We start from the raw sequence: 230,686 nt of genomic DNA, 5'->3' as shown, positions 1-230,686 counted from the left end.
GAATAACATGGGTTACCTGCAATCCCCAAACAACAACAAGAAACCCTGTGCCTGTCCGCTTCGCCCCCGCATTGCGTCGAATGCAGTCCGAGAAATAGAACAGTAGGCTCAGGGCATACATATAAATTAAAGCCTCATAGACTTGTTCAGCAAAGGTCATGCTGCTCACCTGCCTTATACACCTGCCGGAATATAAGCCGGCACGGGTTCTTGCCGGTTTTCGTTAAGATGAACCGCTGGTTTGCCCAGAGCCGTTGCATCACTCTGATTCACTTTTTCTGCAGCCATATCAACTGCATCCTCCAGCGCGAAAATCTGCGTAAACATGCGCAGTGCTTCATCACCTTGCTTCGTACCTGCCATTTCCTTGATCCGGTTGATCGGATCGGTCGTCATTTGATTCACAATACTCTTGGTCAATCGACGAATGACTTTACGCTGATGCTCATCGAGCTCTGGCAACTTGTTAAACAGACTATCCATCGTTTCTTCATGAATAGACACGCCCTTCTCTTGCAATGCCCGAATGACTGGACGAACACCAAGTGTTCTGAGCCATTGGTAATAATCTTCCATCTCCAGCTCAATCATTCTCTCAATCTTCGCCGCTTCCACCTTACGCATCTCCAGATTACTCTCCACAATGCCTTCCAGATCATCGATATCGTAGAGGAATACGTTAGAGATTTCGCCAATAGCCGGATCAATATCGCGTGGTACTGCAATATCAATCAGGAACAGCGGACGTGCTTGCCGGCGCTTCATACCTTCCCGAACAATACCTGCATCAAGAATATAACGTTCAGCTCCAGTGGAACTAATGACGATATCAACCTCACCCAGTCTGGTCAGAGCCTGCTCCATCGTACATGGCGTTCCCCGAAATTTGCTGGCAAGCTCCTCCGCTCTGGCAAGCGTACGATTGGCTACGATAACTTCAGATGCCCCGTTGGCATACAGATGTTTAACCGTAAGTTCACTCATTTTGCCGGCACCCAAAATAAGTACCTTCTTGTCTGTGAACATACCAAAAATCCGCTTGCCGAGTTCAACCGCAGCATAGCTGACAGAAACGGCACTCTCCCCGATGGAAGTCTCCGAATGCGCTCGTTTGCCCAAGGTAACTGCCTGTTTGAACAGTTTGTTAAACCAAGTGCCGGTTGCTTTCTCTTCCTGCGCTTTGAAAAAAGCCTGTTTCACTTGGCCTAGAATCTGAGTCTCTCCAATGACCATTGAATCCAGTCCGCAAATGACCCGGAACAGATGGCGCATAGCTTGATCATCCTCATATATATATAAGTGTTGCGTAAATTCTTCCCGTGGAACGTTAAACCATTGCTCCATAAATGTTCGTATAAAATAACCGCACATGTGAAGACGGTCGACCACAACGTACAATTCAGTACGATTACAAGTGGCTACGATTACACCTTCCAATACACTCTTGGTCAGCTTGAGCTGCTGCAGCGCTTCAGACAAGTCCTTTTCTGCAAATGTGAATCGTTCTCTGACCTCTACAGGCGCCGTGCGATAATTCAAACCAACAACAACGATGTGCATTGCAAGTTCACCTGCCTAATAAATTTCCAATCAAAGTGCTTACTGTATATCTCTATCCAATTATGATTGACATAGTTAATTATATCACACATCACGTCCACCACTCGCCCGTTTTTATGAAATGTTTATGAAATCCACATGATGATTATCATATGCATTGTCATTTATTGTAGTGTCTCACCAATGTTCACCGTTATGCGTTATATGAAACGAATGATGAATATTGAAGGAATTCAGGAAATTCGAAGGCGAATTCAAGACTGCTTACAACAAATAGTCATGGAATCATTCCATGACTATCTAGATGCGGGAAACATGATGTGTTTTCAAATGTTAATGTTAGAGTTTGTTGTCTTCAGCTGCATCTACAGCCTCGTTGTCGGCATCCTCTTCAACGGGTGCATACTTGTCTATGCGGGCGTGGCGGGTAATAATATCCCAAAGTTCTTCCTTGCCCAAACCTTCCTCGGATGAAAAAGGCACAAACAAGTCGCCTGAACGAAGACCCAGTCCTTCTTTGATCACTTTAATGTGTTTGGCTCTGCGTGTCTTAGGGATCTTATCCATCTTCGTAGCCACAACGACTAGTGGCAGACCATGATGGCGTAGCCATTCATTCATCATTTTGTCATCCTTGGATGGTTCATGTCTCATGTCTACCATCTGCATAACCAGCTTCAGTTCATCGCGTTGCAACAAGTACTTCTCCATCATTTTACCCCAGGCAAAACGTTGCTCTTTGGAAACCTTGGCGTAACCATAGCCCGGAAAATCGACGAAATACAGATCCTGATTGATCTTATAATAGTTCAGTTGCTGGGTTTTACCCGGAGTAGAACTTGTACGCGCCAGATTTTTGCGGCTGATCAAACGGTTGATCAACGATGACTTGCCCACGTTGGAGCGCCCCGCCAGAGCAATCTCCGGCAGACCGTCATCTGGATATTGTTCAGGCCGAACGGCACTAATAATAAACTCAGATTGATTGACTTTCAAATTGCATCTTTCCTCTCTTAAACACCTGGAGCACAACCATTACTACATTTCTGCTCGTATTATGCCATCATTCTTTCTATCATACCAAAAAAACGATCATTATACTCAAAAAAAACAACTATTATGCCCAAAAAACATCTAATCATAACAAAAGAACCGTTCCAGCGGACACCGAAGCCTCCGCAGAACGGTCTACTTTTAATACGATGCTTCAGATAAGTGGATTACTGCTGAATGCCTGTCTGTTCAACAAGAGCATGCTGCAACACCTGATCCATATGGGCTACCGGCACAAATTCCACATCTTCCTTGATGCTGTCCGGAATGTCACGCAGGTCCCGTTCGTTATCCTTGGGCAACAATATTTTTTTGTAACCCGCACGGTGGGCTGCCAGTGACTTTTCTTTCAAACCGCCAATCGGCAGCACCCGTCCGCGCAGTGTAATTTCGCCTGTCATGGCAATGTCCTTGGATACATGTTTGTTCGTCAGAGCCGAGATTAAGGCTGTCGCCATCGTAATACCGGCAGATGGGCCATCTTTGGGAATGGCACCTTCCGGTACGTGGATGTGAATGTCATTTTTCTCATGAAAATCCGAAGCGATGCCAAGCTGTGCAGCTTTCGAACGTGTATAACTGAAAGCCGCCTGAGCAGATTCTTTCATCACGTCTCCCAGCTTACCTGTAAGAGTCAGCTTGCCTGTTCCCGGCACCACGGTTACTTCGATCACAAGTGTGTCTCCGCCCACCTCAGTCCATGCAAGCCCTGTTACCGTACCAATCTGATCCTCCAGCTCAGCCATGCCATAACGGAATTTGCCCGGACCGAGATAGTCCTTAACATCATCCGGCAAGATCACAATCTGGCCCTCTGCACCGGATACGATATTTTTAGCCGCTTTCCGACAGAGTGATGCCATTTGCTGTTCCAAATTCCGCACTCCCGATTCACGCGTATACTCGCGAATGACTTTGAGCAGGCTATCCTGCGGAACTTCCAGTTGATCCTCTTCCAGACCGTGATCCTTCTTCTGTTTGGGCAGCAAATAGTTTTTGGATATTTGCAATTTCTCCAGTTCGGTGTAACCCGGAATATTCAGCATCTCCATCCGATCCAGGAGCGGACGCGGAATGTTGTGCACCGTGTTCGCTGTGGTTATAAACATAACATTGGATAAGTCAAAGGGCAGCTCCACAAAGTGATCACTGAACGTATTGTTCTGCTCTGGATCAAGTACCTCCAGCAATGCAGACGATGGATCTCCGCGGAAGTCGGAAGCCATCTTGTCGATCTCATCCAACAAAAATACAGGATTGAGTGATCCTGCTGTTTTCATCCCCTGGATAATGCGACCAGGCATCGCTCCTACATAGGTACGGCGGTGTCCACGAATCTCGGCTTCATCCCGTACGCCGCCGAGCGAGATACGCACAAACTCACGCCCCAGCGATCTTGCGATGGAACGGGCAAGAGAGGTTTTACCCACCCCTGGCGGACCAACCAGACAAAGAATCGGACCTTTAAGCTTTTTGACAAGCTTCTGTACGGCCAGATACTCCAGTACACGCTCTTTAGGTTTCTCCAGACCGTAATGATCTGCATTAAGCACATCTTCTGCCTTTTGAATATCCAGATCATCATCTGTCATTTGACTCCAAGGTAAAGCAAGCAGCCAATCCACATAGTTACGGATGACGCCGCCCTCCGCAGAGCTTGCCGGCATTTTCTCCAGTCGATCAATTTCCTTCTCGACCTTTTCTTTTACCTTGTCCGGCAGGCCAAGACTTTCCATCTGATCGCGAAGCTCTTCCACTTCGCCTGCACGGCCCTCTTTTTCACCGAGTTCCTTCTGGATCGCTTTCATCTGCTCACGCAAGTAGTATTCCTTCTGAGTCTTCTCCATCTGTTTTTTCACACGCTGGCTGATCTTGCGTTCAAGCTCCAGCACTTCACGCTCATTGTTCAGGATGTCCAGCAGTTTCTCCAGCCGTTCCCGCACGTCGATGGTCTCCAGAATTTCTTGTTTGTCCTTGATCTTCAAGGACAGATGGCTTGTAATCACATCCGCGAGACGCCCCGGTTCTTCAATGTCGGACACGGCCGCCAGTGTCTCGGGGGTTACTTTTTTGGACAGATTGATATAATTTTCGAATTGGTTCAGAACCGTGCGCATGAGGGCATCCGTCTCGGGATGGGTGTTATCTTCCTCAGGCAGCTCTTGTGCCAATACTTCATAATATTCCTCGTTGTCCGTATATTCAATAATTTCAGCCCGTTCCAAGCCTTCCACAAGTACTCGAATCGTTCCATTGGGTAGCTTCAACATCTGTCTCACCTTGGCTACGGTTCCAATTCGGAAAATATCCTCTCGTGTGGGTTCCTCAATATTTACCTCGGCTTGGGAACATAGGAGAATCAAATGTTCTTCTACCATCGCTTTTTCTAAAGCCTTGACCGATTTCTCCCGGCCCACATCGAGATGCAGCACCATACTCGGGTAGACGAGAAGTCCTCTTAAAGGCAGTAAAGGAAAACGACGACCTTTCGTTTTGCTCGGTCCCATCGCTTTCGCACCTCCAATGGCTCTCAGGTTGTAGTCATTCATTATTCTATCAAATGTTCACATAAAAAACCAATGAAGGGAAGCGCTTAGCAGCTTCCCGAATCTGTAACCCGTCCCGGACGAGGTGGCTCTGCCTGTAAATAGGATGCGGATGCCGGAGGGAAAATCTCCGGTTTCGGTGCTGCAGTCTCTTCTGCCGCCACCTCCTGTTCCACTTGCTGTGCTCCCGACTCCCAGCCAAATGCCTCGCGGAATACCTCCTGAACCGTATCTACAGGGATTACCCGTAAACCATCCAGATTGTCAAAGATAGACTGCCAGTTCTCCGCGGGAATAATAACCGTCTTCGCCCCAGCCTGGAAAGCCGCCTCCACCTTCGCCAGCACCCCACCAATCGGCTTCACGCGGCCATGGATACTAACCTCACCCGTCATCGCCAACTCATGGTCTACAGGGCGTCCTTGAATGGCTGAAGTGATCGCTGTCGCCATGGCAATCCCGGCTGATGGACCATCAATCGGCGTACCTCCCGGAAAATTCACATGTAAATCGTAATCACTCGTGCGGATGCCCATCGCTTTTAATACGGTTAACACATTTTCAACCGAGCCTTTAGCCATACTTTTCCGCCGGAGTGTTCGAGAACCGCCTCCAATCTCCTCCTCATCCACAACACCTGTGATGTTGATGCGACCTTGCTCTTTCGGAGCAGGAACGGCTGACACCTCAATCTCCAGAATCGTGCCCATGTTCGGTCCGTAGACAGCGAGCCCATTGACAAAACCGACCTGCGGCTTGGAAGGAACCTTACGATCCGGCCTTGGCTGAATCTGACTACTCCCCGCTACCCACTCGACATCGGAAGCCTGGAGTGTCTCTCGCTTTTCGGTGAGTGCAAGTCCAGCAGCAAGCTGAATAATGTTGACCGCTTCGCGTCCATTGGTCGCATATCGCTTGACTACCTCTACAGCATCCGGACAAGGACTGAACCCGATTTTCTGCACCGCATCTTCCGCAATTCTCCCAATCTCCTCAGGTAACAATGGACGGAAATAGACCTCCATACAACGGGAACGCAAGGCGGGTGGAAGTTCATGCGGAGAACGTGTCGTCGCTCCAACAAGGCGAAAATCCGCTGGCAGGCCATTCTGAAAAATATCATGGATATAAGCAGGAGTATGCGTGTCTTCCGAGTTATAGTACGCACTTTCCAAAAAGACCTTGCGATCCTCCAGCACTTTCAACAGCTTATTCATCTGTATCGAATGTAATTCTCCAATCTCATCAATAAAAAGCATACCGCCATGTGCTTTGGTCACCGCACCTGGCTTCGGTTGAGGGATGCCAGCTACGCCCATGGCTCCGGCCCCCTGATAGATGGGATCATGAACAGAACCAATCAGTGGATCGGCAATACCTCTCTCGTCAAAACGAGCAGTTGTCGCATCCAGCTCTGTAAATTTGGCATCGGGTTTGAACGGAGAGGTTGGGTTTTTCTTGGCCTCTTCCATCACTACCCTTGCAGCAGCTGTTTTCCCAACTCCCGGTGGGCCATATATAATGACATGTTGTGGGTTGGCACTACATAAAGCGGCCTTGAGCGCACGCAGTCCATCCTTTTGCCCGACAATATCGTTTATGGTGGCTGGGCGTGTCTTCTCCGCCAGCGGTTTGGTCAGCGAGATAGAACGCAGCTTGCGAAGCTTCTCCAATTCTTTCTTTGATTCACGCTCAACGGCAGTCCGGTTTGTTTTCTGGCCCCGAAGCAAATTCCAGAAGTATAACCCAATCACCACTCCAAAAAATAACTGTATCAACATGAATACCATGCCCAAGTCACCCATATTTCAACATCCTCCTGTTCTGTGCTTCATCTCATCTGTGATCATTCTAATACTTGGTAGTATAGCCTTTTCAACGAGACGTAAACGGAAGAAAGGGAATTTGTGCCGGAGAATTTGTTTGTGGGCATGCAAAAAGCCCGCCAAGTATGGCGGGCCCTCACATTTCAACTATTTAAAAGCATCACTATCGTCAGGATACGATCAGAACATTTTTTGGGGAACACTTGTACATAAAAAAATTAGTGCGAACGGCCAGGGATGACACCTGTTTCTTCATAGGCTTCGACTATTTTGTCGATTTCTTTTTTCAGTTCCTCTACCATGATCTCTTCCGGCACTTTACGGATCATTTTACCATGTCGGAATAGAAGGCCTTCTCCACGAGCACCAGCAATGCCAATATCCGCTTCTTTGGCTTCACCTGGACCATTCACCGCACAACCGAGTACTGATACTTTGATCGGCACCTTAAGTTTGGAGATATACTCTTCAACCTCGTTAGCGATGGAGAAGAGATCAATATCAAGACGTCCACATGTTGGACACGAGATCAGTGTAGCTGCATTGGAAATCAATCCAAAAGTTTTGAGCAAGTCACGCGCCACTTTAATCTCTTCTACCGGATCGGCACTAAGCGAGATACGCATCGTTGAACCAATGCCCATGGAGAGCAACGCTCCCATGCCCGCTGAACTTTTGATCGTTCCCGAGAATAGTGTTCCTGCCTCGGTAATTCCAAGGTGCAACGGATAAGGAATGATCTGCGCCGCCTTGGTATAAGCTTCAATGGCCATCGGCACATCTGATGCCTTCAGGGACACGATGATATCATGAAAATCAAGTTCTTCCAAAATACCAATGTGGAACAAAGCACTTTCGACCATAGCATCCGCAGTAGGATAGCCATACTTTTCAAGCAGATGGTTCTCAAGTGAACCCGCGTTTACCCCGATTCGAATCGGAATACCTTTATCTTTGCACGCTTTAACAACTTCTTCTACTTTGGCACGTTTACCGATGTTCCCCGGGTTAATCCGAACCTTATCAATGCCATTCTCAATGGCAAGCAAAGCCAGCTTGTAGTTGAAATGAATATCAGCCACCAGCGGGATGTGAATCTGCTTCTTGATTTCCTTAATCGCTGCCGCAGCTTCCTCATTATTCACCGTCACACGCACCACTTGGCATCCGGCTTCTTCCAGTCGCAAAATCTCGGCAACTGTCGCCTCCACGTCTGCCGTTTTAGTCGTACACATACTTTGAATAATGACCTCGTTACTGCCACCAATTGTCAAGTTCCCTACTTTTACGGGACGGGTGTCCTGTCTTAAATACATGAGTGATTTCTCTCCCCACAACGTCAAAGCTCCACTCTGACAAAAGACCATATATAAGCCTTCTGCCCAAGTGGAGAACTGACAAGTCTATATTTCAAAGCTCAGCTGAAGATGTGCTGATTAAGCACTCTCTTCCTGCTTATCATCCTTTGATTGGCCAAGTTCAGGCACAACTTTTTTCTCTACAACTTCTTCGGTAATGACACAGCTGGTTACGTCTTCACGTGAAGGCACTTCATACATGATTTCCAGCATGATTCCTTCAATGATTGCGCGCAAACCACGTGCACCTGTGTTTCGCTTGATCGCTTCTTTCGCAATCGCTAGCAATGCGCCCGGTTCGAACACCAGATTCACATTGTCCAGCTCAAGCAGTTTTTGATACTGCTTCGTCAGCGCGTTTTTCGGTTCGGACAGAATCCGTACCAACGTATCTTCATCCAGCGGCTCCAAAGTAGAGATAACTGGCAGACGTCCTACAAATTCTGGAATCAAACCGAATTTCAGTAAATCCTCTGGCAATACCATACCCAGATATTCACCTGGTTTCAGATCTTTTTGCTCCGTAGCGGCGTTAAAACCAATGACCTTTTTACCGATCCGGCGTTTGATCATCTGCTCGAGACCATCAAAGGCACCACCACAAATGAACAAAATGTTTGTTGTATCAATCTGAATGAACTCTTGATGTGGATGCTTGCGGCCACCTTGCGGTGGTACAGAAGCAACTGTACCTTCAAGGATCTTCAGCAAAGCTTGCTGAACCCCTTCACCAGATACATCACGAGTAATGGACGGGTTCTCCGATTTACGTGCCACTTTATCAATTTCATCAATATAGATAATGCCGCGTTCTGCTTTTTCTACATCATAGTCAGCTGCCTGGATCAGCTTGAGCAGAATGTTCTCTACATCCTCACCCACGTATCCTGCTTCTGTCAATGAAGTTGCATCCGCAATAGCAAAAGGAACGTTCAGGATTTTCGCCATCGTTTGTGCAAGCAACGTTTTACCCGAACCCGTAGGTCCTAACAGCAAAATGTTACTTTTGGACAGCTCAACATCCTCAATCTTGCTTTGTGTATTGATCCGTTTGTAGTGGTTGTACACTGCAACGGACAACGATTTTTTCGCTTGGTCCTGACCAATAACATATTGATCGAGGATATCACGGATTTCTTTTGGCTTTGGAATATCTTTCAGGTCCAACTCTTCATCATGACCGAGTTCTTCCTCTACGATTTCGGTGCAAAGTTCGATACATTCATCACAGATGTATACCCCTGGTCCAGCGACCAGCTTGCGAACCTGCTCCTGAGATTTACCGCAAAAAGAGCATTTCAGTTGCCCTTTCTCATCGTTAAATTTAAACATGAAACCACCCCTTTAGGAATTGATCGGTCTGCTGAGCACCTGGTCAATAATGCCGTACGTTTTCGCTTCTTCAGCACTCATGAAAAAGTCACGGTCTGTATCCCGCTCAATTTTATCAAGGGGCTGACCTGTACGATCAACATATATTTGATTTAGTTTTTGACGAGTTTTAATGATCCATTCTGCATGGATTTTGATATCCGCAGCCTGTCCTTGAACGCCGCCAAGCGGCTGGTGAATCATCACTTCACTGTTCGTAAGCGCATATCTTTTACCAGGAGCGCCTGCAGTCAGCAAAAGAGAGCCCATGCTCGCTGCCATTCCTACGCAAATGGTCGATACATCCGGCTTAATAAATTGCATCGTATCGTATATACCCATCCCTGCAGTAACAGAACCACCAGGTGAATTAATATACAAGCTGATATCCTTCTCAGGATCATCGGCTGCCAAAAACAAAAGCTGAGCTATGACAAGATTGGCTACATCGTCATCAATCGCACTGGTAAGAAAAATAATGCGATCCTTCAGCAAACGTGAATATATATCATAAGAACGCTCGCCTCGATTGGTTTGTTCTACAACCATTGGCACCAGACTCATGAGACCAACCTCTTTTCTACATGTAATTAGACATTGCTAATTGTAAAGCAAACCCAAAATCATTTTAACATGTTCCTGTGACATTGTCATTTTTCAAGAATCACGTCATCCTAGGGATGTTTACGATTTAGCCTGATCATATTTAACCATGTTTTCTATGTATGTGCAAATTACATCCATCCTATGCCGCCTTGACTTTTTTTATTTCCAACCAAGAACAAAGGTATGAAATTAACGAAAAACGGGCACCTTGCATTAAAATGATCCAACATCCATAATACCACTCATTTTTCTATAAAATGGATGTCATAATTTAAAAATAAGGCACGCAATAACTCACGTGCCTTATCGTTTATACAACTGTCGGAATCACACAGCTTGTCTTATTTTTCGTCAGCTTCTGCAGCAGCTTCTTCGGCTGGAGCTTCAACTGGCTCAACTACTTTGCTGTTCTCAATAAGAACATCGATAGTTTTGCGCAATTTCACTTCATCACGAAGGCTTTCCAGGGAGCCATTGCCTTCAAGAATGCCACGAATCTCTTCAGCAGGACGCTTGTAAGATTCAGCCATTTTCTCAAGCTCTTGGTTTACTTCTTCATCGGATACTTCGATGTTTTCCGCTTTGCCTACTGCTTCAAGCACCAGGTTGTTGCGTACACGTTTCGAAGCATCGTCTTGCATTTGTGATCTCAAATCAGCTTGAGTCTGGCCGGAGAAGCTCAGGAACATTTCAAGGTTCATACCTTGGTTGCGAAGACGGTTGTCGAAATCGCGCATCATGTTCTGTACTTCACTTTCAACCATTGCAGAAGGGATATCCACTTCAGCGTTCTCAGCTACTTTTTCTACAACTGCATTTTCCTGAGCAGCTTTGAACTCATCTGCTTTACGGGAATCCAGTTGTGTTTTGAGGTCAGCTTTGTACTCTTCCAGAGTATCAAATTCGCTAACATCTTTAGCAAACTCATCATCCAGTTCTGGAAGCTGTTTGCGTTTGATTTCATGAACTTTCACTTTGAATACCGCTTGTTTACCAGCAAGCTCAGTTGCATGGTAGCTCTCTGGGAAAGTTACTTCAACGTCTTTGAAGTCGCCAGTGGACATACCCAAAACTTGCTCTTCAAAGCCAGGAATGAACGTGTTGGAACCCAGTTCCAAAGAGTAACGTTCTGCTTGTCCACCTTCAAAAGGTACACCATCAACAGAACCATCGAAGTCAATTACAGCTACATCGCCGTTCGCTGCAGAACCTTCGTCAAGAACAACCAGTTCAGCATGACGCTGTTGCAGACGCTCCAGCTCTTCTGCCACTTCTGCATCAGTAACTTCAGTTTTAGCTACAGCAACTTCGATTCCTTTGTAGTCACCCAGGGTAACTTCCGGTTTCACTGTTACTTTCGCTTTAAATTTGAAGGATTGACCTTTGCCAAATTGCTCAATGTCCACATCAGGACGATCCACCGGGAAGATATCCGTTTGATCGATCGCTTCTGTGTAAGCTTCAGGAAGCAAAATGTCGATTGCTTCTTGATACAGGCTCTCTACTCCGAAACGAGCTTCGAAGATTGGACGTGGCACTTTACCTTTACGGAATCCAGGTACGTTTGCTTGTTTTACAACTTTATTAAAAGCTTTGTCCAGTGCTTCAGTTACACGCTCTGCACCGACTTCAACCTCAAGAACCCCAAGGTTCTTCTCTATCTTTTCCCAAGTTGCTTTCATTGTATACTTTCCCCTCCAAAATTCACATGTTCACGTAGGCAATCACGTACAAAATAACCATCTTAGTATAAACAAATTTACATTCTTTTTCAAGTAGATTCCCTTGATACGGTTTAAGGTAAACGTTTCCGCTCCCTTATTGGCCGTCCAAACCGGCCGAAACAAACTGTTTCATAGAGCGGTAAGCCTGCTCCAGTCGAAACCTCATCGCACCTGTCACAGCATACATTGAGCGTGTATTTTCTTCATCATGTGAGCCGCCCAGACTGTCAGCAACCGTCATATGCAGCGCAGCAGCCCAAATGTCTGTCATAGCATCATTTGGCTCCAGCATGGACTGATAATCCCGTGTTCCATAAACCGCCATGACATATTGTATCCACAGTTCCTGGGCAAAATAAAAGAGCGTAGGTTCATGAACCTCCGTCTGGTCTGCTACCCGTTCCAAAATTTGCACAATTTGAAGTGGAAATTCTTCCGGCTTAAGTGGAACGTCAGCGATCTCAATCTCCACATCTTCCTCACCTCTGGTGAATCGGACGATATCTTGCCCCCCTCGACGGCGCAGGGTTTGCAGTACTCTAAACTGCAGTAGCGGATGAAGTGTCTTCGTTTGCAACCACTGGATCAGTTCCTCATCTACTTTCGGAACGTCCAGAAATGCCAGTTGTTCCAGTGCCAGTGTCGTCTGTTCGGTTAGCGGCCCTTCCATAACGGTACGGAGCAGTTTGTCGGCATAACCATCGTCCTGTGCAAGCTTTAATTTGGCGTGTTGCCTTGCCATCATTTCCTCGCTGACGTCTTCTTCCTCTTCTTCACGGATGACCGGCATTTCCATTTCTTCATATTGAGGAAATGCTGCTTGCAGCCATTCAAGCAATGCCCTCCACTCATCGTAGTGACGTTCATCCTGTCCCTGGCATTGCATCAAAAAGCGAAGCAAGTCCATTGCTTCACCGTAACGTTCATTTTCAAGCATAACCGTCAGCTGTATTTGGTAGTAGTCCAGCGTTTTTGGAAACAGCACAACGTTGTTGTTTTGCGCGGCTTCCGGGGTCGTGGATTCCTTGATAGGAGCACCTCCTCTGTTCCTGAATCTCCAGCCGGAATCGACTATGAATAGATATATATCAACGAAATATGGATCTATTTTCTGAGTTCTTCTGATATTCTAACATAACCTTAATTAGAAAGAAAAAAACGTCGCAGCCGCCAAATATCATATACGAAAATGAGCATGAAATAAAACATTTGATATTATTTTTTATATATGATAAAATCATTTTTGCTTGAAAAATTTCATGTCTCAGTAGCTCAGCAGGATAGAGCAACGGCCTTCTAAGCCGTCGGTCGGGGGTTCGAATCCCTCCTGGGACGTCATTAAAGAAGCTTCCTTCGGGAAGCTTTTTTTACGTTCCGGGGATGAGAAGCCCAATGGTTCGCGGAGCATCCGCTTCGAGAGCATAAGCATCGCAGTCTCGACTGTAAGGAGAGTATCCCTCCTGGGACGTCATTTAAAGAAGCTTCCTTCGGGAAGCTTTTTTTGCGTTCTGGGGATGAGAAGCCCAGAGGTTCGTCGGAGCTTAGAATTCGATCGTGCTTTTTTTCGTCAGTAATGACCTCGTGCGCTTTCGCCTACAAGGAGAAAGCCGTTTCTGAGAGCTGGCAAGCCATTTCACAGTGGAATTGGCACCTCACCATTGCGCAAAAAAAATCTAACGATCACCAGAGACGCTATTTGCCCCATTTTCGCTGATTTAATTTTCTAACGATCACCAGCGATCTTATTGCCTCAATTTCGTGCTTATTTTGTGCTTTTTCGAGCTTCATTGGCTAAATAGCGTTCCTGAGGATCGTTAGAATTGGTAAAGACTCTTTTTCCCCCATATAGGGTTTCTCGTGATCGTTAGAATTAAGCACATCGATTGAACCATCGGAACCTTCCGGTGATGCATCGACCGATAGACTGATAGACCGTTATCCCCTTGTAATACCTTTCCTTAATATATCACCATCCGAAAGTTATACTATCCTGTAATTCTCCATTCTCCATTCTCGTAATCCTACATTCTTGCAATCCTACAATGATACATCTCGCATTTCTACATTCACGAATCTCTATATAGTATTCCTCTAATTCTGCTCTATACATAAAAACTCGGTAAGTGAGAAGGTAACCTCAGCCAAATAATAAAATCTAACCAACAGCCATGTAAAAAATGGGGATCATTCGAACTTGACGCGGAGCAATAAGTCATGTGTCACCGGTTTAACCTTACACAATGACATTAATATAGCTTGCTCGAAGACGGTGGCGGGCTTCTGTTATGTTTTGCATTTCATTGCTCCATATTGACACACAATGTTATGCTTGCTTAATGGATATTGTACCAATTCATACATATCCGCTTTTTCTTGAGGTTATACTTAGTGACTGCTAATGACTTCGTCATCACTTCTTGGTAACTTGTTTTTCACTCGTCATTTACTCGCTATGCGACCTAGCTTCATTCCAACCTACCAGAAACAGGAGACTAATCATGTCATCACCTACACAACAACCGCATTCCATCCATTCTGAGGGAGAACAATCGTCACAACACACTTCTCAAAAATTCGGGATGTTACTCGCTGGAATCATCGTTATTGCCGCTACTATGCGATCACCTATCACAGCTACCGGCCCTGTCATTGAGTTAATTCGATCTGACACCGGCATTGGTCATACGATGGCAGGGCTTCTGACCTCTCTGCCTTTGATTGCTTTTGCAGCCGTTTCACCTTTTGCTCCGCGTCTTGCCAAACGTTTTGGATTGGAGACCGCCCTTCTGCTTGCTGTAATCATTGTTACTGGCGGAATCACCTTGCGCCTCCTCCCCTCCGTTCTGACTTTATATGCAGGAACGGCGATTTTGGGATGTGGCATCGCGCTCAGCAATGTACTACTCCCAAGTTTGATCAAACGCGATTTCCCGTTACGTGTTGGTATCGTCACCGGACTCTACTCGGTATCAATGAACTTGTTCGCTTCGATCTCTTCAGGTATTAGTGTGCCTGTGGCAGCAGCCTCCTCGCTTGGCTGGCGGGCTTCTTTAGGTATGTGGGTTATTCTGTCTGTACTGGCTGTCCTTTTGTGGCTGCCACGAGCCAGGAATGGGCGCAAACAGATGTTATATGTAACCTCACAAAACGAAAATGCACCTACACGTTTACGAACGTCTTCCCTGGCTTGGTTCGTGACATTGTTTATGGGTATACAATCGTTAATTTTTTATACAACGATAACTTGGCTTCCCGAAATTCTCGCGGACCAGGGATTCAGCGCGGCCTCGGCTGGCTGGATGTTGTCTCTGATGCAAATGGTTAGTGTACCCGCCACCTTTATCGTTCCGATTCTGGCTGGAAAAACGCGTGACCAACGGCTGCTGACCACCATAACTTGTCTGTGTCTCATTATCGGATATGCGTTGTTATTCAATCATGCGGTTGTGCTCGTCACACTCGGGGTTGCTTTGGCCGGGATTGGCGCCGGGGCCTCATTTGGTTTGGTCACAATGTTTTTTGTTCTTCGCACGACTCATGCGCGAGAGGCTGCAAGCCTCTCCGGAATGGCTCAATCATTTGGTTATATGCTTGCGGCAGGAGGCCCTTTGCTGTTTGGTTTACTGCACGACTGGACAAGTGGCTGGACACTCCCGCTGCTCATCCAGGTTCTTTTAGCGGTAGGGCTACTCATGACAGGTATTCAGGCAAGTAAAAACCGAACGGTCTCTTAATTTTCAAAAAAAACACCCAGGGGCGGACATTTCTCCTTTCTGTAAGTACAACAAGAAACGGCCCCCTCCTGTACATATAACAGGAAGGGGCCGTTTCTCATATCCACCTTACGTCCCTCACCGACTTCACGTCGGATAGGGGACGAAGCACTACTTTTCCCAAACAATTTTAGTTTAGATGAGTACTGCTCTTACTTCACCTTCACCGTGATGGTATTGCTGTTTGTCACTCCCGCAGCGTTAACCAACTCGGCTCGGTACGTATACGTACCAGAGGATTTACCTTTTACTGCTGTCACAGCAAATTGCGGTAGTGGTGTTGTCGCTTTGAGTGACTGCGTATCAATCAATTCATCATTTTCATAAAGACGATACTCGGTTGCATTCGTTCCCCACCACAAGTTCATCATCACCTTGTAGTTGCCGTCCACATCCCAATTATCATGGGAGAGCACTGCTTTGCCAGGCAAGGCATCGGTTACCCGTACAGTCAATGTCTGACTGCGCGTTACACCCTTATCATTGGCAAGTTCAGCAACATAAGTATAGGTGCCATTGGTTTTGCCTGTAATTTTCGTTTGAGCGAACTGGGCCCATGGCGCGTTATACGTCAATTTTTGTGAATCAACCAACACACCATCCTCATACAACTTGTAGCTCGTCGCATTTTCGCCCCACCACATGCTCATGGACACGGTATAATCGCCCCCTAACAGACCGTTAACAAAGCCATTATTATGGGACAACGCAGGTGTTCCAGGTGCTTTGGTTGCCGGTGATTCAGGTTCAGCAGCCTCTACCGTAATCGCTGTGCTGGTCGTACCTGCAAGACCTTGCTCGTCTTTTACCGTCGTTTCTACAGTATACGTACCACCTTCGACACCCTCCAATGCATATTGGAAGCTGCCATCTGCCTGAACATTAAACGTGCCTTCTTTCAACGTGGAGCCATTATCCTTTTTCACGACGTAGGATGCTTTCAACACTGTCGTCGGGTCAAGCTGGATACTCCAGCCTTTCGCCAGTGCAGGAGCAGCACGGAAATACAGATCATCCACCTTACCGTTAATTACAACCGCATCCTCCGCTTTGAACTCCAGTGTTTGTGGAGCAGTCACCGCAGGAGCTGTCTTTTTAACCAAAAATGGAGACGTATCTTCTTTGTAAGTCTTGCCATCTGCACCGATGGTTGTAATATCTACGGTATACAAGCCATCCGCAAGTTCAGTGACTTCTTCCGTAGTGTAATCCGAATACTGACCATCCCAAGCCAGCGTATATCTTGCATTTGCATTAAAATTATAATAATTGCCAAAAATTGAGCCAATGTAGCCATCTTGATAATGACCACCTTCAGGATCAAGGCCGTTATAGATTTCGATCAGTGCAAACGTCATCGGATTATGAAACTCCATCGCAACGTTCAACGTGTCCAGTGACCCATCCGCCTTCAATGGATAGTAGAACGGGTTCTTCGTAGTTCCTTTTACCGTTTCAATGTATTTCACACCGCTTGAAGTCACATTAAAGTGAGCTACATATGGTACTGTAAACGTGTTGGTTCCATTTGTAATTTCAATGTAGCCTTGCGCCTCAGTTAGTGTAGTGACCCCACGAGGAACCGTAACCGTTACAGCGAGCTCTTCTTCTCCATTCAAAGTGAATGAAGTTTTATCAACGGCAACAGATACCCCAGGCACAGTACGAGTCGGATTCACATTTACCGTGTACTCGCCGCCGCTTCCGTTCAAGGCCTGAACCTTGATCGTTTTGGTTACGGTTTTCTCATCGGTACTCATGAAATTGCCGTAGTTAATGCTTCCTGTAATGTTTTCTTTCTCCACAACCGAGCCACTCTCGGTATACTGGGTCACATCCATGACTTTGACAAAAGCGGCTGGATCAATGGATTTCACCGCTTGAATACGACCTGCACCTTGATCAAACACGTCGTATTTGGCTGTGTCCATGATTTTGGCATTATTCATCAAAGCAACTTTGACATCAAAAGGTGTCCAATCCGGGTGCTTTTCAAGCAACAATGCAGTGAGACCCGCTACATGCGGTGCAGCCATACTTGTTCCACTTTTGCGATCATACGCTTGCGCATAATCTGCCCCTGGCTCATCTTTACCATAAGCAGGAATGGTAGACAAAATGTTGGAACCCGGTGCAACGACATCCGGTTTAATATCCAACGTTACCTTGGCAGGCCCTCGGGAACTGGAAGAACTCATCTCATCCCCAGGTGTCTGACTGCGCTCAAAATCACTGAAACTTACCTTAACTGGCTGGCTCGCATCCAGTACAGCCTTAATGACTTCGCCATCCTCCTTCGACATGCTGAGTGTCGGAATCAGATCAAAGTTATCTCCAAGGCTTACCCCGATCGGACCCGGGATATTGTTATACACAATTACTGCCACAGCTCCAGCTGCTTTGGCATTGGCAACTTTCTCAACAAATGCAAGTTCACCGCGCTGGATCAAAGCGATTTTACCCGTTAAATCCTTACCCTCGAAGTCAGCAGGTTTACCCAAAGCTGCAAATTCTACATTATATCGATCTGTCAAAACCGCTTCAGGATCAGCCGCAAGACTCCAACCCATCACATCCAAACGGTACACAGATTCAGCCACAGACAGAGGTTTTTGTTCTACATTCGCTGCTGGTGCAGTTGCCTCTGTTGTTTCTGACGTTGGGGCAGTAACTTCATCGACTGTCTCTTTGCCAGCATTTACTTCTGGGGCTACAGCCTGACCAGATTCAGTTTGTACAGGTGCAGCCTCTCCTGTTTCGCCTTCTGGTGTAGTCGCTTCAGCCCCAGCTTCAGGTGCAGTAACCGGTGTAACGGCAGGTTCCTGCGTTTCAGGGGCATTCCCCAATTCAGGGGTTTGCTCATTTTCTGGAGCTGGCTGTTGCTCAGGCGCTGTTTCCTCTCCTTCTTCACCAATCCAGAAATGGGTGTTCGCCGTAATCACCTGGCTAGGGCCTGTAGAGTTACCTACAGTAATCGCCATAGCAGATGCACCCGGCGAACCAAGAGTATAACGGTTAGGCCCACTGTTACCACTGGATACGACCGCAGTTACTCCAGACAGCATTGCATTATTCAACGCAACCGAAGTGACATAGCTTGGATCATTATTTTCGGCACCAAGTGACAGGTTGATGACATCCATTCCGTCCGCTACTGAGCGGTCAATTCCGCCGAGTACCCAAGACGTCTGTCCACTGCCATAAGGCCCTAAAACACGGTAAGCATAAATATCCGCTTCAGGAGCAATCCCGACAACCCCATAGTCTCCCGCTTCACGAGCAGCGACCGTACCTGAAACGTGTGTGCCATGAGAAGTATAATAAGAGCTTCCTCTTTCATTAAGCTCAGGCTGACCTGATGCTTTCCATTCCTGGTAGGTCGCTTCATATGGATCATCATCGTTATCTACAAAATCCCATCCGCCTTTATAAGCATCGCGCAGATTCGGGTGATTGTAGTCAATACCGGTATCAATAACGCCAACTTTCACACCTTTTCCTTTATATCCTAAATCCCATACTTCAGGAGCTCCAATAAAGGGGGCTGTATCTTTCATGTGCGGATTAACTTCGCCTTTATCTGGCGCCAGCTTCACTTCATAGTCAGGATATACACTGACTACACCTGGTATTTGAAGCAATTGTCCCAATTGATTGCCCTTTACTTCAAGGGATACACCATTAAGGGCGTATGCATATTTGTCCAGCACTTCGTGTTTGATTTTTTTCTGAGTGAGGCTATGTACAAATGACTGTTGTTGGTCTTCAACTTGAGTCACAGCCTTTGTTTCCATAGAGGAGGTGAATGATCTTCCAGAGAGGGTTGATTCGCCTTGAGCTACAGCAACAGGTTTGTTAGAAAGCTCAACAATGACTCGTGTGTTCTCTCCGCCAAGACCATTCAGGCTTTTATCCAAAACTGGATCGGCAGCAATTCGAGCTTCCCTATTGGCAAGCACTTCTCTCATTTGTTTTGCTTGGGTGCTGTTTAATGTGTTATCCAGTTGAATTGCGGAATCCGCAGAAGCGGCTCCAGCTGCAGGCAGGATAAGGGAAAAAACCATAAGGACACTCATTAACATAGATATCAATCGTTTATTCAAGGCTATGCCCTCCTTCTTCGTGTAGTTGCCTCACCAATGGGATCTTGCTGCCAGAAGCACTGCAATACTTTCGACTCAAGTTCACCGCCAATCTGCAAGATGTTTGACCCCTGGTAAATTATTCTACCAAAATATCGCAAATTCCTTCTAAATACTTACATTTTGATATAGAAATTACTTATATGGGTCTTAAGAACGATAAACATTCGCATTTGTATATTTTTGTCGTTTGAATATTTAAATTCAAAATATTCCAAGTTAAAACAAGGAAAAAACCATGCTTCTCTGAACTGAAGAAAGGCATGGTTTCAATGATTTTATCGGAAGTTTTCAGTATTCATCGGGTTCAAATGATTCTTACAGATATGGAAACAGCCTAGAAATCTTACCTTTTAAGATGATAAAATTCGCGTAACAATAATTTTGGTTATATCTAATTACATTTCGGGTTTGAACGCTTCAATACGCAAACGCTTGTAATCCGCATAGATCGCGTCATTTCTCCACAATTTTGGAATCACGATCTGGCTGATCTCCTGACACCATTCCTTTACCTGCTCAGAACTGAATCCCTCGAAATAGTCATCACCAAAATGAGCCAACCAGCCTATGATTCCATCTTCCCCATCTGCCAGTTTGGTAGGGCGGTCATAGTGATAGGCCTGTCGAACCACAAAGCCTCTGTCTTCCAAAAGAGTACTGTATTGTGCAATCGTCGGAAAATACCATGGATTACGTTCCGAAGCCTTGATCCCTGTATGCCGTTCCATCACTTCTTCCACCGCATTGACAATGATCTGCACATTCCCTTTACCACCAAATTCGGCCACAAATCGCCCTCCAGGCTTCAGGGCACGCCACACACAGTCTACAACATTTTGTGGATTGCGCATCCAGTGCAACGCCGCGTTGGAAAAAACAGCATCAAACTGGCGCTCAGTATTAAATTGCTGGCCATCCGCCTCCCAAAACTCCAATTCAGGAAACTTCTTCTTTGCTTGATTGATCATATCCGGGGAGGCATCTATGCCTGATACTTCTGTCCCATATAGGGAAATTTCATGTGTTAAATCGCCGGTTCCACACCCAAGGTCAAGGATGGACTCTCCTTCTATCGGATGAAGCCAGGAGATGAGATTTTTGCCATACTCTGATACAAAAGCTAGTTGATTGTCGTACTCTTCGGCCTGCCACTGATTAATCGATTTCATCTGTTCCACCGTCACTTCCACTGTTGATGTATTCATTGTGACACAATTTTTCTTATCGATAAAATATATATAATCTATTTGACTTATAGGAAAAACCAATTAGATGGTACTGCTGTCAACAGACCCGGAAGTCCGCTTGATGAAGGAGCACCTTTATCACCTCATGATTCGTACCGGTCAGGCGGCTAACACAGAGATGATCTGTAAAGCAAGTATTTAGGCCGAGAGTATAAAAGGAAGAAGGAGACTGTAATGTATAGTGAACGTAGCATTAGAAGCAAGTGTAACAAGACATGCTGCATGATGGCGGTCAACGCTCAAATACCAGCTATCCCCCCTGTATGTTCTCTGTGCCTTCCTCCTTTTGTTGAGCTAAATTTCTAACGATCATCAGAAGCCTTATTCGGAGGAGAAAGCTTCATTCTCAATTCTAACGATCCTCAGAAACGCTATTTAGTTAACTCAGCACGAAGAAGTACAAAAGAAGCCTGAAATTAAAATAATAAGCTCGCTGGTGATCGTTAAAATTCTAAAACGCCGAAAATGGGGCAAATAGCGTCTCTGGTGATCGTTAGAGTTTTATGGCACGATGGAGAGGAGCTATTACAGGGTTGAGAGGGGCCATTTCATTGTGAAATGCCTTATTAACTCTCAGGTACGGCATTCTGCCTGTAGTCGAAAACGCGAAGTCAGTGTTGAGAATAAAGCAAGTAGGATCGAAGCTGATGCTCCGACGAACCTCTGGACTTCTCATCCCCAGAACGTAAAAAAAAGCTTCCCGAAGGAAGCTTTTTTAATGACGTCCCAGGAGGGATTCGAACCCCCGACCGACGGCTTAGAAGGCCGTTGCTCTATCCTGCTGAGCTACTGAGACAAATATGTATAATAAAATTCGGCACGATCTCTATTATACTCTGATTTCTATTTTTAGCAATACTTTTATTATAAATTAATAATGTATCCAGTAATCCACCACCCTTGTAGGATATGTATACTGAAACAAATAACCGAATAGGGTATGTGTATTAAGGTAATATTGAGCAATATAGATAGTACATGCAGTATTCTGATGGAGTAGAAAAAACACAACAAGCAACAACACCTTGTTAACGCCGTGCCTGTATGTATTTATAACGAAGTGTCTGTAATGTGTCTCTGTAACGAAGTTTATGTATTTCCCTACTCCCGCCACCTGCCCTGTACCTAAACCTGTAACCAAGTGTATACTTATTCAGCAACCTTCCATTCGGGTAAATGGTTTGCACACATACCTTAAGAAATACTATTGAAGGAGACCATGCTTATGAGACAACTTTTATCATCCCTATCCTATTTCAGCATTTTCTTTGCCCCGTTTCTGTTCCCCATTATTGTATGGATTGTGGCGAGGGATGAATACATCGCCGGGCACGCGAAGCGCGCTCTTTTCTCCCATGTGTTCCCGTTTCTTGCAGCCATTCCACTGCTGTATTTCTTTGTGACAGCTCACAGTTTGGGATCAGCGATCGGGTTTGTGATTCTGTTCTTTATTATTTACGGCTTAAGCTTTGTATACAATGTGGTAAAAGGAATTCAGGTCTTGCGTGAATATTACTGAATAACTGAATAATTCCAATCCACAGCAAACAAAAAAATGTTCCAAATCACCAAAAAAAACACCGTGATGTGAACTGCACCCCAATTGTTAGACACAACTACCAATTGGAGGTACAGTTTTTTTATGACTAAATTCAGTTCGGATGAAAAGGTACAAGCCGTTATGCGTTATGAAAAGGGATCAGAAAGCTTGAAAAGCATTGCAAAATCGATCGGGATTTCACCACTCTGTCTTTTCAAACTGGATTAAACAATATGAGCATCATGGTGAAAAAGCTTTTATAAAGGGCTATACATCATATCCTACTCAGATTAAACTAGACGTACTTCATTATATGAACGAATTTGGGACGTCTGTTAGAGAAACGGCTGCTATATTTAATATTCCTAGCCATAGTACCCTTTTAAGTTGGCAAAAAAGCCTGGCATTACAAGGGATAGACGCCCTTCAACCAAAGAAAAAGGGGCGCTCATCCATGAAAAAAGGATCTAAAGCACAGAAGGATCAAACGCTAGTAGAAGGATCTGTAGAGGCTTCACAAGCAGAGGTAGAGCGTTTGAAAATGGAGAATGCTTATTTAAAAAAGTTGAATGCCTTAGTTCGAAACAAGGAAAAATCACCAAGCAAGACAAAGCTCAAGTAGTCTATGAACTAAGGAACGAATTTTCGGTGAAAGCACTTCTACAGCTAGCAGATATCCCTCGTAGCACGTATTATTACGTCGTAAAAGCGTTTGGTACGGTAGACAAGGATTTAGAGCTAAAAGACATGATACAAGCGATTTATAAGGAGCATGAGGGGCGCTATGGTTATCGTCGTATTCGCGATGAGTTAACCAATCGTGGACACCGTGTGAATCATAAAAAGGTACAGCGTTTGATGAAAGTATTGGGATTAAAATGTTTGGTACGTGTGAAGAGATACCGTTCGTATAAAGGGACAATTGGCAAGATTGCACCGAACCTATTAGAACGCAATTTCCACGCTGAAAGGCCAAACGAGAAGTGGGTTACGGACATTACAGAGTTTAAATTGTTCGGAGAAAAACTATATTTATCTCCCATACTTGATCTGTATAACGGAGAAATTATTACATATACGATGGGTTCAAGACCGGTCTACTCGCTTGTTTCCACGATGTTAGATCAAGCATTTTGTAGTTTAACAAAAGAAGATAAACTCCTTATCCATTCGGATCAAGGCTGACACTACCAGATGAGACCATATCGTCATGCCCTTGAAAAACGTGGCATTACGCAAAGTATGTCCCGTAAAGGGAACTGCTACGATAACGCCGTCATGGAGAACTTCTTTGGCATCATGAAATCCGAGTTTTTGTATTTAAAGCAATTTGAAAACATCTCACATTTTAAACAAGAACCATCCAAATACATCGATTATTACAATAACAAACGCATTAAGGCAAAACTAAAAGGCATGAGTCCGGTACGGTACCGGATTCATGCCCAACAAGTTGCTTAAAGATGTAATCTGTCTAACTTTACGGGGTCACTTCAATGCTACGGCGGTTTTTTTCCATCTCTATTCTTTAATCCTCTAATGTCCGTTACTTTCTGTTACTTGTTCTTCCTCTGCTTACCCCTGACCAACCAAATACCGTTGAAGTGTAGGTTTAAGCAAACCAAAGGCCAACAGGTTACTTTGAAACTGTGCCTTGTCTTCCTCCGCCGTGATCCCTTCACTATTTTCAAATGCCGTTTCTGTCGCATCTTCAAAAGCGGTATGCATATTGTTGTTATACCAGTCGATGGCTCCATCCGAGTGATTGCGCACAATGCGCACTACCTGCAGTTCATTCCCCGGCTGAGTTGAGGCAACATATACAAGCAAAGACGGATCACCTGCATTCCCCGGTTGTACTTCCACTTCGGCACAAGACAATCCGTCCACTTCCGTTAATCTGCGTATTTTAGCATCCTGAATGGCATACATCGTCATCTTCTCCTTTTGTTCTAATCACTTGCACTTGCTTCGTTCCAATCATGTTGCTTGCCTGTTCAAGTACTTTGTTCGATCTGGTGCCTGGTCTCTGGCGTCCCGAGCCGGTAAATTTCCCGATACACCTGCTGCAAAACGGCTTCATAAGCACGGTTCACATCATGTTCTGGCGTGTCCGGCCAAGGAAATACCATTCCCGGAAAGGCTTCTTCTTCCTTTTCCTGCATAAGATAAAGCAATCCCAGTAAATGTTCGGCTTCCTGAGGTGTCGCCTGAATCACCCATTCATACGACGTTGCAGATGAATCTGGTATGACGGAGCGGCCCATGACAGACACATAATAATTGATCCTGTCCATTGCATGTTCTCCCCTTCACAGGCAGCTTAAGGCTGTTATCCCTAGATGTAGTTTCCGAAGAGGACAGACATTTTATGCCTGCATTCGGCATATATTTGTTACGACCTCTGACGAAAAAGACAACATTTGCTAAGTGCTTTTGATTTTTAGCAGCATACAGATGAACGACTCGACCAAGAAAGGATGAACAAACCATGTGCGGTATAACCGGCTTCGTACAGTGGAATCGGGATTTGACACAGGAATCGGAGTTGCTCGTTCGGATGACGGATAGCTTATCGAACCGTGGCCCCGACGCTTCAGGTACATGGATCTCCAACCCCTGTGCTTTTGGACATCGCCGCCTCAGCGTAATGGATCCGGAGAATGGGGCACAGCCCATGCATGCGTTACAAGGAGACACCTCCTATACTGTTGTGTATAACGGAGAACTATACAATGCACCCGAATTAAAAAAAGAGTTACTTCAGCGTGGGCACCATTTCCGTACCCAATGTGACACAGAAGTTCTGCTTGGCTCATATATCGAATGGGGCCCGGCATGTGTTGAGAAGTTTAACGGAATTTTTGCTTTTGCCATATGGGACGGCGGAAGAGAACAGGTTTTCATGGCACGTGACCGTTTAGGAGTAAAACCTCTCTTTTATAGCAACACAAAGGATGCACTTGTTTTCGGTTCTGAACCCAAAGCCTTGCTCCTTCATCCAGATGTCGAAGCCACGGTAGGGCCAGAGGGACTAGCAGAAGTATTTATTATCGGGCCCGCACGAACACCTGGACATGGCGTGTACTCTTCACTCCATGAACTAAAGCCTGCTCACGCTATGATTTACAGCCGTAGTGGCATAAAAACATATGCCTATTGGAAGCTGGAATCCGTCAAACACGAACATAATCTGGACGAAACAGCAGCTGAAGTGCGGCGTCTGTTACAGGATACGCTGGAACGCCAGTTAGCTTCTGATGTTCCCGTGTGTTCCCTGTTATCCGGCGGCCTTGACTCCAGTGCCTTGTCCGCTTTGGCGGTCGATTATTACAAGCGTACAGGGCAAGGTCAAGTCAGCACGTATTCGGTTGATTACGTCGATAACGCTAAACACTTTCAGGCACACTCCTTTCAGCCCGGAGCTGACGGCCCTTGGATCCAACGGATGGTTGATGAGCTCCAAACTGATCACCACTGGATTGAGATTGAAAATGGAGAACTTGTGCACGCACTCACTCAAGCTATGCTGGTAAGAGATCTGCCCGGTATGGCAGACGTTGATTCTTCCCTGTATTTGTTCTGTAAAGAGATCAAAAAAGGAGCCACCGTCGCCATCTCTGGTGAAGCTGCTGATGAAGTATTTGGCGGTTATCCTTGGTTTCACCGGGATGAAATGTTGAACTCAGGCACATTCCCTTGGTCTGTAGCACCTGACATGCGGGCAGGACTGTTATCCCCGGACATTCGGGAATGGATTAGACCGCTCGACTATCTTGCAGACCGATATTCGGATGCCGTTGCCGAAGTTCCGCTACTGGATGGTGAGGCAGGAAAGGCAGCTCAGATGCGTGTAATGTCTTATTTGAATATTACTCGTTTCATGCCTACACTTCTGGATCGCAAAGATCGGATGAGTATGGGTGCCGGTCTCGAAGTACGCGTTCCTTACTGTGATCACCGACTAATTCAATATGTATTTAACATTCCTTGGGAAATGAAAATTACCGGTGGCCGGGAGAAAGGTATTTTGCGAAAAGCGCTTGAAGGTGTCCTTCCTGACGATGTGTTATACCGTAAGAAGAGTCCATATCCCAAAACACATGACCCTCAATACCTTGCGGCCGTTAAGCAGCAGGTGCTTGAAATACTGGATAATCCAACGTCGCCAATTCTTCCATTAATCGATAAAGTGCAGATTCGGAATCTCGCCTCCTCGCCGGATGCCTCCTCGAATCTGCCGTGGTTTGGACAATTAATGTCAGGGCCACAGTTGTTTGCTTATTTAACACAGATTAATAGCTGGCTGAAAACATACAACGTCGCTATCCGTTAAATAACGCAACCTAAGCTCACGTGCAGCTCCAAGCAAACGTTATCCCATCTCCTGAACAATGTAGTCTTCCACTAGCTTTAGCAACCAAAAAATGCCCCTATACCATTACCATGGTGCAGGGGCATTTCAGTATATTCAATTCGTTTCTTAATTAAGTTAAGAAACTTTGAAACGAGCAACCGACTGCTGTAACATTTCAGCCATAGATGAAAGATCATTCGCAGCCGATGCAATCTCCTGCATTGCAGATAACTGCTCTTCGGTTGTTGCACTCACTTCCTCTGTTCCCGCAGCCGCGTTTTCTGTTACCTCCATGATGGATTTCATCGATGCATTAATCTGCTCTACGCCCGCATTCATCTGTTCAATCGAAGCAGACACCTCCTGAGCTTGACCCGCGACACCACTCACTGAAGTTCGAATATCGTCAAACGTAGATCCGGCTTGATTCACTAATTGAATGCCTTCTTGTACCTCAGATGACACCATACTCATCGAGTGTGCAGCATTTTTCATCCCCGTTTCCATGGAGGAAACCAATGTCACAATTTCTCCTGCAGACTGTGCAGACTGCTCGGACAATTTCCGAACCTCGGTAGCCACAACCTGAAATCCTCTTCCGTGTTCTCCCGCTCTCGCTGCCTCAATGGCCGCATTAAGAGATAACAGATTCGTCTGTGCAGATATTTCAGAGATCGCATCTACCATTTTTACAATATTGGTGGAGTGTTTGCTCAGTTCTTCAATGACGCCAGCAAGGTTTGAAACGGTATTTTTAATCGAGTTCATCTGTCCGACCGCTGAGCGGATGGATTCACTGCCGGATATGGTCTGGGCAGAAGCTTCTGCCGCCTGCTCGGAAACAACAGTTGTATTTTCAGCCACTTGCCGGAAACCCGTTGCCAGTTCGTTCATCGTCTGGAATCCTTCACTGACCATACGAACTTGTCCATCCATTCCCTCTGCGATCTCCCCCATCGTAGTGGCTACTTGTTCATTGGCGGTAGCAGTCTGTTCTGTACTTGCTGTCAACTCTTCCGAAGAAGCCGCTACACGTTCCGCACCATCGTTCACCTGATGTATCAGCGTACGTAAATTGACGGACATCAAGTTAAATGCCTCAGCCATCTCCCCAATCTCGTCTTTGTTACGAACCTTGATCGGCTCGCCTGTCAGATCACCCCCGGCAATTCGGCCAGCAGCGTGTGCAACAGCCTGAACGGGTTTGGAGATCACTCGGCCAATAATGATTGCGATTGCTAAGCCAATAAGGATAGAAACGATACCTAGGATACTGATCAAGCGAAGAACCGTAGCTGTCTGAACATTGGCGGCAGCGGCTCCTTCATCCATTGCTTTTTGCTGATGGTTTTCCATAGACTCAACAATTTTTTCGAATTCACTAATAATTTGAGGAGCAGTGCCTTCCATTAACCGAGATATTTCATCCACATTTCCTTGCTTTGTCAGAGACATTACATTTTTTGAAAAATCATAATATTTGCTCATCATCTCATCGGAGTTCGCAAGATATTGTTTCATATTCGGGCTCGATACTGTCGCCTTTAAATCTTCGCTCAATTTTATGTAATCTTCATATGCCTTCTGAAATGCATCTTCATTCTCCTGACTAGGCTGCATAATGTAGTTCCTCAAAGCCACTTGTTGTGATTTAAGATCAATCGTCATGTTTTTAATTTTAAGTAATTTGCTGGTTCTATCATTTATTAAATCGGTAAACGTTTTCTCCAGACTTACAAATTGAAAGTATGAAATAGCTGTACCCGCTATCAACAACAATAGAACGGATGAAAAACCGATAAGCAATTTTTGACTGATGGATACTCTTTTCACTTTGAATTCCTCCTGAGGTTCAATGAAATTATGTGAAACCAAATATACTTTTACGTATTTACCCCCTCCTATTTTCAAGACTAAAGACCTACATTGTGATATATACTGATAATATAAACACTGATATTATCTATCAAACGGGTCTTTGTTCCTAATTCATACTAACCCAAATTGAACCAAACTTGAATCAAAAAATATTTTAAATTTGTAAACAAAAAAGTCAAGACCTATTTGAAAATAAAAACCACTTTTCTTACATTCGTCACATAACAAAAAAAACACCTTCCAGTACACTTGCAGACAAACCTTTCGGTTTGAAGCAAGCATTTCCTGAAAGATGAATTTATTGATGTATGAAGGCTGGGTTCCGTTCCAACAGCCCTGTGCCAAACATTTCTCTGAACGGTGAATCCTGCATATGGATATAACCAATGTAACAGCCGCATTTTTTCATACCACAAGGTCGATCTGCCGCCAAAGCTTGCAAGCCGTCACGATAGAGATGACCAATGATGCGGCGATCTTTGTAACACCTTTTCACATGTCCCGAGCCCTGCACGTAAAATACATCCGCGCCTGCGGCACAGCTTTTGCCCAAGCTATCATAGTCCTGCAAATTCCCCTCAAACAGCGGATCGATTCCCTTGAGAAACTTTATCTCATCCGGGGTGTAGTACTTGGGCCGGTCTTTGAACGCGTTAACCCACATATATACATCATCCGGCAGAGCTTTTCTCATGGATTCTATTGCCGGAAATGCACTACGCAATCCTACCGTACCTACGCTGAAAGACAACCCCATCTCACGCAAAGCCATACACTGATTAACAAAAGAGGTTTCTTTGGTCTCCCGAGGATGATATGTTGCCCAGAAGGCAGCTTTATCCACATGCAGCTCACGCGCCCAATCCAGCTTAACGGATAGGTTAGTCTGGACTGCTACTTTCTCCACATGGGCCATATGTGACAATTCAACCATCGCTTCCCGATACCAGCGCCGCACCAAGGCTTCTCCATAGGGGTTGAAGAAAATAGAAAAACGATGCCCATGACTCTCCTGTTCCCTCACCCAGTTAACAAATTGCCGCAACTGTTGTTCATCCACACTCAATGTTTCTTTGGAATCAACTGTTTTACTAAAGGGGCAGTAAGGACAGTCATAGTTACAGGAGGACAACTTCCCCCGATAATATAAGGTTGCTTTCATGAGAAAACAAACCCTTCCATCTGCTCACGGATTTCAGCAGAAATCAGCCAGTCCCCAATGGCATCAGAGTATCCGAGCCCGTCCTCTGTCAAACGCAGCACTCGCTCATCTCCAGCGATATCAAAACATGCCATCTCTTCTGCTAGTAATTCATTCAGCCACGGATAGTCGGACATCACATCTGTTCCAAATCTCTCCTCGTAGGTGGACAACAGGAGACCCTCCCGATGCAGTAACGCTTTTAATATGAATCGGCGTCTCTGTTCTTCACGGCTTAATACAATGCCATAATCCGCTGTGTCATAACGTTCAGCGTTTACGTAATCGGCGATAATGCTCTGTGTTGCTTTATAGGTCACACCATACTTGGACGCATAGTGCACCTCGCTCGTATAGGAGCGAGCACCACATCCGAGACCAACCATGCCCTCTTCCTGGCAGCTGTAGGGTAACAGCACTTTGGCAGAAGACTGCTCCTTCGCAAATCTACGCATGGAATACTGCGTGTATCCTTTGCTTTTTAACAGTTCGCGCGCAGCTTTGTACAGTTCCATCCGAATATCGGGTCCTTGACGCTTAATATCTTCGGGCTTCACAATTGTATTCTCCCGTGTATACAAAGGATAAATAAACACTTCACCTGGATCATAGGCCAGCACACGTTCAAGGGAATAGATCCACGTATCCACCGTTTGCCCTGGCAGACCATAGATCAGATCCAGATTCAACAGCGGAAAATCATGACGAAGCAGCTTCACCAAAGCCCGTTCTACCTCCTGCGGTTTTTGCGGCCGATAGATGGCAGATGCCTCTGCTTCAATTAAACTCTGAATCCCCATACTTACTCGGTCCACTCGTCGTTCTTTCAAAATGCTCAATTTTCCATCCGTTACTGTATCAGGGGAAGTCTCAACCGAAATAGAAGCTTGTGATGGATCTAGTCCCATCGTATGTTCAGCAATGTCGAACAGCCGGCTCAGCTGGTTCTCATTCAACAACGTAGGTGTTCCGCCCCCAATGGCAAACCTCGAATAGGGTCTACGTGATGTAATCGGCGCCCACTGCTTCGCTTGACGTTCAAGTGCATCCACGTACTGTTCATGGCTATCCTGCCTTTTGTCCGGCAGTGTGAACAGATTACAAAACCCGCAACGAGCGGCACAAAAAGGGATGTGCATATATAAAAAATAGGTATCTGTATCTTCCTTTTCCCACAGTGACTGCAGCGGAACCGGCGGATTCAGCTCACGATATGCCGTCTTATGCGGATAGGAGTAGAGATAAGAACGATAAGGGAATTTCAGCACTTCACGAAGACTTGCTGTTGGATCGGAGCCAGACTGTGCGGAACCTGTTGGCATTTGCTCTGTATACTCACTCATCGGCATCCTCCTTATAAAATAAATTCACGGTACGGCACAGTCCAAACGACATCGTGTGCCAGACGGTGACCGTGATACCCGTCCTCACCGTAGGCGGTACCATGGTCAGAGAAAGCAAGACAAAACGTTGGACGCTTGCGTTCTCTCATCGCTTCAAACAACGGCCCTAATGCCTTATCCACATATCGCAGCGCAGCTCGCTGGGTCTCCACCGAGTCTTCCCGGGCGCCTTCCACAAAATATCGATTGGGTCCATGAATGGCAGACACATTCATAAACAGGAACAACTTTTCATCAGGCGCAGTCTGATGAAGTAGCTTTAACGCATGGTTGACCTGATTCTCTGTGGACCTGGGGTTGGTGACCCCAAAATTCATTCGCCAATAACTTTGCTGAAAATAACCAGGCAGCACTTTCGCGAGGGGGTTCTTTTTCGTAAAAAAAATGACCCCGCCGATGCAGATCGTACGATACCCCTCAGCGGCAAATCCGGAAACGATATCTGGTGTATCAAATAACCAGGTGTGAGGATGAGTTTTAAGTCCGGTATTCCGAGAATGGAACAACCGGATATGAGATGCTTTATCTGTATTCGCCGGTGTAGGCATAAAACCGCCAAAAAAAGCATGATGTGCAGCATATGTAAAACTGCCGGGGGTGTGCCGTTTTTCCCACGGACCTGAGCCGCACAGATTAGGGCAATGCTGCTCCTCCAGCTTGGCAACGTCATATCGCAGTGTATCCAGTGTAATCATTAAGATATCATAGGAGCCTACAATGGTGTTCATATCAGGCATGTCTAACAGGCTCCTTTCGCAAAAGCTTCATTTCCCATTCATAAGGGCTCATCCCTTCATATTCGACCCGATATAACAGGTCTCCAAACGGATTCACATCAAGCACGTACGCACGAGGATTCATGCCGCTAGTCAGCATCACATCAATACCTGCCGACCATGATTTAGGGAACACTCTCATCGTATGTTGAGCCGCCTTCTGAATCATGGACAGATGTAATTCGTTCAGACCAGCTTCTGCTGGCAGCATCCGCTCATTCCGTAGATGAAGATTCGTGATCGGTGTATGGCTAAGACGCATGACCGCATGACCAACCTGTCCTCCCATCACGAGTTGACGAATGTCATAAGCACGTTGATCCAGCGTTGCTTTGGGCATCCATCGCTCCACCTGTGCACCTTCAGCACAGAGCCAGTCCAACAGCGTACGAATTTCATCCGGACTGGTATACTTCTGGAGTTTACCCTGGTTATAAAAAACAGTTTGACCTTGCACGGACTCCATACCTACCGTTGTTATCGCCATCTCCGCACCCGTCCGTGGATTCACCTGATAAGCGACAACACCAGAGGCGCCCGAGCCATAGGCAAGCTTGACAAAGACGCGGTGCATCCGTGATGCATCCAGGGCCGCACGCAACATTTCCCAGCTCTTAATCGGCTCGGAAGAAGGTACTATCGGTGGTACTGAAATCCCATGACACGTGAGATAAAGCTGACATTCTCTTTTATCAAACATCATGCCAATCTCGCCAGGATCATTCCAGAATTGCACATCAGGCCATACTTCACGCGCTTCTCGGGCAATTCGGTCAAGACAAGTCTTCCAGCCCCTGAACCATTGGGCAGGTGCGTAAATCCTGCCCCATTGTTGCTCTAATGTGAGTGCTGCTTCGGCGGAGAAATATTCCCGTTTCACCTTTGGTAAGGAGGATGGCAGATCAGTTTTAACGCAGGTTTTCGATCCCTCAAAGCTCGGCACTTGATCGTTCAGCACTTTACTGTCCGATACTTCGTAGTCGGTTGCTCCGAGATGTAACAACCCGCGCTCTACCTCCCAATCCTCCCCGGGAGCATCCAGTCGAATGAGCGGGCTAGGTGAGATGGATTGCACAAGTTCGGCAAGACTGCCTCCCCGTCTCCAGGTTCGGAGCAGGTCCTCATAAGGCAACACCATCGCAGGTTTCATGTCCATTCGTCTTCTGGCTTCTTGTAGCCCTGCCGTTCGTCGGTTATCTGGATTGCTGATTAATAATAGATCCTTTTCATGCAACATCATTTATTCTGTCAGCATCGGGAAACGCCAGTCATCCTCATCACTTTCCTGCTGGTCACTGACATCCACCGACATGCCTGATTGGTTAAAGCGCTCCATCATTTCGTCCGTCATAAAGTGATAGCTTAGGTTTAAATGTTTTAATTGTTTGACTTTTTCGCTGGCAAGCAGTGCTTCTGCACCTTCATCGCTCAATGTTCCCTCGGAAAGATCAAGTACCTGAATCTGATCCAGAATCGGTGCATCTACAACAGCCTTTGCGATCTCATCCTGTATTTCGCTGTTTTTCAAACCAAGGTACTCCAGTTTAGGAAAACGTCCTTTTTCAATCAAAGGCAGTACGTCCTCTAATGAACCGTCGAACCCGTAGTCTTCTACACCCAGGTACAGTTCGAGCTTGCGCAATTCAGGCAATTCAGCGGCCGCAATGGAATGTAATACTTTCTTTGGCAGACCGCCACAGATAATCATTAATTCCTCCAGCTTGCTGTGCTGAAGAGGTTCAAGTTCCAGTCCGCTACTCCCTTGGATTACAAAGGAAGTCAAATTAGGAAAGGCTTGCAGAATCGGCGCAAGATTCGTCTGAACAATCCACGAAACTTCGCATTCTTCGGACTCCATATCTCCGATAAATAATTGTTTCAAAGCAGGGAAACTTGGTGCAAGCTCAATCAACGTATCCTTGAATTCCTGCGGAGAATTTTCATAAGCTTGTCCCCAATCTCCAATGATCAGACTCTCCAGCGTAGCCGCTTCAGGATTCGCTGCCAAATCTTGAAGAAGTGTCTCCATTCGAATACCTTCTTCATAGTCATCGTAATTTACAACCAGCTTCACTTCTTGCATGCCAAATCCCTCCCGTGTAAGGTGTATCATCGTTCACTAATCTGAATGTTAACCCATACCCGGTCTGACTTGCAACTTCTTCCAACCCCAGTCCCAATGCCCTTCCCAATCGTGCAAATCACCTCTTGTTCGGCATAGGAAAAAGAACACATGTTCTTATTCATAATATCCTTAATCAGTCATAATATCTAGGTATTTGGAAGGACCACGCGTGAGTAGCTTAACAACGCACCAAAAAAGACGCTAACAGAGTGACAACCTTATCCCATAGGAATGAAAGTTGTTTCCATTAACGCCTTTACAAATTAGAAACTCATCTTGCTTGGACGTGATAAAGTCAATCGATTCGTCACGTTATGGAAGCTTGTAGCTCACCTTGTCTTTTATGCTTTCAGGCGGGAAACGAGTGCTCTCAGCGCATGACCACGATGACTAATGGCTTGTTTTTGTTCCAGCGTAAGTTCAGCCATTGTTTTCTCGTACTCCGGCACATAGAAGAGTGGATCATATCCGAAGCCGCCTTCTCCTGCCGCGTCAGCCGTAATCCAGCCTTCCGCCGTACCTTCTGCTTCATACTTGTCCCCGCTTGCCGGATCATACAGCACCAGTGCACAGACAAATTGTGCCGGGCTCAGGAGGGGTTGCTGGGAATCTTCCCCGGACTTCAGTGCAGCGAGCGCATCCAGCAGCTTCGCATTGTTCTGTTCATCCGTTGCACCTTCACCTGCGTATCTTGCCGAGTAGACACCCGGCTCTCCGTTCAGCAGTTCCACACAAAGTCCTGAATCATCTGCCAGAACGGGTAGCCCCAGCGCATCCCCGACCGCCTTCGCTTTTTTCCACGCATTCTCGGCAAAGGTAACGCCGTCTTCTACGACATCCGGCAGCTCCGGATAGTCAAACATGCTTTTGACCTCTTTACCCAGCGGAGCAAAGGCATGTGCGAATTCACGCACTTTCCCTGCATTGCGGGTGGCAACAATGATAACCGGGCTGTCCAGACTCATTTTACGCCTCACCCAGTCCGCGTGCGCCAATCTTAAGCGCGATCGGCCCGAGCACTTCTTTTTGACGCTCGATCATTTCCAAAATCCCCTGTTCACCAAGTTCCAACATCGCGTTCAATTCACGGCGATCAAATGGCGCTTCCTCCCCTGTTCCCTGAAGCTCCACATATTTACCACTGCCCGTCATCACCAGGTTCATGTCCACCTTGGCTTTGGAGTCTTCTTCATAGTTCAGATCCAGTACTGGTTGTTCTCCCACAACGCCTACGCTCACGGAAGCGAGGAAGTCTGTAATCGGGAACACTTGCAATTTGTGTTGCTGGGCAATTTTGTTCACTGCGAGCGCGAGCGCAACAAATGAACCGGTAATCGATGTTGTACGTGTGCCTCCATCCGCTTGAATAACATCACAGTCTAGCGTAATGGTACGTTCCCCGAGCGCCTGCAAGTTCACAACCGAACGAAGAGCACGGCCGATCAGACGTTGGATTTCCATCGTACGCCCCGTCAGTTTACCCCGATTCGCTTCACGCTGGTTCCGGGTATGCGTGGCACGCGGAAGCATGGAGTATTCCGCTGTAACCCAGCCTTTGCCTTGTCCTTTCATAAAGGGCGGTACACGTTCCTCTACCGTTGCCGTACAGATTACCTTTGTATCCCCAACTTCAATCAATACAGAGCCCTCGGCGTATTTATTCGTGTTAATTGTTAAATTCATCGGGCGCAGCTGTTCGCTAGTTCGTCCGTTAGATCTCATATTTTCTGCCTCCTACGACTTAAGCATCCTGTAATGTTGAAACTTATTCTCTGTTGCAGCCATCCTTTATATTTTACCAAAGAGTTCAGTTAAAAGCACCCTTAGGCATCTCCTATCCTTTAAATCGGGATTTCGTTGATATACTCCGGCTTCGAAACAGGTGCGCTGTAATCCCGGTTATCGTCGCCTTTGACCGTTTTCTGCCCGTTCCATTCAATCTGCACTTTGGTATCTTTGCTGCCTGTATTCTCGGCGGTTGTCAGGACAACCGACTGCAGCAACTCACTTGGTACAACATCCCCCTCTCTAAACATGTCATCTTTCAGTGCAACCGTCACCGTGCCATCCTCAGACGTCTTAACGGACTGGAGTTCTGTTCCACCTGTCATGACTTCTTCAAGTTCTCCGCTCTTGGCCGGCCCTTTGATTAACTCATTTAATGCCGCCTTTACCCGGTCTCCACCCGGAGTTACGAGACGTGTAACAGGAACATAGTACTGCACACCAGCAGGGGAAGCGGCTGAAAAATAAACCGTAACCGGACTGCTGTTCGTAGTAAAGGACTCCCCCAGATCCAGATTAATGCCTACTGCACGATTCAATGGCTCCGGCAGCGGCGTACTGTTCACAGGCATCTGGCTTAACTTTTTGCCATCCACCCAGATCTGTACATTATTTACGTCTGGCGTACCCGTCAGCGTCCACGTCACCGCTTCCAGCATTTTACGCTCATCTTTGGCATCATATTTGGCAAAGTTACCCGAGAACTCGACAACAGCCAGTTTGTCGTCCGCATGGATCGTTACATTTTGCACAACCGTACCCTGCGGTAGTACACCTTTGAAACCTTCAGGTAACATGCCCGCGTATACTCCGCCCGTAACTAATGTATCTAAAGCGGTCTTCGGGCTGCTCACATCGGTTCCAGAAGGAAGTGTTAAAGAGACTGGAGCGAGCAGCCCCTGCTGGTCTTGCAAATATACGGTCGTCAGCGGGAGGGTTGCGAGCGTTCCATTACCTTCAGCAGCCTGAATCATGGCGGCTTCCTGAATACGTGGCGGCGGATCAATCGCTTCTGAAGATTGGGCACCAAACATACCACAGCCAGTCAAAACTACAGGAATACTTAATAAAGCCGCTGCTGATGCCTTGCGTAAAGATGGGATTTTTCTCATGATCACGTTCCCCCTCATCATTTTTACAGTTTGTACTACCATGTATACGAGCCTTTGATCAAAAAATAACTACTTTTTGCACAAGCCCTCGTTGAATCTGGCGATCTTCATATGTAACAAACATAAAAGCAACGCAATACGGTTAATAACGTATGTAGGTAAGAAGTACACAATCATCGATATATAATCGATATATAAGTTGAATGATTTTTTACACGTTAACGGAGAGGACAGAAAAAACCTGGAAAAGCGGAGCGATCGCCTAAAAGCTTTCTGCAAGAAAGCTACTTCGAAAGTATACGCTTATCATCGGATTTCCCCTTTGAAAATGGGGATCGAAAAAATCTGGGGATAACCGCTACCCTCAAGGTTCTTCTGTCATCGAAGTGTTCCCGTGTAAACCTCTTCGTTCAATTTATATTTACACCAGAGGAGGACTCGCCCATGGAACATCCGGAGCAGGAAAAAATCCCTTACAGTCTGAATAGCCGTAAAGTTGCCGAAGCAACAAGGGAATGGTTGCACAAACGGGGCGTCACGATCCCTGAGATCGCAGAACTGGTTATGCTGCTTCAGAAAAAGTATTATCCTGGACTGACGATGGAAGAATGCATTGAGAATGTAGAGATGGTTCTGAAAAAACGCGAGGTACAAAATGCGGTGTTAACCGGCATCCAGCTTGATCTGCTGGCAGAACAAGGACAACTGATCTCTCCTCTGCAAGAGATGATTGAGAACGATGAAGGGCTGTATGGCGTAGATGAGATTCTTGCCTTCTCGATTGTGAATGTATATGGCAGTATTGGATTCACCAATTACGGTTACGTGGACAAGCTCAAACCCGGCGTGTTAGAACGCCTCAACGATAAAAGCCTTGGGCCTGTGCATACGTTCTTCGACGATATTGTCGGAGCCATCGCTTCTGCTGCCAGTAGTCGTATTGCTCACCGCAAACAATCCGAGCTTGAAGAAGCATTAGGAGAAAACCCCGTCAGTGACGACAAGGTTTAATTCTATTTCGCTTGCCAGTAACGATAAGTTTGCATAAAATGGATTCGTTTTCGCGTGAATACATATCAGCCTGATATACGTTCATATGAAACGCCTCAGCAAAAAAAGCGGCCTGCTTTGGCCGCTTTTCTATTCATAAATGAGGTTGGAGTTCACACCAAAGCAAGAGAGATAGAGACACTATTCCCTGTAGCCATGCCTACTTGAGCTGCTCTTGTCCCAGAGGTACAGCTAATCCATAGGTTTCCGCCCACTTTCGATCCCTGATCGGTTCTGATTCGGTTCGTTTGGGTCCAATCGTGATCTCCGGTCCTTTACGCTCCAGTAACAGGCCGCGCAATACAGTGATACCAAGAATACTTACACCTGTAAATACATACATCAAGCGCATCAGGACATGAGCCGAATCACTTCCTGTGACCATGCCATGAACAAGTAAACCGGCAAACACCGGATAAGATAACAGGTTGAACATAAACCAGCATTGGTGACCTAACTTCCGGCGCAGATCACCAGACAATAATACAATCAGCAGACCGTAGACGGCTAACGTCCCCAGCCCACTGCCAATCGGATGTACCGATGCAGTAAATGGAATCAACAGTTCACTCCAAGTAAACGGACTGTACTGATCAATGATTAGTGTGAGTGCATGAAAGGTACCAAGTCCAAAGGCAAGCCAGATTGTCCGTGTGTGCCACTCAGACATAACAGATCTCGGTTCCCCCTTTGCCATTGGCATGCCTTGAGCAATACCAAGAAACACACCTGTAAAAAGCAGCAAGTATGCGGCGATTCCACTAAATCGAATCATATCCCACGTTGGCAGGTAATCTACAATCCACTGTGCCATAACCGGCTCCTCCACATCTGCTAGAATTGTCCCGTTCCTATTCGATCAAGCTGAACCGATGATCCGGGTCAAATCCAGGCCAGCGCTCAGCGAGTATTGACGTATTACCTCTAAAATAAACGTTCCCATCCCGAGTCATCCAAAGAACATCGTGCCGGTCATAATGACGATTAAGCCAGTTCACTGCCTCCTCACTTCCCAAAATACAAACGGTCTTGGCTATAATTTCGCATTGCGAAGCATGCTGACCAACCACTGTACATTGCAAAATATCAGTATCCGCCGGTTCCATCGTCCGGGGATCAATAAGATCATGTGCTGTATGACCATGCTCATCTTGCCACTGTCTACCCGTAATGCCTGATGTAGAGACAGCCCCTCGCTGTAGTCTAACAGCCCCATTCATACCTTGCTCCTGTGAGAACGGACTGTTCACCTCAAGTGTCCAATACTGATGATCTGTCATTCCCCATGCCTGAACTTCACCACCTGTATTAATCATGCCCGCAGTAATCTTCAACGTCCTCTGCAACCAGTCTGCAATGCGTTCTACAGCCCAACCTTTCACGATTCCACTGAGATCAAGTTTGGCTCCCGGATCTAAGTGAACCATCCGGCTGCCTTCCCGTTGTATCCACTTCGGACGGCTGTAGTCATACCCATGTTCGCTCCTACTGACGTGTTTCGTTTCTCCTGTACGAAACAGACGCGCCAGCAGAGGCTGCTGGGATGCTCGCTGCTGTACCTTCTCAAAGCTCATATCATATCCTGCTGAACGCAGAGCGTGTGAAATACCTGGCTGGAAAATGCCCTCTGTCTGCCCGATATATCCATAAGCCAGACTGAGTACCTCATCCATCGCAGCCGACACAGGTATCCATCCTTCACTCTGATTCAGACGATTCAATTCACTATCAGCCACAAAACGGCTGAAACGCTGCTCCTGTGTTTCAAACCAGTTTTTGACGAGGGAGGCCGCATGTTCCGCTTGCTCTCTACCTGCCGAAAGCTGTACTTCCACCTTGGTGTTCATCGCATAAAAACAAAATTGCAGGGGACGCAAAGCCTGCTCTGTGCTGTTCATGACGCACCTGTGCGTGACCGATAATTGCCACTACTGATTCCGGAATCTGCGTTCCAGTCATGTTGCCCGAATTGCTGACTGCGTGAATTGGCATCCTCACTGTGCTGATCTGCCCCTTCTGGAGACCACTCATCCATCACATCGTCGCGTGATCCAACCGAAGTTGAAGCCGTCACTCCTGTATCTGCACCTTTTGCTGCGGCATAAGCCGTATCAAAAGCATCCGAAGTTCTTACATATTGAAAGAGTGCAGCAACAGTTAACGTTGCTGCAGCCGAAGCTTGCCATTTTCTCCATTGGTTTCGTGTACGTCTTGTCATCGCTTATCCCTTCTTTCTATAGCGAAGTTCATAATTGTATAATAGGCAAGCAGGCTTAAAAGAAGCTGAATAAACCGTTAAGAGTGGCTAAAGCTTTTAAATGTGATCTCACAAAAAAAGCCCCAAACAGGTAGATCCTGCTTAGGACAACGACAAGATTGATATTCAATAGTATGACTTCTGACACCTTATTATAATGTTGAAAAATAAATGATGCCGTTCGGTTGCTGTTCCTGGCTCACTAAGCCACGCCGGATTAATTCCTGCAAGTGAGCCAGCGTTTCGCTCATGGCAAAGCGCAGCTGATGTGTGCCAAGCCGATCACCAAACAGATGCAGGCAGATCTCATACGCGTGAGCCGAGCTTTCCTGCAAACGTTCTGTAAGTTTTGCCAGACGTTCTTCATGATGAGCAAGTAATTCGGTAGTGCGTTCCGTAAAACGGGGGAACGGATTTCGATGTCCCGGATATGCACACTCTACCGTAAGAGAGCTCAGGTGCCGCAAGCCGTCCATGTACGATTGTAACGGTTCCGGGTCACTGCCCGGCTGCAAACTGATATTGGGCGAAATCTGGGGTAATACCGCATCTCCGCACAAAATCTCCTTGGATTCGAAAGCATAGAATGACAGATGACCTGGAGCATGTCCACCCGTTTCCACAGCGATCCATGCTTTTCCCCCCATACGGAGCGTATCCCCATCTGCAATGATCGTTACCTTCGGGAGCGGTGTAATCTGTGAAATGAATGTTTTCATATGTTCCTTGATTTCAACCGTCTTATGCTGCGGCATACCATGAAGAAGGTAATATTCCGGCAGTCTCTCTTCGATACTTGCTCCGTCTCCCCACATATAATCCGTTTCCTGGCGGGATCGGGCTGACATCAACACCGGTGCACCCGACATCTGCTGCATCCATCCGGACAATCCCAGATGATCAGGATGATGGTGAGTTAATACAATTTGGTGAATATCCTCAAAGGTCAGGCCGAGATTCGCCAATGCTTCTCGCCACTCCTGCTCCGTCTCAGCTGTCCGCGGTCCCGGATCAACAATGCTCGCTTGTCCATCCGGTTCAATCAAAATGTAGCTGTTCACCCAGCGTAGCGGAAAAGACATGGTGATTTGAATACGGTGCATGCCCTCCGGCATGGATAACGCTTCGGTTCTTGTACGTCTCATCGGCTTCCCCTCCATTTTTAATCCGCAGGACGATGTCCCACAAAAATCATGCGCGGCGATGTCTGCTCATCATATATCTCTTCATCGTAGCTGCCGTGAACCTGATCTACCTGGAGTTCCGCCTCCTGCAACATTCCGCTGAGCTCCTCACGCGCATAGAGCTTGACACTTTCCTTATAAATTCGCGGCTCCGTTCCGGCTGTGAGGTCCGTAATTCGAATCTCCTTTTGCACAAAACCATCTTGTATCCTGCGCAATTCCTCAATCCGCTGTCCTTCATCTTCGCGAACAGAGTGTGGCACCAGATGTTTCTTCACATGAGCCGTGTTGATAAAATCTATAATGAAGCTGCCTCCCGGCCTCAATACATCATGCATTGCACGCAGCACCTTCAATTGCTCAACATCCTCGGGAAAGTATCCAAACGAAGTGAACAGGTTAACTACGGCGTCAAAACGAGCTTTTAGCGGTAGCCTGCGCATATCGGCATGATACCACCTGACCCGATGATCGGTATCCAGTTCCCTGGCTTCGTTCAGAAGCACATCCGACAAGTCTACTCCCGTCACCTGAAAGCCAGCATCTGCAAGCGCCAAAGAGTGCCTGCCCATGCCACAGCAGAGGTCGAGCACATCTGCATGAGGATGAAGCTTTAGCCAATGAATCATTTTATGTACTTCTTCATAGGCACCGTGTACATCCCGATGTTTGTATACGAGCAGATAATCTTCGCCAAAACTCTTTTCGTACCATGCCGTCATGTAAATTCTCGCCCTCCGTATTGTCAGTGGTACCCTTAAGCCATTTCAATTGAACCAGACTGGTTCTGCTCTACTGCTCTATGTATCATTCCAAATTATTGTAACGCTTTATGCCTCAAACTCAAAATAACCCTCTAACCCCCTCATTGAACGCTCCCATAACGCACGATATAATGTTAGACATGTCACACTCCTGCGAATCGGTTAAATACATACAACAGGAGGTGTTCCTATGATTCGTATCGGACTTACCGGATGGGGCGATCAAGATGACCTCTATCCGAACCGTACCCAAGCGAAGGACAAGCTTCGTCTGTACGGACAATATTTCTCTACAGTAGAAGTGGATAGCTCCTTTTACGCTGTGCAACCTCGGGATCGGATGGCTCGCTGGGCGGCGGAGACACCTGAGTCATTTTCGTTTATCGTGAAAGCCTATCAGGGAATGACGGGACATCTACGCGGCAAGCCGTACTTTACCAGCACGTCCGAGATGTACAAAGCCTTTCGGGAATCGCTTGAACCTGTTATTGAAGTTGGAAAAATGCAGGCAGCCCTGTTTCAATTTCCACCATGGTTTGAATGCAACCGGGACAACGTGAACGAACTACGGGAAGTGAAGCTTCGCATGGAGGGCATTCCGTGTGCGATTGAATTTCGTCACCAAAGCTGGTATGCAGACGCCCTGCGTGAGCGCACGCTCCATTTTCTGAAAGAGCAGGGATGGATTCACAGTGTCTGTGATGAACCCCAGGCAGGGACGGGTTCTATCCCGATCGTTCCTATCGCAACCGATCCCCGGATGACACTTGTTCGTATGCATGGACGCAATGTATCGGGCTGGCAGCAAAACGGCGCACCAAACTGGCGTGAGACACGTTATCTATATCGGTACAATGAGCAGGAGCTGCTGGAGTGGAAAGGTTATCTGGAACAGCTGCAGGAGCAGAGTGAAGATGTGTTTGTTATTTTCAACAACAACTCCGCCGGAGATGCCGCTACCAATGCACAGATGATGATGGAATTGTTGAACCAGCCCGTTAAGGCATTTCCTGACCGCACCGAGCCGGAGAAAGAAGAAGGGCCCGAGCAGCTGGAGTTGTTTTAGTACTACACATGATTCACTTTATAATGAAACCAAGTGTCTGGACATTTTTTCGACCAATGTTTTATTAACCTGACAAAATGGATTACAATAGATTGAAAGCAGATTAGAAGGAGGCCTTTTTTAATGAAAGAACAAGCATATTTGGAGCAAAACCGGGACAAACATCTGGCAGAACTGAACGAATGGTTATCCATTCCAAGTATCTCCGCCATTTCTGAGCATAAAGAAGATATTCAACGTGCGGCACAATGGGCAGCAGATGCACTTACACGCGCAGGTATGGAGAATGTCGAGATTATTCAAACAGCGGGTCATCCCATTGTTTATGCAGACCATCTACATGCTCCGGGTAAACCAACAGCTCTGATCTATGGACACTACGATGTGCAACCTGTTGATCCGCTTCACCTGTGGGAGACCCCTCCTTTTGAACCAACCATTCGTGACGGCAAGTTGTATGCCCGCGGTGCAACGGATGATAAAGGACAAATTTTCATACATATCAAAGCCGTTGAAGCGCTGCTTGCGGAAAATAAAGAACTGCCAATCAACGTAAAATTCTGCATCGAAGGCGAAGAAGAAATCTCCAGCCCGAACCTGCCGATTTATTTGAATGACAACACCGACAAATTGCGTGCAGACATGGTGCTGATCTCGGATACGTCCCTTTTGGAAAAAGGAAAACCTGCCATCTCCACGGGCCTGCGCGGCCTGTGCTCGATGCATGTGGATCTGTTCACCGCCAACACCGACTTGCACTCCGGTTCCTTCGGCGGCGGTGTACCAAATGCGCTTCACGCCCTCGTCTCTCTGCTGGCATCTTTGCATGATGAGCAAGGCCGCGTGAGCGTGGATGGATTCTATGATGGTGTTCTCCCGTTGTCCCCCGAGATGAGAGAAGAATTCGTGAAGCAAGGCTTCAACGAAGAACAGCTTCGTAAAGATCTAGGACTGGAGCAACTCTATGGCGAGGAAGGTTACTCCTTTGTGGAACGTGTCGGCGCACGCCCAACACTTGAACTGAACGGCGTATGGGGCGGTTTCCAGGGCGAAGGCAGCAAAACGGTCATTCCAAAGGAAGCCCATGCCAAAATTACTTGCCGTCTTGTCGCTGATCAAGATCCGCAGCATGTACTGGATCGCATTGAAGCTCACCTGCGTGCACATGTGCAACCAGGAGCGAGATTGCAGATCAAACAAATTGAGAAGGCTTTTGCGTTCAATACCGATCCGACTGATCCTATCTTGCAAAAAGCTGCAGATGCTTATGCAAAAGTATATGGCGTGCGCGCCCTCTTCACGAAGGATGGCGGTTCCATTCCAATCGTTGAGAAACTTTCACGCGTGCTTGGCGTGCCTGCCGTGATGATGGGCTTTGGGCTGCCAGACGAGAATCTGCATGCACCAAACGAACACTTTAACCTAGAGAATTTCGATAAAGGGTTGCTGACCGTAGTGGAGTTTATGAAAAGCTTATAATCGTTAAAAGACACGCTTACACGGAGATCACTACGCAGGGAGAACAAGCTTCTGATCGCTGTTATTCCCGGATTTCTTTGATCCTTTTTCTAAAGGGAGAAATCCGGTAATAAAGGCGAGCGCTTCGCTTCTACAGCTTTCTTCTCCCCACTCCGTTTAACGTGTAAATTTTATTTAACGCTTATAGAGGATAAAGTATAAGAGAGCATGCTTCGCTTCTTCAGAATCGATTTCGCCCCCTCCACTACGTTATGCGCGCTACCATAAGTCGTTTTAAAAGCAAAACCTAGCTTTTATAGGGATGTGTAAGATAAAAGGAGGGCGCTCGGGTGGGCGTTCTGGTGGCGAATCGTTCTGGGCAGATGTCTTGATAACTTCATGTTGTAATAGCGTTAAAACGGTGACCTGAATGGTCATCGTTTTTTTATATCGTTAGATTTCGTTGTGCAGTGATCAATTTAATCTTATACACAGGATAAATATGGTAATATTTATTGGAGAGTTTGCGTAGGAAGCTCATAGAGAATTACTTTTTACGGGACAGCAACATCAATCTTGAGTGTAGATTACTTTTTCCAACCGGATAAGTTCCTATTGCAACTAGTCTTACAACCCGAATCTGAATGATGAGGTGAACGGTAATGTCTGCTTCTCATTTGACCAAAAACGCGCTGGCTCATTCGCTAAAATGCCTGATGGAACACACGCCGTTAAATAAAATTACGGTAAAACATCTCGTGCATGACTGCGGTGTGAACCGACAAACCTTTTATTATCATTTTCAGGATATTTACGCCCTGCTTGGGTGGATTTACGAAACGGAAGCGGTGGAAAGTATCAATGCATACCGCAGTTATGATACGTGGACCGAAGGATTCTACAAAATCTTTTGTTATATCGAAAATAATAAAGCTTTTTGCTGTAATACACTTGAATCACTTGGGCGCTCTCACCTGGATGGATACCTCTATCAAGTTACACATGATTTGATTATGGGTGTGATCGATGAACTGGCATGCGGAATCAAGGTTCGTGATGAGGATAAAGAGTTTGTTGTTAATTTTTATACACTGGCTTTCACAGGCATGATTATTCAGTGGATGATAAATGACATGAAAGAACCGCCAAAACAGATTATCGATCGTTTAAGTGAGCTGATTGAGGGCAATGTGCTCAGGGCGCTGCATAAGTATGAGCATAAATATGTGTACGAGTAAGTGCATCTACAAGGGAAACAGTAATAGTAACAAAGAATAACCGAACATGCAGTACACTAACAAAAACGCAAACAACAATAGGCTTAGAAGAAAAATAACAAGCTGCCATCCTGTTAGGATGAGCGGCTATTTTGCCGTTATCGGTTTTGTATTGACGAGTTTAGCCATTAATTAGGATGGCTTACCTATTTGTGCGAATAACTATAGCTGCGTCGCATGCCATTTGCTTGATCCACTGACCTAAAACTAGACATTTTTCCAAAAGTGACTAAAAATCATACAGCTGTCTTCTTTTGATCATACCTTCTTTTTCGGTGCAGGTTTACATTGGAAATGTGAAGAATATACCATCTTTTGGAGGCGATTGATCGTGAAAAAAGAACATGGCTCTAAACAGGTTTATTTTGTAGGCGGCGGTATTGCATCCCTCGCGGGAGCGGCTTATTTGGTCAGAGACTGTGACTTCCCTGGGGAAAATATTCACATCATTGAGGAAATGCCCATTCTTGGGGGGAGCAATGACGGTACAGGCAATCCAGAGCAAGGTTATGTCATTCGAGGTGGACGGATGCTTAATGATGAAGCGTATGAAAATCTGTGGGAACTGCTAGAGACCATCCCTTCCATCGAACATCCGGGTATATCGGTCAGAGAAGAGATTACGGCTTTTGATAATGCCAACCCTACTCATTCCAATGCACGGTTAATTAACCGCGATGGTCAGGTGGAAGACGTATTGTCCATGGGTTTTGATATGGCTGATCGACTGGCGATGGGCAAACTCATCATTACGCCTGAAGACACGCTGGGCAAATTGCGAATCAATGACTGGTTTGCACCCCACTTTTTCCAAACAAACTTCTGGTATATGTGGGCAACTACGTTTGCTTTTCAGCCTTGGCACAGTGCGGTAGAGTTCAAACGATATATGCTTCGCTTTTTTCACGAGTTTCCAAGAATTCAAACGCTCGAAGGGGTTACACGTACACCCTACAACCAATATGACTCCATCATTCTGCCGCTGCACCGATACTTGGAGCCGTACGGCGTAGATTTTACGCTGAAATGCACGGTCACAGATCTGGATTTCAAAGAAGGCGACGGAATCACGGTCACACGTATGCACGTTCGGCGAAATGGCGCCGAGGAAGTGATCAACATTGATGAAGGCGATTTAGTCATTGTTACGAACGGCTCCATGACAGAAGGTGCTGATCTGGGCTCCATGACTTCGGCTTCAAAACTGAATGGCAAGGGTAGCTCTTGGAAGCTGTGGGAGAACATCGCGGCGAAAAAACCGATGCTGGGCAATCCGTCTTCGTTTAACGACCATGTCGATGAGTCCAAATGGGAATCGTTTACGGTTACCTTCCAGGATTCGATCTTCTTTGATCTGATGGAAAAATTCACACGCAACCGTGCAGGCACAGGAGCACTGGTTACATTCAAAGATTCGAGCTGGTTTATGTCCGTTGTTCTGGCTTTTCAGCCGCATTTCCGGAATCAGCCAGAGCACGTCAAAGTCTTCTGGGGTTATGGATTGTATCCTGATAACGTAGGCGACTATGTGAAAAAAAGAATGTGTGATTGTACCGGGGAAGAGATTATGCAAGAGTTGATCGGCCATCTTCATTTTCAGGAGCATCAAGAGGCGATCATGGCAACAGCCAATTGTATCCCTTGTATGATGCCGTATATCACCGCGCAATTCATGCCACGGCTGAACAGTGACCGGCCTCAAGTTGTGCCGGAAGGTTCAACGAATCTGGCATTTATCAGTCAATTCTGCGAAATTCCAGACGACGTGGTGTTCACGGAAGAGTATTCGGTGCGCGCTGCACGGATTGCCATATATACGTTGCTTGGCATCAATCGTCCAATTGAGCCGATCCATCAATATCAATACGATGTGCGGACGCTGTTCAGCAGTTTTGTGACTTCGTTCAGATAAGAAATGAGTTCGTAGGTTGACTCTTATTTTGCTATTGGCTTAGCTGCAAAGTTCAGATCCAATTACGTTCTTTCATGTGAACCTAAATGCGGTATATTAAAAGAGCCCTGTCAGATCTAAAATGTACCCTTGGTAAAGGACATTTTAATTCTTTGACAGGACTCTTTTTTGAAATGTATCTTTTGTAAAGCTGTAAAATATGTAAGAACAACCCCCCTAAATAGAAGTGCCAATGCTAGGCACAACCCCTTCACGAGAGCACCAAACAAAAAAATAAGGAGCACACCAAAAAACATAGACAAAAACTAGCTACTTGATGCTCTAACGATCACCACAAACCTTATTTCACACTTTTAGAGCCTTTTAAAAATCTAACGATCACCAGAGGCCTTATTTGGGATGGAACGTCTCTTTTACACCCTAAAACTGCTCATTTACATGAAATAGCGTGTCTGGTGATCGTTAGAATTGAGAGCACTGAGAAATAGGTCAAATAAGCTTCCTCAGGATCGTTAGAGCTTCAAGCATAATTGTCACAGTCTAGCTCGCTACTCGCCACTTGCCGCAACGGTTTAAAGTGTGAACTATTCGCACTGCGTGCAGCTCCCAGCACGCAGTGCCCTGCTTCATGACGAAGGTGTTCAGCCACAACTAAGCATGGTACGATACTTCATCGACATATGTGGGTTATTACTTGGTTACCCACTCTACTGTGCGTTAGGGTAAAGTTACAGGCATGCATCCACCCTTGACCAACTCCGTCTTTATTCCAACTTTACGGACGGAATGTCGTGAATTTCAGCATGTGCACCAGTTTGGAGAAATGGGTTATCTCCTGATCTACATCTTTGGTGTCAGAGCCGGCCATGGCCTGATTAGCTCGCAGCGTTCTGCGCGTATTCAGCATACCTTCGATCAGTTTCATGACCGTGTTGCGGCCACGATGATCCACAATCATGTATTTTTTGCGTGCATCCAGCTCAATCCAGACGATGTTATTAAAGGTTGTGAACAGATGTTTGCGATACTGCTCCATATCCGTCTCATTATAATGCTCCCCATAAAAAGCATAATATCCGTGAATGTGCAGCTTCTCCGCCAACACGGGGATGAACGGATTATGTTCCAACATGGCGTTACGTTCCATGGTCATGCCTCCGTGGATGATCCGCAGATCTCATTTTTTGAGATCTATTTTAACATATTGTTCAATGTATTTCCTCTCCACTGCCGATCCTTCTGCCCTTCACCCACACCGTATCAATCTCCAAGTCTTCATTCAGCAAAACGATATCTGCCTGTTTCCCCTTCGTCAGGGAACCCGTTCGGTAATCGATACCGAGCAAACGCGCTGGCGTCAAGCTTGCTGCTCTAGAAACAGCTCCCAGACTCATCCCTACCTCCTGCACAAGATATCGGAAACCACGAACCATAGTCAGGGTGCTTCCTGCCAAAGCGCCGCCTTCCTTCAAACGCGCCTCACCGTTCTTCACAATAACCGGCAGATCACCAATCTTATATTCTCCATCATCCAGTCCGGCTGCCGACATCGCATCGGTAATTAGCACAAGCTGATCATTCGCCTGCTTCAATTGAGCAAGGATTGATATGGCCGCAGGATGCACATGAATACCATCGGCAATCACTTCGGCACTGATACGTGGATCACTCAACACAGCTCCTGCCGTTCCCGGCTCCCGGTGGTGCAGCGGTGTCATGGCATTAAACGTATGCACGGCATGATGCAATCCGGCCTCCACCGCGTGCTGTACATCATCGTAAGTTGCATCCGTGTGACCCAGCGCTGCCGTTATCCGCTGTTCCCGGAGCCAGGAGATGACCCCAAGTGCACCTTCACGTTCCGGGGCAAGCGTCACCTGGCGAATGAGGCCGGGGTATTGCTTTTCCCATCCTTGCAGCCAGCTGACGTCAGGAAGCACGATATGATCGGGATTTTGCGCGCCAGGCCACTTCGGACTGAAAAATGGCCCCTCCAAATGCACGCCCTCCAGCTGAGCATATGGCATTTCCTCCGAACGGTAGCGGTCTACTTCAGCCAAAACATGATCCAGACGTTCCTTCGGAGCTGTCATGGATGTCGCCAGCATTGCTGTTGTTCCCTGCGAACTATGAAATGAAGTGATCTTATCCAGCACGTCAGGACTGGCATCCATGAAATCTTCTCCGTTGCCGCCGTGCACGTGGATATCGATAAATCCAGGTACAATAAGCCCTGCCCCTTTTACAGGAAGTGATCCAGCTTCCCGACGAATCTGTTCAGGCAGACCTTCCGGTATGCCAGCATACACGATTTTTCCAGCACGCCAGGCGATCAGGCCGTCTTCCAACAGTTCATCGGCAAGCAACAGTCTGCCGCGGAGCAACGTTATCTTTTTCTCACCTTCACCGCCACTGACTTTAGGATTGGTTTCGGTCATCTAACCAACCTCCCTGCCGCTCGATCCAGCAATACAACTACGTTTGGATGACATTGCAGCAAAGATGCAGGACAGGAAGTTGTGATCGGACCCATGAACGCTTCGCGGATAATCTCCGCTTTTTCCTCTCCACGGGCAATGAGCAGGATCTGTTTCGCTTTTAAAATGGAACCGACTCCCATCGTAATCGCTTGCGCTGGTACTTCGTCGATGCTATCAAAAAAGCGGGCGTTCGCTTTTCTCGTCTCTTCCTTCAATTCCACCACATGGGTGCGACCCGTCAATTCCGTTCCAGGTTCATTAAAACCGATGTGACCATTATGTCCGATCCCCAGCAATTGCAGATCCACTGGCCCCCGCTCCTCCAGACGTTGCTCGTAACCATCACATTCGGCTACTAAATCTGCAGCCTCGCTATTCGGCACATTTGTACGGGATAGATCGATGTCAATATGATGGAACAACTGTTCATTCATGAAACTGCGGTAACTTTCACGATGCTCTGTAGGCAAGCCTACATATTCATCCAGATTAAAGGAAGAGGCCTGTGCAAAGCTCACCAAACCCTTTTGATACATCGTAATTAACTGCTTGTAAATGCCCACAGGTGAACTTCCCGTTGCAAGTCCAAGTACAGCACGAGGTTTCGTTTGCAGCAAGCTGGCGATCAAACCTGCACCTGTTGCGTTTAAATCTTCTTCATTTTCAAAAATACGAATATTCATCTGTCAAGCACCTCCGGTGTGATGGAAACGATAGGACTGCACATTGTGATAGGACTGCTCAAGTTTAGGTATAAATTGATCAAAATCTGCACTGACCATGCCTGTAAACAAAATATCAATCACATGAAGCAGCGCAATGCGTGAAGCCATATCTCCGCGCCGCATCCCCTCTTCGAGAGAAGATGTAAAAAGCGGGATATCCGATACTGTAGCGAGTGAGTTACTTCCATATGACGTCAGCGAGATAGTTGAGGCTCCAGCTTGTTTGGCACAAGTCAACGCATCGATGGTCTCCGGTGTTTCACCTGAGTAAGACACAGCCATCGCCACATCTCCTTGCCCCAGCGAGGAAGCGGATGTAATCTGCATATGGGAATCGGAAAAGGCAGTACAGCTTTTGCCGATTCGCACCAGTTTCTGATAAAAATCCTGTGTAACAATAGATGAGGTAGCAACACCATACAGGTCAATGCGCCGGGCCTGACATAATAGCTGAACCACCTGTTCCAACCTACCCAGATCCAATAATCGTGTCGTATCCGCAATTGATGCCAGATGATTCGCTTCAATAGCCTCGACGATTTTGGATAACGGGTTACCTGCAACAATATCCTGATAGGCCGTTTCACCCGGTGAGTGCGACAGCTCGGCGGCAAGTTTCATCTTGAGATCGGGAAAACCTTTGAAGTGGAATGATTTGCAAAAACGAGTCACCGTCGCCGCGCTTGTCCCACTCTGCTCTGCCAATTTGTTAATCGTCATGCCAGGCACATCCGACGGCGATTGTAGTATCACCTCGGCGATCCGTCTTTCTTGAGACGGCAGATGGTTTAATTCTTGCTGCAACGCATGTAAGATGGCTGCCATAAGCACCTCTTTGATATTTGATATGAAAATTATTTTTATTAATTTTGCAATTATAAAGAAAATAGTTTTTACACCTTTATTTTAATCAAGGGGCATTGGCAAAGCAAGAGGATTTTTCGTTTGAATGGATGTGCTGTATTACGTGAATCAGGTAGGCTATAACCAGATACGCTTCATTTGAAGTTTTCTCACAGTCTGCTAAAGTTAATCGTATGTAATTGTGCATATAGAAACAGGAATAACACCACACATCGAATATCTATTTATCATGGTGCCTTCATTAATAAAGGGGAAATCTTTATGAATCGTAGACAATGCAATAAAATTGTACCAAACATCTGGATCATTGCCGCCAAGCGTAGTGACACATCCGACAATTATTTTGCCCTCTATGCCATCGACTGGAACCGCGGAGCCAGGTTAAGCTGGGAGGGTTGGAAACGTTACGAAGACTTGTTACAATTTCACGTGCCGATCAAACAAAAAGTGGAAGGACGCGCCAACTCATTACAACCTGTTGCTAAAATTGCCAAAAAGGCATTGTACTTACAGTTAAATGAGGCACAGTATGAGGAATTAGAGCAGTTATTTTATCAGCCTTTTTCGAGAAAAAGATGGAGAGAGTTTATGAAGGAACATAAGTGTTAAGAGGAGGTCCAGTTAAAGTGACCAAGAGGTGGATTTGGATTGTGGCTTCCATTGTAGTCGCTGTTGTGGTGATGCTACCCGCTTATATGGATTATAATGATAGGCAGAATGAGTACTATGTTTTTATGGAGAACAGTTCTGAACATATGACGCAAACGTTAGAGAAAAATGACATTCCGTATCTGATTGATGAACACGGACGATTACTGATTAAAAGGAAATACGATGAAAAGGTTGTTGTCTGCTGTACATAATAAAGTGTTTATAGACATAAAAGCCTTTCCCCATACTTCATACTGAAGGATAGAGAAAGGCTTTTGTGTTGCCTCATTTTTAACTGTAATTCACAGGCTAAATCTTCAGTTCTCCGAGCTTGATTAGCTCTACAACTGCCTGCGAACGACCCTTAACATTGAGTTTCTGCATCACATTGGAGATGTGGTTTGAAGTACGTCGGTATTATACTTATTGTACTTCAGTGTTCATCATATCAATCAGTCTTTAGCTTCCTAAACGTACTTTATTTGTTTCAATTTCAGTGATTACATTGTTCATGTTTAGTTTGTCTTTAATTAAATCCTTTACAGATTCAATGATACAGTTTAATAAGGCTGATGCGTGTTCTAGATCAAACTGTTTATTTTTAAAATACGTATAATATATTGTACCTTGTTCAGAAAACTTAATCGTTTCTTTACAAGCATTTTCATAATAGATTCTAGGTATTCGTTTTTTTGTAACCCCACCGCTCCAAAAATTATAAGCATCCCACTTAGACAATAACCCCAAAGTATCATAAAACACATTCTTTAGTATAAACAAATATTCAGATAGATTAATATCTGATAAATTATTTCTATTCTCCCGAACCTCTGTGATTGCATCTTCAATCAAGTTAGCAGCTTCGTAAGTCACAATATTACAAATGTATTCGTTCTCTATCCAATCCGAGGAATTCGAGTAAAAAAACAAATTCTCAATATGACTAGTTATTTTACCGCTTTGAGGTTTTGGTGTTAAGTGGTCCCCTGCTCCTAACACAGCGTTATAACATCTTTCACCATATTTTTTGAAGAGATTTAAATCTCTACCTAAAACAACTGAATCAATTAATGTTTTCTTATAATCAGGGTTTTTACTTTGTTCAATAATATATTTAATTGATTCTTCCTCTTTACTTTTCAAGTCAAGCACTTTGTTAAAAAGCATACAAATAATATCATCGTATTTATCATTATTATTTTTATCTTCCTCAACTGTAAGCTCATTATCTTCTCTAATAGGTATTTCAGGCAAAATTGTACCTATGTTTTCACGTAATCTTATATTAAACGGAGTTTCACCTTCAAGAACATTCTTAGAATTTAACTGTTCCAAAATTGTTTGAAATTTACTTGAGAATGATTTATGTTGACTCGGGTTAATACAATTTTCAACTGTCGCACTTTTTGCATCTACATGTGTTGCGGTCCGGATACAAATTTCAAATGATTTACCAAACATAGGTCCTATTTCTTTAAAAACTTGCTCAAATAAGTGATCTGTCATACCCTTTTCATTGAACATCAAAATATTAATATCAGGTATGTAATCTTCTGTAAATGTTCGTTTTAGCTTATCGGTATTATCAAATACCCCTCTTGTATCTATTAAAATCAAATAATCCAAATTATATTTAGCTAGGACCTCCTTAATTTTATCAGAACCATCTAGTTCAATATACAAATCAAATAGATCATTATAACTTAGATCACTCTCAAATTTATTACAAATATCTATGAGTATATCTGTATTTGTTTTCCCAACTGATTCTTCTATATTAGAAATTATATCTTTCTTAACTTCTGTTTGAAATCTACTTACCCACTCTTTTAAATCACTAATTTTATCCATTTCCTCATTAAAAGAGTCAATACCATCAAAACCAATTGTTACAGCAATCGATTTAAAATGGTTTTGAAACTCAATAAAATTGAAAATATATTTTATTTCTCCATCAATTTCTCTCTTTTTCAAAAAAGTAGATAAACAGTCTTTTTCTTTCAATGAATAACTGTTTCCTTTATGTGCGTTTATTCGATATATAATATTTGTTTTTGTTTTCCCAATTTTGTTACCATGATGGATGTAATTTGCAAGTTCTTCACTAGCAATACATGCACTTATTAATCGCGATTTCCCAATTGTCGATGGTCCCATAAATCCAATGATATAATGATTTTTCTCCACACTCAATTTCTCCTCTATCCATATATTTTCAATATAAACCACCTGAATAGAATAAGAATAATTCTATGAAGTAAGGTCTATTCTTTTTCTAAGCAGATTCTCTAGAAAATAGTTTGTCAATATTTTTAACCCTAACCTTAAAGGAAGTATCTTGTCCATTTGATTTATCATCCCTTGCAGTGCCATAAACACTAAAATCCCATTCACCCTTTACATACTTAATTTTTATGCTTTGCGTTTTATACTTGCGTTCTCTATGAATATCTATACACCGTAATGCAATATCTGCGGGAATAACTGCTATTTTACTGTTCTTTAACTCAGATTGCCCACATACAAAAGCAAAATATAGCTGTTTATTTGTAACATGAAGTGTTCTCAGTTCATCTATTTGAGCATCTGTGAATGGAAAATTCCATATGGAACTGTTTTTCATATCACTTTTACTTGCTGGATTTTCACTACTTTTAACATACACACGAAAGTCACCCTTATCAGTAGTAAAATCATATACTTTTCTGTTTAATGCTGCTCGGTCTTCAAATAATGCTGGTACGATACCATTGTTAAGAAGATACGAGAGAAAAGCACCACAATAAAAATCTTCTTGAGTCAGTTTCATTTTTATTTTACCTCCTGTAGAAATTTATGTATAAATAGTACTTTCGACATTTTCTCTTAATTTTCCTCCATCTTCATTCTCAAGTTTGTACTTACACATGTCCAAAAGCCAAGATTAAGTAGAGGAGGTTCTCATTTTCAGACATCCATAAGAAAATAACTTATTGGCTCGGTTCATTTGGTCAACTGTTATTTTTATTTATTGTTTTTAGACAAGCAAAAAGCTTGACCATTGCTAATGGAATAGAAGCTAACTCGCATCTAAACATCAAAGCAATAAACCAAGCTTTCTGTATCGTACTATAAGTTATTCATCATGCTCTTTACTTGTTGTTGCCAACTCCTGCAACGACAACCCAAACGTCGTCACGACCTGAACCTCACCATCTCGGCTCACTGTAATTTCAGACAACAGCTTTTTCAAGATAAGCTGCATTTCGTCAAATGAATCAAAATCCAGATCTAGCAACTCATCCAGCATATCCATCACCTGTTCATACAGCTCCGTTAAATCTGTTTGTTTGCGTTTCTCCTCATTAGCCTCTGTCAGTCTTTTCTCCAATTGAACGATTTCCTGCTCATAAATTGCCTTCTCCATGTTGTACTGCTGTTCATCGTGGAACTCTCCTGATAATTTCTCACGGCGTAATTCGAACAGGCATTTGCGGTTATCTGCAATTCGTTTGTGAAGCTTTTTTAATTCGTTTTCAAGGTCAGTATGATTAATTTGAATGAGTCCTTTGTGCTTCTCCAATAATTCCTCAGCTGAGGTGATGTTTCTAAGTGTGTGAGACAATGAATGAATTAGATCGTCTCGAAAAGGATAGTAGGGGAGCCAAAAATCATTATTACAACCGACATCACCTTGTCGTCGTCGTCTGGAGCAGATTAGATAACGGTATTCTCTGCCTTCACGGTCTGTCTTCTTACTTTTGGATTTCATGCTGACGATGGAGGAACCGCAGTGCGCACACTTGATAATACCAGCAAAAATGTTTATTTTTTGCCTAATGCCACCGCGTTCACCGCCGCCACGCTCCAATCTCAAAGCTTGTGCTAACTGAAAAGTATCCTCGTCAATTATACCTTGATGGGTTTGCTCATCGTTGGCATAGCACCAATCACTTTTTGGACGTTGCACCTGTACCTTTTTTCTTTCTGACATATCATTCACATTCGTATACACCGTTTTGGTTTCATATTTGGAAAAACGGTTTTTACCAATGTAGGCTTCATTCTGCAGGATTCGCTGAATTGTTGTGATGCCCCATACGCCATTTTTGGGGGAGGGGATACCTTTATCATTTAAATAAGCTACAATTGCTTTTTCGCCCATTTTATTTGCAGTATACAGTTGGAATATGGTGCGAACGGTATTCAGTTTTTCTTCATCAGGGACTAATACTTTCATGCCATTTTGAACTACTCGGTTGTAACCAAAGGGAGCGCGGCTACCGACAAAATTTCCTTTACGAGCGGATTCTCGTTTACCACGACGAGAGCTTCGACTAATTTGCTCGCTAACGGATTGGTTGATACTCGAAATAATGGAAAAAAGCATTTCACCATCCGAATTGGAATCATAGTGATCGTCGATGGATATTAAACGGATGTGTAAAGCATCTACCAGTTTTCGTTTCAGGTTGATAGAATCACCAATGTCACGGGCAAAACGTGATAAAGCGGCAAAGATGATGACTTGAAAGGTGCCGCGCTGAGCATCTCTCACGACTCGTTGAATTGCTTGTCTGTCAATGATATTGGTGCCTGATTCGCGGTCTTCATAAATAATATCTTCACTGGTTTCCCAGCCCATATCCTCTGCATAATACTTACAAGCCGCAAGCTGATGCTCGGGGCTATCCTTCTGACTGTCCTTCGTTGTACTGACACGAACGTAAATGGCTGCTTTTAGCATGAACAATCATTCTCCTTGTGTATTAAAAAAGCAAATCCCTCTGGCGAAGCAAGCTCAAGCCAAAGGGATTGCTGTATGTTCGTATTTATAAATAGCTACTGACTATATGGCACGTCCCAAAGCCGAGATTTTTTTTACACGGTAATTGTTGGCTTGAAATTCATCTATGTTTTTATGAACAACCTGTCTGGCGAGTTCATCAATCATTTCATTGAGATTACCCTGTCCAGCCTGAATATGAATACGGTATGCTTTATTTAAATCCCTTGACATCGGGCATTCTCCTTTCAAAAAAATCCTCTTGTTTAGTTTATGTGACGGTGGTCTTGTACAATAACCCGCATCAACGAATGTTTGCTCTGTTTTCATGTAATATTGAAGTATAATCGGTTTTTAATTTATATCTAAATGTGCAGCATCTATATAAACTGTGTCGCCACAGGCTGTATTCAACTTCTGAACGTGTAAACTATATCAAGTGAAGCAATTTGTCTTTCAATTCATCCGTGTTATCTAAACGCATATTGGCAAGCTCTATGTACTGCGATTCCCTTTCAAAGGTAATGAAATTTCTTCCAGTCATTTGAGCAGCAACGGCTTCGCTTCCGCTACCACAAAATGGTATAAGCACAATTTGATCTGGGCGAGAGTGGAGGTTAATCAGTTGAATGGATACCTCTAATGGCTTTTGACAAGGAAATTTGCCATATTTCTTCTCTCTTGGAGGTGTAGCTGATGTTTCAAAAACATTAGTAATGTTCTTGTTGTTGTTAATCCTTTTTGCATAATCCAGATTATATATTTTGTTATCGCCCTTGCTTGCCCAAATAATAGATTCGGTTGCAAAGTGTGGTGCTGTGCCTGTTCGATTAGGGGATGGATTTTTCTTTTTCCATTCATATTTTGTTCGAATGGTAAAGCTTGATTCCCCCATGAGATACCCAACAAGAAATAGATTATGATGGGTTCCATATGCCATTATTGAACCACCAGGTTTTAACACTCTATAGCATTCATTTATCCATGCCTGATTAAATGTGGGAAAGTCATCTATCTTATCCCAGTCTTCTTTAAATTGATTAAAGCCGTACATTTCTTTTAAATCAAGCTTAGTACCGCTGTTCCCCAGATTATAAGGTGGGTCAGCAATCACGAGATCAATACTGTTATCAGGCAGCATTTTCATGCCTTCTACACAGTCACGTTGGTAGATTCGATTAAGTTGAAGTCCGTTAAGTTGTTTTTTCATGGTTTATTTTCCTCTCTCTTTTAAATTATATTTGTGTTTGATAGATTTATTTTTGTACCTTTAGTAAGTAGTTTGTCGAATAGTCCTAACCCGACACCCCCACATAGCCCCTTTGATAGAGCCACTGGGTACCTACTTTGATAAAGGCGAGTAGATATCACCTCCCTCGTTGAGGGTTTTATATGAAGTTGTGGTTGGCATCACCTCCTTTCGGGCAATAAAAAACACCCATCGTATTCCGTTTGTAGAGCTGGTATATCGTTTTTCTTGTATTCTATTGTTTGTATTAGAGGGCAGACTTCTCCCGTCTAATAGATAACAATAGATACACAAGTAAATCAAAAACGATAAGTCACCATGTAAATAAATAACATGGGTGACACCAGCTCCGCGTGTCTTTCGACACCGGAAACTATGGGTGTATCATTATAAACATTAAGTTGTGGTAGTCACTCAAAAGAGCTTATTACGAATAATATCAGGGGCGATATGGTTTGTCAATCATTATTAATGATTTGCAAATTGCAAATTTCATAATCGGTCAAAACCAAATAGGGTTTGTTACGACCAGTATTTCCGCTAATTTTCCTTGGTTCACTTACAATAAAACATAAGTATATCAGAGGGAGAGTTATCATAATGAACAAGCGATTTATTTTTATCTTTACGTTACTTACTGGTCTTTTTACTTATTGTCTTCCTGCGTTTGCTAGCGATGCGCTGTGGCAACAATTTCATGAAGGGAAACAAGAACGAGCATCTACTTTTCAGACTCTTTTTATTTCAATGCTCGTTCTTGTCATATTAATTGTGGTTGGCAAATTTCTTTTCCTGTTTTTCATGTACAAGCATATTTATGGAGCAAAAGATGCTTTGCTCCGTATCATGTTCCAACCTCGCTCGTTAATGTCTGTAGGTATGCGCGGATTACAAGTTAGTCGATTTCTTGCACAGTACAAAAAGGCGCTTGCTTTAAAAAAGGGGCAAGGATTAGCTTTTGGCTTTGACACCAATATGTTAATGAATTTTCCGAGCGAGACTTTCGAACTGTTAAAAACAGAGACGGTTATCATCAGTCGTGAAGTTCAAAAAGAACTGGATGGATTAAAAAATAGCCCCGATAAAGAAACCTCTGCCAAAGCTCGTCGTGCTTTTAAAGCCCTTGAAGAGGCTCAAATTCGAGGGCAACAAATTACTATTTTACCGTCCCTTGATTTTAATACGATTAAAAGTTTAGGTCTCAGCGATTCAAAGGATGATAAAATTCTGGCAGCATATTTAAAATATAGTATGGAGAAGGGCAAGGTATGCGTTGCTTCAAATGACCGAGGAGTAAAAATCACTGCCAGGAATGCAGGTCTTGCCGTATTGGAAATGGAAGAGTCTACACCTGCAAAGAAAAGCTCTTCTGGAAAGCCACTTGGAATTATTGCTATTCTCATCGTAGTGGCTATCGGCTTTGTGGGCTACAATGTTTATTCCTATTTTCAAAAAAATTGGAACTACTCTATATTTGATACAATATCTAACAATGAAACCTCTAAACAGTCTCAGAGCGCTGCGACTGCTGATAAAATAACAATTGACTCATCACATATTTATCATTCAACTCATCAATCTTTATTTATTGTGTCAACAAAACAAGTAAAACAATTAATAGATTCTCTTGAAAAGATACCTTCGCGAAAGGAAAGAGAACCATTAACCTTACAGCTTCGAAACGTAATTCAACCACTTTCCGAACAGTTTTATCCCAATATCAATGTAGACAAGCTAACAGAAGAAGAAATACAAGGTATTGGCTACTACGGACAATCTGATATACGCTTTGGTTTACTTATTATGGACTGGAGCGCAAACAAAGATGATGAAAAATTAAAAGAGCTTTTGGCGATTGATTCATCTGATGTTGGTTTAAAATTATTAGAGTCCTACGATAATTTAGATCAAGTTAAATTTCGTCTTATTGAGGTTTTAACGATGGGTCCATTTGAGAGTTAATCGTAAAAAAGCATGTCGGCATCTAATCAGCCAACATGCTTTTCTCTTTTTAAAAACCATTATTACCTGAGCCATTATTGTTATGATCATTGTTGAAATGATGCTGTTGGTCTAAACCATTATCTACTCCGTGATAGTGCCTATCAACCACCATGTCCAATCCTTGATTTAAATAGGGGTCATACATGATTCGCTGCATCTCTTGTTCATTTAATAAGTTTTGCTGCATAATAACCATCTGTAAATGCTGCAATTTCATTATTTGCATGCGTTGCAGCGTTTCAGGTGAGAACCCTTTCTCATGTTCCAGCCAACGAAGTATCCTCTTCTTTTGCACCTCGTCTTGGCTATGTTTTTTGTATTTCAGCTTAATCCCGATAAAAACCGCCAAAATAATAATTACACTAATAACAAGTCCCACTTGTTAACACCACACCTTTCTATTCCAAGTGTAAGCTCTTGCTTCCCCTGCAATCCATTATCTTCGGTGCTGACCAAATGTATTTTGTTTATACCAGTATATCTCCAGTATTTAAGCCCTTCTCGTTATAGTAGTAATAGTGCTTCAGGCATAAATTAGCTAAAAAGGGAGAGAAACTTGTCGATGCTACGAATTAAACAAATCGGTGTAAGCTCACTGCTTGTCATGGCATTATTCATTTCATTGATTGGCACAACATGGGCGGCAGAGCCTTCATCCCATGATATTACGAGTCACTGGGCAGAAAAGGAACTGAATGAATGGATTAATTCTGGTTATTTATCTGGATATCAGGATGGAACCTATCGACCCAACGATACCATCTCTCGTGGGGAATTGATGGCACTTATTAACCGTGCATTTACGTTAAAAGAAACAGCTGACATCACTTTTACAGACTTAAAGGAGTCAAACTGGGCTTATGAGCAAGCAGCCATTGCAGTGCAAGCAGGGTACGTAACGGGCTATGAGGATGGTACAATACGTGCTGGAAATAAGATTAGCCGTGAAGAAGCAGCCAGCATGATTGCAAAACTGCTGTCACTCAAGCTAGATGCAGTAAATAGTCTTGAGCAATTTAGCGATACAACAGACATTGCAGAATGGAGTAAACCTGCTGTATCTGCCCTGTTGTCACAAGGTATCATTACAGGCTATCCAGACGGAAGTTACCGTCCAAAGGGAAGCATTACACGAGCTGAGAGCGTCATCGCTCTAGCACGAGCGCTTCAAGCAAATCTAGCTAACAAGACTTTTAACAACGCAGGAACGTATGGTCCTGCAACTGGAACCGAAACTATTAAGGGCAATGTCGTTATTAATACTTCAGGTGTCATCTTACAAAACTTGATAATTGAAGGCAACTTGACACTTGCAGCTGGCATTGGTGAAGGCGATGTATTCCTCAATAATATTAAAGTGACAGGCACTACGACCGTAGCAGGTGGTGGTGAAAATTCGATTCATGTCAAAGACTCTGTTCTGGTTCACATTATCGTAAACAAAAGGGACGGAAGCGTTCGGATTGTTGCCGAGGGTGCAACGTCTGTTCAGTCAGTAACTGTACAATCATCTGTCAAGATTGAAGAAGATCATGCGACAGGTACTGGATTTACAAATATAAAACTGGCTCAGGAGCTGCCACAAGGTTCCAGAGTACAATTGCTTGGGCAATTTGAATCGGTAGATATTGATGCCAAATCGATTCGACTTGAAATCCCTACTGGCTCCATCAACCAATTAAATGTAAATGAACAGGCTGGGCAAATTGATATGAATCTGAGCCAGCAAGCAAAAATTATAAAGCTTGTATTGGACGCAGCAATTAAACTAACAGGACAAGGCACAATCGAAAACGCCATTATTAATGAAAATGCTAAAAGTTCATCATTTGAAACACCGCCTGTGAAATCAGAAGGAACAGGGGCACCTACGCCTACACCCCCTAACAATAGTAGCGGAACCACAGTTGGCGGTGGCGGTTCTACAGGCGGTGGTACAATAACCCCTCAACCAACAGTCAATCAATATGGATTAACAGTTCCTTCCCAAGTGCATGTAACAGGAACTGCAACGATGCTAAACGTAACTGCTAATAATCAGCTGATTGATAATAATGGTGTTACCATCTCCGATATTTATTATTTTCAGGACAAGCCTTATTTTGTACCCACGTTTTCTGTAACTCAAAATAATGGTCAGCATTATTCGGGTAATGTTCGGATTACAGCATCTACACTTACAGCTTCACAAGGCGCTTCCGCTGATGATATCCAGCTGTTTGCCTACCATGATGGCAGCTCAGCACATTGGGCTGATATTTTGAAGACAGGATTTGGTTCGGCTCAAGGAAGTACAATTGATACCTTAATGCAACAATTAAACACTGCAAACAAGTGGTATGTTGTAGCTAAATCAGGTGTTTATACGTTCCGGATTCAAGTAGAGGATGTGGCAACTGGCTCAATTATTGCCCAAAGCTCAACTATTACGGTAACCTCTGAGAACTTGAATCTTAGCCAATTAAACATTGGTAACTATGAGCTAACTCAACTGGATACACATGGGATTGGTGTAATTGGAACTGGATTCGACCCTAATATTTATCATTACCAGACGCACATCGCTAATAACGTAAACCAAGTGGCACTCAATTTGACAAGCGCTGCTGGGACAACGATTGAAGTAAGGCAAATCAATCCGTCTATTCCTGGAGAAACAAATTCAACACTCATTACTCAAGTGGATGGTACGTATAACATATCGATTCCTGCTGGGGTTATACCATCTGTAAAAATTACCGTTAAAACCGAGCAGTCTGCTAAAGAATATAACTTGGTCATTTTCCGTTTCAAAGACCTTGTAGGAGACCCTTCACAGTTTGACTCAACAGATATTCAAATGGTTGACTCTAACTCCTTTATGCTATCGGGTATTGAGCCTAGCGTCACTGTTAGTGTCTATGATGCTGAAGTCGGAGGTAATCTATTAGAGAGCAAGCAGATGCCAATATCTTCATCACCAAATGTGTCCATCTTAGTATCTATTTCCAACTTAGGCGCTCAAGCACAAAATGGAACATTGTGGTTCTCTATTGATGAATCCTCGCCGCGGGTAGCCAAGGCTTATAACGCAACACCTGTAACTGTAATTGCGAATCCAACAGGATTGACCGTCTCAGCCCTTACGTCTGATGAAATTGCTGAGGCTCAAAAATATGGCTACAGTTATGCAACCACAGGCTTTAAACTGTTGTTGAATCATTCGTCTTTACCAACCGAAATTCAAAATTTCGCCTATTACACGTACAGTTGGTCGAATCAATCCAGTACGAGTAATCGCAGCTACGATGAAGTAAAACCTACGGAACGTGGAAGCATGGTTGCCAAAGGTTCCATTGGAGAAACGATTCATCATTTTTATGCATCTGAAAGTGGGAACTACTATCGTATCGTATTTTTTGACCAAAATGACCTAGCTGTAGGTTTCGTTGAGGTATTAGATACACCAACTCCATAAAACACAAGAAGAGCTGGGAGTTTGTCTCTCAGCTCTTCTTGTGCTTTACATTAGGGTTGCCTGCCATGTAGCACGACTTGCGTTCCATAATCGAATAATGTCTCCTGCTTTTTCCTCTAAAACAATAGCTTTACGCTCGAAGTCATGAAACTGTATGGTATCACCACCGATTTGCTCTATTTTCTTCAAATTTACCAAGCAAGAGCGGTGCGTTAATACAAATTCACATTCACTCAAGTATTCTTCATACAACTTTAGCGGAACCTTCGTCTCATAAATATTCGTATGGGTATGTACATAAATGGTGCGGTTAATCGACTCAATGAAATAAATATCATCCGGCATTAACTGAATAATTTGGTCCGATATGACGGGTACAAAAACGCCGCCACTAGCCAAGAAACGTTGATGATGGATATGGTGACTCAATTTTTTCAATGCCGCATTCAGTCTAATTTGCGTAAATGGCTTTTCCAACGTATCTATTATGCCTAAATCAGCTGCGTGACTGGCTGACGGGACGTGACCTGTCATTAATATCGTAGGAACCTTTTTACCCCGAATTTGCAGCAATCCATATGCCTCTAACCCATTCATACTTCCCTCTAACTCTTCGTCAAGTAAAACAGCATTAATAGCATTGTTAACGGTTAGAACGTTGATATACTCCTTCGCTGTTGTTACACAGTCTATAATCTTAACATGCGGCATTGAAGCCAACTGAGCCATGAGAAGGTTCAATTGCCCTGGGTTGTCTTCTACGATAAGAATATTTAACGGAAGCAAAGTCATAATATCCCCTCTTACTTATTAATCGTTAGTTGGTATTGTAATCTGTATTAATAGCCTACTCTTTTCATATTGGTAATAAAGCTCGCCTTTATATTTCTCCACAACCATCTGTACAATAGACAGCCCATTGCCCCTTGATGGCTTGCCTGATTCGATTTGTATTTGTTTTGTTGTAAAGCCCTTCTTAAATAGAGATGTTTTTTCAGTTAATGTAAGACTAGTAGGATTTTCAACAAGAAAAACATAGGTGCTTCCCAGCTTTTTGCATACAATACGAATAACTCTCATATCCAGCGGGAGTTCCTGTGTAGCTTCAATCGCATTGTCAATTAAATTGGAAAAGACCTTTACCAGATCAGCCGTCTCCATACTTGAATAATTACTTTGATCTACTTCAAACTTTATATTTATGTTTTTGGATTGTGCCAGTTCCCATTTACTATGAAACAGCACTAAAAGAGCAGGGTGCTTTACTCTTATCGACAAATCTACGATCTTCGTTTCTTTATGTAGTGAGTTCAAGTATTGAATTGCTTCGTCCATGCGGTTCATGCTTAATAACCCATTGACAACATGAAAATGATTGTTAAAATCATGACGTGTTGTTTTCAGCGAATGAATTACGTTTCCAAGTTCGGCAATATACATTAGTTCTGTTTCTTTTAATTCTTCCTTATAACGCTTCTTATACCACAACCTAAATAGAAAAAGAAGTAACATCAAAAGCACTGCAAAAAAAACATCTATCGCCAGAATAGTCATATTGTTATTAATAATATTGCTACCAATTTGCTCTAATGAATCGGCACTAATATCTACCCCTACTGCCCCCGTTACCTTACCCTCCTCATCAAATAATGGCGCAAACACAGATAAGTACGTTCCATATTCTTTATCGACAATGACATTTGTATAAGTTGGCTTACCTTCTTTAAGCTGCCTGATCTGTTTAGGAGGTATTGTTGCTTCTACCGTTCCCAAAGGAACTTCCGGTGGAGTCGCTGTTACCATTACTTTTGAGCGGTCACGATCTGCTTCAAACTGCAATGTATAAATATATAAGGCTTGAATCTTTTGGTGATAGTCATACAAGTAGCTTCTCACTTTACTATAGTACTCATTATCCTTCGTTCCAGCATCAAGTAGCTTTCTGTAGACATCCTTATTCAAACCGGAGGATATATCCATCATAATTCGCTGATACTGCTCAGCTAACGAGGTCTGTGCCGTTCTATAGGTAGAAAAATAAGTACTCGTTACCTTCAACGCAATTAGACCAACAATAAGAATGAAAGCCATAATAAATAAAAACGCTATCTTAGGTTTCTTTAGTGCCATGTTTGTCTTAGACTCCAATATGATTAGAATGGGCAGAGTAACGATGCTTGAATCGAGCTTTATATTCTCTCTATCAAGCAGTTTAGCATATCACCGCTACACTTCCGTTACACTTTCCGACATATTTCGAGACAATTCGCCATAGTACCATCTATACTAAAGTAACGTAGTTACTAAGAAATTCATTTGGAGGACAGCTATGCCTTATTTCACAAAAGATGACGTGGATTTATATTATGAATATCATCCTGCAACCAACGCTTCTGATAAAACAGAAACGATTATTCTTATACATGGATTAGCCTTTGATTTAAGAACCTGGGACCGTATGATTCCTTTCATGGGGAATTATCATATTTTGAGATATGACTTTAGAGGACATGGGCTGTCGAGTACGGGGAACGAGCCTTTTAACGATGTTAATTTTGTAGATGACTTATTTTCAATCATAACTCTCTTATGCATCAAAAAAGCACATGTTATCGCTCATGGAGCTGGTGCGCTTATTGCTCTATATTTTACAAAATGCTACCCTAACATGGTTCAATCATCCGTTTTGCTGTCAATTCCCCTTTTCTTGAATGAGGACAGTGTGAATAAGTACACCAGCTATCGTAAATCATTCAGCTCTATACAAGCTCTTGCAGACCACGTTCTTTCATACGCCACTTTGTTTCAAAAAGGGACACCTGAATTAAACAAGCTGTATGAGTCCTATTTTCGTACCACAGTGGATGTTTATTACGAGCTGATTGATTACTTTTTGCATCATCACCTTCAAATCAAAGCGATGTTTAAAGAACAGCGAATACCGCTACTGTTTTTGACGGGGGAAAAGGATGTGATGTATCCAACTTACCTATCAAGTCTCATTGCTTCTGCTAATCCTGTTTGTCGGTATATGACCATTTACGATGCGTCCAATATGGTTTTCTATGACCAACCCGAAGAAACCTTTAGACAGATTCAGAAATTCTTGAACAGCTATTCACAGCATTCAGAAGAAATTCAAGCAGATCCTTTACTTCAACATTTACATGCAGATTTTTTTCAATTAAGAGAATCACAGGAACTGAAGGCAGATGCCACACTTACCGTTAATCTCATTGGAAGATTTGATGTCCTGATTGATGATGTTCATGTTTCATATGGGTGGGGAAGAAGATATGCTAAAGATTTACTCATCTATTTGCTGTTTAACCCATCTGTTTCAAGGGAGCAACTTTGCGCTGATATTTTTGGGGAAATGGATGCAACGAAAGCCAAAGGTCAATTAAGGGTTTGTTTGGTTCACTTAAAGAAGCTGTTAAATAACGATGAAAACCAGTTTTTGTTTATTGATAAAAAACAAGTCGCTCTACGAGGAAATGTGCAGTCAGATTTGCAAATCATGTTAAATAGATTGGTTCAAGCTACAAATGAGAAGGAGCAGCCTATCAAATTCGATGCTGTACAAAAGATTTTTCAAAATGCTACGCCAGCGATGTTTATTTACCTCAATCATGACTGGAGTTTACATATTAGAACCAAAGCAGAAATACAGCTATTGTATTTAGCCAAAGAACAAGCCGCTTACCTTTTGAGCAGAGGCGAATTAACGGAAGCTGTCACTTATTTCAAGTACGCCCTTATGTTCAATGAGGATGATGCCGCTATCTTACATGAAATTGCGAACCTGTACGAGCAAGCTAATCATCGAGCAGAAGCTATCAAATGGAGAGAACGAGCCAGTGAGTCATAATTAAATTTAATCATCTATTTCCAACCAGTCCTCAATCGAGGGCTTTTTTATGTTCCATAGGCATCGGATTTTTATAATTATTTTGTTTGTACCAACCAGTTTTGGTTAAAACGCTATAGCCCTTGTGTGAACAAGTTATCCCTTATCCCTCCCAATTCAACATCAGTTTCAGGCTTTAACAGGTTAAAATAAATATAGCGATATAATCCATTTTGATTTTCTCTTTATTCATGCTAAAACTAATCAGTTTTAGTATAAGGAGAGGATGCAGAATGATTTGTTCCAGCTGCAATACAGTGGTTATTCATGCAAATAAGAGATGTATATGCGGAAGCATACCTGCCAAGCGAGCAGATGTATTTCTAGCTACGCTAAATCAATTAATACATGACGAGGAATGGACTGCACCAGTAGTTATTATTCAAAACAATGTGGGCAATTTGCATTCGCCTACGCTTCAGGTCATAGCTGCCAGTGGCGCAGACAGTCATCCGCTATTTGTTCAACAGTTAACAGGATATTCAGCCAAAGGCTCTTTTAAGTTATCTATGGACGTAAGTAAAATTATGACCATTGATAAGCAAGCACGGCTTGTAAAACCGCTTGGAAGGCTATCCAAGTATATGATGAATCAGTTGGAACACAAAATGAGAGAACTAATATGCTAAGGCATTTATACAAGATTAGGTGACTTATATGTATGAAATCAAATTACGACTCCTTATCGTTGGAGACATTAAGCGTTATGAAATTCTCTATGCATTACTAACAAGCATACCGAATGTAGAAATTTTTGGTGTTGTTGCGACCTCCAAAGAATATATGGAGAACATCATCCATCAGCCCAGTATTAATGCTGTACTTCTGTGTCACAGTGCAGATGAAGCGATAAACCTCATTGAATCCTATCAGTTGCTTCGTTTGCGTGGCAACCAAGTTCCGACCATTCTTATCACGAATCAGACTCTTTCAGCAACCTATATTGCCGATTTAGGCATTGTTGATACTTTAGAAGCTCCTTTCACACTCGAACGAGTAAAACAAGGGCTTGATAAGCAACGTTGGAGCATTAAGCAAGCACAGTTTACATCTAGCGGCGGTTTGTTTGTCCCTGTTGTTTCAAATGAAATTCAACTTTACACCCCACATGATATTTTACTGATTGAATCGGTCAACCGAATTGTATATGTGCATACTACTCAGGGGCAGTTGGAGTCCAGGATTTCAATAAAATTATATGAGAAGTACTTATTGTTTCATGATTTTGTTCTGACACATCGTTCTTGCCTCATAAACCTGCATCAGGTTGAAAGTATTCAAGAAAACATTATTCGTTTCAAAAATACTAGCCAGACTGCTGTTATTACCGATGATAAAAAAGCTGCAGTTACCAAACAGTTTCAGATTTTCATGAATAAAAGGGCTTAGGAATTAACATATTCCTTCGCCCTTTATTTGTAGCTGAATTGCATTCTTCATTCCCAATGGTAAGTTTTCATCATGCTTGTTGCACCAATATATCGCCATGCCAAGTGCATCTGCCTGGTTGGTATCGAAGTAGGGTGGGGAGCCAAGATAGCTGTTTAAAAACTGAAACAATGTCTGCTTATTACCGTTTGTTAATCTCAAAATCTGCCTTACTCCTTTCGTTCGCCAGACATGCACCTGTAATGGCTTAGGGAAACGAATGGAGTGTTGATAGCATATCATCTCAATGACATATTGCAATATAGCCAGCTTGCGAAACGTCTGCACGTTGTGCTGAAATTGAATCTCCTCGCAGACCACTTCATCAATACTGTAATCTTCTATTAGGCATTTTAACCATCTTTCAATTTGTTGAAGACGCTCTATGTAGTGTAGCTTTCCATTCAGTTTCAATAAGCCATAAACAATAACTTCACAATAGTTACAACGCATCTCTACTATGCAAAAACCAAAACGTAGCATGGACTGGTCACAAAACAATATCCTCATTGCGCTTTTTCCTGCTTCATATTAAGCATCATATAATACTTATAAAGCTGAACAAGCACTTCCTGATAGATTTCGTTCCATGTTGAAGATTGAACAAATACGGTAAACGACTCCTCCATATTTTGATTCAACAGGGCAGGAATCTTGTACAGACTTGCCAATGACTTCTCCTTCTTATAACTTCCTTTTTCTATTAGCTCCAACATACCCGACTTTATCAAAGCTTTTACTCTTCGATGAACAGTATTACGGCTAATGCCTGTCATTTTCTCCAGTTGCCTGATGGAAAAATGGATTTGACCATCTTCATGATACATGCGTCCCAGAATAAGAATAGCCCATGCTGTTTGCTGTAAAACGGGGTCAAGAATTTCTTCCATTGCTTGAATATCTTCCTCATAAAAGACAACCTCTTTAGCTCTTGTAGCAAAAAACTTTTTATCTTTCACATAAATATGATGAACATCTGTTTTCACATCTTGTTTAATTTCTTGCTGGCTGCTTTGCGAGCGATTCATTTTCTTTTCATTGAGCGCCCATGCGGTTACTTTCTGAATGGTTTCCGACTCTGAGAAACCTTGCTCCTTATAGTATAACGCGATTAGAAACTGATAATGATGCCTTCCCTTTGTATCGGCAGCATCTCGCACAGGAATACCATTATGGAGCAAATTTTGGGCTACCACAGACAATGTAGTACTTTTTAACTCATCTGCCTCAGCTACAGGAGATGAAATTGGTTTACTTGCTTTGCTGGTTTGCTTGGTAGAACGTCCTAAGGTCACTGTATCTTCAGGAACAGGAGCGTTCTCTACTATTTGATTGAGAATAGAAAAATGTTCCTTATGTATCGGCTGGATATTTAAAAAATATTGTACGGTATCCTCCATTGGTTGCAAATCATGCTGTATAAAGGTTGTACGAATCATTGTTTTTCTGTGTATCGCAAATGGTAGTTTGATGGCACGACTTTTCTCTTTTTGTTCTGGTCTTAGTTCAATCTTTTTCCCCTTAGTTCCAAGCTGCCCGATAATATATTTACCAAAAGACACTAATTTAGATATGGGAACCGGCTCCTCAAAGAACAACCAGATGTGCCATCCTTTTAAACCGCTAAACTCCACGTGTAGATCTTGTGGCATGAAACCCGTCTCTTTTAATAATTGAAGCATTTGTTTCGGGATAGCAGGGTCATTTTCATCAATATCAAAGCATAGGAATTTACTTGAATTCCCGATGTAGAAACAACCCACGGTTTTCTTTCCAGCTAGATGCGACTTTACAGTACTATCTACAAGCTTTTTTGTAGAGGTACGATATCTTGTTTGTTCCCCTTCTCCATATTGCTCAATATAACCGGTACGTTCACCAATAATTAGTCTATTGACTTGGTTTAGTAATGCATCGTTATGTTGTTGTATTTGTTCTTCTATGTAATATGACATATATCTAATCTCCTTCAATTTATGGGTTATCTGTAAGGTGCATTATGTTGAACAAAACCTGACAGATGAAATTTGTAGAGTTATTATATATGTGCAAAAAGTAAAGTCAAATTCCAGATTTATTCCTTGATTGGGACACAAGCATCTGGGACATAACCACCTGAGACACAAAACTATATTTCTTTCTTTTAAGAACCAGACCATCATTAAAACAAGAAGGTTAAGAAGAGTGTGAGTAATAGAGATATCTAGCCTTGGCAAGAGAGGAAGAAGCAGCTATACTGGTCCCTATAGATAAACTGGATAAAACTGGATTGTGAAAAGAGGAGGAAAAACAATGGAGTTTATAACACCACATAACACAATGATTTTCGCAATATTTCTAATTGGTCTGTCCGTGCTATACAAACATATAGAACATAAATTGCTACAACACATGCATAAAACACCCGAACTATTCCCTAACGTTGGAAAAGGATACCGATACCGTTATCAGCAGCTCTATCGTGAACAATCAGATGTAAGACATATTCATTTTTTTGATGATGAGACAGTCATTGCAGAGCTTGAAAAGATCAAGCCATATCAATCAACAAGTAAGAAGGAGGGGCGCACTCCAAATGAATTTAACTAACTTAAAAGTTGCCTTTTACATGCGAGGAGAAACCCCACGAACCATTAACAAACAGTACCTTACGTTACAGCAGTTTTGTTTTCATTATCAGGTTCCTTATGGAGATGTCATTGTCTTAAAAGATATTGCAAAATCAGATGCTCCACGACCCAAGCTTGAACCTATCTTGAATGGCTCTATGAAAATTGATGTTTTGGTTGTACAGTCATATCATATTTTGCATCTTTATCACGACAGGTTTCTTCAAATTTCGGAACAATTGTCGAAACATGATGTTGCACTGCTAATATTAAATGAGCAAGCTGAAATGGATTTTCTATGAAGTATTACGGAAGGTTACATTTAACCAACCAGAAATTATCTCTGTTGCTGGCAATAGCAGTCCTGTTCGTTATTTTCAACTTAATGGTCTGGATAGATTTCAGCTTGGTTTATTGGCTTACACCCGTCATTATTATTATTGTGCTGAGTTATGTAGATTTATTTTTTGCTGAAAAGAAATCGAGTGCTTTCATCTTGGAAAGCGAAATTGTTATTCATCGTGTTTATGCATTCGGCTTGTTTATTTATGTTTACCATAAGCGATTAACCAATAACGAAGCTGAAGCTATCGTATATTATTTAGATAAGCTGGAATCACAAGGTAATCAACCACTAAGTATTGAAACTATTAATAAGCTTGTTCATGCAGATATTATTTTTTATCGAAATCTACCTGTTTTTTCTTGAAACAAAGCAACTTTTATATGGTAATTTGATGTTATTAAGGCAATTAAGATGTGGTTGCCTATATTCATTTCATGAATGTAGTGATTAGCATTGACGGTGTATATTAAGTATAGTGACAGCAATCCAAGTGTTTGAAATACCGAATCATATCATATCTATCAGATACAATAGATACAATGCAAGTATTATATACAGTGCATATAGCGAATACATGAAATAAAACAAACAGATTGCATACAAACTATTTAACTGCTATATCTTATACCGCCATTCTGTATAAACGACTCATTGCATTCAATGTACCTGACAAATGTAATCTATTCGATATGTTTATCTGTTGACATTCCATAAAAAAACCAAGCAATTGCACTGATTTTTATCAGCTTGCAATTAGCTTGGCTTGTTGTGCTTTGTTTTTACATTACATCATCAAGTTTTCGTAACACATCATTCAATTCTTCTTTACGGTGCATCGTATAAATTTCTGTCGAAGAGGTATGTTTATGACGTAGAAGCTCCTGCGCTTTTTTGATATTTCCTGTTTCGTCTATAATGCGTTTTCCAAAGGTATGGCGCAACTGATGACAGGTGAATTCAACTCCTGATGTCTTACTGACCCGTTCAATCATTTTAACAGCTGTACGTTTACCAGCATGGGCTGATTTTTGACTGACAAAGAGGTATGAGCTAGCTGCAAATCTGCTTTTGGCTCGTGCAGCAATCCATTGGTCTATGGCTCCGCGTAGTTCAGCACTTTCTAACGCTAACTCTCCGTAAAAACCGCCCTTACCTTCTCGGACGATAACCTTTTGCTTGCCTGGTGTACGAATTATATCCGTAAGCTCCAGATTCAGCATTTCTTCCTGTCGTAAGCCAAGATATAGCATAAGGTAAATCATGCATCTATCTCGGTTCCGCAAAAAAACGCTAGGTTCCTTTTCAATACCCTTCCGAATATCTCGAATTTGATTTTTGCCGAGATATTTAGGTTCCTGCCACCGCTCCATATCTGCTAATGCTTCATCTTTAACTGTAATGACTTCTTTTAGCTGCCCTGTTGTTTGTAAAAACTGAATCCATTTACGTAGGGCAGCAAGTTTGCGATTGATTGTTTTAGGATGGTTTTTTTTCATCGTCCTCAAATAAGATTTATATTCCACTACAAGTAACTGAGTAACAACTTCGGATGAATCAGGAAGGGCATCTCGCCATTTTTCATATTCAGCAATTACAGCAGTGTAACCAACAATTGTTTTCTGCCGCATCTCCTGTTGTTTGAGGTATAGGGTAAAGTCCAATCGGCTCATCTCCTTTTACATTCTGTAACCTATTTTTTCTTTGTAGATGGCTCTCTAGTTGAACATTCTGTATCTATTTATACATGAAAAGGACACACAATCAAAATTGTGTGTCCTCATGGTTACTTCTATTATTTGCAAATGTATTGCAGAGCCTCTTGACCTGATTTGATAGTTGCTAAGCTTTCTAAATCTGTTCTATTAAGCTCCACCAGAAGTGAAACATAATCACAATTAATATCAAATATAGACTCAATGTCTCTTGCATGAACGTCCTGTTCAGCCCAAAAGTCTATTGCCAGATGCTCATGTGAATCCTTCTGTACTGTACAAACGGTTTCGTTCAGTTGTGCGTCAATATAATAAATCCCTACCACTTTTCCAGCTTGGCTTTCATTTACTTTATGTACTAAATCAGCAATGCCTTTTTCTCCTAGCATCATGTCAAGATTAAAATACTTGCTCTCCATGTCATGTACAATTAGTTGCTTTACACGATACTCAACTTGGTCACAATTAATGAGCTGCTGTTGAAAGTCAGTAATGGTTGCTGGGTTAGGAGTATATTCAGGATATGTCTGCGTCAACGGTAAAATATAATTAGAGCAGAAATAGTCCGTTACATCCTTGAAACTATTTAAATGACCAGACATTTTTCTCAAATGCTTAGAAGGAATATCAAATGTTGTTAATTTGATTATTGCTTCGTTAATTTGTTTACCTTGTGTTGAATCATGATTTCTAAAAAAATATGCCTGCTCTTCGTTAACAATTTCAAAGTTATTTGGTTCATTAATCGTTTTTATTAAAGCAAAGGAAACGGTTTGATCTGGAGTATGTACCTCGACGGTTTGTACAATTGGTTGTTGAATTAATTGCATAGCAATGGACAGTATTTCAAGAGATGCAACTTCAATTTCATTTGATGTAAATATGTAGCCTTCACTTGCACAGCCATTTATTTCTTTTCTACTGACTGAATAATTTGTTGTTTCTTTACTGAGTTTGTTTAAAAATAAACTTGACATAAATAAATTCCTCCAATGGTTTTTTGTATGTTACTTACTTGATATATGTACTTTTCAATATATTTCAACGCTTCGAGGTAGCTGCTTTTTCACTTCTTTCCTCGATTTGTTGATCAGCATCATATATGGAGAACCTATTGGATGTCAAGTGTTATTTTTAAATCTTAGTTATCAGATCAGCACCTCCAGATATTTTTGCAAAACAGTTCGAATTCTTAGCTTGTCTGCATAAGAAACAAGCCTAGTAATATTTTTAGAGGGAGATTGAAGGTAATTCCTCAGCCCTTCCTTCATCAAATCAATTCCAATCTTCTCACGGTACCGCACCATGTCACAAATTGTCTTTTCACGGTCATAAATTTTAACAATACAGCCATCAACATTAACTTCAGCAATTCCAATACTGTACTGAGCATCTGCCAAATAAATAACTTTGATAGGAGGATAATCAGGAAGCTTTGGCTTTTTACTGCCACGATGAATAGCAATTTGGTATTCCCAAGGGTTATAGGTTGTCAGTTCATAGTAGGAAAGAGCAGAGAGGAGACAAATAACCCCTTTGGGAACCAGCTTCGATACTTCAACGATTTCATTAGGCGGTTCATTCACTTCACCAGCCTGACGGTAACCCCCTTGCTTCACCCGTTCAATTTCACCAATGGACTCCAGCTTTTTTATGTAATAAGGCGATATACCAGCCGTAATAAAATCTTTTGTGCGTGCGAAGCCATGATATTCTTCTAGTACTTTTATTGCCGCAGTAATAATCTGTTCGTTCATGCGCTCACCACCTTTCACCAATAGATAAAGAACTATCTCATCATAAAAAGTATTCAAGATTGCTTTATAATTTCCTTTTATTATTCACAAAATATTCTGCACTTAGACGTAAGAGCAGAAAAATACCCTATAACATTTCGCTCAATGTTATAGGGTAAAGTACATTAATTATTCAAAAAATGTTTACTTGAACAAGTACCGCGACTTAAGACCTTCAAGAGTCATATTCTCTTGAACATCAGAGTGGGGAATAAGGAGATAGCTCCATTTCTTACCACCATGCTCCAACTCATGTTTCGAAGCGTGCGTACACCATTCCAAAACTGCGCGCGCTTTGGCTTGCACAGTGGAATCTTCCATTTCTTTTTCTTTCTTGATTTCACAGATGTACTTTCCTGTTTTAGTTTCAACAACAAAGTCAGGCTCATAGATACTGTTATGGTTATAATAAATCTTGAAATGCTCAGCAGATGGTTTCAACCATTTTTCGACGTTAGGGTCATTCTCGCATATGACTGCAAACTTGCGTTCACTATCCGAATCGAATTTCTGTTCAGGGTAGAGACACTTAATAAACCCGCCAAAAACCATGCTGCGAATACGAGATTTATCTTCAACTGGCTGACGGAAGGGCTTCACGCCTTCTGCTAACAAAGTTGTATAGCTTACTGGCTTAAAAGTTGTAAAACCTCTGCTTACTTGTACCTCATAAGCAGTTGCGGTTTCATAGTAATTATTCTTCATTTGCGAATGAATAAGTTCAGCCAATCGCCCTCGATTATACTGTAAAACATTCCGAACTGCATGCTCGTCAGTCAAGTAACTTTGTAAATGTTGAACCATTTGGTTGCTTAAGCTATAGAGTAACGCAGAATGATCATCATAAGAAATATCTGAATAATCGATAAGTGCAGCAACAAGATAATCTTCCAATCTTTCCTCGACAGCTAAATTGTTATTGCGTTGTAGAACTTCACGCTCATGAGTTCTTAGATGCTGAATTAATATGTGTTCATCTACTGGCTGTAAACTTACATTTGAAACCTCTACATTGAAATTATGATATCCCCAAGTCAAATCACCAACAGGTTGAACCACAATTCTTGGGATATCAATGCTATGCTGTATCGTTTGTTCAACTAACGCTTCTACAACTTGCTCAATCAAAGCAGTTGTCTGTTCTGGGAACAAGTCCAATTGATTGACGAGATATTCCGACCGTACTTCTTCAATCAATTGTTGCTTAATTTCTCCTGTTGCCAAATGTTTTGAGCTTGGTAGATGCTCATAATTTTTCATCTTTCTTTGAGCAAGTTCGAATACATTCATTACATCATTTGTTTGTACAGGATTGAAATCATTGTTAGTTGCTTGTACAGCGCTGACTTTTGCTTGGACTTGTTCAACAACAGCTTGCCCGAGCTTTGGATTTGAAGTTATCGTTTTTTTCTGTTCTCGTGCTATATCTTTACCAATATAGACACCGTTACGAATGATGGAATTAGGATTATTCGCTTCATCAATAATGTCTTGAAACTTATCATGCGCAATAATCGTTAGTCTATCTACAGCTTTAACGCCAGTTCTCTTTCCATAAGGAAGTCTCAGTCCTCTACCAATTGATTGTTCGACCAGGGTTTTAGAATTGGCAGCACGTAGAGGAATGATCGTATAAAGATTGGTAACATCCCAACCTTCTTTAAGCATGTTGACGTGAATAACGATTTCTGTTTCCGAAACCGGATTTTCCAGCCTCATCAATTCTTGAATTGTCTCGTCCTTCTCCTGACCGCTTTGATTGGAATGTACCGTTATAACCTTATTTTTATAACGTCCTTCGAAGAATTCATCTGATTGAATGATATCCATCAGTTTGCTCGCATGAGTAGTATCCTGCGCAACAATTAGAATAAATGGTTTTACAATCGGCTTGTGATTCTGCCGTGCATATACTTCCAATTCAACTTTAGTTTCCTCGTGTACCAGAATACCATCATCTAGCTTTAATCGCTCCAACTGATCTTCTGAATATTGTGATGCATTAAAATTCTCACGAGTAGCAACGGCTGGCTCCTTAACAAATCCATCTTCCATTGCTTTATGTAACGGATAACTGTATATCACATTTTTAAAAGGAATAGCTCGATTGCCTGACTCCACTTGCGGGGTTGCCGTTAATTCTAATCCAAGAATTGGCTTTAATTCGTTCAATACTTTGATTCCAGCAGAAGCCCGATAACGATGAGATTCATCCATCAATAGCACCAAATCAGGTAAGGAAGCAAGATAGTTAAAATAACTGTCACCAATATATTCTTTGAGTCTCTTTATACGCGGTGCCTTACCACCGCGTACTTCTGAATTAATTTTTGAGATGTTGAAAATATTAATGTGAACTTCATCATTGAACATACTGTATTGATTGCGGTTACCCAGTCCATCTTCGTAATTGTCACCTGTGATAATAACAGGAAGCACAGTAATAAATTCAGCTATTCCTTTAAACACATACTTTGGTGTATTGGGAGTAAAGTCTTGTATCAGCTTGTTATAAATCGTGAGATTCGGCGCAAGGACAAAGAAATTTTTAATTCCTTTGCTTAGATATAAATAAGAGATGAACGCTCCCATTAATCGCGTTTTTCCGACACCAGTCGCTAAGGCAAAACATAATGATGGAAACTCACGCTCAAAATCAGATACAGATGGATACAAAGATTTCACCTTATCCAATTCCATTAGTAAGCTTTGACTGTCGTAATTACCAAGCTCAGTAGTATCAACAATATCTGAAAGTATTTCTAATGATTCTTTCTGTGGATTTCGCAAGCTAAGTCTAGCGGATATAGCGTTTATAAGTTTGCTCATAATCCTTCCCCTTCACTGAACAGCTCCAGTTGTTCCAACTTTTCTGGTTGAGGAAGCTGTGCAACATTCAAGCTGTAGTCATCTCTACCGAATTCACATCTATTGAGAATAGAAGCAGGAATTTTTTGGAATGTTATATTTGGAAAATCTACTTCATTCAAATTAAATGCTTTACAACAAATTAATAACGTCTCACCTTCACCTAATGAATCGTGAATTTGTGTAGCAAGTTCTCTTGTCATTAACTGAGTTGTTGTATAGATATAATCTGTTTCAGTCGACCATCCTTGTTTCCAATAAACTGCTTCGTCTGGTTCATAAGTAAATCCATGATGCTTACACATCGCTTCAGCCAACATAGGAGCATTATATTCTTTGTTAATGATCCAATTTCCAAACTTATCCTTTTCCAATAAACTCGGCGCAAGACGATAATACCTAAAACCACCACCGCCTTGCCAATTCACTTCTTTGGTTATGCCACCTTGATCTGTACCGTCAATTACTCGCTTCATTCGGGGAATGATATGAGTATGACAATGTTCACCAAGCTCGATCATTATCCATCTTCGTCCCATTTTGTGGGCTACAGCTCCCGTAGTTCCTGAACCGGCAAAAGAATCAAGGACAATATCTCCTGGATCTGTTGATAAATGAACTATTCTCTGTATTAATCTTTCAGGTTTAGGAGTATCAAATGCATTTTCCGCACCGAAAAGTTCATTAATTTCTTTCTTAGCCTCTTGATTATGTCCAACTTCTGCATTTGTCCACCATGTCCAAGCTGCCTGTCCTTGCGATTCGGACAAATAAGTCTTTTGTCGAGGAACAGAGACTCCATTTTTACCAAACCATAATCTACCTTCGTTGAGGTAATGTAAATAAACAGATTCAACATTTTTCCAACAACGACCTGCAGGCGGAGTGTACTCAGCTCCCCCTGGTGTAACAATCGTATACATTTGATTAGGTCTGTACCCCTGAGCTGTAAAGTCCGTAGACATCCAAGGACCACGAGAATCATTATCAGGGTTCTTATAAGCGTCCTTTTGCTTTCCTGTTTTAGGTAGTAATTTCAATATCTTTTTAAACTCGGATAAATTTCGAGCATATACTAGTATATGATCATGTCCTGCACCCAATGTCGCTCTCATATCTGGGGAAGTTCTCTTTTGCCATACAATGTTTGCAACAAAGTTACTTCTTCCAAATATTTCATCACATAATACTTTTAAATAATGACTTTCATTGTCATCAATTGTTATCCAAAGAGATCCATCTGTCCGCAATAATGACTTAATTATCTGCAGCCTGTCACGCAACATAGTCAACCATAATGAATGTTCAATTCCATCATCATAGTGTTCAAAAGCACTACCTGTGTTGTAGGGAGGATCGATAAATATACATTTTACTTTTCCTGCAAACTCTTGTTGTAAAGACTTCAATGCTAATAAGTTATCACCGAAAATAAGCCGGTTATCAAATAAGTCATTCTCACTGTTTCTTACATCAGCATGATGTGACTTCTCTGTATATTCAAGCAGTATCCTTGGCTCTAATCGCGGCTCTTCATCCTTACCAATCCAAGTCAATTCCAACTTTGTCTTCTTACTCATCTCCACACCCCAATTGTTAAACTAACTGCCATTTAATCATGAATATTTGCTTCTTACTAATCTTTTGCTCAAGCTTCTTCTCAACATCTTGAAACAGTAGTTCCTTTTGACGGTCAATCTCGTCCTGTGTATCAAATAAATTGCGGCGTAACTCACTTCGATGTTTTTCACGTTCTCGAATAGTTTTGTTAATCTCAAGCTTCACAGTAATTTGTCGTACCAACCTTGCCTCTTTTTGAAGCTGTGCAATTTCTGCATCAAGCTCTTTTAATTCAAATTCAAGCTTGTTCTTTAAATCTTGTGACCATTTATCTAATCTTTCCAGTTCACGATCAAGAAATTCATTTGTTCTTTCTTGTATACCCCAAAGAACTGCTGATTGCTGTTGATTATTAATGATGCTGAGTTGCTCTGCGACATGTGTGTTCACATTTTGCTCTTGCTCATTCAGATTAACCTCATCTGCTGGAAGATCAAATAACTTTTCGCATAGCTCTTGGTCGAGCTGAATCCCATTAGAATCTATTGCTGAGAAAATAATATGTTCTTCATCCTCAGCGGTACTTACATGTAGAAAACTAAGGGATAAGTATCCGCTGCTTCCAATTCTGGTTTGAAGTAAACTCACTTTCCCCGCATAATCAGAGTATCGAAAAACAAGCTTCTTCATTGGCAACTGGCGGCTCTTGGCTTGTTCAATCCAGGTTTCAGCCAACGGATGACCTAATCGATAATGATGCACATGTTCACTTGATGCATTTTTCTTCACTTGTGATATCAGCTGATATTTGTCCTTGTTGTTGATGAGTTGGAAGCTTAAATGATCCTCATTAAAATGTGCTTGCGAACTTCCTTCAAATACCGATAACTCCCATAAATAGCGTTCCATCTTGTTAAGTTGAAGAGTTGTCTGCTCATAGTGATTCCTGAGCTTCTCACGGACTTCATCATCGAAATTTTCGAGCAGACTCTTTCTTGTTTCTTTCATTTTGCACTGAATCTCTTCGTCAAGTTCGAGTTGTAGTAGATTAAACGCTTCTTGAATTTCTTCGGAAGAACGACAAGTTTGGTATATCTGCTGAATTCTTTTTTCGAAATCAACACCTGACTCCAAGGACCCCAAGACTTCATCAGAGGATCCAAATACACCGTCAAACAAGCTAAATTTTTGTGATAGCAGTTCAAATACTCTTTTATCAGCCGCATTTTTACGGTTTAAAAAGTTGATTACCACTACATCATACTTTTGACCATAGCGATGGCATCTACCTATTCGCTGCTCAATTCGCTGTGGATTCCACGGCAAATCATAATTGACCACTAGACTACAAAATTGAAGATTGATGCCTTCGGCAGCTGATTCTGTAGCAATCATGATGGACGCTTCGTTTCGAAAGTATTCAACTAATGCAGCTCTTGTGTCCGATGTTTTGGAGCCAGTAATCTGGTCATCATCTTGATGTCGAATAAGCCAGTCATTATATATCTCTTTAATCTCAGGAGAATTATTTGTACCATTGAACATCACTATCTTACCATCATAACCGTTCTCTTCTAGCATTTCTTTCAAAAAGGCTTGGGTTCTTCTGGATTCAGTGAATATAACCGCTTTATCATTGGCACCAAGTTCACGAAGTTTCTCAAATCCATTTGATAGAGCGACAAGCAAAGCTTTACCTTTCTCATTTTCTGTGATGGAGTTCGCTAACTCATAATAGGAAAGCAGTTCTTCACGCTCACGTAATAGTAAAGCTCTTTCCATTTTATGATTCTCGATAGCATCAGACTGCTCATCTTCTTCAGTCCATTCTTCCAAGGTTGAATCCATTTCATCAATATCATTATAAATACATTCTAGCTCTTGTTCGCTGCTATTCTCCTCTAATGAGGTTTCAAGCCTTCTAATCAACGAAAGCAACGTATCTGAAATCGCAAACGATGAGGATGCAAGAATTTTGCGAACCACCAATGTCATTAGATTACGTTGGCTTCTAGGCAAAGCAAGTATATCCTCACGTTGAAGATAAGCAGATACCTTTTCATACAATTCCCACTCCAATGTACTAGAAGTGAACTCCTGAACAAGAGGAATTCTCTTCGTATAAGGCACATATTCCGTCACTTGTCTCCGTAAGGTTCTATGACAGACGGGTTTTAACCTATCCTTTAAGTCGAGAAAATCAAGTTTTGTCATTTCTTTGGTGCCATGCCCGAATTGTTTACGAAAAGTTGATTCATCACCAAAGAGGCGAGGATCAATGAAACTCACCAATCCGTAAAGCTCCATAAGCGAGTTTTGCAACGGCGTAGCCGTCAAAAGCACTTTCGGAGAACCATCCGTTGCCTCCCTTAATATCCTTGAAATCTTGTTTGACTTTTTATAGACATTACGAAGACGATGAGCCTCATCTAAGATGATCAAATCCCACTGTGTTCGTTTAAGGTCTGCCGCCTTATTGCGAGCAAACTGATAGGAAGTAATGACAATGTTATCTTTTTGCTCGAACGGAAAGGCAATTCCCTTACGAACATAATCATTGTAGTTTTTACTTTCCATAATTTCAGAAGGAATGTAGAACTTCTCGATGAGTTCACGGTTCCACTGTTTTCGTAGTGGAGGAGGAACTATGATCAGAATCTTGCGCTTACGTTCTGCCCATAACTGGCTAATTATCAATCCCGCTTCGATTGTTTTACCTAGTCCAACCTCATCCGCAAGAATTGCCCCACGTTCAAGCGGAGCGCGAAAAGCAAATAACGCCGCTTCTACCTGATGAGGGTTAAGATCCACTGTCGCATTTATTAAAGACTGACTCAACCGACCGACCGTATTGGAGGCATTCTGCTTAGTCAGTTCATATGCGAAATATTGACTATGATACGCTGTACTCATTAAAACGCCACCCCGTAAGTTACTATTCTGTAATTATACAAGAACAGTAATGGTTTCGACAGAGTTGGTCTTAATTTCTTGTTTCCAACCGAAACAATTGGTGAAGTTGAAGGTTTTTCCATGTCTAGTGTCGAATCTAACATCATCAAAAAGTGCATGGAGGGGGGAGTTTGTCATGTCTTACAAAGGAATGCGATGGTATAAGTGTGATTTTCAAATGCAAACACCTGGTGACCCTAATAATTGGCTGCAAAATGATCCTGCCTATTTAAGAAAGGAGTATACGCAAGAAGAACTAATTACATCAGTCGATTTATATCTAACTAAATGCCACGAAGTTGGATTGGAATTGGTATGTATTACGGATCACAATTTTATTGGACTAGAGTATCTTCGTGTATTGAAGGGTCGAAACGAATACATAGCAAATCAATTGCATAAGGAGCCTTTAATTATATTCCCCGGATTTGAAGTGGAGATTTCTCAAGGGTTAGGTATTCATTTACTTTGTGTTTTTGAAGAAAACAAGTCACTTAATGATATAGATGATATTGTTACACAATTAGGTCTTCCACGCTCTGAACGCGTAATAAATGGGAATATTACTCCATTACCACAGGCTACTTTTGACAGTATTCAGAAAATCGTTCAGGAGGACCATAACGGTGTTATCATTGCTGCACATCCTCTATCAGAAAGCGGACTCTTAAATGATAAATTCCTTACTGATTATTTTCAAAGGGATATGTTCCTAAACCCGAAACTGTTAGCTATTGAAGTCCCAAAGCCACTTGCTGAGTTTTCTGCCAATATGCAAATGCTGATTACAGCAGATGTGGCTTGTCACGCCGAGTGGAGAAGAGAACGTAGAGTAGCTGCAGTCATGTCCTCTGATGCGTACAGCTTGCATGAAGGTTCTAAAGGCTACATAGGAAAAAGACATACTTGGGTTAAGATGTCTAACCCATCTTTAGAATCTGTCATTCAAGCTTTTTTAGATTGTGAACGAATTGAATTGAGTCTTAATAGTCCTGACGAAGATGTCAGACACGATAAAATTGTTTCTCTTTCCATTGAAAATGTTGCCTTTCTTGATAATCAAACAATTCATTTATCTCCTAATTTAAATTGTATTATTGGAGGTAGAGGTTCAGGAAAATCATCAATTCTTGAATACATCAGGCTCGCAGCATCTCATAAGCAAGATTTAAAAGAAACAGAACAAATTCAAAGAGTACGGAGAACATTACCTCCATCCTCTTTAGTGAGGCTCACTTGGGAAGGCTCAAATGGACTGATGGACACCTTTGAATATGATACTGCCTCTCAAACTACAAGAGTAACTAGCAGAGAAGTGCAAGACCCTGCTACTATCTTGAGAAATTTGAAAGTTCAAGTATTTAGTCAGCGGGAAATATCTGAAATTGCCCAAAAACAGGAAAGTTTATCGTCACTGATTGATACTATTTCTGGTGCTGAGCTTGATAGGTTGAAAGCATCAGAAATTGAGTTGAAATCAACTATTCAAAGTTTATTCCAAACAAGAAAGACAATTGAGCGTCTCAAGAATGAGCGAAACACTCTTCTTCAAGAAATTAAGGAGATTAAAAGGCAGTGGGATGCATTCGTATCTGTACAAGCAGAAAATGAACGTAGGAATAAGGCAATCGTGGCAGAAAACTACATCCTTGAAGTCGTAGATGAAACTAATACACTTGTTACATCATGGAAGGAACTGATTAAATCATCAACAAGAGAACACGCTGATCTTGTTAAACAAGACTGGTTAGAGGATTCTTATTTTGATGATTTAAATGTAGGTTTAAGAGCCGCAAAACAAGAATTAGAAAAGAACATTGAAGCGGCTTTAATAAAATTCTCAGAAGAGATTGGTAGCCTCACGGATAAAAACGAAAAATGGGGGACAATAGCAACCGCTATCCAGCAAACAAAAACAGATTTTATTTCAGCCTGCCATGAAAAAGGTGTTCAACCCGATCAACTTGAAGTTTTGAAAGGTCTAGAGCAAAGCATTCGATTAAAAGAGCAAGATTTAGATGACAGAGAAAAGAAATTAACTAATTCTTCGCAGGAAATCGAAAAATTATTTGCAAGCATTGGAACTCTTTATGACACTTGGCTCGCTCAAACAAATTTAAAGATTGAGAAAATTAATTCAATTTTGGCTTCGGGGTCTATTCCTTACACAAGGCAAGGTTCTCCGTTCATATCTGTCGAAATTTATAAATGTAGAGACCAGGAACATTTTAAGCAGATTTGGAGTGCAAATCATAATATTCGCGGAAATACTCGTTTGGGAAGAAATTGGGAAGCAATCGGTGAACGGCTGTTCCAAACATTTGAAGCAAGCGAGGAATTGACGCCGTGGGCTATACTTGCACAGTGGCTTGAGAATGAAGAGCTAATGCCCACTGAGTTAAGAGGACATCATGAAGACTTTAATGCATATCTCACGGGGGATGGTATTGGATTTTGGGAGACAATGCAAATTACCCGTATTAATGACAGAATAAATATCACATTATATCGGGATGACGGAACTCGCGCTGGATCTCTAGATGATGGTGGGCTGTCTGATGGACAAAAGAACACTGCGATTTTAGCCTTGCTGTTTGCTCATGGCACAAATCCTATCCTCATTGACCAGCCAGAGGATGAGCTGGACTCAGATTTCATATACAATCAACTGGTTCCACTACTGAGGAGAGTCAAATATAAGCGACAAATTATCCTTGCTACACACAATGCTAATATTCCAGTCAACGGTGATTGCGAATTGCTTTATGCATTAAATACCGAAATGGGCAAAGGTATTTTAAAGGCTGAAGGTGGACTAGAAAAACCGAACGTCAAAGAAGCAGTATTGAACATAATGGAAGGCTCCAGGGAAGCTTTTAGGCGAAGACAAGAGAAGTATAACTTCTAACCAATCTACGGCAAACAACCTCCGAATATCACACACTTCGGAGGTTGCTCTGTATCAATTTGATACTTTACAAAAATGATTTTTACAGAAAAGGAATACTGGATTGAAAAGGAGCGCATCCACTTTATGAGTAACACCAAAAAAGTTTTTGAAGATCTGTTGAAAACGGTATTACAATCTGAAATTGCTGAAATGATTGGATCAGTGTCTGTTTCTCAAACTGCAGTAAATAAGAAATATCTGACTATGGATGAAGTTTCTAAACTATCTGGAATTGGAACATATACTTTAAGACAACTTACTTTTTCCAGAGCAATGCCGCATCGAAAAGTAAGGTCACGAATCATTTTTGAACAGTCCGAAATAACTGACTCGATAACTAATTACAAAAAAATAGGATGGGATGATCCTGAAAATAAGTGGAATGTAAACGCAGTCCAATCTCAAATTACAAATTTTTATCAAGATAAGGAGAAATCACCTATGATTGAGGATATATTTCGACAATTGATCAAAGAAGAGCTTGAAAGTTTTTCGAAAGAAATTTTGAGTATTACAAAAAAAGAAAAACAAAGCTACTATGGCAGAACTGTTTTAACCATAAAAGAAGCAGCTGAACACTTTAGAACCAGTCCTGCAACAATTTATGGTCTAATAAAGGAAGACGGTATGCCGCACTTGAAAATACAAAGTAGATTCTACATTGTACTCGAAGAAGCAGAAGCTTATTTATGGAGAGAAACAGCAAAATCCTATGCAGATAGTGGAAATATTTATTGGACACAAATTTTACAAAGACTGGACTGGGAAGAAACAGAAAGAGAGTTAGCTTATAAAAAGGCACTAAAAAGGCTGGAGGAAAGGGATTTTTGATGTCCTTTCCTTGTTTTAAATCCTCCCAAATGACTATTTTTTATGCAATCGATTCTGTTTCACAAAGTCATCAAAATCATCGTTCACTTCAATACTCCGTCTCTGCTGATTGAACTTTTCATACTCAGCCGCAGCCAGTTTCTCTGCAACCTCTTGCGAAATTTTTCCTGCATTAGTCAAAATCTCACGCTCATTAAACTTTAAGAATGAATTCAGCTTTTCTCTCCAATCCTTCATGAACATTGGAGATTGACGCTCCGCTTGGTCTTCCGCATAGTCCAAGTACATGGTTACAATACGGTTTAACGACTGTATCTCTTTATCGGTTAAATAATTTTTTGCGACTGTAACATCAGCTTTCCTTACCTTATTGCCTTTCCAACTTGTTAAACCCATATTGTCCTTTTCTGCGTTTACACGCTCGGCAATCAATTCAGCAGCGGTGTGACCATGAATAGCAAAGTGCAGCTTATTCTGCACCGTGGCAAAGAACTCCTTGGACATTCCTGCGTTAGGATCATAGTCAACAGAGGTAGCATATATATCCGTTATTTTGCGATAAAATCTTTTCTCCGATGCACGAATGTCACGAATGCGACCAAGTAATTCATCAAAATAATCTTGTCCGAAATTACGCATATCCTTCAAACGCTCATCGTCCATTGTAAATCCTTTGACAAGGTATTCGTTTAGCCGCTCCGTTGCCCAACGTCTAAACTGCGTACCCCTATGAGATCGAACACGATAGCCAATGGCGATTATCATTTCAAGATTATAATGTTTTGCACGGCGTTCAACTTTTCTTGATCCTTCAATTTGAACTTGTAAGTATTCCTTACAAGTTGACTCAAAATACAATTCTTCTTCTTCATATATATTCTTGATATGAAGAGTGATGTTTTGCGAGCTTGTCTGGTACAACTCAGCAATTGCCTTCTGAGTCATCCAGACTGTTCCATTCTCCAGCTTTACGTCAATCTTGGTATTCCCGTCCTCAGTCTGATAAATTAAAATATCTGTAGCGTTATCCATTATGCATTCACCTCTCTAATGCTTGTACCTATTATACAATCATATGTTCCCATCTTATCACATTTGTATAGTACACGGTGAAAAAGCACCTCGCAAGGTCTGATTCTCCTCCTTACTAAGTGCCTAACTCTTTCTTCAATCAATTGAATTTACCGAAAAACCGAATGAAATCAAGGGTTTTAGTCCTTTGAGAATGGGTGTGTTTCAAACCACATCTCCTTGGAGATATGGTTACGCACCGTTTTCTCGCTGATGAATAACTGCCCTGCGATGTCACGCGTTGTTTTGTCCTGAACCAATAATTCGAATACTTCGCGTTCACGGTGGGTTAACAAAAATTTGCTTTTATGATGATCGATACCCTTCAATGTTCACCCCTCCTTGCTCGGGTTGTGTTGGTGTAACAAGGTTAAGGGGATACAGTCAACTCATCTTATGTAAGGTCAAGGGCGTTGGTTCAGTTTTAGAAGAAAAATGGGCTGCATTTCGATGATGGTTTGTCTATATTGGTCTGCATTCATCTGCCTATAACAAAAATGCCCTTGCAATGGATAGACACCCACCTGCAAAGGCACAATTGTTCATTTCACCGTCCTACCGATTCATTCGGTTCATCATGCCGCCATCATTGTGGTTACGATTCATTAAACCATCATGATTACGATTCATCACGCCATCACCCAAGATACCGTCCCGGTGATGGGTATCGCTCGCGTTCGTTGGGAAAATGCGCTCCACCATCGACTGGAACGTGTCAATCATACCGCTCACCGGTTTACCGTTACGCAGATCGGCTGCATAGTTCTCAACTTGACCTACGAAATCTGGGTTAGCTGACACATATACGTTCTCCACGTTTGGCGCAAACTGCTTGATTTTCGCTGAAATTTTGCCTTTAATCTCTTCGGGCGTGTTGTCATCCGAACTGTCCATCATACCTGGACGCTCACTTCTTGTGCCATACTGGCTTTCGTTCATTGGACGCGCCTTGCCACGATCCGTCAGGCCACGCATCATCCCGATTGTACCTGTACCCATCGTGCCATAGATGCCACGATCATTACCCATATGACTACGGTCTGTTGCCGTACCTGTGTTCAATCCTGGGGCAATTCCGCTTGTGCTGTACGGAGACATCGTGCCTGATCCGCCATGAACACGCATACCACCCATATCCTCATTCATCACGCCACCACGCATCGTATCGCTGGCATGATTACGCATAGTGCCATTCAGACGGCTGTTTGGTTGACCTGTTGATTTGCTACCAAGCTTACCCGCATGCCCATTCGCCAAACGAACAGCAACATAAGCATTACGATCCGTCAACATGACGTGAGCGGACTCGACCTCCTTCATCTCGGTAATACGCTTGGCCAGTTCGTCACTGGATCTCAGGTCCGTGACATTGTGCATTCGGTAACTTTTCGCACGAATCCCATCCATCCCGTTGGTTTCGACGCCATAACGGTTGATGCCATGTGCTTGCTCACGCACACTTTGTGTATGCATGTTATTATCGCGATTCCCACAACCCGTCAAGCCGGCCATTACAAAAATTGCAGTAGACAATGATAACGTAATCGCTGTTGCCTTTTTGACTGTTGGCATGTAATGTTCATCCTCCAATGTGGTTGGTTTGGTTCACATAGTTAGGATGCACGTCTGCTGTGATCGATATGCTGAAAGGTTATGGCACTTTGACTGACCAAGCTGGCTCATTTTGTATGGTTTATGGAAGTTCACCTTGGAAAAGTTATACTAATTTAAATAAACAAACAAAAAACAGTACTGCATTACAACAGTACTGTTCTTTTCCCCGACTTACTTCCTGGAAGAAGCCGTGGATGAGGTTGAAGTTTTTTCTGATGCAGCTGAATTTTCAGGAGCTGCAGATTTCCCGGATTCTGTAGATATCTCCCCAGTCTTCGAAGTGGCACCGGATGTTTTGAGCTTTTCCGCAAACTTCTCCGTTTCTTTCAGACCGGCTGCATCCATCGCATAAGCCCACTGACCGTCCGGGGTGATTACCCAGATTGTATTCGGCTCGGAAGAGCTGGTCAGTAACCGATACACCGTAGTAACCTCCTGCCCGTTCACCTTCTGCTGGGCAGACAGGGTGGATCGGGGAAGGGTTTCTTTTAAATCGGACGCTTTACGAACGTCTTCGGCTGTGGTGAGATTTTTGATTTGGCTGATCAGAGATATCGCATCTTCTGCCTTAATGGATTTCCCATTTAACGTCCAGGTGTGCTCAGATGCCGTATTTCCTTCGGCCGATGTCTTTAGCATCCAGCTCGCTGCTTCGCCTTCCCATTCCAGGGCGCCTACATTGGATTCATCCATAGTAAACGGGGTCGTATCCAGCAAACTGCGTCTTGTGAGAGCGATATTGGTCACCGCTTCATTTTTCACAGCTACCACCGCTCCTGAGTTCAATCGTACATAATGCGCATCGCCCGCAGGCAACTGGCTACCAATTGCAAGCTTGAATTCTCGCCCATCCTTTGTTTTGATATCCAGACGTATAGCCTTGTTACCCAAGCCGTACTTCTCCACATCCTTTGGCGACTCTTCGACAACCATCTCCTGGTCAGCGCTACTCAGTGCATCAAGCCAGCTTCCAACACTGTATTCATTCAGCGGGTAGCCTTTCGGCTCAGCCATACGCCAGACACCATCTTGTAGTTCTAAAGTCGACACAGCATTTGCACCTGTACTTGCCGTTTTATCTGTACCTGATTGTTCTCCAGTCCCCTCATGCAGCGTAATGGCCTGAATATCTGATGATGATATCCCAAGAAGCTTGGTTGGCATTGTCTCTTCTTCTCGAAAATAATTCTGGTTCGCTGCATACAGCCAGCCTGCAATCAATATAACAACGACCACTATCGTTGGTATTAACTTTTTCATACCCGTCTGCGCCTCCACCATAAGAGTACACCGATGATCACAAATACAAGTGGGAATGCCACAATAGCTGCAAAAAATATCGTTCTGGCCTGCTGACCATTCAGATACGCAATCTCATAACCAGCCTGTACGCGTGGACGTATCGTTAGCCCGTCTTGCTTTTCACTCAAATAATTCACGGTATTCAAAATAAAATCCCGATTGCCGCCACTCGCAATTTCCGAATCCTGCATGAAAATAGACGATCCCAAAATGACCGCTTTGGGCTTGCCATCCTTCGTATCTGCGGCATAGCCGAGATCAACAGGTCCTTGAATGTCCACGTCTTTGTCATTGTTCGTTTCACTTTTCAGTAAACCGCTTAGATTTGTTTCCCCGTAACTGTCATTCGAGGAATGCATCAGCGGAGATAACTTGTATTTGTCCTGCTCCTTGCTTGTTAAAGCAATCGACAGGGACAACATAGGATACAATTTATTCTGAGCAAGCTTGTCTGTGATGGCATGACTTCCGTACTCCGGAGCAACCCACAGTGGCCCCATCGTACTGGCCTGATTGTTATTCACCATAACCGCATGCTCATCAACCACGCCATAATCTGCGATCAGCGCATCGATATTTTTCCAGCTGGTTTTCATATCCTCTGCAAAACCGAGGGATAATAACAGCTTACCCCCATTGCTCATATAAGTACGAATAGCTTTCAGCTCTGCGTCACTGAGATCTCGCTGTGGCCCGATTATAGCGAGTACATTGGCATCATCAGGTACTTTACCAGCCTGGTTAAGCTGTAACTCCTCTGTTGTGACATTATTCTGTTCCAGTGAAGATCGCAGAGTTCCCATCTGATCCAGACTTAGTTCTTCATGTCCGGTCAGGAACACCACTTTTTTCGTTTCCGTAGAGGATAGGTTCATCAGTGCCTGTGTCAATTTCTCTTCACCTGTGAACTGATAAGACCCATCACTTCCATCCCCGTTTGCGGTGAACAAGCTGGCAATATCGATGACCTTATGCCGGTCTCCCTGCTCCAGCACAATCGAGCTGCCTGTAATCCCGTACTTGGAGGCAAGCGCTGGTTCCTGCGTCAAGTTATACTGTTTCATTTTCAGCTTGCTGCTGCGTTTCATGTACTCCTCTACCATATCCGCCACTTCGCGGTTAAAAACAGTATTGTTTGCATTTTCAACTGTTAACACGAGAATATTGACGTCATCTTTCACATTTTTGATCGCCGTAAGTGACTGGTCGGATAACGTATACTGTTTATTTGAAGTCAGGTCGAGCTGGAAACCGCCAAGCGAATTCAGGAACAGGGTTAGCAAAATAAAGATGCCAATCACCGCGACAGATAAGACGGTACTGTTGGTATGACTTAACCATTTTTTCATGTTCTCACCTCCACCGCTTCCGTTCCACAATTTGAATGCTTAACAGTAAAAACATACCTGTAAGTGTGACATAGTACAGAACATCCGGTCCGCTGAGCACACCCTTGGTAAAGCTGTCGAAGTGCTTTGTCAGCGCAAACGGATCGAGCCACTTCTGCAATGCAGACCCTGTGTTGCCTGCAAATGAATCAAGCATCCACAAAACGAGCAATATAATAAAACCCACCACCGCAGACACCATCTGATGCTGGGACAACGTGGATGCAAACAGACCCATTGCCATCATGCTAGCGCCCAGGAAGAATAAACCGAGTGCAGACAACCAGACGGATGTCAGATCCAGCTTTCCATAGAACGACATAATGAATGGATACACCAGGCTGCATAAAATTAGCACAATCAGTATCGCGAGTGAAGCCAAATATTTCCCGAAAATAATTTCGGCCACTCGTGTCGGCGAAGTCAGCAACAGTTCGTCCGTTCCCTGCCTGAACTCCTCTGCGACGAGACGCATCGTTAATAACGGCACCACAAAAAGCAGCATGGACAGCGTATTACCTAGTACAAGGCGGTAATCCACAATGCTCGGTTGGTAGTATACAAAGCTTGAATAGAATAGCAAACTGGTCATCAGCACATATATAGCAAAAGCAAAATAAGAGGTGGGTGACAGGAAATACGCCTGCAGCTCCTTGTTACAGATCGCCATCATTCGTCTCATTTGCTTGCCTCCCCTGAATCGGAAACCGAATCCACAGAAGCTTTCGACTCCATATCATTTGTATCTTGAATCTGCTCCGCAGGGATAGAAGTTTCCTCCGTTTCAGTCAATTCCGATGTCGTTAACTTCAGGAAGATTTGCTCCAGACTGAGATTCTCTTGTTTCATCTCCAGAATAGGCAAGCCTGCACCGGACAACAAATAGAATAGTTCCTCCCGGAAATCCTCCGATGTTTCCCCGGTAAGTCTTACTCGAACAGTCGAAGTTCCATTGGACGATGAAGATGCATTAGCAATAACTTCACTTTGTGCCTTCTCCCACGGAGCTAACACATGAAGCAACTGTTGCTCCGTAGCTTTGACTTCAAGCGACACTTTGAAACGATCTCCCATCGCAGAGCCAAGATCCTGCGGGGAACCATCTAATACCAATCTTCCCTGATTAATAATCAGCATGCGATTACAAAGCGTACTTACCTCAGGCAAAATATGCGTACTTAACAGCACCGTATGATTTTCACCCAGCTCCCGGATCAGATCCCGGATTTCGATAATCTGGTTCGGATCAAGTCCAGAGGTCGGTTCATCCAGCACCAGCAGATCGGGCTTATGTATAATCGCTCCAGCTAGTCCCAACCGCTGCTTGTATCCTTTGGACAATCCACGCACCAATTGTTTTTCCCTGCCTTGCAACCCCAGCCTGCTGACCATCTCACTAATCCGAAGTTTCACCTCACGCGCAGGAACATCCCGTAGATTAGCGACAAATTTAAGATATGACTGCACCGTCATGTCCGGGTAAAGCGGCGGCGTCTCGGGCAGATATCCTATTTTGGATCGGACACTCCGTCCCTGATCATGAACCGATAAGCCATCGACCAGGACTGAACCTTCCGTTGGATGAAGATACCCTGTAATCATACGCATCGTTGTTGTTTTGCCAGCACCGTTAGGACCCAAAAAACCAACAATCTCGCCTCGCTCCATGGTGAAGTCCAATTGGTGCACACCGCGCTGACCTTCATACACTTTGCTCACCTGTCTCACTTCGAGCACGTCCTTCATCCTCTCGCATTAAAAATACCCGTGCAGCATTATGGAAGCACAACACGGGAAGTTCCTTGTATGATATGGGATGTACGCTAACCTCAGCTTAAGATCACTTAAAATAAAGCTTAATTTTTTTTGTCTAAATTGTGAACTTTTAATATCCTACCCACACCACGCCCTTGGGTCATACGTAACATACAGTACAGGAGAATGAGCTCCTGACCATAAGTCAGAGGGTGAATCACGTGAGAGTATTGTTTACGTTTTATGTTCCCAGCGGCGGCGTGGATACGCTTAACCGACTGCGGACCGCTGTATTGAAACGCCATGGCATAGAGGCACATTTATTGTATTTAAATACAGGCTCAGGTTTGCAGAACAACAGCGACACACGCATTTTCACTGCCTCCAGCGACCAGGATATTCATCATCTGATCCACAGTCAGCACTATGATGCCATTATTACCACTTCCGATATTGCCATGCCTGGCCGTTTGAGAGGTCTCGGTTATAAAGGCCGAATTATTTTTGAAGCCCAAGGTCTCGGCACACGGGAACAAGCACTGGAAACGATTGAAATGGCTGTCCCCTACCTTCAAGCTCACTGTGACGCAGCCGTACTGCCGCCAACGGACCATTTGCTGGATATGTTCATTCATATTTGTCCATGGCTTCATCGCTTTGTCATTCCCAACATGCTGGATACGGATACCTTTGCCCCACTTTCCGTAGATACCCCACCTTACCCCGTTCTTGCGTGGGTCGGACGCCTGGAGCATAACAAAAACTGGCGTGAATACCTTGAGATTTCCCATGCGATTATCAAAAAGAAACCAAAAGCCAGATTGTGGCTCTTCCACGATCCCACCTTGGCTAATCCGGAAGATGAGGTCATGTTCCGGCATATGCTCGCCGAGTCTGGATTACAAGACCGCATCGGCATCTTTGTGAATGTTCCCCACTCACAAATGCCTGCCTTCTACTCCATGGTCGCAGCTTCAGGGGGCATTATGCTGTCCACTTCATTACTGGAAGGCTTCGGTTATGCCGTAGCCGAGGCCATAAGCTGCGGTTGCCCCGTACTAAGTACAGATTCAGATGGCGTTCGTTCATTCATTACCCACAACAAAACCGGAAAATTCTATCCGATTGGCAATGTGCGAACTGCAGTGAACGAAGCAATGGATCTAATGAACAACGAGAAGCTACGAAAATATATTCGTATTCAAGGAAGACAGCATCTGAGTTTATCCTTTTCACCCGATCGATATGCAGCCTCTTTCCGCGAGATGATGACAGCTTTGAGGGTTTTTCATTAGTCAAAAAGGCAGTCCAGAGAGCAAACGCTTCTGAACTGCCTTCAATTTGTTGCATATTGGCGAGCTATTAATGTCCCATCATCATCGCCGGGTCGGGACTATCTCCCGTCGGAAATTCCGGTTCAACTACACGCTTCGGTTTACGCAGAATTAGACTGAGCAGACAGCCGAACAGGGCAATACATGCCGCAAGGAAAAACGTATCATTGAAACCACTCACCAGTCCGTGCACAATATCCGCTTTTTCCGTACCTGTTGTGTTACTTGTCACACGAGAGGTCAGGAAACCGGTAAGACCAGCTACCGCAAAAGAAACGACAACCTGCTGTGCTGCAGCAGTCAGTGGTGTCACACGTGCAACCAGTTTACGCGGTGCGGCATTCAGTACATGTGTGTTCAGTGGCATCATGGACAAACCCATACCAAATCCCATCATAAGCAAGGCAGTAATAATAAGGCCAAGTCCCGTCGTTGCCGTAATCGAAGACAGAATAAACAAAGCGCCTGAAATGATACCCAGACCTACAAAGGCCAGCGGTCTTGCTCCAATTTTGTCAAACAATCGACCACCCAGTGGCATCGAAATCCCGGAAGCAAGAGCTTGAGGTAACAGGATAAGTCCTGTCTCCAATGGCGTGTATCCTTTGATCTGTTGCAAGTAGAGCGGAATCAGAATCATGGAGCCGAACAAAGCCACTTGGGCCACCCAGGCGAGTACAATACCTCTTGAGAAATCAGATGAGGTAAACACCCGAAGTTCGAGCAACGGATTTTTCTGCCGAAGCTCTACGATAATAAACAGGATGAGTGCCACTCCGCCGACAATGACACCCGTAAGTGTTGTCGCAGACGTCCAGCTTGTTCCGCCTTCACTTACACCGTAGGCCAACATGGAAAATGCAATAGGTGCAAGAATCATGCCTAGCAGATCCAGAGCCGGTGTACGTCCACGGTCGGTATCTGGCAAGAAACGAACACACAGAATGAAAGCTGCGATACCGATCGGCAGATTAATCAGGAAAATCCAATGCCAGCTGACAGATTCGATAAACCAGCCAGACAATACCGGCCCCAGCGCTGGAGCAAGAAGCATCGGAATACCGAGCATTCCCATGATAGAACCTCTGCGTTCCGGCGGAGCCAGACGAAACACCATCGCCATCCCGATTGGAGCAACCATGCCGCCTCCAAGTCCTTGAATGACACGAAATAGAATTAATTGCTCAGGTGATTGGGCAATGGAGCACAATACAGAGCCAAGTGTAAACATGGCAATCGTGAATAGAAATACTCTTTTGGCCCCGAAACGGTCGGTCAGCCAACCTGCTAGTGGAATTACAGCGGACAAGGCCAGTGTATATCCCGTTACTGTCCATTGGATAGTTTTCAGATCTGTCTCGAAGTACTGGACAAGATTAGGAATAGCTACGTTAACTACTGTGCTGTCCAGGATAACCATGATCATTCCGACGATAATGGATAGAAGGGGCAAGATGATCGTCTTGAGTGAAAATGCCTCGGTCTCCTGCGCTACTGATGTTTGTTGTTTCACGAACTCACTCTCTTTTCCGGCGTCACGACGGCATCGGGACTAACCGACCTGTGGACTGCCTATAAATACGATTTTTCAAACCATCGTTTTAAATCATTGTTTTAAACTTTCGTTTTATACTGGTTTAATTTTAATGAAAATACCTTTGCTGTCAAGCTATTTTTCAAAGGATATCTTTGTAAGAAAGCAAATACTAAAAAGGAACAGGCCTCTCGCCTGCTCCTTACGTTGATATGCTGTACTATATTCAACTTATTCCATACCATGGCTTACACAACACACTGCTTCCCCATCACACATTAATCTGCAAGTTTCATCATTTGTTGCTCTGACAATACGCCGATAAGCTGTCCCTGCCCGCTGCGACAATAGATTCGGATCACCAGATGATTCGGAACAGAACAATTACTAATGATTCTCAGCTCACAAATTTCACACGACACATTCAGATTACGAATGACATGACTATTTCCTGCTGCCTCCGAGCCTGAACTCACATAAAAAAGATACCGGTACACTTCCCCGTGAGTACCCGCTACACCCAAGTATACATCTGTTCCTTCCTCGTCACCGACATAAGCAACCTCCACATCCATGGATTTCACAGGAATATAGGTCTGAAGCAAATTTTCATGCATCTGGATGATATAAGCTGCCATCTTGCATCCCTCCTGCGGAGCTTGAGTTGTTCCGATTCTCCCTGTAGACAGGATATGCTTCATCTCGTCCATTGGCCTTTACAATGACCCATTTTTACGGATTTGCGACCAATGCCCGGCCTTACTCCCCACTTATTTCATAGAATAACAGGATAGGAGTTCGGCCGGTGCAGGCCGTGACAAGGAGGTCGTTATGAGAGTTCTGCTCGTTACGTATTGGGAACTTACACATATGGGGGGCATCTGGACATATATCAAACAGCTCGCCGACCGACTCGCTGCCCTTGGTGTCGAAGTAGATATCATGGGCACAAACAGCGCAAATAATGAAGTGTATATCCGTAATCTGAACCGTTCCTTCTCGAAAAGCCTGGTGTGGCCCATGTTACAAGCCAAGCTGAATCCCACCGATCTGCCGCAATTCACAGCTGACTCCCTGCTGGCCTATTACGAGCTGAACAGATATGCCTTTGAGATGGCTGCTGCCCATCTGGGGGTAGAGCATTATGATGTTATCCATGCACAAGATCCTGTTGCAGCTGTAGCGATCAAACGCATCTTGAAGCGAAACATTCCTCTCGTCACAAGTTACCATGGAGCACTCGCCCGCGAAGCGTTCTATGATGCACAGAACTCCAACCCGCAACTGACACTGCCAGACTATCTTCAATCCAAAAGAGGACGTTATTTCCTCTCGCTGGAGCAGCGAAGCGCGGCGCAGTCTGAATTGATTCTCGTGTCGAGTCATTGGATTAAAAGCACACTGACCGAGCTCTCGGTGCCCGAGTCCAAATTCAGACAGATTCCGTATGCCGTCGATCTGCCGACTTATCGCAAAGCTGCAGCTGCCAAGTTCCCCCATCGTGCACCTGCGGGCAAGAAGGTTATTGCTTTTACCGGAAGACTTGAATATATCAAGGGAGTGCATGTGCTGATCAAAGCGCTCACCAGCCTGAAGACCAAACGTTCAGACTGGGTGTGCTGGATAGCTGGAGAAGGCAATCTGCTGGATGAGTTGCGTGGTCAGGCTTCTAACGCTGGCATTGCCGCAGATATCGTATTCTGGGGGAAGCTGAGCAACATTCCGTCCTTCCTCAAACATGCTGATATTTATGTACAGCCAAGCCTTCAGGACACACAGCCATTTTCTGTTACCGAGGCACAACTTGCAGGTGTTCCCGTCATCGTCAGCGGCACAGCAGGTATGCCCGAAATGGTTGAACCTGGCATCACCGGCTGGGTTGTTCCTACACAGGATGTGGATTCTCTCAGTGAGCTGCTGAATGCATTGCTTGAAGACGATGTAACCCGTAAAAAGGTAGGAGCAGCCGCCAAATCCTGGGCTGAACGGCATCGTTCTCTGGAAGAAATGGGATTACGTACACTGGATGTATATCAAGAAGCGATCTATAGAGGAGGACTCCGGGCATGACCTTGCTTGTTCCAAGTGATCTGTATAATCGCTGGTTTTCCGTTCCCGTCTCCACGCCCCACATTGAAGTGGACTATGAGACGATGAACGCACTCATGCAAAAGCTTCCGAAAGGATATGTGTTTCCCGATCCGGTATCGATGGTTATTTTGAATGAGGAAGACTAAGAGATTAAGGAATGGGAAAGCATTTACGGCTATCGTGCAGACATGAACAAAAAGAAGCCACAGATTATAATCTGCAGCTTCTTTTTACATATTCAATTCAATACTTGAATTCGATTCATACCTAAACTTTATTTAACCATCAGGCGCCCTCAATCCGACGCCAGCTTCGAATACATATACAGATCATTGAACGTGTCTCCTGAAACTGACCCTGCTCCAATTCCTGCTCTCTCTGCACCTCTCATCGTGCCTTCCCGCGTAAAACCTAGCTTCTCCAGCAGTTTGATCGAACTCACGTTGCGAGGATCAACCTTCGCTTCAACCCGGTGTAGTCCCAGCGATGTGTAACCATGATCTAACAGAGCAGTAACGGCTTCCACGGCATATCCTTTACCCCAGTAGGCTTTAGCAAGGTCGTACCCGATCTCTGCTCTGGCCTGTTCAAAATGAAGGGAATTGTAACCACAGGAACCCATGATTGCACCAGATTGCTTCTCAACGATTGAGAATCGGATTGCCTGCTTATCCTCCGTAAGATTAGCCAGCAGCTGAATCATCTCTAACGCTTGTTGTTCATCCGAGAAAGGAGATATATTCATAAATCGAGCTACCTCTGGATCGGACCATACCTGAAACAGTTCAGCCGAGTCAGATTCCTTCATTTGACGCAAATGTAGTCTTGTCGTGTGTAATTCGGTAATCAATACGCTAACCTCCATTAATCATAGTTTAATAGTCTGGTTATCCAATATTGATATCTGCGCATCGTTCAGTCCCTTCTATGTATACGTCACCGTCTATTATACTTGAAAAAGAAGAGCGCTTGCCTTACAGCATCTAAACAACGCTGCTTGGTACTCGCTCCTGCTGCTTGTCTTTTCTCACAATTCTTCGAAACGAATTACCCTTGTAAAGTAAGGTAATATACTTTTGTTATGAGTGACAACAATAATTGTTTTTCCTCTTCTATTTAACTCCCTAAGATCCTCTAAAATATACTTTTCATTTTCTTCATCCAAGCTGGCAGTCGGCTCATCAGCAAGAATTAAATCACTGTCCTGTAACATGAGCCTTATAATAGCAACCCTTTGCTGTTCACCCCCGCTTAATTGATAAACACGTTTATTTTTTAGTGGAGACAGAGAGAATTTATCCAAGTACTGCTCAATCAATTCATTTTTTTCTTTCTTTTTCATCTTTTTATATTCCAGAGCTAATGAGAGATTCCAATACACGGTTTCTTCATCGACTAAACCATAATTTTGAAACAGGTATCCGATCGCCTTTCTTCTAAGGAGCATCGCCTCTTTTGAGTGACCCTTAGGATTTTTATGCCCTAAGATTTGAATATCTCCTTCGTCTTTACTGGTAATTAGACCAATTAAATTTAATAACGTTGTTTTCCCTTTTCCACTTTCTCCTGTGATCGCAACCATTTCACCTGCGTCTATTGATAAATTAATATTCTCAAGGACGGAAATTCCTTCGTAGCTCTTACTTATATTAACAAGTTCAATTGCTTGCATTATGAACCTCCTCGTGTTACATCTTGAATCTTTCTTACAATAACAAATTTATACAAGATAAATAAAACAGCAGCATCAATGGATAGGATTATAATGTAGATCAAAATGTCAAAAGGAATGAACCAATGTAGCAGTACAGCCAACAACAAAACAAACGTAATCAGTAAACGAGTTCTCATAATTCGGAGATCACTGAATCCCAGAACATGTTTGATAGCTAAATTTTTTCTATTGGACATAATATCAATATAATTAGATATATATATTACAAAGACCAGTGTAATTATAAATAAAACAACAAAGATTAAAGATTGCTGCATCAGAAATTCAGTTGAACGTATTTGGGTTTGAAATGGTGTTACAAGAGAACCTTCGATAATCAACTTAGATAAGTCATTACGGTGTATTTGAGCAGAAAAATCTTTTCGGTTATCCGCTTTTATGATTATATTCCCTTGATTCAATTGATCAAAATAATAGAGATTATCAAACTCTCCTTGATCCAACAATATTATTGGATCCATGATTTCTTCTCCCGAAAGCTCCCCCTTATAACTTTTGCCTAGCAGATCAGGTTTGAATCCATCATTGATATAGATTACATTTATTGACTTTATGGATTCATCCTTGTCGGTTTCTATCCCATAGTTTTCATCATAATTATATAAAGAATTATATCTTTGGATATAAAAATCAATCATTTGTTTTTCGTGTTTTTTTTGTTTTTCAGGTACCAAAATTGTAGGTTGATTAATACGATCAAAATTTATGTTTCTTCCATCTAAGTCTTTAATTGCAGCAAAGTCTTTCAAATATTGTTTGTTTAATATCAAATAATTCTTTTTAAAATCTGAAAGGACATCCTTGATAGTAATACCTTGCCGCTCTAATAAACTAGGAGAAAGTCGTGGTAATACGCTGGACACATCATGAACATATAATTGCGTCGAATTTGTATAGTGCTGATAAATTGCTTTCACAGAATTACCATATTCCATAAGCAAGTCCTTATCATGTATTGCTTTTTCATATTCGTCTGAATTATATCCAATGGACGTATAATAATCCCCTAATTTAGTGAATTGATCATAAGTATTCAAAGCTTCTTTATATCTGACTAAATTTTGAGAAAAAATAGAGGCTGCTACAGTTATTGATAAAATCAATAATATTTTAACTGCATATAAACTCATATTTAATCTATTCGAATAGATTTTATTTTTGATCATTAAATTGATATCAATGTACTTGAGACTGAATTGAGTAATTAGAAGCATAATCAAATTCAGTATTCCAACACCAATTAGAAAAATCAACAATACATAAAAGTACCTAAAAATAATATTACCAAAATTCAGGAAAAATATGGAATGTATGAACAGAATTATAGGAATTATAATGATCTGCATGAGCATAAGCTGCTTCATTGCAGAGATAATCATTCGAAAAGCAGAGAAACCCAGAACCTTTTTCACTGCATTAATCTTTATTCTTGTAAAGGTGTAAATGAACAAAATAAGTTGAGATAGTATCAATAAAATAACAAGATTTATAGAGTTAACTTGAAATATTTGTTTGTAATCAATCATAGCATCGTTCGTTTTTAAAGAGATACCGATATCTTTTGCAATCTTGCGTAATAATTCCTCATTTAAATTGGTGAAAAATGTCCCATCATGGTCAATGAATTCTTCCTCGGTTAATTCATAGTAATTAAATACGTTATTAGCCGATGTGGATTCTACCTTTTTTAAACTTGAAACGTCGCTGTGATAAATCTCATATATCATTTTATTATCTTTGGAAACTGGTGTTTTAATCACTTGTACATTACATTGTTTATCACCCAAGCATGATTTATCCAACGAAACATATAGTTTTCTGAGAATATCGCCACTGTAATTCTCAACACTGTAAGAACGCAAAGACGAATCACCAAGACGGTTTAGTTCCAAAATAGGATATATTGTCTGATTAAATATCGTGGATAACAAAAATATTTGTCCTAGTAGAAACACAAACAGCACCCTAACCATATTCTACCACCTTTAAGCAATCAATTCTGAAAGTAAGAAGAATGACATCCTTAATTTTTAAGTATGATTCAGAAAATTAATTTCCTTATTTCCCACCATTAGAGAGTAATCTGTAATCGTAATACGATGATTCATTGCACCAGAAACTACGATCGGCACTGATATAGGCACTATCAGGGAGCCAGCCTGAAGTCGTTACACTTGAACATACTTTAACGCTGGCTTTAACTTCGTAATTTCTACCATCATCCGGCTTATTATCATATATACTAGAATATACATAAGTGCCTGTTTGTCCCCCATCGTACCACAAGTCTCCTCCAGCCACAGGACCAGCAAAGACCGTTATAGAAGTTAAAGCAAAGAATGCTACCGCAAAAAAAGCAGTTAAGCTATGTTTAATTTGCCCCAAAAAAACTAACATCCCATAAATGGATGTCATTCTTATATAAGTAAAATTTTAGAATATGATAACCCTTCAGTCAATACAATTATGTAAAATAATACTATTTTCACCCCAAAAAATATCATACTACTTTGTCACATATTGTAACTAATTAGTATACAATATGTACTCTCAGCTCCTTATGATATAAAAAGCAATCAAAAGCAAGTTAAATCCAACAAATAAAAACACCTCCCTTGTTAGTATCATGGATGTACTGATTAACCATGAACAAGATTGGTGTCAGTCAATAAAAATCATTTTTCTTCTATTACTGCACTACTGAGGTTAAGTTTCAACATTACCTTAGTTACCAACAAAGACTCTATTTCCAATACCCGCCAACGTGCAGCAAATTGAGCAAGATCGGACGATGTTTCTCCTGAACACGCTCCATCTCCGCGACCAGTTCCTTGAAGTGTCGTTTCGTTCCCATCGACTCATGCAGCCGATAACACATGAGAGGCTCATTGAAATAAAACAGCTCATACAGCGGGAACAGCCTCAGCCACATCTCATAATCATGCGTATACCGAAAATCGGTGTCAAACACTCCAAAACGCTCAAACGCCTCCATCTCCACCATCACGGTACAGCCATTGATCGGGCAGCCTTCCATCAGTACCTGCAGCATCTCCAGACGACTTCCCACCTCGGGCTGCACCGTATCCAGCCATTCTCCATGTTCGTTGACGTAATGATATGCTCCATGACAGAACGAAGCGCTGACATCAAGCATGAACTTTAACTGCTTTTCGACCCGATTCAGCAGCATCACGTCATCCGAGCTGAGCCACACAAAATAGTCACCTGTCGCATGTTTGATGCCCTCGTTAAGTGCGGTCGCTGTACCACCGTTCTCTTTGCGAACGTACTGAATCTGATCCATCAACGGCTCCAGTCGCTCCACATGTTGGGTTGAACCATCATCCACCACAATCACCTCAATATGGGGATACGTCTGGTGAAGGGCACTGTGAACGGCCTGCTCGATATACGGACAATTATAAAAAGGAATCACGATCGATACCTTCGGCTCCATCCGGGTACCCCCTTCCTCCACAAATCTCTACTGCAAACTATTGCATCTCCTCCAGTATATGAGGCTTCCAAGCAGCGGTATCGGGCATTTGCGGTATGATGAACGTACATTTTGTACTAGATTACAGAGCAGCGGCACCCTCTGACATTAAAACTTATTGATTACATACATCTGGTTACTTATCCCTTTATCCCCCTTGTAAAAGGCTACGCCAAACAGGCCGCTATTCAGCACGCAGCGCGGCTTAATAACGGCCCCATTCGCTACCCGCCAAGCGCAGCAATACGTTGCAGCAACGGTTCGCGGTACCTGGACCAGACCATGGCTGCTTCTCTGCCGATCACGTCCGCATGACGTACCGAGCCCATCCCCCCATGCCAGCGATACGCCGTAAGCGGCTCATTCAGGTACGGGAAGCGATGACCATTAAGCAGTATTCGCAGCCAGAGATCCAGATCATGTGTATAAGGCAATAGCTCATCAAACAACCCCACGCCGCTAAACAGATCCTTACGAATCATGACCGTGCATCCATTGACCGGATTACCACCATTAAACCGGCGCAGACAATCCAGTTCGGACATCGGCTCTGGCCCGCCATGCATTTTGGTAACCGCCGAATGTTCATTGATATAATGAAAATTCGTATGGGACACCAGCACATTTTCACGTTGCATGAATTCAAGCTGGTACCGAATTTTGTCAGGGTAAAAGAAATCATCTGAACTCAGCCAGGCCACATAATCACCCGAGGCATGCCGAATACCATGATTCAGTGCGGAAGCAGTTCCCCCGTTGCTTTTGCCAAGTACGTTAATATGCGGCAGATAAGGCTGGAGCAGCTCCGCATGCCTTGTGGAGCCGTCGTTGACGACAATGATCTCCACCTCAGGATAGGTTTGATCCAGCGCACTCTGGATCGCCATCGGCACGTATGGGCAATTGTAGAACGGAATCACAATGGATACTCGCGGAATCATCCTGTCGTCCTCCCTTGCTGGGCACGAACATCACTCAAAATATCCCGGAGTGAAGCCTCAAACGGGATCTGCGGCTGCCAGCCCAGCTTGCGCAGTTCCGACACTTCCTCCTGCTCCCCTGCTCCATCCGGCCCGGATGAAGCGCCATCCCAGCGGATCGGTACGTCTGCTTCTGTCATGGACAATAGCAGATCGGCGATCTCACCCAAGCTACGCTCCACCCCGGACACCACCGGATACACTGTACCGCTTGTGCCATGCAGTAGTAAGGCCGCATACGCCCGGACCGCATCCCGTACATCCAGAAAATCACGTGTGTTATCCCGCCCGGACAGGCGGAACGCTTCCGTTTTACCCGCCTGCTCACAGGTAGCTACATGACGGGCGAGTAGAGAGCAGATGCCTGTGGATGGCCCGGCTCCGATCAGATTCCCCGGTTCGGCCAGCATAATCTGCTGACCGAATAGAGACATCCACGACAGGGACACCATCTCTTCCAGCGCTTTACTCAAGCTGTAAGGATGAGGCGGCTGAGGGATACGTCCAGGCTCCGGGGTATATTTTAGCCTTGATCCCACAATTACGGTGCGAGCCTCTGGACAACTACGTAATGCGTCCAGCAGATATAACACTGCCATGACGTTGGTTTCAAGCACGAGCAGCGGATCGGCCCATGAATCTGGCACCGAGTTTTTGCCAGCAAGATGTAATACGTAGTCTGGCTGAATCTGCTTAATCATGTCGCGGACTTGATGTTTATTATTCAGATCACAGACATATACACCTACGTTTTCACCAAAGGAATATGCATCCGGTCTCCGGACGACCGCTGCAACCTTCGCTCCGATGCTTTGAAAATAAGTTACAGCATGTCGCCCGGTAAAACCGGAGGCGCCTGTAATCAGTACTTTTTTACCCGTCAGCTCTGCTCCATCCATAATGCCAGCTCCTTCAGCATAGTTGAATAGTCCGGCAGGTCTGTCTTCACATCCTCACGGGTGGATACCAGCGTGCGATCCTGCACCATGCTATCATCCGGTACAATCTTCACATCCTGCTTGTTCCAGACCTGCTGGAATAGCACAAGCAGATCATGTTTGCTGACCGGCGCGGGATGAGCAAGATGGATCAGGCCACTGACTGGAGAATCCAGATAGTGGTCTACCCATTTGGCAAGCTCTAGTGTGGTTACGCCATTCCAGAAGACACGCGTGTACCCGCCGACCTCACCTGTGCTGGACATAAACCACTGCATTAGACCAATACCACCCTGCCGGATTTCAGGCCCAATAATGGACGTCCGAATGGTCAGATGTCCTTCATCCTGTACTTCACCCAGTGCCTTTGTAATCGCATAGGAGGATGTACCGTCTGTCACATCATCCTCCCGGTATGCCCCACGATCCCCGCTGAACACACAATCTGTGCTGATGTGGATCAGACGTGCACCGATGGAATCGGCCATCCGCCGCAGACGATGCGGCAGAAAACCGTTGATATGGTAAGCGCCAATTTTATCCTCATCTGCCAAGCTGTTCAGCACACCAACTGCATTAATGATGACGTCCGGGTGCACCGCTTCTACAAGCCTGTCGACCATGAAACTGTCATTCACATCCAGGATCAAACCATTCGGGTCAGTCACGTCCCGGGTGGTATAGAAGACGCTGTGCACACCTTGACGGCGGAAATAGTTGACCAGAATATGGCCGGCCATTCCGTTCCCCCCAAGAATCAGCAGCTTCATGACAGAAACCCTCCGCGCTTCAGAATCTCACGAATTTCCTCTTTCGTCATCAGCTGATGTTCGGAACTAAAGCTGCTATAAGGCACAGGTGGGCAGTTAGTATAATGCTCCCGCAACCCTGGAATGCCGAGAGTAGGCAAAATCACCAGATACTGTTCGTCGTAGACAACGGTAGTCATGCTCTCGAATTCACTCATCAGTATTTCATGGATTTTCTCGCCCGGACGAACACCACGTTCCACAATCGCTACGTTTTCCACACCGGAATCCTCAATCAGCACTTCGGCAAGATCAACAATCTTGCACGTTGGCATCGTCATGACAAAGATCTCTCCGCCAACACTTTCCACCGAAGCTTTGAACAACAATGTAATTGCATCCTTCAGCGTAAGGAAAAACCGGGTCATGCCCATATCCGTAATGGATACCTGACCTTTTTGGCGAATCTGGTTTTTGAACAGATGCACAACACTGCCGTTGGTGCCGAGCACATTGCCGCCCCGTACCGTGACAAACTTGGTATCACTGTGCAGCAGGTTCGCATAAACAATCAATTTTTCGCCGATTGCCTTGGTCATTCCGTAAAAGTTTGACGGATTGGCCGCTTTGTCGGTCGAAATATAAATGACTTTCTTCACTTTATTTTCAATCGCCGCTTCAATAACATTCTGTGTGCCGATCACGTTTGTTTTGAGTGCTTCATATGGCTGGTCTTCACATACCGGTACATGCTTGAGTGCAGCCAGATGGAAAACATAGTCCACATGCTGGCAAGCTGTCGTCAAGGCGTCCTTGTCACGAATATCGCCAATGCGGAAATGAAGGCGCGAGTCTTCGAAATCACGGCTCATAGCTACCTGGCTGGACTCGTTGCGGGAGTACACAATAATTTCTTTTGGCTGCCGGGGCAACAGTTGAGCGACAAGCTCATACCCCCATGATCCCGTACCGCCAGTCACGAGTATACGCTTATTTTCAAACATGGATTTTCCCTCCAAGCAGAAATTTGACCACTTTACTGGATACATCTGTTGCCTTGTAACCTTGCGGACAATCCCAATCATTCGGCAGCTTTGTCATCACGCTCACACAATCCGCAATTCGAGCCGCATCCAGGCCGGAGACCACATTACTGCCGCAGTCCACCGTTTCCGGACGTTCTGTCGTACGGCGCATCGTTACGGTGGGCACCCCCATGATGCAACACTCTTCTTGAACCGTTCCGCTGTCTGTGAGTGCACAGTGTGCATGCCGTTCCAGCATGACAAAGTCGAAAAATCCAAACGGCTCATGGAATTCCACCAGCGGATGCATCTCCAATTGAAGATGCTCAGCAATCCGAATCGCCGTCCGCGGATGAATGCTACAGATCACACGTTGCCCATGCTCCTCTGCAACCTGATTCAGCCCTTTCATGATCTCCAGCAGATGAGGGGGATGATCCACGTTTTCAGCCCGATGAGCGGTGACGAGAAAATAGTGTCCGGGCTTCAGTTTGAGCTTTTTCAAAATTTTGCTGGCATTGACCTGTGCGCTGTAATGTTCCATCACCTCGTAGATCGGGTTGCCCGTAAGCACAATACGGCGGCTGGGCACACCTTCACTGACGAGATGTTTCTTGCTCTGTTCGGTGTACGGCATATTAATGGTGGAGATCGCATCAATAACGCGGCGGTTTTTTTCCTCCGGCACATCCAGATCGAAGCAGCGATTCCCCGCCTCCATATGAATAACAGGAATGCCCATACGTTCAGCAAGAACGGCACACAAAGCACTGTTCGTGTCTCCGAGCAAGAGCACCTTGTCAGGCTTCTCCTGCAGGATCAAGTATTCCATCTGTGTAAACATGGAGGACAGTTGTCGCCCCAATGAGGCGGCTTCATCCTGAAGAACGTAATCCGGGGCACGCAGACCCATTTCCTTGAAAAAAAGACCGCTGAGACTCTCTGTGAAGTTCTGTCCCGTGTGTACCAGAATATGTTTGGACGCGTACTGGTCCAGCTTGGAAATGATCAGGCTGAGCCGAATAATCTCAGGTCTCGTGCCCAGCACCGTCATGATCTTCATCGTCATCCCTGCCTCCTAACTTATATTAAAAACCGTCTCTCTTATCGTGTATTGGAACCTTTGCGTACCGTCCGGCTGCGTCTCTTGCTCCTGGAGGAGCGCCTGCGGGTAGACAATTTGGACAACTTCGTGGCAGATGCATGCCGGCTTTTCACTTTACGAGCCGTACGGCTCTTCTTCCCGGTTCGGAGCGTCCGTTTCAGCTCTTTGAGCTTGCGGCGAGAAGTAGGAGCTCCTCTCTTGCGGCGACGTTTTCTCCCACGGATTTTCGGTTCATTCCGTTGATGTTCCTCGCGGGGTTTCCCGGCTCCCTCACCCTGCTGTGTCACGGTTACTGGCGGCAACGAAGAGCGGGGAAGGAGCTGTATAACGCTCTCTGGAAATAACAATGTCCGTATAAGAGCTGGATCAGGAACCAGTACTGTACGCAGCCCGCCTTCTCCCCATGTCATGACGGGACCGCTCGGTGGCTGGATATAGGTGAACCATCCGGGAAAACGCAATAACCACTGTGTGACCATCGTATGCAACTTCACTCGGTAGGTTTCGATTCCGTACAGCTTTTCCGCTTCTGTCCGGTTACGCCATCCGGTATCGGAAGCAAGCTCCGAATCATTCAGCAGCGTCATCGCCAGTGTAACGAGTCCCTCACTATCCCCTGGTGGAGCCAGAAATGCACCGCTGCCTACCGATTCCATCAATTCACTGAGACCGCCTTGGTCAAAAGCGATGACTGGTTTGGCAAAGTACAGCCCCTCCAGCGCAGTCATGCCAAATCCCTCTTTTACCATGCTGGGGATGACCACGATATCCATCGCGGAGTAGGCCAGAGATATATTTTCCTCAAACGGGGTAAAAATGAAGCGCCTTGCATACCCGGATCGTTTCACTCGGTACACACATTCGTCGTAATACTTTTTGTCCGACGGTGTGCCAATGATCCAGAAGCGGCAGCGCGGATGGGTCTCACACAGTTTTAGTGCCATATCTACAAAGGGTTTCAAACCTTTAGCATCATATATGAAGGAAGAAATATAACCGATACAGGTATGCGAAGATTTGAATCCAAGCTCCGTGCGTTTGCGTTCACGCAGATGAAGCCAGCGATCCGGTGCAGGCAGGGAAGGCTCCCATGTCGGGGGAATAATGGTCACCCTGTCACTCATGCCTGCCTCTTTGAACGGTAACGCTGCCGTCTCGGAAATCCCGATAATCCAGTCCGCATACCGGCCAATCATCTGGATCGCTTCGGCTGTGTGTTCATTCGTCTGAATAATCTCGGTAATTTTCCAGATGACCGGAATTCCCAGTGATTTTGCTGCCACAGCAGGCATCACATTCACGCAAGTATTCGTTAGAATCATATCGGGCTCGTGACTTCGAATCAGCCAAAGCGCATCCTGAAATGCCGGGGTATGCCGCAGATGTTCTGCATCTTGCGCAATTCCCTGATAAGGGGTATACACACCGTGAAGCATCGGCAAATTACAGATGTGAACCTGGATGCCAAATCTTCGTGCAAGTCCGGTGAGTTTCCCTTCCTGCGGCGCTACAAGCACACATTCAAAGATCGTACCAATCTCTCTCATGAAATGAAGCAGAAGTTTCTCCGCCCCTGTAATACTCCGGGTATTGCACACATGGGAAAACAGCATCAGTTTTGGTTTCATTGCCATGGCCGCACACGGACCCCGTATACAACAGACATGCTGATACAGGGTACTGTGCACACCTCCTCCTGGCCGAGATTAAGGGAATATAATGCTTAACAATGCATTGATTCTTCTGCCATACGTGTGATCTTTCAACGTCCGTTCAAGTCCTCGCAGGGCAATCTCGCGCCGTTCCTTCTCATGTGCGAGGTAATATTCTACCTTCTCAAGCATCTCCTGCGGTGAAGAATAGGTTTCGATCTCTACCCCTGGTTTATAGAAACGGGCCAGGTCGTCGCGTGCATCGGTCAGCTGCAGTGTTGTGCTCGCTGCAATTTCAAATGTTCTCGGATTCGGTGAGGCTGGCGAAATTTTGATCTGGTTATTGTTGACTGAATCGTCCTCATGGGAGCGATGCAGATTGATCACGATTTTGGTGCCGTTGTACACGTCATTCGTTTCTTGAGGACTCATCCAGCGGCCAAGCTCGATTTTCTCACCATAGGCTGTATAGTCAGGCAGACGATCCCACCAGATGCCGTTAAAAACGGTATTGTGCGACATAAGCTGCGGCATGATTGGATTAAAGAAGTACACGCGGTTCCAGTATGCCGAGCCGATAAAGCTGACATCCCGTTTAAGCGGGGAAGGGGTTGTGATTGGGAAGTAGTGATTGGTGAAGGCGGCAAAAGGCATATAATGCACGGACGCACAGCCATGCTGGCGATAGAGTTCTACACAATTCAGTTCCAATGTGAATACATGGTCATAATGCTTCACAATTTCCAGAGTCATGTCGGTATAATACGGATCATCTGTAAGCCAGATTGCCGTCTGAATTCCCACTTGACGGATGGCATCGATGTGTTCAACGGGGATATCCATGCCGTCTAGCACAAGCACCAGATCAGGACGTGTTTCCAGCGCAACCTGCGATACTGGCTGGCGCGGATCGGACAGAGTCACCTGAGCAACCATGCCCTGTAGCGTGGCCATAATCGCTTCATCCAGCGGAGAGTATGGGAATCCCTTACCCGAAGAAACATATAGCACGTGAAGTTGCCGGAAAGGCAGCGGCTCTTGGGCGCAATTCACAATATAGTTGGCGCGACCACGCAGATACCCTTCTTCTTTACCTGCATCAAATCCGGCCTGCTGCCCGTTTTTACGAGCCTGATCTGCCAGGTTGACTACAGGTGGTTGATGAACCTTTCTGGTTTTACGGTGTTTGAAAGACATACCGCCACTCCTTTATATTTGGGATAACGTGCTTACTGAAGCTGCCCTTCCACATAAGGGAAACTACAGATGTCCTAACAACTCGGTAATGCGGCGGTTAAACGTATGACGATTCATGGTAGTGAGCAGACCTCGCCAAGCGATTGCACGACGTTCATCTTCATGATGCAGATAATATTGGATCTTGCGCTGCAACTCTGCCGCTGTGCTAAATGTCTCGATGTCATACCCTGGCTGATAATAACGGGGCAGATCTCCGCGAGTATCGGTAATCTGCATCGTGCCGCACGCACCGATCTCATATGTGCGCGGATTGATCGAATTTCCCAACAGTTGATGGGTGTTGCGATTATCCTCACCGTTCTCACAGGTTCGGTGTACATTAATGACGATTTTGGCGCCATTGTAATAATCGACCGTTGCACCCGGGTCGATCCACCCTTCGTGAATGAACTGTCCCAGTACATCGAGCCGTGCCAGACGATTCCACTGGCTTCCGGCAATGAATACCTTTTTGTCTGCAAGGTACGGAGCGAGCTGATTGAACAGATCAATCCGGTTCCAGAACCCTGTACCAATAAAGCAGATATCGTACTGATACTGAGGCTCTGTGCGGCGTGGATGAAACATGCCGGGATTTACAGCAAGCGGCATGTAGATTACACACTGCGCTCCTTTTTCTTTGTAGAAGGGCACGGCTGCCTCTTCATGGGTAAACACGATGTCGTAATGCTGACAGATGATCGCAGTATCCTCTGTGAAATAGGGATCATCAACAAACCATACCGCCGTCCGAATCGCCAGTTCACGTATTCCCCTCACCTGCTCCAGATGATTCTCGGGAAACACATGCAGACCGTTCATGACCAAAACAACATCAGGCCGGTGCTGACCGGCTTCCTGCAACATCGCTGCTGGCGATCCAACAACGCATTCTCGAACCGACTGCTGCAGTGCCAGAATGACACCTTGATCAATGGCATCGAATCCTTGCGGGATATACAGCACCTTCATATCCCGCAGTGTCGGTTCAAACTTCTGTACCCGCTCCATGATGGCTTGACAGCCGCCAAACCTGCGGCCTTCTGCATATCCGCCGCGGTAGGCCGCCTCCGCTTCAGTCAGCGGGCGGTGTCTTCGTTTTGCCACATTTCTTCACCCTGTCTTCCTTCAAGGAGATCTTAATCCTGACTCTCCACGAGATTGGTCTTCCCTCTAAAGGATATGCCTCGGGGTCAGATGCATCATGGACGGGTGTCCTGCCGGGCTCAAAATTGGCGTCTGCCCTCCATATTCGCCTGCACGGGCATGTCCGCTCCTGTGGTCAATGCAAATAGCCCGGAGGGAACTGTCCCTCCGGGCTATAACTTCTATCTGTATGTTAGTCCTTTACGGCTGTGTCTTGAACGGCTGTATCTACTACTGCGCTTTGTACGCCAGTTGGTGTCCGTCCTCGAATCCCTTGGCGAAACCTGTGTTGAATCCCTCGTTGTACGCCTCGTTGTACCCCTGGCTGTACGCGCTGTCCGGGTTTGGATCGGTAGGGGTAACCGGGACGACAGGTCGCACGAGTTTCTTGTTCCGGTGCCTCTGCACCGTACGTTTCTTTTTTTTCAGCCACGCACTACGTCCTTTGCCTGTGCGTTTGTGAACAACACGCTTGGACTTCAGCGCACGCAGCTTGCGGATTTTACGCAAGCGGGCACCCCGAGCTAATAATGCACGTTTGGATTTCAGCCTGGTCTTCTTTTTTAACATATCAGCATTCCTCCTGTAAATTCCCGGCAGTATGAATGATACATCCGGGGTCTTTGATCCAAGGCAGACCTGGCTCCCCATGACGAATTCGGGTCAGCCTGATCCCCGTGACCATACGAGACATTTCTTCCTGATATCGACTAAGCAGACGTATGTTCTCCGCGAGACTGCGGGCGGATACTTCCGAATGAGAAGATACACTGGCTACACTGTCCAGAATGCGGGCGAGCGCCTGCTGGCTATGGGCAATGGATTCGATGAGCGCCAGTTTGACCTCCTGCTCACGCTGCAACAGACTCATTTTCCCATATCCCCGAGATCCATTCCGCCAAACATGCCCCCATCCATTCCGCCGCTATCTTCGCTGTCACTCTGAACCATCACGGCTTTAAGGTTGTTACATAGTCCCGTCTCCATACGAGTTAGCCCTTCCAGCAGCTCCACCAGTTGCTCATGCATTTTTAGGGGCTCCCCTACCTGGTCACCATGGGTCAAAAAGCTGTCCCCATTCAGATGATTCAGCGTCCAGTTCCGTACCTTTTCCGCCTCAATGGCTTTGGCCTCTAAAATTAACGCAATATTCCACTGCATCTTGGCTGCAGCATCCAGCATCAGAATGAGGCTTTGTTCTCTACTCATGTTTCATCACCCGCCTTCCGGGCTTATTCTTCCTCTTGTATCGCGATCTCCCGCATAACCTGGGTCAGCGTCTCGGCCACAGCTTCTTCCAGGTCAGCAAGCCCGCCCAGGTAGGAGATGATGCTTTTGTTAATCTGTCCCGAGCTGTCCAGTAAACCTTCTATCCCATCCAGTTCCGGCTCGTTATCCGGCAAATGGTGGATGATCTCCGACATACGTACAGCAACCTGACGTTTGGCATCCAATACCCGTGCAATCTGCTGGTGGGAATGTGCGATATGGGTAATGATCTCATCGATTTTGCTCTGCATGGTGCTCCTCCTTTCGGTTAAAGGCCTGCTTCACCCATAGAAAAACCCGGCCTATCAGCACTTGCCTGCTACAGCATATGCCGGGCCGGGAGCGTCAGTTACTCCAGCTTGCGCCTATATCGTTAAATTATATCGTTCCTGTGTATCATTCAATTGCATAGCTCCAATCCAAAGAGCAACGGCTGAGGAATTGCCAGGGGTGAATGTCTATTCATAAGCAAAAAAGCCACTCTCCTGTGTTGCACTGGAGAGTGGCCTTGTTCTTGGATGTGTTCCTAGTTGGATGTGGCATTAGAATGTTGAGTTTGATGATCTATCCTGAAGTCTGTTAAAGCAGAATGTTGGATGTTGTATCCGTGTTGTTTCAACAATTCTTCTACCTGCGACTCGCCCACTTGATTTTCCGAGCTACTTCGACCCGCTGTAATTGCAAAACGCCAACACGTTCTTCAAACTTCTTGCGTTCATCCAGAGAGTGAGCGGCATGGATTTGATGACACAGACCTGTCAATTTGCTATTGATATAATCAAATCTCATCCATAATTCTTCTTCAGGAGTATGTTGCTGCTCCGTTGCCGTTTGAAATATTTTGAGTTGCTGGATAAGGGACTGGCGCCATTCCTGATCTTGAATTTGGATAGCAAAATGCAAAAGATCCAGATAATCGTCGATTTGCAACGTTATGTCGCAATCAAGTTTAGTCTTCATCGTCGTCTCTCCTTATTTCAATGCTTGGCTGGAATCAGTTACCTCCTATTTTACAGGAACAAGCCCCCGGAAAGCGAGTACTGAACGACATAATTTTGGAAAAAAATTTGTTTTTTTTCGCCGAAAAGGGCTTTACTTTTCCGTTATGATCATTTTCAATCCTCCTCAGGACATATGTCATCCGATTCATAATAAAAACCCGCTATCCGAGAATAAATTCTCCAAGCGGGTTTCACATGCTTTTGCCGATTATTGCAAGATATTGCAGATTATTTGCAAGTTATTCGATTCTGTTACGACCGTTACGTCGCTCCACTATATTAGATTAGATTTGAACTAAAAGGATGCTTTGCTGTCGCGCTGCTGCCTCGTCATCAGTAACATAAGGAAAGAGATGATGATGATCGATATCGTCCAGGCCCAGGCCATCGTCTGATTTCCTGAATCCACAGCGACATAAATGGCCGTTGGCACCGTCTGAGTTTTGCCAGGAATGTTGCCTGCAATCATCAGTGTTGCACCAAATTCCCCTAGCGCGCGGGCAAATCCCAGAATAAATGCTGTCATCAACGCTCTGCCTGCAAGTGGTAACGTAATGTAGCGGAACACCTGCCATTCACCTGCTCCGATTGACCGGCCCGCATCCTCCAGATCTCGATCCACCCCGTTAAAACCGGATTTCATCGTTTGATACACGAGTGGAAAGGCTACCACAACAGAAGCAATGACCGCTGCCCACCACGAAAAAATGACAGGAGCCGAAAAGATCGCCTCAATCCAGCGTCCGAGCAGGCTCCTGCGTCCCAAAATAACCAGAAGCAGAAATCCGACCACCGTTGGAGGCAGCACAAGTGGAAGCATGAGGATCGTCTCCAGAAAAACTTTACCGCGAAATGAAGTACGCGACATTTTCCAGGCAACCGCCACACCCACTACAACCGCTACAATACTGGATAACAGTGCCACCTGAAGGGACAATCGTACCGGGGGCCAGAATAGAGACCAATCTATCGCGTTAACATTCATTTCGGTATGGAGAAGCCGTATTTCGCAAAAATTTCTAATACTTCAGGTGTTTGCAGATAAGTATAAAATTGTTCAGCTTCAGTGCGATGTTTCGTGCCTTCAATGATGCCTAGCGGATAATTGGCAGGTGTGTAGCTGGTTTTGTCTACTTCAAATGCAATTTTCACCTGTTTGGAAGTAAGTGCATCTGTTTTGTACACGAATCCGGCATCTGCATTGCCTGTTTCTACATATTGAAGCACTTGTCTGACGTCTTTGCCTTGAACAAACTTGTTCTCAAGCTGATCCCACAGCTTCGCATTGGTCAAAGCCTCCTTCGCATAAGTACCTGCAGGTACGCTTTCGGGAATACCAATCGCTACCGTTTTGATGGCGTCGCTTGTCAGATCCTTCTCACTGGTCACTGTACTTGTCCCATCTGCAGGTACAATAGCTACCAGTGAATTTTGCAGCAGGTTCTTCTGGTCGTTTGATGCAATCAGATTCTCATCAACTAATGCCTTCATATTTTTCGCAGACGCAGATACAAAAAGATCAGCCGGTGCCCCCTGCTCGATCTGTTGCTGCAATGCTCCCGAGGCCCCGAAGTTAAAGCTCAGGGTGATATTGGGATTGGCTTGTTCAAAGTTCGTCTGGATCTCCTTCATTGCATCGGTCAGACTTGCTGCAGCGGATATCGTCAGCTCAACTAGTTCCTGTGGCTCTGTCGTTGCTGGCGTTGTATTCTCACCGGATGCCGCTGGTGCAGAGGCTGCTGGCTGATTTGCAGAAGATGCCGCATCTTGCTTATTCGCTTCTGTGTTTCCACCACAACCAGCCAGCACAAGCGCCAGCCCCAGTGACATGCTTCCAAGTACATATCCGATTCTTTTATTCATTGGTTCTCCCCCAAATTTCATGTTTATCATTATGTTTAGTTATAAATAGATATAATTGATTATAACTAATTATACACAGAACAAATAAAATAGAAAGGTGATATTAATCACAATTCAGGTTCAACACATCATGACAGCTTTTTCACTGTGCGTTCTCAGGTTTATGCGTGTCTTCATATAATGGTATAGTACAAGAAACGACTTTTTATTTGGGATTACATATTTAGGGTTTTACGGCCTTTATATTATAGAGGGAGGTTCTTCATCAATGACGGAGGAGCAATCCTACACTACCGAAGAAATAGCCAAGTTGCTTAAAATATCAAAACTGACGGTCTATGACCTGATCAAAAAGGGAGATCTGGTCGCCTACCGTGTAGGCAAACAGATGCGCATAGATGCTACCGATCTGGAAGCATACAAACGTCGCTCGAAGCAGCTCCAGTCGCCAGCACAGGCGCAGCCAAATCCATTGCCGGGAATGACAACCGAGCAACTTTCGACTTTATCTGGTCCGAAACCTGGCCAAACTTCTGGTTCACCCCTAGTCTCCGGACAAGGCGAATCTCCGCATGGAACAGCATCTAAGAACATGGGAGTATCGCCCTCTCAAGCGGGTTCACCTTTGTTCAATAGTGCTACCGCTAGCTCCGCTCAGAACAGTACAGGTACGTCACGTCATCTGGTTATTACGGGGCAGGATGTCAGTCTGGATATTCTGATGCGTCATATCGAGAAGCAGTCTCGGGACATCCGTCCGCTTCGCTCTTTTATGGGCAGTCTGGATGGGCTGATCTCGATGTATCGGGGGGAGTCCGATCTGGTTAGCACCCACCTGCTGGACGGAGACACCGGAGAGTATAATCTGCCTTATATTCGCAAGATTTTAACAGGCTGGTCTTACGTTGTAGTCAATCTATTGTCCCGCCCTGCCGGTCTGTATGTTCCACGCGGTAATCCTCGTCAGTTGAACAGCTGGACAGATCTAAATCAATCAGGCCTGCGCCTTGCGAATCGAGAAAAGGGTTCTGGTGCCCGAGTGCTGCTGGACGAGCAGTTGCGGCTACACGGGATATCTGCTGCTGGACTACTCGGATATGATGTGGAAGAAACAAGTCATATGGGCGTGGCAGCCAAAGTCAGTTCCGGCGAAGCGGATGTAGGTGTAGGCATTGAGAAGGCAGCTCGCCTTGTCGGTCAAGTTGATTTCATTCCGCTCGTTCAGGAGCGCTATGACTTGGTGATGGTAAGAAAACAGGGAAACGAGGCCTGGATTGAATCCGTTTTATACATCCTCCAGTCTCACGAGTTCAGACAGGAGTTGCGAGCGTTCGAGGGATATGATGTATCACGCACAGGTGAGGTTTTATACGAGACTTAGCTGTGGGAGAGTTGAGTAGCTTGGAGTGTGTGCGAGATGTACTCCACTCCACCCAAAGTTTGTTCTTCAACAAATGACTGCTTCTCCACCTGCACTCCTCACGCTAACGATCATCAGAGAGCTTATTTAGCCACATATCGCAGTTTGAAAAATCTAACGATCACCAGAGAGCTTATTTGGTGGAAAATCACCGATTAACCCACCAAAATCGCTATTTTTAGCAAAATAACGCTTCTACGGATCGTTAGAATTTCAAACCCGCTTTTTTGAGGTGAATAGCATTCCTGGAGATCGTTAGATCCTCATATAGCCAATGCACGCTTCTCCAGTTATTTTAGTTATTTCAGTTCTATCACAAGACGCACCACAATAATGTTTTCAATCACGTTCACGCCAAAACACCCCGGAGTCATCTCGCTCCACTTGCTCCAATACATCCTCAAAGTCGGAACATGGCACAACCATATCCGCTGGACTCCAGCTGTGCTGATCATCGCTAGCAAATACCTTCCACTGGTCTCCCTCCCAATAAAAGCGAGCAATCGGCATTCGCTCCCACTGATATCGTTGTCCAGCAGGGCGCTCTTCGGTGAGAATCAACTCATTTTCCTGCATCTCGTAGGTTAACTTCACCATCGTCCGTAACTCTGCTGGTACTTTCTCATGAACATAACCGTTCATCAAGGCTACAATTCGCCGCTGCGTAAACATATCCAACATGGAAGAGACCTCCTTATCAAGAACTCCGCTGATAATGCTTACCAGCTGGATTTGGTAACTCCCGGGATTTGACCTTGATGAGCCAGTTCACGGAATTTGATCCGGGATACTTTGAATTTGCGCAGATATCCACGCGGACGGCCAGTGATCTCGCAACGACTTTTCAATCGTGTTGGTGAAGCGTTCCGGGGCAACTTTTGCAGCGCCTCATAGTCTCCTTTTTTCTTCAGTGCCCGGCGTAAATCCGCATACTTCGCTACGACCGCCTGACGTTGTTTCTCACGCACAACCTTTGATTTTTTAGCCATCTTCCACAGCTCCTTTGTTAGATTAAATTTTTTTTGATGATTCATGAAAAATATATATCCGCCCACTAACTCCATAAGGTTGTCCTACTGTAACGCCCAGATCACTTATAGCTCCTATAGCCTTGCTTCCCTTACACCTTCAAGCCTCTCTTACACAGCTTCAATAGGCCACGGCAACGGGTTGTCAAAATGCCCCCAATCCGCCAGCATCTCTTCATCGCTGAGCAGACATTGATCCAGTTCATCCTCAATGATGGAACGCTCCATATCTATGCCGATCATAACCAATTCCGTTTGGCGATCACCCCACTCGGCATCCCATTTTGCAAGCACTTCAGGCTCTGTCCTCAAAATCTCTTCCTTGTCCACTTCCGGCAGCGCGGCAACCCAATGCCCGGCAGGCCCGAACTGGATGGATGGCCCAGCCTGACTCAGACTGGCAGCCACATCTCCTTCAGCGGCAAGCCATACCAGCCCTTTGGCACGCACAACCTCCTCCGGCCAGTAGCTCATAAATTCAGCCAGTCGGGAAGGATGAAACGGCTTCCTGCGGCGGTACACAAATGATCCGATACCGTATTCTTCAGTCTCTGGTGTGTGGGACTCTTTTTCCAACTCCTGAATCCAGCCAGCCGACATACTCACTTTCTCAAAATCAAACCGTCCCGTATTCAGAATCTCTACCGGATTCACCTGTCCGTTCACCGTACGAATGATTTTTGCATTCGGCTGCAACTTGCGGATAATGCCCTCCAGTTTGTAAAGTTCCGCTTCTTCCACGAGATCACATTTGTTCAGCAGCAACACATCACAGGTCTCAATCTGATCAATGAGCAAATCCACCACATCACGAGTATCCTCATCTCCAGTCGCTTGGTTTCGATCCAGCAAGCTTTGTCCCGAGGCATAATCATGCCAGAAACGGTTAGCGTCAACAACGGTTACTAGACAATCCAGCTTCGCCAGTCGTGTCAGATCAATACCTGTCTCTTCATCGGCATACGTAAATGTCTGTGCCACCGGAACAGGTTCGCTAATGCCTGTCGACTCGATCAGGATGTAGTCATACTTGCCTTCGTTTACCAGCTTTTCGATCTCCTGCATCAGATCATCACGAAGGGTGCAGCAGATGCATCCGTTAGACATTTCCACTAGTTTCTCTTCGGTACGAGAGAGCGTTGCCTCTCCTTTTACCATCGCCGCATCCATGTTGACCTCACTCATGTCGTTCACGATCACAGCGACTTTCAGCCCTTGGCGATTGTGCAGCACATGATTCAGAACCGTTGTTTTGCCTGACCCAAGGTAACCGCTAAGAACGGTCACCGGTATTTGCTTTTGTGTCATACAGATCTTCTCCTTATAGGTAAAGTCCATCTTGATGAGTGAACTTTTCATTTAATAGTAATTATTACGATTAACAACAATGAATATAATCCTGCTTGGCGCCGTTGTCAAATCTTTTTTCGTGTCTCATGCAAAAAATAATAAAAAAAAGCTTATGAATCCCCTGCACATTCGCATTCGTGATGCGCTTCGCAGAAGAACCCATAAGCTTTACCTGTAACTCTTTATTTGTAACTATTCATCTGTAACTCTTTACCAGTATTTCTTCATCTCAAGCTCTTTTTGTATAACCCTATTGCTTGCGACCTGTACTGCTTCCTTTACCTTCTACCGTACCTTTATCTAAATCCATACCTTACCCTTGTCTTTCCTTCTGTCTTCCAACTCAACTCACTGACTCACTGACGCAGTAATAGACTTATTCCCGGCTTCCATCCGTTGTCTGAAAAGCACCACCACAATGAATGCTGCAACAGAGAGCATCGTACAAACCGTAAACATGGCTGAATAAGAGCTCATCTGCACCACAATGCCCATCGCCAGCCCGCCCAGCGAAAAACCGAGGTCATACGAGGACATAAATATGCCCATAAGCACGTATCTCGAATCCGCCGGCAGCACAAAAGACAAATACGTGGTCAGGGTCGGATACAGCAACGCCAGCGCGAATCCGCTAAACACTGCTGAAATATACACAAATGGCCCTAGCATATCCATCAGGCTGAGCAGTTGTGTCCCAAGCGCCGCAGATAACATCAGACCTGCCATAAGCCACGTATTCCAGCTGCCATCTGACGGTATTTTTTTGCGCAAAATAAATCGGCACAGGATCACGACAAGGCCCTGAATCGTTAAAAAAACACCCGCACTCGCCTTACCTGTCGATACCATATAGAGCGGAAGAAACGTCGCTGTCGCACCAAAAACACAAGATGCAAACAGCATCACCACACTGCTAACGAGCAGTGGTGTACTGCGCCAGATGCCGCTGAACGAGCGCAGCATATCCCCCAGCGTATACGTTTTGTTCTGCACCGTGCTCTGTGGCAAATCTACTTTGTACCCAAGCAACAGGGGCAGTGCCGCCAATCCAATCATTAACAGCGTAAAAGCCAACTCGCTGGCATTTTGCCAGATTTGCACGGCCAGAATCGGAATGACCAGCGAAGGCACCATCGTAAACAGAGTGTACATCGCCAGCCCTTGCGCACGATCCTTATCTTCCAACCTTTCCACAATACCCGCCTGCATCGTCATCGAGAAAAATGCTGTCGCCACACCCTGCAGTGCCCGCAGCCACAGGTACGTTTCCACCCCGGACACGATAAACAGTAGCAACGTTCCGGCATGTAACATCAGTAGCCATCGCATGACCCGAAGCGGCCCATGCTTGCCCAGCATCTGTGCCGCAAAGGGCCGCAGCAGCATACAGGTAAACATGTAACTGCCCATCATCAGACCAATTTCAGCCTGGTTTAACCCGGCAGCTTCACTTCGCAAAGGCAAAATAATAGTCAACGCCGCATTCGCCGCAAAAAATAAAAAAGCCAGTATGTAAAACCCGATAAAGGAAAACGATACCGGGTTTAATTTTCCACTGGATGTTGTCGTTATAGAAGATTTCAATCGTTCATACCTGCTTTCTCTAACACGTACCCACGTTCCCTGGCCGTCAGCTCATGAGGTTCCGGTAGCCGCTTTACGCCGTTCATAGGCAAAAACGATCATCACCGCTCCTAGAATAGCACAGATCATGTACATAAATGAATAGGAAGAGATGTCAGCGATCGGCCCCATGACCACACCGCCCAGCGAAATGCCCAAATCGGCTGTCGCAATAAACAAACCCATGAGTATATTACGGTTCATCTGAGGCAAAACAAAGGACAGATAAGTTGTAAGTGTCGGATACAAAATCGCTTGAGCAATCCCCATCAGAACAGCACCCAAATAAAAGAAGATCATGCCGCCCGTAACGGAAAAGCTCACACACTGTGCCGAAACAGCCAGCAACAACATCGTGGTCATGATAAATGGTGAATGCCACTTTCCGTCCGAAGGAATCCGTTTGCGGAGTGCAATCCTAGCGAGCACCACTGTACCCGCCTGCAACATCAAATAGACGCCAGCATTGCCACTTGGAATCTGACTCGCATACAGCGGAATAAAGGTAGTGACCGCGCCAAATACAACCGATGCACTCAGCATCAGCACACTGCAACGGAACAATAATGGATTTTTCACCAGCTGTCCGAAGGATTCCCACATACTCACGTTCTGCCAGAATACATCTGCAGCAGACTTCGGCTCTTCCTTATTTTGTTCCATCCTGGCGGTATATCCGAATACCCCCGTACAGACCGCGATCCCGATCAGCACCACTGTAAAATAATCCATGCCTCCGGCCTGCCAAATAGCCAAAGCAAGCACCGGGCCAACAATGCCCGGAATATAACTGAACAGCGAATAATAGGAGATGCCCTGAGAGCGATCTTTCTCCGGTAGCGCATCAATGATGCCAATCTGTAGCGCCATGGAAAAAAAGGCCGTCGATACGCCTTGCAAAATACGTGCAATCAGATAACCGCCAAGTCCTGTAAACGTGTAGAGAATCAGCGCAAATCCATTGATGATCAGAATAATCCGCAGAATTTTGATCGGCCCGTGCTTTTGAATAATTTTACCTGCCCACGGTCTGAAAAACATCGTTGTAAACATATACGCACCCATAATCAGCCCGATGGTCGTACTACTCGCACCAAGGAATGCTCCCTGCAACGGAATAATCACATTGAGAATGGCATTGGCACTGAAGTAGAGAAGCACCAAAATATACAAACGCAAAAAAGGCCAAGACATTGCCCCACTCACAACAAATGTTCCCCCTTACTTATAATGCTCTCCCAAATTACACACATAGGCGGCTCCTCCCGCTTCCACACGAAACGCTTCTTTCCCCCTTCAATCATAACCGTCTCTCCACTTCTCCACGCTACAATGAAATGAGATGGCTCAACAATTGTTGAGCATAGTCGGACTGCACATGCCTTAACTGTTCAACCGAAACGGTTTCTTCAACCTGACCCTCTCTGAAAAAAATAAGCCTGTCACAAATATAGGCAGCCGCCTGAATATCATGCGTAATGAAGACATAACTCATCTTGTACAGGCTTTTCAACGATTTCAGCAACTGCAAAACCTGAATCTGGACCGACACATCCAGCGAGCTGACGGCTTCGTCCAGCACAAGGTACTGAGGCTCTGTTGAGACCGCTCTTGCGATGCAAACTCGCTGTGCTTCCCCGCCGGACAGCTCATGCGTATACTTGAGCCGGTACGACGAGTCTAATCCAACTTGGGCAAGCAGCGGTTCTACTTTTGCGTTAATTCGCTGTCTCTGTCCCTGCTTTTCCAGTGCCTTCATCGGCTCCATAATCGCATCCTGCACCGTAAGAAACGGATTGATCGATGAGGTATAGTTTTGAAAAACAGCGCTGATCCGGCCCATTCGCACGCGCCGGTTCTTCACATCTTTTCCCTCCAGCCGGATGGTACCGCGATCCGGGCTTTCCAGCCCCAGCATCAACCGACCCAGTGTGGATTTGCCGCTGCCACTCTCCCCGATAATGCCGAGGCATTCACCCTGCCGGCATTCCAAGGTCACCTTTTTCAACACCTGCTGCCGACGCTTCGAGAACAGTCCGCCTTGTACATATGATTTCTCAACCTGATCTACCGTTAGCATCTATGATCCCTCCTGCATCAATGCTTTGAAATGATTGCTCAGTTCCAGCCGGGTAGATACGAGATAACGGGTATACACATGGGTAGGCTCTTGCAAAACAGACTGCATGGTTCCCTGCTCGACAATTTTCCCGTCTTTCATAACCATCACATCATCCGCAATTTTCTGTACAACGCCGAGATCATGGGAGATAAAGATCATAGAGCAGCCCATACGTTCACGCAGCTGGATCAGTTGCTCCAACACTTCATATTGGGAGATCGTGTCCAGCGCTGTGGTTGGCTCATCTGCAATAATCAAATCCGGTTCCAGCACAAGAGCGAGCGCAATCATGATTCGTTGCAACATGCCGCCCGACAGTTGATGTGGATATTTGTTTAGAATATCAACGGGATTTCGAAGCATAACACTCTCCATCGCCTGCTGCATTCTCCGCTCCAGCTCACGGGTGTTCCAGCGATAATGTGTTTGCAATGTCTCCCGGATATGCACACCGATCACACAGGAAGGATCAAATGCACTCATGCCATGCTGCAAAATCACACACAGCTGCTTGCCTCTTCGACGCCGCATCTCCTTTTCGGAGAGCTGATTCAAATCTATGCCCCGAAACAGCATCTTTCCCGATTGGCGCATATTAAGCTTATTCAGCCGCATCAGAGCTCTGCATGTGACTGATTTACCGCTACCGCTCTCCCCAACAATCGCCATGCAGCTCCCCTGCCGCAAAGTAAATGAACTGTCATGAATGATGACCTGATCTGTACGTGTATCCCAAACCTTCAGGTGTTCAACCTCGACTATATTCATAGGCTGTCTTTCTCACCTCTCTTTCACGAGATTTATCCGGCTTGCCTGAAGAGGTCATTAATTTCGGGTCCAACGCTACCTGAAGTGCATCTGATAAAAAGTTGAAAGCCGATACCACAACAATGATCGCAAGCCCCGGTGCAAGCATCAGTTCCGGTCTGGAGAACATGACTTCTCTCGCCTCATTTAGCATCATGCCCCACTCTGAGTGGGGAGCCTGGATGCCAAGTCCCAGAAAGGATAGCCCCGACACCTGCAACATCATGGAACACATTGCACCACTGGAGATTACGGCGATATCGGCAAAGGTTACCGGAAGGATGTGACGTGTAATAATGGTTAGATTCGGTATGCCCGAAGCTTTGGCGAATTTCACATAATCCATGTCCGCAAATTGCATCACGGATGTACGAATGACACGAGCAAACCAGGCCCATTTCATGCAAACAAATGCGATCAGAATATTTTCCAGCCCCGCCCCCAAAATACCAACCACCGCCAGGGTCATCACATATCCGGGAAAAGACAGCATAATATCACAGGTTCGCATCAACCACGCATCCACTTTACCTTTGAAATACCCTGCGACAAACCCCACCGCCGCACCAATCAGCACCGAGAAGCCGAGTGCCGCAAGCACCCACAACACACTCGGGCGGATACCGTAGAACATTCTGGACAGCACACATCGACCAAGGTGATCATTGCCTAGCAAGTAAGGCCAGGAGGGTGAGGCGTAGCGCAGTTTCATATTGATGGCTCCGGGGTCATGAGGTGCCACGAGAGGTGCACAGATTCCCAGAACAATGGTCATGACAATAATGGCAAGAGAGGTCAACGCCAGCTTGTCACGGCTCAGATTTTTGTATAGTCGCATCAGATTTCCTTTCTTAAACGAGGATTCAGCGCAGCATTGATCATGTCCGAAAGCATGTTAAACAACACAAACGTTACCGCCAAAATGAGCACATACGCCTGAATGATCGGAAAATCCCGGCTCAGAATCGACTTTACACTCAGCCGGCCAAGCCCGGGCCACGCAAATACATTTTCAATAACAACCGTGCTGCCCAGTACAATCGGAATGGCCATGCAGAAGATGGACACCGCGACTTGCAAGGAGTTACGCAAGATGTGCAGCATGACCTTCCGCTCGCTAAGCCCACTTGCTCGGGCATATAACACATAATCCTCATTCATGTTGCTCAGCATCGCACTGCGTACCGTCCGGAAATAAATGCCCGTATAACTGACCGTGATCACCAGCACAGGCAGAATGTAGCTGCGATAAGAGTCCATGCCACTGGTCGGCAGCAGGTCTATTTTCACCGAAAAATACCAGATCAGAATGGCCGCAAGCCAATAAGACGGCATCGCTGTCAGGAAAAAGGAAACGCCTCTGACTGATTGATCCAGCAGCTTCCCTTCTTTCAAAGCACAGAGTACGCCAAGTAATATGGATAACACGATGATGAAGACGGATGATACCAGCGTAAGTTTTAATGTATTCAGTAACGCTGGCCCGATCAAAGACCACACCGACTCACCAGACACATAAGAATATCCAAAGTCAAACTGCACAACGGCCACCATCCAGTCCATATAACGAACGAGGAAAGGCTGGTTAAAACCCAGCGCTTCATTCGTTTGATCGATCAGTTCAGCGGTGATCTGTGGTACATCCTGAGCCTGCAGGACAACTACGGCCGGATCGAGTGGGGAAAGATTGATTAGTAGAAAAGTAATCAACGAAATAATGACCAGTAAAGGGATGGTCAGCAGCAGTCGTTTGGCAATATAACTTCCCATGGCCCTCTCCCCCTACTCGAATTTCATCTCCTCAAACGGCAATTCATACTGAGTCTGTTTGAAGGTAATGCCTTGTAGACGTTTCGGAGCAACAATGGTGACACGCCCGTTCGTAAGCGGGATGAACACCGCTTCATCATGTACTATTTTTAAAATATCCGCATAAAGTGCTTTTCTCGATTCTTCATCTGTTGAACTCATCACCTGATCGATTCTCCGATACAATTCATCCGCTTCGGCAATGCCACTTGTCGTATGTTTGTACGCTGAATCCGACGTAAACGCGGCGATGGTACTCTGCGGGTCATACGCTAGTCCCCAGGTCTGATTGAACAACAGGTCATATTCCCCGGTCGCTCTTCGGTTCGCAATGGAAGAGGACTCTTCGCCCGCCAGATCAAGTTCCATACCGATCTCTTTCATCGCATATTGGATGAACTCCGCCTGCATTTTCTGAGAGGACGAGTTGCTGTCATAATACAGTTTCATCGCTAAGGGTTGGCCGTTCTTCGCACGTACGCTCTTGCCCTCTGCCAAAGTCCAGCCTGCCTGATCCAGCAGTCGTTTGGCTGCTTCCGGATCATACGTTCGAACCTTTAGATCGACATTGGCATAGTTCACATTGGATGAAAATAAGGTGTTGGCTACCGTCTGCATGCCATTAAAAATATCCTTGCTAATCGTCTCCCGATCGATACCGATCCATAATGCTTCCCGCACAGCCTTTTCATGAACCGGGCTGTTCTGCTTGCTGCTATTCACCACAATCATCGCTGTGTTCATCGCATCACTTCGCACCACCTGATACTCGCCGGATGTAGCGAGTTGGTCCATCGCTTCTACGTCAATGCTGTCTGCCCCGCGATCATCCGTGAAGACGAAGTTGATTTCGCCTTTTTGCAGTGCGAGATATGTCGTTTCTCCAGCGGGAAGCACTTTGGCCGTGATTTTATGAATCGCAGGTACACCGCCCCAGTATTCCGTATTGGCTTCAAAGGTGGCATTCTCTTCGACCTTATGCCCGGTCAGCTTGTACGGCCCAGTCCCATGGAAACCGTTCACCCCGTCCTTGGTTCCACCATTTTTGAAATCCTTTGGTGAGATGAAGACATAAGGCCTGGTCATGGACAACTCCACCAGTGTCGGATAATAGGCATCTGACAGAACCAATTCCACGGTGTACTCATCCACCACTTTGACCTCTTTAATTTTGGTGGAAAGTTTGATCCAGGCATGTTTCCCCGCATTGGCCTGAACCGCTTCGATATTCTGTTTGACCGCCTCGGCATTAAAGGGCTCGCCGTCATGGAACTTCACCCCTTTGCGCAGATGAAAGGTATACGTTTTGCCGTCCTTCGAGATGTCCCATGATTCTGCCAGCAATGGTTTGATTCCCTCTGCTGTGTTCTCGACCAGAGATTCATACACCATGCCTTGCGCAGGCATCGAACCTGTGTACAGATGTGGATTCATATCATTGATATCTTTCGCAGAAGCGTAGATAATTTCATTGTTGATCTCACTAACCGATGATGCCGCTTGGCTGTTCTCCTTTGTGGCATTTTGAGCACAGCCCGAGATCATCGCAATGACCGCGACCATTGTTACAATCCGTGTAAAAGCACGTCTTTTTCTCACCATAGTTCCCCCTTGATAAGCATATAAAATTTAAATTAACCCTTTACACAAGACCACTCCGCGGTCAGAACAACCTCCGATCCCTGTTATCCCTCAAACCTGTTGCAGATCATACGAATATCCTGCTGAAACGACTGGATCACAAACGCGGTGGACAGGCGCTGATCTGGATATGTGCGCGTCACTTCCTGAAGCTTTGCTTCATATGTGGCAATGAAATGATCTATTGTTGGACAGTCAACACTCACATGTCTGGCGATGCCCTGAATGATTTTGATGCGGTAATAATCTTCCTTTGGCATTCTCGGAACGTCGAACTCTCCCTCGCGGTTTATAAATATTCGGCGGAACGGAACAGCGGAGAAGTCAAAATATGTGCCGGCAGCATCCGGCTCCGAGAACGGATCAATTAATAACGAGGCGTATCGTATGTATAATAAAAACTCCTGATGGATGGCCTGTAATTGATCAAATTGTTCGATATCCTCACGTGATAAACTCTCTAATCGAACCGGATAATTGTCATCGGTCATGAACTTCAGCAGGTTTACTCCCTGAATATGAAGTCTGTCTGTAATCTGCTGAATCTCCTCCCACTGTGTCCTCATACTACGAATCAGCGCAGGTGTAATCGGCCCTTCGGGATACAGCTTATAAACATATTTTTGTACACCTTGTTCGCCAAAAATGGCTCCTAACGAAAAGTCATTCATAAACAATGGTGGATGAACGTACAACGAAATATTTCTCGTTTCGGCTTCCAGTGGGGAAGACATGACGGCGAGTAAAATATGCAACCGCTCGAACAGCTCGCTTAATTGCTGCACATAGGCTGAAGATGGAGCGGTGGAACCAATGTAAACCCTTCTTTTGACCCCTGTTGTGATGACCACATTTGACGGTTGTTCGTGCATCCAGCGGGTATCCCCCAGATAGGTGGAGAAACTGATGATTTCCGGGGTTGCATTCCGTTCAAGCATATACTCGCTCACCAGGAGGCTGGAACCAACAGTTGGGGAAACTAAAATGATGCATTTCAGTTGTTTCATGAATTGGTCATCAATTTGCTGTAATACATCGATATAGGCATCGGTGGTGACAGCCAAAATCAGCGTATCCCACTCCCCTTCAAGGGTGTTATACCCTCTATACACCTGATCCACCGTACAGTCCCCTGCCAAGGGTCGATGCTTCTCATTTTGAATCGCCACCTGAACTTGTTGCTGGCTCTGTTCAAATGATGCAAAGAACGATGCTGACCGCACGGATACCCTGCCCGCTATACCGACGTGACAGCCCAGATGTATTTTCAAGGTTACCGCAAGCTGAACAGATGCCGGGCCAGTGCCGCATAACAGGACTCTTTCAACGCCGCTCATATATACCTCCCTGTAAACAAATACAAACTTACGTACATACACATGTAAAAATTTATGCGAAATCGAACTAAAGGCTATCTTATTTACACGAATGGAAACTAAAATCAATCTATTAATAAAAAAGTTAAAGATCAGCTTTTACTTGAATGCCTTCTGATACAATGCGATATCAAACACATCATGTGGGCGCAAAATGTTGTCTGCCAACCTCCATTTGCTGCTGTCCATCTCTCTCATGGGATAGTTAAACAGTGATTTCAACTGATTACCATACCGCATAGCTACAACCACTTGTTCATTGGTCAGCGCATGTAATTGATCGAGCAGGTCATACTTGTTACCCACGGTTGAGCTGAAAATAATATGTGTCGCCTGTCTGGTATACGCCAGATCCTCCAGCAGTTGCTGCTCCAAACGAATGTTCAAGCCTGCGCCAAGCGTCTCTACAACCTTACGCCCCAGCATGATTGCCTCTGCGTCGATATCTATGCCGACCACCTCGGCTCCGGTACGTTTAGCGATCAGTAAAGGCGTCATCGGAAATGAACCGGAACCCACCAGCAGCACTTTGGATTGAGGTGTCACCTGAAAGCTGCCAAACTCTTTGTCGATGCACTCTTCGATATTTTTAAAATAATCCGCAATCTGCACTTCTCCATCCTGCAGCTTCAATGCCCTGTATTTCTCCATAATTGCGACGCACTGAGCGGACTTTTGTCTTAGCGCTTGAACGAGCGAATCAAGCTGCTCCAGTTCTGCTTGCCTCAACATGTCCCAGGCAATCTTGTGATCAGGGTCGGTCACAAACCGTGAATACTCGTTAATCACCGCTTCCAGTTCCGCGCTGTGCTCAAGCGTCTGATCATATCCGGCCGCCAGCTTGGCAAATTGTTCGGCAAATGCACGAAGTCTGGTCTCCAAGTGGATCAACGTGATCATTACCTCTCCTCCTGCACTTTGTAATGGTGAAACCATCTTACATCTCAGTCTCAGGCATCCTTTCAGACATTTACGATGCTCCTGCTCTCCTCCAGCGAGGCATCAATAAAAGCTGTGCCATAGGCAACAATGCCGACAGTTCCCTCAATCGTAATGACCTTCACCCCTTGGGCGCCCCACTGAGCGGTCACCTTAATCGTACCTCCAGGCTGCTTGACCAACTGGATGACTTCGCTCTGTCTAAGCCAGGCCTGATAAGCGCCTACAGAGGCCGTGCCTGATCCGCATCCTCTTTCCCAGATCAGACTGTCCAGCTGCGGCACATAAATGAGAGGGGCCATTTCTTGCGTAGGGGGGTGATATAACAAAACACCGATCATTTTGTCTCCCATCGTGAGTCCCAGTAACCGTGCGAGATGCTGTGCCCTTCGTTTCATCAGGTCATCAAAATCCTGCACTTCAATCACGATGTGAATAAATTCGGTATACCGGACAATGACGATCTCCAGCTCCATACCTTCAAACGTAATCTTCCGCCGCTCGACCTTCTCGGGAACAGGCATCGTAACCCGGCAATCATACCGATGCTCTCGCCGCTTCACCTGACAGCTGATCAAGTCCTCTGTGCCTGAAACATCCAGCTTGATATTCATGGACGCTTGCTTCTCCAGCCCTGCTTCTGATGCAATATGGGCTGCCAGTGCCATACAAGCATTGCCACAAAACTCTCCTCCTGCCATCTCCAGACGGGCAACGGCTTCTGGCCTTCGTGACTGCTTGATGAACCCGACTTGTTCAGCGTGGACATGATCATAGGACATCAGGCTGGAAGCGATGTCACTGTAATGTTCGGCTGCATGATCCGTTCTCACCAGAAGGGTCATGTTCTGCGTCGGATTACATTTGATAAAATCAATCTCTTGTTTCATTGCGGCGGCGGCTCCTGTTCTATAGATTCGAATTGAAGTTCTCCGTTTCACATTTCGAAATTAATAGTAATAATTACGATTAAAGGACGAGAAAAATATAGCACACTCATTGGGTTGCGTCAACAAATATTTCCAAATTCAAAACCGTTCTCTAAAATGTTTTGATGTTCTGATGATTAACGAAAACAGAGGAAAGGCTGACGCTTCGGCGCCAGCCCTGAACAATATTGCGGGGAATTACAATTGAATGAGGTTTATACCCAGCTTACGCTTCACAGTCCACAAGAGATATCTTTTGGCCTGAGTTACGTATCTGAACAGCCACTTCAAGCTTGCAGACGTTTCAATGCTTGTTCAGCCAACCCTGCCAGCAGATGTGCACCAATCGGCAGCGCCCGTTCATCTACATCAAAGGCCGGATGGTGCCACTCGTGTGGCCCCGATGTCCCGAGAAATAGGAACAGGCCGGGTACTTCTTTTTGGTAAAAGGAAAAATCCTCTCCTGCCGGCGAAGGCAGCGGTCTGACATGGTTCAACCCCAGCTCACGCACGACTTGTTCTGCATCAAGTACCAGCGATTCATCATTGACCACCGCGGGCGGCCCTTGAATCCAGCGCACTGCCGCCGTTGTGCCATAGGCCTCAGCCACACCAGCTACGACCTGGTTGAAACGTTCACGGATACGGGCGCGTACTTTCTCGTCAAACGTGCGTACTGTGCCGTCAAGTATCGCTTCCTCCGGAATAACGTTCCAGGCTGTACCGCTGTTTATTTTCGTAACGCTGAGTACAGCACTCTCCTGAGCACCTACATTCCGGCTGACAATGGACTGCAGTGCGGTGACGATATGTGCAGCAACCACAATCGGATCAATACCTGCCTCAGGCACAGCCGCATGGGTACCCACCCCCTGCACGTTAACGACAAAACCATCCGCTGCTGCCATCAATGCACCTTCGCGGATACCCACTGTGCCTACTCGCAGATCCGGTTTATTGTGTAAACCAAATATAGCCTGAACATCAGTGAGTGCTCCGCTCTGGATGACTTGGCGTGCACCTGTTGCCTTTTCCTCTGAAGGTTGAAAAATAAATCGCACCTTCCCGGGCAAACTGGATTCACGCTGTTTCAGCAACCGTGCAGCTCCAATCAAAATAGCGGTGTGCGCATCGTGCCCGCATGCATGCATATGGCCCGTAATCTTCGAAGCAAACTCCAGCTTGGTTTCCTCCTGAATTGGCAAGGCATCAATGTCCGCTCGCAGCGCAATGACAGGACCGTTTCCACGCCCAACCTCAGCTACAAGTCCTGTCCGCAGTTTATACTCATCGGCAAGGTGAACACCCTCCTCTTCCAGCCAGTTGCGAATGGCTGCTGTCGTTTCCTTTTCCTCACCAGAAAGCTCCGGATTGCAATGTAAATGCCGCCGAATTGCCGTTAGATGTGCCACGAACGCTTCCTCTTGTTCCGTATTCCGCACCCATGGCAGCACATGTTGTTCATCCAAAGTTTGCACGGATTCCTGCTGTTGCTCTCTCTGCTCAACTTGCTGTTGCTCTTCCTCCTGCTGCACAAACTGTCCTCTCGTCTGCTCCAGATCACTTTTCATCCTGGGCCCTCCTTTCAGCTTAATTTAGGCGATTTATAACGTTGAAATCTGATTCGCCTTGTCATTCCATCTATAATTGCCGCAGCAGTTCCCCAAAAGGCTCTGCAAATGGCGAATATTCTTCTTTTAAGGTCACCACACTGATCTGTAGCGATACACCTGCCACCTCATGGACTTGAATCGGGAACAGCTCCTGACGCTGTACCTCCTTCTTTACCGTTAACCCTGGGAGAAAAGCAATGCCCGCACCTTGCATGACCAGTTTTTTCGCTGTTTCCGAATTATCCACATGATATGTAATATCCGGCGGATGCTCCAGGGAGTCGAAGGCCCGGTGAATCCGAAGCCAATCCAGTGAGCCACATTCAAAAAAGACCAGCTGTTCATTCCGGATCGCCTCCATGCTGACATGTCCGCTTTTAATAAAAGGATGTCCTCTATATACGTACAGCTGGATCGGATCTTCATAAAAAGCAACGGTACGGATCGCAGGGTGCATGACCTTGCGTACAAAAGCCAGATCGATCTCCTGACCGAGCAGTTTGGCAATCAGTTGATCCGTTGTTGCTGTTGTCAGTTTAATGTTAACTTCGGGGTACGACTCCTTGATTCGGGGCAGAAAATCGGGGATAACATAATTGGACACCGACACTGTACTTCCGAGGCGCAGTGCCTCAGGGGTTGTTCTTCGCTGCTGAATTTTCTGTCTCCCCTTCTGGATCACTTGAAGCACCTGCTGTGCATACGGCAAAAATTTGCGGCCTTCATCCGTCAGCACGATCTGCTTGCCTAGTCGGTCAAACAGTTTGCATCCCAGTTCCCTTTCGAGTGACTGAATACGTGCTGTAACCGAAGGCTGGGACAAGAAGAGTACTTCAGCTGCCTTATTGAAGCTTCCGTAATGATTGATATATACAAACGCTTCAATATTCTCTATATTCATGGGCGCCTCCGTATCCACTTATTTTCCTATAAAATTACTTGGTTTTAGGATATCGTAATACCATCCTTTTCCAGTGTCAATCTTAATTCTTCCAGAGACCGATCCAAACGGGCGGTAATGTCTTCCGCAAGTGTAAATGTTCCGTCTTCATTGCGTTCAATCGTCTGATCAACGGCGTATACGCCGCCAAAAATATGGCGTCCGCCGAGTGCGGTGAGTACTGGCTTCAATGCATAATCAATGGCAAGCAAATGTGCAATCGAACCGCCAATAACAAGAGGGAGGGTTACCTTATCCCGAAGTCCTTCTTGTGGAATCAGGTCAAGAAACAGCTTGAGTACACCCGAATAAGCTGCCTTATATACAGGAGTAGCGACAATAACGGCATCCGCTGCGTCAACAATGGCAAGTGCATCCTGAATGGCCGGACTGTCGAACTTTGCCTGCACCAGATCTTCAGCCGGCAAATCGGCCACCTGAATCACTTCCACGGAAATACCTGCCTTGCTTAACGTATGGCTGCTATAATCTGTGAGTCCCGTCAACCGTGAACGCTTGGACGGGGTTCCAGCAATAATGACAACATGTGACATGTTATTTTCCTCCTTGGAGTAACGGTCAAGCCGCTCCTTTAACTTTTGGATCGAGTCGATCACGAATATCGTCTCCGATCAGATTTACAGCAAGAACAAACAGCGTAATGGCCAGACCCGGGAATGTGCAAATCCACCAAGCTACCGTCAAATAACCTCTCCCTTGGGACAGCAATGCCCCCCAATCCGGAATTTCTTTCAGTACCCCGAGGCCAAGGAAACTAAGTCCAGACCCGGTCAGGATGGATGTACCTACACCCAACGTTGCCATCACGAGTAGCGGAGACAAGGAGTGTGGCAGGACATGTTTCCAGAAAATGCGGGCATTGGAACCACCTAGTGAACGTGTTGCTGTAATGAAAGGCAGATTTTTGACAGACATCACCTGACCGCGCATCACCCTTGCATAGCCTGGTATCGACGCTACTGCAACAGCCAGTGCAATATTTAGCAGTCCTGGCCCAAGTGCTGCTGCAACCGATAAAGCCAGCAATACGCCCGGTACGGCCATGAGGATATCCACCGCACGCATCGTTACGGTATCGATGATTCCTCCTATGTATCCCGCAATGATGCCAAGGGCGCTGCCGACGAGACCGCCAACAAGCACGGAAGCAAAACCAATCAGCAAGGAATCCCTGCTGCCATGCACAACCACACTGAATATGTCCCGGCCAAAGTAGTCTGTACCGAACAGGTGCGCAGCAGAAGGAGCCTGCAATATGGCATCCGTCATCATCAGTGTTGGATCATAAGGAGCGATCCAGCCAGGCACGATGGCACAGGCCACAGTAAAAATGACGACGAGCAGCGCTGTATACAAAAACAACCGTGATACTGCGGACGAAACACGGTGTCGCCAAGGCAGGCGATTCCATCTCCACAGGCGAGTTTTCCCCGTGCTTCCTGCCCATGCCTTTTTGTAACCTGTCAAAGGTTTCATGCTCATAAAATTAATGCCTCCTTCTCCTGCCGTTTCAGCTTTTGCATACTCCTGATGGGATGTTCCTGATCTCTATCATGTACGGACAGCTCGCCGAACCCGAGGATCAATATACGAATACGAGAGGTCTACCAGCAAATTCAACACGACATAGATGATGGATGTAAAAAACACAACGCCTTGCACCACCGGCAGATCCTTCGCCATCAGCGCATCGGCAATAATACGACCAATCCCCTGTCTGGAGAATACCGTCTCTACCACCACGGTTCCTGCCAGCAAATCCCCAATTAGCATACCGATGACCGTTACGGCGGGGATCAGTGCATTACGGAGCGCATGGCCATACATGATGGCCCGTTCAGATAATCCTTTGGCTCGTAAAGCAATAATAAATGGTTCGTTGATCACTTCAAGCATACTGTTACGCACCATCCGTACAATAAATCCTGCACCGACAAGTCCAAGTGTGGCTGCCGGAAGAACCAAGGAACTGAATCCGTCCGACCCCATCGCCGGGAACCAGCCGAGCTGCACGGAAAACAATAGAATCAGTAAAATGCCGGTCCAGAAGGTGGGCATCGATATGCCGAACAGACCCACGAGCCGAGCCACAACATCAATCACACCATTTCGGTGAATGGCCGACAGAACGCCAAGTGTAATTCCGATGGTGATTGCGATCAGTGAGCTGAGTGCCGTTAAGGCCAGTGTTGCCGGGAAGTGCTCTACAATTTTGGGCAATACCGGATCGGAGTTGACCATGGATTGACCAAAATCCCCGCGTAACATATCGCCAAAGTAGTTCGCAAACTGGATATAAAATGGTTGATCCAGTCCAAGCTGTGCCCGGAGATTGGCAATCATCTCCGGAGTAGCTGAGGAAGGGTCCAGCATAAGCAGTACCGGATCACCCGGCAGAAGATACATGATGCAGTACACCAGCACCGAAGCTCCGAATATAACGAGAAGTGATGTGGCTATTCGTGACAAGATCAGTTGAATCATACCGGGATGGCTCCTTTCTGAAACCGGAACAGGCTGTATGCCGTGTTGGCATTATGACTGGATAACGTGCTTGAATTATGGCTGAATGCGTACATCATTAAAAAGTGGATAACCGAGTGCATCGAACTTGATGCCTTCAACGTTTTTGGAAGCAGCCACAGTATACGGAAATACGTATATTGGCAAAATAACTGCCTGTTCAATGAGGTATTTCTGAATCTGACTGTAAATTTCTACCCTTTTCACCGAATCCGTCTCTACCGCTCCCTGCTCCAGCAATTTATCAATCTTGGGATCAGACAAACCGGATAATGTCGGGCGTTCCCCTTCCGCACTGGTATGATAGAAGGCATATAAGGCATTCGGATCGGAATTGACCTGGCTGTTGCCATATAGATCATAGTCCCAGTTCTGATAGATCACGGTAGCAATGTCTTTGGTAAGCACCACTTCTACCGCTATACCCAGCGGTTTCAACTGTTGCTGGATGATTGCAGCGATGTCATTGCGTTTCTCCCGGTTAGGGGAACCATCTACATAACGCAGGACCAGTTTCTTCCCGTCTTTGACACGAATTCCGTCAGCCCCCTTGACCCATCCCTGCTCATCCAATAGCTGGTTTGCGTGGTTGATATCTGGGGTGATGCTTCCTTCAAGCGCTTTGTCATAGCCGAGAATGCCTGGAGACAATGCAGACCATGCGCGCTCGTAGTTACCCAGATACAAGGTTTTCACAATGGACTCCACGTCTACAGTGGATTGTACCGCTTGCCTTACTTTTACATCATCCCAAGGTGCCTTTCGCAGATTGAAAAAGAGGGTATACGGCAGTCCAACGGTGTTGGCTTGCAACAATTGCTGGTTCGGATCACTTTTCAGCGCAGCGATATTTTGCGGCGGTACGGTCTCTGCGGCAAGCACCTGCTTGCTTTGTACACTTCCGATCCGTGTTGCTTCTTCCGGTACAATCTTAAACGTAATCGTATCGATATGAGGAACGCCTTTGTTTTCGACCGTATCCGGGCCCCAGTTATAATCCTTGTTTTTGGCTACAACAATATCCGCGTTTTCATCCCATTTCACAAAGGTATACGGACCTGTGCCTACCGGATTTTTGCCCAGTTGATCCCCATATTTCTTCGCAGCGGTTGGAGACACGATCCCCAGTAATGCCTGACTCAGGTTACCGAGAAACGCCTGCGAAGGTGCTTTCAGATTGACTTTGATCGTATATTCATCAATAACCTCAGAGGAGCTATAAGGTCTAATCAGGGCAAGGGAGTTGGCAGCTTTGGTGGCCGGATCAACCACCCGATCCAGATTGTACTTCACCGCTTCGGCGTTAAACGGGGTTCCATCATGGAACTTCACGTCTTCACGCAGCTTGAAGGTATAACTTTTGCCGTCCTTCGATACACTCCATTCCTTGGCAAGCCAAGGTTTGATGGAACCATCGGGCAACTGAACCACCAGATTGTCGTAGATCGTGCGAATCGCTCGTACGGCTACAGCAAGCCCGCTGCGATGCGGGTCAAGCGAATCCGGTGAAGTGGCTAGTGCAAACGTGAGGTTACCACCTTTTGCTTTACCAGCCTGCCCCCCACCGGCGGAAGCCTGTGCCGCACTGCTCGTTTTGCCTCCTGATGCTGCTCCGCATCCGGACAAAACCATCACCAATGCTACTGCCAAAGCCACCACTTTTGTCCATGAGATAGACCTGTTCATATCGCTTCCCCCTCTGTGTATACAGGTGTCATTAATGTTCTACGCCAAGCAAACTTATATATAATTTATATTTCCTATGAGAAAAGTAGGTTTTAAGGCAAAAAGGAATCATTAACTTTATCAACTTTATTAGCCCTGTGATCCAGATGTATTTGTATTTCATTTTACGCAGGTTAGATTTATCGCATCTTTAATAGCATTAATGAAGTCGATTGAATAATGTTCGATTTAGAGGACATTCGGCATTCGATTAGATAACGTTCGGCTGTTCCTGTGTTCTGGCTGCTGTATAACGGTTTACAGGCACCTGAACACCCAGATTGCCACGCAGTGTATCATGCTCATATTCCGTACGATAGATGCCGCGTTCCTGTAGAATAGGCACCACTAACTCGACAAAGTCGGACAATCCGCTAGGCAACTCCGAGGCAATGATGAATCCGTCTGCTGCTTCCGCCTCGAACCATTCCTGAACTTTGTCTGCAACCTGCTCCGGTGTGCCCAGGAATTGACTCCGTGGTGTTGCAGCCCGCAAAGCGACTTCGCGCAGCGTTAACCCCTGTTCTTTGGCGTCTTTTTTAATCTTGTCTGTTCCACTGCGGAAGCTGTTGCTGCCTATCCCATCCAGTTCAGGGAACGGTTCATCCAGCGGATATTGGGAGAAATCATGATGCTCGAAGAAACGCCCCAAGTAATCCAATGCTTTATCAATGGTTACCAGGCTTGCGATCTCCTGATATTTCTGTTCCGCTTCCTCTGCCATGCGTCCCACAATCGGGTTAATGCCTGGCAAAATAACAATATCTTGCGCTGAACGCCCGTAAGAGGCTGCACGTGTTTTTACGTCCTTATAAAATGCCTTTGCATCTTCTATGTTATCGTGTCCAGTGAATACGGCATCGGCTTCCTGTGCTGCCAGCGTTTTGCCATCGTCTGAAGAACCTGCTTGGAAAATAACCGGCTGTCCCTGCCGTGAACGAGCAATGTTCAATGGCCCCTGTACAGAGAAGAACTCCCCTTCATGGTTCAGGGTGTGTAGTTTGGAAGGATCAAAGAACACACCGCTTTCCTTGTCTCTTACAAATGCATCGTCTTCCCACGAATCCCACAAGCCTTTGGTCACTTGTAAATATTCCTTTGCAATACGGTAACGCTCCGGATGGGTTGGATGATGACTTTTGCTGTAATTTTTCGCGGTACCTTCCAAGGGGGATGTGACCACGTTCCAGCCTGCACGGCCGTCACTGATCAGATCAAGAGAACCAAACTGTCTGGCGACTGTAAATGGATCACTGTAGGATGTGGATAGTGTACCCACAAGTCCAATGTGTGAGGTTACTGCGGCAAGGGCGGAAAGAATGCTGATCGGCTCAAAGCGATTCAAAAAGTGAGGAATGGATTTTTCCGTAATATAGAGGCCGTCTGCAATGAATACGAGATCAAACTTGCCCTCTTCTGCCTTCAATGCCTGACGTTTGTAAAATCCAAAGTTTACGCTCGCATCGGACAAAACCTCCGGGTGTCTCCAGGTCGTGTTGCTTCCTCCAACGCCATGAATGATGGCTCCAAACTTCAAACTCCGTTTTGCTGTCATGTACACTCCGCCTTCCCTGAAATAAGGTGATTTTGTGGTGCCAAAATGTAGTGTATTTAAATCAATGAGCAAACATCATAAAACTTTAAAATTTATTATTCCTATGAGTTTAGTTTGTTTTAATTTTACACAGCTTATCACTGCCCCGCGAACCGGTCAACCGTGTTGCTAATAGATTTTTTCTATAACGTTATCAGAGAAGCAAATAACGGTAATAGGAGCATTTTTCAAAAGAGGAGGGCATGTTTATTCGAAGACTGGATACTAAAATTCTCTAACAGACAGACCTATCAGATCTGATCTAGCTGTTGTGGTCAGGACTTACATCATGCCGCCCATACCACCGATACTACCTATACTACCTATACTGTCCATGTAAAATAACGCTTATGACTCCTGCTAGTTTAGCATTGCCAGAGTTAAAAATTATTCCGTTCAGACAGTAGCAGTCTCATCCTGCTGTACCCGAAGTTTGGCCAACTTTTCTAGATCAGGCACCAGTAAAGCTTCACATTTGCTGTCCCGCCTACACCACCTTTTGGATGATGACATCGACATCCCTCCTGAAATTCATGATTGTGATCCAGAAGATTAGAAAAGCTAGACATAACAGATTGGTATACACCCTAAATTCCAATCTGTTAAATGAGGATTATGGCTATAAATGTACTCCTGGGCACTCGCAACGTCAATGCAACTGCTAATAGAACAATCCTATAACAGAATAGAAAAAATAAATTTAAATTTTGAAATTAGGTGCTGTGTTGAATGAGGGGCTTTATTATTTTTTATCTAATAATTTTTCATTATGTAATATAAATTCAGTATAATTTTTTGATTAGAAAAAAAGGAGTGAGTTTAGACTCACTCCAATGCTTTTAACTTCTCCTCAATCATCTTTGCTTCTTCTAAATTTGATGCAGGAGAACTTATAACTAACCCTTCATTCTGATATTTTCCATTCGTTAATTTCATGTATAGTTCAGGTTCTGTAATAATAATTGCAAATTGATTAGCCTGTTTATCTAAATAAATATCTCCTAACACGGTTCTCTTTGCGCCTTCATAAGATATTAGTAAAGATTTATGCATGAAGATTACCTTTTTGAAAACAATATCATTGATCGTTAAAGAACCCTCAAAACTGTTCTCATTATTGTTACATTCCCCCATTAAACTTACTTTTAATTCTCCATTTATCTCGGAGTTTTCGCTAAACATATAAGATGGTGATTTAATGTCTATTTTTTCATGATTATTACACCCTAATAGAATTAATAAGATTAAGAAAGTAATAAAAAATGCTCTTTTCATTTTCAACCTCCCAACTTATTAACATGGGGTAAACACAGCACCCTATAAGTATGTTAGTATTTAAACTTCCAAATATATATTTAAAGGTATAACAGCCCCACTCTGGTAAACATATTACAAGGGTGACAATGTATTTTTTGCAAGTGAAGATAATCTCGCTTCGTCAACATTGATTTGCGAGAAGTATTTTCCTTAGTCGATATGTATTTATAATCTGGTTTCAAATCATTCAACGTTGCCATGCTTCTGTAACATCCACCACTTCATTTCTCCTGCATATCATCACTTAATTATATAGCCCTTGTTGAAAAATTTGTTAAAAAAACCCGTGCGGAATAAACAGATCCGTGAGTACATTCAGCCTAAAAGCTGCGTAGCGTGCTGTGTTGTTCATTCCGCATGTTTACGTGTTGCTTTCAACCCCCAAGCGGTGGTCATCACAAATCCTGGTTCAGCAGCTGGGGCGGAGCAATAATGGGCCATGCTTCCGGGATCGAATGGAGTTGTTCGGTCGATATTTGTTGCACATGTCTGGGACGTATCCCCCAACGTTCCGCTACATAGGCGGACACAAACTTTCTGCGTTTACCTTCGGTGACCAGATACCAGTCTTCTGAAGCGTCAACAGCAGCAACAATACTCCCGTCCATAGCTACAATGCCGGAATTAGAATTGATTACAGCTAGAGGACGATCAGGTTCAAGCGATCCATTCCAGATATCTCCGGCGGATACCAGTGGCTCACCCACAGGTATGCCCAGCAGATCAGGTTTGGCTACCAGCACTGGCGAGATGCCGCGTGGAACCGGAATGTTCAGCTTTCGACGCTGACCGCTTCTTAGTACATAAACATCCCCCTTAAGATCAACAAGGAATGCCCCTTCGGGATAGAAATCACTGCTTCGTTTGAACGGTGAGGTTGCAAGACTATTTTCAGAAGAGGAAACCGCTGCCCGCTGGCCTAGATCCCCCTTTGCTGCTGAAGAAGATACCTTCGCCCGAGATCGCGCTTGAGGGTGTGAGTGCTGAGTCTGTGCCAATCTGGAGGTTTCCGCGATGAGCGCGTGTGGATCTCCCCATTTTTGACTGTAAAATTGTTCATTGCCCTTGTTTACCGTGTGAAAGCCCTTCTCTCCCAGGGCTTTCATGCTGACACTTCCAAAATGATGGATAAAGGCGTCACCAGCTACAGCAAGCCGGTATCCCAGCATTCGCACCCGTACAATCCAGTCGTCATCCTCAAAGTTGCCTACGTCATACCCCTCATCCAGATAACCTGTGCGTTCAAATACGTCTCGTGAAAACAGCCAGCAGAATCCAACGAGCCGATCCGTCAACCGATGTTTCTCGGGGTCAGGACGATTCTGGCTGGCGGCAAAAGACCACATCTCCTGCATATCATGATATGGCACTTCAATCTGCTGATCTCCGCCAATATAGTTTGTCACAGGGCCCACTACACCGATCTGTGGATCACTATTCAGACAAGCCATCATATTCTCAAGCCACCCTGGTGTAACAAGCGTATCGTTATTCAGCACGACAATATGCCGTCCCTTTGCCATCATCAATCCGTGATTGACTCCTCCGGCAAATCCCCGATTCTTCTCCAGTGCAGCAACCCTCACCATACCGCCTTGTCGAAGCAATGCCTCTGCCGTACCATCCTGAGAAGCATTGTCTACAACGATGATTTCATAAGGAGCCGGGGTATGTTTCTCAATGCTTGACACACATTGCAGCACATAATCACGCTGATTATAAGTAGGAATGATGATGCTGACCCCTTCAAAAACAATCCCGAATGAATTCTGTCCCTGACGCACACCATCTTCGTAACCTCGGTCGTATCCCTGCCTGTATAACTTGGTGCTTCGAAGGACACGTTTTCTTTTTTTGCCTGTTCGTGAGGCATTACGCCTATTACGGCTACCGGCTGCGTGTAGAAGAACCTCAGCAGAGGAACCCATGCGATGAGGATGGCTGCCCGATGATCGCGAACCCTCTCGAAGCTGGTTGCTCTGCTGTGAGCTGCTCTGATTATTTTTCCGTGCATGATGAGGCTGTATTTCCGATTTCTTCATGTTGCTTCCTCCATTCCAATCCTGCTGAGGCAAGTTCACGTTGTTCTCCTGCCCAAGACGACCCACTAGAGTTGAAGCTCCCCTGTCACCAATTTGTCAGCCAAATGCCCGAAATCGAAGGCAACTCTGCCGAGTTCTCCCGCAATACGTCTGCATAGTACCACCGCTGGAATGCCCGCTGCGACCAGTGCGATGTCAAAGGCATGCTCCGCTGTCAGTCGCATCACTCTCGGAATATCTGCCATCCCTGCTACATCCGGGATGATACCAACGACCTGTACCCCGTGCGGATGAAGCAAGGCTCCCAGCTCTGCCGCCTGACTGCCGATGAGCAGCACTCGCCGTCCTTGCAGGATTGGAAGCAGCAAATGAGACTGATGCAGACTGTAATTGATCGTGGAACTGGTCAATTTCAGGCTGGACCAATCGATCCCGAAATGGCGCAGCACCGGGAATAACAGTCCCTGAAATGTAGGTGCACGCGAGATGGGTACGCCCACCCAGTCTGCTGCCTTAACGGCTTCCGCAAGCGTCGCGCGGATGTCCGGTGTGGAGCACGGCACCCCTGCATACGGCAGAAACGGTGCCAGCCCCTGCACTTCGGCAGCTGGCAGCACGGTATCTGCTGCCAGTGTAAGCAGTTCGCCATCCCCGAGGCGAACAACAGACAGGGGGCGCTGCGCATCCAGCGCCGCTATGATGTGACCAGCCATCTCATGAGGGCTGGTCAGCCGCGTCAGGCTGGGCGCATACTGGCGGAAGCCCGCCGCGATCAAATCTGCCGCTGCGACAGCAGGCAGAATGTGATCCGGCGGGATGTGCTGCGCCACCAGCGCCTCGCCCCCGGCGAATACGCCGTCGCGGTAGCCCGCGGCGTAACCGCCGGGCCCTGCCGCCTGCACGGCATGCTCCGCAGCCGGCAGCGGCACGCCGTTTACGCTGCCCGCACTCGCGGCAGCGCCTTCCCGCCCCGCAGGCAGGACGACACCCTGCGGGTGTGTCGTCTGGCGCGGGGCGGGGCCAGCACCGCTGGCAGGCATCGCCTGTGGCGAGCTTGCATGCGGTGCTGGCTTGGGCGCACGGCGCATCGCCGTGCGCTGCTTGGCGCGGGCCGCGGCGCGCCGGCCCTGCGCGGAGGCGTGCCTGCGCCGGGCTGAGCCAGCCCTGCCCGCTTTTATCTCACCTCTGACCCTACCCGCCTTTGCCATCTTCATCTCGCCTCTGACCCTGCCCGCCTTTCCCGTCTTCATCTCGCCTCTGACCCTGCCCGCCTTTCCCGTCTTGATTTCGCCTCTGACCCTGCCAGCTTTCCCCGTCTTGATCTCGCCTCTAGCTCTGCCCGCTCTGATCGCGTGGATCATACCCACAGCCCTACCTGCCTTCTCCGCTCTTATCCCGCTTTCCGCCCTGCCTACTCTACCCACATTTATCACGCTTCCAGCTCTACCTGTCTCACTCACACCCGACACCACTCCAGTCTGACCTGCCTTGCCTCCACCCTTCCTGCTCTCTGCTCTTGCTGTACCTTTCACATGCCTCACTTCCCTGCACTTTTCACTCGCACCGCTCTGTCTCCACTCTTCACGCCACTCGCTTTACCTGGAGCACGTCTACTCTCTGTTCTCACCGTACTTTCACATCCCACACTCTCCTGTACTCTTCCCGTTTGCAGCCTTGCCCGTACGCCCCACAACACTTCACGCTTCCTCTCCTGCCTGCGCAAAACGCCGGAGCCTTAAAAAAAGCTCCGGCGCAAGTTGTACTTCATTCATCGTTATGACCCATTCACTCCGTCATCTAATTCAATCATTTGCTTTGCTCATCTGTTTCGATCGCGCACCGCACCGCAGCTGTATCACGTTATTTCCGATTAAGGCAGCTGCCCTTTCATGCGCACAGCTGCCTCTTGGAGCGATTCAAATGTTCCTGCATCGCTCCAATATTTTTGTAAAACATCGTACTCCAGTCCACCGCTGGCAGCATAATGGTTGTTTACATCGGTGATCTCCAGTTCCCCACGTGCAGACGGTACAATGTTATGAATCAGATGAAAAACATGATCATCATACATGTATATGCCTGTTACGCAGTAAGAGGTCTTCGGCTGGCTCGGCTTTTCTTCAATGTACGCAATACGTTCCGGATGATGTTCATCAAAGACCGGCACTCCGTAGCGACGTGCATCATCCACCCCTTTAAGCAACACACGCGCTGTACCTGCAGGCTGCTGCATATATCGATCTACGTACGGTTTCAGGTCATCACTGAACAGGTTATCCCCCAGCAGCACCACAAATTTTTCGCCCGGAAGAATAAAAGATGACGCCAGATCAAGCGCTTCGGCAATGCCGCCCGCCTTTTCCTGAATACGATACGTCAGTCTGACCCCATGATCTGCTCCGCCCCCGAGATACTCCGTATACAAACCTGCGGAATGTTTGTTAATAACAATCAGGATATCCTCAATTCCAGCCTGACGGAGCCTGTCGATGCCATACATAATCATCGGATGTTTACCCACGGGAAGCAGATGTTTGTTAATAAGCCGGGTCAGAGGGTACAGCCTGGTTCCTGTGCCACCAGCAAGAATTACACCTTTCATTCCTTGTTCCCTCCTTCATCGGATATGTCCATAAATTCACGCGGATCGACATGCCATTTATTCATAAAAATCGAACGGTTACGCTCCAGCAATTGTTTCCATTCGGTTTGATCTGTCTTTTGAAAACTCGCACTGCCCTGATGATGTATAAGGACATCACCGCATATCAGCAAACGAAAACCCAGCAGCCTTGCCCGATAACAGTAGTCGTCATCTTCATAGTGTCCCGGTGAATACGCTTCGTCAAGCCATCCTGCCGCATCCAGTACACTTCGTTTCATCAGCATACACAACCCGACAATTCGGCGTACTTCCCTCCACCTTGTCATATCCGAAACATTATTGGCAGCTGCCAGCTCTTGAAAATGTTGCATATCCCGAAAGGCTACATCCACCTGTTGAATGCCGCTGGCATAGTTCGTGACCGGGCCGATGATGCCAATGTGCTCCTCACTGTACAGTGCCGTACGCATATTTTCCAGCCAATGTAGTGTAACAGTAACATCATTGTTCAGCAGCAACAGCTCATCTCCGCAGGCAACCCGAAGTCCAGCATTACAAGCGGCAGGGAATCCCCGATTTTCGGGTAAACGCACAAACCTGATACATTCCTTGGCGCAATATCCGGCAGTACCATCCGTCGAACCATTATCTACAACGATGATCTCGTACGGTGTAGATGCTCCTGTATATCTTCGGATAGCCTCTACACAAGGCTTTAACAATGAGATTCCGTTATACGTGGGTATAATTATGCTTGTCAGCGTCATCTCGCGTTCCTCCTGTACGCTACCTCGGCGCGGGAAGGAAAATTGGCCTGAGCCGTATGTTCACTCATTTCCATCCACGCCGCCAGTGCTTCCAGATGGTCACCCAAAATCAGTCTGGCAACATCATTACCACTCCCCGTGTTGCCGGGACGCAGTCGGTTAGAGCGAATGACATCCACTTGGCATGGTGCCGATACACGCAATCCCTTTTGAATCGCAATCATCTGTGCCTTGGGAGGAACCGCCAGGGATGATGGCTTCACGGCCTCAATCATACGTCTGGACAGGGCATGGGGCACCGCAGTCATCGAATTGGAACCAAGATCGCGCCGGCCTAGCGTATGATTCAGATAGGCTTTGATACGGCTGACCGCATCTTGCTTGGCAAACGGCGGAAGCAAAGACGTCAAATCGTTTAACGCGACATCCTCCCCCCGATCAATGGCGAACAAGAATGGCGCCAGTTGTTCCGCGGGCACAACCATGTCTCCATCCACAAACAAAACGGTCTCCGCATCAGTCATTTTCGCTCCAAGCGCCCGCCCTACATCATGACCAGCACGCTCCGGTTCATACACAAGTGTAATATCGGGATGCTGCAGCACCCGCTCCAGACTGTTATCCGTCGTACCGTTTAATACCACCACAATATCACGGAGGGGCAGACGCTCCAGTTGTACCAGCACTTGCCCTAGAGTACGTTCTTCATTGCAGGCACAGACTACGGCAGCAGCAACATGACGGAGGGGCAGCGGTATAATCTCCGGCGAACGACCAGAGGATTCGGCATAACCTTGAATAAATGCCCTGCCTACCTGTATTGCAGCTTCGAAGCTGATCTGCTCGGGCAGGTTCTGCGCATAGACATGCCAGGCATCAGAAGCATGTTTATTCAGGTTGTCGGCATCTGCCTTAAATTGCCTGCCTGCAAGCTGGCCTGCTCGCCAAAACGGACGCAGATCCGGTATCACCTGCCGGAGATTCCGGCGGTTCCGTCGCTGACGTTTCTGGCTCTTTCTGCTTTTGCCTCCAGTGTGCAGCCTGCTCCGGAATCTGCCCGCTGTCATTCGCTTTGCTCCTGTCTGTCTCTGAGCCCTCGCTCCTGATCGTGTTTTGATTGCTGTCACCTCCCGCATGTTGCCGCCTCTAACCGATCTCAAGGCTCACCTTTCTGACGGGTCACCTACTTATTGGGCCAGACTGCGAACACGTTCCAAATCAGTGTAACCGCCTCTGGGTCCCTGTGTATCTATAATCCAGCGGATAGCCTCCAGATGATCCTGTAATACCACCTGGCTCAGCGGATCAGCACCGCTTCGTTTCTTTATACGAACTGCATTCCATTTGCCCACAGGCACATGATGAACAGCCTGCACCCGAAGTCCGCCAAGTACCGCTTTGGCATGAGCAAGTGGCGGAATCTCCAGCGAAGATATGCCGATGATTTCAAGCGCCTTTCGGCTGAGTGCATGGGGGATGGCCGTCATCGAAGCCCCGCCGAGATCGGATCTGGAAAGCAGACTGTTCAACATATGTTTCGCTTCAACGACCGGATGAACAGGGATACGAGTTACCGGGCCGTTGTAATCGTTCAGCGCAATATCTACTCCATTCAGCACGGCCTGAACGTAAGGTGCAAGGTGCTCGGCCGGAATCGGAATGTCTGCATCCGTGAACAGCAGGATTTGCCCTTGGGCTGCTGCTGCCCCTACTCTCCGTCCGCCATCATGCCCCAGCGCTTCGGAATACTGCAGTACGCGTGCTCCTGCCCGTTCAGCTTCACTCGCTGTACCATCGCTTGACCCGTTCACGATGACCAGCACTTCCGCATCGCGGCATATACGTGCAGCTTCACGAACTACGGCAGCAATGGTGCGTTCCTCGTTCATCGCCGGAATAATCACCGATAGTATAGGCTGGCCGATGACTTCCCTGTCTTGTTGAACAGCCTCTCCAACTATGGTTTGCGCTGCTCTCAGTTCGTTCAAAAGAAATGAATGGTTAGGTGGTTTGGTGAAGACATAGGCCTTTATACCCTTTTTTCTCCTTGAACGGATTCGGCTTTTTCCCGATATGCCTCTCGTTCGTTTTTTACCTGTTTTTGTTGCAAAACGGGCTATACTCCGTCGTTTCCTCAACCATATCACCTCCCGTAAACCATCTTTATCATGTCAAGGGAGTACACGTTATTCTATGTATTCGTGGAACAGTGGAAACGGCGTATGTCCTTACCACTTGGAGGTTCTAGGCAGAAATATATATATACTGATCCTCCAAAGTGACAAGATTCGTCAAAAAAATTAAAAAGGACATCTCTTCCCTGTCCTTAGACACAATTTTCAAAATAATCAAAATTGCATCTTTTCCAATCTTTTACACTGTGATACTATACGATTCAAGCCACACAATTTACATTTTTAACCTTGTTAAGAACTTACGTTCCCGAAACCTCTTTCTATCCATTTATTGACCTTCGGTTAGTTCAGACGTTTGATCTCCTCCATTTTAGTACACAAACAGACCATGAACTTGAAAGGAGTGATGCCGTTCCCAACCCGGCTTCTTCTTCCCGCATGCCACACACGGATTGAACATCCCGGTTCTCCGTAGAACCTTCGGTTTGCCGCAATCACTAGGGGGACACCCCCTGCTTCTAAACCTACTTCTGTTTGAGCCCCTCACTCCGCCCTGCCAGATGCAGACGGAAATCCAGCCAAGTTAGGCATAAACCCTTTTTTTCCAACAAAATTTAAATGAGAATGGGAGAGTTAACAATGAAATTTGCCAAAGTTATGCCAACAATTCTTGGAGGAGCTCTTTTGCTCGCTTCCGTATCCTCTGCTGCTGCAGCGCCATCTGATCTATCCATTCCGCTTGAGGCCCCTTATGCCTCCGAGGAGAGTATCCTTTTGAACAACAATCCTGACGAAACGATCTATAATTACCTTGGACAACAGGAACAGTTCCTGAACTCTGATGTCAGAGGCCAACTCAAAATCATTAAACGTAACACGGATACTTCCGGCGTAAGGCACTTCCGTCTGCAACAGTACATCAAAGGTATTCCGGTCTACGGTGCTGAGCAGACCCTCCATCTGGACAAAACGGGAGCTGTGACTTCTGCTCTTGGTGAACTTCCGCCTGTTGAAGAACAAGCGATTCCTAATGACGGAATCCCTAGTATCAGTGCAGAGGAAGCAATTAAAGTAGCTTCGGGAGAAGCGACTTCCCGGATCGGCGAGTTAGGTGTACCGGAGCTTGAGCCAAAGGCTGAACTCCAAATTTATCATCATGAAGATGACGGTCAGACCTATCTGGTTTACATTACCGAAGTGAATGTGCTTGAACCCGCCCCGCTGCGAACCAAATATTTTATCAATGCCGTGGACGGGAGCATTGTATCCCAGTATGATATTATCAATTTTGCTACAGGAACAGGTACCGGGGTGTTTGGCGATACCAAAACACTGACCACAACGCAATCCGGCAGCACCTACCAGCTGAAAGATACCACTCGTGGGAAAGGCATCCAAACGTATTCAGCGAACAATCGCTCCTCTTTACCAGGAACATTGTCTACCAGCTCTAATAACGTGTGGACGGACCGTGCAGCTGTCGATGCACACGCTTATGCTGCTGCCACGTATGATTTCTACAAAAATAAATTTAACCGCAACGGCCTTGATGGCAACGGCCTTTTGATTCGCTCCACAGTACATTATGGCTCCAACTATAACAACGCCTTCTGGAACGGGGCACAGATTGTATTCGGTGACGGAGATGGATCACTGTTTGGTATCTTCTCCGGAGATCTCGATGTTGTGGGTCATGAGTTGACACATGGAGTGATCGAGTACACCGCCAATCTGGAATACCGCAATGAGCCAGGAGCATTAAACGAAGCTTTTGCTGATATTATGGGTAACACCATTGAGAGCAAAAACTGGCTGCTAGGTGACGGCATCTATACTCCTAACATTCCAGGAGATGCACTGCGTTCCTTATCCGATCCTACGCTGTACAACCAGCCTGACAAATATAGTGACCGCTACACAGGCAGTGCGGATAACGGTGGTGTGCATACCAACAGCGGTATTATCAACAAAGCGTTCTACCTTGCAGCCCAAGGTGGCACACATAACGGTGTAACCGTTAGCGGTATTGGCCGGGATAAGGCCGTACGTGTTTTCTATAGCACGCTGGTGAATTACCTGACACCAACATCCAAATTCGCAGCTGCCAAAACAGCATCAATTCAGGCAGCCAAAGACCTGTACGGCACGAATTCTGCCGAGGCTACTGCCATCACCAAAGCCTATCAAGCTGTAGGACTATAATCGTTAACTGATTATATGGTAACGTTCACGGGCATCAATACCAATCAAACAGAACTCATTGATTTATCTGCATATCCTTTTATAAAAAAATAGCATCGTTCCGACACCCCTCATGTCCGAACGGTCAAGCTTTCCAAGCAGAAGCGGTGTCCGGGACAAACTCTGGACACCGCTTCTGTCAATTTGTAAATATGTTAACTCAGGATAACCATGGCCGAAGGTTATGCCGATGGCCCTGCCGCAATCCAGGACAATAATCCATACGTATGCTTGCAATCCACGGTTCGCATTACCTCCAACACCGCTTCATCTTCACTCTGTGATAACAGGGACACCTGGAATCCACGATCATTGCTCATCGCTACAATGACATAATGCTCCGAAGCAAACGACTCTTCAAACACGATTGTCACTTCGGTACACGTCTCATTCTCTGGCAAAACAAAAGCTTCCATGCCAAACTGCTGTACAGTAGTCTGTTTGCTTACACTACGTACTGGCTGGAATGCCAGGTGTTCGGCATGAACAGCACCCGCCTGCAATTGTTCACTGCCTACAGAACCATCACACAAATGCTCTTGTGTGACCGATTGAGCCTCGAGTGTGTAGGAGACATCAGACGATAATGTATGTTCACCATCCAATGCATTCCCCGATTCAGTCATTCCCGCAGCAGGCTCGCCCTCGATCAGTGCTGCCTCTGCTTCCAGATGATTGGGCAGTCCCAGCAGTTCCTGAAGATTCAGATTTCCTTCCTGGAGCTCAGCTGGCGTATCCGATGATTCATCCGCATCATCTCCCCAGGCGAACAGACCTTCATTTTGCAGGCCTACCGACTGCATTAACTGTTGCACTTCCTGCATCGCTTCCTGCCTTTTGAACTCGGCGAGTTGTTCCAGCGTCTCTGCACTGACCTGACGAATCGCATTCCAGATCTCTTCGCTTAAATGAGCCGTGCCAACAATCCCCTCATTTAAGTGACTGGATGTAATACTCTGCTCACTCAGCTTGCTTCCGTCAATGGCACGATCAGCCAGATGCACGGACGATATGGTGCCTTCGGTCAGTTTACTGCCATCTACGCTACCATCCGCCAGTTTGGACGCCGTAACTGCACCATCTTGCAGATGAGCTGTGCTTACAGCTTCTTCACTCAGATGGCTTGACGTGATACTGCTATCCTCAATATGATTCGCCTGGATTGCACCTTCTGCGATATGAACAGACTGCACGCTCTCTTCGGTTATATGAATACTCGATACCGCACCTTCGGTCAGTTTACTGCCATCTACGCTACCTTCCGCCAATTTGGACGCTGTAACCGCGCCATCTTGCAGATGAGCTGTACTTACAGCTTCTTCACTCAGATGGCTTGACGTGATACTGCTATCCTCAATATGATTCGCCTGGATTGCACCTTCTGCGATATGAACAGACTGCACGCTCTCTTCGGTTATATGAATACTCGATATCGCACCTTCGGTCAGTTTGCTGCCATCTACACTACCATCCGCCAATTTGGACGCTGTAACCGCACCATCTTGCAGATGAGCTGTACTTACAGCTTCTTCACTCAGATGGCTTGACGTGATACTGCTATCCTCAATATGATTCGCCTGGATTGCACCTTCTGCGATATGAACAGACTGCACGCTCTCTTCGGTTATATGAATACTCGATACCGCACCTTCGGTCAGTTTACTGCCATCTACACTACCATCCGCCAGTTTGGACGCCGTAACTGCACCATCTTGCAGATGAGCTGTGCTTACAGCTTCTTCACTCAGATGGCTTGACGTGATACTGCTATCCTCAATATGATTCGCCTGGATTGCACCTTCTGCGATATGAACAGACTGCACGCTCTCTTCGGTTATATGAATACTCGATATCGCACCTTCGGTCAGTTTGCTGCCATCTACACTACCATCCGCCAATTTGGACGCTGTAACCGCACCATCTTGTAAAATGACGGAACGGACTGACTCTTCCTCCAGATGTTCTGTTCCAATACTGCGCTCCTGAATATGGTGGGAGAAAACAGCCCCATCCTGGATATGACGAGATTGAACTGCACCTTGCTGCAGGTGTGTAGCGCCCAGGGATTCCAATTGCAGATGTAGTCCGCTGATCAGACCTGGCTGCAGATGTGCTTCTGTTATGCAGAGTGGAGACAAATGTTCTGTCTGCACCGCTCCGGCCATCAGATGGTTGGAAGATATCGCCTGATCGGTAATATGCTCACTGCGAATGACCTCTTCTCTCAGATGAGCACTATGGACAGCCTGAGCAGTCAAATGATCTGATTTTATACTGCCGTCAGCGAGATGTATGGAATCAACGGATGCTCGTTGCAGATGTTCGCTCCCCACTGCCCCGTACTGTAATTCCTCACCAGATACCGAGTCGGTGGCCAGATGTTCTGTCGTCACTGTTCTTTGACGAAGCTTGCTACCAGGGATGCTGCCATTTGCAAATAATTCTGGCGTACGCACCTCATCGGACAGATGCTCCAGCGAGATCGTATGCTGCTTCAGGTGATATCCACGAATCGTTTCAGCAGGGATATGTTTTGCAACGATGCTTTCTGCCATGATCTTGGAAGAAGTGATACTGCCGTCTGCCAGTTTAGCCGAGGTGACCGATAGATCAGCCAGCTTATCTGTAGAGACACTTTCCGGTGAGAGTTTAGGTGATGTCACAGCATGATCTGTAAGGTGTGGTGGAAAGATCGAACCGCCTGCCATCTGTGCTGAAGTCACACTGCCCGGAGCTATTTTGTCCGTAGTGATTGCCGCACGTGATATGGCATCAGTCTGAACGCTACCTGGTTGCAGGTGAGGGGCACCTACGGCATGCTCTGTCAGGTGCTCGGTTTTCACTGCATACGGCCTTAGTGCTTCGGAATCAACACTTCCGGGGGCCAGATGAGCAGTTGATACGGCTGCTTTTGCCAGATGGGATGAATTGACCGTACCTGAGGCTATAGCTTTGCTTGTAACCGCACTTGGAGCGAGTTTTTCAGCCGTTACACTCTCTGATGCCAGCTTTGCAGTTGTGACTGCTTCATCCTGCAATTGGAATGATCCTACAGAAGATTCTGCCAGATGTTTTTCCAGTACAACACCTGAAGCCAGCGCATCCGCAGATACACTTCCCTCGGATAGGTGTGTTGTTTCGATGCTCCCACTCGCCAGATGTATGGAATGTATAGCACCATTATCAACATGAACCGGTGTAATGCCCCGATTGGCAATATGTTCCCCGCGAATCGAACCTTTGGCCAGATGTTTCCCAAGCACAGCTTCGTCTGATATTTTGGAAGCGACAACGCTTTGATCTGCCAGTTTCGAAGCCGTCACCGCCTGCTCCAGCAATTTAGCTGTTCCCACCGATTGATCCGCCAGCTTGCTGCTGATGATGGCTCCATCGACCAGATGTTCACTGCCGATTTCGGCATTGCCGATCTGTTCGCTGCCTACAGCAGCAGCTCGAATCTGGATTGATCCGATCGAACCATCTACCAGATGTCGTCCATTCAAGGCATGTTCGGCAATATGCCGTGTATGAATCGAGCCATCTTCAATCTGTTCACTGCCGATGCTGCTTGCCAGCAATTGATTACGTCCAACGGAACCTTCAGCCAAATGAGACTGTTTCACCGAACCGGCCTGAATATGGCGCGCATCAATAGATTGCTCTTCAATCTTGCTGCCTGTCACCGCTCCATCACGAATCTTGGCACTGGTGACCGCATCATCCGCCAATTTCGAGGTATGGACAGCCCCACCTGCTAAATGACGGGTCTCGATTCCGCTAATCGCGATTTTTTCACCAGTAACAGCTTGATTCTGGATTAATTCCTCTGTGACGAGCAAACGACTCAGATGCCTTGTGCCGATCGAGCCATCCGCTATTTTGGCTGCATCAATGACCTGATTGCCCAGCTTCTGTGAGGTAATGCTCCCATCCCGAATTTTGTCTCCAGCGATGGATGCATTTCTGATTTTGTGACCTGATACAGAGCCGTCAATCAGATGTTCTTCTGCAATCGAAGCCTCAGCCAGCTTAGCAGAAACAATCGCACCGTCCGCAATATGAATGCTCGTTACTGCGTAATCCTGAAGAGCCTCACTTCCTACAGCACCTGATTTCAACTTGGAGGCGTCCACCGAAAAAGGAGCCAGCTTACTTTCCGTGACAGCAAACTCACTGAGGTCATCTGTATAAATATACTGCCCTTCATAGCCTGGCATCTGGTTCTGGTTTAATTGTTCAAGACGCTGCTTGCCTGTTAGACGGCTTTGGTTATCCTGTTCTTTCAATGGAAGGTGAGCAATGCTTCTGATCTGAAGCTCTCTTTCTACGCTTTCTTTTTCCACACTATTTTTTTCTACATTTAATGGGGAAATTTGCTGCCTCTCCTGCTCCTGTCCCATGTCTTGCGCTTCCACCACGGCTTCAGGTTTATTGACCCATGCATCTGGGGTCGTATGTTCAGATGCAGTTACGGTATCAGCAATAACTTCCTTGGTGACAACTCTATCCGAAGTTGAAACCTCCTCTTTTTTCACTATTTTTTCCGGCTTGCTGAATTCCAGTCGCCGATCCATCAGATCCAGTTCCCTGAATTTAGGGCTGATATGACGCAGTTTAGGCGTCACACTCTTTTTTTTGCCTTTTTTACTCATGAGGCCAGCTCCTTCCTCTAACGTTCATCTCCGGCATCATATGCTTTGAGCTGGGCATCTGCCACTTTTCTGACCCTACTTTTGCACTTCCTTCATCAGATCCATGCCTATTCAGGTTAAAGTTACACCTGTCCTGATGGAAATAGGCTGTACGAAACCATGTGACAAGGCGGCTGTCCACGCCCCATTTCCGCTCCTTTCATAGGATATGGTGTCTGAGCATAAACGGATGCATAGGAATGCATCTGCACACGGTTTGCGTTATCGCGATGTTGTGCCATGCATTACAGGCCGGCGTGCTGAGAAATAGATGGATGGTCGCGATAACCATGAAGGAGGAACGGTCATGCTCCAAGAAACGATCGGCATTATGTTCGATTCACGCATGTACCGGGGGATACCAGCCGGAAGGACCGGTCAGGAATCACTCGCCAATTATGAGCAGGCTGCAGCCTGCTACGGATTAACGCCTTGCTTTTTACGGCTGGAAGATATCGATTTGGATCGCAAGACATGCCTGGCTTATGTGAAAAAAGAAGGTCGATACGTCCGCGAGCGTATGCCGCTTCCTTCCGTGATCCATAACCGTTCTCTCCAGCTTCGCGGTACGGAGCAGCGACAAATTACCCGCCTGCTCCTCCAAGGTATCCAGGTTTACAACGTGCGTAATCGCTATCGCAAGGATCATGTGCATGATATGCTGCGGCAAGACCCTTTTTTAAGAGATCATCTGCCTCATGCAGTCAAAGCAACTCCCGAATCGCTCGCTTCCATGATGGAACATTATAAGGATCTCGTCATTAAACCGTGCAGCGGTAGCATTGGTCATGGCATTATGCGGTTGTTCCAGCATGACGGAAATTGGAAACTAACTTGTGAAACCCGAGCATCACGTAAAGGCTGGGCCACCTTCAAATTGAACCGGGGACAATTGCCTTCCGCTACGCTTCGGCGGATATTCCGCCATGCTTATCTGATTGAAGAGCGCATTCCGCTCATCCGGTACGAGGGAAGGCCTGTAGATCTGAGAGTATCCGTGCAACGTGGAGGAGATGGATTATGGAGTGTCACGGGCATGTTTGCTAAGGCAGCTCCGGCGCATACTTTTGTCACAAACATCGCGCAAGGCGGCAAAGTCATGACTGTTGGTGGAGCACTTGGTCTGGTTGAACCGAGTACCGAGCTGTTCCAGCTGCAAGCCAGAATAACTATGGTTGCCCTTCGCATTGCTCAAACGCTGGCTTCCAACTTGCCTCATCTGGCTGATCTTGGACTCGACCTCGGCGTGGCCCAAAACGGAGGAATTTACTTTATTGAATGCAATGGCAGGGATCAGCGCTACGGCTTTCGCAAAGCTGGAATGAAGGAACATTGGCTAATGACGTACAGCAAACCGATCGCTTATGGACGTCTGCTCTTAGATCAGAACTCCCTCATTCCAAGGCAGCCACAAACCTATGATCGTGGATTGTATTGATTTCATTCGTGATTTGTGTCAATATTATGCAGAATGGCCGCTTTTGCGGCCTTGAAGTTTGTATTAACCCTAAGGGGGATATTCATGGCAAAAACGCTGTTGCGATTAATGACTGAGCTTTCTTCGCGCAAATGGATCTCCCGGACCGTGGGAGCTTTCTCCAAAAGCCGGGGAAGCAAGGCGTTTATCCCTTATTTTGTCCGGACCTACAACATCCCTGTGCAGGAAGCCGAGAAAGATTGGAAAGAATATCGTTCCCTGAATGATTTCTTCACTCGCAAATTAAAACCCGGGATGCGCCCGCTGGACCTTTCGGAACATGCCTTGATCAGCCCTGTCGATGCCAAAATCACGGCAGCTTGCCCGATCTCCGCAGGAACGATTCTGAATGTAAAGGGACAAAACTATACACTCTCTGAATTATTAAACCACTCTCCACATCTGGAGAAGTACAAGCATGGTTATGTATTTGTGCTCTATCTCAGCCCGCGTGACTATCACCGCATTCATGCACCTGTCAGCGGTCGCAAGTTGGAGAGCGAACATATCAAAGGTAAAGTGTATCCTGTGAATGATTTTGGACTCACCCATATGAAATCAGTGCTCAGCCGCAATGAACGGCTCATTACGTATATTGAGCATGATTATGGTGAAGTTGCTGTCGTCAAAGTCGGAGCAATGAACGTCAGTAGTATCCAATATGCGGATGTTGACACCAAAGCTTGGGCTCAAGGAGATGATCTTGCCTATTTTGAGTTCGGCTCTACCGTTGTGCTGCTTATGCAAACCGATACCTTCGAACCGCTCCCTGATCTCAAACCTGGAGACTCGGTTAAGATGGGCGCCTTACTTGGTCGATTGAAACCCAAACGTCCGTAACATCATAGGCAAAATAAAGAGGATGGTGCAGCACCTGCAATCAGGTGTTACGCCATCCTCTTTATTCATGTCTTATCTTTCATATTCAAGATATGAAATGTTACTATTCTGAGCTACTGCGCTAAACATCATTTCATGTATATATGCATGGCGGAGTTTCACTTCGCCTGAATAGTCAGTTCACTAAACGTTAAAAACATATCTTCAAGCGTTAGAACCATACATCTTGCAGTTCTTCAACCGGTTTCAGCCTGCGCAGACGTTTCCGAAAAATGCTGCATCCTTTGATAGAATTTCTGCGGCTTCGAACCCGTCGTTTTCCATTCATCATCACATGCTCCTCCTTAAAAGCTCATCTGGAATGCTAGTTACTTACCCTGGCTATCCAGCATTGAAACGCTGTGATGAGCTGGAACCGCATATCTGATGTGTCTTTAACGAATCTCTGACGGACTTTTGCCCGTGTACTGCTTGAACTGACGACTGAAGAAAAAGATATCTCGATACCCCAGTGCATCTGCAACTTCGGTCACGTTCATGCCGGTATGCACCAGAAGATGCTCTGCCCGCTCAATGCGCATACGGATAATATAGGATTGTACAGATGATCCGACCAGTTCCTTGAACTTGATGGAAAAGTAACGCGGTGACAGACCGGCCCGTGCGGCAAGATCTTCTACGCGATGGGTTATTCCGGGATGCTGACGAACATAATTCGCCACCTCCTGAATCACATCGGATAGCTGGTTACTCACCTTTTTCTCTACAGGCTCTTCCGTGTCCGTACGCAGCAAATGAATCATTAACTGCTTCAGAATCAGCTTGCTCTCTTCATCCCGTCCATACACATCCGATAAAAACAATCTCACATATCGTGCCAGCAAATGCTCGAATTCCACCGTCTCCTGCACTTCGCGGTAAGACTGGGGCACATCCGCAACGGGCCCGTCCACATCAAAGTGAATATACGTTAGCACAAGTGGTTTCTGTCTGTTATGCGTTGCACTGGTATGATCTCCCGGACGAAACAGAAAACAACTTCCTTTGCCAACCTCGTAAGGCTGATCGTTCAAAATAACCGTGCCTTCACCGCTCCACACGTAAAATAAATCATAATTTTGCATCGGTTTTTCCCGCTTCTGCCATTTCCAGCCCGGTTCACAGACTATTTTAGCGACAGCGGGCAAAATTACAAATGATGATGGCGATGCCTGCAGCATGTCGCCACTCCCCCTTGACAGTTAATCTCTTTACACACTTCTCCCATTATACAGCGGAATTCACTGAAACGAAAATGTACACTTCTCCCACACCGTTCTCATTCGCTGTATACCTTCGCGAATCCCCGTTTTATCCAAATGGGCAAACCCGAAACATATGGCAGAATGCCCTGGTATTAACCGGTACTGGTCTACATCACGAAACCATACACCCTGCTCGTGAATCCCTTTGGCAAACTGTTCATAACTCGAAGAGTCCCCGTTCCAGACCGCATAGATTGTAAGCCCGGCATCCCCGGGCTGCATTGTGAACGCCTGCGGCATACACCGCTTCATCTCCTCCACAAAAAAATCATGCCGCTCCCCGTATAAACGGGTTAATCTCCGCAAATGCCGCATATACCCTCCTCTTGTCATGAACTTTGCCAGTGCACGCTGTTCCAACAGCGCCGGTGATACCGGTTCATACAAAGCCTTGGCAGCGAGCAGCGGCTCCACCAGACTGCGGGGTAATACCGCATAACCCAGCCTGAACGAAGCGGGCATCGTTTGGGAGAAGGAACCGATGTAGATCACTCGCTGCTCACGGTCAAGCACCTTGAGCGGTTCAATTGGCCGTCCGCCCCAACGGAACTCACTGTCATAGTCATCTTCGACAATAACGGCATTTCGTTTTGATGCCCAGGCGAGAAGCGATCTTCTTCGTTCCAGCCCTAACACCGCTCCGGTCGGGAATTGTCGCGTCGGCGTGACAAATAACGTTTGAGCCTGCCAGTCTTGCGGGATAATCCCTCCGGCATCCACTTCTGCTGGAATTACCTGACCTCCGCAGGATCTGACGGCATGCACAATCCCTTGATAACCCGGACTCTCTAGAACCACAGGGCTCCCCTCCGTGATCAGCAATTGGGACAGCAGGGTGATACCTTGTATCGATCCACTGAAGAGTACGATTTGGGAAGAGTCTGCCTGAATACCGCGTGTCCAGCGAAGATGTGTGGCAATCGCTTCCCTCAGCTCCGAATCACCGGCAGCACCGCCTGGCTCTCGCCAGCCGCTGCGGTGAACTGAAGCAAGTGCACTCTTCCACTCAGCCACGGGAAAATGTTCTGCCAGCAAACGCTGCATCCGAAAATTAATAACGGAAGCATGTGCCGGTTGAATCTCTTCGCGGGAACGTTTGTGTTCCGCTGTTAATGTACGAAGACGCTCTCCCCATGGAGATAAAGACAACACCGCTTCGCTTTGATTGTTATCATGGGCGGACAAAGATTCCGTAACATAGGTTCCTTTCCCCGGAAAAGCACGGACATACCCGTCCGCAAGTAACATATCGTATACCTGGGCAACCGAGCCCCGCGACATGTCGTACTGTTTCGCCAGGATACGCGTTGATGGCAGACGTGTTCCTGCCCCCAGTGTACCCGAATGAATTGTATCCCGCAGTGCGTGATATAACGCCTGATATTTATAACGATGTTGAAGCTCGTACGAATCAAGTGGCAGCCACAATTCCATGTGATTCTCCCCCTTCGTTAACGCTCCTTCTTGACCCTTCCTTTCATCTTTTCCAAATCCTAACTTTTAACTAACTGTGATCTCTCATCACAATTGGCCTATGAAAATGAATGTAAATTGGATCTATTTTGGTGTCAATATTTGTTTTATGGTTATCTCCAGGAAAAACAACACCGCAATAAATTATAAATTTTCTGACATGTACTAATTTTTTTCTACGTTCAGACATGTGCTAACACTTTCTAACATAATGGGGGAAATAACATGAGACGCAAAGAATTTGCAATAGACGACGAACAGGAAATAATCACTTTTCTGGATCAATGTTCCTTCGGGTTTCTGGGCACCGTCAGTCCGGATGGAGAACCGAGAGTGACACCGCTAAATTTTGTATATATGGATGGTTGTTTCTACTTTCATGGAAGTCTGGCCGGCGAGAAAATGAAACAGATCAAACAACATTCGTCCGTAAGCTTTACTGTGGCAGAGGAGTTTTCGCTGATTCCTTCTTATTTTAGTGATCCTGAACTGGCTTGTCCTGCCACATCCTTTTTCAAAAGTGTGATGGCTTCCGGTCAGGCAGAGCCTGTGGAGGAGCTTGAACTTAAGGGCAAAGTGCTGCAGCGTTTTATGGAAAAACTCCAGCCGCAAGGCGGTTATGTACCGATAGATGCGGAAGATTCTCGTTATACGGGAAGGCTTAAAGCTGTTGCTGTCGTTCGAATCGTACCGGAGCGAATTAGCGCCAAGTTTAAATTCGGGCAGAATTTGACCCCTGAACGATTGGACCATCTCAGCGGTGAACTGCATAAACGCAACGAAGGTCGGGATCAAGAAACCGTTGAAATGATGCGAAAATATTGCCCGTTCCACCAACAGTAAAGTCGCCTGATCCAGCCCTGAGATTGATGAAAATACTGCATTTCCAACCTGCACAACAACGCGGTGAAGTGATATAACTGTCATATTGCGTAATTTCCGTGACGGAGCCATGTCAAGGTGATATAATGTTAGGCAGTGAATCACAAAGACTTGGAAGGATGAAACGAATGAATCCACTGGCTGAACAGTTGAACGAAAGTATTCAGGCCGGCAGCAGCCACGTCTACTCCATGCTGTCACAACTCGGCAAAGAAATTTATTTTCCTAAAGAAGGTATCTTAAGTCAATCTGCTGAAGCAGCAAGCCTGGCCAAGACCTATAATGCAACGATTGGTATCGCCTTGGAGGGTGGTGTGCCGATGCATCTTCCGGTGATTCAGGAGAAGTTGTCCGCATTCCAGCCGAAGGATCTCTATCCTTATGCACCGCCTGCAGGCAAACCTGAATTGCGAACCGTTTGGAGAGATAAGATGCTGAAAGAAACTCCTTCTCTGGAAGGTAAATCTTTCGGTAACCCGATTGTAACCAACGCACTGACTCATGGACTCAGTATCGTAGCCGACCTGTTCACTGAAGAAGGGGACGCTGTTATATATCCGGATAAAAACTGGGAAAATTACGAGTTGACTTTCGGAATTCGTCGCCATGGCCAGTTGGTTCATTATCCATTGTTTGATGATCAAATGAACTTTAACAGCAACGGGCTACTTCAGGCCTTGCTGGCGCAAAAGGACAAAGGCAAAGCCATCGTTCTGCTTAACTTCCCGAACAACCCGACAGGGTACACACCAGGGAGCGCAGAGGCAGATGCTATTGTAGATGCCATTCATCAAGCCGCAGAAGCTGGCGTTAATGTCGTTGTCGTTACGGATGATGCATACTTTGGTCTGTTCTTCGAAGATTCCATTCACGAATCTCTTTTTGGTAAACTGGCCAATATTCATCCGCGGGTATTAACGGTGAAGATTGACGGAGCAACCAAAGAAGAATTCGTATGGGGCTTCCGCGTTGGATTCATTACTTTTGCCCACGAGGATGCCGCTGTACTGCATGCGTTGGAACAGAAAACGCTCGGCATCATCCGTGCAACCATCTCCAGCGGGCCACATCCTTCACAGACATTTGTTCTGGATGCGCTGAAAGCACCGGAGTTTGAAGCACAGAAACAGGAAAAGTTCGAGATTATGAAAGGTCGCGCCAACAAAGTCAAAGCGATTCTCGACAGCAGCAAGTATGGAGAAGTATGGGATTATTATCCATTCAACTCCGGTTACTTCATGTGTCTGAAGCTGAAACAAGTGGGTGCTGAAGCACTTCGCAGTCATCTTCTGCACCAATATGGTGTAGGTACGATCGCACTGGGTGAATCCGATCTGCGGATTGCCTTCTCATGTATTGAAGAAAGTGATTTGGAAGAGTTGTTTGATACCATCTATCGCGGCGTGCAGGATCTGCAAACGACTTAATATACAGATAAAATAACCATCTAACATAGACGGTCTTAAGAATAGAACCCTTTGGAGCACATGGCGAAAGCAAATGTGCTCCAAAGGGTTCTTTGGTTCATTACATTTATATTTACATGTTCAGAAACATCACTATCGTGTACCTCGTTCTGCTTCCACTAGTGTAACTGTCTCTTCTTCCAGACAAATGCCCAAAACACGGACGTAGGGGCAAAGGCCCAATCAGCCTAACCCCATGGCACATAATATACGATGTACGCAAGGGCGTGCCAAACCATCACTCGAAAGGGGTATGACCCATGTCCCAAGTTGAAGATACAAGAGGCGGATACGGATACTGTGGCGTTGGAGGATTCACAAACATTGGTGCGATTCTCGTACTGTTCATCCTGCTCGTGATCATCACAAAATCGTTTCTGTGTTAGTACGCCTTCACCATTCACTCGCATGACATCATGAGTTTACATCACACATCAAAAAGAAGGGTATTTCGGGATACAGTCCGGAATACCCTTCTTTCTATTATGCCTAAGACTCATTCACCTGCGATGGATAAACACAGCGGCTTGGCATGAGTCGGCTCTACTCATCCTCTTCTTCTTTGAGCCATTTGCTGCCCTGCGAACGACGCATCAGCACAATGACCAGTATACCGAGTAGAAGTGCAATGCCTGTTATACTCAGTCCTTCCATTCCTGCCGCAAGCATCGGCAGCCACATGAGCAATGCAGCTATGGCATGCAGTTGGAAGATATAACCGAGTACCTGTGATCGCCTGCTCTCCCCTGAGATCGGGTAGATCATGATCCAGAAGGACTCACTGTGACTACGCCGCAGCACCCCGAGTTGAATGCCTGTTAGCAGCAGGAAGAACAGATAAACCCCAATTCCGAAGTAACTGCCCGCCGTCCACCAGGACAGCAGCATACCAAGAATGACCAGACGCAGAACAATCGTAAATACTTCCGTTCGAATAAATGTTTTGGTCATGAGATAACGGTAGGCCTGCCCCGCATTCCACGGAAGGCCGTTCCCCCATTTGCTGAGCCAACGGCGGGAACTTACTTTCTGTCCGGACGATGGCACATCTACAAACCAGCCTAATGTGCGCATCACTCTGCCCGCCTGTGTCTGCTCCACTTGAATCAGACGTTCCCAAGCGACTCGATGTTTAACAGGCACACGCAGTGCAACGATATAAACAGCCGCAAGCAACAACAGGAACCAGAGACTCCGTAGCGGTGGCTGCCATAGCCAAGCTGCAACGGCAAGGATAGCCAGTGCCCAACGAAGCACCCGATATCCCTTCGATGCTCCAGCCTGAACCATTCTCAGCTCTTGCCACGCACCGTAACTGGACAGCACTTTCCATAACACAAGAAACAGAATGGACCAGCCCAGGGGCTTGGCAGCTGCATCTGCCCTTACATAGAGCGGCCACAGTGTAATAAATACAAACAGAAGTCCCAACATTTTATAAATGACGCCTCGAACAAAGCTGTTTTTTAAATAGTCCTGCATCCGGTACTCCTGCGGCCTTAGGAAAACAATATCTGCCGGAAGCAGATATGTACGAAAACTGCTAAACAGCGCAAGCGGAGCCAGCAGCAATAGAGCAATCCAGCGAACCGGAAATCCCGCAGGAATATGCTGTACAAACGATGTATACCAGGCCGAGAAAGCGATGACCAGAAACAAAAAGACCATCGCTACACCGCTCTGGATGACATAACCCACATAAGGGAGAATTCCATTCCAGAAACCTGTCCGACGTTGCTTCCATAACAGCTTGAGATCCATACTTAATCCCTGCCTTGCACGAGGGAATAGAACATGTGCTCCAGCGTTGTGTCAGGCTCTCCGAACTGTGTACGCAATTCATTCAGTGTTCCTTGTGCAATGACATGTCCACGATGTAATACAACAAAACGGTCACAATAATTTTCAATCGTGGACAAAATGTGTGAACTCAGCAGAATGGAAGACCCGGCAGCTTTCATCTCCAGCATAAAATCAAGCAGGGAGCGAATGCCCAGCGGGTCAAGTCCCAGAAACGGCTCATCGATAATGTAGAGCGGTGGGCCTGCGACAAAAGCACACATAATCATAACCTTTTGTCTCATCCCTTTGGACAGGTGTGTGGACAGACTTGTACTTTTCTCATTCATGCGGAACAAGTTCAGCAGCTTCTCTGTTCTTTGTTTAAAATCAGCCTCAGACACATTATATGCCCTTGCTGTGAACTCCAGATGTTCCATAACGGTCATTTCATCATATAACTCGGGAGATTCCGGTACAAATGCCATCGCAGATTGGTAGATCTGCGCATCCTCATCCCTTTTTTTGCCCATGACCCGAACTTCTCCCTGCTGCGGAGTCATCAGGCCCAAGATATGTTTCATGGTTGTACTCTTGCCAGCACCATTTAATCCGATCAGTCCGACCATCTCTCCACGCCCAACTTCCAGATCAACACCATGAAGCACCGGTCTTTTGGCACTGTAACCTCCGCTAAGCCCGCTGATTTGCAGCACAGGCGATTGAACGTTCTCCATCTATCCCTGCACCCCTTTCATCCGATTATTCCTCAGAGCGTGGTGCTCTGTCTTTGCTCCACTTGGGTGCTCCCTTGTTTTTGCGGTTCTGGTCGCTATCCGTACGGCCTCCATGGCCACTTGGCTTGCCACTTGCAGGACGTTGACTCGCATTCGAAATGGTTGCTCTCGTGCCCGGTTTCCGGCTTCCTTGAGCTGGTTTGCGATCCCGGGACTGTCCAGGTTTTCGGGAGAACGAATGTCCTTCCGGGCGAGTATCCGGCCGTGGATCTGCTTCCAAAACTTTGCCGCCGAAAAGAGTACGCTCCTGCAATTCGATGCCGAGTTCCCGTGCGAATTTACGCATGATGAAAATTTGTGTTTCATCAACGATCGACAGCACGATACCTGAGCGCCCCATCCGGCCTGTCCGGCCAGCGCGGTGAACGTAATGCTCTGAGTCAAAGGCAGGGTCGTAGTTGATGACCATCGGCAAGCCTTCGATATCGAGTCCTCTCGCTGCCACCTCGGAGGCGATCAGCAGTTGGATTTTGCCATTACGGAAGGCAGCCAGTACGTTGCTGCGAGTTACCTTGTCGGCATCCCCGTAAAGCGCAGCTGCGTTCAGCCCCAAGTGGTTCATTTTTGCCTCAACCTCACCGATGTCCTCCGTTGCATTCACAAAAACAATAGCCCGATCCGGGTTATATTGTCTAACCAGACGACGCAGCATATCAATCTTGTTGCGTCCCTCTTCTACAAAGTAATAATGTTCAAGTCCGGCAGCCGTTGCGCGATCCGGTTCGATGCCGATCTGCACAGGCTCCTTCATCTCGCGCTTGGCGAGTGTAGCCGTATGCTCATCAATGGTTGCAGACAGGAAGATTAACTGACGGTCACGTAGCGCGCTTTTCAATACAAATTCCACATCACTTACACCGCCGAGCTGGAACACCTGATCCGCTTCATCGATAACAATGGTGGATATGTTGTGCATTTTTAACTTTTTGAGTGTAATGAGTTCCTTCAGTCGTCCCGGCGTACCCACAACAAGTTCCGGATGCTCACGCAATTTTTCGATCTGACGTTTCACAGCTGCACCGCCAATCAGACCTTGTACTCCGATGCCCCGCTCCGCGCCGTAACGCTGTGCTTCACGTACAATCTGCATCGCAAGTTCCTGTGTTGGTGCAATAATCAATTTCTGGGTTCCTTTAATTTCACTCTTGATGGATTGTAATAGTGGCAGCAGATAGGCCAGTGTTTTACCAGTTCCCGTCTGGGACTTGGATACGACATCCTTGCCTTCCAAAATAACCGGAATGGTCTGCGCCTGTACCGGGGAAGGTTCGTTAATGCCATGCTGAGCCAGCAGCGCCTCCAGATCCTGTTCTACGCCTATTGATGCAAAAGTTTGATTCGTCATGTATTCCATCCTTTAAATTTATTCGTTTTGATGATTTACAGGCTCAACTTTTCTCTTTACACTAAACACTTCGATAGCAGAATAACCTTCCGATCACTGTTATACCCAGATTTTTTCTATTCCTTATATTATGGAGAAATCCGGTGATAAGCGTATGCTTCCGATGCAGCTTTCTTTCAGAAAGCTTTCAGGCGACCGCTCCGCTTCTCCAGGATATTTCTGCTCTCTCCGTTATCGTGTAACTATATCATTTCGCCTATAAACCTGCTTGTACGCTTAAAACAAAAGCCTGTCATCACATTACCTTTCATTATATGCGAAAAAAGCCTGCGTACCAAATCTTATTCCGGAAATGTTCAAGTCCACGCAAAAAAAAGAAAAGCCCCTCGGCGGAGCCCTTCTTCATCCGGTATATGGTGCACTTGTTACATTCTACTTCTGATTCATTACACCGTGGGACAATCGATCGGCAAGCCGCGGGAATAATTGATAAAGCCAAATGCCAGCTGATGCCAGCCTCGGCAGATTCACTTCTTCCTTGCGTTTCTTCATGGCACGAATCATGTGGCCTGCTACATTCTGAGGTGTCAGCATCAGCCAGCGCACATTGTTCACGTAATTCCCTGAAGGATCCGCGCGATCAAAAAACGGTGTATCTATTGGACCTGGATTAATCGTAGTGACGGTAACACCTGTCTTGCGCAGCTCTTGACGCAACGCGTTGCTGAAGCCGAGCACAGCATGCTTTGTCGCCGTATAAGAGGCTGATTTGGCAGTCCCAATTTTGCCAGCCATCGAAGCAACGTTTACAATCTGGCCTTTGCCGCGTTCCAGCATATGCGGAAGTACCGCTTTGGTACAGCGGACAATGCCCATATAATTCACGTCCATCATCTCGTCAAATTCCTGCACAGACATATCCGTCATCGCGGCAAACTTTCCGTATCCGGCGTTATTCAGCAGAATATCGATTCGTCCGTATTTATGTAACATCGCATCTACAGCCGCCTGAACCTGCTCACTATCTGTCACATCCAGCGTAAGCAGTTCATGCCGTCCCTGTAGTGAAGCACCAATCTGATCCAGCTTGTCCCGCGAACGGGCAGCCAAAATCGGGATGGCTCCTTCCTCGATCAGCATTTGCGCACAGAGCGCACCAATTCCACTCGATGCTCCTGTTATAAAAACAACCTGATCTCTCAGCATGGTTGATATCCTCCCGTAATAAAACACATTGGGCCTGATGTAGGCCTATGCTTCTATTTTACGAGATCATCACCTGAATATCCATCTGTCCAATCCCATCCATCAACAAAGGAATGCTGAGTGCTTTCGTTGCGGTAAATGTGGATAAAATTTCGGACTGCATGACTTGAGGAGGAGTAATATCCACCACAACGCCTTGGTTGGACAAAATTGTACTTGCATTACCACTGATCATATTACCCAACTCGGAGATCGCACTTTTACTCATATCGTCCATCTCGGTGATGACAAAACCACCCATCATGGCTGAAACAATTTTCAAAGCAACCGTTTCTTGTATACCAAAAACAATATTTCCGCTCAACTGCCCCGTCATTCCAATCACAATCCAGACATGGTCAGCAATGTACTCTACATTCTTCACGCCAAGATTCCCGGTGGAAGGCGAAACCTGGATGAGCTGTTCAAATACGTTGCGTGCCGATTCCAGGAATGGGTTAATTACTTCCGCTTTCACTGTGTATGCCCTCCTCAAACTGGGTTATTGGTCACATACCAAAAGTCCCATATTCGTTAAATTTATTATACTTTATCACGTACGAGAATTCATTAAGAATTCATTAAACCTTGTGTACTATAATTTATCGTCATTCGAATAGCAAATGTTTATAGCTGTTTTTGTCGCTTTTTACTTCTTGGAAAGAAATATTATACCTTCGTTCAAGCCGCAAAAAGAGAGTAGGACTTTTATACCGGTTTTGTATATAGTTAAAATTTTAATTTATAGCCCTCTTCACATTTACTCCATTTATTAGTCCGTTAGCCTACTTTCAGATAGATGTATGCCCTTCATTGCTCTGATCTCCGTAATCCCCTATAATTTAAGATAAGAGAAACATAACCCGTCACGGAATTCGCTGCATGACACACGACATCATACAGAGGATATTTTGCCGCAAGGAGGCCGTATATGAACATCAGCCAACTGGAAACGCTGATTACTATTTCCAAAACGATGAGTTTCCGCAAAGCGGGAGAACTCCTTAACTTGACCCAGCCGGCTGTCTCGGCCCAGATCAAAAGCCTGGAGGACGAATTCAACACAGTGCTTGTCGATCGGAACCAGCCGGTAACCCTCACAGATCGCGGCCAGGTTTTTCTGGAACATGCTGAGCGGATGCTAGATATTGTGGATGAGCTGAAACAGAAGCTGTCTGATCTGGATGAAACACCGCAAGGACGCATTGTGCTTGGAACAACAACATCAATAGCGATTCAGATTTTGCCAAGAGTGCTCTCTTACTTCCAAGATCAATTCCCACTCATCAAAACAAGCATTCAATCTCTGCCTTCCTCTCAGATCTATACACAGGTCGAGAATGGTCTCGTGGACATTGGAATCGGATATCTGACCGAACGGAATCCTAATCTCAGTACGTCGGTGCTGTACTATGATACCTTCGAACTTGTTGTATCTCCCTCTCACCCGCTGGCGAAGAAAAAACATGCTGCGGTTGATGTGCTGCGAAGCACACCTCTGATTCTCTTGTCCCCGGATACGGTCGGACGCAGGTTTACAGAAGCTGTTTTCAAAAAATACAATATCGACCCCAATGTGGTCATGGAGCTGTCGAGCAGTGAAGAAGTCAAACGGATGGTAGAGATTGATCTCGGTGCTGCTATTATCTCTAAACAATCTGTAGCACATGAACTGCGGCAAGGCACATTACGAATGATACCTTTAAGTGAACTGGAGGTCAGTCATCCTGTAGGGGTGATCTATAAATCCAGTCGTTATCTTAACTCGGCAATGCATCAATTCCTGAGTGATCTCAAGGGCATGCCGGAAACACAATTTATCAGCTCGGAATGACAGCTGAACAACAAATTACGAGAAAGGGTAGGGATTCCATATGAAATTTGATCTTCACACGCATCATTTCCGCTGCGGTCATGCGGACGGTAACATCAGGGATTACGTTGAAGCAGGCATTGAGGCAGGACTTCAGGCTATCGGAATCTCGGATCACACCCCTTACTTTGGCAGTGAACTGGAGCAGGCGCATCCACGAATTGCGATGGGTAAATCTGAATTTCAACATTATGTAGCTGAAGTGCTCGCGTTAAAAGAAGAATATGCTGGCAAAATTGATGTTCTGCTCGGGATCGAATCCGACTACTTTCCGCCTCATGCTGAATTGTACCGGACAACGCTGGAGCAGTATCCTTTTGACTATATTATCGGTTCCGTCCATCACACAGAGGATGTGAGCATTTTCAACAAGACCCGCTGGAACGGACTAAGCACTGCTCGTAAAATTGAAGTGAAAGAAGGCTACTACGCATTGATCGCGCAATCGGCCCGCAGCGGCATGTTCCAGATTCTTGGACATATCGATGCCATGAAAGGCAATTATCCGCCATTCTCCGAAATTATTGCAGACCATGCGATTGATGAAGCTCTGCAGGTGATAGCTGATGCCAACGTTGCGATTGAAATCAACACTTCAGGCAAAACCAAGCTTAGCGGCGGCTGGTATCCGTCCGATGCCATTCTGGAACGTGCCAATCATTACGGTGTAAAAGTCACCTTCGGTTCGGATGCTCATATCCCCGGCCGGGTAGCGGATGAGCTTGACGATGTACGCACACGTCTGCGGGAAATTGGTTTCACGGATTGGGTATATTTCAAGCAAAAGCAAATGCAGATTGTGCCGCTATAAAAGCTGGCGAAAAGAAAAGATCCCCACGTAGCATAAATATGCGTGAGGATCTTTTCTTGTTTTATTCAGTAACTAAATAGACTAGCGCTATATGTCTAAACAAAAAAATGAACCCGCTCATCGCGGGTTCCAACTGCATTATCTATTATCAAAAAGGGGGTCATGAGATAAGTTTACCCCTTGTCTGTTAGAGTTCAATTGCAGCAATATTTCAATTGTGTAACAAAAGATTGAAGTTCGTTTCAATGCTGAAACTGTTCTCGATACATACCATATACCTTAACATCCATGGAACATTCAGACGCTTGATTCTCTCCATCATTCAGGCCATAGGATGGGAGATTGCGCTCATATGTCATGCCCATTTTAAGGAGTACCCGCTCGGAGGAAGCATTGGCCTCATAACATCGTGCTTCTACGCGCCATAGATGAAGTTCGTCGAATCCAAATGTCAGCAGACGGTGAACAGCCTCAGTCGCCACGCCTTTTCCCCAGCACGACTTGTCCAGGATATAACCGATCTGCGCAGTCCCTTTTTGATCGTTCCAGTGCTGAAAAGAGGTAATGCCGATCACTTGCTCCCTCCCTTTCCAACAGATTCCGTAATGCAACGAATCCAGCTTGGCACTGCTGCTCCGGATCTGATTAAGCAGTTTCCTCGCCCGAATAGGTGGAGGCTGGCTCCCTCGATTGACATATCGAATCACTTGAGGATCGGATAATAGTTCAGATAAAGTCATATAGTCACCCTGACGTAATGACCGAAGTACAAGACGTTCTGTCCATAAGGCTGGCAGGCCTTGGATTAACATCTCTCGGTTAAGCATGACAATCACTCCTTTGTCTAACGGGTTTTAGTCCGGTAAGACAAGCATGCTCTGAAGATGATCCGGCATTATACAAATGATCTCGTGACATAAATTATAGTATATCCGTTATTGTTTCAACCTTATTCTGTCACGATGCATATTTACTCCTGTAATCCGCGATAGATGCCTGAACGTATCTCACGAACATAAGCATCGAGTGCCGGAACTTCTGCTTTCTGTGCGATCTGTACCTCATGTTCAATATCGTAAGGAACCCGAACAAACTGAAGGTTAAACGGCTTCTGGTTATCCTCGCCATATTCCCCTTCGAGAATACAATATGAGGCTTGCGGAAGATCAAGCGGATTGCCTATGCTCCCTGTATTAAACAGCATTTTTCCATCCAGATATTGCAGGAATGCATTATGCACATCACCATAACCCACGACATCAGCTGCACCAGCCTCTGAATCGTCCGTTGGAGAATTAAACATCGCCAGTCGCTTATCCATCTCATCCCATGGCTGCACTCGATGGTAGACACTTTGGGGTGAAGCATGAACCAATCGAACCATGCGTCCACTTAATTTAAATTCATGACTGAAAGGTAGACTCGCCAAATAAGCCACTCGCTCGGCTCCCAGCCGCTCAGCTTGCCATGTGAAATCACGTACATCTTGGTTCACAGCGACAAGTTCATCCCAGTTACCGCGAATGACCACTTCACACACTGCTCTGACCTGATCCACCACTTCAGCTGGCTGTGGCCCCTTACCTACAAGGTCACCCAGACAAAAGATTCTGCTCAAGCCGCGATGCTGAATATCTTTCATCACGGCTTCCCAGGCAGTCATGTTGCCATGAATGTCGGATACAATCGCTATTCGTTCCATCGGGTTAACCTCCATTCATGTTTATTAAGCCTTAACGTTCGCTCACATCATCCCGGCTCAAGTGAAGCACGGTCAGTTCAGGTCTGCATAGAAAACGAATAGGTAGCTGCGTCATACCAAACCCCCGATTCACGTACACCGGCATCTGGCTCTGAGTGGTGTAATGTAATCCCTGGATATATTTGCGCGATCCCCGCGGAGTTGTCATAGCTCCGAACCAGGGAAAACGAACCTGACCACCATGGCTGTGACCTGAAAGCTGCAGCCCAAATCCATATGGAACGGCATAATCAGCATAATCCGGTTCATGCATCAGAAGCAATTTCCATATGCTCTCATCCAACCCTGTAACGGCTTCTTCCGGGTCTGGCTTACCTGTTAACGCATCATCCAGGCCTACTACTGCGATCTTCTCGCGTCCTTGTTCTATAATGACATGTTGGTTACACAGTAACGTAAAACCGGCTTCATGAAACATGTCCCGGACGTCCTGTTGCTGTCGTCCTCGATAGTCATGATTCCCCAAAACAGCAAATTTTCCGTATCTTGCCGCCATTGAGGCTAGCACCGGCACACACTCACGCATTGGCTCCGCTTGTCTCTCAACGATATCTCCGGTAAAACAGATGAGATCCGGCTGTTGCTCCTCGATTTGTGCTGCCAGTTTACTCAACTCGTTCAGACCTGTATGAAAACCAAGGTGTGCATCACTGAAATGAACAATACGCAATCCATCAAATGATTCAGGAAATGAAGGGAGCTTGAGATCCATGTGATTGATCTGTAAACGCTTTGGCTCCCACAGCGCGTATCCCAACGTCAGCACACTGGCTACCAAGGTCATGACATTTTTTCGTAATTGGAACATTCGACGAGAAGGGTCGTGATCCTTTTCTTCTCCAGGAAAAAGAGGTTCATTGGATCCGTTGGGCCTGTTCAGGTCCCGGGACGGCAGATTACCGTTGTTTAAACGAGGTGCTTTTCCCATCTTTCCCCTCCTCGGATCGTGTTTCTTAAAAGTTGTTATAAGCCATATCCATCCCTGTAGTATATCATATTCTGCATAGGTTGCCCGCTTCCTTCGGTTGAAGACAAAAGAAGCCGTGCCCCGGATAATGCTACACGGGTTCACGACTTCTTCAAGAAGCAGGGTGGACCTCTGCTTCTACATTAGAACTTTTATACACCCAGCCAACGTTTGAACATGTGCTTGGTGGTTTGTTTATTCATCTCTGCAATGGACGTCGTAAGTGGAATACCTTTTGGACATGAACGCACACAGTTCTGTGAGTTTCCGCATCCTTCAATACCGCCATCTTCCATCAACGCTTCCAGACGCTCGTCTGCGTTCATCTCACCTGTAGGGTGAGCATTGAACAGACGTACCTGGGATAACGCTGCGGGACCAATAAAATCGGTCTTTTCGTTAACGTTCGGACAAGCTTCGAGACATACGCCACAAGTCATACACTTGGACAGCTCATAAGCCCACTGACGTTTCTTCTCAGGCATCCGAGGTCCAGGACCGAGATCATAAGTGCCATCGATTGGAATCCAGGCTTTAACACGTTTTAGAGCGTTAAACATCCGTGTACGATCAATGACGAGGTCACGTACAACCGGGAATGTTTTCATCGGTTCGATACGAACCGGCTGTTCAAGCTTATCGATCAGCGCCGCACACGCTTGACGCGGCTTGCCGTTAATAACCATGGAACATGCGCCGCACACTTCTTCAAGACAGTTGGATTCCCAGCATACCGGAGCAATTGACTTGCCCTCCTGATTAACCGGATTTCTCTGAATCTCCATAAGGGCACTGATCACGTTCATGTTCGGACGGTACGGAAGTTCAAACTCTTCGGTGTACGAAGATGACTCCGGGCTGTCTTGACGGGTGATAATAAACTTGACGGTTTTACTCACTGTTGCTTGTTCCGTCATATCGTTGTCCCCTCCTCTGGTGACGATGATTGTATTGCTGGTGCGCAAAGCGGTTGGTTGGGTGCTCGGGTGGACGCTTCGGTCGTGGAATGCCCTTTGGATCGCCATTATCCTCGAATTTTTTGGTTCCACCCTTACTAGGGTGAAAATTCGATGATAAACGCGAACGCTTCGCTTCTTTCGGGCATTTCCACTCCCTCCGCTACGACAGTGCACCTCCTGCTGCTGCTTTGCTGGAGATGCAATCCATTCATCTGGATTGCTTTAAGTTTTTGGAAGCCCGCTAATGCTGGGCTTCCTTGAATTTAATGAAGGTGCACAAAGCGGCTTTTTGAGTGCTCGGGTGGGCGCTCCGGTTACAGAATGCACTGTGGATCACCCATTGCTCCCTCATCAGGTTAGTCTTTCGAGTAGTCCCGGATACGTGGTGGAATCAGGGATACGTCGATTGGCTCGTACGAGATTTGTGGACCTTCCTTCGACCAGCTCGCGATGGTCGTTTTCAGGAACTCTTCATCGTTACGCTCTGTAAACTCCGGTTTGTAGTGCGCTCCGCGGCTCTCGTTACGCAGCAATGCCCCGAGTGTCATCGCTTCAGCAAGCTCAAGCATGTTCCACAACTGGCGAGTAAATGCCGCACCCGGATTGTTCCAGCCGGAGTTGTCGTACATGTTGATTTTGCCATAACGCTCTTTCAATTCTTTGATTTTGCCAATAGTCGCTTCAAGTTTATCGTTGTAACGAACCACGGTCATGTTAGCTGTCATCCACTCGCCCAGCTCTTTGTGAATCACATAAGCATTTTCCGTACCTTGCATTTTCAAGATGCCTTCGTATTTGTCGGTTTGGCGCTTGGTGTAACCGTCGAATACAGAAGAAGAAATATCAGCAGATGATTTCTTAAGTCCTTTGATATATTCAGCTGCTTTCGGTCCAGCTACCATACCACCATAGATTGCGGATACGAGTGAGTTTGCACCCAAACGGTTTGCACCATGATATTGGTATTCACATTCGCCAGCTGCGAACAACCCTGGAATGTTGGTCATTTGGTTATAATCTACCCACATTCCGCCCATGGAATAGTGGACTGCCGGGAAGATTTTCATCGGAATTTTACGTGGATCGTCACCCATGAATTTCTCATAGATTTCAATAATTCCGCCCAGTTTAACATCCAATTCCTTCGGATCTTTGTGAGAGAGGTCGAGATATACCATGTTCTCACCGTTCACACCAAGTCCCATATCTACGCAGACGCTGAAGATTTCACGTGTTGCGATATCACGCGGAACAAGGTTACCGTAAGAAGGATATTTTTCCTCAAGGAAATACCAAGGTTTTCCGTCTTTGTAAGTCCAGATCCGTCCACCTTCACCACGCGCAGATTCGGACATCAGACGCAGCTTGTCATCTCCTGGAATGGCTGTCGGGTGAATCTGAATAAATTCGCCGTTAGCATAATTCACGCCTTGCTGATATACCGCACTTGCAGCAGTACCTGTGTTAATAACGGAGTTTGTTGTTTTACCGAAAATGATACCTGGACCACCGCTCGCCAGAATAACGGCTTCGGCTGGGAACGTCTGTACCTTCATCGTTTTCAGATCCTGTGCCACAATACCGCGACATACACCTTCATCGTCAATAACTGCTTGCAGGAACTCCCAGTTCTCATACTTGGTCACGAGACCCGCTGCTTCCCAGCGGCGTACTTGCTCATCCAATGCATACAACAGCTGTTGACCTGTCGTTGCACCTGCAAACGCTGTACGGTGATGCTTCGTTCCACCGAAACGGCGGAAATCGAGCAAACCTTCCGGTGTCCGGTTAAACATAACGCCCATCCGGTCCATCAGGTGGATGATGCCAGGTGCTGCTTCGCACATCGCTTTAACTGGCGGTTGGTTAGCGAGGAAGTCTCCGCCGTAAACCGTATCGTCAAAGTGAACCCATGGGGAGTCTCCTTCCCCTTTGGTATTTACCGCACCGTTGATACCGCCCTGGGCACATACGGAGTGGGATCTTTTAACAGGAACCAGTGAAAATAAATGAACATGGACTCCGGCTTCAGCCGATTTGATCGCCGCCATCAATCCCGCGAGACCGCCGCCCACAATAATTACATTCGATGATGCCATTGCTAGTTCACTCCCTTATAAGTATGCCTTAATTCAATAAATTCAAGATTACAAACAATATTCAACAAGCTTAGACCAGAACTGATTTTACGCTGTCGATCATTGAAGTAGCTGTCTGGAAATCAACGTTCCGGAAAGCAAACAATGAAGCGATAAACAAAATGGAAATAATAACAAACATGCTCATACATACGTAAGAGGATACACGCTGCGCACGCGGACCAACTGTGATACCCCAGCTAACAAGGAACGACCACAAGCCGTTGGCAAAGTGATATGACGCCGCAACCACGCTGACCATGTATATTGCAAAGGTTATCGGATTCGTCACAGCATTATGGATGACGCCGCCAATCTCTTCATGTGTTACATTACCCAAAGCAATTTGTACACGCGTCTCCCATACATGCCAGATCACGAAAACAAAGGTGATGATCCCGCTGACCCGTTGCAAGGTATAACGCCAGTTGCGCTCATTGCCATAACGTCCAACATTAGGTTTGGCCTGATAAGCGATATACAAACCGTATACACCATGATAGAACAGTGGCAGCCAGATGAGGAGCGCCTCAATAACAATAACAAGAGGCAAACCGTTCAGAAATGCAACGGCACCGTAAAAAGCTTCTTTGCCGCCTTCAACTGCCGTGAAGTTCGTCACCAAGTGCTCAACAAAAAACAGACTGAGCGGAATGACGCCAAGCAAGGAGTGCAGCTTTCTGGAGTAAAACCCTTTCATAAAATGTCGATCCCCTTTCGCTAAATACAACGTTTTCATAAATGTTAATACTCATACCTTATCACGACTCGAACACTTTTCCATGAAAAGGTTAGACAAATTGTTCCGTTTTCATCAGGTGTGAACAACTTGTGTCACGATTCATGTTACTCCTTTTTTTCTTATAAGGGAATTGCAATATAATTATTAAATGTTATAACCTATAGGTATAAGCTTTGAAACAACGGGTTTGTAGGTCATACAATCTTATAATATCCGGTCAAAAGGCCATACAATAGGGCAAACGATTAATCAAGGGCAAGAATCACATACATAAGAAAAGAGGGTCGTGTTCATGTTCGAAGAATTAAACGCATTTGCAGCGGTTGTAGAACAATCCAGCCTGAACCGCGCATCCAAATTACTGAATCTGTCCCAGCCGGCACTCTCACGCAAAATTGCCAAGCTGGAGGGGGAACTGGGCGTGTCCCTCTTTCACCGCCGCGGTAAGCGGCTAGAATTAACGAACGTAGGTCAACTTGCTTACACCTTCGCCGTCGAGCAAAAACAGCAGCAGCAGAAATTTCTCACCATGCTGTCTCAATATAAGGATGAGAAACAGAGTATTATTACACTCGGAGCCAGCCTGACGACACTCCAGACCACCCTGCCTCCACTCGTCAACGCCTTTATGGAGAAACATCCTCATGCTGAATTGAAGCTGTTAACAGGCAAGACACATGAGATCGTTTCTTTTGTACGTGATAAAAAAGCCGATGTGGGCATTGTCGCCTCGTCCATTAGCGAAACAGGGCTCAATTGTGTGCCTCTGTTTGATGATCACCTTGAACTGGTTGTGCCGCTTACGCACCCTCTTGCTGACAAAGAAGCCGGGATGGAGCATTTGCAGGATCTGCCGATGATTACGTTCTCCAAAGGAACATGGTACCGAAAACTGACAGATGATCTGTTCCAACGCTGTACAGTGATGCCTGACATTCGTATGGAGATCGATTCCTTCGAAGCAATTATCCGCCTGTTGCCGACCTGCAAAGCTGCTGCCCTGCTTCCCAAATCCTATCTTCGCCCGCAGCTGCTGGCAGATAATGATCTCGTTGCGGTACATTTACCCCAATTGAAACAGACTCGAAGAACAACCTGCATGATCTATGGGGAAAAGGAAAACCTCAGCGAAACCTCCAGACAATGGGTCAGGGAGACGGCTGCATTTTTTACAGCAAAGGCGCCATTGCCCTCAAGGAGGACAACAACGCCTTGATTTCATGAAGATGGCGCAGCTTATCCGATTATTGAGACAAACTGATGAAGAGGGTCATCCACATCACCAGTTGATTATCAAAATAACTTTATCTGCTTAGCTCTCTTGACTAATAACTTCTTCTTCAAAACGGTCAATATCATTATTATTACCAATAATGACCATGATATCCCCCATTTGCAGGGAATCCATCGCCGTCGGGGCAATAATGACCCCGGCTTCTTTTTGCAGCGCAACGATGCTGCAATTGAAGCGTACGCGTGCATTGAGGGTAGAGAGTGTTTTATTGTGCAGACAAGCAGGTACCTTCATCTCAACTATGCTGTAATCATTGGATAATTCGATGTAATCCAGCAGGTTTGGTGTAACTAATTGGTGAGCGACCCGAATGCCCATATCCCGTTCAGGGTATACGACGCGGTCAATACCCAGCTTGTCGAGTGCCCGGCCATGAAGAACGGAGATGGCTTTAGCCACAACCGTTTTGACACCCAGCTCTTTGAGCAGGATGGCGGTGAGGATACTCGTCTGGATATCGTCGCCAATCGCAACGATGCCGCAGTCAAAATTACGAATGCCCAGGGAGCGCAGCACTTCCTCATCCGTAGCATCTGCCACTACAGCGTGAGTGACCAGATCACTCATGTCTTCGACGAGTTCTTCATTTTTATCGATACCAAGCACCTCATAGCCTAGTTCCATTAATTCCTGTGCCAGACTAGAGCCGAACCGGCCAAGTCCAATCACCGCAAACTGCTGTTTTTTCATTGTCCCTCACGAACCCCTCTATCCAAATAATGACTAACCAATAATCATTTTACCTTCCGGATACCTATACAGCTCTTTTTTGTTTTTCTGCCCCAATGCATATGCCAACGTGATCGGCCCAAGCCGTCCTGCAAACATCGTAAAACAAATCATTAATTTGCCAAACGTGGTCAGCTTCAGCGTCAAACCAAGTGAAAGTCCTACGGTGCCAAAGGCGGATGTCGTTTCAAATAAAATCATTAAAAAAGTACTGTCCTCTGTTGTACTCAGCACCATCGTAACTGTAATAATGAATAACAGCGCCAGCAGCGTAATTGTAAGCGCCTTGAAGATCCGTTCCTGCACAAGCCGATACCGGAAAAAGACGATATCCTCCCGTCCACGCATCATGGCAATGACCGCTCCGGCCATAATCAGGAATGTCGTTGTTTTGATGCCGCCTCCTGTTGAACCTGGCGAAGCGCCGATAAACATTAATATTATCATGAAAAATTGTGTGGCCTGCCGCAGTCCAGCAATATCTACTGTGTTGGCCCCGGCTGTACGTGGTGTTACCGACTGGAAGAACGAACCGAGTATTTTACCGCCCCAATTCAGGCCGCCCAGTGTCCGCGGGTTGCTGAACTCAAACACAAAGATGACCAGTGCGCCAAACACAATCAACAAAGCGGTCATCAGTAGCACAACTTTGGAATGCAGCGACAGCTTCTTTGTTTTATGATAATCCACCAGATCGGACAGCACAACAAAACCAATCCCTCCCGAAACGATCAGAAACATCGCGGTAAAATTGACAAGCGGATCATAGACATACCCGGTCAGACTGCGAAAATTACCAAACATATCAAAACCGGCATTGTTAAACATCGAGATCGCATGCCAGTACCCATAATACATCGCCTGCCCAATGGGCATATCAAACGACCAGCGCAAAGCAAACAAGGTGCCGCAGATCCCTTCCAAAATTAGCGAGTAGATCACAACCTTGCGAATCAGCCTCACGATGCCTTCCATCGTGCTCTGATTCATCGCTTCCTGCAAAATCAATCGCTCCTTGAGCGATATTTTTCGTTTGAAGGCAATCGCAACCAGCGTAGACATCGTCATAAAGCCGAGACCGCCGATCTGTATCAGAATAGCAATAATCACCTGACCGAATACTGAAAAATAGGTTCCCGTATCCACAACAACCAGTCCTGTCACACAGACAGCTGACGTCGCCGTGAAGAGAGCATCGATAAAAACCAGACTTTCACCGCCGCGGCTGGATACTGGAAGCATGAGCAGTAGTGTACCCAGCATAATAATGCTGGCAAACCCCAATACCAGAATACGTGGCGGCGATAATCGCATCCATTGAACATTCGCTTTCACTTCTGTATCATCCACCTCTGCTAAAAAGAAAATAACTCCACCCTGTGGAGCCCATGTATCAATCATAAAAAAGCAACATATAATTGGAGTTAATATACATCTTGTTCATTTTAATAACTCTGTACGTTCTATAATTCAGTTCGTTCTCCCTATAATTCAGTTCGTTCTACGTTCTATTCGTTCCCTTGTTAGACTTGAGGCATGCGGATTTTTGCATATTTGCTTCAAAATTATAAGCGCTGTGGCGATTACAGACAAAACGATTTTTGTGTAAATAACATCGAATTCGTGCAAAAAGGGAAAAAAGTTCATGTCCGGAAAGCTGTATCCGTTTTTTTTGATCATTTTCATTCATTTTCAAAGATTTACACCTGTTTTCGTGATGTCATTGGCAATGGGTACATGCCCTGTGCTATCTTTACTTAATATGTAGTTGAATAAAGGAGGAACACCATTTCATGAATCCCTTAGGGCAGCCTTTACAGCTTAAGGCTAACTTCAAACGTTTGGGGTTGCTTGCGGTGATCGGCCTGATTTTATTTTTTGTCTTTCAGATCTTACCTGCAACCTCATCACAAACGACAGAAATCTCGTCAACATCCTTCATTAGCAAGGAAAAAGCGATTCAGTCTGCACGTTCATTTGCAGCTTCTGTTGATGACTACACACTTCCGAGCAGCGACAGTAAACCTCTTGTAACCTATCAGACCCATTCCGATATTTACGGATACATGGCGAAGACAAAACAGCTTAGCACGTACAATCAGAAGTGGGAAGCAGCCTATCCTTACGATGTGTACCGCGTTCGCTTGTTTGATCAGGACAAGGGCGGTTACCTTAACGTTGACGTACATATGAAAACAGGAAAAGTGGTCGCTTTCAAACGTGTACAGCCTTCCTCGCTCTATACGGCCGTTGAAACTCAACAAGAGCAGGGCATCCAGAGCACTTCAGAGTCGCTTGCGGAAGGACACATGCCTTTGAACGAGAAAGAAAAACTGGCGGCTGGTGTATTAAAAGAATTTGGCTTTGACGCTCCCAAGCTTCAACTGGATACACGGGATGGCGAGCCGGGTCTGAAGTACACGGATGCAAGTAAAACGATTGGCAACTCCAAGCTAGAATTGAATTTCACTTTTGAAAATGGAGCTATTCGTTCGTTCGATCCGGGGTTCTCCGTACCGAAATCTCACACGGATTATGTTAAAAACCAGACCCAATTGGCCAATTGGTTAACTTACGGTGGTTACGCCTTTCTGACATTTGTCCTCGGGGTTCTTGCCATCATCTACAGCATTCTCGCTCGTGCAAACACTTCGTTTAAACGAGGCTTGGTGTTATCACTGGTATACTTCGCTGCTTCCATGATTGGTACACTGAACATGTTACCTCTCTTTAAGGCACAGGGACTTTCCAGCTTCATGTTAGTGTTTCTCATGCTCATTCAAGCAGGGATTACAATTGTGATGAGTGTCACCATATATCTGTCACTTGTAGCAGGCGACGGTATGTGGCGTAAAATCGGATTTAATCCATGGCCACGTGCCAAGGAGCCAGGTTACGGCAAATATGTGCTGCACAGTATGTTTACCGGTTATCTGTGGGCCTTCATTCTGCTAGGTGTGCAATCCGTTCTGTTCTTTATTCTGGAACGCAGCATTGGCACATGGTCCACAACCTCCGCAGATCAATCGACGTATAACATGACGTATGCATGGATCTTCCCGATCATGGCCTGGATGGCTGGTATTGGCGAAGAGGCGGTATATCGACTGTTTGGTATTCGCATGATGCAAAAGGTCGTGCGTAACACGTTTATCGCCTGCCTGATCCCTACACTTATCTGGGCGCTTGGACACACGCTGTATCCGATCTATCCGGTCATTACTCGCCCGATCGAGCTAACCGTCATCGGACTGTTATTCAGCCTGATCATGCTCCGTCACGGCTTCATTGCTGTTGTTTTCGCACATGTCATCTTCGACAGCCTGCTGATGGGACTCAGCTTGATTTTCATGGGAGATGCACTGAATATGGGTGCCGGAATTTTCTGGATTGTTTTGCCGGCTATTGTTGGATATGTAGTCTACCGTTTCAATCCAAAACAAAAAGAGAAGCCGTATGTCACGACTCCTCATCACGAAGTGCTGCAATAATCTGAGTTGCTAGTTTATCTCCAATAGATAGAGGCCGGAAGTCTTCGACGCTGGCCTCTTTTATTTTGCGTAAAGAGCCAAAATGCTTCAACAGCAGCTTGCGCCGTTTCTCTCCGATGCCTGGAATGGAATCCAGCCGAGACGTAACCATCGATTTACCGCGTTGCTCACGGTGAAACGAGATCGCAAATCGGTGAACCTCTTCCTGAATCCGCTGCAGCAGATAAAACTCCTGGCTATCCCGCGGCAGGGAAATCACCTCTGGTGGATTGCCAATCATCAGCTGTGATGTTTTGTGTTTGGCATCCTTGACCAATCCACAAACCGGAATGAATAACCCCAGCTCGTTTTCAAGCACATCCACAGCAGCCGAAATCTGCCCTTTACCACCATCGACCACGATCAAGTCAGGCTGGGTCAGGTTTTCCTTAAGCACCCGCTCATAACGACGGCGGATGACTTCTCGCATCGTTTCATAATCGTCCGGCCCTTCCACAGAACGCACTTTATATTTGCGGTATTCCTTCTTGTCGGGTTTACCGTCGGTAAACACAATCATGGCAGATACCGGATTCGTACCCTGAATGTTCGAGTTATCAAATGCTTCGATCCGGCGCAGCTGATCCAGACCGATCCAGCGTCCCAATCCCTCGGATGCTTTGGAAGTCCGCTCTTCATTACGCTCGATGAGACGGAACTTCTCCTCCAATGCCACCCGTGCATTGTCGAGTGCCATCGTAATCATCTGGCGTTTTAATCCGCGTTGCGGAATATGGACTTTGATCTCCAGCCACTCTTGAAGAGAGGCAGCCATCTGGGACGGTTCCTCCAGCTCGGATGGCAGCTTGGCGTTTGATGTCTCCAGCAGATCGGCTGAATCGTTATTTTCTACCTCATTTGTATCCGTGCCATAAGTTGTACGCGTCTCAGCCACAAGTGGCTCGGATCCTGAATCGATAGCATCCTCTCCAGAGATCAACTCTTTTGGCATCTCCGGCAACAAAATCTCCTGTGGCAAAGCTGGATTGTCACTGTAATATTGTGTTACATAAGACATGAAATCACTGTAGGCCTCACCGTAAAACGGAAAAGTGGACACATGGCGTTCAATCATTTTCCCCTGACGCATATATAGAATCTGGACACACATCCAGCCTTTATCAATCGCAAATCCAAAGACGTCACGGTCTCTGGCATCCGCCATCGTAATTTTCTGTTTTTCCATGATCGCATCAATCGCAATCACCTGATCACGCAGTTCTTTGGCTCGTTCAAAATACAAATCTTCGGCCGCTTCCTGCATTTTGCGCTGCAAGTCCTTCTTGATCTCCTCATGCCCACCGCTCAGAAATGATCCGATTTCTTGGGAAATCTCGTCATACTGCTCTTTGCCTACTTCCTTTACACAAGGAGCAAGGCATTGACCCATGTGGTAATACAGGCATACTTCCTTCGGCATTACGCCGCATTTGCGGAGCGGATACATCCGATCCAGCAATTTTTTGGTTTGGTGTGCCGCATACGAATTCGGGTAAGGCCCGAAGTATTTGGCTTTATCTTTCAGCACACGGCGGGTCACTTCGAGCCGCGGATGTTTTTCATTCGTTATTTTAAGATAAGGAAATGTTTTATCATCTTTGAGCAATACGTTGTAACGGGGCATATGTTTTTTGATCAGGTTACACTCCAGAATGAGTGCTTCCATATTGCTGCCTGTCACGATGTATTCAAAATCTCGAATATCCGCTACCAGACGTTGTGTCTTTCCATTATGACTGCCAATAAAATAAGAGCGCACACGGTTTTTCAGCACTTTGGCTTTACCAACGTAAATAATGGTACCTTCACTGTTTTTCATCAGATAACAGCCCGGCATGTCTGGAAGCAGTGCGAGCTTGTGGCGGATCTGCTCCAGTGCCTTCTCCTGTTCATTTAACTCCTGCATAAATGGATCCATAATTCGGTGAGTCCTCCTTTCCGAAAAATTGAAGCCTTCACCTTACATGTTACACTCCGATGACAGAATGAACCTTTGATCGCTGTTATCCCCAGATTTTTCTGATCCCTTTCCAAAGGGGAAAATCCGGTGATAAAGGCGAACGCTTCGCTTCTCCTGTTCATTTCTGTCCTCTCCGTTAATCATGTAAATTTCCAGTTTCATTTTAAAATCTTTCGTAGATATCTTATATCATAATACATTACTTATATTGTCCTGTATCAAGCTTTTCGACGCAAAACGCCCCCGGCATGTAAACCGGAGGCGATGTGTCAGCCTGCACTTAGTAATGTTTTGGCTTGAAGTTTATTGATGTTTTTCGATGATTCCTTTGAGAGCTTCTTTGGAGTTCAAACCAACCACTTTATCAACTGGTTGACCGTCTTTGAAGAAGATCAGTGTTGGAATACTCATTACGCCGAAACGGGAAGCAGATTCTGGATTCTCATCCACATTTACTTTAGCAATTTTTACGGAATCGCCAACTTCTGTGGACAGTTCTTCCAGAATTGGAGCGAGCATTTTGCAAGGACCACACCAAGGCGCCCAGAAATCTACCAGAACCGTTCCTTCTCCTTCGACTTCCGTGTTAAAGGATTGATCGGATACGTTAACAATAGCCATGAAATTGTCCTCCTTATATATACTTACGGTTTTATTTTAACCTGTAACGTCGTGAACGACACTTCCAGTATAACACATGTGCGTTAAACTTGTGAAATGAACAGCTAATGTTCATCTTCCCAACATGAAATCTTCACAATTACAGGTGCAGCAGGTCATCTGCAAAATCTTTACAAACGCTTTCTTTTCCAAGTATACTAAAATTACTCCGGATTGTAGCCCTGCTTGCAGGCCAAGCTATCAATCCTCAAAGGAGGCAATACGATGGACGCTAACATTCGGATGACCGACCCACGTGAACATGTGAACGAGGAGCCACGCAACGACCTCTTCGATCTGATTATGGGTGTTGTCGGCATGGGCGGCCTGATGACTGTCATCTTCTTTGGGATGGTAATTTTCAAATTCCTGACCGAATAGGATGTTCAAGATCATTCAGACTTCCACAGACCAGAAAAGCCCGGTTTTCGCATATTGCGAAAGCCAGGGCTTTTCTTGGCATATCTGTGTATTTAACGTAAATCACACTGACTCAGGTGCTGACGCGATAACCCTCTTGAGCATGATAACAACTCGACTTTTCCACAAAATCAGTCCTTGCCACGCTGATTCTCGCCCCGAACCTGAATAACATCCACAAATGGACGAATCCGATCCATCAGACGTTGGCCTTTGTTCATTTCCTCGCCATCCCGATTGGTAAAGCTCAAGTGTTTCTCAAGCCCTTCCAGGTTGTAATTAGACGTATAGAACGTCGGCTTGCGATTCATTCGATAATTGAGAATTGAGCCCATCACATGATCCCTCACCCACGGGTTCAGGTTCTCAGCTCCAATATCATCAAAGATGAGCAAATCACAACTCTTCAGAACATCCGTCATTTCCTTGAGCTTCTGCCCTTCACTGATCATGGATTTCAGATCCTCCACAAAGTCAGGCATATAAATGATAACACCCGTATGACCTGCAACTGCAAGTTCATGCAGCAGATAACACATCAGAAACGTTTTGCCGGTTCCAAACGAACCTTCCAGATATAGCCCTTGCGTTGAAAGTCCGTTGGCTTTGGTCTCGCTAATGTAACGGAGTACCCGGTTCACCGCTGGTGCACGCATGCGATCTTTGCCCATAATTTCCACATCATTATACCCCGTGCTGAGGGCACGCTCATCCACATAGAAACTGCGAATCCGCTGTTTGATGATATGTTCATTTTGCCGGGCAATCTGCTTCGAGCAAGGCGCTTTAATATCTATAATTTCGGGTTTACCGTTGAAGTTCTCTACTTCCAGTTTGCAAAAATGACCCTGAAAATCGTTGGGACAGTTGTCGAGTCCCGGACAATTCGCGCAGTTCTTCGAATCTTTGGCATATTGAAACAGCTTGCTCAGATCGGGCATGAGCTGTGCATCTTTCAGTTCAGGATGACCTGCGCGGAACTCACGCACATACGGGTCTTCCAACAAATCCGCCATAATTCGCCGCGACTGCTCACGAAAGGAAGGGTTCAGCTGCTGAAGCAGTCCTCCCAAGGATTCCATGGCTTCAAGCCCCCTTAATGTTTCAATATAGAATGAACAATGAAGTGAACCCATGACCATCTTGATGGCATAGAAACTTTCGATCATTTGCAATTCTACTGTTCATTCTATAGAAAAACAACCAATAACTCAACTAATAGATCTGGTAAATAGCGTAACCCTACCGCTACCGTACGTAATGCCTAGTTTATAGTACGCTTGCAGTCCTGTACCTTTTAGCGTGTGTTCAAAAGTCTGTTTTTCGACTCTTTAAACAACTTTTATCAGCGGCGCAAGCCGACAGTAACGATCTCGCATGAACCTGTCTGTATGTTCCATTCCTTGCTGGCAAATGATAATGTCGACGCCTCTTCTATGCTGCGGGCATGAAGCCTTTCGCCCTCTTCCTCCAGGATGTTGCTTTTGTATGCCGTTTCGAACGGCTGCGGATTCGCTTGTGATGTTGCAAGATTCAACGTGGCAGATTCGGTGGTCATATTGAACCAGCGTAGCATGACATCGCCGGAATCTTCATTTACCTTGAGTGAAGAAAATGCTAAACCGTCTCCTTGCCATGCAAACGGTGTGTTGCTAGGTGTCAGATAACCCGAGTGTACTTCAGTCTGTGCCAGCGTCCAAGGAACCTGGAACTGATAGGCCTCGGTATATGCACCTGATGCTGCACCATTGCCATCGTGGGGAATGATCTCGATTTTAAATGTATGTTCACCAAGGCATTGTGCTTCCGGTGTCGGGAACAAACCCCAGTCTCCGAGTTCGCCCACCGCACGAAGCAGCGTTACGGCGATGGTGTTACGTCCATCTTGAAGCACTTCATATTCATTCAGACCCAGATTGGCCACGACCAGTCCCGCATCTTTTTCACTCACATCCACAAAACTCTGTTGATGCTGTGTATTGCTTGGATTTTGCCACTCCGGTGCAGGCTTGTTAGCACGCGTTGCGATTTCGAACATGGAATCCACATGATGAACCCCAGATACCAGATCGGTTGGGAAAAGAGCACGTACCCGGTGATCCTTCGCCTGATTGTTGAAGGTTGTTTCCACTTGTACTCCTTTTCCACTACGACTAAGCGATATAACTGTACGGATCTGAAGTGGGATCATTTTCGCTGAACGCTGGGCTTTGCGGTGTGGATAATAAATCAGTTCTCGTTGTTCCTGATCCAGCATCTCATCCGCCAACTCTGGTATTTCCCAATGATGAATCACTTCGAACGAGGCCAAATATGATGTATCCTCAAGGACACGAATCTCAGCCTGAAGCGCTTGTGTTGTCCGTGCCACTTCATTCTCTGGCTGCTTGAACATATATTCATTACCGATATCGCCCACATTTTCGTACACGCCAAGGTCCTTGTAAATTCGGCCTGTTCGTTTATCCGTGATTTTGAATGAACCGTTGTCTGCAATCGTGACGATCAAATATTGATTCTCCATGCCACGTTCACCACGCAACAGCGAAGTCGTTTTCAATGGAGTACCACTCGTTGCAGCATCCCTAAAGTTAACCAATGCAAAGGTCTTCAGCCCAAATGCAGCTACATTCTCTGTTTCAAAACGAATACGTACTCGCCGACAACTATACGGCTGACGGAAACGGTCATCCGGCAGATCATAGCCGAATTGCAGACCCAGATCCTCCACCGTACATGGAATGTGGTTACCTTCTTCATCTACAAGTATGCGGTCTGACAGATCAACGGCTTTCATCTGCGCCGCCATCTCTTTCAATGTATATCCATCCCGGAAATACAATCGAGCCGCGTCCAGTTCCATCTGAACCACACCGCTTCGTTCCCAACCCGTTGTATTAAACACTACAACAGGCCGGGCATTTTCGCCGTAACGCTCAAAGTTGGAGGTATCGACAGCTGTAGCAATCTGGCTGGTACTCTCTTCAATTAAAGCCTCTGCCACATGACGGCTCTTATCAAACCGTGTCACCATCTCGCGGTGCACCTCATCCACACTGCATCCACAGATGCTGTCATGTGGGTGATTCTGCATCAGCGTTTTCCAGGCATATGTCAGTTGATCATGTGGATAGGCATGACCAAGCAAATAAGCGTAGGATGCCAGGGGTTCGGCCACTTTTTCCAGCATGGTCTGGCCCAGCTGGTTCATCTGTTTCAGATATACACGAGCCGAGGCGGTGTTCACCAGAGTTCCCCAGCCATCGGTACGCTGGCTGCGCAGTTCGCCTTTGACCGTGGACAACTCATGTTCAGACGATGCTCTCAAAGCTTCCAGATATTCTGGAAAGTTAGAGTGAATGAACTCAATGTCGGGATGTAATTGTTCAGCCATGCGAATCGCTTCTGGCAGGTCTCGCTGAATCGGCTGGTGGTCACATCCGTTCATGTACAACAACTCATTCGTTGATGCATATTTCTCAGCGTCTGCAAGCTTGGTTTCCCAGAACTTGCGAGCCGAAGCCTCGTCTACCGGAACTTCATTTCCGTTGGAGTACCAGTTGGCAAACAATACGCCGAGCACTTTCGATCCGTCTGGCCCTTCCCACATCAGCTCCGAGAAACTTGATTCATATCCGGCATCCGATACCGTATTATTAAATCCCGTAGGCTTCACACCACGTCCAAAGAACACATTATCAATGCCTGATTGTTGCATCAGCTGCGGAGCCTGTCCGACCAATCCGAATGTATCGGGAAAGTAACCAATTTTCGAAGGGGTGCCGTAACGTTTGGCGTCTTTATGTCCAACCTGCATGTTGCGCACATTGGCTTCTCCGCTCGTCAGAAACGCATCCTGCAAAATATACCATGGTCCGATCACAATCCGCCCATTGCGGATATGTTTCTCCAGTCGTTCCTTCTGCTCCGGGCGAACCTGAAGATAGTCATCGATGATAATCGTTTGTCCATCCAAATAAAAGCTTTTGTAGTCCGATCCCTCATCAAGCTGATCCAACAGTGAATCGACGAGTTGAATGAGTCGCATATGATGCTTCTCATACGGCAAATACCATTCCCGATCCCAGTGGGTATGCGAAATAATATGTGCTCTCTTTTTCTTGTTCATCGTGTTATCCCACCTCTTTCGTCTTGTTGTACAATCTCAACCTCATCAGGGCGATACACCGCAGTCAGCTTTCCGTAAGCATCCGTGGCAAACAGCACCGAACGATTTTTCTCCAATTGGAACGAGTACGATACACCTGTACGTTGATCTCTCACGTGAACTTCATCGTCCAAGGCAAACTCCGATACAAATACATACAGATTTCCTTTTGGAAAACTCAGCTTCCGGCCATAGAGCCCTGCGATATCTCCGCCAGATATCCATTCCAACTCCTGTTCGATGCCCGAAATTTCAGTCGCATAACGATACAATTCAGCAAGTGGTTCATCCCGTCCGTTTAACTCCACTGGCAGTGGGGTCCAGATTAATTTCCCTTTACCCAAAGGCAAAACGGTTACTTCATCTGCTGTACCTTTATCCCCATGAAGCAACGTCTCCTTGGCCACCTCGGCGATCCGACGCCGTCCATAGGTCACCCGGTGATTCACGCCGTTAATATTCAGCAGTTCTTCCCGCTGCACGTTACCCAGACTGCGTTTGCCTACGATATGATCGGCCCGGTCACTAGTTTTCCAGTATGCGTCCAGCCCCAGTGGTCCAGTGATGAGCAGACTTGTACCTTCCTTCTCCGCAAACGTGAGCAATTGTTGAAGTGCATCGCTGTCCATATTATGTGGGCTCGGCACGATAATCAGTTTCGGTGGCTGCTGCTCCAACGCTTCCAGATGATATTCGGATAACGCACGGAACGGAAGTTTTAGATCATAAGACATTACGCGAGTAAGCTTTGTTGTGGCATCATAGGCCAGGGCACGGTTAGAGAAGTCATTGGAGTATGGGAACACCACTGCAATATCCTCCAGCTCACGGTCTTCAAAGAGATCACGAATGCCATGCATGAATCGGCCAAAATCATAAGATACATCCGCCTCCGGTTTCTCCGTACCATCTGCACGCAAGGCTCCGATATGAGATTCATTGGCATTATCCATATAGAAGTTGGTGTTCCAGATCCATTGCACCGCTCCTGCGCCGCCTGTCGAGAAAGCATACGCGTACTTGCGTTCGAGAATGCCACGAAGCTCTTCTTCCGTACGTTTGGCTCGCCCATCTGGAGTTTCCACATACATGATGCCCGTCTCCTGAATGAGATTTGGTTTATGTGGCGTTTTAGCGAAAATGCCGTCCCAGATCAGATCATCGTTTAACCACCAGGAATGCACGGTTGTATAATCCACTTCACGTTCATAGAAGAACGGTGACGGACGCTGTGCACCAAGCGCTTCGTCCTGCCCAACGGTAACCATATGATCGGGAACCAGATCCTTGATTGTACCTACAAGCTCTCTTGCCCAACCATTGTGCATCTCCATGGAAAAGAGACAATAATCAAGCCAGCGCGTTCCTTTTTTGGCCTTGTGCATGTCCTGTACATCAAAGTTAATCTCTTCCGCCTCCGGAATCACCGCGGCTGCAAAATTCGGAAGCTGCTTCGGTGACATGTTCCATGCCTCCTGCAACGCCTCAATCGTCGGATGACGCTGCTGAAGCCAAGCGATAAAAGCCTGCTGTTCATACGAATCCCTCGCCGAGCTTGGGCCAGCTGAGAAGATACGCACCGGATCAAACATCGATGGCTCGTTAATCAGATCCCAGTCCACATGGGTTGTATGCGTGTGACGACTGACGATGCTGCGGATGAAACGTTTCTGTGCTTCGACACTCTGCGGGTCCAAATACGGATTCGTGCCTTCCCATGTCTCCGGTGTAAAGGAGAAGAAAGTGAACGTGACCTGCAAGCCGTGGCGTTTCGCCGTTAAAATAAATGCATCAATGGCACGAAGCACATCTTCTGCCATATGTCCGTCCACCTGCATCATGTTGCGATAGGCGGTCCAGATTCCCGTCCGAATCCAGTTGATGCCGGCTTTTGCCATCTGAGCCATGTCTCGGTCCCAGACATCCGCATTGGGCAGAAATAAAAATTTCCGTGCCACATCGGAGGTCATGTAGGTCATGCCCACAACAGGCAGAGGACGTCCGTCTTTTACAAAATAGTCCCTGCTGCGGGTAATCAGTTCCCCTTCTGCCAGCAGTGCTGCATCTTGTCCCCAGAAGCCTTGACGCAAGATCCGAACTTCCCCGTCAGGTGCCTGCGCGTGGCATACGATCCGATACAGCCCACTTTCAATGGAAACCGGGAGAAGTATGCGTTCGAAACGCTGCTCACCGGAAAGTTCCATCTCCAGTTGATGGCTCCATACCTTCTCCGTCATGCCACTTGTGCGATCCTCATGCTCGACCGTTATGTCGAATGTCCACAGCTCGGACTCCGTAAGTCTGTTGCCTGCACGCTGTAAAATCTGGCCTTGAAGTGTGAGTACAGCCCGTTCATCTGACTCATACGAAGCATAATTCGTTTTCAGGGATAACTCGGTTACACCTTGCGCACAGTATTGCGCCCACTTCAAAATCTCGTCAGCGCCATCCTGCGCCCAAAATGAAGTGGTCAGCGGCAGATGCACAAACATCCAGCGTGAACCAACAAAAGTCCCGCGGGAGTTTTCCCACAGAACGACCGGAGCGGCGATGCTGCGTCCATCCTTGCTTATACCACGAAGTAATGGGTAAATCTGCGTACTCATCGGTCCTGATGAACCCATCTGGTGAGGCAGATCACTTGTTTTGGTTGTATGTGGAACCAGATTCCATGTATCTGAAATCTCAAAAAGTCCTTCTTTGCCGGCAAGGAGCGGTATCTGTTCAGATGACGTGTACGATTGCACATTGGCAGAAGATACGTTCAACGCCTCATGAATATAGAGTTCCTGGTGATACGCGGTCTGCTCGGACTCTACAACCCATGCCCCATTCTCATATCGAACCGGACGTTTGAAAGGCGCACCACCAACACTGATCAGGTTCCCTCCCTGATGCAGATAAGCTACAATCTCCGTCCAAGCGGATTTGGGGAAATAGGGTGCATGCAGATTTACGAGACATCCTTCACCAGCTGTAGCTTTCAAAGCCTCTGCAAGTTCTTCGGCGTTTACAACGATGATCTCTTCGACTGTTTTCCATGCATTCCGAGCCTGTGGAGTTGGCATAACGCCTTCCATCGGAAACGTAGGATCAGCGAAGATAATCAGCTTTTGATCATTAGGCTGGATACTCATAACAGGCCATCCTTCATGGATTTATAGACCAACTGGGAGAACAGACTGTTGGACCATGCAAACCATTTTCGTGTAAAAATCGTTGGATCATCGGCGTGGAAGCCTTCATGCATATACCCGGTATCCGCATCTGTCGCTTCGAGCATTCGAATAATCTCCAGTTTCTCTTCGGCAGACTGCGCAGTCAGTCCTTGCATGGACAATCCCATATGCCAGATGTAATCTGGCGGGGTGTGCGGGCTACCGATCCCTTTGGCAACCTTGCCCTCATAATAGAACGGGTTCTCTTTGCTCAGAGCGAAGCAGCGCGTATTCTGGTAGATCGGATCATCCGCTGTGACGTAACCCAGATATGGAATGGACATCAGTCCCGGTGTACCCGCATCGTCCATGAGACAGTGGTTGCCATAACCGTCCGTCTCGTACGCATAGATTGGTCCAAATTCGGGATGACGATAAATCCCGTACAGCTGAATGCCGTGATCCACGTCCTGCTCCAGATCCTTCAATTCCTGCAAAAGTTCCATATCCCGGAACACCCACTCGGCAAACTCCTGCATTTGGCGCAGAGCGACCACCGCGAACATGTTGCCTGGAATGTTGTAGTGGAAATCACAGGCATCATCACTGGAACGGAAACCGGACCAGATCATTCCTGTGTAATTGACTGGCATACCTTTTCCGTGATTGCGCAGGGAATCTGTTGGGATACCGTTATTGCGAGTGAAGCGATATGGAGATTGTTCCATGTGATGCTGTTCGACTTTGAACAGGTCCACGATTTTACGCATCGCTGCTTTGAAACTGGAATCGAAAATGTCAGTCAGTTCGGTTTCCTTCCAATATAAATACGCCAGGCGTACAACAAAACATAATGAATCAATCTCGAATTTGCGTTCCCACACCCAAGGCGACATCTCGGTCTCGTCCGTGGTATTCCAGTGCCAGTCATTCGCCGTCTCATTGAAGGCATTGGCATAGGGATCGATGTGAACATATTGGATATGACGTTTGATCAGCCCGCCAATAATGCGTTGCAGGTCCTCGTCTTCTTTTGCAAACGGAATGTAATGTACCACCTGCTCCACGGAATCACGCAGCCAAGAAGCCGGAATATCTCCCGTGATAACAAAAGTCGTGCCGTCCTCCATCAACTTGGTTGTTGTTTCGATGGTGTTGGGGAAGCAGTTTTTGAATAATTGAAGCAGTTTTGGTCGGTGAGCCAGTTTCTGTTCTGCTTCTTCGAGCACGGCCTGAATGGATTGTGGCAAAGCAACAGGCGGCATGGGTATTTTGGGTAATCTGAACTGTTCCATGGATGAGTGCAACTCCTTAAACAAATTGAATGGTGTAGCTATACAGGATCAAGCTGAGAACATTCACACTAGACCACTACGATGACAGAATAACCTTCCGATCGCTGTTATCCCCAGATTTTTTTTGTTTCCCTTTTCTAAAGGGTAAAATCTGGGGATAAAGGCGAACGCTTCGCTTCTTCTGGTTATTTCTGTCCTCTCCGTTAACGTGTGAATAAAGAGCTTGACATGTATAGCTCAAAAATATTTCAAAAAGGTTTACCGCAGTAGCACGGTTTGTATTTGGTAAGGTTTAAAAGATAATGTAATCTGGCCATTGGTATGGGCCAGTGGTTGGATCGGTTCTTCTAGTGCGTTAGAGTGATAGGCTTGCTCAAAGGCATGCGGCCATTGCAACGTGATGTTTTCGCGTTTGCCTGATGATTCATAGAAACGCAGCACAGTGCCTTGTCCATCCTCTGCCATTTTGACGGTATCCAGAATGACATGGTTACTATCAAAATCAATCCATGCTCCGGTTGCCGGGCGTACAGGTGCGGCATTTGCAGTTGCATCTGCAATTGGATGGACTCCAGTCCCTGTGCTTTGCTGTACCTGCTCCCTTTGCTGTCCTTGTTGTATCTGATCCGTCTGTTGCACTTGTTTCACCTGCTGTACCGTCACCTCATGATTTAACTCGGCGGCCTGACGTACGGTGTGTGCTGTTCTCCAGTCTCCGTCGTGTGGATACAGGGAATAGGTGAATTCATGTTCTCCCAGATCGGCTGTGCGATCCGGCCATTTTGGTGCACGAAGTAAGGACAAACGAATGGTACTTCCCTGCACGTCATACCCGTACTTGCAGTCGTTGAGCAGGCTCACGCCGTATCCATATTCGGATACATCCGCGAAGCGATGTCCACAGACTTCATACTGCGCTTGTTCCCAGCTTGTATTGCGATGTGTTGGGCGTTCCAGTGCGCCAAATGGAATTTCAAATGTGGCCTTGGAAGTCACCACATCAATCGGGAAACCAACTTTCAGAAGTTTGTGATTTTCGTTCCAGTTCACCTGTGTCTGGAAATCAATTCGCCGTGAGTCATGATAAAAGACGATATCTTGTGTGATTTCCGATTGATGTAGCTTCCAGCGGAAGTGTAAGACATCCTTCGTTGCACCCGCCAGCACCAGCTTTTTCTCCAACAGCTCCACTTCGCCAGCAATCTGTTCTTCATAACGACTGTCGATATCCCATGCATCCCAGAGCGTCGGACGATCGTGGAAAAAGTGAAGTTGATTGCCTCGTTCACCCGGCTTCAGCATCTCACGCTCTGCGGTTTTATCCCACAGACGGGTGATCTCCCCACGTTCATTGAATTGCACATGATAAAGGGCGGTATCCCATGTATCGTTAAAGGTTGGTTGTGCGGCAAGGGTCTTCATTTCCCGTACATTCGTTTCCCTTGTATTTTCCGCTACCAGCCAAATCGTCTTATATCCAAACGCCGGAATGTCCGTCACGAGAATAGACATGCTGCCATCCTCCCGATCCATCCGCAAGCGCTGGCCTTTTTCATCGATGCCGTAGCGATCCAAGCCATCCTGCACAGGAAGTTGAACGACTGCACTCCGTTTCCAGCCCAGGCTGTTGAATACAACATAGGCTACTGAACCCTCCGGTCCCTCTGTGTTGATACCCGTGGTCAATGCTGCAATGCCTTGATCCAGTCCGGTTCTGCCCAATTCAAATACCTGTACATATTCCTCATTCGAAGTGACGTAGGACTCCGTAATCGCCGATCCCGGTATAATATCGTGGAATTGATTCAGCAAAATTAATTTCCAGCCTTCATGCAGATTCGAACGCACTTCAGCTTCTGCATCTGCCTCCATATCTGGCAGAGCGAGTGTATTCCACAGCTCAGCTTCACGATACAGAACCTCCGCTTTCCGATTGTTGCGCTTGTTACGCGCATGTGTCGTGTAGGTTCCCCGATGTAACTCCAGATACAGATCACCATGCCACTTCGGAAGTACAGGCTGTTCTTTTTCGATTCCGGCAAAGAAAGCTCCAGCTGTGCTATATCGACTTGCAGGCTGCCCAACCATCAGGTCTGCGCGATCCACATACTCCAGCATCTCGCGTGTTACCCCGCCTCCGCCATCTCCGTGTCCGTATAGAAGCATATGCTCCGGATGAGCCGCTTTCTCACGGTAGGACTGCCAGTGATCATGAATGTCCTTCGGCAACGTATGCTCGTTAACCCCATGATTGAGGTAAGACAGGATCGGTGTGCCGTCAATGCCCACCCAGTGGAAGAGATCGTATGGAAACACATTTGTGTCGTTCCATCCGAGCTTTGTTGTCATGAAATATTCCACATTGCCATGCTTCAAAATCTGTGGCAGGGAGGCACAATACCCAAACGTATCCGGTAGCCATTCAATCTGTGATGTTTTGCCAAACTCCTCCATATAGAAACGCTGACCATATAACATCTGGCGAATCAGGGACTCCCCACTCGGGATGTTCAGATCCGGCTCAACCCACATGCCGCCAACCAGCTCCCAGCGACCTTCTGTAATCCGCTGCTTCACCCTCGCGTACAGCTCAGGGTCATGCTCTTTCAAAAATGCATATAACAAAGGTTGGCTTTGGGAATACACATAGTCAGGATATTCATTCATGAGTGCATCCACGGTGGAGAAGGTACGGCTCGTTTTGCGTACCGTCTCACGTACAGGCCACAGCCAAGCAATATCAATATGGGATTGTCCCACCATATGCTCCAGACCTTCTGCGTTGCCGCCAATCTCACGTACATGATGCTTCAGATTATTCTCAATCTGAGGAATACCCTCTCCCTGCTCAATCTCTTCTGCTGACATGCCTACAAATTGATCCATCGCACGATATACCAGTTCTAACAGGCGAACCCGCCGAAAGTCACTTTCCGGTAGCAACACAGCCGAATCACGCACAATAATGACGGTATACATCAGACTACGAACCGCTTCATTGGGTCTCACCAGCAGGCTCGTAATTGATGTGATTGGTGGCTGAATAACCGCCTGTTGATTCAACGGGTCCACAGGTTCAGGTACCGGGTCAAACATCTCAATCTCAAGTTCTGGAGCGTTTCCGACTTTGGATGGATCAAGCGTGACGTAGGTATGATTGCGGTCAAGGCCCTGATAAGAGTGCCCATTTACCCGAAGCAAACCTTCTCCCCCTGTTTCAAATACAAGCCCATAAGGTGTTTGCTGCCATGTAGCAGGGATCTCCAGACGTGTTCTAAAAAAATAAGTCGTTCCCTGTTTGCTCGGAAAACGCTCAAAATCTTGGCCTTCCGGGTACTCACCCTGATCCTCATACTGTCCTGGCACATTGTAATATGCGCGGGTAATGTTCCAGCTGCGCAGCTGCAATTGCTCCAGCCACTGATGTTCGGACAACTCGCGAATAAATCGTCTGATACGTTCCAACGTCTTACGCCTCCCTTACGGTCAGTTCGGTCGTTTGCGTATCGTTTACGCTGCTGCCGATATGAATATGGAATTGTCCCGGTTCAACGACAGGCTTCAAATCACGACCAATATACTGCAGTTGCTCGGCCCCGATGTGGAATTCCACGGTCTGTGTCTCTCCTGGCTCCAGGTTCACTTTTGCAAACCCCTTCAGTTCCTTGGCCGGACGAGTTAGTGAGCTGACCACGTCAGAGATGTACATCTGTACAACTTCTGCACCTGCATAAAGGCCGGTGTTGGTCACATTCACCGATACCGTAACTGACTCACCGGCTGTCATGGATGCAGCACTCAGCTTCAGTTCACTGTACTCATATGTGGTATAACTCAGTCCGTATCCAAATGCATAACGAGGCTCCAGATCCTCTTCGAGGTAACGCTTGCCTCGGGAACGTTTGCCGTTATAATAGATCGGTAATTGGCCGACATGCTTTGGAATGGAGATCGTCAATTTGCCTGACGGATTCACATCACCGAATAAAATATCTGCAATGGCATGCCCGCCCTCTTGACCCGGATACCACGCCTCCAGAATGGCATCGGCATGTTCATCCACCCAAGGTTCAGTGATGGGACGACCATTAATGTAAACAACGACAAGCTTCTTGCCGAGCTTGTGAATCTCCTGAATGAGTTCCAACTGTACTCCGGCAAGACCCAACGTCATCCGGTCGATCCCTTCGCCGCACTCCATATCATTCCAGGAGTTATCCGATACATTGGAAGCACCCGTTTTCAGATCAATCGTTCCTTCTCCAAAGTCACGTGCACTGGAACCACCAACCACCATAATGACTGTATCTGCCTGGTTGGCAACTTCAAGGGCACGCTCGAATCCTTCTTTTGAATCACCTTTGATCCGGCAGCCTGGTGTATAAAGAACCTGATCTGTACTGCTGTCACCAGTTAAAGAACCAACAGAACTCTTCTCCGTTTGCCCATCCACATGACTAGCCAGCTTACTGCGAATCCCATCCAGTACGGTCGCCACTTTCGACTTCGGTTGCGGAGATGTGTAATCACCTAGTTGATTGTAGGCCTGATCCGCATTGGGACCAATGACGGCAATCCGGCCCACATTTGCTATTGATAGAGGTAACGTGTCAGCCTCATTTTTGAGCAGCACAACCCCTTCCGCAGCCAACTGCCGTGCCAGTTGAATATGCTGTTCACTGCCAATCACTTCCGCTGCGCGATCGGCATCCACGTAAGGCTGTTCGAATAAGCCCAGTCTGAACTTCAACGCCAGCACACGAGAGACAGCCTGATCCAGAACCTGCACATCAAGTTTACCTCCTGCCACCGCCTGCACCAGATATTGCCCAAACATCTCACCGGACATTTCCATATCGATGCCTGCCACAATCGCCTGTACGGAAGCTTCCATTCCATCTGCTGTGACATCATGCCCACTTGCCAGCATGTTGATCGCACCACAATCCGTAATGACCAGACCGTCAAATCCCCAATCCTTACGCAATACATCTTCCAGCAATTCCGTATTCACGGTGCAAGGCGTGCCATCAATTTCGTTGTACGCTGGCATGATCGACGCAGCGCCAGCTTCCACCGCTTTGCGGAATGGATACAGATCCACTTCCAGCAGTTCGCGCCAGCCCATATGTACTGGCCCTGCATTACGTCCCCCTTCGGAGCTGCCGTAACCAACAAAATGTTTCAGCGTTGCCGCTACTGTATCTCCTCGTTCCAGACTTTCACCCTGAAGTCCTTCCACGGAAGCAACTGCCAGCTCTCCAATGAGAAACGGATCTTCACCAAAACATTCCTCCGTACGTCCCCAGCGCGGATCACGCACAACATCCAGTACCGGAGAATAGGTGACCGCACCACCTTGGGCACGCGTCTCCCTTGCTACTGCCTGGCACATCTCCCGATAAAGATCCACATTCCAGGTGCTCCCCAACAAAAGGGGAACTGGATAGACCGTTCCGTCAATGGCCATATGACCATGCGAGCACTCTTCACCGATCAGAATGGGAATCCCCAATCTGGAATGTTCTATCGCATAACGTTGAATCAGATTGACCGCCTCAGCGCCTTCTCTGGCGGATAATCCATTTTCCAGCGTAACGCCAGTCCAAGGGTCTGCCCGAAGCGCACCGTAGAGGGAGCCGATGCCCCCATTTTCCACTTGCTGTTTAAAGGAATCATTTAACGTGATGTTCCCTTGATCATTCGTATAGGTCTGCCAGCCAAATGGCTGCGTAAGTTGGCCTACCTTTTCTTCCGTAGTCATCAAGCTAAGCAGGTGTTGTACCCGTTCCTCTACGGATTTGCTTTGGTCCTTATAAGTCATCAATCTGCTTCTCTCCAATCCTATAACGTGATCCGGTTATTCTTTGACCGCGCCCACCGTCAGACCCTGTACGAAATAACGCTGGAAGAACGGATAAGCGAATATAATCGGCAACGTAGCAAGCACAACCATCGCCATTCGGGACGTATCCTGCGGAATGGACTGCATGGCTGCAAGACTCATCGAACTGTTAGCAGAGTTCTGCTGGATAAACTGGATGCTCGACTCAATCCGCATCAGCATGGATTGCAGCGGTACCAGATTCGGATTATCGATGTATAACAGCGCATTGAACCAATCATTCCAGTAACCGAGTGTACTGAACAACCCGATGGTTGCAAGTCCCGGCAAGGAGAGTGGAATCACGATTTTCATAAAGGTATAGAACTCACCGGCGCCATCAATCTTCGCCGATTCAATGACTGCATCCGGTACACTGGTGGAGTAGAATGTACGCAGGATCATAATATAGAAGGCATTCATCGCCAGCGGCAGAATCAGTGCCCATAACGTATCTTTCAACCCAAGCAACTGGGATACGACCATATAGGTTGGAATCATCCCGCCGTTGAACAACATGGTCAGAATCGCAAAGATGGAGAAAAATCTCCGATATCTGAAGCTCTTGCGGGAAATCGCATACGCATATAGCGACATGAGAATCAGACTGATGATGGTACCAAGTACCGTCACCAGAATGGTAACTCCATACGCCCGCAGCAGCGTGTCCCCACTCTGCCAGACAAACTGATATGCCGCGAGACTCCATTCTGCCGGAATCAGACGATACCCATCACGGGCCAGTGCTTTCTCGTCTGTAAACGAGATGATGACTACAAATATAAAAGGAAATACACAGATCAGAGCGAATAGACCGGCGATGATGTTCATGATCACGTTCCAGCCGTTGGATACGTGGTGGAAGTCGCGTTTTTTAACAAGCCCTGCTTGAGCCATAGTGGTTCACTCCTTTCCCTGTCCTAGAATAGGCTGCTGTCTTTATCTACTTTGCGAACAACATAGTTGGAAATAATAACAAGCACAAAGCCCACCACGGATTGATACAATCCCGCTGCTGTACTCATGCCAATCTCACCACTAGTTTTCAAACCTCGATATACATACGTATCAATAACATTGGTCACAGAATAAAGCGTACCCGAATCCCTTGGCACCTGATAGAAGAGTCCAAAGTCGGCATAGAAAATGCGGCCTACGGCCAGCAAGGTCATAATCGTGATGATGGGCGACAGCAACGGAATCGTAATATTGCGAATCTGCTGCCATTTGCTTGCTCCATCAATCATGGCTGCTTCATACAGTGATTTATCAATCCCCAGTATGGAAGCCAGATAGACAACGCTGCTATAACCTATGGTTTTCCATAACGCTACGAACACCAGAATATACGGCCAATATTTCGCCTCGGAGTACCACTGAATTGGTTCCATCCCGAACCAGCCGATAATCTGATTCAACATCCCGCGATCCATGCTCAAGAAGCTGAATGCGAAGTAACCAACGATAACCCAGGATAGAAAATACGGCAGAAACATGCCGGTTTGATACAGTTTGGCGAGTCGTTTATTCACGAGTTCCGAGAGCAGGATTGCCAATGCTACAGCAAATACCAGTCCCAGGAAGATAATGGCGATGTTATAAAAGAGGGTGTTGCGTGTAATGAGCCATGCGTCACTTGTGCTGAACAGGAATTTGAAATTGTCCCAGCCAACCCATTCACTCTTCATCAGACTTGCCCAGAACCCTTCACGGCTGAACCGATATTCTTTGAAAGCAGCCACTGTGCCCACAAGTGGCAAGTAGGAGAAGAAGAAGAACCAGATGGCGCCTGGCAGCACCATGAGCAGCATGACTCGGTTTCTAATCAGGTTTTTCAAAAATGTAGTCATTGTGGAGTTCCTCCTTCAGGCTTGAATGAAAAAGGACCGGACGCGATAAGCAGCCGCCCGATCCTTACGATGTACTGTTACTTGTTTTCCACTCTCCAGGCATCCAGCTGGCTTTGGGCTTCAGCCATTACTTTCTCCAGTCCGGCTTGATTGAACTTCTCAATCACTTGATCCAGATTGGCTGCCGGGTCCAGTGTACCTGTCATCAGCGCTGCCCAATATTGCTCTTTCACGTTCTGTACCGCCGTCAGTTCGGACGATACATTGCTTGCATCAAAGTTAAAGCTGAGGATCGGGGAATTTACACCTTCAGCGTTAAATTTCTTGAACTCATCCCATTTGTTATCCGGATCATTGCTGTTCAGATAGAGCAGCATATTGTTCCCAAGGGAGTATGAAGGCATATCGTAGTTTTTCGATTCAGGTAGATTTTTCATATGTGTGTTATCCACTTTTTTGTAGTGTGTGCCCTCGATACCGGAGTCCACCATATTACGCAGCACAGGATCTGTATTCAGCAGGTTCAGGAATTCCATCGCTTTCTCTGGATATTCCGAGTTAGCAGAGATGGCCATAATGGAGCCTTGTACAGATGTATTCGTTATAATTGCTTCACTTGCAGGTGTTGAAACAACTTGATAACCGTAACTTGCAGACCATTGATTGTCCGCGAGCGGCTGAGTCTGTGCACGATCCAGGAACCAGTTACCCGATGTTGTCAGATCATTGGTAGAACCTGTAGTTGCCGCTTCTGCCGATACATAACCAGCCTTGTAGTATTTGTGCATCGTGGTAAGTGCTTCTTTCATTTCAGGCGTTTCCAGTATGTTTACAAGCTTATAGTCTGTTGTATCCAGCTTGATTGCCATTGGCAGATTCTGAATGACATAGTCATAAGGCACATAAGGAACATAGTTTTTATCCATGGCAAATGGTGTTACACTCGCCTCGTTTTCCTTAATTGCTTTGAGCAGAGGCTCCAGACTGTCTAACGTACGAACGCCAGAGATGTCCAGCTTGTATTTATCAACCAGCATTTGGTTAAAGCGCCATACCTCTTGTTGTGGCAACTCTTTGTTGGCTGGAATTCCGTAATTGTGTCCATCTACCTTGGAACCGCTGAGGAATGCAGGATCAATGGTCTTGGTGATATCCTGACCGTATTCAGCAAGCAAGTCATCCAGTTCAAGGAACGCACCTTTTCTGGCATTTTGTACATAATCGAATCCACCAGAAGAGGTGAACAGAATGTCCATTGGCTCACCGGATGCTACGTTAACCTGCATCTTCTGCGGGTAGTCACCCCAGTCAACCATCTTCATCGTTACCGTGGCATTAATTTTCTCTTTGGTATACTTGCTCACTTCTTCCATCACTTTGTTGACGTCTTTCTGAGGGGTACCAATGGTATACCAGATCAACTCTACCGCGTCATCTCCAGCTCCCCCGGATTCTGAAGCATCTTTGCTTCCTCCACAGGCACTAAGAACAAGTGTAACGGCCATTAACAATGCAAGAACGAGCGATAAGCGTTTTCTTTGTTTACTCATTTCTTTGATCCTCCCTTTTCGTGTTCCCTTAGGCTCTACTTACTAACTGCTTTAACCTTATCGAATGAAAGCATTTACAAAAAGAAGATAAACTTAAGTTTTCGAGGTACAAATTAAAGAGAAATCGTCCGTGGACAACTATTTTGTACCTATTTAAATAAATCGCTTACATGAAAGAGACATGCCGGGTAACGTATGCCATGATTTTCATCCATGCCATTCCTGTTCCCGATATGTCTCTTGGCTCTCTGTCCGCATAGTTGGATCTACCCGTCACCGAATTAACCAAACACCTTGTAATCCGTCGGTGAAATTCCCACATATTTGCGGAACTGTTTATAGAAATATCCCGTCTCCCAGTAACCTACATTTCGGGCGATCTCATGTACCTTCAGATTGGAATTACGTAGCTGCTCCTTCGCACGTTCAATCCGGTATTTGTTGATATATTCGGCAAACGTCTCTCCGGTCTCCTTATGGAACAATTGTCCCAAATACACCGGATGCAGATGATAGTGGGCACCCAGCAGCTTCAGGGAAAGCTCTTCTGCGTAGTGTTTGTCGATATGCTGAAGCACCTGGTTCACAATTGGATTTTTCAGATCCTGCAATAGGGATTGGATGGTCTGCGACCCAACCTGCTGAAGCGCCCGCACGAGTTCATCAAAAGTGCCACTGTCCAGTACAAGTTGAAGCCCATGTTGGTATATGGCAGACTCATCCGAGTGTTTGATGCTCTCCAGTTCCATTTTGAAGCGAATTACAACTTCCAGTGCGGTATTCTGTAACTCACCAGGCGTAAGCCCATCGCGATGCTGTTCAAAATCCATGCGAATCCGGTCGGTAAGTTGTTCTGTATTGCGGGACAGAATGAGTTTGGCGTATTCCCTCCAATCAATGAAAAAGGTCGCCGTTGAACTTCCGCACCTTTCCAGTATGGCGTGGTCGATGACTTTAAGGTCGGGATAAATCATCACATACTGGAGTGCTTTTTTGGCCTCGGCATAACTGGTCGGCGCATGGTATAACCCTTTCATCAATCTGCCTGCTCCAATGCGTGCCGCCGGATGGGTTACGGTTATCTCATCAGATAATGCCTGAAGGCCATCCATCAACTTCCGTTCCTCGTCACTCGTACCCTGAATATTGGCAATAATGACGATGTCTCCATCGATATCATGAAATACGTTCAGATGGCGTCTGTCTCTAATCATCTCTTCTACACGTTCAAACATGCCGGGTACTTGCCCTTTGTCACGCAGGATGGCTACAGCAACGTCAGGTGCATCCAGCGAAAGGTTCATCAACTGGGCACGTTCTTCAAATTCGGTAGCTGCAATCTGTCCCGTAAGCCATCGATGAAGAATATTATCTTTCAGAATCTGGATGCCATACGCATCATCGGCTTGAGGTGATACCGTATGATCCAGCTTGGAAGCTGTGTTGCTCAGCGTGGATTCCAATTCCTCCACATTAATCGGTTTAAGCAGATAATTTTCGATACCCAGCTGCATGCCTTCCTTCAGATATTCGAACTCATTGAAACCGCTGAGGATAATGACCTTAATCTCAGGTTGCAACCGTCTTGCTTCCCGAATCAGGTCAAGACCATTCATGAGCGGCATCGATATATCCGTGATCAGAATGTCCACAGGCTGAGAGGATAGCGCATGTAACGCTGCCTGTCCATTACCTGCATGACTCACAATTTCCATTCCAAACGAAGACCAATCCACAATATCGTATAAGCCTTCAATGATGAATGGCTCATCGTCCACAATAAACACCTTGTACATGTTAAACACCTTTCCCTTCTGTAAGTGGATAACGTACCCTGATCCGTGTTCCTTCTCCGAGGGTACTCTCTATGGTGATACCGCACTCTGGCCCATACAGGAAGCGCAATCGACTATGGACACTGCGCAGCCCGAACATCTGACCAGACTCTTCAGGACGTTCCAGTTCTTCAAGGATTTCCGTCAGGCGTGCCGGATCAATGCCTTTGCCATTATCTTTGACTTCCACTTGCACCACATCATCTGTCTCTTCCACAACAATCGATAATCGGTTATCCGAACGTTCTGTCTGAATGCCATGTACGACATAATTCTCAATGATGGGTTGCAGCGAAAGTTTGACCACAGGGTGTTGATAATAAGCAGCATCGATCTGGATCGTATATATGAAAATATCCTTGTAGCGGATTCGGAATAACTCCAGATACAAGCGGCAAGCTTCCATCTCATCCTTCAGCGTATAATTTTTCTTTTGCTGTACCAGGCTCTTGAACAATACGGATAGGCTGTAGATCATCTCGCCAACATCTCTCGCCCCTTGGGATATCGCCCTCATCCGAATCACTTCAAGCGTATTGTAGAGAAAATGAGGATTGATGCGCGCCTGTAATGCGACCAGCTCGGTCTCCTTCTGTTTGATCTCGGCTTTGTAGACCCGTTCAATATACAGATTCAGCTCGTCCAGCATATCGTTGAAGCTATGTGAGATCTGCCCCAGTTCATCATCACGCGGATCGTCGATGCGAGCCGTCAAGTTGCCATATTTCACTTTTTGCGTGAAGCGAATAATTCGACGGGTTCGTTTGGCAAAGTTAATGATGAAAAACGCCGGAACCAACACGGCAAACAGAATACACACAATACTGATCGAGATGATGGTATTGCGAATGCCCGCATAGGTTTCAGCCATCTCTTCTACCGGAACGGTGCCAATGACCACATAACCCTGATCCGCGGAGACAAACTTGTTCACGTACATGTTCTGCTCCTTTTTCATCGAATCCATATCCGTCTGATCAAACAGGGAATCGGCCACATTCACGTAGGGGTACTTCTTCCCGTAATAATGATTGTTGGAGTCAAATAACACTGTACCTTTCGCCGATAACACCACGATTTCTCCCTTGAGATTACTCTCGTAGTTATCCAGCGCGTTACCGATTCCCTCCGAGTCAAAGAAAACAAGAAATTGGCCCAGATTCCGAAGAGTCTGTGTATTGTTAATTGGTACGCGGATGGAATAGAGCGCAGGGTCCCATTGATTGATCTCTTTGCGAATCCAGTAATTGGGTGCACTGATATTGGGCGTTTCCATCGCCATCACGTCAGGAATATAGGAATGAGCTATGTTGGTGTCCAGCTTGCGGAACTGCTTGTGTTGATTAAAGGTAGACAGGTTCTGCTGCTCAGCGCTATACAACATGAGTTGGTTAATCTGCGAATTACGATCCATAATGTTCTGAAAATGTTTCAATACATCGGCCGAATAGTCGTCCTGATTGGCGTAATATCCATTGGTCATGTGCTGAACATATTCAGCATACGAATGATTCATCAGGTAAGTAATGTTGGCCGAGAGTGCCTCATTCTGATGCATGTCCCTCACCATGTTTTGTACCGATTCATACTGCTGATGAATGGTTCGATCCACATGTTCCATCGCCGCTTTCTGGATCGCCAGTTCCCGGCGAATCGTGGAGTCGGACACCGACAGGAAGATGATATAAGACAACGTAATGATCGTGACAATCGATATCATCGAGAAGATCAGCAGCATTTTCATAAACATATTATTTTTGAAGAAATTATTGTAAACGCTAACAATTTTCAAGTCGCATGTTCCCTCCGATGCTGTTTTCCTGACTATATAAGTTGAACTAAAGATATTTACACTGACACTACGATGACAGAATAACCTTCCAATCGCTGTTATCCCCAGATTTTTTCGATTCTCTTTTCCCAAGGGAAAATCCGGTGATAGCGTATGCTTCCGATGCAGCTTTCTTGCAGAAAGCTTGTAGCTTCGCTTTTTCAGGTTTTTTCTTCCCTCTCCGTTATCGTGTAAATGATTAGTTCAATTTATATTGAATTATATCACCAGGCTTCTGACATTAACTTGTCACCTGCAATTTTTCTTTAGTTTGTACTCGCGATTCTTTAATTTCACCCTATTTAAAAACGCTTTCATCCACTATCGTTAACCATAAGTTTAGCTTTGTGTAAAAGAATACCAACCATTCATTCCACTTGAAGGAGGAACAGCATGACACGCAAACTCAAACCAAAAGGCATCATTCCTAAGGTCACTGCCATGATCCTGACTACGGCACTGCTTGGACAAGTTGTTGCATCATCCGTTTATGCAGGAGACACACTCCCCTACACCGGTGAAAGTGCTAAAGGAGTAAATCAGCCCTATCAACACGGGTACACCTCAGCCCAGATTCTGAACTGGACACCGGAAAGTGATATCCATGGCGATTTACTTCGTGCCCATGTTCCCTTGCAGCCCCGTAATGAAGCGTTCGCTGCCACACAGGCATATCCTGAGCTCAGCCCGGACACCCAACTGTTCACAATGAGTGGTGATTACGGCAATGCATTCTTTGATAGCACACCTTATACCAATGAATTCAGCCAGTATCTGTTTAATTATTGGCAATATACAGACTACTACAGCTATTGGCACGGCATGGCCTCTGCGGGAGTACCTGAGGAGCTGTATGACCCGAGTAAAGAGTGGACGGAGAAATACTTTGAGTTTGGTATCTTGAACATTCCGAATCCGGCCTACACCAATGCAGCCCACAAAAATGGCGTCAAGTCGATTGCCAACATCTTTTTCTCGGACAATGACCGTGGACCACAGACTTACAAACAAATGCTGATTCAGGATGAAAACGGTCATTTCCCTGTGGCCGAGAAACTGGCCGAGATGGCAGAATACTATAACTACGATGGATATTTCTTCAATCAGGAAGAAGTTGCCCGGGGTGTAGCCCCTGAGGATATCGCTTCCTACAAGAAATTCATGAAATATCTAAGAGATAAAGGCCTGTACGTTCAGTGGTATGATTCCACCATCAATACAACAGGTAAAATTCAATACCAGAACCAATTCAATGGGCTTAATAGCCCCTTTGTACAAGATTCTGTTCTCGGCAGAGTCTCGGATTCCATCTTCCTGAATTATGTATGGAACCACAAGATGCTCCGCGATTCCCGTGATCATGCTCTTAGCCTGGGATTGGATCCACTGGAAACCGTATTTGCTGGTGTCGAAGGTGGACATGACAAATTCGGCCGCTGGAAGCAGTCCTACGACCTGCGTCATAACTTGGATGAGAACGGTCAGCCTATGAATAGTATCGCGACACTCGGTGCTGACTTCACCCACAACGCCTTGGATGAAGAGATGGGCGATGGCAGTACCAATCATCGAGCTGAGGATGAGTACCAGTGGATGACCTTTGTACGTGATCGCGCCTGGTGGTCTGGTCCAAATCAAGACCCGACAGATGCACGTCGTAATGCGTCTGCCAATCTGTCGGATGTGTATGCTTCCGGCGCAAACTGGGATGGAATCGCTGCATATCTTACCGAGCGATCCGTCATCAACGGCTCTAATTTTGCAACAAACTTCAATACGGGTCATGGTCTAAAATATTATGAAGACGGCGCCGTCTCAAACGACAAGGAATGGTCCAATATCAACATTCAGGATATCCCTGTCACTTGGCAATGGTGGATGGATAGTAAAGGTGACAAGCTCAATGTTGATTTTGACTATGGCCCATCTTACGAGAAAGGCGCAAGGTACAACTATGATTCTATTGGCGCATTCAATGGCGGCAGCTCTCTCGTGGTGAACGGTACACTGAACGCGGACAACTTCCTGCGCCTGTACAAAACCGACCTGTCCGTCAACGGACAATCCAAACTGGAGCTGACGTATAACAAACCGTCCACTAGCGACGCTTCTTCCCTGCATGTTGGGTTGATCTTCGAAGATGATCCATCCAACGTGGTCAACGTAAATGTGCCTAATGCAGGCCAGCATACAGAAGGCTGGAAGACAGCTACACTGGATTTAAGTGCCTATCAAGGAAAGACCATTGCCGCTATGGGATTATCTTTTGACCCGAACGGCAAAACGATTGAGAATTACCAGATGAATATTGGCGAGATCCGCATTTCCGACGGTTCAGCGACTGTACCGGATGCACCGACCGGATTCCATATTGCCAAAGCACTGACCAACACCGATGAACTGGTTGTCGCATGGGACATGAAAGACTATTCAGAGGTCAAACAATACAATTTATATGAAAATGGCGCCTATGTAGGCGGCGTGTATGATTCTACTTTTTATATCAAATCGCTAAAACAGCCGTCTGGTGAACTGTCTATACGCGCTGTTGGTGCAGCCGGTACCGAAAGTGAAGCAACCGTCCTGCCATACGATCTGAATGCATCTGTTCAGAATATGGATGTGAAATTCAAAAAGAATGGCGATGCTATCGTAAGCTGGAAAAACCCGAAAAAGGCAAAAGAATCAGGCATAGACACAGATAAGAATACGGATAAGGACAAGGATAAAAATAAAGACAAAGGTAAAGGCAACGAGTCAATTCAGCTCACACTTGAAACCGAATACACGAAAGAACCCTTCACCAAGTCACTTCAGGTCAAAAAAGGAAAACAATCTGCCGTCCTGACCGGACTTCCGACCAATGGTGAACATTACGTGCTGAACATCGCCATTGGCGGGCAGAACCCGGTAACCCATACCGGACAGCTCGCAGATCTTCAGATTACACCATACGCCAAGGAAAAGGTCACTGTAAAAGATGGAAAGTACACATTAGCCCTCCCGGATCTGGAAGACTGGTACAAGATCTATGTATATGAAAATGGGTTGGCACGCGAGTTCGGAGTCACTTACGTTTCGCAGAAATTCCCGTATATCATTCGGGGTAGAACAAAGCTCAGTGAACTGACATTCACGCCAGCGTCCAGCAACAGCTCATTGAAGCTGATTATTGAAGATTATGCGGGCAATCAGGCCACTACGATTCTGAGATAATTATATCATTAGAAAAATGTACAGCCCTTCACTTCCAAAAAGGAAGTTGAAGGGCTGTAGTGTTACATAAGCTTTTGAATCTAATATGTTTCCGTTCCGGCCGGTTACAATACCTGCCAACAACGTATCGGATACACCAGCTTTTGCCCAAATGGAAACTTTATTCGCATCCACGAATTGGCCGAGCAATGTCGCAGCATCTTGCCCCTGTCATGTTCTGGTTAGGCTTGAAAGTTCCTTCTTCAAAGCCGTTTACAACCATCCTCGATCCCATGTCATTCACCGCTTCTTTAGCCCAATGATTTGCGGCATCGTTGAACACAAGCGGATGCCACACGATAGAGTACGTGCTATTTGTCAGACTGTTGATCTTGGCAAAATACGTGTCGTCCGTTCTTACAACTTTCGTCGGCACGTGACGTACCGTACCATCCGGCTCCACGAACACACCTGTCGTTATCTTGTTAGGATCGATGCCATCCGGGATCGCAATCGTCCGCTCTACATATGCATTGAATTTACTTATTTCCACAGTTTTGTCGCCATAAGAGGCGTAAACAGCGAAGTCCATTGCGGGAACAACGAGTTCAAAGTTACCGCTGGAAGCAGCCCTCTCAACAACCTGAACGGTTTGTGGTGTTGAAGGTAGTGTTGATGGTGATGGTGATGGTGTCGGATTTGACGGTATCGGGGTTGATGCCGTCGTGTCGCGCACCGTAAGCATCAATGTCTGAGCTGTTCCTGCGCTGAAATTCAACGTCAGTGTCGTTAAGCCAACAGGCTGTGTAGCCAAATACTCTTTCTTTATCGTCACCGTGGGCCCACTGACTGTGTAATCAGTGCCCGCGCTCAGCAGTGTCGCACCGTTCGCGATGCTGATTAGCATGTTGCCATTTAAGCTTATCGTCGTCTCAACATCCCGGTAGGACCCAGCTGCTGTGTTCATTGTGTTTTTATCGAACGTCGCCGTCGCTGGGCTAATCGGGCCGGGTAGTGATGCCGAGTTTACCGTCAGCACTGCGACGTTACTCGTTACATTCCCCGCCGTATTGGCCACCTTTACCGTATAGCTGCCCGCATCCACTGCTTGCATTGGTAACGGTGAGCGTAGACGATGTTGCCCCAGTGATGTCGGTGCTATTCTTCTTCCACTGGTAGCTCAGCGGCGCGTCTCCACTTGCCATTACGGTGAACGTGGCCGTCTGAGTCTGACCTTCCGTTACCGTCTGATCGCTCGGAATACTGTAGCGATAAGATTTGCCCCACTAACCACATCTTTTATTTTATTTCCGCTATTATCATATAACGTAGCCTGATACCCCGAGTCCGTTTTACTTGTTAGTAAAACTCTATTGTTATTGTTTGCGATAACAGGATAATATTTTTCATAGATGCTTATACGATCCTGAAATAACACCTTACGAACCAGACTTTTATTTGCGTCGTAAAACTGCAATTCATAATCGTATAAGCCGGGCGTATCGCTATGAAAAGTAATAGCCACCCCACCGTTGGAAAGAAGGGCAGCGCCGGTTGGATAAGTCATGTAGGTTGATGTCGCAAACGATGAGCTACTCCCCACATTACCGTTCATATCGACAACCATATATTTATACTCACTGCCCGAATTAGAGTTATCCAAATCCTCAATATATGGAATGACTGTATCCCCTGTCGATGTAGCGAAAGGGAAAACTTTATAAGATCGATTCGAGCCAAAATCAAACAGTTTTTTGTCAAATTCGACAGTTCCGTCTGCCTTAACAACTTTGTACCAAATTTCTTTGCCACTATTAGAGTAATACATGAGACCAATTTTTCCGTTAGGCAATCCGACCGTCGAATCGATATAACTTCCTATCGGATCGTTGATAACACGAATAGATACATTCGAACTCGCATACGCCTGATTTGGAACGAAGTTATAGAGAGTAATACTAAAGGTAAGGCATACGATAGAGAATATTTTAAATACAAGACGGATTGTAATATGAAGTGCGACACCTACTGGAAATAAATAAAAAATGGCCCATGGCCGGATTCGTGTAGAATGAAGGTTCCTACACCACATTCACACAAGGAGAATCCACCATGAGCTACACACATCTTAGCATAATTGAGCGCAGCAAGCTAGAAATCCTCCATCGGCAGGGGAGAAGTACCCGAGCGATTGCCAAAGAACTTGGCAGACATCATTCCACCATTAGCCGGGAACTCCGCCGAAATACAGTAGAACACCCCTACGCCGTGGAGAACGCTCAAGAGGGCTATGTCCAGCGCCGTAAGGCCTCCGTTTCCGCAGGGAAGTGGAATTCAGAACTGGCGAGTCGCATTGAAGATAAGCTCCACGCAACCTGGTCTCCAGAGCAGATCGTAGAGCGATTGCGTCAGGAGGGTCAATCCATGGTATGTTTTAAAACGATCTATCGTTGGCTTTATACCGGCCGTCTGGTGAAAGGTGTGCTTGCCATCCTCAGACACAAAGGGAAACGGCAGAAGCCAGCAGAGACACGCGGCAAGTTTGCTGTGGGCAAGCCCATCTCTCAACGTCCGAAAGAGGTTCGTCACCGGGAGACCTTCGGCCATTGGGAACTGGATACGGTGGTTTCAGGTCGTGGGAAAAGCAAGGGCTGCGTAGCCACGTTCATCGAACGAAAGACCCGCTTGTATACCGCGATTCGTATGCCTGATCGTACTGCGTTGTCCATGGAGATTGCCTTTGGAGTAGCGGCTTCGCAGTATCCTGCCCGAGCGTTTCAAACCGCTACCGCGGACCGTGGCAAGGAATTCGCCTGTTACACCAGCCTGGAAGCCGTTCATGGCGTGCAGGTATATTTTGCAGATCCCTATTCCTCCTGGCAACGCGGCTCGAATGAAAATGCCAATGGCCTCCTGCGAGAGTTTTTTCCCAAAGGGACCGATTTTGCCCAAATCACGGATGAGGCTCTAGAAAACGCTCTGGACTTGATCAATCACAGACCACGTAAATGCCTGAGCTGGAGAACCGCTCACGAATCCTTTTCAGAGGAACTGTCGCACTTGGCTTGACAATCCGTCACAAATAAAAAACGATTTGGTTTGTTATACAATGTAATACTCCTCCTAAAGTTATGATTCTACAATGAGTCCTCTTACATTGATTAACTCTATGTTCCCCCTTTGGGATTGAGTATAGCGGGGTCCACTGAACCGATCTGAACATTGTAAGAGCTTTTCGAACTTCTTGTGATTCATAACGGAGCTAGTGACTGCATAATCCTGATCGTGACGAAACGAAAAGAAAAGACAGCCTGCTACGAAGCCAGGCTGTCTTTTTTAAGACCTATTATGAATGAATAAGAGCTCGGGAAAGCAAAACAACGGAGAATTAATTATTTATCGCCAAACGTATGAGTGAAAAAATTTATCATTTTATTAGTCAATTCGCAGAACTTTTAAGAAGTTCCTTTTTGCTTGCTCGCCTGCATCTGCTGGGCAAATCGCATCATCTCTTCGAACTCCTCCTCGGATACGGCGTCTCCATCGGTGCTTATGTCTTGTACAATCGGAATTTCGGGTTTGGCTTTGGCTCCTTTGCCGTATGTACGGGTACGGGTTCCAGCTGCTCCTGCAGCCTGCTTGCCTTTTACCTTCGCCTGATCACGGATGTATTGTACAGCTTTCTCGTAAGAGTCCACCTGCTTGAGCAACATGTTAGAAGCGATCGCCTCTACGAAATTACGGTTAATCCGCTGCTCTCCACCGGATACAAGCAGTGCCATCAGATAATGGATCAATACGTTGATTACTTCACCAGGCAGCTTGTAACTCAGGTCAATTTTTTCGAAAATATCTACCAGGTTATCCGGCACAGCGCCAGGGAAAAATGTCTGAAGCAAACGTGTATAAGGCTCATTACGCAGCATCATATTATATTGATGAATATCACACTTGGTTGAGAACTGCGGCGGTACCTCGACATAGTACTCCATCTGTACAACATGCTCGACTGGTGGCTCACTGGAGTCTGTATATGACTGCGGCTCCTCCATATGCTGCCGAAGAGCAACCACCTTGGCGGCTTGTACCGTCTGCTGCTCCTGACGTTTCTTCGTCTGTCTGAATTGCATGCTTGCCTTATGCTGCAGATCATCCAGTAACAGTTGCCCTTGCGGGCTGAACACATCATCCTCATCCAGCAAGCGGCATACATCTTGCACACTAAGGTTAAACTTGTTCACCACATAATTGACGATTCCGAGCTGCTCATGATCAAAACGCAGCTGTTCTACATACCGACGGTTCACGGACTCACGCGGGAATCGTAAAATAATATCAGCATAATTCAGCTTGTTCTCTTCAGCAGCATCATTGGTGCCTGTTCGCTGCGCCGAGGAGGACACTTCGGATAAGGCCTGCTCCAGTTCATAATCAATGACACGTGTATTGAGCTCAAATATATCGTAAAAGGGTACTGAAATATTTTCTTTATTCGCTGCCACATAAGGTGTGTCCCCATTTTCAACAGCCGAAAAACCGGCTCGCAAGGATAACACAGCAAACTTGCCAATCTTGTCTCGAAGCAGCAATGTCAAATGTTGTGTGCGGAAAAACTCTGCCGGAGAGAGTGGCGGCTGCAGCTCATACTCATAGATGTAATCATCATTTTCCGGAGTGTAGAGCCTTGAGGTTTGAAGTAGCCCTACCGCTTCCAGCTTGGACGCCTGTTCGACCAAATATTTGCGTCCCTTCTCACTGGGTTCCAGCCCCAATGTCATAAACAACCGCCGCTGCTGCTCAAGCGGGGAATAACCGACCTGTTCTCCGGGAAGATGCTGAAATAACAGCCGATACAAGCCAACCGCAAAAGCACCTACCATAGGCTGGTAAGCTCCTGTGAGCATGCGGTCGTCCAGGGCGCTTAATCCAAACTCCCTGTATACGCAGTAGCGATGATGTTCCGTAAAATGATGCAAATTCTTCATGCGCATAGCCTGATCTCCTTCTTCCCAAACGTTGTTTTTCTATTCTATCATAAATGTCCGATCCTCAAATGCTCAAAAACAGGTAAAAAACGAACCCGTTCTCACTGCATTTCGTCCTAGGTCGACATCGTTCACGTTTTCGCAAAATTGGGCGAATTTTCAAGTGAGTCGCTCCAAAGAGTCGCTAGAATACTATAAAAGCTGCAGTGCGAGATTACAAGCAAAATCGTTTAAATTCATTCATCTTATACATATGATAAGAAGCAAACAAACATTCCCCTGTACCGTTCATCACAGCAAAAAAAGCCTTCTCTTTGCACGCGTAAGCGTTTGCGTCAAAGACAAGACCTTTTCAAACTCAGTGCTGCAGTTGCCTTCACTTTCCAGCCATCAGAACATACGATATCCGCCCAGTCGCAGCTTCTGAATCGTCCAGCCACTAATGATCGCACCCGCCAGACCTGCAACCCCGGTCATATAATCGACCAGTTGAAAGGACCCCAGATGTGACATGAGCGTAGATGAATGATCCCATAAAGAATATACCACCACAGGCAATATAACGATGACGAACAAATAGGAAGGAAACCAGGTAGTCTTCATAAGCATATTCAATATGAAACCGATACCAAACATCATAACAAAAAATAATACCATTAATACGAGCACCGGTATAAACTGCATCGGCTGACGTTCACCTCTTCTTTCACACTTTCGGTTTTCTCTTCTGGATAGTAGTAAGTTTACCGCAAAAAATGTGACGAAGCAACGAACTTTATGGACAAATCTGCCGATTTTCACGAGAAGATCATTTGCCCTTCTGCTTCATGTTGGGATACAATATAACGATAAAGCACTAAACTGTCCCTTACCGGGATTTGGAAATATAACCTGTAGGAGGAACAAAATCCATGAACGAAGCCACATCAACCTTGGAGGGCTGGTATGCCCTTCATGATTTTCGCTCGATGAACTGGACCGCCTGGAAAGCAGCCGATGATGAAGAGCGTGCTGTTGCCCTGGACGAGCTTCAGGAGTTTTGGAACGAATGGAAAAACGTCGAGGAGACTTCCCAAGGCAGTACTGTTGTTTATACAGTTGTAGGTCAGAAGGCAGACTTTATGATGATGCATCTGCGTGAGACGCTGGAAGACTTAAAGGCAGTAGAGAACGCTTTCAACAAAACCACGTTTTCCAAATACACAACCAAAGCGTATTCATATGTCAGTGTGGTCGAACTCAGTAACTACCTGGGCAAAGAAGGCGAAGATCCGATGCAAAACCCGGAGATTGTTGCCCGTCTCAAACCGGTGCTGCCTCAGCGGCAATATGTCTGCTTCTACCCGATGAACAAAAAGCGGGAGCTGAACGACAACTGGTACATGCTGTCTATGGACGAGCGCCGCACCATGATGCGCAGTCATAGCATGATCGGCCGCAGCTATGCGGGTAAAGTCAAACAGATCATTACCGGCTCGGTTGGATTTGATGATTGGGAATGGGGTGTTACCCTGTTCGCAGATGATGCAATTCAATTCAAAAAGCTGGTGTATGAGATGCGCTTTGATGAAGTGAGTGCACGCTACGGTGAATTTGGCTCGTTCTACGTAGGAAGTCTGCTGAGTGAAAGCTCACTGGAAGAGATGCTGAAGCTGTAATTTGTTTCATACATGCAAGGATCATCGTCCAGCTTGTCTTATATGGAGACAGGCTGGACGATTCTTTTTAATTTCCAGACAGCAAAAAAGCACCGCGGAGATATCCTTAAAGGATTGACCCGCAGTGCTTTTTTTAATTTTTAAGTATTACCTCACTTCAAGCATGATTTAGATTTATTTAAGTTGAACTAATTGATTACACAAAAACGGAGAGGACAGAAGTAAACTGGAAAAGCGAAGCTAAAAGCTTTCTGAAAGAAAGCTACATCGGAAGCATCTGCTGTCGCCTTTATCACCAAATTTTCCCCTTTAACAAAAGGGAATCAAAAAATTCGGGGATAACAGCGATTGAAAGATTATTCTGTCATTGAAGTGTATAAGTGTAAACTCTTTTTACAACCTAACTGAAGTCTTAATCCTGTTCCTCTTCATCAACCGCTTTCAGAGATTCAAGAAACTCGGCAGTTGCACGGTCACGGTCACGGCTCTTTTCCTTAAGTCGTTCAATTGCCGGCAGTATAAGAATGTCTACTTCTTTTTGAACGATGTAGGCCAAGTCATATTGATCCTGTTCCTCAAGATAACCGCCGACCTGCATCAGGCTATTGTAGCGATCCAGTTCCTCACGGGTTAACAGACCGCGAACCTGTACACTGCAATGTCTCATCCGAAAAACCGCCCTTTCCTCAAAACCAGCGGAATGCCTCCAATAATGAACAAATACCGCAGATCAACCAGCTTTTTCAACTGTGCTGCCTTCCAGCCTTTGTATTTCTTGCTGCCGACCACAGCAATCGCTTCTCCCTTACCCAATGAGGCCACTGTGCCTTTGCTCGTGAATTCAAAAGGCTGAGGCTGCTTGTTGCGAATAGCTGCGACAATGTTCTTCGCACAATTTACACCCTGCTGCATCGCAATCTGAGCCGTCGGCGGGTAAGGTCTGCCTTCCTCGTTAAATACAAGGGAGTTGTCTCCGATGACATACACATGCTCATGCCCGGGAGCACGCAAATATTCATCCACCTTCACGCGGCCACGCATCACTTCAAGACCAGCCTGCTCAAGTAAAGAATTACCTCGAATTCCGCCCGTCCATACAACCGTAGCCGCATCAATTTTCTCACCTTCACCGACAATTACACCATCAGGAAGACATTGCTTGATCGGAACACCGATTTTAAATGTAACTCCTTTTTTCTTTAACACATTCATCGCATGATCCACGAGTTCCGGATCAAACCCCGGCAATGCCGAAGGCGCGGCTTCAACGTTATAGATGTGTACATGTTTCGGGTCCACGTCAAATTCCTTGCACAGTTGCGGAATACGGTCTGCAAGTTCCGCGACAAATTCCACTCCACTGAAACCAGCCCCGCCTACAACGAAGCGAATACGGTTTCGTTTATTATCGTTTTTGTACATCGCGAATTGATATTCGATATGTTCTCGAATCAACCTTACGGAGTTAATACTACGAATTGTCATCGCATGGTCAAGCATACCGGGTATACCAAAAGTTTCTGGCTCCCCGCCCAGTCCAATAATCAAGTAATCGTAAGACAACGTACCGTCCTCCAGAATGACTTTACGATCCTGAAGACGGATCTCCTTCACCGATGATTTCACCAGGTCAATCTTGAACTCATCGATCAGTTTCGAAATTGAAACTCTCGCGTGTTCTATTTTATCCGTGCCAGCTGCCGGCATATGTAGATGAGTTGTAATATAATGATAATCATGCCGGTTCACCAATGTGACATCGGCTTCGTTATAGTTCAGTTCCTTCTGCAGCCGCTGGGCTGTCAGAATCCCGCCATATCCCGCTCCGAGAATGACGATTTTGGGAATGCTGCTCATATCTGTACTCCTTCCGGTTTTGCTCGTATCCTTCCCTTTAACAGGTGGAATGCAAAATGCTCTTACTTACAAGTATTGCTCAGGTCTTATCCATTATGACGACAAATGTAAACTTCATGAATGGTTTTGAACTTCTATACGCATATCATCGATTTAAGTTGTGAAATTAACCACAAGATTACACAAAACGCGAGGGGTGTCTCGACTTGACGCCATCACTCTAATTTTGACAAAAAAACACATAGTACAGGTCAAGGATATCTGGATTTCTCGCAAAGATCAAGGTTTTTTTTGTTATTTTTCATAACCTTTCATTTCCAATTTCATCCTATTCTCACCAGATCTTCATCAATTATTCTCAGTTTAGTGACCCAGCTAACTTTGCAACCCAGATTACACCGTTTATAATAGGAAAGACAGTTTACACCCACATGCAGATTATGTGACGTAATTTGCAATAATAAGTACTGGTCTCTACCTATTAAAATAAGAAAGGTGTTGTTGATTTTTGACTGCACAGACATCCGGTCATGAAATGACCGATTTGCTTATTATCGGCGGCGGTCCTGCGGGCCTGTTCGCTGCATTTTATGGAGGTATGCGTCAGGCATCCGTTACGCTGGTAGAAAGTATGCCTCAGCTTGGCGGACAGCTAGCTGCCCTATATCCAGAGAAATACATCTATGATGTAGCCGGCTTCCCAAAAGTCACTGCTCAGGAACTGGTTAATAACCTGATCGAGCAGATGAACCACTTTAACCCGAACATCCGTCTGGAAGAAAAAGTGGTATCGGTGGAGAAAATAGAAGAACAGCACTTCATCGTAAAGACAGATGAGAATGAATATCATGCCAAAGCCGTTATTATTACAGCTGGTGTCGGTGCCTTTGAACCTCGACGCCTTGAACTGGAAGGTGCAGCAAAGTTTGAGAAAACCAATCTGCATTACTTCATCAGTGATTTAAACGCTTTTGCAGGTAAAAAAGTTTTGATCAGCGGCGGCGGAGACTCTGCTGTAGACTGGGCACTTATGCTTGAGCCAATTGCTGAGCAAGTTACTTTGATTCACCGCCGGGACAAGTTCCGTGCACATGAGCACAGTGTGGAAAACCTGATGAATTCCAAAGTCAACGTGGTCACACCAACCGAAATTACGGGACTTCACGGAGATGACACGATTACGAAGGTTACTCTCGCGCATGTTAAAACGAAAGAAACACAAGAAATAGAAGTCGATGATGTCATTGTTAACTTTGGTTTTGTCTCATCCCTTGGTCCGATTGCCGAATGGGGTATCGAAATTGATAGCAATTCCATCGTTGTGGACTCCCGCATGGAAACGTCCATACCTGGCATCTTTGCTGCTGGTGATATCACCACATATCCAGGCAAGCTGAAACTGATTGCTGTTGGCTTTGGTGAAGCTCCAACGGCAGTGAATAATGCAAAAGTATACTTCGATCCGGATGCCAAATTGTCTCCTGGACATAGTAGTAATATGAAACGCTAATTCAAAGAAATCACATATTATGGTACAAAAAAGGGTATCTTACTCCTGAGCAATCTCATAATCAGGAGGGATACCCTTGTCTTATATATGCCCGCTGTGTAACGGTCTGGTTGTTCCGGAGCAGGCTTGTCCCCACTGCCTCCAGGGACTGTCAGAATGCGGCAAATTGGACGACTATACCGGACCATACAGCCCCTACGAACTTCAGGTTTCCCCTGACATGGCAGACGAAACTGAGAACGTTTGCAATCACTTGATGCATTGTCACCATTGTCAGACAAGCATGCTGCTGCCAGTCTCTTTATGGGACATGTCCGGAAACCTGTAATATTGCCTGCAATGAGGATCTCTAGTGAAGTATGGCAGATACGTTGGTACCCAGTTTGCGCTTATGGATTTCTGCCAATAGCAGCGCGATGAAATCTCGTTCGAGATCCAGTTCGATCGCTTTATGGTAGGAATCCAACAACATCTCATCGGATAACATAGCCATTTCCCGCCACAACCTTTCCTTTATTTTCCTCAAAACTATCATATCAGAGATTATCAAAGAGAACAAGCGTTCTTGTTATCCACAACAACATGTGGAAATCCTGTGCATAGTTTGTTGATAATTGGAAAAAACATAGATTATATACAGTGGATAATGTGGACATTATTTATACACAGGACGGATAGAATCTCTTTAAAAACCAAAATTCAAAAGAAAATTTCAAGCTATTTTCATATTTTCCGGCGATACTCGGAATGTATTACCCTGATGTGAAAATTTTCAAACGTTTTTCATATGATATCTCTTGTATATACTATCGGTTTTTCATAAGGTTTCTTTAGTCTTTCCAGCGATTTTCATTGAGGTCTGGTATTCACTTCCAAAATCCATATTCTGCCGGAGTGATCCAAACCATAATCAAATCCTAACTGACCTATGCCTGGAAACTGCGTTTCCATAATATGTGTACAAGTCAGCGTCAATGAACGCATCTCCTGCCTTTTATGCCGATTAGCGATATGAGGCAGCGATAAGGCAAGTGCTCTTTTGCCAGACAGCATCGTTCCTCCCTTACACAGATTCGTTACACATAGACCTGGACGAGCAAGTCTTCCGACCAAAGAGCGAAATACCCAGCCCTGCGCAGTCTTGACCACCTTGACTCTATAATCTACAGGTCTTCCATGAATAGTCGCAAGATGAATCCCTTGTTGAATCAGATATCTTCGTCTGGCCTTCACCCGCACAAGGGAATGATACATCTGTTTAAAGCTGGCGAATGAACGGCTAACCTTCATATGTGTGTATCTGTAGGCTCCGCCGTTTCTGGATACCCGGATCACGCCATACCCGCCACCGCCTACCACCGGTTTAATAAATACCATTCCATAACGCTGCAGCATGTGCAGCAGATTACCTGAACTAAACGCCATGGTCTGCGGAATATGGGCAGCAGCCACCGGATATTTTATTAACGCAGCTGTCTTCCGCCATTTGCTTGCTAATTGTCTCGACATGGGTTGATCTCCTCTCTGAAACAATGCTCCTTCCTTATACATACTCAACCCTGGGATCGTATTCTTGGATGATTGTCCAAGGCAAAGGCCCCTTTTCCGTGGAACCTGTCCTGCTTATTAAATGGCAATTCGGGACAATGCCCACTTTACTTTTCAAACGGTTCAATCTGTCGTATGCTACTAAAGAATGATTTGTATTGGCTAAAAATGAGGACCTAAGGAGCGTTCAAAAGACATGGAAGTATTTTTCAAATCACTTTATGGCGTGGCCTATTTCGCAATGTCCATTGTACTGGTCGCGGTGACGGTACTTCTCTTCGTAATCGGTATTCGTCTGTTTATCAAAAAACGCAATCGTGGCTTTGCCGTAAGTTGTATTTTATTTGCCTGTTTCATCGTCTTTATCATTGTCGTTATGTTGACTACGCCCTTCTCTGCCACGCCTCCAGGCTCACCGGAAGCCATGGCTGCCCTGTTGCATTACGGGTAACTGATCTTTGTAGAAGGAGATGCTTATGACACAAAATAATAAAACACTTGGAATTGTTGATATTGGCTCTAACTCCATTCGTCTGGTGATCTATGAGGTGAATGAAAAAGGAGCTTACCGCATTATTCATGAAGACAAATATGCTGCCAGACTAAGCGGGGTTGTCGAACCGGATGGCAGCATTCAAAGGCAGTCTTTAACAACTGCGATGACTATTTTGCGGCAATTCAAAGCCACCTGTGAAGCTTATCAAACGGAAATGATTCGAGCAGCCGCAACAGCAGCTATCCGCAATGCAACCAACGCTGCGCAGATTATTGCATGGTTAGAAAATGAGACTGGGCTTACTATTGAATGTGTTTCGGGAGATCGAGAGGCTTATTACGGATTTTTGGGCGTGATTCAGTCCATTGATCTGAAGGACGGTTTTGTCGTGGATATCGGGGGAGGCAGTACGGAAATCACCGTATTCCGCAATCGCCAAAGATTGCACAGCGTGTCCCTGCCGATCGGTGCCGTGAATTCCCATGCCCGTTATGGAGGCGAGGATCAATGGATCGAAGCCAATGAAGACGCACTTTGCAATGAGGTCATTCAAGCCCTACAGGGATCGGACTGGATTCGGGAACATCCCGGTTTGCCGTTGATCGGTCTGGGCGGTACGATGCGTACACTTGCAAAAGTAGAACAAAAACGGACACAATACTCTCTGCCGGTGTCACATCATTATGAGATTGGACAGGAAGCGATGGAAAATATCGCACATTCCTTGCCCTATCTTACTTCGGCCCAGCGCAAAAAGGTGCCGGGTCTCGCCAAGGATCGGGCTGACATTATCGTACCTGGCGTACTGATCCTGCGCACCATCTTCCGCATCATCCAAGGAGATCGTTATGTGGTGAGCGGAGCAGGACTTCGTGATGGTCTCTTGAGAGACTATCTCGCATCTGGTCAGCCTGCCGCACCGGATGCACTGAAGGACAGTATCCGCAATTTCCTTCATTATGGTCCGCCGATCCCCGAGAAACGTCTGAACCGGATTCATCACGATACGGTTCACTTGTACACCGCCTTGCAGGAGGCCGCACCTGATGAGTCTGATGAACGAATTCTGTACGCCTCCTCCATGCTTCACATGGCTGGTAAACAAATTAACTATTTTAGGTACACGCAGCACTCGGCATACTGGATTATGAATGCAAGCATCTACGGTCTTTCTCACAGGGAAACGCTCCTTAGTGCCATTGCAGCTGACTATCATCCGAAAAAAAGAACACCCCAACTGCTGCAGAAGCATGAGGATATTCTAAAAGATTCGGATGCACAGCATGCTCACCGTATTGGCTCGTTGCTACGTGCAGCCGAAGCGATCAACCGTGCTGAGAGCATCGCCGCCATTCACGCAGTCAAAGAAAAAGACTCGCTGCAGGTCACATTGACCTGTACAGACGAGCCTTTACTGGAACTGAACAGTCTGGAAGATGCCGTTAAAGATTTGCAGGAAGCCTGGGGAGTTACGATAAAACACTCCACTCAGCAGGCTTCCAAGGGATAATCCCCATCGCCTCCGTCTGACTTCTCAGCGGGGGCTTTTCATTTTTCACAAAAATATAATTCCCGTTTGGCATAAGTTCTCTGGCCTTCACATTGTCATTCAGCGACAGATTCAGGATATCCACCAGCATCTTTTTCAATGAAGGATCAAATACAGGACACATGAGCTCAATGCGCCGGTTCAAGTTACGCGACATCCAGTCTGCACTGGAAATGAAAACATCCGGGTTACCGTCATTTTCAAAGTAAAACAACCGGGAATGTTCAAGGAAACGGTCTACAATGCTAATCACACGAATGTTCTCGCTCAGTCCTTCTACACCTGGACGTAAGCAGCATACGCCGCGGATAATCAGATCAATCTGCACCCCTGCCTGCGAAGCTACATATAATTGATCGATCATTTCCTGATGAGATAAAGAGTTGATCTTGGCAATGATACGGGAACGTTTGCCTTTTAATGCATGCTCTGTTTCTCGTCGAATCAGTGTGAATAACTCGTCCTTCATGCCATCTGGAGCAACACGGAATGCTTGCAATGCTTTCGGACCAGAATAACCGGTAATTTCGTTAAACAGTTCGGATGCATCCTCCCCGATGATCGGGTTAGAGGTAAACAGACCCACATCCGTATACACTTTGGCTGTGCTCTCGTTATAGTTGCCCGTACCCACGTGTACGTATCGGCGCAGCCCTTGCTGCTCCCGACGTACAACAAGGATTATCTTTGCATGTGTTTTCAGACCGACCAGACCATAAACGACGTGACAGCCTGCTTTTTCCAGCTTACGGGCCCAGGCTATATTCCGTTCTTCATCGAATCTAGCTTTTAGCTCCACAACGACGGTAACCTGCTTGCCGCTCTCTGCGGCAAGTGCCAGCGCTGGGATTAGGCGTGAATCACCATTCACCCGATAAAGCGTCATTTTGATCGCCAGAACCTGTGGATCTTCTGAAGCTTCCAGAATAAAATCGGTTACCGGTTCAAACGATTCATACGGGTGATGAACCAGCACATCCTGTCTGCGCAGCAGTTCAAAATGACTCTCCCTTGGCAGGAACTCCAGCGGATATACAGGTTGTACCGGACTGTATTTCAGATGAGAGAAACCTTCAAGGCTATCCACAAATCCAGCCAGGAAGCTGAGATCCAGCGGTCCGTCGATTTCAAAGATCGGGTCCTGAATTTCAAACTCATCTTGCAGTTCCTGCAGGGCATCACTACGAAAATCCTTGCACACTTCCAGCCTGACAGGGGCTCCGCGACGTCTGCGGCGCAGCTCTTTTTCAATGGCCTCCAGCAAATCTTCTGCTTCCTCTTCATTAATGGAGAGATCTGCATTACGAGTCACTCTGAACTCCTGCACAGCCAGCGATACATATCCGCTGAACAGGGTATGAACATGCTGTTTAATCAGATCTTCAATTAGAATGAATGATTTTTTTTTGCTATTGGCCCGCAGGGGAACTTTCACAATACGAGGAAGATTGGAAGGTACCTGCACAATCGCCATAAATGGCTCGCCATCCTGCTCATCTTCTTTTTGCAGCATAATTGACAGATAAACAGACTTGTTGTGCACCAGTGGAAACGGCCGGCTTTGGTCGATGGCCATTGGCGTAAGCACCGGAAAAATAATGTCATGATAATATTGATCCATGGCCCGTTGCTGTGTCACATTAAGGTCCATATACTCCTGTATGTTCACACCCTTCTTGGAGAGAAGGCGAATGAGCTCATGATACGTTTTATATTGCTCCGCGACCATGGTCCCGGTTCGTTTAATTAGTCTGCGGTACAGCCCCGAAGGAGTATAACCTGTGAAATCCTTTTGCGTGAATCCAGCCTTAATTTTCTCCTTGGTCTCTGCGAGTCTGACACTGACAAACTCATCCAGATTGCTGGCAACGATGCTAAGGAACCTCATCCGCTCCAGCATAGGCGTTGTGGACTCCTGAGCCTCCTGAAGCACACGCCGATTAAATTCAACCCAACTCAAATCACGATTAACATAATTGCCTGTCTTAATATCCTTATGCATGTATGGCCTCCGAATGTGATGCATGTCAATTCTTATTGGAACTCTACATATAATTGTACTATTCGTAATCGACTTCAAGCGTCATCGGAATGTTAACGCAGTGTTAAATTTATGTAAATGATAACTCATGACCGTAACTTTTTCCATCCCTTTACAAAGAACAATAGACAAGGTAAAGTGAACTACAGTGTGATTTGGATCGGCTATTGTTATTATCCCACATTTATATCATTTTAAAGGAGTATCTCATGAAATCGAACAAACCTAGAACGTTACAGAAAAACATCGAGTTTTTCACTGCTGCCCTATCCCAATGTGTAGTTACCGCATGGCAGGAAGATCCTGCAGGTGTATATTGCGAAGTCGGCCACGGCATTGTCGAACAGATCAGTGATGACAGTGTGCGGATACGTAATGAGGACGGCACGAAGAGCCATTATGCACGGGAAACGACGATGTTTCAAACTGAAAAATAATTTTGCGTAAATATGAAAAAAAAGACTAGCTTTCCAAAACAGAGTGTTGTATACTCTTGCCACAAGGAAAGGAGGTGCGTCAACATTTCTAATGCTATGTTGAACGTGTCCCTTACCCAATCCACTACTTCCAAATAAATTGGATGGTAATGGAGGCGCGGGATACGGATCAATGTTTAAAAAAGCGCCATGGGTAGAAAAGCCGTCTTCGGACGGCTTTTTGTTTTGTCTTTTATACATCTATCGCGGGAAAACGAATTAGAGGTTAAGAAAACAACCAAAATATTGGAAATCGACCCTTTAGCAGCATGACTTCAGGAGGCTATAATGAGGATGCATCTCAACTTATAACCGAGGAGGCATGTTGTTATGTTTAGAAATGTAAGTGGTTTCAAAATTTTATTGGCGATTGTTTTGTTCTTTACTTCTGTCCTGCTGCCTGCTGGCCAGCACGCCAGCGCCGCACCCAGTTTTGCTAAAGGAGCCGATATCAGCTGGGTTCCCGGCATGGAAGCTCAAGGGTACAAATGGAAAGATAAAAACGGGGTACAACGCGACATCATTGATATTTTGAAAAAGGATTATCAGATTAACTCCGTCCGCATCCGGGTGTTCGTTAATCCTTCGAATGATTATGGTAACGGTTACATGAATAAGGATCGCGCCGCGGCTCTTGCACAACGTGCCAAAAATGCGGGCATGAGCGTCATGCTTACACTCCATTACAGCGATTCTTGGGCAGATCCGGGCAAACAAAATAAACCTGCCGCCTGGAGAAATTATTCCTTCCAACAGTTGATGGACGCTGTCTGGAACCATACTCGTGATGTGATGACAACGATGCAAAGCAAGGGCGTTACCCCGGACTGGGTACAAATCGGTAACGAAACGAACAACGGGATGTTATGGGAAGATGGCAAAGCTTCGGTCAGCATGAAAAATTATGCATGGCTCGTGAACACAGGTCATAATGCTGTAAAATCCATAAGCAGTGGTACCAAAACGATGGTTCACCTTGCAAACGGAGACGATAATGCTTTGTTTGTCTGGAACATCGGAGGACTGATCAATAACGGAGCTAACTTTGACATGATCGCGATGTCCCTCTATCCTTCCGCTTCTGGCTGGAACACAGCGGTGACGAAAACGGTCAACAATGCAAAGGATATGATCAACCGTTATGGCAAAGAAATTATGATCTCCGAAATTGGCATGGACAACAATCAGGCGGCGGCAGGTAAAAACTTTGTCGCGGCGATGAAAAATCAAATTCGCAATTTGCCAAGTGGCAAAGGAAAAGGTGTATTCTACTGGGAGCCTCAAGCAACGCCAGGTTATAATGCCGGTTATAGCAAAGGCGCTTGGCAATCAAATATGATGCCGACGGCTACCATGGAAGGGTTCATTGACTAAGCAGCGAGATTAGAAGCTTTTGTGGGGGAGGGAGCTGCGGGTGGACGTTACGGGGGCGAGTCGTTCTTTCGATCGCTGGTTGTCCTCGGATTTCTGTTTGAATTCCCCTCCATAGGGGGAAATCCGATGACAAACGCGAACGCTTCGCTTCTCCAGAATCGATCCCACTCCCTCCACTACGCGCTGCTCCTTAAGGAAGGGCTTCTAAAACGTGCCTAGTCTTTTCACGGGAGCAGATGAAAACATTGAGGGCAGGAGCTGCGGGTGGACGTTACGGGGGCGAGTCGTTCTTTCGATCGCTGGTTGTCCTCGGATTTCTGTTTGAATTCCCCTCCATAGGGGGAAATCCGATGACAGACGCGAACGCTTCGCTTCTCCAGAATCGATCCCGCCCCCTCCACTACGCGCTGCTCCTTAAGGAAGGGCTTCTAAAACGTGCCTAGTCTTTTCACGGGAGCAGATGAAAACATTGAGGGCAGGAGCTGCGGGTGGACGTTACGGGGACGGGGCGTTCTTTCGATCGCTGGTTGTCCTCGGATTTCTGTTTGAATTCCCCTCCATAGGGGGAAATCCGATGACAAACGCGAACGCTTCGCTTCTCCAGAATCGATCCCGCCCCCTCCACTACGCGCTGCTCCTCAAGGAAGGGCTTCTAAAACGTGCCTAGTCTTTTCACGGGAGCAGATGAAAACATTGAGGGCAGGAGCTGCGGGTGGACGTTACGGGGGCGAGTCGTTCTTTCGATCGCTGGTTGTCCTCGGATTTCTGTTTGAATTCCCCTCCATAGGGGGAAATCCGATGACAAACGCGAACGCTTCGCTTCTCCAGAATCGATCCCCCCCCTCCACTACGCGCTGCTCCTCAAGGAAGGGCTTCTAAAACGTGCCTAGTCTTTTCACGAAAACATTGAGGGC

Annotated in this window: 190 protein-coding genes, 2 tRNA genes and 2 pseudogenes (1 of these 194 cut by a window edge); 48 read left to right on the top strand and 146 right to left on the bottom strand. The window is 45.7% G+C overall.

Going from position 1 to position 230,686, the window contains the following annotated elements:
- The 10 genes from ccsA to ACR8BL_RS23010 all read right to left on the bottom strand — a co-directional run.
- Positions 1-160: the start of a cytochrome c biogenesis protein CcsA gene (ccsA, locus tag ACR8BL_RS23055; protein WP_434753215.1), read on the bottom strand. The gene continues 668 nt to the left of window position 1, outside the view; 160 of the gene's 828 nt are visible here — the first part of the coding sequence; it begins with the start codon at positions 158-160; its stop codon lies off the left edge, out of view.
- A 14-nt stretch (positions 161-174) separates the two neighbouring features.
- On the bottom strand, positions 175-1,560 hold the full coding sequence (gene hemA, locus ACR8BL_RS23050; RefSeq protein ID WP_434749710.1) for a glutamyl-tRNA reductase: 1,386 nt from the start codon (positions 1,558-1,560) through the stop codon (positions 175-177).
- 339 nt (positions 1,561-1,899) lie between these two features.
- On the bottom strand, positions 1,900-2,556 hold the full coding sequence (yihA, locus tag ACR8BL_RS23045) for a ribosome biogenesis GTP-binding protein YihA/YsxC (RefSeq protein ID WP_434749709.1): 657 nt from the start codon (positions 2,554-2,556) through the stop codon (positions 1,900-1,902).
- A 224-nt stretch (positions 2,557-2,780) separates the two neighbouring features.
- Entirely contained in the window at positions 2,781-5,120 is a 2,340-nt protein-coding gene (gene lon / locus ACR8BL_RS23040) for an endopeptidase La (protein WP_434749708.1), read from the bottom strand.
- 86 nt (positions 5,121-5,206) lie between these two features.
- Positions 5,207-6,964, bottom strand: coding sequence for an ATP-dependent protease LonB (gene lonB / locus ACR8BL_RS23035; RefSeq protein ID WP_434749707.1), 1,758 nt, complete (start codon positions 6,962-6,964; stop codon positions 5,207-5,209).
- A 239-nt stretch (positions 6,965-7,203) separates the two neighbouring features.
- Complete coding sequence (gene ispG / locus ACR8BL_RS23030; RefSeq protein ID WP_434749706.1) at positions 7,204-8,301, bottom strand: flavodoxin-dependent (E)-4-hydroxy-3-methylbut-2-enyl-diphosphate synthase; 1,098 nt, start codon at positions 8,299-8,301, stop codon at positions 7,204-7,206.
- A 120-nt stretch (positions 8,302-8,421) separates the two neighbouring features.
- Entirely contained in the window at positions 8,422-9,675 is a 1,254-nt protein-coding gene (gene clpX, locus ACR8BL_RS23025; RefSeq protein ID WP_434749705.1) for an ATP-dependent protease ATP-binding subunit ClpX, read from the bottom strand.
- A gap of 12 nt (positions 9,676-9,687) precedes the next feature.
- The gene (gene clpP / locus ACR8BL_RS23020; RefSeq protein ID WP_090919143.1) at positions 9,688-10,278 is read right to left on the bottom strand and encodes an ATP-dependent Clp endopeptidase proteolytic subunit ClpP; all 591 of its coding nucleotides are present in this window, start codon (positions 10,276-10,278) and stop codon (positions 9,688-9,690) included.
- A 383-nt stretch (positions 10,279-10,661) separates the two neighbouring features.
- Complete coding sequence (gene tig, locus ACR8BL_RS23015; RefSeq protein ID WP_434749704.1) at positions 10,662-12,002, bottom strand: trigger factor; 1,341 nt, start codon at positions 12,000-12,002, stop codon at positions 10,662-10,664.
- Between the two features lie 136 nt (positions 12,003-12,138).
- A complete protein-coding gene (locus ACR8BL_RS23010) occupies positions 12,139-12,981 on the bottom strand; it encodes a hypothetical protein (protein ID WP_434753214.1) in 843 nt (280 codons plus the stop codon).
- A gap of 324 nt (positions 12,982-13,305) precedes the next feature.
- On the opposite strand from ACR8BL_RS23010, the gene ACR8BL_RS23005 reads away from it, so the two are divergent.
- A tRNA-Arg gene (locus ACR8BL_RS23005) sits at positions 13,306-13,379 on the top strand.
- A gap of 1,163 nt (positions 13,380-14,542) precedes the next feature.
- Entirely contained in the window at positions 14,543-15,778 is a 1,236-nt protein-coding gene (locus tag ACR8BL_RS23000) for a CynX/NimT family MFS transporter (RefSeq protein WP_434749703.1), read from the top strand.
- Between the two features lie 191 nt (positions 15,779-15,969).
- On the opposite strand, the gene ACR8BL_RS22995 is transcribed toward ACR8BL_RS23000, so the two are convergent.
- The 3 genes from ACR8BL_RS22995 to ACR8BL_RS22985 form a co-directional block, all read right to left on the bottom strand.
- A complete protein-coding gene (locus tag ACR8BL_RS22995) occupies positions 15,970-19,920 on the bottom strand; it encodes a S8 family serine peptidase (protein WP_434749702.1) in 3,951 nt (1,316 codons plus the stop codon).
- A gap of 437 nt (positions 19,921-20,357) precedes the next feature.
- A complete protein-coding gene (locus ACR8BL_RS22990) occupies positions 20,358-21,167 on the bottom strand; it encodes a class I SAM-dependent methyltransferase (protein ID WP_434749701.1) in 810 nt (269 codons plus the stop codon).
- 764 nt (positions 21,168-21,931) lie between these two features.
- Positions 21,932-22,005: transfer RNA gene (locus ACR8BL_RS22985), tRNA-Arg, on the bottom strand.
- Positions 22,006-22,434: 429 nt separating this feature from the next.
- Between ACR8BL_RS22985 and ACR8BL_RS22980 the strand changes: the two genes are divergently transcribed.
- The gene (locus ACR8BL_RS22980; protein ID WP_434749700.1) at positions 22,435-22,728 is read left to right on the top strand and encodes a DUF4870 domain-containing protein; all 294 of its coding nucleotides are present in this window, start codon (positions 22,435-22,437) and stop codon (positions 22,726-22,728) included.
- A gap of 123 nt (positions 22,729-22,851) precedes the next feature.
- Positions 22,852-24,210: pseudogene (locus ACR8BL_RS22975) on the top strand (IS3 family transposase).
- Positions 24,211-24,324: 114 nt separating this feature from the next.
- Here ACR8BL_RS22975 and ACR8BL_RS22970 read toward each other — a convergent pair.
- Together ACR8BL_RS22970 and ACR8BL_RS22965 are read right to left on the bottom strand one after the other, a co-directional pair.
- Positions 24,325-24,681, bottom strand: a complete 357-nt coding sequence (locus ACR8BL_RS22970) for a hypothetical protein (RefSeq protein ID WP_434749699.1) — start codon at positions 24,679-24,681, stop codon at positions 24,325-24,327.
- Between the two features lie 65 nt (positions 24,682-24,746).
- On the bottom strand, positions 24,747-25,046 hold the full coding sequence (locus tag ACR8BL_RS22965; protein WP_434749698.1) for a hypothetical protein: 300 nt from the start codon (positions 25,044-25,046) through the stop codon (positions 24,747-24,749).
- A 194-nt stretch (positions 25,047-25,240) separates the two neighbouring features.
- Here ACR8BL_RS22965 and asnB point away from each other — a divergent pair, with 194 nt between their 5' ends.
- Complete coding sequence (asnB, locus tag ACR8BL_RS22960; RefSeq protein WP_434749697.1) at positions 25,241-27,085, top strand: asparagine synthase (glutamine-hydrolyzing); 1,845 nt, start codon at positions 25,241-25,243, stop codon at positions 27,083-27,085.
- 156 nt (positions 27,086-27,241) lie between these two features.
- Here the strand turns inward: asnB and ACR8BL_RS22955 are convergent, their stop codons facing one another.
- From ACR8BL_RS22955 to ACR8BL_RS22915, 9 genes are all read right to left on the bottom strand, one after another.
- Positions 27,242-28,939, bottom strand: coding sequence for a methyl-accepting chemotaxis protein (locus tag ACR8BL_RS22955; protein WP_434749696.1), 1,698 nt, complete (start codon positions 28,937-28,939; stop codon positions 27,242-27,244).
- Between the two features lie 343 nt (positions 28,940-29,282).
- On the bottom strand, positions 29,283-30,146 hold the full coding sequence (locus tag ACR8BL_RS22950; RefSeq protein ID WP_434749695.1) for an STM4011 family radical SAM protein: 864 nt from the start codon (positions 30,144-30,146) through the stop codon (positions 29,283-29,285).
- The gene (locus ACR8BL_RS22945) at positions 30,143-31,534 is read right to left on the bottom strand and encodes an STM4012 family radical SAM protein (RefSeq protein ID WP_434749694.1); all 1,392 of its coding nucleotides are present in this window, start codon (positions 31,532-31,534) and stop codon (positions 30,143-30,145) included. Before ACR8BL_RS22945 ends, ACR8BL_RS22950 begins: the two co-directional genes overlap by 4 nt.
- Before the next feature lie 5 nt (positions 31,535-31,539).
- Positions 31,540-32,325, bottom strand: coding sequence for an STM4013/SEN3800 family hydrolase (locus tag ACR8BL_RS22940; protein ID WP_434749693.1), 786 nt, complete (start codon positions 32,323-32,325; stop codon positions 31,540-31,542).
- Positions 32,318-33,604: an STM4014 family protein gene (locus ACR8BL_RS22935; protein WP_434749692.1), complete on the bottom strand. Its 1,287-nt coding sequence runs from the start codon at positions 33,602-33,604 to the stop codon at positions 32,318-32,320. The genes ACR8BL_RS22940 and ACR8BL_RS22935 overlap by 8 nt, the downstream gene beginning before the upstream one ends.
- Positions 33,605-34,447: an STM4015 family protein gene (locus tag ACR8BL_RS22930; protein WP_434749691.1), complete on the bottom strand. Its 843-nt coding sequence runs from the start codon at positions 34,445-34,447 to the stop codon at positions 33,605-33,607.
- A 383-nt stretch (positions 34,448-34,830) separates the two neighbouring features.
- Positions 34,831-35,454 (bottom strand): XTP/dITP diphosphatase, encoded by a 624-nt coding sequence (locus tag ACR8BL_RS22925; RefSeq protein WP_434749690.1) that lies wholly within the window; start codon positions 35,452-35,454, stop codon positions 34,831-34,833.
- A gap of 1 nt (position 35,455) precedes the next feature.
- Complete coding sequence (gene rph, locus ACR8BL_RS22920; protein WP_434749689.1) at positions 35,456-36,211, bottom strand: ribonuclease PH; 756 nt, start codon at positions 36,209-36,211, stop codon at positions 35,456-35,458.
- 119 nt (positions 36,212-36,330) lie between these two features.
- On the bottom strand, positions 36,331-37,386 hold the full coding sequence (locus ACR8BL_RS22915; protein WP_434749688.1) for a GerMN domain-containing protein: 1,056 nt from the start codon (positions 37,384-37,386) through the stop codon (positions 36,331-36,333).
- A gap of 444 nt (positions 37,387-37,830) precedes the next feature.
- On the opposite strand from ACR8BL_RS22915, the gene ACR8BL_RS22910 reads away from it, so the two are divergent.
- A complete protein-coding gene (locus tag ACR8BL_RS22910; RefSeq protein ID WP_434749687.1) occupies positions 37,831-38,397 on the top strand; it encodes a phosphatidylglycerophosphatase A family protein in 567 nt (188 codons plus the stop codon).
- Between the two features lie 199 nt (positions 38,398-38,596).
- Here the strand turns inward: ACR8BL_RS22910 and ACR8BL_RS22905 are convergent, their stop codons facing one another.
- The 5 genes from ACR8BL_RS22905 to ACR8BL_RS22885 form a co-directional block, all read right to left on the bottom strand.
- Positions 38,597-39,250 carry a ferric reductase-like transmembrane domain-containing protein gene (locus ACR8BL_RS22905; protein ID WP_434749686.1) on the bottom strand — a complete coding sequence of 218 codons (654 nt, stop codon included), beginning with the start codon at positions 39,248-39,250 and terminating at the stop codon, positions 38,597-38,599.
- 37 nt (positions 39,251-39,287) lie between these two features.
- Complete coding sequence (locus ACR8BL_RS22900) at positions 39,288-40,334, bottom strand: FAD:protein FMN transferase (protein ID WP_434756448.1); 1,047 nt, start codon at positions 40,332-40,334, stop codon at positions 39,288-39,290.
- Positions 40,331-40,654: a hypothetical protein gene (locus ACR8BL_RS22895; protein ID WP_434749684.1), complete on the bottom strand. Its 324-nt coding sequence runs from the start codon at positions 40,652-40,654 to the stop codon at positions 40,331-40,333. Before ACR8BL_RS22895 ends, ACR8BL_RS22900 begins: the two co-directional genes overlap by 4 nt.
- Positions 40,655-40,845: 191 nt before the next feature.
- Positions 40,846-41,838, bottom strand: coding sequence for an MBL fold metallo-hydrolase (locus ACR8BL_RS22890; protein ID WP_434749683.1), 993 nt, complete (start codon positions 41,836-41,838; stop codon positions 40,846-40,848).
- A gap of 17 nt (positions 41,839-41,855) precedes the next feature.
- Positions 41,856-42,599: a class I SAM-dependent methyltransferase gene (locus ACR8BL_RS22885; RefSeq protein ID WP_434749682.1), complete on the bottom strand. Its 744-nt coding sequence runs from the start codon at positions 42,597-42,599 to the stop codon at positions 41,856-41,858.
- A 232-nt stretch (positions 42,600-42,831) separates the two neighbouring features.
- Between ACR8BL_RS22885 and ACR8BL_RS22880 the strand changes: the two genes are divergently transcribed.
- From ACR8BL_RS22880 to ACR8BL_RS22865, 4 genes are all read left to right on the top strand, one after another.
- On the top strand, positions 42,832-43,707 hold the full coding sequence (locus ACR8BL_RS22880) for a DUF72 domain-containing protein (protein WP_434749681.1): 876 nt from the start codon (positions 42,832-42,834) through the stop codon (positions 43,705-43,707).
- A gap of 123 nt (positions 43,708-43,830) precedes the next feature.
- Complete coding sequence (locus ACR8BL_RS22875) at positions 43,831-45,186, top strand: dipeptidase (protein ID WP_434749680.1); 1,356 nt, start codon at positions 43,831-43,833, stop codon at positions 45,184-45,186.
- Between the two features lie 641 nt (positions 45,187-45,827).
- Positions 45,828-46,403, top strand: a complete 576-nt coding sequence (locus ACR8BL_RS22870; RefSeq protein ID WP_434749679.1) for a TetR-like C-terminal domain-containing protein — start codon at positions 45,828-45,830, stop codon at positions 46,401-46,403.
- Positions 46,404-46,773: 370 nt separating this feature from the next.
- The gene (locus tag ACR8BL_RS22865; protein ID WP_434749678.1) at positions 46,774-48,354 is read left to right on the top strand and encodes an oleate hydratase; all 1,581 of its coding nucleotides are present in this window, start codon (positions 46,774-46,776) and stop codon (positions 48,352-48,354) included.
- Positions 48,355-49,129: 775 nt separating this feature from the next.
- On the opposite strand, the gene ACR8BL_RS22860 is transcribed toward ACR8BL_RS22865, so the two are convergent.
- From ACR8BL_RS22860 to ACR8BL_RS22845, 4 genes are all read right to left on the bottom strand, one after another.
- Positions 49,130-49,501 carry a hypothetical protein gene (locus ACR8BL_RS22860; RefSeq protein WP_434749677.1) on the bottom strand — a complete coding sequence of 124 codons (372 nt, stop codon included), beginning with the start codon at positions 49,499-49,501 and terminating at the stop codon, positions 49,130-49,132.
- Positions 49,502-49,562: 61 nt separating this feature from the next.
- Positions 49,563-50,792: an N-acetylglucosamine-6-phosphate deacetylase gene (gene nagA, locus ACR8BL_RS22855; protein WP_434749676.1), complete on the bottom strand. Its 1,230-nt coding sequence runs from the start codon at positions 50,790-50,792 to the stop codon at positions 49,563-49,565.
- On the bottom strand, positions 50,789-51,517 hold the full coding sequence (nagB, locus tag ACR8BL_RS22850) for a glucosamine-6-phosphate deaminase (RefSeq protein ID WP_434749675.1): 729 nt from the start codon (positions 51,515-51,517) through the stop codon (positions 50,789-50,791). Before nagB ends, nagA begins: the two co-directional genes overlap by 4 nt.
- 3 nt (positions 51,518-51,520) lie before the next feature.
- Positions 51,521-52,384, bottom strand: a complete 864-nt coding sequence (locus ACR8BL_RS22845) for a MurR/RpiR family transcriptional regulator (protein WP_434749674.1) — start codon at positions 52,382-52,384, stop codon at positions 51,521-51,523.
- 300 nt (positions 52,385-52,684) lie between these two features.
- On the opposite strand from ACR8BL_RS22845, the gene ACR8BL_RS22840 reads away from it, so the two are divergent.
- Both ACR8BL_RS22840 and ACR8BL_RS22835 read left to right on the top strand, forming a co-directional pair.
- Positions 52,685-53,032: a hypothetical protein gene (locus tag ACR8BL_RS22840; RefSeq protein ID WP_434749673.1), complete on the top strand. Its 348-nt coding sequence runs from the start codon at positions 52,685-52,687 to the stop codon at positions 53,030-53,032.
- Between the two features lie 17 nt (positions 53,033-53,049).
- Positions 53,050-53,286 (top strand): hypothetical protein, encoded by a 237-nt coding sequence (locus ACR8BL_RS22835; RefSeq protein ID WP_434749672.1) that lies wholly within the window; start codon positions 53,050-53,052, stop codon positions 53,284-53,286.
- 97 nt (positions 53,287-53,383) lie between these two features.
- Here the strand turns inward: ACR8BL_RS22835 and ACR8BL_RS22830 are convergent.
- The 6 genes and pseudogenes from ACR8BL_RS22830 to ACR8BL_RS22805 form a co-directional block, all read right to left on the bottom strand.
- Positions 53,384-53,476, bottom strand: a pseudogene (locus tag ACR8BL_RS22830) (LuxR C-terminal-related transcriptional regulator); the annotation flags it as partial.
- A gap of 57 nt (positions 53,477-53,533) precedes the next feature.
- A complete protein-coding gene (locus ACR8BL_RS22825) occupies positions 53,534-55,261 on the bottom strand; it encodes a hypothetical protein (protein WP_434749671.1) in 1,728 nt (575 codons plus the stop codon).
- Between the two features lie 88 nt (positions 55,262-55,349).
- Positions 55,350-55,883 carry a hypothetical protein gene (locus ACR8BL_RS22820; RefSeq protein ID WP_145414959.1) on the bottom strand — a complete coding sequence of 178 codons (534 nt, stop codon included), beginning with the start codon at positions 55,881-55,883 and terminating at the stop codon, positions 55,350-55,352.
- 306 nt (positions 55,884-56,189) lie between these two features.
- The gene (locus ACR8BL_RS22815) at positions 56,190-57,800 is read right to left on the bottom strand and encodes a recombinase family protein (protein ID WP_434749670.1); all 1,611 of its coding nucleotides are present in this window, start codon (positions 57,798-57,800) and stop codon (positions 56,190-56,192) included.
- Positions 57,801-57,902: 102 nt separating this feature from the next.
- Positions 57,903-58,073: a hypothetical protein gene (locus tag ACR8BL_RS22810; protein WP_434749669.1), complete on the bottom strand. Its 171-nt coding sequence runs from the start codon at positions 58,071-58,073 to the stop codon at positions 57,903-57,905.
- A gap of 196 nt (positions 58,074-58,269) precedes the next feature.
- Positions 58,270-59,049, bottom strand: coding sequence for a DNA-methyltransferase (locus tag ACR8BL_RS22805; protein ID WP_434749668.1), 780 nt, complete (start codon positions 59,047-59,049; stop codon positions 58,270-58,272).
- A 639-nt stretch (positions 59,050-59,688) separates the two neighbouring features.
- Here ACR8BL_RS22805 and ACR8BL_RS22800 point away from each other — a divergent pair.
- Positions 59,689-61,050: a PIN domain-containing protein gene (locus ACR8BL_RS22800; RefSeq protein ID WP_434749667.1), complete on the top strand. Its 1,362-nt coding sequence runs from the start codon at positions 59,689-59,691 to the stop codon at positions 61,048-61,050.
- A 49-nt stretch (positions 61,051-61,099) separates the two neighbouring features.
- Here ACR8BL_RS22800 and ACR8BL_RS22795 read toward each other — a convergent pair whose 3' ends face one another.
- Positions 61,100-61,471 (bottom strand): hypothetical protein, encoded by a 372-nt coding sequence (locus ACR8BL_RS22795; protein ID WP_434749666.1) that lies wholly within the window; start codon positions 61,469-61,471, stop codon positions 61,100-61,102.
- Positions 61,472-61,654: 183 nt separating this feature from the next.
- Here ACR8BL_RS22795 and ACR8BL_RS22790 point away from each other — a divergent pair, with 183 nt between their 5' ends.
- Positions 61,655-64,549, top strand: a complete 2,895-nt coding sequence (locus ACR8BL_RS22790; RefSeq protein ID WP_434749665.1) for an S-layer homology domain-containing protein — start codon at positions 61,655-61,657, stop codon at positions 64,547-64,549.
- Between the two features lie 45 nt (positions 64,550-64,594).
- On the opposite strand, the gene ACR8BL_RS22785 is transcribed toward ACR8BL_RS22790, so the two are convergent.
- Together ACR8BL_RS22785 and ACR8BL_RS22780 are read right to left on the bottom strand one after the other, a co-directional pair.
- Positions 64,595-65,341, bottom strand: a complete 747-nt coding sequence (locus ACR8BL_RS22785) for a LytR/AlgR family response regulator transcription factor (RefSeq protein WP_434749664.1) — start codon at positions 65,339-65,341, stop codon at positions 64,595-64,597.
- An 18-nt stretch (positions 65,342-65,359) separates the two neighbouring features.
- Positions 65,360-66,679, bottom strand: a complete 1,320-nt coding sequence (locus ACR8BL_RS22780) for a GHKL domain-containing protein (protein WP_434749663.1) — start codon at positions 66,677-66,679, stop codon at positions 65,360-65,362.
- Positions 66,680-66,878: 199 nt separating this feature from the next.
- On the opposite strand from ACR8BL_RS22780, the gene ACR8BL_RS22775 reads away from it, so the two are divergent.
- The 3 genes from ACR8BL_RS22775 (at position 66,879) to ACR8BL_RS22765 (ending at position 69,848) form a co-directional block, all read left to right on the top strand.
- Positions 66,879-68,420 carry an alpha/beta fold hydrolase gene (locus ACR8BL_RS22775; protein WP_434749662.1) on the top strand — a complete coding sequence of 514 codons (1,542 nt, stop codon included), beginning with the start codon at positions 66,879-66,881 and terminating at the stop codon, positions 68,418-68,420.
- Between the two features lie 272 nt (positions 68,421-68,692).
- Positions 68,693-69,088, top strand: a complete 396-nt coding sequence (locus tag ACR8BL_RS22770) for a type II toxin-antitoxin system PemK/MazF family toxin (protein ID WP_434749661.1) — start codon at positions 68,693-68,695, stop codon at positions 69,086-69,088.
- A gap of 28 nt (positions 69,089-69,116) precedes the next feature.
- Positions 69,117-69,848: a LytR/AlgR family response regulator transcription factor gene (locus tag ACR8BL_RS22765; RefSeq protein ID WP_434749660.1), complete on the top strand. Its 732-nt coding sequence runs from the start codon at positions 69,117-69,119 to the stop codon at positions 69,846-69,848.
- 3 nt (positions 69,849-69,851) lie between these two features.
- On the opposite strand, the gene ACR8BL_RS22760 is transcribed toward ACR8BL_RS22765, so the two are convergent.
- Complete coding sequence (locus ACR8BL_RS22760; protein ID WP_434749659.1) at positions 69,852-70,370, bottom strand: crossover junction endodeoxyribonuclease RuvC; 519 nt, start codon at positions 70,368-70,370, stop codon at positions 69,852-69,854.
- A gap of 23 nt (positions 70,371-70,393) precedes the next feature.
- Positions 70,394-71,842: a TOTE conflict system archaeo-eukaryotic primase domain-containing protein gene (locus ACR8BL_RS22755; RefSeq protein WP_434749658.1), complete on the bottom strand. Its 1,449-nt coding sequence runs from the start codon at positions 71,840-71,842 to the stop codon at positions 70,394-70,396.
- 337 nt (positions 71,843-72,179) lie between these two features.
- Here ACR8BL_RS22755 and ACR8BL_RS22750 point away from each other — a divergent pair, with 337 nt between their 5' ends.
- Genes ACR8BL_RS22750 through ACR8BL_RS22740 form a run of 3 tightly spaced genes read left to right on the top strand, consistent with a single transcriptional unit; the run spans position 72,180 to position 73,205 of the window.
- Entirely contained in the window at positions 72,180-72,476 is a 297-nt protein-coding gene (locus tag ACR8BL_RS22750) for a hypothetical protein (RefSeq protein ID WP_434749657.1), read from the top strand.
- Positions 72,463-72,798 carry a hypothetical protein gene (locus ACR8BL_RS22745; RefSeq protein ID WP_434749656.1) on the top strand — a complete coding sequence of 112 codons (336 nt, stop codon included), beginning with the start codon at positions 72,463-72,465 and terminating at the stop codon, positions 72,796-72,798. Before ACR8BL_RS22750 ends, ACR8BL_RS22745 begins: the two co-directional genes overlap by 14 nt.
- Complete coding sequence (locus ACR8BL_RS22740) at positions 72,795-73,205, top strand: hypothetical protein (RefSeq protein ID WP_434756446.1); 411 nt, start codon at positions 72,795-72,797, stop codon at positions 73,203-73,205. The genes ACR8BL_RS22745 and ACR8BL_RS22740 overlap by 4 nt, the downstream gene beginning before the upstream one ends.
- A gap of 416 nt (positions 73,206-73,621) precedes the next feature.
- On the opposite strand, the gene ACR8BL_RS22735 is transcribed toward ACR8BL_RS22740, so the two are convergent.
- The 6 genes from ACR8BL_RS22735 to ACR8BL_RS22710 all read right to left on the bottom strand — a co-directional run bounded on the left by ACR8BL_RS22735 (position 73,622) and on the right by ACR8BL_RS22710 (position 83,691).
- Positions 73,622-74,512, bottom strand: a complete 891-nt coding sequence (locus ACR8BL_RS22735) for a tyrosine-type recombinase/integrase (RefSeq protein WP_434749654.1) — start codon at positions 74,510-74,512, stop codon at positions 73,622-73,624.
- A 122-nt stretch (positions 74,513-74,634) separates the two neighbouring features.
- Positions 74,635-75,531 (bottom strand): hypothetical protein, encoded by an 897-nt coding sequence (locus ACR8BL_RS22730; protein WP_434749653.1) that lies wholly within the window; start codon positions 75,529-75,531, stop codon positions 74,635-74,637.
- Between the two features lie 171 nt (positions 75,532-75,702).
- Complete coding sequence (locus ACR8BL_RS22725; RefSeq protein WP_434749652.1) at positions 75,703-76,311, bottom strand: type IV toxin-antitoxin system AbiEi family antitoxin domain-containing protein; 609 nt, start codon at positions 76,309-76,311, stop codon at positions 75,703-75,705.
- Between the two features lie 183 nt (positions 76,312-76,494).
- A complete protein-coding gene (locus tag ACR8BL_RS22720) occupies positions 76,495-79,179 on the bottom strand; it encodes a DEAD/DEAH box helicase family protein (protein WP_434749651.1) in 2,685 nt (894 codons plus the stop codon).
- A complete protein-coding gene (locus ACR8BL_RS22715; RefSeq protein ID WP_434749650.1) occupies positions 79,176-80,798 on the bottom strand; it encodes a site-specific DNA-methyltransferase in 1,623 nt (540 codons plus the stop codon). The genes ACR8BL_RS22720 and ACR8BL_RS22715 overlap by 4 nt, the downstream gene beginning before the upstream one ends.
- A gap of 16 nt (positions 80,799-80,814) precedes the next feature.
- Entirely contained in the window at positions 80,815-83,691 is a 2,877-nt protein-coding gene (locus ACR8BL_RS22710) for an SNF2-related protein (protein WP_434756444.1), read from the bottom strand.
- A gap of 175 nt (positions 83,692-83,866) precedes the next feature.
- Between ACR8BL_RS22710 and ACR8BL_RS22705 the strand changes: the two genes are divergently transcribed.
- Both ACR8BL_RS22705 and ACR8BL_RS22700 read left to right on the top strand, forming a co-directional pair.
- Positions 83,867-86,638, top strand: coding sequence for a TrlF family AAA-like ATPase (locus ACR8BL_RS22705; protein ID WP_434749647.1), 2,772 nt, complete (start codon positions 83,867-83,869; stop codon positions 86,636-86,638).
- A gap of 126 nt (positions 86,639-86,764) precedes the next feature.
- Entirely contained in the window at positions 86,765-87,511 is a 747-nt protein-coding gene (locus ACR8BL_RS22700; protein WP_434749646.1) for a helix-turn-helix domain-containing protein, read from the top strand.
- Positions 87,512-87,544: 33 nt separating this feature from the next.
- On the opposite strand, the gene ACR8BL_RS22695 is transcribed toward ACR8BL_RS22700, so the two are convergent.
- The 7 genes from ACR8BL_RS22695 to ACR8BL_RS22665 all read right to left on the bottom strand — a co-directional run bounded on the left by ACR8BL_RS22695 (position 87,545) and on the right by ACR8BL_RS22665 (position 94,632).
- The gene (locus ACR8BL_RS22695; RefSeq protein WP_434758272.1) at positions 87,545-88,543 is read right to left on the bottom strand and encodes a virulence RhuM family protein; all 999 of its coding nucleotides are present in this window, start codon (positions 88,541-88,543) and stop codon (positions 87,545-87,547) included.
- Between the two features lie 179 nt (positions 88,544-88,722).
- On the bottom strand, positions 88,723-88,911 hold the full coding sequence (locus ACR8BL_RS22690) for a LuxR C-terminal-related transcriptional regulator (RefSeq protein WP_434749644.1): 189 nt from the start codon (positions 88,909-88,911) through the stop codon (positions 88,723-88,725).
- Positions 88,912-89,137: 226 nt separating this feature from the next.
- Positions 89,138-90,154: a YhcN/YlaJ family sporulation lipoprotein gene (locus ACR8BL_RS22685; protein WP_434749643.1), complete on the bottom strand. Its 1,017-nt coding sequence runs from the start codon at positions 90,152-90,154 to the stop codon at positions 89,138-89,140.
- 213 nt (positions 90,155-90,367) lie between these two features.
- On the bottom strand, positions 90,368-91,456 hold the full coding sequence (locus tag ACR8BL_RS22680; protein ID WP_434749642.1) for a DUF4340 domain-containing protein: 1,089 nt from the start codon (positions 91,454-91,456) through the stop codon (positions 90,368-90,370).
- Positions 91,453-92,847 (bottom strand): GldG family protein, encoded by a 1,395-nt coding sequence (locus ACR8BL_RS22675; protein WP_434749641.1) that lies wholly within the window; start codon positions 92,845-92,847, stop codon positions 91,453-91,455. The genes ACR8BL_RS22680 and ACR8BL_RS22675 overlap by 4 nt, the downstream gene beginning before the upstream one ends.
- Before the next feature lie 4 nt (positions 92,848-92,851).
- On the bottom strand, positions 92,852-93,568 hold the full coding sequence (locus tag ACR8BL_RS22670; RefSeq protein ID WP_434749640.1) for an ABC transporter permease subunit: 717 nt from the start codon (positions 93,566-93,568) through the stop codon (positions 92,852-92,854).
- Positions 93,565-94,632, bottom strand: a complete 1,068-nt coding sequence (locus ACR8BL_RS22665) for an ABC transporter ATP-binding protein (protein WP_434749639.1) — start codon at positions 94,630-94,632, stop codon at positions 93,565-93,567. The genes ACR8BL_RS22670 and ACR8BL_RS22665 overlap by 4 nt, the downstream gene beginning before the upstream one ends.
- Positions 94,633-94,862: 230 nt before the next feature.
- Here ACR8BL_RS22665 and ACR8BL_RS22660 point away from each other — a divergent pair, with 230 nt between their 5' ends.
- Entirely contained in the window at positions 94,863-95,936 is a 1,074-nt protein-coding gene (locus ACR8BL_RS22660) for a glycosyltransferase family 4 protein (protein WP_434749638.1), read from the top strand.
- A 67-nt stretch (positions 95,937-96,003) separates the two neighbouring features.
- On the opposite strand, the gene ACR8BL_RS22655 is transcribed toward ACR8BL_RS22660, so the two are convergent.
- Together ACR8BL_RS22655 and ACR8BL_RS22650 are read right to left on the bottom strand one after the other, a co-directional pair.
- Positions 96,004-97,488: a DHA2 family efflux MFS transporter permease subunit gene (locus ACR8BL_RS22655; RefSeq protein ID WP_434749637.1), complete on the bottom strand. Its 1,485-nt coding sequence runs from the start codon at positions 97,486-97,488 to the stop codon at positions 96,004-96,006.
- A gap of 299 nt (positions 97,489-97,787) precedes the next feature.
- Positions 97,788-98,147 carry a hypothetical protein gene (locus ACR8BL_RS22650; RefSeq protein ID WP_434749636.1) on the bottom strand — a complete coding sequence of 120 codons (360 nt, stop codon included), beginning with the start codon at positions 98,145-98,147 and terminating at the stop codon, positions 97,788-97,790.
- A 193-nt stretch (positions 98,148-98,340) separates the two neighbouring features.
- On the opposite strand from ACR8BL_RS22650, the gene ACR8BL_RS22645 reads away from it, so the two are divergent.
- Complete coding sequence (locus tag ACR8BL_RS22645) at positions 98,341-99,579, top strand: glycosyltransferase family 4 protein (RefSeq protein ID WP_434749635.1); 1,239 nt, start codon at positions 98,341-98,343, stop codon at positions 99,577-99,579.
- Entirely contained in the window at positions 99,576-99,746 is a 171-nt protein-coding gene (locus ACR8BL_RS22640; RefSeq protein WP_434749634.1) for a hypothetical protein, read from the top strand. The genes ACR8BL_RS22645 and ACR8BL_RS22640 overlap by 4 nt, the downstream gene beginning before the upstream one ends.
- A 149-nt stretch (positions 99,747-99,895) precedes the next feature.
- Here ACR8BL_RS22640 and ACR8BL_RS22635 read toward each other — a convergent pair whose 3' ends face one another.
- The 20 genes from ACR8BL_RS22635 to modA form a co-directional block, all read right to left on the bottom strand.
- Complete coding sequence (locus ACR8BL_RS22635; RefSeq protein WP_434749633.1) at positions 99,896-100,450, bottom strand: GNAT family N-acetyltransferase; 555 nt, start codon at positions 100,448-100,450, stop codon at positions 99,896-99,898.
- Positions 100,451-100,627: 177 nt separating this feature from the next.
- Positions 100,628-101,272 (bottom strand): putative bacteriocin export ABC transporter, encoded by a 645-nt coding sequence (locus tag ACR8BL_RS22630; RefSeq protein WP_434749632.1) that lies wholly within the window; start codon positions 101,270-101,272, stop codon positions 100,628-100,630.
- Positions 101,272-103,308, bottom strand: a complete 2,037-nt coding sequence (locus ACR8BL_RS22625; protein ID WP_434749631.1) for a hypothetical protein — start codon at positions 103,306-103,308, stop codon at positions 101,272-101,274. The genes ACR8BL_RS22630 and ACR8BL_RS22625 overlap by 1 nt, the downstream gene beginning before the upstream one ends.
- A gap of 85 nt (positions 103,309-103,393) precedes the next feature.
- The gene (locus tag ACR8BL_RS22620) at positions 103,394-103,750 is read right to left on the bottom strand and encodes a hypothetical protein (RefSeq protein ID WP_434749630.1); all 357 of its coding nucleotides are present in this window, start codon (positions 103,748-103,750) and stop codon (positions 103,394-103,396) included.
- Between the two features lie 328 nt (positions 103,751-104,078).
- The gene (locus ACR8BL_RS22615; protein ID WP_434749629.1) at positions 104,079-104,795 is read right to left on the bottom strand and encodes a glycosyltransferase; all 717 of its coding nucleotides are present in this window, start codon (positions 104,793-104,795) and stop codon (positions 104,079-104,081) included.
- 263 nt (positions 104,796-105,058) lie between these two features.
- A complete protein-coding gene (locus tag ACR8BL_RS22610; protein WP_434749628.1) occupies positions 105,059-105,775 on the bottom strand; it encodes a glycosyltransferase in 717 nt (238 codons plus the stop codon).
- Complete coding sequence (locus ACR8BL_RS22605; protein WP_434749627.1) at positions 105,772-106,713, bottom strand: NAD-dependent epimerase/dehydratase family protein; 942 nt, start codon at positions 106,711-106,713, stop codon at positions 105,772-105,774. The genes ACR8BL_RS22610 and ACR8BL_RS22605 overlap by 4 nt, the downstream gene beginning before the upstream one ends.
- Positions 106,695-107,522, bottom strand: a complete 828-nt coding sequence (locus ACR8BL_RS22600) for a dTDP-4-dehydrorhamnose reductase family protein (protein ID WP_434749626.1) — start codon at positions 107,520-107,522, stop codon at positions 106,695-106,697. The genes ACR8BL_RS22605 and ACR8BL_RS22600 overlap by 19 nt, the downstream gene beginning before the upstream one ends.
- A complete protein-coding gene (locus ACR8BL_RS22595) occupies positions 107,519-108,505 on the bottom strand; it encodes a polysaccharide biosynthesis protein (protein ID WP_434749625.1) in 987 nt (328 codons plus the stop codon). Before ACR8BL_RS22595 ends, ACR8BL_RS22600 begins: the two co-directional genes overlap by 4 nt.
- The gene (gene wecB, locus ACR8BL_RS22590; protein WP_434753213.1) at positions 108,498-109,589 is read right to left on the bottom strand and encodes a non-hydrolyzing UDP-N-acetylglucosamine 2-epimerase; all 1,092 of its coding nucleotides are present in this window, start codon (positions 109,587-109,589) and stop codon (positions 108,498-108,500) included. The genes ACR8BL_RS22595 and wecB overlap by 8 nt, the downstream gene beginning before the upstream one ends.
- 41 nt (positions 109,590-109,630) lie before the next feature.
- Entirely contained in the window at positions 109,631-111,259 is a 1,629-nt protein-coding gene (locus ACR8BL_RS22585; RefSeq protein WP_434756442.1) for a glycosyltransferase family 4 protein, read from the bottom strand.
- A gap of 78 nt (positions 111,260-111,337) precedes the next feature.
- Positions 111,338-112,480, bottom strand: a complete 1,143-nt coding sequence (locus ACR8BL_RS22580; RefSeq protein WP_434749623.1) for a CgeB family protein — start codon at positions 112,478-112,480, stop codon at positions 111,338-111,340.
- A gap of 63 nt (positions 112,481-112,543) precedes the next feature.
- Positions 112,544-113,629, bottom strand: coding sequence for a CgeB family protein (locus ACR8BL_RS22575; RefSeq protein WP_434749622.1), 1,086 nt, complete (start codon positions 113,627-113,629; stop codon positions 112,544-112,546).
- Positions 113,630-113,899: 270 nt separating this feature from the next.
- The gene (locus ACR8BL_RS22570) at positions 113,900-114,238 is read right to left on the bottom strand and encodes a hypothetical protein (protein ID WP_434749621.1); all 339 of its coding nucleotides are present in this window, start codon (positions 114,236-114,238) and stop codon (positions 113,900-113,902) included.
- Position 114,239: 1 nt separating this feature from the next.
- Complete coding sequence (locus tag ACR8BL_RS22565) at positions 114,240-114,539, bottom strand: hypothetical protein (RefSeq protein ID WP_434749620.1); 300 nt, start codon at positions 114,537-114,539, stop codon at positions 114,240-114,242.
- On the bottom strand, positions 114,536-114,877 hold the full coding sequence (locus ACR8BL_RS22560; protein ID WP_434749619.1) for a restriction endonuclease subunit S: 342 nt from the start codon (positions 114,875-114,877) through the stop codon (positions 114,536-114,538). Before ACR8BL_RS22560 ends, ACR8BL_RS22565 begins: the two co-directional genes overlap by 4 nt.
- Positions 114,878-114,900: 23 nt before the next feature.
- Positions 114,901-115,188 (bottom strand): nucleoside-diphosphate sugar epimerase, encoded by a 288-nt coding sequence (locus ACR8BL_RS22555; protein ID WP_434749618.1) that lies wholly within the window; start codon positions 115,186-115,188, stop codon positions 114,901-114,903.
- Positions 115,189-115,564: 376 nt separating this feature from the next.
- Entirely contained in the window at positions 115,565-115,897 is a 333-nt protein-coding gene (locus ACR8BL_RS22550) for a hypothetical protein (RefSeq protein WP_434749617.1), read from the bottom strand.
- 336 nt (positions 115,898-116,233) lie between these two features.
- Positions 116,234-116,923 carry a molybdate ABC transporter permease subunit gene (gene modB, locus ACR8BL_RS22545; RefSeq protein ID WP_434749616.1) on the bottom strand — a complete coding sequence of 230 codons (690 nt, stop codon included), beginning with the start codon at positions 116,921-116,923 and terminating at the stop codon, positions 116,234-116,236.
- Positions 116,920-117,801: a molybdate ABC transporter substrate-binding protein gene (gene modA, locus ACR8BL_RS22540; RefSeq protein ID WP_434749615.1), complete on the bottom strand. Its 882-nt coding sequence runs from the start codon at positions 117,799-117,801 to the stop codon at positions 116,920-116,922. Before modA ends, modB begins: the two co-directional genes overlap by 4 nt.
- 268 nt (positions 117,802-118,069) lie before the next feature.
- Here modA and ACR8BL_RS22535 point away from each other — a divergent pair, with 268 nt between their 5' ends.
- A complete protein-coding gene (locus ACR8BL_RS22535) occupies positions 118,070-119,182 on the top strand; it encodes a substrate-binding domain-containing protein (protein ID WP_434749614.1) in 1,113 nt (370 codons plus the stop codon).
- Between the two features lie 378 nt (positions 119,183-119,560).
- On the opposite strand, the gene ACR8BL_RS22530 is transcribed toward ACR8BL_RS22535, so the two are convergent.
- The 28 genes from ACR8BL_RS22530 to ACR8BL_RS22395 all read right to left on the bottom strand — a co-directional run bounded on the left by ACR8BL_RS22530 (position 119,561) and on the right by ACR8BL_RS22395 (position 150,130).
- Complete coding sequence (locus ACR8BL_RS22530) at positions 119,561-119,902, bottom strand: DUF3024 domain-containing protein (RefSeq protein WP_434749613.1); 342 nt, start codon at positions 119,900-119,902, stop codon at positions 119,561-119,563.
- Between the two features lie 38 nt (positions 119,903-119,940).
- Positions 119,941-120,210, bottom strand: coding sequence for a 30S ribosomal protein S14 (gene rpsN, locus ACR8BL_RS22525; protein WP_434749612.1), 270 nt, complete (start codon positions 120,208-120,210; stop codon positions 119,941-119,943).
- Between the two features lie 150 nt (positions 120,211-120,360).
- Complete coding sequence (locus tag ACR8BL_RS22520) at positions 120,361-121,557, bottom strand: GTP-binding protein (protein ID WP_434749611.1); 1,197 nt, start codon at positions 121,555-121,557, stop codon at positions 120,361-120,363.
- A gap of 390 nt (positions 121,558-121,947) precedes the next feature.
- A complete protein-coding gene (cntE, locus tag ACR8BL_RS22515; protein WP_434749610.1) occupies positions 121,948-123,183 on the bottom strand; it encodes a staphylopine family metallophore export MFS transporter CntE in 1,236 nt (411 codons plus the stop codon).
- Between the two features lie 51 nt (positions 123,184-123,234).
- Entirely contained in the window at positions 123,235-124,428 is a 1,194-nt protein-coding gene (gene cntE / locus ACR8BL_RS22510; RefSeq protein WP_434749609.1) for a staphylopine family metallophore export MFS transporter CntE, read from the bottom strand.
- A 121-nt stretch (positions 124,429-124,549) separates the two neighbouring features.
- Entirely contained in the window at positions 124,550-125,302 is a 753-nt protein-coding gene (locus ACR8BL_RS22505) for an ABC transporter ATP-binding protein (protein WP_434749608.1), read from the bottom strand.
- Positions 125,303-126,112 carry a staphylopine uptake ABC transporter ATP-binding protein CntD gene (gene cntD, locus ACR8BL_RS22500; protein ID WP_434749607.1) on the bottom strand — a complete coding sequence of 270 codons (810 nt, stop codon included), beginning with the start codon at positions 126,110-126,112 and terminating at the stop codon, positions 125,303-125,305.
- Positions 126,093-126,989 carry a staphylopine uptake ABC transporter permease subunit CntC gene (gene cntC, locus ACR8BL_RS22495; RefSeq protein ID WP_434749606.1) on the bottom strand — a complete coding sequence of 299 codons (897 nt, stop codon included), beginning with the start codon at positions 126,987-126,989 and terminating at the stop codon, positions 126,093-126,095. The genes cntD and cntC overlap by 20 nt, the downstream gene beginning before the upstream one ends.
- Positions 126,989-127,921 carry a nickel/cobalt ABC transporter permease gene (gene opp1B, locus ACR8BL_RS22490; RefSeq protein WP_434749605.1) on the bottom strand — a complete coding sequence of 311 codons (933 nt, stop codon included), beginning with the start codon at positions 127,919-127,921 and terminating at the stop codon, positions 126,989-126,991. The genes cntC and opp1B overlap by 1 nt, the downstream gene beginning before the upstream one ends.
- 12 nt (positions 127,922-127,933) lie before the next feature.
- The gene (gene cntA, locus ACR8BL_RS22485; protein ID WP_434749604.1) at positions 127,934-129,562 is read right to left on the bottom strand and encodes a staphylopine-dependent metal ABC transporter substrate-binding lipoprotein; all 1,629 of its coding nucleotides are present in this window, start codon (positions 129,560-129,562) and stop codon (positions 127,934-127,936) included.
- 83 nt (positions 129,563-129,645) lie between these two features.
- Entirely contained in the window at positions 129,646-130,938 is a 1,293-nt protein-coding gene (locus tag ACR8BL_RS22480; RefSeq protein ID WP_434749603.1) for an opine metallophore biosynthesis dehydrogenase, read from the bottom strand.
- 138 nt (positions 130,939-131,076) lie between these two features.
- On the bottom strand, positions 131,077-131,877 hold the full coding sequence (locus ACR8BL_RS22475) for a methyltransferase domain-containing protein (protein ID WP_434749602.1): 801 nt from the start codon (positions 131,875-131,877) through the stop codon (positions 131,077-131,079).
- A gap of 62 nt (positions 131,878-131,939) precedes the next feature.
- A complete protein-coding gene (locus ACR8BL_RS22470; RefSeq protein WP_434749601.1) occupies positions 131,940-132,806 on the bottom strand; it encodes a diaminopimelate epimerase in 867 nt (288 codons plus the stop codon).
- 326 nt (positions 132,807-133,132) lie between these two features.
- Positions 133,133-134,416: an amidohydrolase gene (locus ACR8BL_RS22465; protein WP_434749600.1), complete on the bottom strand. Its 1,284-nt coding sequence runs from the start codon at positions 134,414-134,416 to the stop codon at positions 133,133-133,135.
- A gap of 70 nt (positions 134,417-134,486) precedes the next feature.
- A complete protein-coding gene (locus ACR8BL_RS22460) occupies positions 134,487-135,359 on the bottom strand; it encodes a LysR family transcriptional regulator (protein ID WP_434749599.1) in 873 nt (290 codons plus the stop codon).
- Positions 135,360-135,403: 44 nt separating this feature from the next.
- Positions 135,404-135,952, bottom strand: coding sequence for an NADPH-dependent FMN reductase (gene ssuE, locus ACR8BL_RS22455; RefSeq protein ID WP_434749598.1), 549 nt, complete (start codon positions 135,950-135,952; stop codon positions 135,404-135,406).
- A 25-nt stretch (positions 135,953-135,977) separates the two neighbouring features.
- Complete coding sequence (locus ACR8BL_RS22450; RefSeq protein WP_434749597.1) at positions 135,978-136,901, bottom strand: ABC transporter permease; 924 nt, start codon at positions 136,899-136,901, stop codon at positions 135,978-135,980.
- 69 nt (positions 136,902-136,970) lie between these two features.
- Entirely contained in the window at positions 136,971-137,903 is a 933-nt protein-coding gene (locus ACR8BL_RS22445) for an ABC transporter permease (protein WP_434749596.1), read from the bottom strand.
- A 75-nt stretch (positions 137,904-137,978) separates the two neighbouring features.
- Positions 137,979-139,628: an ABC transporter substrate-binding protein gene (locus ACR8BL_RS22440; protein WP_434749595.1), complete on the bottom strand. Its 1,650-nt coding sequence runs from the start codon at positions 139,626-139,628 to the stop codon at positions 137,979-137,981.
- A 250-nt stretch (positions 139,629-139,878) separates the two neighbouring features.
- The gene (locus tag ACR8BL_RS22435) at positions 139,879-141,222 is read right to left on the bottom strand and encodes an LLM class flavin-dependent oxidoreductase (protein WP_434749594.1); all 1,344 of its coding nucleotides are present in this window, start codon (positions 141,220-141,222) and stop codon (positions 139,879-139,881) included.
- A gap of 864 nt (positions 141,223-142,086) precedes the next feature.
- On the bottom strand, positions 142,087-142,536 hold the full coding sequence (locus ACR8BL_RS22430) for a hypothetical protein (RefSeq protein ID WP_434749593.1): 450 nt from the start codon (positions 142,534-142,536) through the stop codon (positions 142,087-142,089).
- Positions 142,537-142,973: 437 nt separating this feature from the next.
- A complete protein-coding gene (locus ACR8BL_RS22425) occupies positions 142,974-144,620 on the bottom strand; it encodes a glycosyltransferase family 2 protein (protein WP_434749592.1) in 1,647 nt (548 codons plus the stop codon).
- A gap of 65 nt (positions 144,621-144,685) precedes the next feature.
- Complete coding sequence (locus ACR8BL_RS22420; protein ID WP_434749591.1) at positions 144,686-145,450, bottom strand: GT-D fold domain-containing protein; 765 nt, start codon at positions 145,448-145,450, stop codon at positions 144,686-144,688.
- A gap of 707 nt (positions 145,451-146,157) precedes the next feature.
- A complete protein-coding gene (locus ACR8BL_RS22415; RefSeq protein WP_434749590.1) occupies positions 146,158-146,316 on the bottom strand; it encodes a hypothetical protein in 159 nt (52 codons plus the stop codon).
- Positions 146,317-146,490: 174 nt separating this feature from the next.
- The gene (locus tag ACR8BL_RS22410) at positions 146,491-147,222 is read right to left on the bottom strand and encodes a sugar phosphate nucleotidyltransferase (RefSeq protein WP_434749589.1); all 732 of its coding nucleotides are present in this window, start codon (positions 147,220-147,222) and stop codon (positions 146,491-146,493) included.
- On the bottom strand, positions 147,219-147,992 hold the full coding sequence (locus tag ACR8BL_RS22405; protein ID WP_434749588.1) for a glycosyltransferase family 2 protein: 774 nt from the start codon (positions 147,990-147,992) through the stop codon (positions 147,219-147,221). The genes ACR8BL_RS22410 and ACR8BL_RS22405 overlap by 4 nt, the downstream gene beginning before the upstream one ends.
- Entirely contained in the window at positions 147,989-149,059 is a 1,071-nt protein-coding gene (locus ACR8BL_RS22400; protein WP_434749587.1) for a glycosyltransferase family A protein, read from the bottom strand. The genes ACR8BL_RS22405 and ACR8BL_RS22400 overlap by 4 nt, the downstream gene beginning before the upstream one ends.
- Positions 149,060-149,179: 120 nt before the next feature.
- Entirely contained in the window at positions 149,180-150,130 is a 951-nt protein-coding gene (locus ACR8BL_RS22395) for a glycosyltransferase family 2 protein (RefSeq protein WP_434756441.1), read from the bottom strand.
- A gap of 636 nt (positions 150,131-150,766) precedes the next feature.
- Between ACR8BL_RS22395 and ACR8BL_RS22390 the strand changes: the two genes are divergently transcribed.
- Entirely contained in the window at positions 150,767-152,329 is a 1,563-nt protein-coding gene (locus ACR8BL_RS22390; RefSeq protein ID WP_434749585.1) for a M4 family metallopeptidase, read from the top strand.
- A 221-nt stretch (positions 152,330-152,550) separates the two neighbouring features.
- On the opposite strand, the gene ACR8BL_RS22385 is transcribed toward ACR8BL_RS22390, so the two are convergent.
- Positions 152,551-157,020, bottom strand: coding sequence for a WIAG-tail domain (locus ACR8BL_RS22385; protein ID WP_434749584.1), 4,470 nt, complete (start codon positions 157,018-157,020; stop codon positions 152,551-152,553).
- 346 nt (positions 157,021-157,366) lie between these two features.
- On the opposite strand from ACR8BL_RS22385, the gene ACR8BL_RS22380 reads away from it, so the two are divergent.
- Positions 157,367-158,497 carry a YheC/YheD family protein gene (locus tag ACR8BL_RS22380; protein WP_434749583.1) on the top strand — a complete coding sequence of 377 codons (1,131 nt, stop codon included), beginning with the start codon at positions 157,367-157,369 and terminating at the stop codon, positions 158,495-158,497.
- An 84-nt stretch (positions 158,498-158,581) separates the two neighbouring features.
- Positions 158,582-159,376 carry an archaetidylserine decarboxylase gene (gene asd / locus ACR8BL_RS22375; RefSeq protein WP_434749582.1) on the top strand — a complete coding sequence of 265 codons (795 nt, stop codon included), beginning with the start codon at positions 158,582-158,584 and terminating at the stop codon, positions 159,374-159,376.
- Positions 159,377-159,810: 434 nt separating this feature from the next.
- Here asd and ACR8BL_RS22370 read toward each other — a convergent pair whose 3' ends face one another.
- Positions 159,811-160,596 carry a helix-turn-helix domain-containing protein gene (locus ACR8BL_RS22370; protein WP_434749581.1) on the bottom strand — a complete coding sequence of 262 codons (786 nt, stop codon included), beginning with the start codon at positions 160,594-160,596 and terminating at the stop codon, positions 159,811-159,813.
- Positions 160,597-160,656: 60 nt separating this feature from the next.
- Positions 160,657-162,114: a PLP-dependent aminotransferase family protein gene (locus ACR8BL_RS22365; RefSeq protein ID WP_434749580.1), complete on the bottom strand. Its 1,458-nt coding sequence runs from the start codon at positions 162,112-162,114 to the stop codon at positions 160,657-160,659.
- 264 nt (positions 162,115-162,378) lie between these two features.
- Between ACR8BL_RS22365 and ACR8BL_RS22360 the strand changes: the two genes are divergently transcribed.
- The 3 genes from ACR8BL_RS22360 (at position 162,379) to ACR8BL_RS22350 (ending at position 164,887) form a co-directional block, all read left to right on the top strand.
- A complete protein-coding gene (locus tag ACR8BL_RS22360) occupies positions 162,379-162,996 on the top strand; it encodes a pyridoxamine 5'-phosphate oxidase family protein (RefSeq protein WP_434749579.1) in 618 nt (205 codons plus the stop codon).
- Between the two features lie 167 nt (positions 162,997-163,163).
- Complete coding sequence (locus ACR8BL_RS22355) at positions 163,164-164,462, top strand: aminotransferase class I/II-fold pyridoxal phosphate-dependent enzyme (RefSeq protein ID WP_434753212.1); 1,299 nt, start codon at positions 163,164-163,166, stop codon at positions 164,460-164,462.
- 299 nt (positions 164,463-164,761) lie between these two features.
- Positions 164,762-164,887, top strand: coding sequence for a sporulation protein YjcZ (locus ACR8BL_RS22350; RefSeq protein WP_192895109.1), 126 nt, complete (start codon positions 164,762-164,764; stop codon positions 164,885-164,887).
- Between the two features lie 157 nt (positions 164,888-165,044).
- On the opposite strand, the gene ACR8BL_RS22345 is transcribed toward ACR8BL_RS22350, so the two are convergent.
- The 5 genes from ACR8BL_RS22345 to ACR8BL_RS22325 all read right to left on the bottom strand — a co-directional run bounded on the left by ACR8BL_RS22345 (position 165,045) and on the right by ACR8BL_RS22325 (position 170,145).
- On the bottom strand, positions 165,045-166,262 hold the full coding sequence (locus tag ACR8BL_RS22345) for an ABC transporter permease (protein ID WP_434749578.1): 1,218 nt from the start codon (positions 166,260-166,262) through the stop codon (positions 165,045-165,047).
- A gap of 2 nt (positions 166,263-166,264) precedes the next feature.
- Positions 166,265-167,017 carry an ABC transporter ATP-binding protein gene (locus tag ACR8BL_RS22340; RefSeq protein WP_434749577.1) on the bottom strand — a complete coding sequence of 251 codons (753 nt, stop codon included), beginning with the start codon at positions 167,015-167,017 and terminating at the stop codon, positions 166,265-166,267.
- A gap of 25 nt (positions 167,018-167,042) precedes the next feature.
- A complete protein-coding gene (locus tag ACR8BL_RS22335) occupies positions 167,043-168,422 on the bottom strand; it encodes a DEAD/DEAH box helicase (protein ID WP_434749576.1) in 1,380 nt (459 codons plus the stop codon).
- A 432-nt stretch (positions 168,423-168,854) separates the two neighbouring features.
- Positions 168,855-169,628, bottom strand: a complete 774-nt coding sequence (locus ACR8BL_RS22330) for an SDR family NAD(P)-dependent oxidoreductase (protein WP_434749575.1) — start codon at positions 169,626-169,628, stop codon at positions 168,855-168,857.
- Positions 169,629-169,686: 58 nt separating this feature from the next.
- Complete coding sequence (locus ACR8BL_RS22325) at positions 169,687-170,145, bottom strand: chemotaxis protein CheX (protein ID WP_434749574.1); 459 nt, start codon at positions 170,143-170,145, stop codon at positions 169,687-169,689.
- 453 nt (positions 170,146-170,598) lie between these two features.
- Between ACR8BL_RS22325 and ACR8BL_RS22320 the strand changes: the two genes are divergently transcribed.
- Together ACR8BL_RS22320 and ACR8BL_RS22315 are read left to right on the top strand one after the other, a co-directional pair.
- Positions 170,599-171,501 carry a LysR family transcriptional regulator gene (locus ACR8BL_RS22320; RefSeq protein WP_434749573.1) on the top strand — a complete coding sequence of 301 codons (903 nt, stop codon included), beginning with the start codon at positions 170,599-170,601 and terminating at the stop codon, positions 171,499-171,501.
- A gap of 40 nt (positions 171,502-171,541) precedes the next feature.
- On the top strand, positions 171,542-172,351 hold the full coding sequence (locus ACR8BL_RS22315; protein WP_434749572.1) for a histidinol-phosphatase: 810 nt from the start codon (positions 171,542-171,544) through the stop codon (positions 172,349-172,351).
- 242 nt (positions 172,352-172,593) lie between these two features.
- On the opposite strand, the gene ACR8BL_RS22310 is transcribed toward ACR8BL_RS22315, so the two are convergent.
- The 6 genes from ACR8BL_RS22310 to ACR8BL_RS22285 form a co-directional block, all read right to left on the bottom strand.
- Entirely contained in the window at positions 172,594-173,178 is a 585-nt protein-coding gene (locus ACR8BL_RS22310) for a GNAT family N-acetyltransferase (protein ID WP_434749571.1), read from the bottom strand.
- Positions 173,179-173,321: 143 nt separating this feature from the next.
- Positions 173,322-174,053, bottom strand: a complete 732-nt coding sequence (locus ACR8BL_RS22305; RefSeq protein ID WP_434749570.1) for a metallophosphoesterase family protein — start codon at positions 174,051-174,053, stop codon at positions 173,322-173,324.
- 31 nt (positions 174,054-174,084) lie between these two features.
- The gene (locus tag ACR8BL_RS22300) at positions 174,085-175,041 is read right to left on the bottom strand and encodes a metallophosphoesterase (RefSeq protein WP_434749569.1); all 957 of its coding nucleotides are present in this window, start codon (positions 175,039-175,041) and stop codon (positions 174,085-174,087) included.
- Positions 175,042-175,232: 191 nt separating this feature from the next.
- Entirely contained in the window at positions 175,233-175,997 is a 765-nt protein-coding gene (gene sdhB / locus ACR8BL_RS22295; RefSeq protein ID WP_434749568.1) for a succinate dehydrogenase iron-sulfur subunit, read from the bottom strand.
- A 398-nt stretch (positions 175,998-176,395) separates the two neighbouring features.
- Positions 176,396-178,138, bottom strand: coding sequence for a succinate dehydrogenase flavoprotein subunit (sdhA, locus tag ACR8BL_RS22290; RefSeq protein WP_434749567.1), 1,743 nt, complete (start codon positions 178,136-178,138; stop codon positions 176,396-176,398).
- 70 nt (positions 178,139-178,208) lie between these two features.
- Positions 178,209-178,877 carry a succinate dehydrogenase cytochrome b558 subunit gene (locus ACR8BL_RS22285; protein ID WP_434749566.1) on the bottom strand — a complete coding sequence of 223 codons (669 nt, stop codon included), beginning with the start codon at positions 178,875-178,877 and terminating at the stop codon, positions 178,209-178,211.
- A 334-nt stretch (positions 178,878-179,211) separates the two neighbouring features.
- Here ACR8BL_RS22285 and ACR8BL_RS22280 point away from each other — a divergent pair, with 334 nt between their 5' ends.
- The gene (locus tag ACR8BL_RS22280) at positions 179,212-180,135 is read left to right on the top strand and encodes a LysR family transcriptional regulator (protein ID WP_434749565.1); all 924 of its coding nucleotides are present in this window, start codon (positions 179,212-179,214) and stop codon (positions 180,133-180,135) included.
- 96 nt (positions 180,136-180,231) lie between these two features.
- On the opposite strand, the gene ACR8BL_RS22275 is transcribed toward ACR8BL_RS22280, so the two are convergent.
- Together ACR8BL_RS22275 and ACR8BL_RS22270 are read right to left on the bottom strand one after the other, a co-directional pair.
- The gene (locus tag ACR8BL_RS22275) at positions 180,232-180,903 is read right to left on the bottom strand and encodes a potassium channel family protein (protein WP_342552671.1); all 672 of its coding nucleotides are present in this window, start codon (positions 180,901-180,903) and stop codon (positions 180,232-180,234) included.
- A 33-nt stretch (positions 180,904-180,936) separates the two neighbouring features.
- A complete protein-coding gene (locus ACR8BL_RS22270) occupies positions 180,937-182,256 on the bottom strand; it encodes a TrkH family potassium uptake protein (protein WP_434753211.1) in 1,320 nt (439 codons plus the stop codon).
- 479 nt (positions 182,257-182,735) lie between these two features.
- Between ACR8BL_RS22270 and ACR8BL_RS22265 the strand changes: the two genes are divergently transcribed.
- Positions 182,736-184,433, top strand: a complete 1,698-nt coding sequence (locus ACR8BL_RS22265) for a CPBP family intramembrane glutamic endopeptidase (RefSeq protein WP_434749564.1) — start codon at positions 182,736-182,738, stop codon at positions 184,431-184,433.
- On the opposite strand, the gene uvrC is transcribed toward ACR8BL_RS22265, so the two are convergent.
- Both uvrC and trxA read right to left on the bottom strand, forming a co-directional pair.
- Positions 184,402-186,390: an excinuclease ABC subunit UvrC gene (gene uvrC / locus ACR8BL_RS22260; protein WP_434749563.1), complete on the bottom strand. Its 1,989-nt coding sequence runs from the start codon at positions 186,388-186,390 to the stop codon at positions 184,402-184,404. The genes ACR8BL_RS22265 and uvrC overlap by 32 nt on opposite strands.
- Before the next feature lie 345 nt (positions 186,391-186,735).
- Positions 186,736-187,053 (bottom strand): thioredoxin, encoded by a 318-nt coding sequence (gene trxA, locus ACR8BL_RS22255; RefSeq protein WP_090919457.1) that lies wholly within the window; start codon positions 187,051-187,053, stop codon positions 186,736-186,738.
- A gap of 264 nt (positions 187,054-187,317) precedes the next feature.
- Between trxA and ACR8BL_RS22250 the strand changes: the two genes are divergently transcribed.
- Positions 187,318-187,473, top strand: a complete 156-nt coding sequence (locus tag ACR8BL_RS22250) for a YqzM family protein (RefSeq protein WP_110897381.1) — start codon at positions 187,318-187,320, stop codon at positions 187,471-187,473.
- Positions 187,474-187,643: 170 nt separating this feature from the next.
- On the opposite strand, the gene dnaI is transcribed toward ACR8BL_RS22250, so the two are convergent.
- The 11 genes from dnaI to ACR8BL_RS22195 all read right to left on the bottom strand — a co-directional run bounded on the left by dnaI (position 187,644) and on the right by ACR8BL_RS22195 (position 209,044).
- Positions 187,644-188,594, bottom strand: coding sequence for a primosomal protein DnaI (gene dnaI, locus ACR8BL_RS22245; RefSeq protein ID WP_434749562.1), 951 nt, complete (start codon positions 188,592-188,594; stop codon positions 187,644-187,646).
- Positions 188,595-188,857: 263 nt separating this feature from the next.
- Positions 188,858-191,641 (bottom strand): alpha-mannosidase, encoded by a 2,784-nt coding sequence (locus tag ACR8BL_RS22240; protein WP_434749561.1) that lies wholly within the window; start codon positions 191,639-191,641, stop codon positions 188,858-188,860.
- Positions 191,638-194,817 (bottom strand): beta-galactosidase, encoded by a 3,180-nt coding sequence (locus ACR8BL_RS22235; protein WP_434749560.1) that lies wholly within the window; start codon positions 194,815-194,817, stop codon positions 191,638-191,640. The genes ACR8BL_RS22240 and ACR8BL_RS22235 overlap by 4 nt, the downstream gene beginning before the upstream one ends.
- A complete protein-coding gene (locus tag ACR8BL_RS22230; protein ID WP_434749559.1) occupies positions 194,814-196,133 on the bottom strand; it encodes a glycoside hydrolase family 125 protein in 1,320 nt (439 codons plus the stop codon). Before ACR8BL_RS22230 ends, ACR8BL_RS22235 begins: the two co-directional genes overlap by 4 nt.
- 258 nt (positions 196,134-196,391) lie before the next feature.
- Positions 196,392-199,598: an alpha-mannosidase gene (locus ACR8BL_RS22225; RefSeq protein ID WP_434749558.1), complete on the bottom strand. Its 3,207-nt coding sequence runs from the start codon at positions 199,596-199,598 to the stop codon at positions 196,392-196,394.
- Between the two features lie 4 nt (positions 199,599-199,602).
- Positions 199,603-201,957 (bottom strand): glycoside hydrolase family 3 N-terminal domain-containing protein, encoded by a 2,355-nt coding sequence (locus ACR8BL_RS22220; RefSeq protein ID WP_434753210.1) that lies wholly within the window; start codon positions 201,955-201,957, stop codon positions 199,603-199,605.
- Positions 201,958-201,993: 36 nt separating this feature from the next.
- Complete coding sequence (locus ACR8BL_RS22215) at positions 201,994-202,914, bottom strand: carbohydrate ABC transporter permease (protein WP_434749557.1); 921 nt, start codon at positions 202,912-202,914, stop codon at positions 201,994-201,996.
- A 23-nt stretch (positions 202,915-202,937) separates the two neighbouring features.
- On the bottom strand, positions 202,938-203,867 hold the full coding sequence (locus ACR8BL_RS22210; RefSeq protein WP_036605780.1) for an ABC transporter permease: 930 nt from the start codon (positions 203,865-203,867) through the stop codon (positions 202,938-202,940).
- Positions 203,868-203,944: 77 nt separating this feature from the next.
- A complete protein-coding gene (locus tag ACR8BL_RS22205; protein WP_434749556.1) occupies positions 203,945-205,417 on the bottom strand; it encodes an ABC transporter substrate-binding protein in 1,473 nt (490 codons plus the stop codon).
- A 281-nt stretch (positions 205,418-205,698) separates the two neighbouring features.
- Positions 205,699-207,213, bottom strand: a complete 1,515-nt coding sequence (locus ACR8BL_RS22200) for a response regulator (protein ID WP_434749555.1) — start codon at positions 207,211-207,213, stop codon at positions 205,699-205,701.
- A 1-nt stretch (position 207,214) separates the two neighbouring features.
- Entirely contained in the window at positions 207,215-209,044 is a 1,830-nt protein-coding gene (locus ACR8BL_RS22195; protein WP_434749554.1) for a sensor histidine kinase, read from the bottom strand.
- A gap of 432 nt (positions 209,045-209,476) precedes the next feature.
- Between ACR8BL_RS22195 and ACR8BL_RS22190 the strand changes: the two genes are divergently transcribed.
- Positions 209,477-212,299, top strand: coding sequence for an endo-beta-N-acetylglucosaminidase (locus ACR8BL_RS22190; RefSeq protein WP_434749553.1), 2,823 nt, complete (start codon positions 209,477-209,479; stop codon positions 212,297-212,299).
- 160 nt (positions 212,300-212,459) lie between these two features.
- Here ACR8BL_RS22190 and ACR8BL_RS22185 read toward each other — a convergent pair whose 3' ends face one another.
- Genes ACR8BL_RS22185 through ACR8BL_RS22175 form a run of 3 tightly spaced genes read right to left on the bottom strand, consistent with a single transcriptional unit; the run spans position 212,460 to position 214,130 of the window.
- Positions 212,460-213,392, bottom strand: a complete 933-nt coding sequence (locus tag ACR8BL_RS22185) for a X2-like carbohydrate binding domain-containing protein (RefSeq protein ID WP_434749552.1) — start codon at positions 213,390-213,392, stop codon at positions 212,460-212,462.
- Complete coding sequence (locus ACR8BL_RS22180; protein ID WP_434749551.1) at positions 213,325-213,483, bottom strand: hypothetical protein; 159 nt, start codon at positions 213,481-213,483, stop codon at positions 213,325-213,327. The genes ACR8BL_RS22185 and ACR8BL_RS22180 overlap by 68 nt, the downstream gene beginning before the upstream one ends.
- 35 nt (positions 213,484-213,518) lie before the next feature.
- Complete coding sequence (locus tag ACR8BL_RS22175; protein WP_434758271.1) at positions 213,519-214,130, bottom strand: hypothetical protein; 612 nt, start codon at positions 214,128-214,130, stop codon at positions 213,519-213,521.
- 260 nt (positions 214,131-214,390) lie between these two features.
- Here ACR8BL_RS22175 and ACR8BL_RS22170 point away from each other — a divergent pair, with 260 nt between their 5' ends.
- Positions 214,391-215,347 (top strand): IS30 family transposase, encoded by a 957-nt coding sequence (locus ACR8BL_RS22170; RefSeq protein WP_221791739.1) that lies wholly within the window; start codon positions 214,391-214,393, stop codon positions 215,345-215,347.
- A gap of 386 nt (positions 215,348-215,733) precedes the next feature.
- On the opposite strand, the gene ACR8BL_RS22165 is transcribed toward ACR8BL_RS22170, so the two are convergent.
- Positions 215,734-217,269 carry a helicase DnaB gene (locus ACR8BL_RS22165; protein ID WP_434749549.1) on the bottom strand — a complete coding sequence of 512 codons (1,536 nt, stop codon included), beginning with the start codon at positions 217,267-217,269 and terminating at the stop codon, positions 215,734-215,736.
- Positions 217,270-217,653: 384 nt separating this feature from the next.
- Positions 217,654-217,947: a YuiB family protein gene (locus ACR8BL_RS22160; RefSeq protein ID WP_123064681.1), complete on the bottom strand. Its 294-nt coding sequence runs from the start codon at positions 217,945-217,947 to the stop codon at positions 217,654-217,656.
- Between the two features lie 227 nt (positions 217,948-218,174).
- Between ACR8BL_RS22160 and hemQ the strand changes: the two genes are divergently transcribed.
- Positions 218,175-218,921: a hydrogen peroxide-dependent heme synthase gene (hemQ, locus tag ACR8BL_RS22155; protein ID WP_434749548.1), complete on the top strand. Its 747-nt coding sequence runs from the start codon at positions 218,175-218,177 to the stop codon at positions 218,919-218,921.
- A 12-nt stretch (positions 218,922-218,933) separates the two neighbouring features.
- Positions 218,934-219,065: a hypothetical protein gene (locus ACR8BL_RS22150; RefSeq protein WP_434749547.1), complete on the top strand. Its 132-nt coding sequence runs from the start codon at positions 218,934-218,936 to the stop codon at positions 219,063-219,065.
- Between the two features lie 268 nt (positions 219,066-219,333).
- On the opposite strand, the gene ACR8BL_RS22145 is transcribed toward ACR8BL_RS22150, so the two are convergent.
- Both ACR8BL_RS22145 and ACR8BL_RS22140 read right to left on the bottom strand, forming a co-directional pair.
- A complete protein-coding gene (locus ACR8BL_RS22145; protein WP_434749546.1) occupies positions 219,334-219,588 on the bottom strand; it encodes a hypothetical protein in 255 nt (84 codons plus the stop codon).
- The gene (locus ACR8BL_RS22140) at positions 219,585-220,778 is read right to left on the bottom strand and encodes an NAD(P)/FAD-dependent oxidoreductase (protein WP_434749545.1); all 1,194 of its coding nucleotides are present in this window, start codon (positions 220,776-220,778) and stop codon (positions 219,585-219,587) included. The genes ACR8BL_RS22145 and ACR8BL_RS22140 overlap by 4 nt, the downstream gene beginning before the upstream one ends.
- A 508-nt stretch (positions 220,779-221,286) precedes the next feature.
- On the opposite strand from ACR8BL_RS22140, the gene ACR8BL_RS22135 reads away from it, so the two are divergent.
- Positions 221,287-222,288, top strand: a complete 1,002-nt coding sequence (locus ACR8BL_RS22135) for an NAD(P)/FAD-dependent oxidoreductase (protein ID WP_434749544.1) — start codon at positions 221,287-221,289, stop codon at positions 222,286-222,288.
- A gap of 76 nt (positions 222,289-222,364) precedes the next feature.
- Positions 222,365-222,616, top strand: coding sequence for a hypothetical protein (locus tag ACR8BL_RS22130; protein WP_434756438.1), 252 nt, complete (start codon positions 222,365-222,367; stop codon positions 222,614-222,616).
- 21 nt (positions 222,617-222,637) lie between these two features.
- On the opposite strand, the gene ACR8BL_RS22125 is transcribed toward ACR8BL_RS22130, so the two are convergent.
- Complete coding sequence (locus ACR8BL_RS22125; RefSeq protein WP_434749543.1) at positions 222,638-222,781, bottom strand: sporulation histidine kinase inhibitor Sda; 144 nt, start codon at positions 222,779-222,781, stop codon at positions 222,638-222,640.
- A gap of 356 nt (positions 222,782-223,137) precedes the next feature.
- Entirely contained in the window at positions 223,138-223,797 is a 660-nt protein-coding gene (locus tag ACR8BL_RS22120) for a YheC/YheD family protein (RefSeq protein WP_434756437.1), read from the bottom strand.
- A 265-nt stretch (positions 223,798-224,062) separates the two neighbouring features.
- Between ACR8BL_RS22120 and ACR8BL_RS22115 the strand changes: the two genes are divergently transcribed.
- Both ACR8BL_RS22115 and ACR8BL_RS22110 read left to right on the top strand, forming a co-directional pair.
- Positions 224,063-224,287 carry a hypothetical protein gene (locus ACR8BL_RS22115; RefSeq protein ID WP_434749541.1) on the top strand — a complete coding sequence of 75 codons (225 nt, stop codon included), beginning with the start codon at positions 224,063-224,065 and terminating at the stop codon, positions 224,285-224,287.
- A 25-nt stretch (positions 224,288-224,312) separates the two neighbouring features.
- Positions 224,313-225,842, top strand: a complete 1,530-nt coding sequence (locus tag ACR8BL_RS22110) for a Ppx/GppA phosphatase family protein (protein WP_434749540.1) — start codon at positions 224,313-224,315, stop codon at positions 225,840-225,842.
- Here ACR8BL_RS22110 and ppk1 read toward each other — a convergent pair.
- Positions 225,802-227,883, bottom strand: coding sequence for a polyphosphate kinase 1 (ppk1, locus tag ACR8BL_RS22105; protein WP_434758270.1), 2,082 nt, complete (start codon positions 227,881-227,883; stop codon positions 225,802-225,804). The two genes, ACR8BL_RS22110 and ppk1, sit on opposite strands and share 41 nt — an antisense overlap.
- Positions 227,884-228,131: 248 nt before the next feature.
- On the opposite strand from ppk1, the gene ACR8BL_RS22100 reads away from it, so the two are divergent.
- From ACR8BL_RS22100 to ACR8BL_RS22090, 3 genes are all read left to right on the top strand, one after another.
- Entirely contained in the window at positions 228,132-228,359 is a 228-nt protein-coding gene (locus tag ACR8BL_RS22100) for a hypothetical protein (protein WP_434749539.1), read from the top strand.
- Positions 228,360-228,728: 369 nt separating this feature from the next.
- Positions 228,729-229,772, top strand: coding sequence for a glycoside hydrolase family 53 protein (locus ACR8BL_RS22095; RefSeq protein ID WP_434749538.1), 1,044 nt, complete (start codon positions 228,729-228,731; stop codon positions 229,770-229,772).
- 236 nt (positions 229,773-230,008) lie between these two features.
- Positions 230,009-230,215 (top strand): hypothetical protein, encoded by a 207-nt coding sequence (locus tag ACR8BL_RS22090; RefSeq protein ID WP_434756436.1) that lies wholly within the window; start codon positions 230,009-230,011, stop codon positions 230,213-230,215.
- Positions 230,216-230,686: the final 471 nt, after the last annotated feature.

It is taken from the genome of Paenibacillus amylolyticus, assembly GCF_051136285.1.
Classification (GTDB): Bacteria; Bacillota; Bacilli; order Paenibacillales; family Paenibacillaceae; genus Paenibacillus; species Paenibacillus amylolyticus_F.
This window is presented reverse-complemented; position numbering and strand designations above follow the sequence as displayed.

Coding starts and splice junctions, on each gene's coding strand:
- hemA (WP_434749710.1), bottom strand. CDS start 1,560: ATGCACATCGTTGTTGTTGGTTTGAATTATCGCACGGCGCCTGTAGAG.
- lon (WP_434749708.1), bottom strand. CDS start 5,120: ATGGGACCGAGCAAAACGAAAGGTCGTCGTTTTCCTTTACTGCCTTTA.
- lonB (WP_434749707.1), bottom strand. CDS start 6,964: ATGGGTGACTTGGGCATGGTATTCATGTTGATACAGTTATTTTTTGGA.
- ispG (WP_434749706.1), bottom strand. CDS start 8,301: ATGTATTTAAGACAGGACACCCGTCCCGTAAAAGTAGGGAACTTGACA.
- clpX (WP_434749705.1), bottom strand. CDS start 9,675: ATGTTTAAATTTAACGATGAGAAAGGGCAACTGAAATGCTCTTTTTGC.
- clpP (WP_090919143.1), bottom strand. CDS start 10,278: ATGAGTCTGGTGCCAATGGTTGTAGAACAAACCAATCGAGGCGAGCGT.
- tig (WP_434749704.1), bottom strand. CDS start 12,002: ATGAAAGCAACTTGGGAAAAGATAGAGAAGAACCTTGGGGTTCTTGAG.
- ACR8BL_RS23010 (WP_434753214.1), bottom strand. CDS start 12,981: ATGCTTGAAAATGAACGTTACGGTGAAGCAATGGACTTGCTTCGCTTT.
- ACR8BL_RS23000 (WP_434749703.1), top strand. CDS start 14,543: ATGTCATCACCTACACAACAACCGCATTCCATCCATTCTGAGGGAGAA.
- ACR8BL_RS22990 (WP_434749701.1), bottom strand. CDS start 21,167: ATGAATACATCAACAGTGGAAGTGACGGTGGAACAGATGAAATCGATT.
- ACR8BL_RS22980 (WP_434749700.1), top strand. CDS start 22,435: ATGAGACAACTTTTATCATCCCTATCCTATTTCAGCATTTTCTTTGCC.
- ACR8BL_RS22970 (WP_434749699.1), bottom strand. CDS start 24,681: ATGTATGCCATTCAGGATGCTAAAATACGCAGATTAACGGAAGTGGAC.
- ACR8BL_RS22965 (WP_434749698.1), bottom strand. CDS start 25,046: ATGGACAGGATCAATTATTATGTGTCTGTCATGGGCCGCTCCGTCATA.
- asnB (WP_434749697.1), top strand. CDS start 25,241: ATGTGCGGTATAACCGGCTTCGTACAGTGGAATCGGGATTTGACACAG.
- ACR8BL_RS22950 (WP_434749695.1), bottom strand. CDS start 30,146: ATGAAAGCAACCTTATATTATCGGGGGAAGTTGTCCTCCTGTAACTAT.
- ACR8BL_RS22945 (WP_434749694.1), bottom strand. CDS start 31,534: ATGCCGATGAGTGAGTATACAGAGCAAATGCCAACAGGTTCCGCACAG.
- ACR8BL_RS22940 (WP_434749693.1), bottom strand. CDS start 32,325: ATGCCTGATATGAACACCATTGTAGGCTCCTATGATATCTTAATGATT.
- ACR8BL_RS22935 (WP_434749692.1), bottom strand. CDS start 33,604: ATGATGTTGCATGAAAAGGATCTATTATTAATCAGCAATCCAGATAAC.
- ACR8BL_RS22930 (WP_434749691.1), bottom strand. CDS start 34,447: ATGCAAGAAGTGAAGCTGGTTGTAAATTACGATGACTATGAAGAAGGT.
- ACR8BL_RS22925 (WP_434749690.1), bottom strand. CDS start 35,454: ATGAGTCTGGACAGCCCGGTTATCATTGTTGCCACCCGCAATGCAGGG.
- rph (WP_434749689.1), bottom strand. CDS start 36,211: ATGAGATCTAACGGACGAACTAGCGAACAGCTGCGCCCGATGAATTTA.
- ACR8BL_RS22915 (WP_434749688.1), bottom strand. CDS start 37,386: ATGAGAAAAATCCCATCTTTACGCAAGGCATCAGCAGCGGCTTTATTA.
- ACR8BL_RS22910 (WP_434749687.1), top strand. CDS start 37,831: ATGGAACATCCGGAGCAGGAAAAAATCCCTTACAGTCTGAATAGCCGT.
- ACR8BL_RS22905 (WP_434749686.1), bottom strand. CDS start 39,250: ATGGCACAGTGGATTGTAGATTACCTGCCAACGTGGGATATGATTCGA.
- ACR8BL_RS22900 (WP_434756448.1), bottom strand. CDS start 40,334: ATGAACAGCACAGAGCAGGCTTTGCGTCCCCTGCAATTTTGTTTTTAT.
- ACR8BL_RS22895 (WP_434749684.1), bottom strand. CDS start 40,654: ATGACAAGACGTACACGAAACCAATGGAGAAAATGGCAAGCTTCGGCT.
- ACR8BL_RS22890 (WP_434749683.1), bottom strand. CDS start 41,838: ATGAGACGTACAAGAACCGAAGCGTTATCCATGCCGGAGGGCATGCAC.
- ACR8BL_RS22885 (WP_434749682.1), bottom strand. CDS start 42,599: ATGACGGCATGGTACGAAAAGAGTTTTGGCGAAGATTATCTGCTCGTA.
- ACR8BL_RS22880 (WP_434749681.1), top strand. CDS start 42,832: ATGATTCGTATCGGACTTACCGGATGGGGCGATCAAGATGACCTCTAT.
- ACR8BL_RS22875 (WP_434749680.1), top strand. CDS start 43,831: ATGAAAGAACAAGCATATTTGGAGCAAAACCGGGACAAACATCTGGCA.
- ACR8BL_RS22870 (WP_434749679.1), top strand. CDS start 45,828: ATGTCTGCTTCTCATTTGACCAAAAACGCGCTGGCTCATTCGCTAAAA.
- ACR8BL_RS22860 (WP_434749677.1), bottom strand. CDS start 49,501: ATGGAACGTAACGCCATGTTGGAACATAATCCGTTCATCCCCGTGTTG.
- nagA (WP_434749676.1), bottom strand. CDS start 50,792: ATGACCGAAACCAATCCTAAAGTCAGTGGCGGTGAAGGTGAGAAAAAG.
- nagB (WP_434749675.1), bottom strand. CDS start 51,517: ATGAATATTCGTATTTTTGAAAATGAAGAAGATTTAAACGCAACAGGT.
- ACR8BL_RS22845 (WP_434749674.1), bottom strand. CDS start 52,384: ATGGCAGCCATCTTACATGCGTTGCAGCAAGAATTAAACCATCTGCCG.
- ACR8BL_RS22840 (WP_434749673.1), top strand. CDS start 52,685: ATGAATCGTAGACAATGCAATAAAATTGTACCAAACATCTGGATCATT.
- ACR8BL_RS22820 (WP_145414959.1), bottom strand. CDS start 55,883: ATGAAACTGACTCAAGAAGATTTTTATTGTGGTGCTTTTCTCTCGTAT.
- ACR8BL_RS22815 (WP_434749670.1), bottom strand. CDS start 57,800: ATGCTAAAAGCAGCCATTTACGTTCGTGTCAGTACAACGAAGGACAGT.
- ACR8BL_RS22810 (WP_434749669.1), bottom strand. CDS start 58,073: ATGTCAAGGGATTTAAATAAAGCATACCGTATTCATATTCAGGCTGGA.
- ACR8BL_RS22805 (WP_434749668.1), bottom strand. CDS start 59,049: ATGAAAAAACAACTTAACGGACTTCAACTTAATCGAATCTACCAACGT.
- ACR8BL_RS22800 (WP_434749667.1), top strand. CDS start 59,689: ATGAACAAGCGATTTATTTTTATCTTTACGTTACTTACTGGTCTTTTT.
- ACR8BL_RS22790 (WP_434749665.1), top strand. CDS start 61,655: ATGCTACGAATTAAACAAATCGGTGTAAGCTCACTGCTTGTCATGGCA.
- ACR8BL_RS22785 (WP_434749664.1), bottom strand. CDS start 65,341: ATGACTTTGCTTCCGTTAAATATTCTTATCGTAGAAGACAACCCAGGG.
- ACR8BL_RS22780 (WP_434749663.1), bottom strand. CDS start 66,679: ATGGCACTAAAGAAACCTAAGATAGCGTTTTTATTTATTATGGCTTTC.
- ACR8BL_RS22775 (WP_434749662.1), top strand. CDS start 66,879: ATGCCTTATTTCACAAAAGATGACGTGGATTTATATTATGAATATCAT.
- ACR8BL_RS22770 (WP_434749661.1), top strand. CDS start 68,693: ATGATTTGTTCCAGCTGCAATACAGTGGTTATTCATGCAAATAAGAGA.
- ACR8BL_RS22765 (WP_434749660.1), top strand. CDS start 69,117: ATGTATGAAATCAAATTACGACTCCTTATCGTTGGAGACATTAAGCGT.
- ACR8BL_RS22760 (WP_434749659.1), bottom strand. CDS start 70,370: ATGCTACGTTTTGGTTTTTGCATAGTAGAGATGCGTTGTAACTATTGT.
- ACR8BL_RS22755 (WP_434749658.1), bottom strand. CDS start 71,842: ATGTCATATTACATAGAAGAACAAATACAACAACATAACGATGCATTA.
- ACR8BL_RS22750 (WP_434749657.1), top strand. CDS start 72,180: ATGGAGTTTATAACACCACATAACACAATGATTTTCGCAATATTTCTA.
- ACR8BL_RS22745 (WP_434749656.1), top strand. CDS start 72,463: ATGAATTTAACTAACTTAAAAGTTGCCTTTTACATGCGAGGAGAAACC.
- ACR8BL_RS22740 (WP_434756446.1), top strand. CDS start 72,795: ATGAAGTATTACGGAAGGTTACATTTAACCAACCAGAAATTATCTCTG.
- ACR8BL_RS22735 (WP_434749654.1), bottom strand. CDS start 74,512: ATGAGCCGATTGGACTTTACCCTATACCTCAAACAACAGGAGATGCGG.
- ACR8BL_RS22730 (WP_434749653.1), bottom strand. CDS start 75,531: ATGTCAAGTTTATTTTTAAACAAACTCAGTAAAGAAACAACAAATTAT.
- ACR8BL_RS22725 (WP_434749652.1), bottom strand. CDS start 76,311: ATGAACGAACAGATTATTACTGCGGCAATAAAAGTACTAGAAGAATAT.
- ACR8BL_RS22720 (WP_434749651.1), bottom strand. CDS start 79,179: ATGAGCAAACTTATAAACGCTATATCCGCTAGACTTAGCTTGCGAAAT.
- ACR8BL_RS22715 (WP_434749650.1), bottom strand. CDS start 80,798: ATGAGTAAGAAGACAAAGTTGGAATTGACTTGGATTGGTAAGGATGAA.
- ACR8BL_RS22710 (WP_434756444.1), bottom strand. CDS start 83,691: ATGAGTACAGCGTATCATAGTCAATATTTCGCATATGAACTGACTAAG.
- ACR8BL_RS22705 (WP_434749647.1), top strand. CDS start 83,867: ATGTCTTACAAAGGAATGCGATGGTATAAGTGTGATTTTCAAATGCAA.
- ACR8BL_RS22700 (WP_434749646.1), top strand. CDS start 86,765: ATGAGTAACACCAAAAAAGTTTTTGAAGATCTGTTGAAAACGGTATTA.
- ACR8BL_RS22695 (WP_434758272.1), bottom strand. CDS start 88,543: ATGGATAACGCTACAGATATTTTAATTTATCAGACTGAGGACGGGAAT.
- ACR8BL_RS22685 (WP_434749643.1), bottom strand. CDS start 90,154: ATGCCAACAGTCAAAAAGGCAACAGCGATTACGTTATCATTGTCTACT.
- ACR8BL_RS22680 (WP_434749642.1), bottom strand. CDS start 91,456: ATGAAAAAGTTAATACCAACGATAGTGGTCGTTGTTATATTGATTGCA.
- ACR8BL_RS22675 (WP_434749641.1), bottom strand. CDS start 92,847: ATGAAAAAATGGTTAAGTCATACCAACAGTACCGTCTTATCTGTCGCG.
- ACR8BL_RS22670 (WP_434749640.1), bottom strand. CDS start 93,568: ATGAGACGAATGATGGCGATCTGTAACAAGGAGCTGCAGGCGTATTTC.
- ACR8BL_RS22665 (WP_434749639.1), bottom strand. CDS start 94,632: ATGAAGGACGTGCTCGAAGTGAGACAGGTGAGCAAAGTGTATGAAGGT.
- ACR8BL_RS22650 (WP_434749636.1), bottom strand. CDS start 98,147: ATGGCAGCTTATATCATCCAGATGCATGAAAATTTGCTTCAGACCTAT.
- ACR8BL_RS22645 (WP_434749635.1), top strand. CDS start 98,341: ATGAGAGTTCTGCTCGTTACGTATTGGGAACTTACACATATGGGGGGC.
- ACR8BL_RS22640 (WP_434749634.1), top strand. CDS start 99,576: ATGACCTTGCTTGTTCCAAGTGATCTGTATAATCGCTGGTTTTCCGTT.
- ACR8BL_RS22630 (WP_434749632.1), bottom strand. CDS start 101,272: ATGCAAGCAATTGAACTTGTTAATATAAGTAAGAGCTACGAAGGAATT.
- ACR8BL_RS22625 (WP_434749631.1), bottom strand. CDS start 103,308: ATGGTTAGGGTGCTGTTTGTGTTTCTACTAGGACAAATATTTTTGTTA.
- ACR8BL_RS22620 (WP_434749630.1), bottom strand. CDS start 103,750: ATGACATCCATTTATGGGATGTTAGTTTTTTTGGGGCAAATTAAACAT.
- ACR8BL_RS22615 (WP_434749629.1), bottom strand. CDS start 104,795: ATGGAGCCGAAGGTATCGATCGTGATTCCTTTTTATAATTGTCCGTAT.
- ACR8BL_RS22610 (WP_434749628.1), bottom strand. CDS start 105,775: ATGATTCCGCGAGTATCCATTGTGATTCCGTTCTACAATTGCCCATAC.
- ACR8BL_RS22605 (WP_434749627.1), bottom strand. CDS start 106,713: ATGGATGGAGCAGAGCTGACGGGTAAAAAAGTACTGATTACAGGCGCC.
- ACR8BL_RS22600 (WP_434749626.1), bottom strand. CDS start 107,522: ATGAAGCTGCTGATTCTTGGGGGGAACGGAATGGCCGGCCATATTCTG.
- ACR8BL_RS22595 (WP_434749625.1), bottom strand. CDS start 108,505: ATGTTTGAAAATAAGCGTATACTCGTGACTGGCGGTACGGGATCATGG.
- wecB (WP_434753213.1), bottom strand. CDS start 109,589: ATGAAGATCATGACGGTGCTGGGCACGAGACCTGAGATTATTCGGCTC.
- ACR8BL_RS22585 (WP_434756442.1), bottom strand. CDS start 111,259: ATGAAACCAAAACTGATGCTGTTTTCCCATGTGTGCAATACCCGGAGT.
- ACR8BL_RS22580 (WP_434749623.1), bottom strand. CDS start 112,480: ATGTCTTTCAAACACCGTAAAACCAGAAAGGTTCATCAACCACCTGTA.
- ACR8BL_RS22570 (WP_434749621.1), bottom strand. CDS start 114,238: ATGTTAAAAAAGAAGACCAGGCTGAAATCCAAACGTGCATTATTAGCT.
- ACR8BL_RS22565 (WP_434749620.1), bottom strand. CDS start 114,539: ATGAGTCTGTTGCAGCGTGAGCAGGAGGTCAAACTGGCGCTCATCGAA.
- ACR8BL_RS22560 (WP_434749619.1), bottom strand. CDS start 114,877: ATGAGTAGAGAACAAAGCCTCATTCTGATGCTGGATGCTGCAGCCAAG.
- ACR8BL_RS22555 (WP_434749618.1), bottom strand. CDS start 115,188: ATGCAGAGCAAAATCGATGAGATCATTACCCATATCGCACATTCCCAC.
- ACR8BL_RS22550 (WP_434749617.1), bottom strand. CDS start 115,897: ATGAAGACTAAACTTGATTGCGACATAACGTTGCAAATCGACGATTAT.
- modB (WP_434749616.1), bottom strand. CDS start 116,923: ATGAATGTTAACGCGATAGATTGGTCTCTATTCTGGCCCCCGGTACGA.
- modA (WP_434749615.1), bottom strand. CDS start 117,801: ATGAATAAAAGAATCGGATATGTACTTGGAAGCATGTCACTGGGGCTG.
- ACR8BL_RS22535 (WP_434749614.1), top strand. CDS start 118,070: ATGACGGAGGAGCAATCCTACACTACCGAAGAAATAGCCAAGTTGCTT.
- ACR8BL_RS22530 (WP_434749613.1), bottom strand. CDS start 119,902: ATGTTGGATATGTTTACGCAGCGGCGAATTGTAGCCTTGATGAACGGT.
- rpsN (WP_434749612.1), bottom strand. CDS start 120,210: ATGGCTAAAAAATCAAAGGTTGTGCGTGAGAAACAACGTCAGGCGGTC.
- ACR8BL_RS22520 (WP_434749611.1), bottom strand. CDS start 121,557: ATGACACAAAAGCAAATACCGGTGACCGTTCTTAGCGGTTACCTTGGG.
- ACR8BL_RS22505 (WP_434749608.1), bottom strand. CDS start 125,302: ATGCTAACGGTAGATCAGGTTGAGAAATCATATGTACAAGGCGGACTG.
- cntD (WP_434749607.1), bottom strand. CDS start 126,112: ATGAATATAGTCGAGGTTGAACACCTGAAGGTTTGGGATACACGTACA.
- cntC (WP_434749606.1), bottom strand. CDS start 126,989: ATGCGACTATACAAAAATCTGAGCCGTGACAAGCTGGCGTTGACCTCT.
- opp1B (WP_434749605.1), bottom strand. CDS start 127,921: ATGGGAAGTTATATTGCCAAACGACTGCTGCTGACCATCCCTTTACTG.
- cntA (WP_434749604.1), bottom strand. CDS start 129,562: ATGGTGAGAAAAAGACGTGCTTTTACACGGATTGTAACAATGGTCGCG.
- ACR8BL_RS22480 (WP_434749603.1), bottom strand. CDS start 130,938: ATGAGCGGCGTTGAAAGAGTCCTGTTATGCGGCACTGGCCCGGCATCT.
- ACR8BL_RS22475 (WP_434749602.1), bottom strand. CDS start 131,877: ATGATCACGTTGATCCACTTGGAGACCAGACTTCGTGCATTTGCCGAA.
- ACR8BL_RS22470 (WP_434749601.1), bottom strand. CDS start 132,806: ATGAAACAAGAGATTGATTTTATCAAATGTAATCCGACGCAGAACATG.
- ACR8BL_RS22465 (WP_434749600.1), bottom strand. CDS start 134,416: ATGAAAAGTGATCTGGAGCAGACGAGAGGACAGTTTGTGCAGCAGGAG.
- ACR8BL_RS22460 (WP_434749599.1), bottom strand. CDS start 135,359: ATGAATATAGAGAATATTGAAGCGTTTGTATATATCAATCATTACGGA.
- ssuE (WP_434749598.1), bottom strand. CDS start 135,952: ATGTCACATGTTGTCATTATTGCTGGAACCCCGTCCAAGCGTTCACGG.
- ACR8BL_RS22450 (WP_434749597.1), bottom strand. CDS start 136,901: ATGAGCATGAAACCTTTGACAGGTTACAAAAAGGCATGGGCAGGAAGC.
- ACR8BL_RS22445 (WP_434749596.1), bottom strand. CDS start 137,903: ATGATTCAACTGATCTTGTCACGAATAGCCACATCACTTCTCGTTATA.
- ACR8BL_RS22440 (WP_434749595.1), bottom strand. CDS start 139,628: ATGAACAGGTCTATCTCATGGACAAAAGTGGTGGCTTTGGCAGTAGCA.
- ACR8BL_RS22435 (WP_434749594.1), bottom strand. CDS start 141,222: ATGACAGCAAAACGGAGTTTGAAGTTTGGAGCCATCATTCATGGCGTT.
- ACR8BL_RS22430 (WP_434749593.1), bottom strand. CDS start 142,536: ATGAAAAGAGCATTTTTTATTACTTTCTTAATCTTATTAATTCTATTA.
- ACR8BL_RS22425 (WP_434749592.1), bottom strand. CDS start 144,620: ATGAAGAAATCGGAAATACAGCCTCATCATGCACGGAAAAATAATCAG.
- ACR8BL_RS22410 (WP_434749589.1), bottom strand. CDS start 147,222: ATGAAAGGTGTAATTCTTGCTGGTGGCACAGGAACCAGGCTGTACCCT.
- ACR8BL_RS22405 (WP_434749588.1), bottom strand. CDS start 147,992: ATGACGCTGACAAGCATAATTATACCCACGTATAACGGAATCTCATTG.
- ACR8BL_RS22400 (WP_434749587.1), bottom strand. CDS start 149,059: ATGACAGCGGGCAGATTCCGGAGCAGGCTGCACACTGGAGGCAAAAGC.
- ACR8BL_RS22390 (WP_434749585.1), top strand. CDS start 150,767: ATGAAATTTGCCAAAGTTATGCCAACAATTCTTGGAGGAGCTCTTTTG.
- ACR8BL_RS22385 (WP_434749584.1), bottom strand. CDS start 157,020: ATGAGTAAAAAAGGCAAAAAAAAGAGTGTGACGCCTAAACTGCGTCAT.
- ACR8BL_RS22380 (WP_434749583.1), top strand. CDS start 157,367: ATGCTCCAAGAAACGATCGGCATTATGTTCGATTCACGCATGTACCGG.
- asd (WP_434749582.1), top strand. CDS start 158,582: ATGGCAAAAACGCTGTTGCGATTAATGACTGAGCTTTCTTCGCGCAAA.
- ACR8BL_RS22370 (WP_434749581.1), bottom strand. CDS start 160,596: ATGCTGCAGGCATCGCCATCATCATTTGTAATTTTGCCCGCTGTCGCT.
- ACR8BL_RS22365 (WP_434749580.1), bottom strand. CDS start 162,114: ATGGAATTGTGGCTGCCACTTGATTCGTACGAGCTTCAACATCGTTAT.
- ACR8BL_RS22360 (WP_434749579.1), top strand. CDS start 162,379: ATGAGACGCAAAGAATTTGCAATAGACGACGAACAGGAAATAATCACT.
- ACR8BL_RS22355 (WP_434753212.1), top strand. CDS start 163,164: ATGAATCCACTGGCTGAACAGTTGAACGAAAGTATTCAGGCCGGCAGC.
- ACR8BL_RS22350 (WP_192895109.1), top strand. CDS start 164,762: ATGTCCCAAGTTGAAGATACAAGAGGCGGATACGGATACTGTGGCGTT.
- ACR8BL_RS22345 (WP_434749578.1), bottom strand. CDS start 166,262: ATGGATCTCAAGCTGTTATGGAAGCAACGTCGGACAGGTTTCTGGAAT.
- ACR8BL_RS22340 (WP_434749577.1), bottom strand. CDS start 167,017: ATGGAGAACGTTCAATCGCCTGTGCTGCAAATCAGCGGGCTTAGCGGA.
- ACR8BL_RS22335 (WP_434749576.1), bottom strand. CDS start 168,422: ATGACGAATCAAACTTTTGCATCAATAGGCGTAGAACAGGATCTGGAG.
- ACR8BL_RS22330 (WP_434749575.1), bottom strand. CDS start 169,628: ATGCTGAGAGATCAGGTTGTTTTTATAACAGGAGCATCGAGTGGAATT.
- ACR8BL_RS22320 (WP_434749573.1), top strand. CDS start 170,599: ATGAACATCAGCCAACTGGAAACGCTGATTACTATTTCCAAAACGATG.
- ACR8BL_RS22315 (WP_434749572.1), top strand. CDS start 171,542: ATGAAATTTGATCTTCACACGCATCATTTCCGCTGCGGTCATGCGGAC.
- ACR8BL_RS22310 (WP_434749571.1), bottom strand. CDS start 173,178: ATGCTTAACCGAGAGATGTTAATCCAAGGCCTGCCAGCCTTATGGACA.
- ACR8BL_RS22305 (WP_434749570.1), bottom strand. CDS start 174,053: ATGGAACGAATAGCGATTGTATCCGACATTCATGGCAACATGACTGCC.
- ACR8BL_RS22300 (WP_434749569.1), bottom strand. CDS start 175,041: ATGGGAAAAGCACCTCGTTTAAACAACGGTAATCTGCCGTCCCGGGAC.
- sdhB (WP_434749568.1), bottom strand. CDS start 175,997: ATGACGGAACAAGCAACAGTGAGTAAAACCGTCAAGTTTATTATCACC.
- sdhA (WP_434749567.1), bottom strand. CDS start 178,138: ATGGCATCATCGAATGTAATTATTGTGGGCGGCGGTCTCGCGGGATTG.
- ACR8BL_RS22285 (WP_434749566.1), bottom strand. CDS start 178,877: ATGAAAGGGTTTTACTCCAGAAAGCTGCACTCCTTGCTTGGCGTCATT.
- ACR8BL_RS22280 (WP_434749565.1), top strand. CDS start 179,212: ATGTTCGAAGAATTAAACGCATTTGCAGCGGTTGTAGAACAATCCAGC.
- ACR8BL_RS22275 (WP_342552671.1), bottom strand. CDS start 180,903: ATGAAAAAACAGCAGTTTGCGGTGATTGGACTTGGCCGGTTCGGCTCT.
- ACR8BL_RS22270 (WP_434753211.1), bottom strand. CDS start 182,256: ATGCGATTATCGCCGCCACGTATTCTGGTATTGGGGTTTGCCAGCATT.
- ACR8BL_RS22265 (WP_434749564.1), top strand. CDS start 182,736: ATGAATCCCTTAGGGCAGCCTTTACAGCTTAAGGCTAACTTCAAACGT.
- uvrC (WP_434749563.1), bottom strand. CDS start 186,390: ATGGATCCATTTATGCAGGAGTTAAATGAACAGGAGAAGGCACTGGAG.
- trxA (WP_090919457.1), bottom strand. CDS start 187,053: ATGGCTATTGTTAACGTATCCGATCAATCCTTTAACACGGAAGTCGAA.
- ACR8BL_RS22250 (WP_110897381.1), top strand. CDS start 187,318: ATGGACGCTAACATTCGGATGACCGACCCACGTGAACATGTGAACGAG.
- dnaI (WP_434749562.1), bottom strand. CDS start 188,594: ATGGAATCCTTGGGAGGACTGCTTCAGCAGCTGAACCCTTCCTTTCGT.
- ACR8BL_RS22240 (WP_434749561.1), bottom strand. CDS start 191,641: ATGAACAAGAAAAAGAGAGCACATATTATTTCGCATACCCACTGGGAT.
- ACR8BL_RS22235 (WP_434749560.1), bottom strand. CDS start 194,817: ATGAGTATCCAGCCTAATGATCAAAAGCTGATTATCTTCGCTGATCCT.
- ACR8BL_RS22230 (WP_434749559.1), bottom strand. CDS start 196,133: ATGGAACAGTTCAGATTACCCAAAATACCCATGCCGCCTGTTGCTTTG.
- ACR8BL_RS22220 (WP_434753210.1), bottom strand. CDS start 201,957: ATGACTTATAAGGACCAAAGCAAATCCGTAGAGGAACGGGTACAACAC.
- ACR8BL_RS22215 (WP_434749557.1), bottom strand. CDS start 202,914: ATGGCTCAAGCAGGGCTTGTTAAAAAACGCGACTTCCACCACGTATCC.
- ACR8BL_RS22210 (WP_036605780.1), bottom strand. CDS start 203,867: ATGACTACATTTTTGAAAAACCTGATTAGAAACCGAGTCATGCTGCTC.
- ACR8BL_RS22205 (WP_434749556.1), bottom strand. CDS start 205,417: ATGAGTAAACAAAGAAAACGCTTATCGCTCGTTCTTGCATTGTTAATG.
- ACR8BL_RS22200 (WP_434749555.1), bottom strand. CDS start 207,213: ATGTACAAGGTGTTTATTGTGGACGATGAGCCATTCATCATTGAAGGC.
- ACR8BL_RS22190 (WP_434749553.1), top strand. CDS start 209,477: ATGACACGCAAACTCAAACCAAAAGGCATCATTCCTAAGGTCACTGCC.
- ACR8BL_RS22185 (WP_434749552.1), bottom strand. CDS start 213,392: ATGCAAGCAGTGGATGCGGGCAGCTATACGGTAAAGGTGGCCAATACG.
- ACR8BL_RS22180 (WP_434749551.1), bottom strand. CDS start 213,483: ATGGCAAGTGGAGACGCGCCGCTGAGCTACCAGTGGAAGAAGAATAGC.
- ACR8BL_RS22170 (WP_221791739.1), top strand. CDS start 214,391: ATGAGCTACACACATCTTAGCATAATTGAGCGCAGCAAGCTAGAAATC.
- ACR8BL_RS22165 (WP_434749549.1), bottom strand. CDS start 217,269: ATGCGCATGAAGAATTTGCATCATTTTACGGAACATCATCGCTACTGC.
- ACR8BL_RS22160 (WP_123064681.1), bottom strand. CDS start 217,947: ATGCAGTTTATACCGGTGCTCGTATTAATGGTATTATTTTTTGTTATG.
- hemQ (WP_434749548.1), top strand. CDS start 218,175: ATGAACGAAGCCACATCAACCTTGGAGGGCTGGTATGCCCTTCATGAT.
- ACR8BL_RS22150 (WP_434749547.1), top strand. CDS start 218,934: ATGCAAGGATCATCGTCCAGCTTGTCTTATATGGAGACAGGCTGGACG.
- ACR8BL_RS22145 (WP_434749546.1), bottom strand. CDS start 219,588: ATGAGACATTGCAGTGTACAGGTTCGCGGTCTGTTAACCCGTGAGGAA.
- ACR8BL_RS22140 (WP_434749545.1), bottom strand. CDS start 220,778: ATGAGCAGCATTCCCAAAATCGTCATTCTCGGAGCGGGATATGGCGGG.
- ACR8BL_RS22125 (WP_434749543.1), bottom strand. CDS start 222,781: ATGGCTATGTTATCCGATGAGATGTTGTTGGATTCCTACCATAAAGCG.
- ACR8BL_RS22120 (WP_434756437.1), bottom strand. CDS start 223,797: ATGTCGAGACAATTAGCAAGCAAATGGCGGAAGACAGCTGCGTTAATA.
- ACR8BL_RS22110 (WP_434749540.1), top strand. CDS start 224,313: ATGACACAAAATAATAAAACACTTGGAATTGTTGATATTGGCTCTAAC.
- ppk1 (WP_434758270.1), bottom strand. CDS start 227,883: ATGCATAAGGATATTAAGACAGGCAATTATGTTAATCGTGATTTGAGT.
- ACR8BL_RS22100 (WP_434749539.1), top strand. CDS start 228,132: ATGAAATCGAACAAACCTAGAACGTTACAGAAAAACATCGAGTTTTTC.
- ACR8BL_RS22095 (WP_434749538.1), top strand. CDS start 228,729: ATGTTTAGAAATGTAAGTGGTTTCAAAATTTTATTGGCGATTGTTTTG.
- ACR8BL_RS22090 (WP_434756436.1), top strand. CDS start 230,009: ATGAAAACATTGAGGGCAGGAGCTGCGGGTGGACGTTACGGGGGCGAG.